This window comes from Cryptobacterium curtum DSM 15641 (genome assembly GCF_000023845.1).
Classification (GTDB): domain Bacteria; phylum Actinomycetota; class Coriobacteriia; order Coriobacteriales; family Eggerthellaceae; genus Cryptobacterium; species Cryptobacterium curtum.
Genome location: NC_013170.1, coordinates 346,029 through 576,714, shown reverse-complemented (window position 1 = coordinate 576,714; position 230,686 = coordinate 346,029). Strand labels below are relative to the sequence as shown.

At 50.8% G+C, this 230,686-nt stretch carries 172 protein-coding genes, 5 tRNA genes and 1 riboswitch (2 of these 178 only partly in view); of the genes, 52 read left to right on the top strand and 125 right to left on the bottom strand.

From position 1 onward, the window contains the following. Both CCUR_RS02405 and CCUR_RS02400 read right to left on the bottom strand, forming a co-directional pair. Positions 1-3,399 carry the 5' portion of a 2-hydroxyacyl-CoA dehydratase gene (locus tag CCUR_RS02405; RefSeq protein ID WP_012802894.1) on the bottom strand. Its footprint begins 1,587 nt before the window's first position, so the window shows 3,399 of its 4,986 coding nt (coding positions 1-3,399); its start codon is at positions 3,397-3,399; its stop codon lies beyond the left edge, outside the window. Positions 3,400-3,469: 70 nt separating this feature from the next. Further along, positions 3,470-4,156 carry a TetR/AcrR family transcriptional regulator gene (locus tag CCUR_RS02400; protein ID WP_012802893.1) on the bottom strand — a complete coding sequence of 229 codons (687 nt, stop codon included), beginning with the start codon at positions 4,154-4,156 and terminating at the stop codon, positions 3,470-3,472. Between the two features lie 506 nt (positions 4,157-4,662). On the opposite strand from CCUR_RS02400, the gene CCUR_RS02395 reads away from it, so the two are divergent. Next, positions 4,663-5,433 (top strand): Rossmann-like domain-containing protein, encoded by a 771-nt coding sequence (locus CCUR_RS02395; RefSeq protein ID WP_012802892.1) that lies wholly within the window; start codon positions 4,663-4,665, stop codon positions 5,431-5,433. A 55-nt stretch (positions 5,434-5,488) separates the two neighbouring features. Here the strand turns inward: CCUR_RS02395 and CCUR_RS02390 are convergent, their stop codons facing one another. The 4 genes from CCUR_RS02390 to CCUR_RS02375 all read right to left on the bottom strand — a co-directional run bounded on the left by CCUR_RS02390 (position 5,489) and on the right by CCUR_RS02375 (position 8,707). After that, positions 5,489-6,064 carry a DUF2812 domain-containing protein gene (locus CCUR_RS02390; RefSeq protein ID WP_217189880.1) on the bottom strand — a complete coding sequence of 192 codons (576 nt, stop codon included), beginning with the start codon at positions 6,062-6,064 and terminating at the stop codon, positions 5,489-5,491. A gap of 31 nt (positions 6,065-6,095) precedes the next feature. Then, positions 6,096-6,467, bottom strand: a complete 372-nt coding sequence (locus CCUR_RS02385) for a PadR family transcriptional regulator (protein WP_012802890.1) — start codon at positions 6,465-6,467, stop codon at positions 6,096-6,098. 143 nt (positions 6,468-6,610) lie between these two features. After that, positions 6,611-7,366, bottom strand: coding sequence for a sulfite exporter TauE/SafE family protein (locus CCUR_RS02380; RefSeq protein WP_012802889.1), 756 nt, complete (start codon positions 7,364-7,366; stop codon positions 6,611-6,613). Between the two features lie 3 nt (positions 7,367-7,369). Then, positions 7,370-8,707 (bottom strand): dicarboxylate/amino acid:cation symporter, encoded by a 1,338-nt coding sequence (locus tag CCUR_RS02375; RefSeq protein WP_012802888.1) that lies wholly within the window; start codon positions 8,705-8,707, stop codon positions 7,370-7,372. A gap of 333 nt (positions 8,708-9,040) precedes the next feature. Between CCUR_RS02375 and CCUR_RS02370 the strand changes: the two genes are divergently transcribed. Then, on the top strand, positions 9,041-10,405 hold the full coding sequence (locus tag CCUR_RS02370; protein WP_012802887.1) for a PFL family protein: 1,365 nt from the start codon (positions 9,041-9,043) through the stop codon (positions 10,403-10,405). Between the two features lie 54 nt (positions 10,406-10,459). After that, a complete protein-coding gene (locus CCUR_RS02365; protein ID WP_012802886.1) occupies positions 10,460-12,181 on the top strand; it encodes a polysaccharide deacetylase family protein in 1,722 nt (573 codons plus the stop codon). A gap of 216 nt (positions 12,182-12,397) precedes the next feature. Here CCUR_RS02365 and CCUR_RS02360 read toward each other — a convergent pair whose 3' ends face one another. From CCUR_RS02360 to CCUR_RS02330, 7 genes are all read right to left on the bottom strand, one after another. Next, positions 12,398-13,129: a TlyA family RNA methyltransferase gene (locus CCUR_RS02360; protein ID WP_012802885.1), complete on the bottom strand. Its 732-nt coding sequence runs from the start codon at positions 13,127-13,129 to the stop codon at positions 12,398-12,400. A 129-nt stretch (positions 13,130-13,258) separates the two neighbouring features. Next, positions 13,259-15,436, bottom strand: a complete 2,178-nt coding sequence (ligA, locus tag CCUR_RS02355) for an NAD-dependent DNA ligase LigA (protein ID WP_012802884.1) — start codon at positions 15,434-15,436, stop codon at positions 13,259-13,261. Further along, positions 15,436-15,969: an HdeD family acid-resistance protein gene (locus CCUR_RS02350; RefSeq protein ID WP_012802883.1), complete on the bottom strand. Its 534-nt coding sequence runs from the start codon at positions 15,967-15,969 to the stop codon at positions 15,436-15,438. Before CCUR_RS02350 ends, ligA begins: the two co-directional genes overlap by 1 nt. Positions 15,970-16,069: 100 nt before the next feature. Further along, on the bottom strand, positions 16,070-16,948 hold the full coding sequence (locus CCUR_RS02345; protein ID WP_012802882.1) for an NAD(P)H-hydrate dehydratase: 879 nt from the start codon (positions 16,946-16,948) through the stop codon (positions 16,070-16,072). Next, on the bottom strand, positions 16,945-17,682 hold the full coding sequence (gene acpS / locus CCUR_RS02340) for a holo-ACP synthase (protein WP_245526104.1): 738 nt from the start codon (positions 17,680-17,682) through the stop codon (positions 16,945-16,947). The genes CCUR_RS02345 and acpS overlap by 4 nt, the downstream gene beginning before the upstream one ends. Next, the gene (gene glmS, locus CCUR_RS02335; protein ID WP_012802880.1) at positions 17,679-19,502 is read right to left on the bottom strand and encodes a glutamine--fructose-6-phosphate transaminase (isomerizing); all 1,824 of its coding nucleotides are present in this window, start codon (positions 19,500-19,502) and stop codon (positions 17,679-17,681) included. The genes acpS and glmS overlap by 4 nt, the downstream gene beginning before the upstream one ends. A gap of 110 nt (positions 19,503-19,612) precedes the next feature. Next, positions 19,613-21,658: an elongation factor G gene (locus CCUR_RS02330; RefSeq protein WP_012802879.1), complete on the bottom strand. Its 2,046-nt coding sequence runs from the start codon at positions 21,656-21,658 to the stop codon at positions 19,613-19,615. Between the two features lie 380 nt (positions 21,659-22,038). Between CCUR_RS02330 and CCUR_RS02325 the strand changes: the two genes are divergently transcribed. Both CCUR_RS02325 and CCUR_RS02320 read left to right on the top strand, forming a co-directional pair. Further along, the gene (locus tag CCUR_RS02325) at positions 22,039-22,854 is read left to right on the top strand and encodes an Mrp/NBP35 family ATP-binding protein (protein WP_049754316.1); all 816 of its coding nucleotides are present in this window, start codon (positions 22,039-22,041) and stop codon (positions 22,852-22,854) included. An 18-nt stretch (positions 22,855-22,872) separates the two neighbouring features. Next, a complete protein-coding gene (locus CCUR_RS02320; RefSeq protein WP_012802877.1) occupies positions 22,873-23,196 on the top strand; it encodes a hypothetical protein in 324 nt (107 codons plus the stop codon). A gap of 88 nt (positions 23,197-23,284) precedes the next feature. On the opposite strand, the gene CCUR_RS02315 is transcribed toward CCUR_RS02320, so the two are convergent. From CCUR_RS02315 to CCUR_RS02290, 6 genes are all read right to left on the bottom strand, one after another. Next, entirely contained in the window at positions 23,285-23,974 is a 690-nt protein-coding gene (locus tag CCUR_RS02315) for an ECF transporter S component (RefSeq protein WP_012802876.1), read from the bottom strand. 10 nt (positions 23,975-23,984) lie between these two features. After that, the gene (locus CCUR_RS02310) at positions 23,985-25,607 is read right to left on the bottom strand and encodes an ABC transporter ATP-binding protein (protein WP_012802875.1); all 1,623 of its coding nucleotides are present in this window, start codon (positions 25,605-25,607) and stop codon (positions 23,985-23,987) included. After that, complete coding sequence (locus tag CCUR_RS02305; protein ID WP_012802874.1) at positions 25,601-26,500, bottom strand: energy-coupling factor transporter transmembrane component T; 900 nt, start codon at positions 26,498-26,500, stop codon at positions 25,601-25,603. Before CCUR_RS02305 ends, CCUR_RS02310 begins: the two co-directional genes overlap by 7 nt. Positions 26,501-26,529: 29 nt before the next feature. Next, complete coding sequence (locus CCUR_RS07215; RefSeq protein WP_012802873.1) at positions 26,530-27,270, bottom strand: DUF4430 domain-containing protein; 741 nt, start codon at positions 27,268-27,270, stop codon at positions 26,530-26,532. Beyond that, positions 27,267-31,748 (bottom strand): DUF4430 domain-containing protein, encoded by a 4,482-nt coding sequence (locus tag CCUR_RS02295; protein WP_083771568.1) that lies wholly within the window; start codon positions 31,746-31,748, stop codon positions 27,267-27,269. Before CCUR_RS02295 ends, CCUR_RS07215 begins: the two co-directional genes overlap by 4 nt. Before the next feature lie 29 nt (positions 31,749-31,777). Next, positions 31,778-31,890: riboswitch (adenosylcobalamin-variant (AdoCbl-variant) riboswitch) on the bottom strand. Between the two features lie 194 nt (positions 31,891-32,084). Then, entirely contained in the window at positions 32,085-32,645 is a 561-nt protein-coding gene (locus CCUR_RS02290; protein WP_012802871.1) for a DUF6652 family protein, read from the bottom strand. 97 nt (positions 32,646-32,742) lie between these two features. Between CCUR_RS02290 and CCUR_RS02285 the strand changes: the two genes are divergently transcribed. Further along, positions 32,743-32,818 (top strand) — tRNA-Ala (locus tag CCUR_RS02285). Between the two features lie 117 nt (positions 32,819-32,935). After that, on the top strand, positions 32,936-33,568 hold the full coding sequence (locus tag CCUR_RS02280; RefSeq protein ID WP_012802870.1) for a class I SAM-dependent methyltransferase: 633 nt from the start codon (positions 32,936-32,938) through the stop codon (positions 33,566-33,568). 107 nt (positions 33,569-33,675) lie between these two features. Here the strand turns inward: CCUR_RS02280 and mazG are convergent, their stop codons facing one another. Next, positions 33,676-34,599: a nucleoside triphosphate pyrophosphohydrolase gene (mazG, locus tag CCUR_RS02275; protein WP_012802869.1), complete on the bottom strand. Its 924-nt coding sequence runs from the start codon at positions 34,597-34,599 to the stop codon at positions 33,676-33,678. A gap of 154 nt (positions 34,600-34,753) precedes the next feature. Next, entirely contained in the window at positions 34,754-37,711 is a 2,958-nt protein-coding gene (locus tag CCUR_RS02270) for an insulinase family protein (protein ID WP_012802868.1), read from the bottom strand. A gap of 171 nt (positions 37,712-37,882) precedes the next feature. Between CCUR_RS02270 and CCUR_RS02265 the strand changes: the two genes are divergently transcribed. Continuing rightward, positions 37,883-38,386: a hypothetical protein gene (locus tag CCUR_RS02265; protein WP_012802867.1), complete on the top strand. Its 504-nt coding sequence runs from the start codon at positions 37,883-37,885 to the stop codon at positions 38,384-38,386. 76 nt (positions 38,387-38,462) lie between these two features. Here the strand turns inward: CCUR_RS02265 and CCUR_RS02260 are convergent, their stop codons facing one another. Further along, entirely contained in the window at positions 38,463-40,049 is a 1,587-nt protein-coding gene (locus CCUR_RS02260) for a YfcC family protein (RefSeq protein WP_012802866.1), read from the bottom strand. Between the two features lie 368 nt (positions 40,050-40,417). On the opposite strand from CCUR_RS02260, the gene CCUR_RS02255 reads away from it, so the two are divergent. Together CCUR_RS02255 and CCUR_RS02250 are read left to right on the top strand one after the other, a co-directional pair. After that, positions 40,418-41,380 carry a helix-turn-helix transcriptional regulator gene (locus CCUR_RS02255; RefSeq protein WP_012802865.1) on the top strand — a complete coding sequence of 321 codons (963 nt, stop codon included), beginning with the start codon at positions 40,418-40,420 and terminating at the stop codon, positions 41,378-41,380. A gap of 155 nt (positions 41,381-41,535) precedes the next feature. Further along, the gene (locus CCUR_RS02250; protein WP_012802864.1) at positions 41,536-41,757 is read left to right on the top strand and encodes an acyl carrier protein; all 222 of its coding nucleotides are present in this window, start codon (positions 41,536-41,538) and stop codon (positions 41,755-41,757) included. Positions 41,758-41,912: 155 nt separating this feature from the next. Here the strand turns inward: CCUR_RS02250 and CCUR_RS02245 are convergent, their stop codons facing one another. The 10 genes from CCUR_RS02245 to hisS form a co-directional block, all read right to left on the bottom strand. After that, a complete protein-coding gene (locus CCUR_RS02245; protein ID WP_169302062.1) occupies positions 41,913-43,712 on the bottom strand; it encodes an ABC transporter ATP-binding protein in 1,800 nt (599 codons plus the stop codon). 18 nt (positions 43,713-43,730) lie between these two features. Beyond that, positions 43,731-45,386, bottom strand: coding sequence for an ABC transporter substrate-binding protein (locus CCUR_RS02240; RefSeq protein ID WP_012802862.1), 1,656 nt, complete (start codon positions 45,384-45,386; stop codon positions 43,731-43,733). Next, on the bottom strand, positions 45,383-46,219 hold the full coding sequence (locus CCUR_RS02235) for an ABC transporter permease (RefSeq protein WP_012802861.1): 837 nt from the start codon (positions 46,217-46,219) through the stop codon (positions 45,383-45,385). The genes CCUR_RS02240 and CCUR_RS02235 overlap by 4 nt, the downstream gene beginning before the upstream one ends. Beyond that, positions 46,216-47,172 carry an ABC transporter permease gene (locus tag CCUR_RS02230; RefSeq protein WP_012802860.1) on the bottom strand — a complete coding sequence of 319 codons (957 nt, stop codon included), beginning with the start codon at positions 47,170-47,172 and terminating at the stop codon, positions 46,216-46,218. The genes CCUR_RS02235 and CCUR_RS02230 overlap by 4 nt, the downstream gene beginning before the upstream one ends. Before the next feature lie 4 nt (positions 47,173-47,176). Continuing rightward, entirely contained in the window at positions 47,177-47,968 is a 792-nt protein-coding gene (locus tag CCUR_RS02225; RefSeq protein WP_012802859.1) for a class I SAM-dependent methyltransferase, read from the bottom strand. A gap of 335 nt (positions 47,969-48,303) precedes the next feature. Beyond that, a complete protein-coding gene (locus CCUR_RS02220; protein WP_217189879.1) occupies positions 48,304-48,834 on the bottom strand; it encodes a GNAT family N-acetyltransferase in 531 nt (176 codons plus the stop codon). A 217-nt stretch (positions 48,835-49,051) separates the two neighbouring features. Then, complete coding sequence (gene msrAB, locus CCUR_RS07210; protein WP_012802857.1) at positions 49,052-51,259, bottom strand: bifunctional peptide-methionine (S)-S-oxide reductase MsrA/peptide-methionine (R)-S-oxide reductase MsrB; 2,208 nt, start codon at positions 51,257-51,259, stop codon at positions 49,052-49,054. A 520-nt stretch (positions 51,260-51,779) separates the two neighbouring features. Further along, positions 51,780-53,540 carry a threonine--tRNA ligase gene (gene thrS / locus CCUR_RS02210; RefSeq protein ID WP_012802856.1) on the bottom strand — a complete coding sequence of 587 codons (1,761 nt, stop codon included), beginning with the start codon at positions 53,538-53,540 and terminating at the stop codon, positions 51,780-51,782. A 189-nt stretch (positions 53,541-53,729) separates the two neighbouring features. Next, a complete protein-coding gene (gene aspS, locus CCUR_RS02205) occupies positions 53,730-55,508 on the bottom strand; it encodes an aspartate--tRNA ligase (RefSeq protein WP_012802855.1) in 1,779 nt (592 codons plus the stop codon). A 198-nt stretch (positions 55,509-55,706) separates the two neighbouring features. After that, positions 55,707-57,029 (bottom strand): histidine--tRNA ligase, encoded by a 1,323-nt coding sequence (gene hisS / locus CCUR_RS02200; protein WP_012802854.1) that lies wholly within the window; start codon positions 57,027-57,029, stop codon positions 55,707-55,709. A gap of 598 nt (positions 57,030-57,627) precedes the next feature. Between hisS and uriH the strand changes: the two genes are divergently transcribed. Genes uriH through CCUR_RS02185 form a run of 3 tightly spaced genes read left to right on the top strand, consistent with a single transcriptional unit; the run spans position 57,628 to position 60,954 of the window. Further along, positions 57,628-58,569 carry a uridine-preferring nucleoside hydrolase UriH gene (uriH, locus tag CCUR_RS02195; protein ID WP_012802853.1) on the top strand — a complete coding sequence of 314 codons (942 nt, stop codon included), beginning with the start codon at positions 57,628-57,630 and terminating at the stop codon, positions 58,567-58,569. Between the two features lie 5 nt (positions 58,570-58,574). Then, on the top strand, positions 58,575-59,993 hold the full coding sequence (gene uriT / locus CCUR_RS02190; RefSeq protein WP_012802852.1) for a uridine transporter UriT: 1,419 nt from the start codon (positions 58,575-58,577) through the stop codon (positions 59,991-59,993). Positions 59,994-60,036: 43 nt separating this feature from the next. Beyond that, complete coding sequence (locus CCUR_RS02185; RefSeq protein WP_012802851.1) at positions 60,037-60,954, top strand: ribokinase; 918 nt, start codon at positions 60,037-60,039, stop codon at positions 60,952-60,954. Between the two features lie 122 nt (positions 60,955-61,076). Here CCUR_RS02185 and leuB read toward each other — a convergent pair whose 3' ends face one another. The 3 genes from leuB to leuC form a co-directional block, all read right to left on the bottom strand. After that, complete coding sequence (gene leuB / locus CCUR_RS02180; RefSeq protein WP_012802850.1) at positions 61,077-62,204, bottom strand: 3-isopropylmalate dehydrogenase; 1,128 nt, start codon at positions 62,202-62,204, stop codon at positions 61,077-61,079. Positions 62,205-62,224: 20 nt separating this feature from the next. Further along, positions 62,225-62,761 carry a 3-isopropylmalate dehydratase small subunit gene (locus tag CCUR_RS02175; RefSeq protein ID WP_012802849.1) on the bottom strand — a complete coding sequence of 179 codons (537 nt, stop codon included), beginning with the start codon at positions 62,759-62,761 and terminating at the stop codon, positions 62,225-62,227. A 70-nt stretch (positions 62,762-62,831) separates the two neighbouring features. Then, on the bottom strand, positions 62,832-64,103 hold the full coding sequence (leuC, locus tag CCUR_RS02170; RefSeq protein WP_012802848.1) for a 3-isopropylmalate dehydratase large subunit: 1,272 nt from the start codon (positions 64,101-64,103) through the stop codon (positions 62,832-62,834). A 237-nt stretch (positions 64,104-64,340) separates the two neighbouring features. Between leuC and CCUR_RS02165 the strand changes: the two genes are divergently transcribed. Both CCUR_RS02165 and CCUR_RS02160 read left to right on the top strand, forming a co-directional pair. Beyond that, positions 64,341-64,925 carry a TetR/AcrR family transcriptional regulator gene (locus CCUR_RS02165; protein WP_012802847.1) on the top strand — a complete coding sequence of 195 codons (585 nt, stop codon included), beginning with the start codon at positions 64,341-64,343 and terminating at the stop codon, positions 64,923-64,925. 26 nt (positions 64,926-64,951) lie between these two features. Continuing rightward, entirely contained in the window at positions 64,952-65,848 is an 897-nt protein-coding gene (locus tag CCUR_RS02160) for an alpha/beta fold hydrolase (protein WP_245526103.1), read from the top strand. Between the two features lie 12 nt (positions 65,849-65,860). On the opposite strand, the gene CCUR_RS02155 is transcribed toward CCUR_RS02160, so the two are convergent. Further along, positions 65,861-66,598, bottom strand: coding sequence for a MerR family transcriptional regulator (locus CCUR_RS02155; RefSeq protein ID WP_012802845.1), 738 nt, complete (start codon positions 66,596-66,598; stop codon positions 65,861-65,863). Positions 66,599-66,765: 167 nt separating this feature from the next. Here CCUR_RS02155 and CCUR_RS02150 point away from each other — a divergent pair, with 167 nt between their 5' ends. The 5 genes from CCUR_RS02150 (at position 66,766) to CCUR_RS02130 (ending at position 70,112) form a co-directional block, all read left to right on the top strand. Then, positions 66,766-67,182 carry a Fur family transcriptional regulator gene (locus CCUR_RS02150; RefSeq protein WP_012802844.1) on the top strand — a complete coding sequence of 139 codons (417 nt, stop codon included), beginning with the start codon at positions 66,766-66,768 and terminating at the stop codon, positions 67,180-67,182. Continuing rightward, positions 67,182-67,475, top strand: coding sequence for a hypothetical protein (locus CCUR_RS02145; RefSeq protein ID WP_012802843.1), 294 nt, complete (start codon positions 67,182-67,184; stop codon positions 67,473-67,475). Before CCUR_RS02150 ends, CCUR_RS02145 begins: the two co-directional genes overlap by 1 nt. A gap of 70 nt (positions 67,476-67,545) precedes the next feature. Next, the gene (locus CCUR_RS02140) at positions 67,546-68,595 is read left to right on the top strand and encodes a metal ABC transporter substrate-binding protein (protein ID WP_012802842.1); all 1,050 of its coding nucleotides are present in this window, start codon (positions 67,546-67,548) and stop codon (positions 68,593-68,595) included. Further along, the gene (locus CCUR_RS02135; protein WP_012802841.1) at positions 68,595-69,299 is read left to right on the top strand and encodes a metal ABC transporter ATP-binding protein; all 705 of its coding nucleotides are present in this window, start codon (positions 68,595-68,597) and stop codon (positions 69,297-69,299) included. Before CCUR_RS02140 ends, CCUR_RS02135 begins: the two co-directional genes overlap by 1 nt. Before the next feature lie 3 nt (positions 69,300-69,302). Then, positions 69,303-70,112, top strand: coding sequence for a metal ABC transporter permease (locus tag CCUR_RS02130; protein WP_012802840.1), 810 nt, complete (start codon positions 69,303-69,305; stop codon positions 70,110-70,112). 50 nt (positions 70,113-70,162) lie between these two features. Here CCUR_RS02130 and CCUR_RS02125 read toward each other — a convergent pair whose 3' ends face one another. From CCUR_RS02125 to CCUR_RS02115, 3 genes are read right to left on the bottom strand one after another with little or no spacing between them, the layout of a single operon-like run. After that, positions 70,163-70,801, bottom strand: coding sequence for a proline-rich domain-containing protein (locus tag CCUR_RS02125; RefSeq protein WP_012802839.1), 639 nt, complete (start codon positions 70,799-70,801; stop codon positions 70,163-70,165). Between the two features lie 3 nt (positions 70,802-70,804). Beyond that, on the bottom strand, positions 70,805-71,971 hold the full coding sequence (locus tag CCUR_RS02120; protein ID WP_012802838.1) for an ATP-grasp domain-containing protein: 1,167 nt from the start codon (positions 71,969-71,971) through the stop codon (positions 70,805-70,807). Positions 71,972-71,984: 13 nt separating this feature from the next. After that, positions 71,985-73,430 (bottom strand): lysylphosphatidylglycerol synthase transmembrane domain-containing protein, encoded by a 1,446-nt coding sequence (locus tag CCUR_RS02115; RefSeq protein ID WP_143711802.1) that lies wholly within the window; start codon positions 73,428-73,430, stop codon positions 71,985-71,987. A 238-nt stretch (positions 73,431-73,668) separates the two neighbouring features. On the opposite strand from CCUR_RS02115, the gene CCUR_RS02110 reads away from it, so the two are divergent. Continuing rightward, positions 73,669-74,508 (top strand): DnaJ domain-containing protein, encoded by an 840-nt coding sequence (locus CCUR_RS02110; protein ID WP_041225467.1) that lies wholly within the window; start codon positions 73,669-73,671, stop codon positions 74,506-74,508. Positions 74,509-74,669: 161 nt separating this feature from the next. On the opposite strand, the gene purH is transcribed toward CCUR_RS02110, so the two are convergent. The 7 genes from purH to CCUR_RS07405 all read right to left on the bottom strand — a co-directional run bounded on the left by purH (position 74,670) and on the right by CCUR_RS07405 (position 83,536). Then, entirely contained in the window at positions 74,670-76,370 is a 1,701-nt protein-coding gene (gene purH, locus CCUR_RS02105) for a bifunctional phosphoribosylaminoimidazolecarboxamide formyltransferase/IMP cyclohydrolase (RefSeq protein ID WP_012802835.1), read from the bottom strand. Between the two features lie 2 nt (positions 76,371-76,372). Then, complete coding sequence (locus tag CCUR_RS02100) at positions 76,373-77,359, bottom strand: XdhC family protein (protein WP_012802834.1); 987 nt, start codon at positions 77,357-77,359, stop codon at positions 76,373-76,375. Then, on the bottom strand, positions 77,352-77,990 hold the full coding sequence (gene purN / locus CCUR_RS02095) for a phosphoribosylglycinamide formyltransferase (protein WP_012802833.1): 639 nt from the start codon (positions 77,988-77,990) through the stop codon (positions 77,352-77,354). Before purN ends, CCUR_RS02100 begins: the two co-directional genes overlap by 8 nt. Positions 77,991-77,993: 3 nt before the next feature. Then, positions 77,994-79,229 carry a phosphoribosylformylglycinamidine cyclo-ligase gene (gene purM, locus CCUR_RS02090; protein WP_012802832.1) on the bottom strand — a complete coding sequence of 412 codons (1,236 nt, stop codon included), beginning with the start codon at positions 79,227-79,229 and terminating at the stop codon, positions 77,994-77,996. A gap of 75 nt (positions 79,230-79,304) precedes the next feature. Then, entirely contained in the window at positions 79,305-80,795 is a 1,491-nt protein-coding gene (purF, locus tag CCUR_RS02085) for an amidophosphoribosyltransferase (protein ID WP_012802831.1), read from the bottom strand. Between the two features lie 61 nt (positions 80,796-80,856). After that, positions 80,857-81,705 carry a class B sortase gene (gene srtB / locus CCUR_RS02080; protein WP_012802830.1) on the bottom strand — a complete coding sequence of 283 codons (849 nt, stop codon included), beginning with the start codon at positions 81,703-81,705 and terminating at the stop codon, positions 80,857-80,859. A 1-nt stretch (position 81,706) separates the two neighbouring features. Then, positions 81,707-83,536, bottom strand: coding sequence for a polyphosphate:AMP phosphotransferase (locus tag CCUR_RS07405; protein WP_012802829.1), 1,830 nt, complete (start codon positions 83,534-83,536; stop codon positions 81,707-81,709). Between the two features lie 410 nt (positions 83,537-83,946). On the opposite strand from CCUR_RS07405, the gene ppk1 reads away from it, so the two are divergent. The 7 genes from ppk1 to CCUR_RS02040 all read left to right on the top strand — a co-directional run bounded on the left by ppk1 (position 83,947) and on the right by CCUR_RS02040 (position 92,847). Continuing rightward, positions 83,947-86,802, top strand: a complete 2,856-nt coding sequence (gene ppk1, locus CCUR_RS02070) for a polyphosphate kinase 1 (RefSeq protein WP_012802828.1) — start codon at positions 83,947-83,949, stop codon at positions 86,800-86,802. 190 nt (positions 86,803-86,992) lie between these two features. Further along, a complete protein-coding gene (locus tag CCUR_RS02065) occupies positions 86,993-88,012 on the top strand; it encodes a spermidine synthase (RefSeq protein ID WP_012802827.1) in 1,020 nt (339 codons plus the stop codon). A 136-nt stretch (positions 88,013-88,148) separates the two neighbouring features. Then, positions 88,149-88,871, top strand: coding sequence for a lantibiotic protection ABC transporter ATP-binding protein (locus tag CCUR_RS02060; protein ID WP_012802826.1), 723 nt, complete (start codon positions 88,149-88,151; stop codon positions 88,869-88,871). Continuing rightward, a complete protein-coding gene (locus CCUR_RS02055; protein ID WP_012802825.1) occupies positions 88,868-89,689 on the top strand; it encodes a lantibiotic immunity ABC transporter MutE/EpiE family permease subunit in 822 nt (273 codons plus the stop codon). Before CCUR_RS02060 ends, CCUR_RS02055 begins: the two co-directional genes overlap by 4 nt. Next, positions 89,686-90,585, top strand: coding sequence for an ABC-2 family transporter permease (locus CCUR_RS02050; RefSeq protein WP_143711801.1), 900 nt, complete (start codon positions 89,686-89,688; stop codon positions 90,583-90,585). Before CCUR_RS02055 ends, CCUR_RS02050 begins: the two co-directional genes overlap by 4 nt. A gap of 61 nt (positions 90,586-90,646) precedes the next feature. After that, positions 90,647-91,309: a response regulator transcription factor gene (locus tag CCUR_RS02045; RefSeq protein WP_012802823.1), complete on the top strand. Its 663-nt coding sequence runs from the start codon at positions 90,647-90,649 to the stop codon at positions 91,307-91,309. Continuing rightward, complete coding sequence (locus CCUR_RS02040; RefSeq protein WP_012802822.1) at positions 91,297-92,847, top strand: sensor histidine kinase; 1,551 nt, start codon at positions 91,297-91,299, stop codon at positions 92,845-92,847. The genes CCUR_RS02045 and CCUR_RS02040 overlap by 13 nt, the downstream gene beginning before the upstream one ends. Here CCUR_RS02040 and CCUR_RS02035 read toward each other — a convergent pair. From CCUR_RS02035 to CCUR_RS02015, 5 genes are all read right to left on the bottom strand, one after another. Beyond that, positions 92,829-93,869 carry an aspartate-semialdehyde dehydrogenase gene (locus CCUR_RS02035; RefSeq protein WP_012802821.1) on the bottom strand — a complete coding sequence of 347 codons (1,041 nt, stop codon included), beginning with the start codon at positions 93,867-93,869 and terminating at the stop codon, positions 92,829-92,831. The two genes, CCUR_RS02040 and CCUR_RS02035, sit on opposite strands and share 19 nt — an antisense overlap. Before the next feature lie 267 nt (positions 93,870-94,136). Further along, entirely contained in the window at positions 94,137-95,240 is a 1,104-nt protein-coding gene (locus CCUR_RS02030; protein ID WP_012802820.1) for an ABC transporter substrate-binding protein, read from the bottom strand. 3 nt (positions 95,241-95,243) lie between these two features. Beyond that, complete coding sequence (locus tag CCUR_RS02025) at positions 95,244-96,194, bottom strand: ABC transporter ATP-binding protein (RefSeq protein ID WP_012802819.1); 951 nt, start codon at positions 96,192-96,194, stop codon at positions 95,244-95,246. Beyond that, positions 96,194-97,849, bottom strand: coding sequence for an ABC transporter permease (locus tag CCUR_RS02020; protein ID WP_012802818.1), 1,656 nt, complete (start codon positions 97,847-97,849; stop codon positions 96,194-96,196). The genes CCUR_RS02025 and CCUR_RS02020 overlap by 1 nt, the downstream gene beginning before the upstream one ends. 108 nt (positions 97,850-97,957) lie before the next feature. Then, entirely contained in the window at positions 97,958-99,241 is a 1,284-nt protein-coding gene (locus CCUR_RS02015; RefSeq protein ID WP_012802817.1) for an aspartate kinase, read from the bottom strand. Between the two features lie 196 nt (positions 99,242-99,437). Between CCUR_RS02015 and CCUR_RS02010 the strand changes: the two genes are divergently transcribed. Then, positions 99,438-100,226, top strand: a complete 789-nt coding sequence (locus CCUR_RS02010) for a trimeric intracellular cation channel family protein (RefSeq protein ID WP_012802816.1) — start codon at positions 99,438-99,440, stop codon at positions 100,224-100,226. Between the two features lie 84 nt (positions 100,227-100,310). On the opposite strand, the gene CCUR_RS02005 is transcribed toward CCUR_RS02010, so the two are convergent. The 26 genes from CCUR_RS02005 to rlmB all read right to left on the bottom strand — a co-directional run bounded on the left by CCUR_RS02005 (position 100,311) and on the right by rlmB (position 138,662). Further along, entirely contained in the window at positions 100,311-100,940 is a 630-nt protein-coding gene (locus CCUR_RS02005; protein ID WP_012802815.1) for a DUF47 domain-containing protein, read from the bottom strand. A 16-nt stretch (positions 100,941-100,956) separates the two neighbouring features. Next, positions 100,957-102,009, bottom strand: a complete 1,053-nt coding sequence (locus tag CCUR_RS02000) for an inorganic phosphate transporter (RefSeq protein WP_012802814.1) — start codon at positions 102,007-102,009, stop codon at positions 100,957-100,959. A 166-nt stretch (positions 102,010-102,175) separates the two neighbouring features. After that, positions 102,176-102,844 (bottom strand): MBL fold metallo-hydrolase, encoded by a 669-nt coding sequence (locus CCUR_RS01995; RefSeq protein ID WP_012802813.1) that lies wholly within the window; start codon positions 102,842-102,844, stop codon positions 102,176-102,178. A gap of 9 nt (positions 102,845-102,853) precedes the next feature. Further along, the gene (locus tag CCUR_RS01990) at positions 102,854-105,295 is read right to left on the bottom strand and encodes a RelA/SpoT family protein (RefSeq protein WP_143711800.1); all 2,442 of its coding nucleotides are present in this window, start codon (positions 105,293-105,295) and stop codon (positions 102,854-102,856) included. Between the two features lie 131 nt (positions 105,296-105,426). Further along, positions 105,427-108,780 carry a single-stranded-DNA-specific exonuclease RecJ gene (gene recJ, locus CCUR_RS01985; protein WP_041225191.1) on the bottom strand — a complete coding sequence of 1,118 codons (3,354 nt, stop codon included), beginning with the start codon at positions 108,778-108,780 and terminating at the stop codon, positions 105,427-105,429. 330 nt (positions 108,781-109,110) lie between these two features. Next, the gene (locus tag CCUR_RS01980) at positions 109,111-110,946 is read right to left on the bottom strand and encodes a beta strand repeat-containing protein (protein WP_012802810.1); all 1,836 of its coding nucleotides are present in this window, start codon (positions 110,944-110,946) and stop codon (positions 109,111-109,113) included. 270 nt (positions 110,947-111,216) lie between these two features. Continuing rightward, positions 111,217-111,774: an aminoacyl-tRNA hydrolase gene (gene pth, locus CCUR_RS01975; protein ID WP_012802809.1), complete on the bottom strand. Its 558-nt coding sequence runs from the start codon at positions 111,772-111,774 to the stop codon at positions 111,217-111,219. A gap of 6 nt (positions 111,775-111,780) precedes the next feature. Beyond that, positions 111,781-112,746, bottom strand: a complete 966-nt coding sequence (locus tag CCUR_RS01970; protein ID WP_012802808.1) for a ribose-phosphate diphosphokinase — start codon at positions 112,744-112,746, stop codon at positions 111,781-111,783. 108 nt (positions 112,747-112,854) lie between these two features. After that, the gene (glmU, locus tag CCUR_RS01965) at positions 112,855-114,213 is read right to left on the bottom strand and encodes a bifunctional UDP-N-acetylglucosamine diphosphorylase/glucosamine-1-phosphate N-acetyltransferase GlmU (RefSeq protein WP_012802807.1); all 1,359 of its coding nucleotides are present in this window, start codon (positions 114,211-114,213) and stop codon (positions 112,855-112,857) included. A gap of 37 nt (positions 114,214-114,250) precedes the next feature. Next, on the bottom strand, positions 114,251-115,162 hold the full coding sequence (locus CCUR_RS01960; protein WP_012802806.1) for a peptidoglycan-binding domain-containing protein: 912 nt from the start codon (positions 115,160-115,162) through the stop codon (positions 114,251-114,253). A gap of 219 nt (positions 115,163-115,381) precedes the next feature. Beyond that, positions 115,382-116,410: a polyprenyl synthetase family protein gene (locus CCUR_RS01955; protein ID WP_041225454.1), complete on the bottom strand. Its 1,029-nt coding sequence runs from the start codon at positions 116,408-116,410 to the stop codon at positions 115,382-115,384. Positions 116,411-116,535: 125 nt separating this feature from the next. Next, a tRNA-Leu gene (locus tag CCUR_RS01950) sits at positions 116,536-116,620 on the bottom strand. 94 nt (positions 116,621-116,714) lie between these two features. Further along, the gene (locus CCUR_RS07535) at positions 116,715-117,794 is read right to left on the bottom strand and encodes a Ppx/GppA phosphatase family protein (protein WP_012802804.1); all 1,080 of its coding nucleotides are present in this window, start codon (positions 117,792-117,794) and stop codon (positions 116,715-116,717) included. Then, positions 117,795-118,748 (bottom strand): FtsB family cell division protein, encoded by a 954-nt coding sequence (locus tag CCUR_RS07205; RefSeq protein WP_012802803.1) that lies wholly within the window; start codon positions 118,746-118,748, stop codon positions 117,795-117,797. A 33-nt stretch (positions 118,749-118,781) separates the two neighbouring features. After that, positions 118,782-119,579 carry a YebC/PmpR family DNA-binding transcriptional regulator gene (locus CCUR_RS01935; RefSeq protein ID WP_012802802.1) on the bottom strand — a complete coding sequence of 266 codons (798 nt, stop codon included), beginning with the start codon at positions 119,577-119,579 and terminating at the stop codon, positions 118,782-118,784. Positions 119,580-119,769: 190 nt separating this feature from the next. Further along, positions 119,770-120,270, bottom strand: a complete 501-nt coding sequence (gene moaC, locus CCUR_RS01930) for a cyclic pyranopterin monophosphate synthase MoaC (RefSeq protein WP_012802801.1) — start codon at positions 120,268-120,270, stop codon at positions 119,770-119,772. An 88-nt stretch (positions 120,271-120,358) separates the two neighbouring features. Then, on the bottom strand, positions 120,359-121,372 hold the full coding sequence (gene moaA, locus CCUR_RS01925) for a GTP 3',8-cyclase MoaA (RefSeq protein WP_012802800.1): 1,014 nt from the start codon (positions 121,370-121,372) through the stop codon (positions 120,359-120,361). A 175-nt stretch (positions 121,373-121,547) separates the two neighbouring features. Next, positions 121,548-122,660, bottom strand: coding sequence for a sulfate/molybdate ABC transporter ATP-binding protein (locus CCUR_RS01920; RefSeq protein WP_012802799.1), 1,113 nt, complete (start codon positions 122,658-122,660; stop codon positions 121,548-121,550). Then, complete coding sequence (gene modB / locus CCUR_RS01915; RefSeq protein ID WP_012802798.1) at positions 122,657-124,249, bottom strand: molybdate ABC transporter permease subunit; 1,593 nt, start codon at positions 124,247-124,249, stop codon at positions 122,657-122,659. The genes CCUR_RS01920 and modB overlap by 4 nt, the downstream gene beginning before the upstream one ends. Positions 124,250-124,338: 89 nt before the next feature. Beyond that, positions 124,339-125,238, bottom strand: a complete 900-nt coding sequence (modA, locus tag CCUR_RS01910; RefSeq protein ID WP_012802797.1) for a molybdate ABC transporter substrate-binding protein — start codon at positions 125,236-125,238, stop codon at positions 124,339-124,341. Between the two features lie 200 nt (positions 125,239-125,438). Next, positions 125,439-127,262, bottom strand: a complete 1,824-nt coding sequence (locus CCUR_RS07200; RefSeq protein WP_012802796.1) for an Ig-like domain-containing protein — start codon at positions 127,260-127,262, stop codon at positions 125,439-125,441. A 254-nt stretch (positions 127,263-127,516) separates the two neighbouring features. Further along, positions 127,517-128,860, bottom strand: coding sequence for a phosphoglucosamine mutase (gene glmM, locus CCUR_RS01900; RefSeq protein WP_012802795.1), 1,344 nt, complete (start codon positions 128,858-128,860; stop codon positions 127,517-127,519). Positions 128,861-128,941: 81 nt separating this feature from the next. Further along, positions 128,942-133,333 carry a DNA-directed RNA polymerase subunit beta' gene (locus CCUR_RS01895; RefSeq protein WP_012802794.1) on the bottom strand — a complete coding sequence of 1,464 codons (4,392 nt, stop codon included), beginning with the start codon at positions 133,331-133,333 and terminating at the stop codon, positions 128,942-128,944. Continuing rightward, positions 133,334-136,870, bottom strand: a complete 3,537-nt coding sequence (gene rpoB, locus CCUR_RS01890; protein ID WP_012802793.1) for a DNA-directed RNA polymerase subunit beta — start codon at positions 136,868-136,870, stop codon at positions 133,334-133,336. 328 nt (positions 136,871-137,198) lie between these two features. Next, complete coding sequence (locus CCUR_RS01885; protein WP_012802792.1) at positions 137,199-137,738, bottom strand: NYN domain-containing protein; 540 nt, start codon at positions 137,736-137,738, stop codon at positions 137,199-137,201. 21 nt (positions 137,739-137,759) lie between these two features. Next, on the bottom strand, positions 137,760-138,662 hold the full coding sequence (gene rlmB, locus CCUR_RS01880) for a 23S rRNA (guanosine(2251)-2'-O)-methyltransferase RlmB (protein ID WP_012802791.1): 903 nt from the start codon (positions 138,660-138,662) through the stop codon (positions 137,760-137,762). Between the two features lie 75 nt (positions 138,663-138,737). Here rlmB and CCUR_RS01875 point away from each other — a divergent pair, with 75 nt between their 5' ends. Next, entirely contained in the window at positions 138,738-139,211 is a 474-nt protein-coding gene (locus CCUR_RS01875; RefSeq protein ID WP_012802790.1) for a metallophosphoesterase family protein, read from the top strand. A 153-nt stretch (positions 139,212-139,364) separates the two neighbouring features. Here the strand turns inward: CCUR_RS01875 and CCUR_RS01870 are convergent, their stop codons facing one another. The 3 genes from CCUR_RS01870 to CCUR_RS01860 all read right to left on the bottom strand — a co-directional run bounded on the left by CCUR_RS01870 (position 139,365) and on the right by CCUR_RS01860 (position 140,443). After that, on the bottom strand, positions 139,365-139,559 hold the full coding sequence (locus CCUR_RS01870) for a hypothetical protein (RefSeq protein WP_012802789.1): 195 nt from the start codon (positions 139,557-139,559) through the stop codon (positions 139,365-139,367). Between the two features lie 68 nt (positions 139,560-139,627). Next, positions 139,628-140,092 (bottom strand): universal stress protein, encoded by a 465-nt coding sequence (locus CCUR_RS01865; protein WP_012802788.1) that lies wholly within the window; start codon positions 140,090-140,092, stop codon positions 139,628-139,630. A gap of 276 nt (positions 140,093-140,368) precedes the next feature. Beyond that, positions 140,369-140,443, bottom strand: a tRNA-Val gene (locus CCUR_RS01860). A gap of 113 nt (positions 140,444-140,556) precedes the next feature. Here CCUR_RS01860 and CCUR_RS01855 point away from each other — a divergent pair. Beyond that, a complete protein-coding gene (locus CCUR_RS01855) occupies positions 140,557-140,820 on the top strand; it encodes a type II toxin-antitoxin system Phd/YefM family antitoxin (protein ID WP_012802787.1) in 264 nt (87 codons plus the stop codon). A gap of 13 nt (positions 140,821-140,833) precedes the next feature. On the opposite strand, the gene CCUR_RS07195 is transcribed toward CCUR_RS01855, so the two are convergent. The 3 genes from CCUR_RS07195 to CCUR_RS01840 all read right to left on the bottom strand — a co-directional run bounded on the left by CCUR_RS07195 (position 140,834) and on the right by CCUR_RS01840 (position 143,817). After that, positions 140,834-141,493 (bottom strand): TlpA family protein disulfide reductase, encoded by a 660-nt coding sequence (locus CCUR_RS07195; RefSeq protein WP_169302061.1) that lies wholly within the window; start codon positions 141,491-141,493, stop codon positions 140,834-140,836. 34 nt (positions 141,494-141,527) lie between these two features. After that, positions 141,528-142,250, bottom strand: coding sequence for a cytochrome c biogenesis CcdA family protein (locus CCUR_RS01845; RefSeq protein ID WP_012802785.1), 723 nt, complete (start codon positions 142,248-142,250; stop codon positions 141,528-141,530). 196 nt (positions 142,251-142,446) lie between these two features. Then, complete coding sequence (locus CCUR_RS01840; protein ID WP_012802784.1) at positions 142,447-143,817, bottom strand: MATE family efflux transporter; 1,371 nt, start codon at positions 143,815-143,817, stop codon at positions 142,447-142,449. A gap of 193 nt (positions 143,818-144,010) precedes the next feature. Here CCUR_RS01840 and CCUR_RS01835 point away from each other — a divergent pair, with 193 nt between their 5' ends. Both CCUR_RS01835 and CCUR_RS01830 read left to right on the top strand, forming a co-directional pair. Next, positions 144,011-144,568, top strand: coding sequence for a manganese efflux pump MntP (locus CCUR_RS01835; RefSeq protein ID WP_012802783.1), 558 nt, complete (start codon positions 144,011-144,013; stop codon positions 144,566-144,568). A 271-nt stretch (positions 144,569-144,839) separates the two neighbouring features. Next, positions 144,840-145,790 carry a 3-hydroxyacyl-CoA dehydrogenase gene (locus CCUR_RS01830; RefSeq protein ID WP_012802782.1) on the top strand — a complete coding sequence of 317 codons (951 nt, stop codon included), beginning with the start codon at positions 144,840-144,842 and terminating at the stop codon, positions 145,788-145,790. 265 nt (positions 145,791-146,055) lie between these two features. Here CCUR_RS01830 and CCUR_RS01825 read toward each other — a convergent pair whose 3' ends face one another. From CCUR_RS01825 to CCUR_RS01800, 6 genes are all read right to left on the bottom strand, one after another. Continuing rightward, positions 146,056-148,137 carry an Sgo0707 family adhesin gene (locus CCUR_RS01825; RefSeq protein ID WP_012802781.1) on the bottom strand — a complete coding sequence of 694 codons (2,082 nt, stop codon included), beginning with the start codon at positions 148,135-148,137 and terminating at the stop codon, positions 146,056-146,058. A 318-nt stretch (positions 148,138-148,455) separates the two neighbouring features. Then, positions 148,456-149,151, bottom strand: a complete 696-nt coding sequence (locus CCUR_RS01820; protein ID WP_143711797.1) for a TetR/AcrR family transcriptional regulator — start codon at positions 149,149-149,151, stop codon at positions 148,456-148,458. 99 nt (positions 149,152-149,250) lie between these two features. Next, positions 149,251-150,984, bottom strand: coding sequence for an ABC transporter ATP-binding protein (locus tag CCUR_RS01815; RefSeq protein WP_012802779.1), 1,734 nt, complete (start codon positions 150,982-150,984; stop codon positions 149,251-149,253). An 11-nt stretch (positions 150,985-150,995) separates the two neighbouring features. Continuing rightward, entirely contained in the window at positions 150,996-152,786 is a 1,791-nt protein-coding gene (locus CCUR_RS01810; protein ID WP_012802778.1) for an ABC transporter ATP-binding protein, read from the bottom strand. 130 nt (positions 152,787-152,916) lie between these two features. After that, positions 152,917-154,482 carry a L,D-transpeptidase family protein gene (locus CCUR_RS01805; protein WP_012802777.1) on the bottom strand — a complete coding sequence of 522 codons (1,566 nt, stop codon included), beginning with the start codon at positions 154,480-154,482 and terminating at the stop codon, positions 152,917-152,919. 98 nt (positions 154,483-154,580) lie between these two features. Continuing rightward, positions 154,581-156,140, bottom strand: a complete 1,560-nt coding sequence (locus tag CCUR_RS01800; RefSeq protein WP_083771561.1) for a Sapep family Mn(2+)-dependent dipeptidase — start codon at positions 156,138-156,140, stop codon at positions 154,581-154,583. A 64-nt stretch (positions 156,141-156,204) separates the two neighbouring features. Here CCUR_RS01800 and CCUR_RS01795 point away from each other — a divergent pair. After that, positions 156,205-156,288 (top strand) — tRNA-Leu (locus CCUR_RS01795). A 106-nt stretch (positions 156,289-156,394) separates the two neighbouring features. Here CCUR_RS01795 and CCUR_RS01790 read toward each other — a convergent pair. The 3 genes from CCUR_RS01790 to CCUR_RS01780 all read right to left on the bottom strand — a co-directional run bounded on the left by CCUR_RS01790 (position 156,395) and on the right by CCUR_RS01780 (position 160,063). Further along, positions 156,395-157,807 (bottom strand): helix-turn-helix transcriptional regulator, encoded by a 1,413-nt coding sequence (locus CCUR_RS01790; protein WP_012802775.1) that lies wholly within the window; start codon positions 157,805-157,807, stop codon positions 156,395-156,397. 284 nt (positions 157,808-158,091) lie between these two features. After that, positions 158,092-159,390 (bottom strand): sensor histidine kinase, encoded by a 1,299-nt coding sequence (locus CCUR_RS01785; RefSeq protein WP_012802774.1) that lies wholly within the window; start codon positions 159,388-159,390, stop codon positions 158,092-158,094. Continuing rightward, positions 159,383-160,063, bottom strand: a complete 681-nt coding sequence (locus CCUR_RS01780; protein WP_012802773.1) for a response regulator transcription factor — start codon at positions 160,061-160,063, stop codon at positions 159,383-159,385. The genes CCUR_RS01785 and CCUR_RS01780 overlap by 8 nt, the downstream gene beginning before the upstream one ends. A gap of 357 nt (positions 160,064-160,420) precedes the next feature. On the opposite strand from CCUR_RS01780, the gene CCUR_RS07190 reads away from it, so the two are divergent. The 3 genes from CCUR_RS07190 to CCUR_RS07185 are packed head-to-tail and all read left to right on the top strand — an operon-like array spanning position 160,421 to position 164,122. Further along, on the top strand, positions 160,421-161,377 hold the full coding sequence (locus CCUR_RS07190; protein ID WP_012802772.1) for a polyphosphate polymerase domain-containing protein: 957 nt from the start codon (positions 160,421-160,423) through the stop codon (positions 161,375-161,377). A 19-nt stretch (positions 161,378-161,396) separates the two neighbouring features. Then, positions 161,397-162,092 (top strand): DUF4956 domain-containing protein, encoded by a 696-nt coding sequence (locus CCUR_RS01770; RefSeq protein ID WP_012802771.1) that lies wholly within the window; start codon positions 161,397-161,399, stop codon positions 162,090-162,092. Then, positions 162,092-164,122, top strand: coding sequence for a carbohydrate-binding domain-containing protein (locus tag CCUR_RS07185; protein ID WP_012802770.1), 2,031 nt, complete (start codon positions 162,092-162,094; stop codon positions 164,120-164,122). Before CCUR_RS01770 ends, CCUR_RS07185 begins: the two co-directional genes overlap by 1 nt. Before the next feature lie 86 nt (positions 164,123-164,208). On the opposite strand, the gene CCUR_RS01760 is transcribed toward CCUR_RS07185, so the two are convergent. The 11 genes from CCUR_RS01760 to serS form a co-directional block, all read right to left on the bottom strand. Next, a complete protein-coding gene (locus CCUR_RS01760) occupies positions 164,209-165,522 on the bottom strand; it encodes an NCS2 family permease (protein WP_012802769.1) in 1,314 nt (437 codons plus the stop codon). A gap of 36 nt (positions 165,523-165,558) precedes the next feature. Further along, positions 165,559-166,500, bottom strand: a complete 942-nt coding sequence (locus CCUR_RS01755; protein ID WP_012802768.1) for a beta/alpha barrel domain-containing protein — start codon at positions 166,498-166,500, stop codon at positions 165,559-165,561. Between the two features lie 99 nt (positions 166,501-166,599). After that, entirely contained in the window at positions 166,600-167,079 is a 480-nt protein-coding gene (locus CCUR_RS07395; RefSeq protein WP_012802767.1) for an NINE protein, read from the bottom strand. 3 nt (positions 167,080-167,082) lie between these two features. Then, on the bottom strand, positions 167,083-167,901 hold the full coding sequence (locus CCUR_RS01745; RefSeq protein WP_012802766.1) for a TVP38/TMEM64 family protein: 819 nt from the start codon (positions 167,899-167,901) through the stop codon (positions 167,083-167,085). A gap of 5 nt (positions 167,902-167,906) precedes the next feature. Next, positions 167,907-168,749, bottom strand: coding sequence for a hypothetical protein (locus CCUR_RS01740; RefSeq protein ID WP_012802765.1), 843 nt, complete (start codon positions 168,747-168,749; stop codon positions 167,907-167,909). 85 nt (positions 168,750-168,834) lie between these two features. Next, a complete protein-coding gene (locus CCUR_RS01735; protein ID WP_012802764.1) occupies positions 168,835-169,425 on the bottom strand; it encodes a YtxH domain-containing protein in 591 nt (196 codons plus the stop codon). Positions 169,426-169,639: 214 nt separating this feature from the next. Further along, entirely contained in the window at positions 169,640-170,623 is a 984-nt protein-coding gene (locus tag CCUR_RS01730; protein WP_012802763.1) for a D-alanine--D-alanine ligase family protein, read from the bottom strand. A gap of 186 nt (positions 170,624-170,809) precedes the next feature. Further along, complete coding sequence (locus CCUR_RS01725) at positions 170,810-172,060, bottom strand: aminotransferase-like domain-containing protein (RefSeq protein WP_012802762.1); 1,251 nt, start codon at positions 172,058-172,060, stop codon at positions 170,810-170,812. Between the two features lie 2 nt (positions 172,061-172,062). Then, positions 172,063-172,467: a cyanophycin synthetase family protein gene (locus CCUR_RS01720; RefSeq protein WP_012802761.1), complete on the bottom strand. Its 405-nt coding sequence runs from the start codon at positions 172,465-172,467 to the stop codon at positions 172,063-172,065. Positions 172,468-172,480: 13 nt separating this feature from the next. Beyond that, positions 172,481-173,311 (bottom strand): hypothetical protein, encoded by an 831-nt coding sequence (locus tag CCUR_RS07180; protein ID WP_012802760.1) that lies wholly within the window; start codon positions 173,309-173,311, stop codon positions 172,481-172,483. Next, positions 173,304-174,587 (bottom strand): serine--tRNA ligase, encoded by a 1,284-nt coding sequence (serS, locus tag CCUR_RS01710; protein WP_012802759.1) that lies wholly within the window; start codon positions 174,585-174,587, stop codon positions 173,304-173,306. Before serS ends, CCUR_RS07180 begins: the two co-directional genes overlap by 8 nt. A gap of 120 nt (positions 174,588-174,707) precedes the next feature. Between serS and CCUR_RS01705 the strand changes: the two genes are divergently transcribed. Together CCUR_RS01705 and CCUR_RS01700 are read left to right on the top strand one after the other, a co-directional pair. Then, complete coding sequence (locus CCUR_RS01705) at positions 174,708-174,929, top strand: DUF6724 family protein (RefSeq protein ID WP_012802758.1); 222 nt, start codon at positions 174,708-174,710, stop codon at positions 174,927-174,929. A gap of 188 nt (positions 174,930-175,117) precedes the next feature. After that, on the top strand, positions 175,118-175,981 hold the full coding sequence (locus CCUR_RS01700) for a PfkB family carbohydrate kinase (protein WP_012802757.1): 864 nt from the start codon (positions 175,118-175,120) through the stop codon (positions 175,979-175,981). 134 nt (positions 175,982-176,115) lie between these two features. Here the strand turns inward: CCUR_RS01700 and CCUR_RS01695 are convergent, their stop codons facing one another. Beyond that, entirely contained in the window at positions 176,116-177,879 is a 1,764-nt protein-coding gene (locus CCUR_RS01695; RefSeq protein ID WP_012802756.1) for a bifunctional serine/threonine protein kinase/MFS transporter, read from the bottom strand. A 241-nt stretch (positions 177,880-178,120) separates the two neighbouring features. Here CCUR_RS01695 and CCUR_RS01690 point away from each other — a divergent pair. Beyond that, positions 178,121-178,207, top strand: a tRNA-Leu gene (locus tag CCUR_RS01690). A gap of 109 nt (positions 178,208-178,316) precedes the next feature. Here the strand turns inward: CCUR_RS01690 and CCUR_RS01685 are convergent. Next, positions 178,317-179,192, bottom strand: coding sequence for a hypothetical protein (locus CCUR_RS01685; protein ID WP_012802755.1), 876 nt, complete (start codon positions 179,190-179,192; stop codon positions 178,317-178,319). 419 nt (positions 179,193-179,611) lie between these two features. Here CCUR_RS01685 and CCUR_RS01680 point away from each other — a divergent pair, with 419 nt between their 5' ends. The 10 genes from CCUR_RS01680 (at position 179,612) to pknB (ending at position 194,018) form a co-directional block, all read left to right on the top strand. Continuing rightward, on the top strand, positions 179,612-180,775 hold the full coding sequence (locus CCUR_RS01680; RefSeq protein WP_012802754.1) for a phosphoglycerate dehydrogenase: 1,164 nt from the start codon (positions 179,612-179,614) through the stop codon (positions 180,773-180,775). A 109-nt stretch (positions 180,776-180,884) separates the two neighbouring features. Next, complete coding sequence (locus CCUR_RS01675; RefSeq protein ID WP_012802753.1) at positions 180,885-181,700, top strand: response regulator transcription factor; 816 nt, start codon at positions 180,885-180,887, stop codon at positions 181,698-181,700. Between the two features lie 17 nt (positions 181,701-181,717). Then, on the top strand, positions 181,718-182,761 hold the full coding sequence (locus CCUR_RS01670) for a sensor histidine kinase (protein ID WP_012802752.1): 1,044 nt from the start codon (positions 181,718-181,720) through the stop codon (positions 182,759-182,761). 220 nt (positions 182,762-182,981) lie between these two features. Then, the gene (locus CCUR_RS01665; protein ID WP_012802751.1) at positions 182,982-183,749 is read left to right on the top strand and encodes an ABC transporter ATP-binding protein; all 768 of its coding nucleotides are present in this window, start codon (positions 182,982-182,984) and stop codon (positions 183,747-183,749) included. After that, the gene (locus CCUR_RS01660) at positions 183,739-185,847 is read left to right on the top strand and encodes an ABC transporter permease (RefSeq protein ID WP_012802750.1); all 2,109 of its coding nucleotides are present in this window, start codon (positions 183,739-183,741) and stop codon (positions 185,845-185,847) included. The genes CCUR_RS01665 and CCUR_RS01660 overlap by 11 nt, the downstream gene beginning before the upstream one ends. Before the next feature lie 333 nt (positions 185,848-186,180). Beyond that, on the top strand, positions 186,181-187,407 hold the full coding sequence (locus tag CCUR_RS01655; protein WP_012802749.1) for an FHA domain-containing protein: 1,227 nt from the start codon (positions 186,181-186,183) through the stop codon (positions 187,405-187,407). A gap of 42 nt (positions 187,408-187,449) precedes the next feature. Beyond that, positions 187,450-187,866, top strand: coding sequence for an FHA domain-containing protein (locus CCUR_RS01650; protein WP_012802748.1), 417 nt, complete (start codon positions 187,450-187,452; stop codon positions 187,864-187,866). After that, the gene (locus CCUR_RS01645) at positions 187,866-189,224 is read left to right on the top strand and encodes a Stp1/IreP family PP2C-type Ser/Thr phosphatase (RefSeq protein WP_012802747.1); all 1,359 of its coding nucleotides are present in this window, start codon (positions 187,866-187,868) and stop codon (positions 189,222-189,224) included. The genes CCUR_RS01650 and CCUR_RS01645 overlap by 1 nt, the downstream gene beginning before the upstream one ends. Further along, positions 189,221-191,986, top strand: a complete 2,766-nt coding sequence (locus CCUR_RS01640; protein WP_012802746.1) for an FtsW/RodA/SpoVE family cell cycle protein — start codon at positions 189,221-189,223, stop codon at positions 191,984-191,986. Before CCUR_RS01645 ends, CCUR_RS01640 begins: the two co-directional genes overlap by 4 nt. Before the next feature lie 76 nt (positions 191,987-192,062). Beyond that, positions 192,063-194,018, top strand: a complete 1,956-nt coding sequence (pknB, locus tag CCUR_RS01635; protein WP_012802745.1) for a Stk1 family PASTA domain-containing Ser/Thr kinase — start codon at positions 192,063-192,065, stop codon at positions 194,016-194,018. Between the two features lie 605 nt (positions 194,019-194,623). Here pknB and CCUR_RS01625 read toward each other — a convergent pair. Further along, on the bottom strand, positions 194,624-195,553 hold the full coding sequence (locus CCUR_RS01625; RefSeq protein WP_012802743.1) for a DMT family transporter: 930 nt from the start codon (positions 195,551-195,553) through the stop codon (positions 194,624-194,626). A 275-nt stretch (positions 195,554-195,828) separates the two neighbouring features. Here CCUR_RS01625 and CCUR_RS01620 point away from each other — a divergent pair, with 275 nt between their 5' ends. Further along, positions 195,829-196,746: a LysR family transcriptional regulator gene (locus CCUR_RS01620; protein WP_012802742.1), complete on the top strand. Its 918-nt coding sequence runs from the start codon at positions 195,829-195,831 to the stop codon at positions 196,744-196,746. A 108-nt stretch (positions 196,747-196,854) separates the two neighbouring features. On the opposite strand, the gene CCUR_RS01615 is transcribed toward CCUR_RS01620, so the two are convergent. The 8 genes from CCUR_RS01615 to CCUR_RS07175 form a co-directional block, all read right to left on the bottom strand. Beyond that, on the bottom strand, positions 196,855-199,740 hold the full coding sequence (locus CCUR_RS01615; protein ID WP_012802741.1) for an ABC transporter permease: 2,886 nt from the start codon (positions 199,738-199,740) through the stop codon (positions 196,855-196,857). Between the two features lie 9 nt (positions 199,741-199,749). Further along, positions 199,750-200,451 (bottom strand): ABC transporter ATP-binding protein, encoded by a 702-nt coding sequence (locus tag CCUR_RS01610; protein ID WP_012802740.1) that lies wholly within the window; start codon positions 200,449-200,451, stop codon positions 199,750-199,752. A gap of 69 nt (positions 200,452-200,520) precedes the next feature. Beyond that, entirely contained in the window at positions 200,521-205,023 is a 4,503-nt protein-coding gene (locus tag CCUR_RS01605) for an acyl-CoA dehydratase activase (RefSeq protein WP_012802739.1), read from the bottom strand. A gap of 47 nt (positions 205,024-205,070) precedes the next feature. After that, a complete protein-coding gene (locus CCUR_RS07620) occupies positions 205,071-206,126 on the bottom strand; it encodes an ATP-binding cassette domain-containing protein (protein WP_012802738.1) in 1,056 nt (351 codons plus the stop codon). Continuing rightward, a complete protein-coding gene (locus CCUR_RS01595) occupies positions 206,123-207,307 on the bottom strand; it encodes an ABC transporter permease (protein WP_012802737.1) in 1,185 nt (394 codons plus the stop codon). Before CCUR_RS01595 ends, CCUR_RS07620 begins: the two co-directional genes overlap by 4 nt. Before the next feature lie 5 nt (positions 207,308-207,312). After that, complete coding sequence (locus CCUR_RS01590) at positions 207,313-208,419, bottom strand: ABC transporter substrate-binding protein (RefSeq protein WP_012802736.1); 1,107 nt, start codon at positions 208,417-208,419, stop codon at positions 207,313-207,315. 298 nt (positions 208,420-208,717) lie between these two features. Beyond that, positions 208,718-209,542, bottom strand: a complete 825-nt coding sequence (locus CCUR_RS01585; RefSeq protein ID WP_012802735.1) for a hypothetical protein — start codon at positions 209,540-209,542, stop codon at positions 208,718-208,720. Positions 209,543-209,657: 115 nt separating this feature from the next. Continuing rightward, positions 209,658-216,860 carry an MBG domain-containing protein gene (locus CCUR_RS07175; protein WP_012802734.1) on the bottom strand — a complete coding sequence of 2,401 codons (7,203 nt, stop codon included), beginning with the start codon at positions 216,858-216,860 and terminating at the stop codon, positions 209,658-209,660. Between the two features lie 421 nt (positions 216,861-217,281). Here CCUR_RS07175 and CCUR_RS01570 point away from each other — a divergent pair, with 421 nt between their 5' ends. After that, the gene (locus CCUR_RS01570; RefSeq protein ID WP_280985058.1) at positions 217,282-217,788 is read left to right on the top strand and encodes a restriction endonuclease subunit S; all 507 of its coding nucleotides are present in this window, start codon (positions 217,282-217,284) and stop codon (positions 217,786-217,788) included. An 11-nt stretch (positions 217,789-217,799) separates the two neighbouring features. On the opposite strand, the gene CCUR_RS01565 is transcribed toward CCUR_RS01570, so the two are convergent. From CCUR_RS01565 to CCUR_RS01515, 11 genes are all read right to left on the bottom strand, one after another. Then, positions 217,800-218,723 (bottom strand): site-specific integrase, encoded by a 924-nt coding sequence (locus tag CCUR_RS01565; protein WP_012802732.1) that lies wholly within the window; start codon positions 218,721-218,723, stop codon positions 217,800-217,802. A 126-nt stretch (positions 218,724-218,849) separates the two neighbouring features. Next, positions 218,850-222,083 (bottom strand): type I restriction endonuclease subunit R, EcoR124 family, encoded by a 3,234-nt coding sequence (locus tag CCUR_RS01560; protein ID WP_012802731.1) that lies wholly within the window; start codon positions 222,081-222,083, stop codon positions 218,850-218,852. Between the two features lie 40 nt (positions 222,084-222,123). Then, positions 222,124-222,672 (bottom strand): restriction endonuclease subunit S, encoded by a 549-nt coding sequence (locus CCUR_RS01555; RefSeq protein WP_012802730.1) that lies wholly within the window; start codon positions 222,670-222,672, stop codon positions 222,124-222,126. 2 nt (positions 222,673-222,674) lie between these two features. Continuing rightward, positions 222,675-223,670: a Fic family protein gene (locus tag CCUR_RS01550; protein ID WP_012802729.1), complete on the bottom strand. Its 996-nt coding sequence runs from the start codon at positions 223,668-223,670 to the stop codon at positions 222,675-222,677. Between the two features lie 9 nt (positions 223,671-223,679). After that, complete coding sequence (locus tag CCUR_RS01545) at positions 223,680-224,294, bottom strand: restriction endonuclease subunit S domain-containing protein (protein WP_049754275.1); 615 nt, start codon at positions 224,292-224,294, stop codon at positions 223,680-223,682. Position 224,295: 1 nt separating this feature from the next. After that, positions 224,296-226,866 carry a type I restriction-modification system subunit M gene (locus CCUR_RS01540; RefSeq protein ID WP_012802727.1) on the bottom strand — a complete coding sequence of 857 codons (2,571 nt, stop codon included), beginning with the start codon at positions 226,864-226,866 and terminating at the stop codon, positions 224,296-224,298. A 3-nt stretch (positions 226,867-226,869) separates the two neighbouring features. Beyond that, the gene (locus tag CCUR_RS01535) at positions 226,870-227,703 is read right to left on the bottom strand and encodes a GIY-YIG nuclease family protein (protein ID WP_012802726.1); all 834 of its coding nucleotides are present in this window, start codon (positions 227,701-227,703) and stop codon (positions 226,870-226,872) included. Positions 227,704-227,708: 5 nt separating this feature from the next. Then, positions 227,709-227,918 carry a YlcI/YnfO family protein gene (locus CCUR_RS01530; protein WP_012802725.1) on the bottom strand — a complete coding sequence of 70 codons (210 nt, stop codon included), beginning with the start codon at positions 227,916-227,918 and terminating at the stop codon, positions 227,709-227,711. Positions 227,919-228,114: 196 nt separating this feature from the next. Further along, entirely contained in the window at positions 228,115-228,798 is a 684-nt protein-coding gene (locus tag CCUR_RS07170) for a Crp/Fnr family transcriptional regulator (RefSeq protein WP_012802724.1), read from the bottom strand. A 440-nt stretch (positions 228,799-229,238) separates the two neighbouring features. Next, positions 229,239-230,384, bottom strand: coding sequence for a site-specific integrase (locus CCUR_RS01520; protein WP_012802723.1), 1,146 nt, complete (start codon positions 230,382-230,384; stop codon positions 229,239-229,241). A 40-nt stretch (positions 230,385-230,424) separates the two neighbouring features. Next, a protein-coding gene (locus CCUR_RS01515; protein WP_012802722.1) for an STAS-like domain-containing protein crosses the window boundary here: on the bottom strand, positions 230,425-230,686 show its 3' portion. It continues 47 nt past the right edge of the window; the window shows 262 of its 309 coding nt (coding positions 48-309); its start codon lies beyond the right edge, outside the window; it ends in the stop codon at positions 230,425-230,427.

Here is a 230,686-nt window from a genome sequence, read left to right as displayed (position 1 = left end):
AGCCTCAAACGAGCCATCAGATGCTGCACGACGCGCTTCAAAGTCAGCCACGAGTTTATCGGCCAACGCCCCCGCCGGACAGCTGGGAGCACTCTGCGCTTCAGCACGCTCATCCTGCTGCTCCTTCAGGGCAGCAAGCAAGCTACGTACCCGAATACGCGCCGCGCCGAGGTTTGACACCTCGTCAATCTTGAGCACGGTATACACCTTGCCCGACGCTTCGAGTATTTCCTGTACCTGATCGGTTGTCAGTGCATCAAGACCGCACCCAAAACTATTCAGCTGAATTAAATCGAGGTCGTTACGTTCAGTTACAAACTTCGCCGCCGCATACAAGCGGGTATGATACATCCACTGATCAACCAGACGAATCGGCCGCTCTAGTTTACCCAGATGAGCAACGGCATCTTCAGTAAGTACTGCCAGTCCAAAGCCACAGAGCAATTCAGGAATCGCGTGGTTAATTTCAGGATCGTTGTGGTACGGACGACCCGCCAGCACAATACCGTGCGACTGGTGCTCTTCCATCCAGTGCAGGACTTCTTCGCCCTTCTTGTGGACATCATCTTTGAACTTGAGATCTTCTTCCCACGCCGCATCAACCGCACGATCAATATCGCGGCGCTTCGGCGCAGGGCCATACTTAGCCATAATTTCGGGGTGATTTTCAACTAGTTCCACATACAGGCGTTTCTTGAGCTTGTCCTTCTGATCGTAGGGTAAAAATGGGTTCAAAAATGCAACGTCAGAGGTATGCAACTCGTCGATATTAAGGCGCAAACTTTCCGAATAGCTCATAACGATAGGGCAATTGAAGTGATTGCCCGCGCCCTCATCTTCTTGGCGCTCCCACTTGGCGCAGGGCATCCAGATAAAGTCAGGATGCTTGGCGAGCAAGTTCATAATATGACCGTGAGAAATTTTTGCCGGGTAGCAGGCATTTTCTGACGGAATACTTTCGATACCCGCCTCGTAGGTCTTTTTGGTCGATGGGTCGGATACTTCCACACGGAAACCGAGTTCGGTAAAGAAGGTAAACCAGAACGGATAGTTCTCGTACATATTGAGTGCACGCGGAATACCCACCCGTCCACGCGGAGCGTCTGAGGCGGCAAGCGGTTCGTAATCGAACAGACGGTGACTCTTCCACTCAAACATATTCGGCACTGCTGAACGCGCGGAAACTTGCCCTAAGCCCTTTTCACAGCGATTTCCCGTAATAAAGCGACGATGCTTACCAGTGGTTTCATCGACACCAAAATCGTTCACGGTCAGCAAGCAGTGATTACCGCAGGCCTTGCAGCGCAGCGTCCGATGAGTGGGAGAAAGAACCGACAGCGCTTCAGAACCCAAAAGCGTTGTCGTAACCGTTGCGGCAGAAGCACCCGATGCCTCAGCACGGCGCACAGCGTCGCGATAACGGTCGCGCGCCAAAAGTGCCGCACCAAACGCCCCCATATTGCCAGCAATATCAGGACGAACGGCATTAACCTGCGAAAGCTGTTCGAACGCGCGCAAAACCGAATCGTTTAAAAATGTGCCACCCTGTACAATAACCTGCGTACCTACATCGTGCGGATCGCGCATCTTAATAACTTTGAACAGCGCATTTTTAATAACTGAGATAGCCAAACCGGCGGCAATATCGCCAACCGTGGCGCCTTCCTTTTGGGCTTGCTTCACGCGACTGTTCATAAAGACTGTGCAGCGACTTCCCAGGTCAACTGGATTCTTGGCACTATTGGCCGTAACCGCAAACTCACGCACCGGAAGGTTCAAACCGGCAGCAAAGCTCTCGATAAAGCTGCCACATCCACTCGAGCAGGCTTCATTGAGCATGATCGAATCGATAACGCCATCCTTCACGCGCAGGCATTTCATGTCCTGCCCACCAATGTCGAGAATAAATTGCACATCGGGAAGCATTTCTTGTGCCCCCCGCAAATGAGCAACGGTTTCGATCTCGCCCGAATCGACGCGCAGGGCTTCAAGCAGCAATCCCTCGCCATAGCCGGTTACCGTGGCATGACCAATTTCGACCGGACAGCTTCCGTCAGCATGGCGCGGTAATTCGTTGTAGAGCTTCTGAACACCCGCTTTTGCTGTCTCGAGAACATCGCCCTTGTTGCTTGTGTAATAGCTCCAGAGCAGGCTGCCGTCTTCAGCCACTAGCGCTGCTTTGAATGTTGTTGAACCGGCATCAATGCCCAAAAATGCCTTTCCTTCAAACGACGCTAAATCACGCCGACGCACTTTTTCTTTGGCATGACGCTGTTCAAATTCGTGAAATTCTTCGTCGTTAGCAAACAGTGGCGGTAAGCGCACCACTTCGGTACCCTGCAGATCGCCCAAACTCTCGAGGCGCGCAACAATATCGTTGAGCCGCTCTGGATCAGTTTCGCCAATGCCCGCAATGGCGCAACCGGCCGCCACAAATAAGTGAGCATTTTCAGGCACAATAATGTGCTCATCATCAAGATTGAGCGTTTCATAAAAACGTTTACGCAGTTCGGGAAGGTATTGAAGGGGACCCCCTAGGAAAGCCACATGACCACGTATCGGGCGTCCGCACGCTAAACCAGAAATCGTCTGAGTGACAACCGCCTGGAAAATCGATGCTGAAATATCTTCTTTCTTCGCACCTTCATTCAAAAGCGGCTGTACATCGGTTTTAGCAAACACACCACACCGACTGGCGATGGGATACAAAATGGTATGGCGCGCTGCCAGCTCATTTAAACCCGATGCATCGGTATCGAGCAGTGCAGCCATCTGGTCGATAAACGCACCCGTACCACCAGCGCAGGTACCGTTCATGCGCTGTTCAATACCGTTGTCAAAGTAGATGATTTTTGCGTCTTCGCCGCCGAGCTCGATAGCCACATCTGTCTGAGGAATAAACGTTTCAACAGCTGTTTTGCTAGCGATAACCTCCTGAATGAAGGGAATGGAAAGCCACTGCCCCAAAAGCAGACCACCCGAACCCGTGATAGCTGTTGTCATCGTTTCTTCGCCATACTCTTCAGCTGCTTTCTTGAGCACCTCTACAATGGTGGCGCGCACGTCAGCATGGTGTCGCTGGTAGATGGAATAGCGCACCTGATTTTCATCATCAAGGATGGCAAGCTTAACGGTTGTTGAACCTACATCAATACCAATGTGCAAGTTACCCGTTATAGCTTTTTGGGTTGACGCAGCCTCTTGGGCAGATGGGATGTGCTGCGCTGTCGCGTCCTCTTGGGCAGGTTGGGTATCCTGTACTGCTGTCCCTTCTTGAATAGACGGGGTATCCTGTACTGCTGTGGGTGATTGGGCAGGAGCACTTTCCTGCACTGATGCGACAGCCTGTTCAGGAACATTTTCCTGTACTGACAAAGTAGTTTTCTCGGTTGCTTCCATGGGATTCCTTCTCTTCTTCTCCCGTATTGCAGGCGCTGATGGCCGGTAAAAAGTGGCTTCTTGATACGTCTTACAACGAGATAGATTCGCCTGGCTTAATAAAGAGGAGTCGCTGTGCAATAAGCGCCATCTCTTCGGAGTTTTCCTTCATGCCCGTTTCGATCCAGCGATTAATAACACCAAGATAGGCACTGGCAAAAAACGCCACGTAATAGCCCACAAATGGCGTGGGATTGGTGCGATACTGTTCGTGTAAGATCGACTCGATTAAGCAGGTGCACACGGAATCACGCAGGCGAGCGCCAAAACTCGCATCGCCGCCCGGCCCGAGCACCGCATGAAGAAAATCGCCTTGTAAGCGCAGATAATCGAACAGCTCCACAAGAAACGGTAGCGGCTTCTTGCGTGCCACGTACCAAGCTAATGCAGTAACATTCATATCCGCTAAGCGCGCCTGTAAATGTTCCAAATCAGCGATGACTTCGAATTCAAGGGCACTCAGGAGCGCTTCTTTGTCTTTAAAGTGGTTGTAGAACGTGCCACGCGTTAAGTCGGCGCGCAGACAGATGTCCCCCACCGTAATGGCATCGAGACCTTCTTGTTCAATAAGCTCGATCAGGGCACGGCGGAGGGCCGCTTGTGAGCGAGCGCTGCGTCTGTCAGTGCAGGTACGCGCTGTTGTAGTGGGATTACTTTCAAGAATAGCAACGGGTTTTTCTGCTACCACAGCAACAGGCTTCTCTACTGTTAGGGGCATGAACTGCCTTTCTTTCCGCTCAACCGCTATCACAATACACAGGCTCTGTACATAAAAGCCGCTGTAAGCTGTATCGTGCTGTGCACGCCCAAGCTTTCCGCTTGCCCATTACTCCGGTATCGCAAACCGGCACACAAACCGTCAAAAGTCGATACTCAAATGGACAGAGCTACTCCCGTTGTCCAGATGCATCCGTCATGTTGTTATACATGATGCACACTATTAGACAATTTGTACAAAAACGATTGTACCGACCAGACCAGCGCACTTCAAGCAGAAGAGGCGTACTCTTCATAGCCGCTGCACGAATAATGCGGTTTTCATAATCATCGCTTGGCTACGTGTTGTCCTTTCACACAGCCGTTGCACCTATCGCTCTTTCCCACTTTCCCGCATAGCTACCCCCACACGCTGTCTCTTCCACATGACCGCTGCCACATACCCCTCTTCCCCCATGCGAATATCCATGCTATGAATAGAGAAAACAGACGACGACAGGAAGGTCGATGGCAGACATGGATCCGTGGTATATATACGACACGCTGATTGAAGGGGTTCCTGAAGGAATCCCCGTAACTGACTACTGCATTGGATCAAACTGGTGTTATGTCGATGCTGGTTGTGGTTGCGGCATATCGCATGCTGTACGCGGCGGCGGACGACGTACCTTCCGCGAAGACCCCTGTTCTATTGATTTACATGCCCTTGCGAAGCTTGCTAAATCATGGAATTTCGAAGAAGCAACCCTTGGAACTGCTGCACTGAATGCCTGGTATTCTCGCCGTGAAGCTATCGAAGAAAAAGGTACTTTTATTGACACTGAACATGTTGGTCGCGCCGAGGAAAGCAATCCCTTTACACTACTAAAAGAATCCTACACCGGGGAAAAGGTAACAGTTGTCGGCCATTTCCCCAATGTGAACAGCATGTTCGCTACCGCCGATGTCACCGTGCTCGAACGCAATTGTGCCTCGCCATTAGACACTCCTGATTCAGCCTGCGAATATATACTGCCCCAGCAGGATTACGTCCTTATGACTGGTACCACCTTTATCAATAAGACAATGCCGCGTCTGCTTGAGCTCTCGCAAAAGGCAACAACCATCGTCGTCGGACCGTCCGCCATTCCTTCGGTAGTACTTGCAGAAGCGGGAGCGCAAGCGATCGCTGGCAGCGTGGTTGTTGATAAAGAACCAGCTAAAGCATCCATTAAAGGTGGCACCAAAGAACAGTGGCGTACTGGTATTAAGAAGTTCTTCTGGACGCCACAGGACTAACAATTTCACAAGCCATAAAAATAAGGGTCAAAAAAAACCGTTAATACATTCAGTATTATTCCTTAATCATGATTGCTTGTTTAAGCTCACGAATACGACGGCGATAAGGCTTGCCATAAATAAAGAATTCAATAGCAGCCACAGTAACAAGAATGATTGCCATACCGATAACGATGCCCTTCGCAACATTTGAAGACTCTGGCACTTGGCTAAAAACGCTTGTAATCAGTATGAGCGCTAAGACAACCTGCGATAGTGGTATACTCGTCCATGGAATATTCCCCTTTTGAGCCTGTTCAAGACGAGATTTCAAATCGCTATGAAGCTCAAAGGGGACACCGTCGTTCTTCTTGCGCAGATATGCGCGACACGCGTAAATAGATACAACTTCTATACCCACATCCTTGAGAAATGAAAGATAGTTATCGCGCGTTGTTCCCTTTCCATCAAGTATCTCGATTGCATACTGCCAAGCACCTGGTTCTGCAGCAACAAACGTATAGCCGCTCATACCACGATAAGCAACAAGAGCTTGGCCTTTAGCACTCATTTCATTCAGCCATGCTTCTTCCGCTGAGAAATCAGTGAACGTCTTTTTAAGAGTAGTGCTCATAGTGATATTTGTACTCATGATGGCTCCCTTCCTGTAGGTCTTGCCTGATTTAAAAATCGGAAGAATTCGTACTGTTTAATTCCATACTGTTTGTGTTTATACCGCCCACAACGTCCTGCGCATCAGCAATAAGACTACTAAGTCGTTTGACCTCTGCTAAGAAAGCTTGTTTTCCCTCGTCGGTAACAATGTATTGCTTACGACGCGAAGAAGATTGGCTAGCATCTGCAGCACGGATCCAGCCCTTTTCAATTAGTGAGTTGAGGGCACCATAGAGTGTGCCCGCCCCGATGTTCACACGCCCCTCTGTCAACTCGTGAACGTGCTGCATAATCGCATATCCATGGCGCGGCTCATGCAAACACAAAAGGATATAAAACGTTGGCTCAGTAAGTGCGCTAGGATCTTTCGTATAAGCCATTTTCTCTCCTTTCTCCCTATAACGAAGCCTGATATATCGTTAACTGTTATATCGTTAAACATAATATATCGATAACCGTAATAGCAGTCAAGAGAAAGAGAGAAATAATTAGCTTCGTGCAGACAACCTATGGCGCGAATAATTTAAAGTGATGTAATAAGATCGACAACCAACTTGATGGCAAACAGAACGATAACCACCAGCATGATAGGTCGAGTGATCGCAGAACCCTTCTTTGTAAAGTGCCCCGCCCCTATCCAGTTACCAGCAATACTAAACGCACCAGCAGCAAGTCCTAAGGGCAGCCATACCACACCATTTACAAGGAATACCACCAACCCAGAAATGTTTGTGGCAATGTTAATAGCTTTTGTTGTCCCCGCAGCACACCTGATGTCCTGATGCCCGACTGCCGTTAAAAGAAGCATGAGAAAGGTACCAGTCCCCGGTCCGTAGAAACCATCGTAAATTCCTACAACCCCAGCGATAATGCCCGTAATAACTAATGAGGGCACCAAGGAATAGGGATGATCTGCCTGAGCACTCAAATCCTTTGTTCGCAGCACATGAAATGCCACAAAAGGTAAGATGACCAACATGATCAGTTTAAAGGCTGTATCATCGGTAAGCAGTGCTAGATTCGAGCCGCTCCACGAACCTAGTAGCCCCATAGCAATACCAACGCCCGCAAGCGGCCACACCATATAGCCACTCAGTGCATAGCGAATGGTTGCTACTGCGGTACCCATACTCGCTGATAATTTATTGGTGCCAATGGCGGCGTGCACTGGAAGGCCCGCAAACAAAAAAGCGGGAAGAGATATCAGTCCGCCGCCACCGGCAATAGCGTCAACAAAACCTGCGAGAAACGCAAGAGGGCAGACAATAAGAAATTCCATACCTTAAGCTGCAGTTGGAGCAGAAGTAGACCCGCTATCTTGGCCGGTATCTCCGTCGGATTTATTGAAGAGATCGCGATTGAACATATTATTGATGCGCGCCACACAGGTAGTAACAACGGCATCACCCGTGATGTTGATTGTCGTACGGCCCATGTCAACCAGACGGTCAACGCCCATAAGCATCGAAACACCCTCAACGGGCAGCCCCACGGACTGGAACACCATCGTCAGCATAATAGTGCCAACACCCGGTACGCCAGCGGTGCCGATGGAAGCGAGTGTCGCGGTAAGAATAACCGTCAGATACCCAGAAAATCCAAGGTCGATACCAAACGCCTGAACAGCGAACACGACCGCAACACCCTGCATGATGGCCGTACCATCCATGTTGATGGTTGCGCCAAGCGGAATAGTGAACGACGATATCTGCGGGTCAACACCAATTTTCTTTTCGAGCGTTTCCATATTTAAAGGAATTGTCGCATTACTTGATGACGTAGCAAAAGCGAAGCCCATAACCGGCAACATCTTGCGGAAGAATCGCAGTGGATTTACACGAGCCACCAGTGCTAACAACAGCAGATAGGTAATGAATAGCTGCACAAAGAGACCAATGTAGGTGCCACCCACATACTTGGCCAAGGGGAAGAGTGCCGCCAAACCAAGATTAGAAAACGTGTTAACAATCAGGCAGAACACACCAATCGGTGCCACTGCCAACACGAGAGACACCATCGACATCATAATGTCGTTGAACTGGTGGAAGAAGCGATTGACCACATCAACGCGTGTTCCCAACTTCCCTAACAAAAAGCCCAGTACCAGCGCAAAGAAGATAATCTGCAGCATAGTGCCATTAGCCATGGCATCAACGACATTAGAAGGAATAATGTTAAGGAGTGTATCTGCTACCGAAGTAGAAGCGCTTGTCTTGAGTTCCACCTGAGCGATAGAGCCAAGGTCAAGCCCGATACCAGGATTAACCAGAAAGCCAACCCCAAGTGCTAGTGTAATGGCGACCAGGGTGGTTAGGATATACATCACAATAGTAAGACCGCCCACACGCCCCAGCATGGCACCCGAGCCCATACTGGCAGCACCACACACGATGCTACAAAACACAAGCGGCACCACCAACATCTGCATTAAGCGAATGAACCCCTTGCCAACGACGTAGCACACACCGTTGACTCCGTAGGTAAACAGAACCGATTCGTTTGGCACAAACACGTTGCAAAGAACGCCCACAATGATGCCGAGAACAAGTCCGATAAAAATCCAGCCAGTTGTGCCGATCTTTTTAAACCACGGTTGCGCTTGAGACTTCGAGTTTTGCATTTCCACCCCTCATGGGTTAGGAGGTTACCATCGGCTTGCCATCGTCGTACGGTCTGTAAAGGGCCTTACCAAGCAGACAAGCCTAGCTAGTATAGCCGACTTAATCGCTTCGATGCTTCTCGCAATACGACGTATCACCCGAGCGGATTGGTAAAAGCAATGAATAGGCTTACAGACGAGTGGGCGTATGACCTTACCGTTAGCGAGACAATACTCAATGCGAAGTAATAAGGGTATATACTGAATTAGTTCGTCTACCAGCAAAATGTCTGATAGCCTAGCGACCAACTACCGAAAAGAAAATTATAAGGTAGCGCGAAAGGACAGGAGCTCATGCAAATTACCCCCGAAGAGGTATCAGAAACACTCGCGATGGTCAGCCAGCAACACCTGGATGTCCGCACGATCACCCTCGGGTTAAACCTTCGCTCCTGCACCGATGAAGACATCAATATAATGGCTCGTAAGGTCTACGACCGTATGACCCACGCAGCTGAAAACCTCGTACCAACTGCCGAGCAGCTCGAACGCGAATACGGCGTTCCTATCGTCAATAAGCGCATCTCGACAACACCAATTGCTGAAATATGTGCTGCCACGAAAGCCACCGATTTCACCCCCATTGCTGAGGCAATGGACAAAGCGGGAAAAGCTGTCGGCGTTAATTTCATCGGAGGTTTTTCTGCTCTTGTACAAAAAGGAGCAACACGAGCCGATGAGGTGCTCATGGATTCGATTCCTGCTGCCCTCTCCGCCACCGATTTCGTCTGTAGTTCGGTAAATGTTGCCTCAACGCGGGCCGGCATCAACATGGATGCCCTCTGGAAAATGGCCAACACCGTTATCGCGTGCGCCAAACAAACTGCCGAACATGATTCTATCGGCGCCGCAAAGCTCGTCGTATTTGCAAACGCCGTACAAGATAATCCGTTCATGGCGGGAGCTTTCCATGGCGCTGGAGAAGCCGACGAGGTTATCAACGTGGGCGTTTCCGGACCCGGTGTAGTGCGTAACGTCTTAGCCGATTTGCCTGAAAGCGCCAGCATGACTGAGATCGCCGAAGCTATTAAAGCAACGGCGTTTAAGATCACGCGCGTTGGTGAACTGATGGCGCGCGAAGCAGCAGACCGCCTTGGATATCAACAGGGCATACTTGATTTGTCGCTCGCCCCCACCCCCGCTATTGGCGATAGTGTTGCCGATATCCTTGAAACAATCGGTGTGGGTCGCTGCGGTGGACCGGGCACGACAGCGGCACTTGCCCTGCTCAATGACTGTGTAAAAAAGGGTGGCGTTATGGCCTCAAGCAGCGTTGGTGGGCTTTCGGGTGCCTTTATCCCTGTTTCCGAAGATGCCGGGATGATCCGCGCGGCACAAGATAGCACCCTTTCTCTTGAAAAACTTGAAGCCATGACCTGCGTCTGCAGTGTCGGGCTTGATATGATAGCCATCCCCGGCAATACAACACCTGAAACTATCTTCGGCATTATTGCTGATGAAGCAGCTATCGGCATGATCAACAACAAGACCACCGCGGTACGAGTGATTCCCGCCATTGGCAAAAAGGCTGGCGATACGCTCGAGTTTGGCGGGCTACTCGGTAGCGCACCCGTTATGCCGGTCAATCAGTATGCAGGAAGTGTATTTGCCCATCGTGGCGGACGTATTCCTGCACCATTAAACTCTCTCAAGAATTAGTAAATAAGCCCTCGTAGGGATATGTAGGCGCAAGATAAGGGAAGACTGTACCCAATGGAAGAACAGAGTAAATACGAAAATCACCATCGCGAACGTCCTGTTGTCCATAAGCGGACAAAGCGTACCGAACGAGAGAAGCACAATGCTGAAGCGGAGGGAAATCTTCCTTCAACACACGACCAAGATACCGCTTCGTTCCCGCCTGTTACAAGCCAGCCAGAGACAATGCCAAAAGACTCGTATCGAGGTCAGAGGCCCCATCTCACCTCGGTTCCCGACCCACAGGTTACAGCTCATGCGTCTATATCGTCGGAAAACAATCTCGCACATGAAACCAGTTCCGCTACACGGGAACCGCGTCAGCATCGTGCGCCTATTTCTCAGGTTTCTTCTGTTGAATCAGCATCTGCTGTTGCTCAGGGCAACAACACTGCAGCACCTAACGCTGCACAGGGCGATAATGTCAAAGCACCTAGTGCTATGTCGGGCAGCAACCCTGCCGCCGCTGTCCATGCGCAATCCTATCAAGAATCAACCGAGCAAGGGTCGTCGTTTGTACCGGTTGGCGCACATATCCGCGACTATAATATGGCCGCTGCACACAGTCGACAGCATCTTGGCATTGGCGTCAAAATATTTTTTGTTCTTATAGCAGCTGGCGTTGTTGCCATTGTATGCTGGTGGATGCTCTTCTCCCCGATTAGCATTACCTTAAATGGCAAAATGACAACTGTCGATCGTGGCTCGAATGTATCCGCTATTGTAAAATCGCAAAATGTAAATGTATCCCCTGGTCGATTGCTTGCTGTTGATGGATCAGTTATCGACCAGACGGGCGGTGAGACCTTTACCGCAACGCTCGATGGACAGGCAGTCAATGGAAATGCTGGCGTAAAAGAAAACAGTACACTCACCATTACCGATGGCGCCGATAAAACAGAGGATTATACCGAGACAACCAAGCCAATCCCTTCTCAGTGGGTTGACGATGGAACGCGCGGTGCCTTCCATGAGGTTGTCGGCGAGGCAGCTGACGGCATTGCCGCTACCCGCACAGGCAAAACATCAGGCATTACCGTCGACAACCAGGTTGTCAAAGAGCCTGTTAACCCCACGCTCACTCGGTACAGCATCGACACGGGTGGTGAGAAAGTTATCGCACTGACATTTGACGATGGCCCCTGGAAAGATCAAACGGCCGAGCTGCTCGACATTCTTGATCAAAATAATGCCAAAGCAACCTTCTTTGTTGTTGGCAATCGTATTGGTGACACTCCTGGTGGTGGCGATCTGGTTAAACGCGAATATGACAGCGGTCATCAGGTATCGAGCCACACATGGGATCATGCAGCAGGAAGTGGCAAGGGCGTCAACCTTGGCTATATGACTGAAGATGAGCAGATCAACGAAATCGTCAAGGGACAGCAGGCTATCACCGATGCCACGGGCGTTGAGGCTAATAAAATTGTGCGCACGCCCGGAGGCAACTATTCACTGGAGACTGCCCAGATCGTGCATCCTTATGTCGATGTCGAAGTTGACTGGAATATCGACACTGAAGACTGGCGCCGTCCTGGCGCTGCAAAAATTGAATCAGCCATTCTGTCGGCAAAGCCAGGAAACGTCATTCTTATGCACGACGGCGGCGGAGATCGCAGTCAAACCGTACAAGCAGTTGCGGATGCTCTACCAAAACTGCGTGAACAAGGGTATCGCTTTGTCACTATTGAAGAGCTTTGGGAGTATCACAAGAAAGCCCAGCAGCAAAGTAATTAGTTGCTCACAATACCACGCATTTAAGCGTGCCTCGTAATAGCACATTACCTTAAGCATCAGCTCAAACGAGTGCTAAACGGTACCAAGCTTGTGAGTACTTTGATATTTGCAATGTTTGCAAGGTGGTTTAACTCGTTTTAAGCCACCTTGCAGTGCTTTTGTACACTGTGACGTACTGGTCTTGGAGAACGCAGAGTGTAGGCTTACCTCAGTGCTTTACTTCAGCACGGCGCGCACCAGGTATTCAACATTGCCAGAACGCTTTCCGGTAATGGGCGATTCAATAACACCCGTTACCGTAAATCCAGCTGTTGCCAGGGCGTCTTCCACTTCGTGCACTGTACGGAGCCGTACCGCTTCATCAGTCACCACGCCACCATCGGCTTCGCCTTGCTTGCTTTCGAACTGAGGTTTCACTAACCCAATAAAAACACTACCCTCTTGTCCAAGACGTGCAAATACCCGCGCAAGGCGAGCAAGCCCAATAAACGAAAGGTCAGCAACGATAAGATCGAATGGCGCACCGAGCACAGCTGGATCGGCTTGCCGTATATTAGTGCGCTCAAACACCGTAACACGCGTGTCGGTACGCACAGACCAAGCAAGCTGGCTGTAATTGACATCAACGCAGGTAACCGCACGGGCTCCCGCCTGAAGCAAGCAGTCTGAAAAACCGCCTGTCGATGAGCCAACATCAATGCAGCGCAGACCTTCTACTTGTTGATCAAATGCCTCAAGAGCCGCCTGTAGTTTTTCGCCACCCCGCGATACAAAGCGACTATGGGATTTCACTTCAAGCGCACTGTCAGGCGCAATATGCATGGCTGCACTTTTGGCAACCTGCATGTCTACTTTTACCTCGCCGGCAATAATAATGCGCAAAGCAGCTGCGCGATCATCTGCAAAGCCACGCTCAACAAGCACATCATCAAGCCGCATGCGTTGCAATGAAGTCGATCGACACTGCCCTTTTGGCGTTGCTGCTGATGCCCTCTTTGTATGAGTATCGCTTCGGGCTGTCATACAAAGCCGATTCTACTGTACATCGGTAGCATTGGTAGCTTGACCAGTGGCAGCTTAATGCGCATCAGAATCATCGGACTCTGAATCGTTGAAATCTTGATGGGCAGCAGCCTGGCTAGCAAGATCAGAACCAGCAGGGGCTTGACCGGTTTCAAGAATATGCAAAAATGCCGCCTCATCAATCACCGGCACCCCGAGAGAAACAGCTTTATCACGCTTGCTGCCAGCTGCTTCGCCAGCAATCACAAAACTTGTCTTTCCCGACACACTCCCCGATACCTTTGCGCCCATCGCTTTTAAGGCGTCACCCGCCTCGGTACGAGTCATACCACTTTGCACAAGGCTTCCCGTGAGCACAAACGTAAGTCCTGAAAGGGTCTGCGGTGCACGAGGCGTTAAAGCAGCTTCTTCCATAACCACGCCAGCTGCTAACAAACGGTCGATAACCTGCACATTCTGCGGTGTGCGAAGGAATACAAAGAGGCTTTCAGCGATAATAGGTCCAATGCCCTCGATAGCAGCAAGATCGTCCATCTTGGCTTCTCGAAGCGCCTCGATTGATGGGTATGCTTGTGCAATAGCTTCTGCTGTCGTCTTACCGACATGACGAATTCCTAGGCCAAACAGCACCCGTGCGAAACCACGATGTTTGCTTTGATCAATCTGACCGACAATCTTAGCGGCGACGGTACTGCCGAGATGGATTGCCTCTCCATCTTTATTGACCCGTCCCATATCCAGTGTGGCAAGATCATATTCCGTTAAATGGTAATAATCAGCTACATCAACAACGCGTCCCGACTCTAAAAGCCGCCCAATCACTTCTTCGCCCATGCCCTCGATGTCAAGCGCACCACGACTTGCCCAATGGATCAGCCGTTCATGCGCCTGTGCCGGGCAATCAAGCGAAACACAACGAAGAATGGCACCGCCTTCTTCACGCACCACCGGACTGCCGCAACTCGGGCAGGACGTCGGAGCATGCCACGGCTGCGCATCGGCTGGACGCAACGAAAGCACCGGGCCAAGCACTTCGGGAATTACATCGCCTGCTTTGCGCACGATAACCGTGTCACCCACCCGTACGTCTTTACGACGCACTTCGTCTTCGTTATGTAAGGTCGCACGCGAAACTACCGACCCACTAACGCTTACCGGTTCAAGTTCTGCCACCGGCGTGAGCGCACCAGTACGTCCTACCTGCACGGTAATGTCGCGCAAAAGGGTTGTTTTTTCTTCTGGTGGAAATTTGAACGCAATAGCCCAACGCGGAGCACGCGCTGTGAACCCTAAACGGTCCTGCAGAGAAAAGTCGTTGACTTTAACGACCACACCATCAATTTCATAGGGAAGAGATTGACGCTTATCAAGAGCCTCTTTACAAAAGGCGCGCACTTCATCGCGACTGTGACAAAGTCGCACGTCGGGATTCACATGGAAACCCGCATTGCGCATCCATTCAAGTAATTCCCATTGCCCTGGCAGGGTAAGTGCAGCGTTTGAAGCTGTTGCATAGGTAAATGTCGACAGATCACGCTGTGCCGTAATCGTAGGATCTTTCTGGCGCAAACTGCCCGCCGCGGCGTTGCGCGGATTGGCAAATTCTTGACGCCCTTCCCTATCGGCTGCCGCGTTAAGCGCGTTAAAGCTCTTCTTCGGCATGTAAACCTCGCCGCGCAATTCGAGTGCTTCTTCAACATCGGTTAATGCATCAAGCGCTTCTGCACGCAGGCGTAGGGGCACATCGCGCACCGTGCGAATATTAGCCGTCACATCTTCACCAACGACGCCATCGCCACGGGTAGCAGCCCGCATGAGTCGTCCGTCTTCATACGTTACCGCAATACCGCTGCCATCTATTTTGAGTTCACAACACAGAGGCACGTCGGTCCCAAGTGCTTCAAACGTACGATCCATCCAGGCGTCAAGTTCGTCTAGATCCATCGCGTTATCAAGCGAATACATCCGCTCGGCATGGGTAACTGCCGCAAATTGCTCGCCAACATAGCCTCCCACTCGCTGAGTTGGCGATGTTGGATCATAAAACTCCGGGTGTTCAGCTTCAAGCTGGCGCAACTCGCGCATAAGTGAATCGAATGCCGCATCCGAAATGGCTGGAGCATCCTGCGCGTAATACAGCCACGAGTTATGTTCTATTTCGCGACGCAGCGCTTCAATACGCGCGCCTACATCGTCTTGATCAAATAACGTAGGAGTAGCGTCGTCCGCCATTAGCGCATCAGCTCACTTGAAGAAAAGGAGTAACCATACACGATAAACGATATACCTTGCATTACCGCAAACAGACCGATGAGTATGGCCAATATCTGTGGTACAAAAAAGAAAATGAGCGCCATCAGGATAGATATGAGAGAACTTGCAAAAGCCCAGCGCCAAGCGTCAACAGCCACTGCGCGCAAACCAAGCGCTGCTACCATTTCATAGACGCCAAGCAAAAGAACAAACAGCCCACAAAGCCACGGAAGTACCGCTTGCACCGCCAGTGGATGAAGCAGGAATACCAAGCCAATAACAACATCAACTATGGCATACCCCAATGTCCATCGTACTGGCAGCAAGTAAGTGCGCAGTCGCAGATATGATACCAAGCTCGCAGCGCCCGCAACCAAAAAGCCAACGCCCACGAGCATGGCTAAAATTGCAAGTGTCATACCAGGATAGAACAGGCATACCAACCCAATAACCAGCAGCGCAACACCGCCAATTACCAAATCCCAATCATTTTTCCACCGTGCGCTCGGCATGATTACCCTTCTTCCATCCTGATGCCATCCACCTACTGCTTTTCAATTAGATCTCTCTAATAGAGATATATTAGTATCCTGAGCTACTTTCAACCGCAGATCACGATACGGTTCTTTCATTTTCAAGAGCACGTATTGCCTGCGGAAGATACTGTATCACGTCCTCTGCACAAACCGAGATCGGACCCAAATCGCGGGCGGCTAATACGCCCGAGCGCGCATGCAAGGTTGTGCCAAGCACGCACGCATCAACCGGATCCATCGCTTGCGCCATAAACGCACCAATGACGCCCGCAAGCACATCACCAGTGCCGGCCTTGGATAGAGCTGCGGTGCCTTCTTCCATCCGATACGTCGAGTCGCCGTCCGATATATAGGTATCGGGGCCCTTTAAGACAGTAATGGCACCATATGCCTGGGAAAGTGTTAAAGAAAGTTCTTCTGGGTCATCGGTGGGCAGCGCAAACACTGATGCCATCACTTTTGCTTCTCCCCCATGGGGCGTGATAACGGTAGCAAACCCTTTTTCATAGCGGCGTTTGCAGAGATCGCGTATCTTGCGCGCAGGCATCAGCTTGAGTGCGCCACCATCCACCAAAACGGGCGCTTGCGCGCGCTTGAGCAGGCGATGCGTAATACCAGCAATAAATGGATCCTGGGAATCGAACCCCGAACCGACCACATAGGCATGGGGGCGCTTAGCGGTTGAAGCAACCTCGTCAGTCATGTCCCACGCACTCCATTCCTTCACAACAAGCGAAGGATGATAGATCTGAAGCTGCGAGACAACAGAGTCCTCAACATAGACTTCAGAATAGCCAGCACCTGCTCGCTGGCTTGCCAGGGCAGCCAAGCCCGCGGCACCAGGATAGGTTCGGCTCCCCACCAGCAGCGTCAGCTTTCCGCGCGTGTACTTATTTGCCTCGCGCTGAGGATACGGCAACAACTGTGCAAGCGACGATGCATCATACGATCTCATTGTGCAAGTGCCTCCGTCTGATTGGAAATAGGAGCTGGAATATCGTCGAGCCACGTGCGCGCTTCTTTAAACTGCCGCATCAATTCCTCCATGGGATCAACCCGTTCAGCCTGCGCACGCTGTGAATCGTCAGTAATAACCATGGCGCACGCCACTGCATCAAGATGGGTATACGACAGCGACAAGGGAATATCACGCACGCCTTTGTGCTTGGCGAGTTCGGCAGCACGGCGGTGCAAGCGCACCTTTGGTGCACCTGTTGATAAGCGAACCACTTCGACATCGGCCGGTGCAATACCCTGGGCAATGCCCGTACCAAGTGCCTTAAGAACCGCTTCTTTCGCGGCAAATCGCGTGGCATAGTGAACATGCGGCTGCGCAGTTGAATCGCAATAGGCACGCTCATCGACGGTAAACACACGCGTTGTAAAAGTGGGAGAACGACCGATGACCTTTTGCATGCGTTCGATATTGACCAGGTCAACCCCCAGCCCTACCGCACCAGCGGTCGCCTGCGGAGTGGCAGCACTGCGCATAATACGCTCGGCCGAAGTGGCTGGGTCTGATTCTGGGACGGCAGTAGCAGCATTGGTGTCGGGGTTGGTACCAGCATCGGCATCGATATTGGTGTTGACACCGGCATTGATATCAGTGTCGGTGTCGATGCTGGCATTACTGTCGGCAGCGGTATCAACGCCGGAGCTGGCATCAGTATCGATGGGGCGCTCGCTCATTCAACAGTCACCGACTTTGCCAGGTTGCGCGGTTTATCAACATCGCAACCACGAGCGATAGCAACAGCTCGGGCAAATAACTGCAACGGCACCGAAGCAATAATGGGTGAAAACGCATCACGCACCTTTGGTACGTACATGACATAATCAGCATATCGACTGATTTCTTCATCGCCTTCAGTTGCCACAGCAATAACCAGCGCACCACGTGCTTTGCTTTCCTGAATATTGGAAACGACCTTGTCATAAACGGGCGATTGAGTTGCTACCGCAATAACGGGGAATCCATCTGTCAAAAGAGCAATCGGACCATGCTTCATTTCGCCCGCCGCATAAGCCTCAGCATGTAAATAGCTAATCTCTTTGAGTTTAAGAGCACCCTCGTAGCAGATGGCTGCGCCCATTCCGCGGCCAATAAACAGCGCATCATGAGCATCTTTACAGGCCAGCGCTGCGCGATCGATATCGGTGGTATCAGAAAGAACCATTTCGATCTGCTCAGCCGTATCGGCAAGCTCCTTGAAGAGGAGGCGAATCTGAGGAATAGAAAGCTTCCCTTTTGCTTGCGCGAACACCATCGCTAGCAGGGTCAGACTTACCACCTGGCCTAAGAATGACTTGGTAGAAGCCACTGCAATTTCTTTATTTGCCTTCGTGTAAATGACGCCATCGGATTCGCGCGCGACCGGACTTCCAATAACGTTTGTGATACCGAAGACCTTGGCTCCTTTGATGCGCGCATCGCGAATGGCAGCAAGCGTGTCAGCCGTCTCGCCCGATTGAGACACGGCAACTACCAGGGTAGACGGTGTAATAATGGGGTTGCGATAGCGAAATTCACTCGCAACCTCTACCTCAACCGGAATGCGGGACCATCCTTCTATAAGCTGACGCGCAATAAGACCCGCATGATAGCTCGTGCCACACGCAATAATATAGACGCGGTCGATCAATCGTAATTCTTCAAGCGTCATGCCAAGCTCTTCAATAGAGAGCACGCCATTGGTCATACGGCCCGCGAGCGTGTCGCGCACCACGCGCGGCTGCTCGTGGATTTCCTTCATCATGAAGTCGGGATAGCCACCTTTTTCCGCCACGTCGATATCCCAGTCGACATGCATGATTTTTGGCTCTATCGGGTTACCTTCTGCATCGGTATAGGAAATACCATCGGGCTCCATAATGGCGAACTGACCATCGCCAAGCACCGTCACATCACGCGAAGCCTCGATAACCGCGATGATATCGCTGGCCACGTAACTGCCCGCATCGCCATGAGCAAGCACGATCGGCGAATCTTTCCGTGTTACCACAATGCGACCTGGTTCCTGGGCACAGACAACTGCCAAGCCATAAGCCCCTACTATCTGAGAACAGGCTGCAGCAAGGGCGGCGCGCAGATCACCTTCGTACGCTTCTTCAATGAGGTGTGCTACTACTTCGGTATCGGTATCGCTCGTGAAAACGTGACCCGCCTTTTCGAGACGCTCCCGCAGTTCAGCAAAGTTTTCAATAATGCCGTTGTGAACAACCGCAATATCCCCATTACAGGACGTATGTGGATGCGCATTGCGCTCACTCGGCGCACCATGTGTCGCCCAACGCGTATGCCCAATACCACAGGTACCCGGGTTATCAAGAAATCGCACTACTTCGGCAAGGCCACTGACTTTGCCTACCCGATGAACCACCGTGAGCTTCCCCGCATCCTGCAGGGCGATACCCGCCGAATCGTAGCCGCGATATTCCAAGCGCTCCAGTCCTTCGATAAGGACGTCTTTTGCCATCTTGCCGCCGGTATAGCCTACAATGCCGCACATATAAGCTGCTCCCATCGTCGTAAAATAATGCGCCTATTCTAGTGCAATACACCAGTTGCAAAGCGATCTATCGGCTATCAGCTGAAAACCTGCGAAATACCCGCACCGTTTTATTTGCGATATTGTTCGACAAGTTTCTGCGTAATATTGGCTGGCGCTTCTTCATAGCCGGACAACTCAATTGAATATGACCCCGTACCCCGCGTGAGCGAACGTAAATCCTTCGTGTACGAAACCACTTCAGCATACGGAACGCGCACCAAAATAATCGTGTCGCCCGTATCGTTTGAGTCGGTGCCGACAATTCGTCCACGCCGTGTTGAAATGTCTCCCATAACCACACCGGCGTAGGCTTCGCCCACTTCAATACTCATATTAGCCATGGGCTCAAGCAGAACGACGTTCGCTTTTTCACACGCCGCTCGAAAACCAATACGAGCAGCTGTTTTAAAGGCCATCTCGTTGGAATCGACCGAATGATAGCTCCCATCAAATACTGCACAGGTAATGTCCACCATGGGGTACCCTGCAAGGAACCCTTCAGCCATTGCTTCTTGCACACCCTTATCAACAGCGGGAATGTAATTGCGTGGAATATGTCCACCCGTTACTTCGTCAATAAACTCATAGCCCTCACCTGGATGGGGTGCAATACGCAACCAGCAGTCGCCAAACTGACCCGAACCACCAGTCTGCTTCTTGTGTCGACCCTGCGCTTCGGCAGATGAACGAATGGTTTCGCGATACGGAATGCGCAAGGGCACGAGATGGGCAGAAACGTCCGATTGAGACTGCAAGCGCGCCAGCAGTGTTTCAACTTGCGTGTCACCCATCGCATGAATAACGGTCTGACCGGTTTCTTCATCGCGCTCGATATGCAAACACGGATCAGTTTCGGCTGCGCGCGCTAAGAACGTCCCTAACTTATCTTCATCTTTTTTGTTATCGGCCTCGATAGCCACCAGATAAAGCGGTTGTGGCAGCGGAAGCGGATCGAGTGCCAGTGCGCCGGATTCCGAAAGGGTATCTCCCGTACGCGCGTCGGTTAACTTAGGAACAACGATGATGTCGCCCGCCTTCGCACTCTTCACATCTTCCGTTGTCTTGCCCATCATGACATACAGGTGCGCAAGTCGATCTCTTTTACCTGTGCGGGAATTGATCAGCTCAATACCGGGAGAAAGTACGCCGCCAATAATCTTGAGAAAACTCAGGCGCCCCACGTATGGATCAGCAATGGTTTTAAACACAAAGGCAGCAGGTTCACCCGCCTCATCGATAAAGATCTCTTTCCCATCGGCGAGCACAAAGGCACCGTGCGAGCGCGGGTGCGGGAAGTACGTGCAGATGTCCTCCATGAGATTCAAAATGCCCTGTTCGATAATTGTGGAACCCACAAATACCGGAATAAATATCTCTTGAGCAATGGCTTTATCCAACAGATTTTCAAGATCATCTTGAGAAAGCTCTTCGCCTTCCAGATACTTCATCATCAGTTCGTCATCGGCTTCGGCAACCAGATCGCACAGCTTTTCACGTGCTATCTGAGCTGCATCGGCATACGCTTCGGGAATATCTTCGACGCGTTCGCCACCCGCCTCGAAATAACGTGCTTTCATCCGCAAAATATCGATGACGCCCGTAAAAGCGGCCTCTTCCCCAATTGGAAGAGTAACGGCACCCAAACGACTGCCAAAACGCGCGTGCAATGTAGCCATGGCAACATCGAAATTGGCGCCTTCGCGGTCGATATGGTTAATGAATACCGAACGACACAGGCGCATATGCTCGGCTTCATGCCACAGACGCGTCGTCATCACCTGCGGACCAGTGGCCGCATCGATAACAAACATCGCCATTTCGGCAGCCTGCATACTTGCAAGCGCATCGCCAATAAAATCAGGCTGCCCTGACGTATCAAGCAGATTGATCTTGTAGTCCTTGTACGGAATGGGAGCAATTGAAGTGCCGAGGGTAAATCGATGTCGGATCTCTTCTTCATCGTAATCGAGATACGACTTACCATCGTGTGTCGTACCCATACGCGGTGTTTTCCCTGAAACATGAAGCATCGCCTCGGCAAGGGAGGTCTTCCCAGCGCCGTCTTGACCCACCAAGACGATATTGCGTACATGTTCGGTAGCGGGAGCTGCCATGATACCACCTGCTTTCACGTAAGCGGCCTGTTGCGGCGCCCATGCCGATGCGCATTTCCTGAACGCCAGGCCCGCCTGACTGCCATGCATCGCACGTCTTGCATTTTAGCGTATCTCCGCTGGTGGATAATGCGATAATTGGCGGTATATCCCTACTGATTAATAGCGTGCTCGTTGGAGGTTTATCCTGCGAGTAACTGATAAACTCATTGTGTCACCGCAAAACTACTCACAGGCAAACAGAACAGTTTGCTTCTTCGGCAGTATCACTTAAGAGTAACTGCAGTGCTTGTGTTACGATTGCCTCAAGATCAGTTAGACGAGAGAAGGTCTTAAGGCTTATGGCAAATACAGAATCATTAAGCGAAGAAGAAAAGCAAATGCTGCAAGGGTGCCACGGCGCTGAAGCGACGGAACCCACAGTACTTTCACCCAACAGCAATTCGCACATCCATCATGTTATTGGTGTTGTATCGGGTAAAGGTGGCGTCGGCAAGAGCCTCATCACCAGTCTGCTTGCCAGCGCACAACAAAAGCGCGGCAAAAAAGTAGCTATCCTCGACGCCGATGTTACCGGTCCTTCTATTCCTAAGGCTTTCGGCGTAAGCAACCCACTTACCGCTGATGCTGATGGCATTATTCCGGCACAGAGTCAGAGTGGCATCAAGATTGTGTCAACCAATCTTATGCTTCCTGCCGATGATATGCCCGTAGCATGGCGTGGACCGGTGGTGTCCGGGGCAATTCGCCAGTTCTTTAACGAAGTGAACTGGGGAGATATCGACTACATGTTCGTCGACATGCCGCCGGGAACATCCGACGTGCTGTTGACGGTATTCCAGAGTTTGCCCATCGATGGCATTGTGACGGTTTCGGCACCACAGGAACTCGTGTCGATGATCGTAGGCAAGGCCGTTAACTTAGCAAGCCAGATGGATGTGAAAACACTCGGTCTGGTCGAAAACATGGCCTATTATACCTGCCCCGATTGCGGCAAACAGCACTTTATCTTTGGTGAACCACAGGGCAAAGAAGTGGCTAAAAAGTACCACATCCCTGCCTATGCAACACTTCCGATCGATCCGAACTTTGCACGCCTGTGCGACGCGGGCAAAGTCGAGGAATATGAAGTAGGCAATGCGCTTGATCCTATTCTCGAACAGATTGAGTCAGTATCTACAGCTGACAATAAATAAGACGTACATAAGGATGCTGTGTGTAAAGATCGCAAACAAGTAGGTTACGTAGCTGCAGCCGCCGATGAGGGTTCTCTGTTAAACGCGCCCTCGTCGGTCGCTGTCGATAATGGCGCTACACCAAGTGGTCATTTGTCGCCAGCTGATGGCGATATTGCTCTGCCAAGCACTCATCCGTCGGCGGCTGCTACACCAGCAAAGAAAGCTATTTCATCTACATCACCAGACAGCAGGCAGCCTTTTCGCGCACCAAATGAAGATGACGATGGCTACGATCCGTACTCTGATATACACGACGCCCGTGTTCCCGAACCCCTCTTTGAAGAGGATCCGTGGTCGTAGCCATCTGACCGTAGCTGTTAAAAGAACCACTAAGTAGGACAGAACATTAGTTCCCTCTAGCCCAGTACCGTCTTAGCCACACGATCTCCTAAGCAGAGCCACTGAGAGCATACTTTTCCCTCATACGCACCAGCTTTTGCTTCCAGGGACAATATATGATTGCGGTAAAACCCACCGTCGCAACGCCATGAATCACGTCAAAGGGAAACCCCGCGGCATACGCCAACAGCACCGATTCCCACGTCAATGGATGAACAAATCCAATAACATACCAACCGTTCATGATGAGCCCAAACACCAGCGCCGAAAGAAAGCTGTAAGTATACAGAATCGGTTTATGATCCAGCCAGCCCTGCGCAGATAGCACGCCGGCAAGATACCCAACAAGCCCCCATGAATACATCTGCCACGGTGTCCAAGCCCCCTGACCAAAAAAGAAGTTTGACACCAGTGCTGCAAGCGCGCCGGTCATAAACCCACAGCGCCGGCCAAATACGGCACCAGCCAAAATGCAAATAGCTGATACTGGTTTGACATCGGGTATTGGTGCAAACAGAATACGCCCTGCAGCAGCAAGAGCAGCAAGTACCACGGTCGGCATAATCTGACGCAACGCAGGCTTACTGGTTTCGAAATCAACGAAAAATAGAACAATCGCTGCAACCGCTACGACAAATGAAAGAAGAGCACTGGCATCCCACTGAAACCACGCGCACGCACCCAGTCCGACAGGGACCAAACAGAGAATAACCATTTCAGCGATCCAGCGTGTACGCATCTGTCCTACCCTACTTACTAGTTTCAGCGATAACTAAATCGGTGAAACGGTTAGCTTGCGCTTGGTAAATAAGGTTCTCGCGGAAAAATTCCTGTGGGGGCAAACTACAAACCATCTGCCCATCAAATAGCAGCGATACCCGATCGGCAACAAGTGCCGCAAACGGTAGATCATGCGTCGCTAAAATAATGGTGCAGCCTTGATCGGCCATTCTGCGCAGCTCGCGCCGAAGCACGCATTTTGTCTGCGCATCAAGACCCTTGCTCGGTTCGTCGAGCAGCAGGAGATGAGGATTAGTCAGCGCAAGTTTTGCAAAGGCCACAAGCTGCCGTTGACCACCTGAAAGATCCAACGGGTTGCGATTGGCAAGGCCCTCGAGACCAAGATCGTGCATCTGTCGGGTAATATCAGCATCAGAATAGGTGCTGTTTGCCTGCCAGTCGGTCAGTTCTTCGGCAACCGTATCGCACGTAAACAGCGCCTGCGGTGCCTGAGGAAGAAATGCCTGGTGGGCAGCCAGACTATTTTTTTGGCGCCCGCGCTCTAACCGTAAGATGCCCGCAAGTGCAAGAAGTAATGTCGACTTCCCACATCCATTACCGCCAACGATAGCTTGCACGCTCCCTGGCTGAGCTTCAAAGTCACATCCGGACAATACCCAGCTTTCGCCTTTTCCATAACGTACATAGGCATCACGCAGCGATACCGTCGATCGAAAAGTAGCCGTTTTGAAGCGAAACTTATTGCTACTGATTGTCGGCATGCCCTGCGTATGGTCAGCATTCACCTGCTGCGCATGGCTACCCTTTACTCGCTGCTCCAAAGAAGCTTGAGAACTATCGCTCACCTGCCCATTTTCTTGAACAAGGCTGTCTTCATGAGGAATCTTGTCAAGGCTTACGTCAAGACAACGCACATCAAGTGGACGGGTAGCAAAGCGTTCTAAATCAAGGGGCCGCGCTCCCCTAGTGGAAAGCTCAACACATCGCGTCGCATAATTTGCAACTTGTTCAGGTTCATGCGTTGCAACGACGACGGTTATTCCCAGTTCACGATTGACCCTCAAAAGCAAGTGGAGAAAGTTTTTTGCTGCCACCGGATCGAGCTGTGCACAGGGTTCGTCAAGCAAGAGAATGCGCGGTTGAAGCGCTAAGGCAGCAGCCAAATTCACTTCCTGCTTCTGACCACCAGAAAGGCTCTCGACCGAACGATGCATAAGATTGCCAATGCCAAAAAAATATGCTGATTCCGCTACTCGACGACGCATGGTATCGGGCTGAGTACCTGCATTTTCAAGTCCAAAGGCCATTTCATGCCACACCGTATCACAGATGAGTTGGTTATCCGGATCTTGTGCTGCATAAGCGATATCACTCTGCCCCTCGCACACCTCGTGCCCAAACAGCTTAATGTGTCCATTCCGTTCACCAGCAGGAGCAATTTCTGCCTTCGCGCTTGTTAAAAGTGTGGTTTTGCCACTGCCCGTATCCCCCACAAACAAAACGAACTCGCCCTCACGCACAGCGATATCAATCGGAGCAAATAATGGCTGACCGCCGGGATAGGCGAAGGTAAAGTGCGACCACTCCAATGCAGGGGGTCGACCCATGGCACATGTATGCATTACTACCATCTCACCCTTTCAAGCACCACGACAAACGATGGCACGAGAAAAAACATGGCATATGCCCCATATCCCCACCACCAAATAAGCGTACTCATCTTGGGATAGAACGTAAATTGACTGCAAGCCACCCAAGCAAGTACCGCGCAGAGTACACCGAGCACTAGTACTACCGCCAACGCGATAGCGTCGGCGCAGCGAAAGCGCCGCGTGCGATAACGGGTGTGTGTGCTGGCATTTCCCCACCCGCGTGCTCGCATGACACGTGATCGCTCGAGTGAGTCTTCCATACCCCACACCATCAAAGAAGAAAGCATCCGCACGTGTTGAGCAATCCTTTGAGAAATTCCTTTTTGCATGCCTGCCTGTGCAGGTCCGGCCGATGTACACGCATGCAAAACTGCGTTGATATACTGACCGCGACGGGCAAGCTGAGGCATAAGGCGCAGAGTCATTGACACCATAAGACTGACTGTCGGCAAAAAAGGTCCCGAAAGTGCCATTGCTTTGTCGGATGTCATAAGCCGAGCGGTAAACGCAAACCATTGCATTGAAGCCACAAACACACATCCAGCCACTGCGCCCCAAGCGAGGCTTTCTGCATAAATATTCAAAAACACCTCGCCAGTACCGAGTGCCCATGGACCCACCTGAATAAGCAGTGTCGATCCTGAAGCCGAAAACAACGGATTAGCAAGAGTTATTAAAATCAATAAAGGCAACTGCCACCGCAGCGAAGCAACGGTATGTTGTACCCCTTGCACCATGCTGTTTGCAACAAAGCCGCCCATAAGAGCAATCGGAGCAAGCACCGGATGAAATGCGGTCATAGTAAGCCCCAGCGCTAACGCACACCACACTGCCTGCACCGCTGGATGCAAAATATCAAAACTTGTCGTCATCTCGGCGCTACTTCGTTGTATTGGCACAGCTAGTTGTCACTCACATAAACCCATTTAACATAGTCGCCTTCGGAAAGACGCCAGCGATCACACGCCCGATCGGCAAACTGCCCATTGACATAGTAGATCCATCCACTCTGGGCGCCATATTCTTTTTCAGCTAAGCCGTTAATTCCCGCTACATACATACCATAGACAGTACTGCGCGCATTCACTGAAGCGCCCGTCGCTTTCAGCGCATCATAGACCGTTGACCCGGCGGGAATCGACAGCAATGCCGATGATATATTCGATCCAGCTGCGGTGCCATCAACCGTTATATTCACCTGAATGTGAGTTAACTGGTCCCCCGAAGAAGACGATGACGAAGATGAACCGCTTGTCGTTGCAGATGAAGCAGAGCTACCACCTGCCACTGAGGAGCCATCCGACGAGCGACTCGAACTGTCGCTCGACTGCGGGTCGCCCGACTGGGTGGCATATGCACTATCTGCAGCGGCTAAAGGAGGTGTCGGGTCATCCGATGATCCCGTATCTTCACCCGCAGCACCATCGCTTTGATCGGCTGTGTCGTCCTCTTGTTTAGGTATAAGGTCACCTGTTGTTGTTACACCTGATGAAGCATCACTTTCAGCTGGTGCAACGGTAGTAAAAAGATCTTCTGATGCGCCAGAGGACCCAAGAAAATATGAGCCGAGTGTCCATGCGCTGACGACAATCAGTACACAACAAGCAGCTGTGGCTATCCAACGCCACCGTGCGTCCTTCATTTATCTTCATCCTTTGAGCGACGCCGACCAAACACAAGAATCAAAAGACCAGCTATCCCAACAACAAGACCCGCTACTGCCCAAATTGGCAACTGATTTACCTGATCGACAGCATCTTCAGAAAGCATTACTGGTACTGCTCCATCTAAAGACTCTGACGGTGTCCGTGTGCCGCTTGCAGCGGCATCAAGCTTTGACGCGGCCGCTTCAGAAGAAGCTCTTGCACTCGATACTTGCTCTTCAGACGCTTCAAGAGCACTTCCTGTCGCGCGACTATCCAACACATTCGAACGTAGCGCAAAGCGCACCGACGAAGCATCATTATAAGCGGGACCGTTTCCAATTGATGTACCAGTCTGATTGTTCAGACCGTCTGGATTATGCGGCGTTACTGGCACCTTTTTTTCTGGTGTATTCGGATTGTCGGGGTTAAAAGGCTTCTGTGTCGCAACCAGTTTAAACAGGTTTCCCGAATCGTTCACGTAATAGAGCGAGCCGTCAGATGCAGCGATAGGTGACGCTAGGCAATAGTTCTGAGCATCGGCTTCAGGTACAAACAATTCACGAGCAGTTGCATCCCCAAGCCGGTACACGTAGACGCCACCCGGGGGCGTATTGGCAGTGAAATACACATAGGTCTGCCCGTCTTGTGTTGACACGAGAGGCGCTGACTTCACATCTGCGCCAATTGCGCCACCTTCCTCTAAGGAAGAAATTGCGTGTTCCACTGTAAGTGTCTGCGCATCGATAACCGCCAGCAGACCATCGGGTGCACTACCCCATTCAGTTGCATGAGTAGTATGTGCTGCACCACCAACGTATATTTTTCCGCCAACCAATACCGGTGTCGACGTGCTCGACGCAGCAAAGTTTACCGATCCATCGGCATGTAAGACACCATCGCTATCAATTGCAACCTTGTGTAGTACGCCATCAGTTGAGACTGCGTACACATGGCGCCCATCAGTATCCGTTATCACACCTGAACGGACGCCAGCCCCCAGAGAAATGGTTGATGTCACCGTTCCGCTCGCTGCATTAATGCTCTGCAAATTCCCCGCATCATCAGCAACAACCAATGACGAAGCAACCGCAGTAGAACCAGACCAGTAGTATCCAGCTGATGCAGATTTCTGTTTCCATCGCACAGCGCCCGTAGCTGCATCTAAACAAACAAGCCAGCCGCCCGTACTGGCCGACCACGTAGCTGCTGTTGCTGCAAAGTACACGCATCCGTTCGCAACGGTCACGTTCGACAGCGACTGCATCGCGTTGCCCCCTACATCGGGAAGCGACTCGGTATACCACTTGGTCGTTAGGCTCGACGACGTGACAGCAATAGCTTGCATGCGTCCTCCATGCAAAGGAACGTATACGATGCCGCTCTTAAATGTCATACGCGCAACTGAATCGATGGGTGCTGCTAAGGGTGTCGAGGCAATAATGTCGCCCGTTTGAGCACTTCGCATCTGCAATTCAGAACCAACAGCTGTCAGAACAGTATCTCCGACAAGAATCGGATCACTCGCATACGTCGACCAGTCATTTGCATCTTTGAGGTGAGCAGTCCAGATGGCATGAGCACTTTGGTCGGGCGTTGGCGTATCCGCGCCCGACATGCTTGGCCCGTGCGCAGCAAAGGTCGGCCAATCAGATGAAAGTGTTGGATCTCCCTGAGCATTGGGATCAACAGCAACAGTACCGATTGATCCATGTGGATCAGGTATTGTTTCATCGGCAGACGAATAAATCCATTCGATCTTATCGCCTGCTGCAAGCGCAATGGAACCTGCCCCGCTTGAGGCTGATGTGCCGTTAATAAACAGCTGCCAAAATTGTCCGGTTTCCTGGTTCCATGAAAGCGCTTCACCGGTAAAAGGTGAAACAATTTTGGCAAGGTAATAGCTTGGACCTGTGCCTTGTGATTCATGGACGAGTCCCGCCTGTGTGAGCATCATCTCGCTCGCGTCAGCAGCTGTCGCGCCCGAAGGAAGTGAAACCGTAGAAAGTGGCACCCAGAAAACTTGCTGTCCTGTTGCATTAGGACCGATCACGCTGCAAGATACCTGCAGATGCGCTTCATCATTCAGTGATTGCCCATACGCAGAGTAGTACCACGTAATGCAGTCACCAGCATGAAGTACTACCGCACCAGCACCTACCTGAGACGGCAAACCATTCACAAATAACTGCCAGTACTTCCCTGTTGCTTGGTCCCAGGAAAGCGAATGACCTGTTAAAGGCGATGTAATACTGGAAAGGTAGTAGTCGCTTCCTGCCCCGGTGTCTCCTGCGCCCTGTGATTCATGAAGAAGACCCGCAGCGCTGAGTAGTTGCTCGGTCACCTGTGCGGCAGTAGTTCCTTGCTCTACCGTAAGTGGTGTCTCTGATACCCATTGCTGATCGGCACCAAAGGAGTCAACCCCGATGATGGAACACGAAACATCAAGGTGAAGGACATGGCCTTTTGTACCAAAAACCGTAAATTTCGCTGATACTGGCTGGGACGCAAGTGCTTTGAAATCAGCATTATCGGGATAGCGCAGGGCATACCGCGCATACTTTTCACTTGAAAGTACCGACGAAACAGTGACTTCAGTATCGTAGTCAGGACGTGTCAGACGCAGTGTTTCGTTAGCAATCGTCGCTGGAGAGCTCGAGGCAAACAGGCGTGCCTGATCTGATGACCCCATACTGTCATAACCCGGCAGTTCAACCGGCACAATACCCTGGACGGCACTACGAGCATCTGCGGCTGTATATGCCCAGGTAAGCGATCCATCCTGAGCGATATAGGCCTTTTGGAAGGGATGGAGGTTACCGGTGAGTGCTGCCGCATCCTTTCCGGCAGCCAATGCGTTACCATAGGCGGCCTTCGCCTGCGCCATTAAGTTAAGTTCTGCCTGCACATCGGCTTGATCGATTGGCTCAATTGTTAACTGCAGCTTCTTGCTGGCAGAAATGGCGGGGTTCTTCTTGCTGGTAACGGTCAGGGTTATATCAACACTGCGAGCAGGCGTACCTGGCTCGGGGCGCAACACATTTGCCCGATACCCATTGATAGTAAGCGCATCATTTGAGGCTTGATAGGCAATGGAATACTGTTTACCATCGACTTTAAGCGTACGTGGACGAGGCAGCTGCATATCGTCAGTTATGCTCTCTGGATTAAGAGCGGCTGTGCTGTCGCTGTACTTCAGTGCTCCCGTCGTAAATGCAGCATCCACTTTCTGTTGAAGTGCCTGTTGCTCCGCTTCAATAGCACTTGAATCACCCGCTACAGAAACCGTAAACGAACGGGTGACGGATGCTCCTTCAGGCATGCCAAAGTTAGCGAGTCCAGAAATAGTAGCCTCAAGAACAACTTGCTCATCTTGGTTAGGTCGCGTTACTACCGCGCTCCCATCGCCCAGTTTATACAAAGGAGGTTTCACGGTAATGGCTGTTGATGAAGACGACCAGGAAATAGTCGACCAGTTGACACCAGGTATTTTTGATGGAAGCGGGAAATCTTTTGTAACCGATAAAGCAGTATCACCAGCGGCAAAAGACAGAGAAAGTACCTGGGCTTTTGATTCCAACAAAGTCTTTGCTGCATCAGTATTCCATGGAACAGCAAACGTGCGCGCGGGGCTATATTCCTTTGTTTTACCGTCATGCGATAGCTTAAAGACAATTTTGTTGACCCGCTGGAGCGAAGGCGTGGCCCATGACCCAACCTTATCGGGATCACCCTTATAGTAGGTAATAGCGCCGTTATCGGTTTCATTCGTCGAGATGCCAACCTGTGCATTCGGGTTGGTGTTTGCAAATGTCACCTCGCTTACCGTAACGGTAAGACCCGTTGTATCTACCCCAAGATCCTTCAGGTGATTAATAAGCACCTGATTGATATTGGTATCACTTTCGTACGTAAGCTTTGGTATCCAACCAGAGAATCCTTCGCCGGTCAGCTTGGCAACGACCGAATCAAGATAGGCATCGCTTTCTGTAGTGCTCGTGTTGTCGGAAGTGCCACTCGAATCTGAGCCAGTTGATGAACTGCTACCGGTATTGTCGTCAGTATCATCGTCATCGTCGTCTCCAGGCCAGTCATCGTCATCGCCAGACCAGTAGTCGTCATCATCGTCGTTTGAAACTGCCGCACGATCAGCAAAAACTGCAGATGTTTCGGACGATTCCGTCGCAGATGATTCCAAATCTGTCGCAGTCGACGATACCGAGCTAGGTGCGTTTTCAGCAGATGAAGCAGATAAAGGTGTCGCTTGGGCAGAAGATTCCTCATCAAGCGCGTAAGCTGTCGTGGGAAGTGGACACAGCGATACCGCAAGCACAATGGCTAATAGGACGCGCAACATGGCAGAAGGTAATGGCGCAATAGATGTTGAAGCATCTGATGCATTCGCTGTGTCAGCTGCAGAGACATACTCGTATGACGAACGCGTTGCATTAAAGCATAGAGAACGATGTCCGAACATGGTCGGAACCTCACTTCCAGGGCTCGAAAGCGGTGGCGGGCATTCCGACTTTTCCTTCAGACGCAGTAATGCCGAAGAAGGTTTACGGTTACTGGCATAGCGCGGGATTTTCACCCGCATTTCCCCAAGCACGCTTTAACGTACCTACGCCTATCGAGGCATCTCCACCAAGCCAATATATTATTCGCGATTGTACCAGACCAGACAGTTAGACTTCTCGGGCACAAGATAACTCGTACGCCAATGCGTTATACGCCCAGAGCTTCAACGTCGGCCAACGTGTTACAAATACCGTTTTACGTGGGTATCAGTTTTTCGAAAAGCTTCTTGAGGGGTTTATGACTCTGACGGACTTCCGGCAGTAAGTACCGGTTTTTCTGCATTGCGTATCATTGCGTACAGCACAATTGCCGCCACAACATCAGCAACAAAGAATACATGCAGTATGCCAAGCACTACTGCTGTTCCTTTAGTAATAAGTCCTTGCTTCTGCGCACGCACAACCGAAGCAAAACCATACGAAGAAGTAAGTAACAGCAGCACATAATCAATGACGGCGAGCATAGCTGCCAAAATAGGCGTCACAAAAATGAAACCAGGTATTATCGCCAGCACAAAGGACAGAAGCAGACCGCCCACAAACACAAAAAGATAGAACGGAATAAGGCATAGTTTGAGCAGCATATCCCAGAATGCAAGCCGTCGCGGACTGCCTTCACCACGATCAAGGCAAGCGTTAACAACATTCGCCATGCCAATAATAATCATCGACGCAAACCATATATTCATGACAGCATCGGCTGCATCACCTGAATCGGGTTGCATTGATGCCGCAAAGGCACAATAGACCGACGCAAGAAGCACGATAGGTAACGCAATTCGCAGAGCTTTAGGCATAACGAGTTCCTCTCCTTGGTGCGCATCTGGTACTTCACTTTACCAGAATTATTGCTTGACCCTCTTGTGATGTCTGCTAAGATATTCAACGCTTTATGGGGCATTAGCTCAGCTGGGAGAGCGCATGGCTGGCAGCCATGAGGTCAGGGGTTCGATCCCCCTATGCTCCACCAAATTTTCAGGGTCTAGATTCGTCTAGGCCCTTTCGTTTAGTCTTTTAACCTCTCTACACGCCAAAGAAAATGTCTTCCTTTTACCCCTTACTGTATCTGAATGGAGAGTCTATTATCATGAAAAAGACCATTTGGGACTGGTATGCCCCTTTCTACCAGCGCGCTATGATCCCTGATAAAAAGGCATACCAGTGGATGTATGACCACATCTCGCACGTCGTAGTAGACAAAACAGTTCTTGAGATTGCGACAGGACCGGGACTTCTGGCAAAACATATTGCTTCTGCGGCAAAAACCGTTACCGCTACAGACTATTCTGCTAGCATGATCAAAGAAGCACAAAAAGGTACACATCCAGAAAACCTTATCTTTGAAGTTGCAGACGCAACCCATCTTCCTTATGCAGCCCGTGCTTTCGATGTCGTTATCATTGCCAACGCACTTCATATCATGAAGAAGCCCGACAAGGCTTTACAAGAAATCAGACGCGTCTTGAAGAATGACGGATTATTGATTGCTCCAAACTTCGTCAACCACGCCAAGATTGGTGCACTCTGGACATCTATTCTTAAGATGGTCGGAATAGGTTTTGAACACCGATGGACAAAAGAAACCTATCTTCACTATCTTGAATCACAAGGGTGGAAGATAGAGTTCACCGAAAGCATTACAGCTAGATTGTCCATATGCTATGTCGAGTGCACTTCAAAACTTCTTGGAAAACAACCAGATGAGGAAAAGTCTCAGTAAACCAAAAGCTCCAGAAGAACATTGATAGACAGGCGAAAAACTATCAACGCGGCACCCCATGGTGTAAATCTGCTCTTCCATAGCAGCCCAGCGACAACATTCGTATATCATGCGCCTGATGATAGTGTGCATTTTGCCTGTTGCCAGAGTTCTTCCAATTCATCAGGCGAAAAACTATCGATGCGTCGCCCCATGGCGTAAGCTTGCGCTTCCATAGCAGCCCAGCGACGACGAAACTTATCACAGGAACGACGCAGACATGTCTCGGCATCAAGATGTTCTTTGCGGGCAACATTGACGAGAGAAAATAAAATATCGCCGAACTCTTCTTCAGCTTCACGCGAACGAGATGGAGCTGCCTTGAATTCGTCTATTTCCTCGCGCACCTGATCCCAAACGCCTTCGACATCTTCCCAATCGAAACCACAACCGACTGCTTTTCGTGAGATGTCTTGTGCTTGCATAAGCGCGGGTTGAGCAGCGGGGACATCTTCAAGTAGACCACGCGGAACATCCGCATTAATCCCTTGCGCACGCAACTTTTCTGCCCGTGCGGCATCCTTCAGCACTCGCTCGTGCGCTTTAACGACATCCCACAACCCAGCAACATCATCGGCGTCCTTAACCGACGCAATATCGATTCCCGCTACACTGAGAGCCGCTTCGGCCCCAAACACATGCGGATGCCGTCGAATAATTTTTTCGTTCACTGCCTGTGCTACATCATCAATCGTAAACTCACCTGCATCAGCGGCTATCTGAGCCTGCAGTACCACTTGTAGAAGTACATCGCCTAATTCTTCAATCAGATGATCTCGATCCGCTTCTTCAATGGCCGCCACCGCTTCAAAGGCTTCTTCGAGCATATTCTTAGCAATAGATTCGTGCGTCTGCTTTACATCCCACGGACAACCATTGGGGGCACGCAGAATGGCTATTGTTTCGACAAAAGCATTAAAGGCAGGGTGATCTGTTGCTGTCTGAGGATTAGGAACCTTGTGGTATTGCGCGGTTTCATCTGACAATTTCATACATCCCCTTTATCTGCTACCAGCACCACCGACCACCATACAGTCTCGTATGGATTTCACTTCCTATATCAACCTGAATGCCATATCCTATTCCGATAGGACAGGTTAACCAGAACAAGTTTCAGCCCGTATAGATCCTTGCTCCTGATACAAACTACTGGTTTTCAAGCAGCGTAACAACCGTATCGAAGGTTCCTGCACGCGCCCCTTCAAGAAGCGCCTTACTGCCAAACGCGCAAACAGCATCCGATGCAGCAATCGCCTCCAGGGATAGTGCGCATGAACGAAGCATTTCGGGCGTCGTTGCCAAAACCTGATCGCGCAACTGTTCGCGCCAGTTTGCCGGGTAATGGGAAAAATAGGCACTGTCCTGTCGCCTGGCAATAACCCAAGGCTTGACTGGCGCGTCATGCGAAGCAACCGTGCTCACAATGTACCCTTCCATTTCTGTTGTGTCTGGGCTGAAGGAAGCAAGCCATTGGCCTGCCACATCATATCGGCTGAGTGTCTCGTCTACATGCGGATCGCGAAACGACGTGTAACGCGCGTAGCCCATCGGTGTACGACGGAATCCAACGCCATACGCGCCGCCCTTGACACGCACTTCGTTCCATAGGTAATCAAGCGAGAGAACATTTGCAAGTACACCCCACTTGCCATCATAGGTTCCAAATGCAGAGACATCGGCGCCTTTCGCCACAAAGCAAACATCGGATGGCACCACAAAGGCTTCGCGTTTCACCTGTGGTGCGGGAATCAAAAGGACATTCGGCTCCCCTGCTTGTGCACATGGCAATCCTAAATCGCCCGCTTCATTCCAAAACGCATCAAGTTCTTCACGGTCGCCGGTAAAGCTCACCGTGCATCCTTCACGCACAAACAAGCGATGGCGCACTCCATCAAGACGCGCTATTAAATCCTCGAAGCGCTCATCAAAGTGATCGATCAAATCTTTCAGAAAGAAATAGAAGTCAACGCCATAGATCTGTTCAAGCAACACGCCTGAAGGGAACAGATACGATGCAACACGATCAGCAGCACGGGTGTGTCCTTCGTTTGCAAACGATTGCTCCATACCAATGCGTCGTTGTATAAGAATATCGCGTATGCGCTGGGCATCATCAAAGCACGTTGACTCCCATACTTCACGGGGAATCGATATCGCAAAGGGTCGCTCTTCGGCCAATGTCGCCACAGAAATCGTAAAACGACATGCTACTTTGCTGGTATCTTCCGCTTCGACATCGGTATCGATCTTGAAACGCAGGGCGCCCAAATGCTGGCGAGACAGCACATCTATGTCAGCAGCTGAACGTTCCGCGGTTGCAAGGCTCCCAAAAAGCGACGTTAACAATGAAGCATACGGAAGGTCTTCCCAGGTAAGGCAGCCCATATTAAAACTGTAGTTCACGTAGTCGATGTTGCGCGTCGGTAAATCATGATAGAGACAACTGATCGGCCTGTTATCCAAAACAGCAAGTGGTGTCTCATATGGAGCAGCGCCAATATCAGCCACCCCAAGGTGCGGCAGAGTCGCTAAATCTTCAGGAGTATCAGGGGCTTCCTGCCGTGCACGCAAATCCGTTACTGTTTGTTCGATAGTATGAATATCCGCTTCGGTTAAATTCTCCGCAAGTTGGTCAAGGCGTTTTTGAATATCGCTGAGACCCGTCCGCGAACGTGCCTGCAAGTCAACAAGAGTCATATGATCGCTCTTTAAAATAAGGCTACGCAGTACCTCTTCGAAATAGTCCGTAGTAAGTCCAGCGCGCATGCGAGCAAGCGGCTCTTCGTAATGCAGATACGTTGTGGCAGCATCTTCACTGTATAACCAACCCGAAAGAGCACTCATGGAAAGGTACACACCATCGGCTATACCGCGATCGCGTTCGCGCAGCGCAAATGAAAGTTGTGACAGAGATGCCTCAAGAATATCGCGCGGAATACCTTCGGATACGAGCTGTTTTACTTCCGATTCCACTACCTGCCGCAGTTTATCGGCCACCCCTTCTTTGGCATTACGCAAGGTAAAGAGTACCGCAGGACGTGCTTGAGCATCCATCATATAAGCAGCAAAGTCGCCACCCAAACCGGCATCAAGCACGGCTCGCTTGATGGGCGATTCGTTACCCCCTGCCAGCGCATCAAGCAGTACATCAACCGCAAGGGTTCGCTCAAAGTCGTTTGCATCCCCCACCACATAGGCCAGTCCAACACAGGCGTTCTCGGGCGCGGTATCCATATATTCGACCTCGTGCACAGCACGACGCGGCGCAAACGACCCAACAGGATTCGGTGCGGTACGTGAGCGCACCTGAGCACGGGATAGATGACGTTCATCAAGAAAAGCAAGCATGCGATCGATGTCAAGGTTGCCATAGAGCACGATGTAGGCATTATCAAGGCGGTAATGCCGCGCATGGGTATCGAGATACGATTCGTACGTCAGATCGGGAATAGCACGCGGATGTCCACCACTTTCAAAGGCATAACAACTGTCAGGAAACAGTGCCCGCAGCATCGCATGGTACAGCACGCTTTCCGGATCAGCAAACGCGCCAGTCATCTCGTTATAGACAACACCGTTGTACCGCAGGCTCAAGCGATTGTTGTTTGCGTCTGCTGCCTTAACAGTACTGGATGTAGCGGCATCAGGGGTATCGATCTCAAGATGCCAACCTTCTTGCTGAAAAATAGTCTTGTCGTGATAGATAGCCGGGTTGAGTACGGCATCAAGATACACATCAACCAAGTTAAGCAGGTCTTGTTCATTTGTACTGGCCACCGGATACATTGTTTTATCCGGAAAGGTCAACGCATTCAAAAACGTCTGCATCGACGTTTTCAAGAGATTCACGAACGGTTCCTTTACCGGAAATCGGTCCGATCCACACAGCACGGAATGTTCCAGAATATGAAAGACACCCGTATCATCGGCCGGTGGCGTCTTAAACGTGATAGAAAATGCCTTGTTGTCATCATCGTTTTTCAGATACAACAAACGCGCACCTGACGCTTCATGAAACATCGTGTACGCGCGACCATCAATCTCGGGAAGTTCCTCTTCAGAATCCACCCGAAAGCCATGGAGACGACTATTAACTTCGATCATACCGATCTCCTTGATTCAAATACCCCACTGGGAAAACGCTCATGGTGCAAGATTTTTACCGAGGCATATTCTATCGCAGAGAAGCTGCTTGCAAATTGGCTGTTACCCGTGTGTTTCTCCAGTTAGTCCTTTGCGGTACCATAAGGCAAACACCACGTGGAAAGAGGTGCCATGGAAACCCTAACGGATTCCCAAAAACAGATAGCTACCGTTCTTATCGATTGGGTGGCAGCTCGTCGTGAAGAAGGGGCAGAAAGCCTGCTTATTGATGAAGGAGAGCTAGCGCATGAGCTTGGCGCGAGCAGCTGGAAGCGCAGTTATCTAGACGACTTAAACATCCTGTGCGCCTATTGCGATCGCATGGGTTATCCGACGATTTCCTTACTTGTTGTCGTACCAGGATTGAATCGTCCCGAGCGTGCGCTTTTCGCACATGCCTTTAAGACCACTTTACCAGCGGCAGAAGCCACAAAACGCTGGAACGACGAACTCAAGAAAATCGCGAAAACTAAGAAGACCACCTGGGCAGAATTTAAAAATAACGTTGCCCCTGCTGAGGAAGAGCCAGCCAAACGGAAACGATCCACTACAGCAAAAGGTAATAAAGCAGGCAAAGCTACCGATAAAAAAGGTACCCCCTTGTCGAAGAACCCACTGAATAGCTCGCGTGCATAAGAACGGCAGGTGCCGTGCATAAGATAAGAAAGGCGCCCATGAAGGACACCTTTCTTATAGTTTTGTCCTTTACCTTTTAAACGTGGAACACTACGGTACAAATCGCAAGCATTGCGCTGCCGAACACCAGAGTAAACACCATCATCGGCCAGACAAACTTGAACCAGTGCGACATCTTCATATTCAGCATCTGCAAAGTTGCCATAACCAGCCCGGTCGGGGCAATGTAGAGCATTGCGTACTGACCAAACTGATACGCACCAACAATGATCCAACGAGGAATACCCACGGTATCAGCTAGCGGTGCAAAAATAGGCATAGACAGTACAGCCAGACCACTGGACGAAGGCACCACAAAGCCAAGCACGAAGAAGATAAGTACAAGGCATATAATGAACAGCGGGCCACTCATGCCCACAACCATATTAGAAGCAGTGTACAGCATCGTGTCGCTAATCAGGCCTTGATTAAGCACATAGTTAACACCACGCGCCAGGCCGATGATAAGGGCAACCGGCACAAGGCTTGAGGCGCCCTGCGAGAACGCATCGACCATCTTTGCTTCGCCGATGCCCTTCTTTCCCCATCCACCAATAAACATAACCAAAATGGATAGCGTCACGAATTCAGCAGCCATCTGTGGGAACCACCAACCAAGACGCATGACACCAATAATCATTAGGATAAAGGCAAACACGAAAATAACGAGAACGATCTTTTTACGGATAGTGAACTCGTGTTTTTCGCCATCAGCTTCCTCCATGTCCCACATGGCCTTAAATTCTTCACGATCCTCGTAGGAATAGCTAAACTCGGGGTTATTCTTAACTTTGTTTGCGTACCAGCGCAGATACAGCAGGTACACAATCGAAGCAACAATAAGGCCAAATAGGCGAATACCCATGCCCTCAGTAAACACAGTACCAGCTGCGTTAGAGGCAATAACGGCGCTAAAGGGGTTAACCGTTGAGAAGGTAGTACCTACGGAACTCGCCATGAAGATGGCGCCAACCGTCACGATGGAGTCGTAGCCCAAAGCTATGAACACCGGGGCAAGTATGGGATAGAAGGCAACCGCTTCTTCTTCTATACCGCACATGGTACCGCCAAAGATCATGAAACAGGACACGCCAAAGACCAGCAGAAACTCGCGTCCAACTGTCTTTTTTGTGAGAGCGGAAAGCCCCGATTCAAACGCGCCCGTCGCTTTAACGACGCCAATCAAGCCACCCAAGCACAGGATGAATACCATAACGTCGATACCCTCGATAACACCAGTAACCATGGCGAAGGGAATCTCGGTAACGCTAACGGGATGCTGCGGCAAGCTTTCGTACGTTCCTGGAATAGAAACGGCTTTGGTAATGGCGCCACCAGTAAATTGACTAATGTCGATTTTTACACCCATGGCATCAAGTGATTCCTGGGTTGCTTCGACCGTAGTAACCTCCCCAGTTGGTGAGGTTATCTGCAGGCTGCCACTGCCTGCATCGTACATGAGCTTCGAATACTGGCCAGCCGGCACGAACCACGTGCACACGACGGCAAGAATCGTCACGATGAACAGAATGGTGAAGGCCGAAGGGAAAGTAAACTTTTTCTTTTCCTTCTTTGGAGAGCCTTCGGCGGCCAGAGGGGCCGCAGTAGCGGTAGCTTCAGCCACGATTCCTCCTTGTTTGTCCGAGGATGGCCGTTTTGCGCCTTACTGTCTGCCGCGCGCCCCTTCGCGCCTGCTTTAAGAAAAGCGTATCCGGGCATCCAAGCGTTGGTGCGCACCCCCGCGCACCTTGATAGAATAAATTTTAGTAAGCGCGGAGTGGGTGTAGGAGATATAAACGGGTGCTAAACGAGTTGCGCTGAAGATGTATTTAGTGCATACCATATTTTCTACAAAATTAGTTCTCCCTTAAACCGCAGGTAGATAGCTTATGATTCATAGGGTCTTCAAATAAGAACGATTTAGCGTACACTTTCGCATAAACCACTCGTCGGATATACATATCATTTGGGAGGAAGAAGGCACTCAAAGCAATGATGTATACGGTTCTGTTTTATTACACCCTCATCATCATGCTGTTCTATACGATTGTTGCGGCAACAAGTTTTTCAGCCTACTTTGTTTCGCGGCGACGGTCGTTTCTGTTTATTGCAATCGGATTTATCTTTTACTTCTTCGATGTATCGCTTGTCTTCAAAGATGATTTTGTAACTCCCGACGCTGTATTTAAGGCAGAAACATTCTGGGAAGTGGGCAATCCCCTTGCAACCATCATTACCGGGTTAGGTACCTTTCTCTTTCTCTGGATGGCCATCTGCTACTACATTGGTGAAAAACGCAAACCAGTGCTGTATGTACCCATTATCGTATGGACAATCTCAAGCTCGCTTTTGTTTGTAGCTATCACCGATCTCCAGTGGCGTGAATTCATGTTCTATCTACAGCGTGAACTGCTGTTATTTTTCTCATACGCATTCCTTGCACACCGCTACATAACCACCAAGGACGAATCGGTACATGCCTTACTCGGTCGCCACCGCCGCGCATTTTTTATCGCCCTCGTGCTAACGATCGGCATCATTCTTGAAAACGTTTACTTCCAGTTGTTATTTGATGCATCGGGAGCCCCAGACAACATGTGGTTCTTCGCAGAGCGTAACCCCATGGAAAACATGCTATTCATCTGTTTTGGCGTAGTGGCACTGCGCAATATCCAGCAGACGCTTCAACTGCGCTACGAAGCACCTCCTCAGCGCGACGATGCAACAATGGCTGAGTCCATCGATCGTATACTGCCGCTCTACTGTAAAAACCATGGCCTTTCAAAACGTGAAAGCGAAGTGTTGCGCCTTATTATCATGGGTAAAGATAACCAGAACATTGCAAGTGTGATGCAACTGGCTTTAAGTACGGTAAAAGTTCATGTACATAATATCCTGAAGAAGACAGGACAGCCTGACAGAAAAACGCTTGCCAAGAACTTCTGGAGTGATTAGGCGTTATTTGAAACAATTAAATGCTGCTTGGAGTTACTGGATACCAAAAAATTATTCTCCATCTGCGAAAATGTGACATACGTGCAGGATGGCCCGTGCGATGCGCGCTCTGTTAGAATAAGCGCACCTAAACCACCGAGAAAGGAACGAACCAGATGGCAACCATCGATACCGTTAAAGATATCCTGAGCGAAAATTTAGACATCGACCCTGAAACAGTCACTGAAGACTCCACGTTCGAATCGCTCAATATCGATTCGCTCGATATGGTCGAGCTTACCTGCGATCTTGAAGAGCGCTGCGATGTAGATATGGGCGAGCCTGAAGGTCTTGAAACCATCGGTGACCTCGTTGAATACATCGATGGTCTAAACTAAATACCTGGAAAAAATTTTGAAAAGCGGCTCTCTTGGAGCCGCTTTTTCATGCAAAGAACCCCGATAGACAGTAATGCTTGTATTGGGCTTAAGTTATTTCGAAGTCGTTTTCATAGTGACACGCCTATCGTACACAGTAGTCGGATAGCCCTTCTTTACTCTTCTACCCCCAAGGAAAAGCGGGCACGCACGAGTTCGCCTGTAAAGCCTTCTACCCCTTCACCTAAATCCCGCGCTGCAAGGCGGGCTTCTACATTTCCATCCCGCATCACAATAATACGATTACACAAACGCTGTGCCACCGCCAAATCGTGATGTACAAACAGGTACGTTATCCCCTGTCGAGCCTGAATGTCTTCAAGCAAGCAGAGTATTTGATCCTGCACGATGGTATCGAGTGAACTTGTCGCTTCATCAAGTATTAAGAGCGCCGGTGACGAGGCGAGAGCCCGCGCGATAGCCACCCGCTGCAACTGACCGCCAGAAAGTTCAAACGGACGTTTATTAAGTACGTCCGGTGAAAGCGAAACCTCTTCAAGCAAAGTGTGAATATGCTGAATCCTTTTATTAGCAGGACAGACCTTGAAGTTTCGCACTGGTTCAGCCAATAAACGCTCAACTGTCAGATGCCTATCGAATGCCAGCACGGGATCTTGCGCAACAAATTGTATCTGCGGTCGAAGTGCACGCAGCGCACTGGCAGATAAGTTGGAAACTGAGCGTCCATGCCAGAACACCTGACCAGCATACGGACGGTCAAGAAGTGCTCCTATGCGCGCGACACTGCTCTTCCCCGCCCCACTTTCTCCAACAAGCGCGACCGACTCTCCTTCATGTAGCGTCAAATTAAAGGAGGAAACCGCCATCACAAAATCACTGCCATGGCGCCAGCGCTGAGATACCTTTTCAAAACGAAGGAGTTCGTCAGTAACAAGAAGTTCATCTGCAACAGAAAATTTTCCCGTAGGAGGCAGTTCATCGGCATCAAGCGACAGATCATTTGTGATAGAGAGATCACTGATAGTAGGTAGGTTACTTGCAACGGATAGATCATCGGTAGCGGATAGTTTGTCAGCAACAGACAATCCATTGACAGCAGACACCGTATTCGCGAAAAAGCGTGATTTTTGATTGCCATCTAAGCGTGGAGTAGCTGCGATCAGCGCGCGAGTAAGTGCGGTACTCGGATAACGCAACAGATGCGTCGTATTGCCATATTCAACAAACGTACCCTGCTGCATCACAGCCATACGATCACAAGTGTGAGCTACCAGCGATATATCATGTGAGACCAGCACTAACGCGGTTCCATGAGCCTTTGCTTGCTGCATTAGAAAGTCAATCGTCGTACGGCGAGACAGCGTGTCAAGGGCGCTTGTTGGTTCGTCAGCCAGCAAAACCTGCGGGGCAAATGCAAGCGCCAGAGCAATCGCCGCGCGTTGCAGTTGACCACCAGAAAGTTCAAACGGGTATGCATCAAATACATGCCCGACATTGGAAAATCCAAATTCTTGTAAGAGGTCACGAGCTGCCTTACGCGCAATTTGACGAGAACAACCTTCTTTCAGGCGAATCGATTCCGCCAACTGAATACCAATACGCATTGTGGGGTCAAATCGCGAAGCAGGATTCTGATAAATAATAGCTAACTGTCGGCCCCGAAGAGAGCGCATATCTTCTTCTGAAAGAGTTAAAAGATCCCGCTCACATAAAAGAATGCGACCATTCACCTTGGCACTGGGAAGCAGACACTGTAATGCCCGCAGAAGCGTCGATTTCCCCGCACCACTTTCACCCACAATGCCAAGCAATTCCCCCGCTGCCAGATCGAAAGACACACCGCCAACCGCTTCTTTTTCACAATCGGGATACGCTACGTGCAAATCGTATACAGAGAGAACGGGAGAACTTTCTCGTAAGGCACCTTCCGTTGTGTGAGTAGTCGAGCCTGCCATAACGTCATGCGCCATTTCTTACCAAAGTTTGTTCGTTACGCCGTAATACTCCACAGGGTACAAAGAATAGCCCGTAACGTCTGAGATACAGACCGCGTTCATAACTGATGAACCAATGAATATGTTTGGGCAGTCCGCCATAATAAGGCGAGTCGCTTGTGCGGCGAGCTCAAATCGCGTTTCTTGGTTGAATTCACCGCGCATCTTCTCTACGAGTGTATCGACTTCATCGTTCGCATAACCACCTGCGTTTTCCGATCCATCGCTCGCAAAATAAAGCGTCAGAAAATAGCTTGGATCCCCATTGCCAACCGTTGTCGTGTTGTACAACATCAAGTCAAAATCAGCGTTGTAGTACACCGTGTCGATGTTTTCGTAGAGCTGTAAGATGATCTCGATACCAATCTGTCGATAGGCATCCTGCAAGGCTGGCGCAAGCTGCAAGAATTCGGGCCGTGACGAATAGTATGCCAACGAAAAAGAAAGTCTCTGTCCATCCTTTTCGCGGATTCCATCGCCATCAGTATCAAGATAGCCAGCACTATCCAGCAGCGTAGCGGCAGAAGAAAGATCAAATGTTTGGGCAACATCAGACACAGCGCGACTGTAAGACAGATACGACGGGAATGGCAGACCATTCGGACGAATATTGCCACCCAGTAAAAGATTACCTAGTGTTTCACGATCGGTAGCCTTACTCAGCGCTTCGCGTATCACACGATCAGCTAAAAGAGAATTACGTAAATTACAGATCACAAAGACACTGCGTACGCTTTCACTTGTCAGTGTCGTAAACGTAGGATCGTTCTCGAAGGTTTTAAGATCGCTTGCCAATAAACTTGAAGATATGTCAGCGTCATGAGAGCGTAAAGCAATCGCACGTGTATTCGCATCAGCTGCGCGACGACACGTTAGAGCCGCTACGGTCGCGGTTCCTCCCCAATACCCTTTGTAGGCACGCAAGGTGAAACTCTCGGTGCTTGAAACATCATCACCCTCGTACGGCCCTGTCCCCGCATGAGTCGGTGCGGTATCGACCACCTCGACATCAACAATGGAAAATACTGGCTCTGCTAACTCCCCCGGCAGGGTTGAAACCGGCTCGGTCGTATGAAGGACAATCGTGTTTTCATCGACATCAATAGAATCGATACGAACTTTCTTGGCAGCACGCGGCGCGCGTTCGATAGAACGCTCAAGTGACTCCTTTACCGCCTGAGGATCCATCTGTCGACCACTCTGAAAGAAAACTCCCTCGCGAATCGTAAACTGCCAGGTTAGTTCATCGATATTTGTCCAGTCGACCGCCAAACAAGGGCGCAATGACATATCGGTATCAAAGGCAACAAGAGTCTCAGTCAGGCCGCGGCAGACCGTATACCAACCATCCCATTTATTTACCGGATCAAAACTGTTGGGTGCATCGTTATAGAGGATGGTCAACGAAGCAGGCGGTTCAGATCCGTCATGTACACTACTCTTCCCGCCATCGCGCACACCTAAGGTGTCTGGTGATCCCCCACAACCAACAGCACTTATTCCTACTGCACAGGCAGCCCCACCGATAATAAGCCCTTTAGCAAAGGCACGGCGAGAAACCGCTTGTCTAGATTTTTTTGTAAGCGTGTGGCAAGAAGTTCCCTGCTCGAACGTTTGCTCATCAGATGCGTTCATAGGCGATTCTCCTTATTGTTGATAATGCGACTGAAACTCGTACCCAATATATTGAAAACAAGTACTGTGACAAATATGGCTACACCCGGAAAAAGCATCAGGTACGGTGCGCTTGAAAAGTAGAAACGACCGTCATTTAACAGAGCGCCCCATTCGGGCGTCGGTGGCTGCACTCCTAGACCAAGGAAGGAAAAAGCAGCAAGCAATAGCATAACAGGCCCTATATCGAGCACTGCCATGGCTATCGTTTGGGGAAGCATGGCGGGAAGTATATGCCGCACAGCTATCTGCCAAGCATTGCAGCCATTAAGGCGCGCTGTTTCGATAAATGGGGCATGCACAATGCCAATAACCAGTGACCGGGTCTGTCGTGCATAACGAATCCACGTGACCGCGATAATGGCAATAAAGGCATTTAACATACTTGGACCCAACACTCCCACAATTGCCACGCCTAAAATAAATTCAGGGAACGACTGAAACAAATCAGCAACACGCATGAGAAGCGTATCAACCCAGCCACCAATATATGCCGCTATAAAACCTATCCCAATACCGACAATCGCAGGTAAGGCCACAGCGGCAAGACCCATGAGCACTGAAATGCGAGCGCCCACGATAATGCGGCTCAAGAGATCACGTCCCATCACATCGCATCCAAACCAGTGACCTGGCATGGGCGGACAGAGTGTATTGGCATAGTCGGTCGCAAGCGGATCACAGGGAGTAATCCAGGGTGCAATACAAGCCAGCAAGATAACTGCTGCAACCCCTGCTGCTGAAACAAAGAACACCGCTGATCTTCCGTTTATCTGAAAGGTTTTTCTGTTCATCTGAAAGCCCGCCTTTCAGATGGCTCAAGACGAATACGTGGGTCAGCGATGCGGTAGATAATGTCAACAAACAGATTCACCATTACGAAAAACAAAGCACTAACAAGCACATATCCCTGCACAAGGGCGTAATCGCGCGCAGTAATGGCTTCAATGGAAGCAAGACCCAAACCCGGAAGATTAAATACCATCTCGGTAGTAATAGAGCCCGAAAGCATAGCTCCTAAAGCTAAGCCCGCTACCGTAAGAGAAGGAAGCAATGCATTGCGCAGTACATGGCGCCAGATGATACGGTGTGTATCCATACCACGACTGATAAGTCCTTCAACATAAGGCTTAGCAACTTCCGCAGTCACATCGGCTCGTATCTGCCCGATCAGGCGACCAACGTAAGAAAACGACAAAGCCACCACCGGAAGAAGGTAGCCTACAGCGCTTGACGCATCAGATACCGCAGGAAACCAGCCAAGTGTAAGGGCAAACAGGTATATCAGCAGTAAACCAAACCAAAAGGTTGGCATCGAAAGACTCGTGAGTTCAAACAGACGAATAAGCAGGGCGGAGAGCTTTGTCGGATGAAGGGCGGCAGTCACGCCCGCTGGAAGCGCTATACCAAGAGTCAACAACAGCGCAGCAAACGACAGCGTAAGCGTCACGGGTAATCGCTGCAGCAGCACATCAGCTACGGGAGCACTATAAACATAGCTATAGCCCCAATAGCCTTGAAAGATCCCCTGCAGCCAATTTATATACTGCGTAAAAAAAGGCTGATCGAGTCCCATGTCATGTCGTGTCTGCTCAAGCAAGTCGGGGGTTGGAGCAACCCCCTGAGCCGACAACATCATAAGAGCAGGATCACTGGGCGAAAGATGCATAAGTAAAAAACTGATAAAGCTTATGCCTACCAATAGCGCCCCAAGAGCCAAGAGACGTCTGACGACAAGCGCGGCCATAGAATTATTTCACGCCAACAATCATGAAAAGCGGTGATGAAGCATAATAGGCGGCTTCATTTGGCGTCCACACGCGCTTATGAATGTTACGATGAACCTGTACCTGCGAAAATCTCAGTTGACGAAGTGTCCGATCGTCCCATGCGGGTCGAGATTCGCGTGTCAGCGGCAACCTAGCTGCAATACGCTCGCAGCGCGTACACTGGTCGTCAGTTGCCCGACAAGCAGCTGGCAAGTCGAGTAGTTGGTCATCGGCCTGATCCATGACTCGCTGCGCTTCGATGCCGACATCCGACAAATAGGAATACCATCCCGCATCAAAGTTAATAAGACGTCCGCCAGGGATAAGCACGCGCTGCCATTCACGATAAGCGCCCAGCGGATCTTCAAGATTCCAAGTAACATTTCTCGTGACGATAACATCGAAGACGCCATCGTCAAACGGCAGAAAACGCGCATCTCCCTGATGAAAACGCACCTGCACATTATCGGCAGTATTGAGCCCAGCATGAAAAAGATTTTGGCGCGCGTGAGCAAGCATCTTTACACTGCAGTCGAGCGCATCAACTGAACAGCCCGCCTGCGCACAGAGAATACTGAAAAACCCTGGTCCGCATCCGATATCGAGCACTCGCAAAGAGCGCTTACCAAAACCAGGGATTGTATCAGCTAATACCGACCACCAATGGTGATAGATTTCTGTTGTTAATTCACGCTGAATGGTTTCACTGTACGAAGAGGATCGCTCATCCCAATATGCATCAATAGTGTCAAGCAGTGTCACGCATTCGCACATACAATTAACCCTCAGAATCAGACTCGCGTCTCTCCCCTAGACTGTATAATCCTCTGAGAAGATCGCTAGTAACACCTTTTGATTAAATCGTAACACTATCTGCCGCCGAAAGCAAGGTGTTTCCCTCACGCGATACAAATACCACCCTACCCGCTCTACCTACCATGTGTGCAAATCTATGCAGGGCGAGTAATAATAAGAGGTCTTCGCAGCTGAAATAGCAGATTTAATTGGCATGGAAGCAATAAGCCAATAGCGCGAAAAATATGGTCGCCAATACGAAGCGATAAACCCGAAACCCATTTTAAGATTCGTGAGTAAGATTCTTGAGATTCTTATTCATGAGCGAGGCTCTCAAGCGCTTCACCAGAGAAGCGATAGACTGTCCAACCATTCATTTCTTCAGCACCCAGTGAATTGTAGAAGCCACCGCTGCGCTCGTTCCAGTCGGGGCTTGCACATTCCACCCGCACCCAATCGCGTTCACGTGCAATGGAAGCGATATGACGGAACAGAGCTGACCCAAGCCCTTTACCGCGAAATTCCGGATACAGATAGATACATTCCACATAGATAGAAGGCTTACCTTGCAGCGCTGAAAAACCATGATTGAATAGGCAAAATCCAACGTCTTTACCGTTAACTTCGACAAAGATTGCCTCAGCCATACCCCGATCAAACATCCAGGTACGTAGGCGGTCTTCATCGGCGCGCACCGTTTCGCCGACTTTCTGGAATGCAGCGAATTCCTTAATGAAAGCAATGAGCTTGCCGGTATCTTCTCGCTGTGCAAATCTAAACGCACACTCCATCGGATCCTCCTTTATCGAACCCGAATCCAGAGTAACGCTGAAAACCGGATCCATTTATTTCATTTCGCAAGCATATCCATTGGCACCGAAAAGGCAACAGAATCGCCACGATCGATTTTGCTTCACACTCAACCCCACTGACCAATAACCAGAATAGTAGAAACAGTAATCACTATCCCAGCTAAATAGCGGAACCCTCGGGCGAGGGGTTCACTAACACAAAATGCCCCCGCCCGAGGTGGTCATACAAAAGTATATCACCTTACGTTATTTAGCTATTATCCCCACCGTAGGCACAGGCATCTTTAAATTTGCCGTACCCTTCAGCATCCATCTGATCGTAAGGAATAAAGCGAATCGCTGAACTATCAATGCAATACCGCAATCCCCCCTTATCAGAGGGACCATCAGGAAACACATGACCGAGATGGCTTGCGCCCACACGGCTAGTCACTTCAGTACGCACCATGCCATGACTCGTATCGGTGCGCTCAACAATCACAGCTGGGTCGATAGGCTGTGTAAAACTGGGCCACCCACAACCAGAAGCGTACTTTGATTCAGACGAAAACAGCGGTTCACCCGTCACGATATCGACGTAAATGCCTGCTTCAAATGTGTTGAAATATTCCCCTGAAAATGCCGGATCGGTACCTTCCTGCTGCGTCACGTGATACTGAGCATCCGTCAACATTGCTTTGATTTCTTCATCGGTCGGCCGCGTGTATTCAGAAGGGTCAACGTATGACTGCGCCGCTTCTAGCTGTACATCGTCCAAGCTGCTGAAATCGATATGGCAGTACCCACCGGGGTTCTTTTTCAGGTAATCCTGATGATAGTCTTCGGCTTCAGAGAAGTTCTCAAGTGGCTTAAGTTCCGTCGCAATAGGATCGCTATACTTTGTTTGTTCTTCGGCAAGTACCGATGAAAGCGTCGACGCATCGGCTTCATCGGTGTAGTACATACCAGTGCGATACTGGGTACCCCGGTCGTTTCCTTGTTGATTGTGGCTTAAGGGATTAATAATTTTGAACAGCTGCGTGGCCAAAGTACGCAGACTTACAATAGATGGGTCGTAACGAATATGTACCGTTTCGGTATGACCCGTTGTACCAGAACACACCTGTTGGTACGTGGGATTTTCGGTTGTGCCATTTGCGTAGCCACTGACAACGTCATATACCCCAGGGATACGCGAAAAGTATTCTTCAACACCCCAGAAACAGCCGCCTGCAAAATAGATATCATGCAGATTATTCGTATCAATATGCACCGTAGTTCCCTTTCCATCATCAACAACAGATGTTGTTGTATCGCCTGTCTTGCCAGCAATAAGTGCATCGATTTCGGCGCGCACTTCATCGGAAGTCATCTCGCCGGTGACTTTCTTTACGACCCGCCCCTCAGCATCGAAAAATACTGAGGTGGGATAGGCCCGAATATCAAAGTGGCTCAGCTGTGCCCCATCGCTATCGAACAGAATAGGAAACGTAAGATCTTGCCCCGTAGCCCAGGTAGAAAACGAACTTTCGTCAACTTCGCCCTTTTGCCCAGGGGCCACCACAGACAATATCTGCGCGCTGCCAGCTTCATTGTAGTCGGTTGCGAGTGAAGCGAAGTCATCGAGCCCCGCAAGGCACGTCGGACACCAGCTTGCCCAAAACTTAGTATAGACTGGCCTGCCACGGTAATCCGACAAGGTTGCCGTAGAGCCATCCAGCGCTGGCAAGGTAAAGTCTTCTGCTGCTTTGACTGACTCAGTGGTGCTCGCAGGTGTAAGCGAACGAGACGCGGAAGCGCCGGTCTGCAGCGTGTAAGCCTGCGAAATAATCATGAATAACCCCAATGCAGCAAGTACCAAGCCACCAACAAGTTTAATGGTTGGCAGATAGCGATTGAGATTACGTACCCGACTCAGTAGAAAGTCGGATCCTAACGAAAGCACCAAAAAGGGAATCGCCAAGCCAAGCGAATATATAGCCAACAGGAACCCACCAGATGCGGCAGTTCCTTGTTCGGCGGCAAGCGCCAGTATCGAAGCTAAAATTGGACCAACACAAGGAGTCCAGCCCAATGAAAAGATAAGCCCCAGCAAGAAGGCACTCGCCACACTTTTCTTTCCTGCAATGCTCTTCGGTAGCGTAAAACGCCGCTCGCGCATAAGAGGGGCAATCTTCAGCAATCCAGCCATATAAAGGCCGAAGATAAATACCACCACACCGCAGACAATCGAAAATATCGGTGACGAGATCACACCACCCAGTGCGCCTGCCCCAAACCCAAGCAGGAAAAACGCTGCTGATAATCCAATGATAAAAGCGAGCGTGCGTGCAAGTTTGCGCGCAAACGACAGCTTTTCAGAGGTGGCATCAACTGAAAGATAGGCAATATATACGGGCAAAATAGGCAGAATGCAAGGTGAAAAGAAAGAGAGTAAACCAGCACAAAACACTGCAAAGACGTAGCCGATGGAGATCATGAGGCCCCCTTCCGAAACCTACTATTAGGTCCAAGCACGACACCATCAAACTTGTACGATCGATTCGTATGATCGCATCAAATAATGTGGCGAATCAGCATGACCATACTGCCTCTGCTTCAGTTTGCCTCTTTGCTATAAGTCTACCAAAAAATTAAGAAATCTTTGGTTTTTCTTGCCCTCGATAAACGATCTATCAGGATTTACACGTCCGTTACTATCGCAGTCCCAATAGGTAGCATCACCCACCAAAGAGAGCAGCTCAACGGACTGTTGATGTTGGTGCTGGTATTGGTACTGACGCTGGTACCAGCACTGACACCGGTGCCAGAGTTTGTGCTAGTACGAGATAAATCTGGCACATACACGCCAGGAATAATTCTTGGAAACTTGTACAAATAAAATACTCAGGTGCAGCCTATGAGCCACACCTGAGTACTGTCAAAACATTACCGCTTGAGGATTATTGCGTCGCTTAAAACTTCGCGTCGCTTAAAACCTCGGCTTGGATGTTAAAACGTCAGCGCCTTTCGGAAATCTCGGCTTGGATGTCAGTGATAAAGTCATCGAGGCTGCGCTGCACGGTTTCGTTTGACCGGTCGCGCACTGAAATGTTACCCGCTTCTTCTTCCACTTCACCCAGAATAAGCATGTAGGGCACCCGATCGACACTACGTGCTTCGCGGATCTTGTAACCAATTTTCTCGTCGCGCTCGTCAACCTTCACGCGTACACCAGCTTGACGCAGCTTATCAGCAATCTGACGAGAGTATTCGCGGTGTTTTTCCGAAACCGGCAACACCTTTACCTGCAAAGGAGAAAGCCATGTGGGGAATTTGCCTGCGTACTGTTCGGTCAGCATACCAATAAAGCGTTCAAACGAACCAAAGCCCGCACGATGAATCAGGATTGGTCGCTTCTTTGAGCCATCCGAATCGGTGTATTCCAACTCAAAGTTTTGCGGCAGCTGAAAATCGAGCTGAATGGTGCCGCACTGCCAAGTACGACCAAGGCAATCCTGCAGATGGAAGTCGATTTTTGGACCGTAGAACGCGCCATCGCCTTCGTTTAAGGTGTAATCGACACCCATGGCCTCAAGCGCCTGGCGCAAACCCTCTTCAGCAAGAGCCCAATCTTCATCGGATCCCATGGAATCATCAGGGCGGGTAGAAAGCTCAACTCGATACGGAAAACCAAACTGTTCGTAATACGCCGTAATCAGATGTGCGGTATCGGTTACCTGTTCGGTAATCTGATCGGGACGAATAAACAGATGGGCATCGTCCTGCGTAAAAGCACGCACGCGGAACAAGCCATGTAAAGCGCCCTTCAGTTCATGACGATGATCTTTGCCCGCCTCAGCCAACTTCAGCGGCAGATCGCGGTAGCTGCGCGGCTTACTTTTATAAATCAGGCAGGCACCTGGACAGTTCATCGGCTTAACAGCGTAGTCTTCATCATCGATGACGGTCGTGTACATATTTTCTTTGTAATGGTCCCAGTGACCTGAGGTTTCCCACAGCTTGCGCGACAAGATAATAGGAGTATCGACCTGTTCATAGCCGTATGCCTCTTGCATTTCCATCCAATACTGGGTAAGTGCATTTTTCAGACGCATACCATTAGGCAGCCAGAACGGAAAGCCCGGGCCTTCATCGGCCATCATAAAGAGTTCCATTTCGCGGCCGATCTTGCGGTGATCACGTTTTTCCGCTTCGGCAAGCAGCTCTTCATGATGCACTAATTCTTCTTTGGTGCGAAATGCCACGCCGCCGATACGCGTCAGCATTTTATTAGCGGCATCGCCCTTCCAATAGGCACCCGAAACATTTGTTAACTTGAATGCTTTGAGCGCCTTAGTATAGGTGATGTGTGGTCCAACGCACATGTCAACGTATTCGCCCTGCTGGTAAAACGTCAAGCGCGTATCTTCAGGCAAATCACCAATATGCTCTGCCTTGTAGCTTTCGCCCCGTTCAGTCATGAACTTTACCGCTTCTTCGCGCGGCAACTCGAAGACGGTAAACTTGAGATTCTCTTTAACGATCTTTTTTATCTCAGCTTCGATAGTGGGCAGATCGTCCTCTGAAATTTTCGCATCGCCAAGATCGATGTCGTAGTAAAACCCATTGTCGTTCGCTGGTCCGTAGCCAAATCGAGCCTCAGGATATAAACGCTTAACGGCCTGCGCCAAAATATGTGCAGCCGAATGACGCAGAACGTGGAGCTCTTCGTCTTCGGGACATTCATCGATGTGTCCGTCGTTATAGAGAACCTTCATGGCTACCTCTCTTATCAATCTTTCGTCATCGGCAATTTAATTACGCTGTTGCTTAATTGCCGCGGTATTCCGCTAACTGGCACTTATGTATGACACTGACAGTCGTCACAACCCCACAGCCACACATCAGCACGCACTGTTTTACCGTTGCGTTTACCGTTATCGTTCCCGTTACCCTTACTGTTGCCGTTACAGGATGCGCAATCCCGCTTCTTTGAGCTGACGTGCTGTTACCTGGCCGGGGGCGCCCGTCATAGGATCGGCCGCACTCGATGTCTTCGGGAAAGCAATAACATCGCGGATAGAACTCTTGTCTGTCAGCAGCATAACCAGTCGGTCGAGGCCAAGCGCAATACCCCCATGTGGCGGAGCGCCAAGCTCAAGCGCATGGATCAGGTGACCAAATTTGACTTCCATATCTTCGTCTGCCACGCCACACCGACGCAATACACGCTTTTGCAGCTCGGCATCGTGAATACGGATAGAGCCACCGCCCATCTCAAAGCCATCCATAACGATGTCATAGCTGTAACTACCACAGGCAAGCGGATCGGTTTCGATTTTTACCCAATCGGATTGAGGAATCATCGTAAACGGATGATGCTCGGCCGCATACTTCTTGGCTTCGTCATCGTACTTAAACATAGGAAAGTCAACGATCCATAGCAGGCGATGTCCTGGCCGTTCAATATGAAGCAGGTCAGCCATATGCAAGCGCAGGGCAGCAAGCACCGCATTAGCAACGGCAAACGTGTCGGCAGCAAACAGCACCAGATCGCCCGGTTCGACATTCATTGCCGTCTTAATCTGGTTGTGCACTTCTTCGCCAAGGAACTTAATAATGGGGCTTTTTTCCTTGCCGTCACTTGTATACGCAATCCAAGCCATACCCTGTGCCCCATTGGCAGCAGCTACCTCGGCAAGTTTTTCGATATCGCCGCGGCTCCAGTCGCCGGCGCCCTTTGCATTAATAGCCTTCACGATGTTGCCAGAAGCAGCAGCCCCCGCAAACACCTTAAATCCGCAGTTGGCCACAATGTCGGTAAGATCCACCAATTCCATGCCGAAACGCACGTCAGGACGGTCGCAGCCAAAGCGATCCATAGCCTCTTTCCACGGCATACGCTCAAGCGGGAACGAATGCTCGACACCGGCGGCTTCAAGCACTTCCTGGAATACGCCTTCCATGAGATCCATAACGTCGGATTCACTCACGAAGCTCATTTCGATATCAACCTGAGTAAACTCTGGTTGACGGTCGGCGCGCAGGTCTTCATCGCGGAAACAGCGAGCAATCTGATAGTAACGTTCGATGCCACCCACCATAAGCATCTGCTTGAACTGCTGCGGACTCTGCGGCAGAGCGTAGAAGCGTCCGGGATTCGGCCGAGACGGCACCAGATAGTCGCGCGCACCCTCGGGTGTGGAGTTTGCCAAAATGGGTGTTTCCACCTCGATAAACCCGCGCTTATTCAGGGCAGCACGCATGGCCTGAGCCACCGTATGACGCAGCTTAAGTGCATTGAACATCTCAGGGCGACGCAGGTCCATATAGCGCCACTTCATACGGGTGGTCTCGTCGGTCTCGATGCCGTCTTCAATAGCAAAGGGCGGCGTAACCGACGTATTGAGCACCTGAAGCGAACGGGCAAGAACTTCGATTTCGCCAGTAGCCATCTGAGGATTTACTGAGCCTTCGCCACGGGCACGTACCGTACCAGTAACCTCAATCACATATTCACGGCCGAGATGTTCGGCAGCATGAAACTCTTCTTCAGTAACGCAATCAGGGTCGAACACACATTGGGTATAGCCCGTACGGTCACGCAGATCGACAAAAATCAGCCCACCGTGATCGCGATTGTGCCACACCCAGCCAGTTAAGGTAACCTCGGTTCCCTCGTCGGCCAAACGCAGCTCGCCGCACGTGCGGGTATGCATGCAATGCTCGTTCAAGTAGTCGGTCATGATGCGCGTTCCTGTCCTTACCTTTGTATCGTCGCCGCAATATCAGCAACCGGCAGGTTTCCCCACTGGCACGACCTCGCGGAATTTGCCGTGTAACGTTTGTATTCCAAACTGGGTTATTGTAGCGCAGGAGACGCCCTCTCGCCATCCGAAGTGAACGGCTCATGTGGCCTTCATGCCGCCTTCTGAAATAAATACTTACTTGGTCTCCACACCACCATGCGAAACGAAGTGAGCCACCTCAGCAAAGGAAACGGGCTGCTCTTCATGGGAAGCCATATCTCGTACCTTTGCAACACCAGCAGCCACTTCGTCGGGACCAAGCACCGCCACATAGACTGCACCAAGCTTATCAGCAAGCTTGAACTGACTTTTCAGGCTGCGACTTTGATGATCGATTTCAACTGCTACACCTGCATCGCGGCAGGTCTGCGCAAGTATGAAACCCTGTGAACGTGCCGCATCATCAACACAAGCAATAAAGAGGGTGCACGTTGGATTATTAGCCACCGACACACCAGCTGCCGTAAGCGCCAGCACACACCGCTCAAAACCGAGAGCAAACCCAAAACCGGGGCACGATTTGCCACCAATTTCTTCCATAAGGCCATCGTAGCGACCGCCACCGCCAATTGCACTTTGCGATCCCATGCCATCAACTACTTGAATCTCAAACACGGTGCGCGTGTAATAGTCGAGCCCGCGCACCAGCGAAGGGTCCTCAACGTACTCGATACCCGCCGCATCAAGATATGCTTTAACCTGGTTGTAATGGCTCTTGCAATCGTCGCACAGCCAATCGCTGATGATCGGTGCGTTGGCCATAACGCGCTGACAATCGGGGTTTTTACAATCAAACGAACGAAGCGGATTGATGTCCGCACGACGCACGCACTCATCACACATCTCGCTCGCGTGATCCATAATGTAGGTACGAACTGCTTCGCGATACGCGGGACGACAGGTGTGATCCCCCATGGAATTCAGAAGCAGGCGCATGTTTTCACGCGGGATACCAATGCGTTCATAAAAACGCATGAGCATAATAATGCCCTCGGCATCGACAGAAGGCGCGCTTGCCCCCAGACATTCAATACCTACCTGGTGAAATTCACGAAGACGACCCTTCTGCGGGCGTTCAGCGCGAAACATTGGCCCTGCGTACATAAGCTTGACGGGAGCAGAGCCCTGCGCAACAAGGTTATTCTGCGCAACCGCACGAACGACACCAGCTGTCCCTTCAGGTCGCAGTGAAAAACGACTCTCTGGTTTAACCGTTTCACCCGCCAACAAACTCTTGAGATTCTCGCCTGATATCGCCGTAAACATCTCTTTTGACACAACATCAGTTGCCGTGCCCAATCCGCGCACGAACAGGTCGGTCTGCTCGAAGGTAGGAACCTCAATGGGTACATATCCGTACCGACCAAATACCTCAAAGGCCGTATCAACAAAATGCCGATAGAAGATCGCTTTGCCTGCCAACAGATCTTCGGTTCCTTTGGGTCGTTGAATCGCCATGGATTGCTTCCTCTTCCATCCGTCTGCTCATCTATCGTGTGAGGACAACGCAGTGAACGTTCCATACGTTTGCAGCCAGTGTTTTATACATTTGCAGGCGCCTTCTACTGCGCTATACCAACACGTGCTCTGCTCCTCTGCAGGAAGCGTTACATTCGCTTATGCAAATAAGCGCTTCGCTTGGCTGCGGTCGATTCCACACTCTTGCAGTTAACTCTACATCCGCTCGATTCTAACAAATGCACCGTACCGTACCTGGATGCGCACGCCTTCCACAAACAAGTACAACCGACTCACCCTGTCCAATAAGTAGGATCACCTCTGTTCGACGAGCAATTAAAACCAGACATCTTCGTTCAACGGACACTGCAATACCAGAGCGTCTCTATTCAATGGACATATTAGATATCGGAGCGTCTTTGCTTAGTAAACATCAAATACCAGAGCCATCTTTGGAAACCACCTTTGTAAAGTCCCTGTAGCGTCTCGGTAAAACGCGGTGTTTGTTCTCGTCTGCTCTCAGCGCGTAGCACCCAGAATGCCCGTCTTACTGCTAGAATGAACACGGTTTATCTCGTCTCATAGCGGAGGGATCAGCATGGCACGAAAGATTATTCTCGATTGCGATCCAGGGCATGATGACGCTGTTGCCATTCTGCTTGCAGTTGGCAACCCTGCGATCGACCTTCTGGGGGTTACCACCGTCGGCGGTAACCAAAGCCTCGACAAAGTAACGTACAATGCACGCGCCGTGCTCGAAAAAGCACATGCCCTTAATGTTCCTGTTTACGCCGGCTGTGCGCGCCCTCTTATCCGCCCTCAAGAAGTGGCTGCCTCTATTCATGGCGAAACAGGCTTAGACGGTGTTGAGTTACCCTCCCCTTCACGTCCGCTCGAACAAAAACATGCGGTCAATTATCTTATTGAGACCATCATGGCACACGAACCCGGCACCATCACCCTGGTGCCCACCGGCCCACTGACCAACATTGCCCTTGCTGCCCGTCTTGAACCTCGCATTGTCGAACGCGTGAAAGAAGTCGTGTTGATGGGTGGCGGCTATCACGTGGGCAACTGGAGTGCCGTGGCCGAATTCAACATTAAGGTTGACCCGGAAGCGGCACATATCGTATTCAACGAACCGTGGAAGGTGACGATGGTCGGCCTTGATCTAACCCATCAAGCCCTCTGTACCCCTGCCGTGCAGAAGCGTATAGAAGCCACCGGCACTGATCTTGCGCAGTTCGTCAGCGGTTTAATGGATTTCTTCCGTCTAACCTATCAGAACAATCAGGACTTTGTTGACCCGCCCGTCCATGACCCCTGTACGATAGCGTATTTAATTGATCCGCAGGTTATCACCTGTCGGCGCTGCCCCCTTGATGTTGAGATACACAGTACCTTGACGCTTGGTATGACCGTCGCCGATTTACGCGGGCCAGAACCTGCTGCTGATGTCTGCCATACCCAAGTGGCAGTTAATCTTGATTTTGACCGTTTTTGGGATCTTATTGTCGATGCCATCGAGAGGATAGGCTAATCGCCATGTCACAGGTAAACACCCCCATTCAATCAGGAAATGCACCACGCATCGTAGTTCTTATGACCTCGCTGCTTGTTGCTATCTTTGCTTTCCAACTTAATGCATCGATGCTTTCGCCAGCGCTCGTCACTATGCAAAACGAACTTGCAACCACCGAAGCAGCCATCGGTCTGACACAGACCGTATTCTTTACGGCAGCTGCCCTGTTTTCGCTGTTTCTTCCCCGCTTAGCTGACCTTATTGGACGGCGCAAGGTACTGGGCAGCATGCTTGCACTCACCGGCGTTGGCTGCCTTATTTCGGCCATAGCTCCCGACGTCAATATTCTGATGATTGGACGTGTACTGCAGGGTGTATCAGGGCCTGTTGTACCAATGTGCTTAATTATGCTGCACGAAGAAGTAACTGATACCGCGCGCTATACTCGCCTTATGGCAATTCTGACTTCCGTTAATGGTGGCATCGCTGGCGTTGACGCAATTCTCGGCGGTTGGCTCGCGGGAAACTTTGGCTTCCGTTCGGTCTTTTTAGCCATGGCGCTCGTCGCGATTGTAGCTGTTGTACTGGTGCTTGCCTTTACCCGCGAAAGTACCGCAGATGATACTCCCAAGATGGACTGGGCTGGCGTCTTTTCTCTTGGTATTGCCTTTTTGGCAACCTACCTTGCCATCAATGAAATTCAAAAGCTTGCAGCCATGAGTGTTCCGCTGGTTGTGGGCTTTATCGTAGTGGCTGTGATCGCGTTTATTGCGTTCTGGAATCTTGAGAAACGCAACCCAGCTCCCATGGTATCGACCATCTACATGAAGCAACGTCGTACCTGGGGTTTACTCTTGACGACCTTACTTACCATGACCGGTGTGTTCGCTGTGATGAACGGTGTTGTCCCGGCAATCGCACAAGACACCACCTTATGGAGCGGCATGGGCGCTGATGTCGTGTCGTTTGCCACCTTGACCCCCTATGCGCTGCTTGGCCTGGTGTTTGGACCGATTACTGGCATGCTCGCGAGCAAGTTCGGCTACCATGCAGTGCTGCGCTGCGGCTTGGTGGTAAGCATCGCGGGCATTCTGTTTGGTGTCTTTATTGCTCAGAGCCCAAGCATTCCCCTATTGGTAGCCATTTCAGTTGTTCTTGGTATCAGCTATGCCGGTACCGCAAATATCATGCTCAACGGCTTGGGAATTATGCTTTCACCGAAGGACAATCCCGGTTATTTACCTGGTATGAACGCTGGCGCATTTAACTTAGGTGCAGGACTGAGCTTTGTTGTTCTGTATGCCGTAATGGGTGCCGTTAATATCGGGGGCGATGTGGCAGCCGGCTATGCTTCGTCCCTTATCACCGGTGCCGTTATTTTAGTGTTTGCCCTGCTTGCTTCGTTTTTGATCCCGCGTCCAGAAGACGCCGATCGCAGCTAGCAATACGCTTGTAAAAGTTGACAAGCAGCTAAAAGGAGCGAGGATGCGCAAGGTTATTGTTTTTGGCAGCTTGAATATGGATCTATCCATTGAAAGCGACCGATTACCACTTGAAGGTGAGACCATGTTTGGTCGCAACTTCATCGTTAATGCGGGCGGCAAAGGAGCAAACCAAGCCGTTGCCGCCGCAAAAATGGGAGCCGAAGTTCATATGGTTGGCGCTGTTGGAGGCGACCTCTTTGGCGACCATCTGATTGCATCTCTCGCGGAAACTGGTGTCGGCTGCGAATATGTCACTCGCTGTGAAAACGTAGCCACAGGAGTGGCGGTTATCATCCGCTGCAAAGGTGATAACCGCATCATCTTAGGTGCTGGTGCCAATCTCTGCCCCACCGCACACGATGCTGCGTGTGCCATCGAAGAACTCGCGCAGCCGGAAGATATATTCCTGACTCAGTTGGAATGCGACTTTGACGAAACACTTGGTGCGCTGCGCTATGCTCATGAAAAGGACTTATACACCGTTATTAATCCCGCCCCTGCCTGCGAGCTCCCCGCTGAGATTTATCACTCGATTGATATGCTTGTTGTCAACGAAACAGAATGCGAGCTGTTAACAGGTATCTACCCAGCCGACGAAAATGCCTGCCGACGTGCCCTACAGCTTTTCTGCGATCGTGGAGTTGAAACGGCAATCATCACCTTAGGAGAGCGCGGTTCAATACTGCAATCATCTGGCCAAACGCTGGTATCAATTCCGCCTACGGTAAACGCAGTTGACACCACCTGCGCTGGTGACACCTATATTGGCGCCATGGTTGCCGCCCACACACGGGCATGTTCGCTTGACGAGGCGATGGAACTCGCGACGAACGCCTCGGCGCTGACTACCACTACCGTAGGGGCACAGCAATCTATTCCCTACTTAGAAGACGTGCCGCGTCCGCAATGCTTTGTCTAGTGGCTTTTATCTCGTTGGGTTTAGCTACCCTTTATCCAGTTGCTCTTTGTTGAGTTTTATCTAGCTGGCACGGGTCAAAACTTTATTAGTGCGCGAGCAGCTACCCAACGTGGCCCAATCAGCTATTCGACTAACGCCTGATGCGTCACATGAGCAATAAGACTACCCATTTGCGCGCAACCAACAATTCGGTCATCAGGGGTATCGGCTTCTGCGAGATCACGCGTGCGCCAGCCAGCAGCCAGCACGCTATCAACCGCCGAAGCGACAGCAGCCGCTTCGCGCTGCAATCCAAAGGCATAGCGCAACATCATTTCCACCGAAAGTACCTGAGCGATGGGATTGGCAATGTCTTGCCCCGCAATATCAGGCGCACTACCGTGGCTGGGCTCAAACAGAGCGGCACGCTCACCCAAACTGGCACTGGCAAGCAGGCCAAGCGACCCAGAAAGCATGCTTGCTTCATCGGAAAGAATATCGCCAAACGTATTTTCCGTCACGATAACGTCAAACTGACGTGGATCGCGAATCAGCTGCATAGCTGCATTATCAACGAGCATGTCGCTGCATTCTACCTGCGGATACTCGCGAGCAATGCGGTGGACAACTTCACGCCAAAGGCGACTTGTCTCAAGTACATTCGCTTTATCAACTGACACAAGACGCCGATGTCGGCGAAGCGCTACCTCAAATGCGCGACGCACAATACGCTCAATTTCATATTCCCGATAGTCAAGCGTGTCGATTGCATGCTGGCCTGGCTCACCGTTAGCACCGGCCCCATCTTCGTCGTACGTGCGCTCACGCGCTCCAAAGTACAAGCCCCCCGTCAGTTCACGCACGATGATCAGATCAACTCCTTGGATGACCTCAGGACGTAAGGGGGAAGATCCGACAAGATCAGGTTGCACTCGTACAGGACGCATATTTGCGAACAGACCAAGGTCTTTGCGAATAGCAAGCAAACCTGCTTCAGGCCGCGGTGCACAGGGATCAGTGGAATCCCATTTGGGGCCACCGACTGCACCCAGCAAAACGGCATCGGCTTCATGCGCAGCACGGTGCGTGGCAGGTGGATACGGGTCGCCCACCTCATCAATAGCGCAGCCTCCCAACAGCTGACGATCGAACACAAAGCGTATGCCAGATGCCTTTGAAATCGCATCAAGGACACCGGCAGCTGCATCCATAATCTCGACGCCAATGCCATCACCTGGAAGCAGACAGATCGTATAACTTGTCCGTGCCATAAGCCTTCTCCAGCTTTCTCTTATTCTCCACCGCAATTGCGCTGGCCGCCGGCAACATTGTTCGTGTGCGTGAGTTCGCGCTTCGTGTGTTCTACCAATCCGCCATCTTCAATAATATCCCTAATAAATGTCGGAAATGGCTGAGCCATAAAGTGCTTTTTGGTAGTCTCGTCAACAATCAAACCGGTATCAGCATCAATGGAAACAACATCGCCCTCTTTAATAACTTCTGCAGCCTCTGGGCATTCCATAATAGCTAAACCCGTGTTAATACTATTGCGATAAAAGATACGTGCAAAGCTCTTGGCCACTACACAATCGATGCCGGCAGCCTTCAGGGCAACCGGTGCATGCTCACGAGATGAACCGCACCCAAAGTTTTCTTGCGCAACCAGAATATCGCCCGATTGCACGGTATCTACGAACGTTGGGTCGGCATCCTCCATCGCGTGCTTTGCAAGCTCTTGTGGATTGGGATTGTTGAGGTAGCGCGCTGGAATGATGACATCGGTATCGATATCGCGTCCAAATGTATGCGCCGTACCTTTAAACCTCATGTTCTCTCCTTCGCTTACTGGCTGCCTTTACGTACTGACTTGCCTTGACCTACTCTAGTTTGCTAGCTCGTTAATCTAAGTCGTCAGGAAGCGCAATATGACCAGCAACCGCACTCGCTGCCGCAACAGCCGGCGAAGCAAGATAGACTTCACTTGTTGTGTCGCCCATACGTCCAATAAAGTTGCGATTCGTTGTAGCAATCGCGCGCTCTCCCGGGGCAAGCACGCCCATATGGCCGCCCAAACAGGGGCCACACGTTGGTGTAGATACAACACAATGAGCATTAACGAAAATATCGGTGAGTCCTTCGTCAATACACTGCTTGAATACCGCTTGCGTGGCGGGTATCACAATGCAACGCACCCGTGGGTGCACTGTGCGTCCATTCAAAACGTGCGCAGCGGCACGCATATCTTCGATACGTCCATTGGTGCATGATCCGATAACTGCTTGATCGATGGCTACATCACGCGCTTCAGCAACAGGACGCGTATTACTGGGAAGGTGCGGAAAAGCCACGGTGGGCACAATATCAGCGGCATCAATAGTGATAGTGCGGGCATATACCGCCCCCTCGTCGGGGTTGTATACCGTATACGGACGTTCGGTGCGTGCATCCAAATACGCCCGCGTCGTGGTATCCACGGGAAAGAGACCAGCCTTTCCGCCGGCCTCAATGGCCATATTCGCCATGGTCATGCGACCCTCTATGGATAGCCCCTCAATAGCGCCTCCGTGAAATTCCATCGCCTGATATAGGGCACCATCTACCCCAATACGCCCAATAATGTGCAAGATTGCATCTTTGGCCGTGACAGTAGACGCAAGAGACCCCTCTAGGTTGATGCGAATGGTTTGCGGCACCTTAAACCACGCCCGACCCGTCGCAAATGCCACGCCGACATCGGTCGATCCCATGCCAGTCGAAAAAGCACCCAGCGCTCCATATGTGCAGGTATGGCTATCGGCGCCAATAACTAAATCGCCAGCGCCTACCACCCCTTGTTCGGGTAAAAGTGCATGCTCGATTCCCATACATCCCACTTCGTAATAATGGGTAATTTCCTGTTCGTAAGCAAAATCGCGCATCATTTTAGTGAGCTTCGCGCTGGCAATGTCTTTATTCGGCGTGGAATGGTCGGGTACGAGCGCAATCTTTTGGGGATCAAATACGTTTTTGACGCCGAGTTCGTGAAAAGCACGAATAGCAAGGGGTGCCGTTATGTCATTAGCAAGAACAAGATCAACTGCGCAATCAATTAGCTGACCTGGTTGCACACTATCGACACCAGCATGAGCAGACAGAAGTTTCTCTGCCATCGTCATAGGTTGTGCCGTCATGTGCCCTCGCCTTCCTGCGTTTGGGTTCTTCCTTCGCTTAGTTTCTTCCTGCATTTGGCTGCTTTCATGCACTATCGCACAGTAAAGCAGCGGCGATTCCTGCCTCCGCCGAAACACACAGCATGTGCACGTCTCGCACCCTTTGCCTTAGTTCAGTCTCCGCACCCCCTTCCACTATTCGGTCAATGGGGATACGATGCCCTCAATTAACCCATACGGTCAACGAAGGAAACTTGCATGAACGAACGATTCTTCGCACTACCTTCCACTCGACGCAACGCGATAATTAATGCTGGATTTGAAACGTTCTCAAGTTATCCCTATAGCAAGGCTCCTATGTCGGAAGTTGCCAGCGCAGGCGGTGTATCGAAACCCCTGCTTTTCCATTACTTCAAAAATAAACTTGGACTCTATCTCTTTCTCTGGGAAATCGCTTTAGACGCATTGAAGTGCTCGATCAAAGACGCAGATGTATTCGCGAGTGACAATCTGTTTGAAATCCTTCGGCGAGCCACTTCGGCAAAATGCACCGTCATGCGTTCCCATCCACGCCTTTTCGCATTCGCAACACGCGCTTATTACGAAGAAGAACCAAGTGTTAAAGCTGCTATAGAAAAGCAGGTCGACGAAGCACTTTCGATAGCAGCAAACAGCCTGTCACATTTGAAAGATACAGGGCTGCGCGAAGGGCTTTGTGCAATGGATATCTACAACGATTTTCTCTTACTTTCAGAAGGATACGTGATGCAGCGATACCGAACAGACAATATTGATGTCGATGCAATAGAACGCGATTTCAACGCCATTATCAATCGCTGGTAAGCGGCATTCGCAAAGGAGGGCGCACGATGAATACCACGCTTGATAGCTTGCAAGATATCTGTTGTGCGCCTTACCCCAATGGTATTGAACCTGCCATCGCAGCAGGCATGACTGAATGTCAGTTTGCTACAGAAGGCGGTGTCATACACTACTGGGTTAGCGCTTCTCCTAGCCCAAAGCAGGGATGGATGGTCTTTTTACCAGGTCTTTCCGCTGATCATACTCTGTTTAATCTTCAGTTTGGTCACTTTGCTCAGAAGTGGAACCTTATCGTCTGGGATGCTCCAGCCCACGGGCTTTCGCGTCCATGGAATCACCCTCTGTCAATCGATAGTATGGCAGAGGCACTCGGTGCCATTCTTGAAAAGAACCGCGCAGCCAACCCTATCATTGCTGGTCAATCGCTTGGTGGGTACGTCGCTCAGGCCTTTATCGATTTGTATCCCGGCTGCACACGCGCGTTTATCGCCATCGATACATCCCCCATGCAGCTTCGCTACTACAAAAAATGGCAGCTTGGCATACTACGCCATATGGAAGGCCTCTGCCGACTCTGGGGAACAGACCACTTTCTACGCAATCAGATGGCGCATGTCTGCTCGACCACGCCATATGGCAGACGCAATATGCTCCAACAGCTCGAACGCTATTCCAAACACGAACTTTGTGCGCTTCTTGGCGATGGATACCGGGCACTAGCAGACGCCGTCGCACAGGATCGCGCGTATACCATTGCGTGCCCCCTGATGATTATATGCGGCACTCAGGATAAAGCCGGCTTTGTTACCGCTTACGACAAAGCGTGGTCAATAAACACCGGAGTACCTATCATCTGGGTTGAAGGCGCAGGACACAACTCCAACGTCGATGACGCCACCTTCGTCAATGCTGCTATCGATCAGTTTATCGATAGCAGCATCTAAGACGTATCAGGCTTATGCACTCACCTTCACATAGGCTGCGATGGCGTCGCTCGCATACTGCGCGGTACCTTCCCCGAACTTATCAATATTCGCCTTGAATCGGGGGTCAGCCACATAACCCTTGCCAATATGCCCGAATACCTCAAGCGTGCAATCGAACGAATATGTTCTGAGCGCATCTAGAAGACGCTGCGCGATGGCGATGTTCTCCGCAGCATCGGGCGCTATCCCCTCCTCACAATTGTGTGCAAATGCGAAAAACACCTCATTGAATGCCTCGGTCATCACGTCCTCATTGCCTTTCTGTCGAGCAATGGCGGCGTCGATGATGTTATTCCCGTAGAGCTCACGTGCCTCGTTTTCGTATTCTTTGCTATCACTCCAGGTTAAGCCTTTAAATTTTTCTTTTGCGGTCATAATAAGTTCGCCTTTCTCTTCTTCGATACTTCTCTTTAGCGTTTGCACTAGTTCTTCCATACGCTGTTGCTCCTGCTCAAGCAGATGCAGCTGACGTTCGAGCGCCGCAACTCTACCTCTGTCATCTTGTATGAGCCTGGCGATTTCCTTTAAGGAAAACCCTAGATATTTATAGAAAAGGATGCTCTGCAGAATCTTAAGATCCGTATCGTCATACGAGCGGTACCCATTGGCAAGCTTACGCGGCGAAAGCAGACCTATGTGATCATAGTGATGAAGTGTCCGGACGGACACCTTCGCAATGTCTGCAACTTCCTTGATCGAGTAGCCCATATGCAACGTCTCTTTCCTTTCCGAAAATAGGTATACGCTATAACGCTACGTTAAGGTCAATAGAGAATTTAATATTCGATGCGGCTTTCTCTGCAAAATTTTACTTGACGTGATCTCAACATTCGATAATATGAAATCGGAATCCAAATTCATATTATAGGAACCTTATGAGCGAGCGAGGATCATACAACACACGCCAAAAAGCACTTGTTATCGACTGCCTAACGGGCAACCAGGATCGGTACCTTGGCGTTGATGACGTGCTTGTTATGTTGCATGAAGCAGGCAAAGAAATAGGCCGCACAACGATATATCGTAATCTTGAAGCACTTGTTACAAGTGGTCAGGTCTTGAAAGCTACCTCTCTCAAGGGCGAAGCACGATACCGCTTAGCACCCGGTAAAAGGTCTGGACAGCTCGTCTGTCTCTCGTGCGGTTGCACTCTTCCGCTTGATTGCACGATGCTCTCAGACTTCGCTGTGCACGTGCAAACGCATCATGGCTTCGAGATTGATTCATCACGCACAGTACTCTATGGACTCTGCGCTTCCTGTGCGCAAAAAGATCGAAAGCGTGAGCGCTGATGGCCCATCGTCTTTTAAAACTGATAGCTGCTACTCTTCTTGCAGCAAACGTGCTGATGGCAGCGCTTTCCCTTGAAGCTACCTCTCATCATGAGTGCCCTGGAGACAATTGCCCCGTCTGTGCGCTTATTGCCACTATCGCTCATGCGGCAGCAACACAGGTAGCAGATATTCCACCACTGCCGCCTGGCATGGCTAGTATGTGGCCAACCATCATGGGTGCCCTGCTGTTGTGCTCCGTCATGACACTTGCCATAACGCCTGTGTCCTTAAAAGTACGACTTGACCTCTGAAATGCGACAAACAACCAATCAAAACGACCATTCGCAGGCAATACCCTGCTTTGTATACACAGGAGAATTTATGAACAACCTTTTCTCTCTTTCGCCGATTGAAGGCGCACACACCTCGCTCGTACGTCGATTCACTATCGCAGGACTATGTGCCCTTGCCGCTGCCCTTACCTGTTTTGCTCTTTCAGGATGCAGTGGCTCTTCAGCCGACAGCGCAAACACCACCGATTCAAAAGACACCAAAAAGGTGCAGGTAAGCGCAAGCTTCTACCCTATGTATGACTTCGCTCAAAAAATCGGTGGCGATCGTGTCGAGGTAAGCTGCCTTGTTCCAGCAGGTACCGAGCCGCACGATTGGGAACCGTCGACTACCGATATTGCCAAGCTTTCGAATGCTGATGTGCTTGTATACAACGGTGCCGGTATGGAACACTGGATCGACGACACCCTTGCAAGCCTTTCGTCCAGCCACCTTGTTGCTGTTGAAGCAAGTAAGGGCGTAACCTTACGTGAGCTTTCTGAAGAAGCTGACGAACATGAACATGCCCACGAAGAACATGCCGAGGGTAACCATGACGATCACGATCATGACCATTCCGGCACCGACCCGCATGTCTGGTTGAACCCGCAGAACGCCAAAATCGAAATGGGTAACATCCGTGATGCTCTTATCCAGGCCGACCCTGACGGAGCTGATGTATATCGTGCCAACTACGATAAGTGGGCTGCTGAATGCGATACGCTCGATAATGAATTCAAAACAGGTCTCGCCAATGTCGCGCAGCGCTCTATCGTGGTATCGCACGAAGCCTTCGGGTACCTCTGCGATGCTTACAACCTTACGCAAATGCCCATTGAAGGTATCGAAGCCGATAGCGAGCCCGATGCCAAGGAAATGGCTGAAATCGCCGAGTTTGTTAAAGAGCACAACGTAAAGACTATCTTCAGCGAAGAGCTCGTAAGCCCGAAGGTTGCACAAGCCATCGCTCAGGAAACGGGCGCACAAACCGCAGAGCTTAACCCTGTTGAAGGTCTGACCGATGAACAGTTAGCTGCTGGTGAAGATTACTTCTCGACCATGCGCGACAACCTTACTGCCTTGAAGGAGGCCCTCTCTTAATGTCCGATTCCCGCGATGAAAAAACACCTATACGCCTCCACGCTGTTTCCTACGCTTTGGGCGGACAGGTGATTATCGATCGCGTGAATTTCTCGCTCGGTCAGGGCAATATCATTGCTCTGACCGGCGAAAACGGCAGTGGCAAGTCGACACTGTGTCGTATTGTTATGGGAAGCCTCGTTCCCGATGCGGGCGAGGCATTCCTGTTTGGCACCAATGCGCGCCATTTTAAAGACTGGAAGCGTATCGGATATGTCCAGCAACTGCCGCCTGCCGCGGTACTGCGCCATCCCGCTACCGCCCTTGAAATTGTTCAAGCAAGCTGCCCGCGCACCACTTCCCTTCCCTCCCATACCACCGCTAAAGAACATGCCCTGTACTGGCTTGCTGAAGTTGGTATGCAAGCACAGGCTCATCAGGTTATTGGTAGCCTTTCAGGCGGACAGCTACAACGAGTACGGCTCGCCGCAGCTCTTACCTGTGATCCTGACCTTCTTGTTCTCGATGAACCGACAACCGGTTTAGATGCGCAGAGTACCGAAGCATTCTGCACACTTATTCAAACACTGCGTGCTTCACGACAGCTTTCTATTTTGCTGGTGACACACGACCGCACAACGGCACAGGCCTTAGATGCACAAATCGTGCGTCTTGAAAATGGGTGTTTACATGCAGAAGCAGACGCAGAAGACAAGAAGGGATAACCAGTGCTTGAGTACGCATTCATGCAAAAAAGCCTGATCGTTGGGTTGTTGTTAGGTATTGTGGTGCCCTTGGTGGGCGTTAACGTCGTCTTGCGCCGTCTGTCTATGGTGGGCGATGCGCTTTCTCATACTTCCCTAGCTGGTGTCGCAGGCGGACTTATCGCGGGAATAAACCCCGTGCTCGGCGCCTCAATCGCCTGTATTGCTGGCGCCTTCTGTATAGAAGGCGTGCGCATGCGCTTTAAAGATCAGTCGGAACTTGCTGTCGCTATTGTTCTGGCCGCTGGCATCGGACTTGCTGGTGTCCTATCGGGTTTCGTGCCCAATGCAGCAAGTTTTAACAGTTTCTTATTTGGTAGCATCCTTACGGTGACCGACGAAGAGCTCATTTTCGTCTGCATTATTTCCGCTCTTGGCATTGCATTTTGTACGTTCTTCCAACGTGCACTGCTGCTATCTGCCTATGACGAGACACAAGCACGTGTGACAGGAGTGAACCTCACAGTACTCAACAGTGCCTTTGTCGCACTTGTGGCGCTCGTGGTAGCTATTGCAGCACGTACCGTCGGCTCGTTGATGGTGTCGTCAATGATGGTGGTGCCCGTTGCCTGTGCCTTGCAGCTAACCGGTGGCTGGAAGCGAGTTTGTGTTGCTTCGTCGCTCATCGGTGTTATTTCGTCGCTTGTTGGATTGACACTTTCATTTTACTTAGGACTTAAACCAGGCGGCACAATCGTACTGGTATCTATTGCGTTCCTTTTGATTGTTCTTGTTGCGAAAGCAGTACGCAATCTGGCAAAACGTCACAGCTAACAACAATAGGCGAGCAGATTAAAGTAAGAACGGTAACGTCGAAAACCCTTCTAGAACGCACTCGGTGTCTGCGTTGATATACTGGGAAGAGTAAAGTTCGACAGTTGGCCAATACTGCCACCCATAAGTTGCAACACGAGCATATCGATCAGTGCCCCCACAATAACGCCGATGGCACAAAAACGCAGCATGGCTGGGCGCGCGCCCTGGTTACGACCTATCGTAAAGAACAGAATAAATAAAAGCCCGAATATCCCGAACAGCAACCCACAGGCAAACGAAAGCGCCATAACGGTTCGACCTGTTTGATCTGCCGTACGCTGAGAAAAATCGTCAAAGGGAACAAATGCAGGGTCATCCGGTGCCGGCGGCTTGCTTTCCCAACCAGCAGGAGGCTTAGGACCCTGTGGTGCTTCCTTGTCAAGTTGATCGGAAGCGTACTCATCTTTAAGCGCCCGAGGTTGGTGAGAACTCGCATTATGTGATACTTCATTGGACACTGAATAAGCGGTATCAATCTCAGATGATGCTGAATCTGAGACAGAACTATCAGGAGTCACAGCAGCTGAAACCCTATCGCCAGAAGAGGTGTCAAGGGACGCGTCTGAAGAAGAGTCATTTGTCAGTTGCGACTGTGATGCCGGCGATTGAGGCTCTTGGGACTGCTGTGATTGTTGAGAATCGGCCATACGTTACTCATCTTCCGTAATAAATTCCGCAAGATCGCTTTGTACAAGAAAGGTGCGCTCACGATCGTCTGAGGCACTTGTCTTCCAAAAAAGAAAACCGAAAATACCTGCCTTCGCATAATCAAATCGATCGAGCGCAAAAACGTGGTTGAACCGTTTCTGCAACGCATCGTAATCCATATGTGCCTGCGAAGAAGTGCCGACCGGTGGATTGAGCACCGACATACAAAACAGATCGTCGGTATTGAGTTGTTCTAACACATCATCCCACACCGGATAAGTATCATTCAAATAATGATCGAACGTATAGAAACCGTAAGCAAACGAACTAATCTCGGTGCCGCCAAGCCCCGCAAAGCGCAATGCGTTAAATTCAATAGGAATAATCTGACCGGCATCAGTTACGCGCACTTCCACATGCACCGGAAAATCATGCACATACGTCAAGCTGTTTACACGCGTAAGAAACTCCGTCATTTCATCATGTGTTTCACGAATGATAGAAGGACCCGTTACATAAAGACGGTCGCTTGTATCGGCCGCGTCAGCAAAATCATGCCGCAAAACGTTAAGAATATGAGGCGTTCCTTGATGATCAAAATAGGCATCAAGCGCGTATTCGGCGCCCTCGATAAGCGACTCAACAATAAAGCGCCCCGAACCGATAACCGCTTCGTCGTACCAAGAAACCCACTGGCTGCGCTGCTGCTCGATCGTATCAAGCGCCGCCTGCCAATCTGCCCTATCGCGCACGGTATAGACACCCACACTGAGAAAACCAACAGATGGCTTTATCACCAACGGAATGGCCTGGGCGGGAAAGGGCATGGTTGCAAGCTCTTCAATCGAGCATGCACGATAAAAGTAATCGGGATACAGTGGCGCCAATACATTGCGCATGTGTTCTTTGTTTTTGAACACCTCAATCGCTTTATGGAGATCAGGATTTTTTACATGCTCAAGCACCCAGGAAAGCCGCCCTTCCGACATCGTGTAGAGCCGCTCCCCTTCTTCGATACGCTTTGCAGCCGCATCTTCTTCTACAAGCACCACACCAGGATGCGCACTTGCTATTGCGCGAGAAGCATCCGTGGCAAGCACCGGTTGTTTTGACTGCGCCAAATAGGTGCTCATGCGGTCGGATACGTGCCCATCGTCGACAATAATCATGCGTCATCCCTCATTACTTGCTATTCTTTCGGGAACTCCACGCCTGAATTTTTTCTCTGCCAAGCGTCTGCAAATCTTCTAAGGGCGGCATTGGCTTGTCGAACGAGGCACGCTTGATAAATATCCAAACCGCAAGACCAACACACACCACAGCAACCGTAATGGTTTCAAAAAACAAGAACTGGATGCTTGCCAGTAAAAGTAGCACCGTTACCGTCAGAGCCATACAGGTACGATAGCGCCTGACCAAACCCGCTGCCAAAACAATCAGCAGCACCCCAAAGAATACGATGGCAGGTCCGGCAAACACATTGGAAAAGTCGATCCATTCCACCAGCGCGTTGTAGGGCGCCAAAAGCGCAGGGACAAAGTACGACGCGATGCTAACGGCACCAACGATACCCACCGCCGTACCGCTAATCCACGCAACATCTTTGTCGCGCTGTTTTTGCGTCGGATTCTTTTTTGTTTTGAAGAAACCCGATTGCGACAAGAGTACCGCTCCAATACAAAAAGGCACCCAAAACATAATGCCGCGATAGAGAAGCGCGATAGCCGTTGCGGTAGGAAGCGAGCAGCCGTAAGCGGTAAGAACTGCTGCAATAGCCGCTTCAACAACGCCGATACCTTGCGGTGTCGGACTCAAAATAACCGAGATCGCCGCCAGTGCAAATGCTGCAATAAGCGCTGCCACATTTTCAAATCCAAACGCAAAGCCAATAGCAACAAGCGATAGCATATTCAACACAGCTGAAAGCGATGCCCACGCCACACTGGTAAACGTTCCCAGTGGGTTTGAAGCCATAATCTGTGCCGAGGTGATAAACGAGTCCGCCGTATCACCTGCCCATTGTGCACGCAGCGGACGACGCACTTTGCGCGCGATGGCACCCACCGGCACGGCAAGGCGGCGGAAGAAGCCATAGAGCCACTGCGGTTGAAAGAACCCAATGATGTATAAGCTCGACAGTACCAGAAGAGTCGCTGCCAACAGGAGAGCACCAATCACAAAGACCGTGTTGATTGAATCCGAAACGATCATCGTGATAAAACCAATAATCGATATCACCAGCAGAGCCGAAAAATAACCGATCTGCGAAAGGATCGCTCCACTGGTCGCTTTACCTAGGTTGGCGCCCTTACGGTGGGCGTCGTCCACAATGAATGCCACACCCGTCGCGCCTGAAAACAGGCAGAACGTATTAATAAACACCAGGCTAAAAATAAGAACGATATATTCCCACAGTCCACGACCTGAAAAACCAACTGCCTCAAAGGCCGCTTTGTAGGAAACTGCTTGAGTCACATGACGAGCCACCATAATAATGCAGGCGAGAATCAGCGGAATCGTTGCGCCTGACTGAGCGGCATCGTAAATGCTGGCAATCGTCTCGGCATTACTGATAAGGAAACAGCCTGCGACGACGGCCAGCACGAGAAAGATGGCCTTCTTCAACACCTGCTCCTTTCAGCTATCCCGTCGTATCCAACCGGGCAAGTATATCCCATCTGCCCTGATGCCACTTGGCAGCGGACAGGCGACAAACATAAACAACAGCAGCGCTGAACGCGGATTACTGTTGCAAGTATCGTCTTGTCGTTATCATCCCAGATAGTTGCAGTCAGTTGGGTTACACCCCGTTGACAGCTCACTATTGCTATCCGCAAGAGCAGAGCATCATTGGATAATGCATGCCATGAAGAAATCAGAAGCCCTTAACATACTTGGTCTTGCAGACGGCGCTAGTGAAGATGACATCAAAGCCGCTCATCGTCGTAAAATTCGCGAGAATCATCCTGATCGGTTTTCAGACCCAACCGAAAAGCAAGCGGCTGAAGAGCGAACGAAGCTGATTAACGAAGCGCGCGATGTGCTCAATTCGGGTAAATGGGACCCTGAATATGGGCCACGCGCAACCACGTACAGTTCACCCTATGCGCATCCTTCCAGCGGTGTTCCCCATAATGGCGACCCTTTTGAGGGTTTCCCCTTTACCGTTGATTATGTGTGGACCAGCTGGGACGATATTGGATCAGGCCAAAGAGGCGCTGCAAACGCAGATAATCGGCAACGTGCGCGACGTGGTGGCGTCTGGGGACAGGGGTATGCCAACCCCTTTGAAGGTGACCCCTTCTTTACGGAATTCACGCGTGCACCGCGTAAGACACCTCAGGAAGAAGAACGTGAAGCAAAAGCCGACTTGCGTCAAACGCTCTTAGGATGCGCAGTCAAACTGGCTGTTCTTGCGCTCTGTTCTTCGCTTGGTGCCGTCGCCATCGGCATGTTTGCCTATGTGGTCGCTACCCTTTTGCTTGCTGTGGCGCGCGAAGTTAAGGGATGTACGAGCTTCCTCGTGCTGCCGTTTATTATTTTTTTTGGTCCCCTTATCGCCTGGTTTATGCCCCGACTTGGCGCTGGTATCGGCGCAGGGCTATTTGTGTTTTTTGGAATCGCTGTTCTGGTCGATATCAGCACCATCAGGCGCAGCGTCTCAACCCTGCGTACCGCACGAGAAAAGGTAAAGGTCTCAAGCTGATAGCTTGTAGTACTGCAAGCTCATCATTCACAACTGCTCAAGTAAAAGGCCAGCCACGCGCACCGCAAAAGCTGTAACGCAAACGAGCACTGCATACCGTGAAAACAGCAAGCAATGCTCGTTGAAGCATTTGTGATCAAGAAGCCTTGAGGCGAAATACCCTAGTGACGGAAGTGACGGTGTCCGGTAAACACCATGGTAATACCTGCTTCGTCAGCCGCCTGTATCGCTTCGTCATCGTGTATTGAGCCACCGGGCTGAATGATAGCGGTGATTCCCTGTTCGGCCAGCGTATCTACCCCATCGCGGAACGGGAAGAAGGCGTCAGAAGCAGCTACTGCCCCTTTGCACGCAACGCCAGCACGTTGGCAGGCGATACGAGCCGAATCGACACGATTTGGCTGACCAGGACCCATACCAATACCTGCTTTATTCTTCGCCACTAAAATAGCGTTTGATTTCACACCCTTGCAGACCTTCCAGGCAAACAGAAGATCGTCCAGCTCTGCGGCCGTCGGCTTGCGCTTGGTAGGAATCGTAAAGGTTGCAGGATCTTCTGAGACGGTATCGATAGTCTGTACAAGCAGACCACCGTCGATGCTGCGCAGCTCCTGCCGGGTGGCATCAAACACATCCGTTCCACCGGTACGCAAAATACGCAGATTCTTTTTCTGCTGAAGCAGCTCTAAAGCAGCTGGTTCATAGTCGGGTGCAATCAGCACTTCCATAAAGAGTTTATGGGCGTTAATACGGGCAACCATGTCGGCTGTCACCATGCGGTTTGCAGCAATAATACCGCCATATGCACTCTTCTCATCGCAGGCAAAAGCGCGTTCGAACGCTTCACCCACCGTATCCGCACAAGCCGATCCACAGGGGTTCTGATGCTTCAGAATAACCACTGCGGTCTCATTGAGGCCGCACACAATTGTCCAGCAGGCATCGGCGTCAAGCAGATTGTTGTACGACAAAGGCTTACCACCCAACTGTTCGGCATGGGCGAGCGAATGAGATGGAGCATCAGGGAGTCGATAGAAGGCTGCTGCCTGATGAGGATTTTCGCCATAGCGCAATATCTGCACCCGACTGTACGAAAGGTTAAGCTGCTGGGGCCATTCCTCTTCGTAAACGACATCGCCCCCCGTCGCGACTTCACGAGCGCTCATCTCACCAGCCGTCACTTCGTTGCCGGTCTGTGATGCTTCAATACCTTCGGTTTCTACCCAAGCTGCCGACAGAAACTTTGAGCTATCGACATTTTCAGGCATCTGGTTAGTCAACCAATCGGTGATAGCAGTATCGTAAGCACCGGTCAGGCGAAACGCCTCACGCGCCAGAACAAAACGCGTAGCGCGAGTGGTGGTACCTCCTGTTTCTCTCATCTCGGCAAGAATATGTTTGTAGGAAAATGGATTGGTAACAACAGTTACTGACTCAAAGTTCTTCGCTGCACTGCGCAACATCGACGGACCACCGATATCAATATGCTCAATGCACTCGGCAAAATCAGCTCCCTGGGTAACCGTTTTCTCAAAGGCATAGAGGTTAACAACAACCATGTCGATCATCTCGATGCCCTGGTGAGCTGCATCGTTGAGATGCTGCGGGTTATCGCGGCGCGCAAGCAGACCGCCATGAACGCTTGGATGCAGGGTCTTCACGCGACCATCCATCATTTCGGGAAAACCCGTCACATCTTCAATGGAAGTAACGGGCACGCCTGCTTCAGAAAGCGTCCGTGCTGTGCCGCCTGTTGAAATAATTTGTGCGCCGAACTCTCCCGAAAGAGCACGGGCAAAGTCAATGACACCCGTCTTGTCGGTAACAGAAATAAGTACACGCCTGATCTGGGGGCTTTCCATAATTAATTCCTTCCGAGATCCGATTCATGCTGACGGATTTCCTGTTCGCTATACCGTTCACGATAGCGCACATCTACCAGTTCGGCCACAATAGCAATGGCAAGCTCAGCGGGAGTTTTTGCACCAAATTTCAGACCAATGGGACGTTTGATGCGCTCCCACTGCGCTTCGGTCATGCCAGCTTGACGGCACAGATCGGCTACGCGCGAATTCTTACCGGCACAACCCATCATACCGGTATAGTGCACGTTGGCACGCTGTGCCCATAAGCAGCCTTCTGGATCGTGCATATGCCCGCGCGTTAACACACAAACGTAATCTTTAGGCGCAGCAGAAAGATTGGCGAGGTCATCGAAGTTCTCAAGCAACAGTCGACGAGCCTGCGGAAAACGATCCGCATTGAGATAGGTGGCATCATCATCGATAACCGTCACCGAAAAGCCAACATGACCCGCTAAGGTAGCCACTTCGGCTGCGACATCACTCGCGCCTATCAGCCACACCTGAACAGGAGCAAAAAGCGCAACAGAACACCAGGTAAGACCAGGAAATTGCTCGGTATGCATAGAGGGACCACGGGTAACGTCTTTCATCTGGAAGACATCGCGCGGCGATGGGGTACGCGAGAAAACAATCTCACGCGCCTCGTTGCAAAAAAATACTCCCGACTGTCCGTCGGCGGAACCCTGCGCGCCATATTCACGCGTTACCGCATTATCTTTGTTGCGCGTGGCCTCAGTGGCATCAAAAACAATCTTGAACCCAATCCACGCCTGTTCAGCAGCGTCGATCGCTAAAAGTGCGCGCTCAAACACAGGAATATCTGCCACAGTAAGACTCTGCGCAATAACAGAAGCACTCGCAGGAGTGATATGTGGGTTTCCTTCAGTTGCTTCAGCAGAAAAGCACGGGAAATCATCAAGCGGAAACTGCGGCGGTCTGCCCGCATTAAGATCGGAAATAATACGACGCACGGTTTCCTTATGCATGAGCGATGTGCACCTTCCCTTCGGGATCTATCGAGATATCGCCAGCCGCAAGTCGCGCAATTACCCAGGGATATAGCTCGTGCTCGACTTCGTGAATGCGTGCCTCTAAGGCCTCACGCGTATCATCTTCATGTATCGGCACCGCACGCTGGGCGATAATCGGCCCTTGATCGTAAAGTGCATTGGCAAAATGAACAGTCACACCTGTTACCTTGACCCCTGCCTGCCAGGCATCGTCAATTGCATGAGCGCCCGGAAAAGCTGGCAGCAAAGCAGGGTGCACATTGAGCACTCGATTAGGATATTCATTGAGCACAATGGGGCCAATTATGCGCATATAACCAGCCATTATCAGGTATTCGGCACCCGCCTGCTTAAAAGTTGTGACGATTGCGGCATCAGCCACCGCTCGGTCGGCATACACATCGCGATTAAGCGACACCGTGGGAATACCAGCATCGGCAGCACGCTTGAGCCCGTATGCATCAGGACGACTCGACAGCACCATAACCACTTCAGCGGCAAGATTTTCCTGTTCAATAGCATCAATAATAGCCTGAAGATTCGTGCCACTTCCACTGATAAGTACCCCAATTTTAAGTGGAGCTGAAGACGCAGGTGAGCGATTCATGAACTAGTCACTCTCCTCTTCTTCGTAGAACACATCACGTTCTTGTGTACGCTGTTCAATGGGGGTAACTGGTTGATTTTCTTCTTCCTCTTCAACAAGTACATCATGCAAAAGAGCACCTTCATTGGTATAGCGTACAGCGCCGCTGCCTGCTACGACATGCCCAACACGGAAAACTTCTTCACCAGCTTCTTGAAGGGTGTGCTCAACGCTATCCACCGCTGCAGCATCCACAATAAGTACCAGACCAAGACCCATATTGAATGTTTTAAGTGCTTCAGATTCAGACAGTTTAGCCGCTCGACAGACAAAGGGAATAATGGGCTTCATAGTCCAGCTACCAATGTCGACCTGAGCATCAAGATGGCTCGGTAGCGCACGATTGAGGTTTTCAGTAATACCCCCGCCAGTAATATGCGCTAGAGCATGGACCGCATGCGGATGATTTGTCAGTGCAGTATGCACCGATTTCACGTATATACGTGTCGGTTCAAGCAGCGCATCCTGCACGCTTTCTCCGCCTAAAAGGGACTGCGGCAGGCGTACTTCGTAATGAGTACGTCCTTCCAAGCACACCTTACGAGCCAGAGAATACCCATTGGAATGCAGCCCGCTTGAGGCTAGACCTAGCAGCACATCGCCTTCCGTAACGTTTTCAGGATCAAGCATGCGTGCGCGATCGACAACACCCACCGAAAAGCCTGACAGATCGTATTCTTCTGGATCCATCACGCCAGGATGTTCGGCCATTTCCCCTCCAATAAGAGCACAGCCAGCCTGACGACAGCCTTCGGCAATACCGCCCACAATTTCAGCAACGGCTTCGCTTTTGAGCTTACCCACCGCAATGTAGTCTAAGAAAAACAGTGGTTCGGCGCCGGTAGCGAGAATATCGTTGACACACATTGCCACCAGATCGATACCCACGGTGTCATGTTTGCCAGCCATCTTGGCGACCTGTAGCTTCGTACCGACACCGTCGGTGCCCGATACAAGAATGGGGTCATCCATATCTTTTGCTGCTGCTATTGAAAATAGCCCCCCGAAGCCGCCGATATCTCCGATAACTTCAGGGCGACGAGTACTTTGTACCGACTGTTTGATGGCATCCACGGCGCGTGCGCCCTCGGCGGTATCAACACCGGCCTGTGCATACGTCACTGAATCCTGTCCAACCCAGCTGGGCATCGCTGGTGCATCGTCGGCTGATGCAGCACTCACGGTGATCCTGTCTGTCATCGTTATTGCTCCTTTGCGGTCTCCGCCAGCTCGCAGGCACTCGTAGGTGTGCTTGGCTCATGCGGTCTTCTGTGGTTAGCCTTCTGTAGTCGTGTTGCTTCTGGGTGCACCACCTGCGTAAGACGTTACGCGATTGCGCTCGAAAAAGCCTGTTTCCTGCAGAGAATCAGGAATATCGATAACGTAATTGCCCGAAAAACAAGCATCGCAAAAGCCCGGATGATCAGCGGTTACCGCCCGATGAAGACCCTCAAGCGAAATAAAAGCAAGTGAATCACAACCGATGGATTCACACATCTGTTGGTTATTCATATTGGCAGCAATCAGCTGATCTTGTGTGTCAGTATCGATGCCGAAGAAGCATGGCCATTCCACTTCAGGCGACACGATACGCAAATGCACTTCGACAGCACCCGCAGCTTTCAGCATTTCAACTAACTTGCGGCTCGTGTTGCCACGCACAATACTGTCGTCGATAACCACTAAGCGTTTTCCGGCAATTACCTGCGGTAATGGGTTAAGCTTAATACGAATGGCATTCTGTCTCATAGCTTGAGTTGGTTGAATGAACGAGCGTCCCACATAGCGGTTTTTCACAATACCGTCAGCATACGGAATGCCCGATGCTTCAGCGAAACCTAAAGCGGGCGGCAAGCCCGAATCGGGAACGCCCAACACTAAATCGGCATCGATAGGTGCCTCAGCAGCAAGAATACGCCCCATCTCGCGGCGAGCCGTATAGACATTTTGGCCATCCAACACCGAATCGGGACGAGCAAAATACACATATTCAAAAATGCACGATGCGCGTGGACCGGCGGGCACACCCTGTTCACTTGCCATGCCTTCCGCTGAAAACCGCACGATTTCGCCCGGTTCAACATCGCGCAAGTACGTGGCGCCCACAATATCAAGCCCACAGGATTCGCTTGAAACAACCCAGCCACCATTGTCAAGACGCCCAATGCAAAGAGGACGAATGCCATTCGGGTCGCGAAATGCATAGAGCGCATCAGGACTTGCGAGTACCATCGCATAGGCGCCCTCAAGCAAGCACATCATCGCACGAATACCTTCGCGAAGGTGATGAGTACGACTGGTTTCGGCACCAATAACCTTGGCTGCCACTTCACTATCGGTATTGCTGTAAAGCTGTACTCCTTGACCAACCAGCTGCGCGCGAATTCGCGTAGTATTCACCAGAGTACCGTTGTGCGCGAGCGCAATAAGTACATCATCGATAGCCGACAGGTGCGGCTGAGCGGATTCCCATCCCCCGCCGCCAGCTGTGGAATAGCGGCAATGCCCCACCGCTACATCACCCTGCAGGGCAGACAGAGTACTTTCGTTAAAGACCTGTGTGACCAGACCTAAATCTTTATAGGCAACAACCGTGCCATTACCACCAACAGCAATACCAGCACTTTCCTGCCCGCGATGCTGCAGTGCTTGCAGGCCAAAGCAGGTCAGACGAGCCACATCTTCGCCCGGAGCATACACGCCAAAAACGGCGCATGCTTCCTCAAGGCGGTCGGGCCTTTCTGATGGCATCACACTGTCGCCCATGGCTTCCCTTCCGAACGCGGTGCGGTAAGACACGTAAGCCGTCTCCTACCTTTTCGTTTTATTATGCGTTGCTTGGCGTGACTGTGTCGACTACGGACGAGAACAGCACAGCACGTCCATTCGTCTCCTGATAGTCGCAGGTTGAAAGCGTGAAAAGCTGAGTGATGCTTGCAGGGTCGGGCATGCCACCTGCCGGTGCAACCACACTGCGCTGCTCTTTGTCTTTTATATAGGCGCTGCGCTGATCATCGGTACCAAAGCGCGTCTGTACGATTTCATCCCATCCGTTGGTCAACACCAAAGAAAATGCTTGAAGCTTATAGTTCTTTTCGGGCGTAAGTACATAGAACGTGCGGTGAGCATCGAAGAAATCCCCGTTGACAAAGTCTTTCGACAGGCAGGCAAACATCGATCCATCGCGCATGTGATGCCCATATAAGACGTTGTTTTCATCAGAGAAATCAGGGGAATTAGATGCCTCAAGGAAGATAGCACCGCCACGGGCACCAAAATCCTCTTTCTGGCTGAAATCCTTATGCAGATATTCTTCGTTGTCATGGCCCTGTACAACCGGATAGTTCACCCGCGTATCGGGAATAACCACCCATGCCACAATATCAGGATTCAAGCTGCGCAGATAATCCCAGTCAACTGTCATATCCGCAAGCTCCGTCGCATCAGCATCAGCCGGCATATCCTGCGCCGATACCGAGGTAAGCGCTTGTGCGGCGATATCCTGATATCCCCGATCAGCTGACCAGTATGAATAGAGATAAAACCCGAGAACACCAGCTGATCCGATAAACACTATAAGTGCCAGCCAAAATATGATGCGCCACAGTAATCGACGCCGAGGCTTTTTGGCTTTTGGGGCGGCTGGAGCTATTGCGGCATGTGCTGCGTGCTTCATGCTATCTCCTCTGCAAGCGCTCTTCGAGCGCATTATTGATAATGCGGAGCGCCTTGATACGCGCATACCGCTTGTCGTTACTCTCTAAGATAATCCACGGTGCAAAATCAGTCGAAGTCAACCGGAACATGTCCTCAACTGCTTCGCGATATTGCGGATATTTAGCCCGATTACGCCAGTCTTCATCGGTGATCTTCCACTGCCGCGCCGGATCTTCAGCACGCGACTCAAACCGTCGGAGCTGTTCATCGCGATCTATCTCCACCCAGAACTTTAATAAGATAGCACCCCAGTCGACCAGATCGCGTTCGAATTCGTTGATCTCGTCGTAAGCACGCGCCCATTCGTCGGGACGCGCAAACCCCTCGACCCGTTCAACAAGCACGCGACCATACCAGCTGCGATCGTAGATGCCAACATGTCCCGCCTTGGGAAGACGTGTCCAATAACGCCACAAAAACGGATGAGCAAGCTCGGGCTTCGTCGGTGCCGGACTAGGAAATATCGTATACGAACGCGCATCAAGCGCCTGAGCGATACGCTTGATGTTGCCGCCCTTACCCGCTGCGTCCTGGCCCTCGTACATCAAGATAAGTGGAACCCGCTGCTTGTACATTTCTAATTCAAGGCGATAAAGGCGCTTCTGTTCAGCCTTGAGTTCGGTTTTGTAGCGCGCGGGATCAAAACGCAAGTGATAATCAACACCCTTAAGTGTTGGATGACTATTCGAAATGGGAAAACGTGAAGTGCTCGGTGCAAAAGACGCCTGTTTGGCAGCCTGAGCCTCAGCTTCTTGGCGTACGTCAACGTCCTGTGTATCCCACGCCAACTCTTCTTCGGTTTCGGTGCTGTCCACTAATGCATGAGCGTCCTCAAGCACATCCGCCGAATTTGATGAAGTGGTACTACCTACCGGCGCACCCGCCGAAACAGAACCATTTTCTGATGCCCCCGCCGGATCAGAGGTGTCAACTGGCATACCGGTTGATACAGTACTACCTGCTGATACATCTGACACAGAAAAACTACCTACTGGCGCATCGGCTGCTGCAATGGCTTGATCGAGCGCATCGACAAGCGTACGCACAACACCTAAGTTTGCACGCCGCTTATCTTCACCATTGAGCACGACCCACGGTGCAAAATCGTAATTTGTACGCGAAAGCAATTTGTCATACAGCTTGCAATAACGATCGTAATCTCCTATCGCTGCCAGCGCTTGTTTGTCGACACGCCAAGCAGTTGCCGGATCAGCAGCCAAGCCTTCAAGGCGCTTGCGCTGTGTTTTCTTCCTGATGTGCAGGAAGAACTTCACCACTAGGTAACCATCGTTGACAAGTTGCCTCTCGAAGCTTTCGATAGAAGCAAGGGAACGCTCCATCGGACTAGGCCCGGTCAGCGCACCCGGTATCCGCTTACGCTTGGAGGACGGTGTGATCTCTTCAGCAAGGTGAGCTGCTGCTGCGTTGTACCATCCACGATCGTATAGCGTCATGTTGCCACGCGGCCCAAGCGAATTCCAATACGGCTGCATCATGGGGAAGTAGCCGTCAGTAGAAAGCCCACGCGCATGCAACTTACGAGCATCTTTTTCGTGCTGACTATCGTCAACATGTACAGTTGTCGAGCGCGCATCAAGGTTATACATCAAATCGGAAATGCGCCCACCTTTGCCAGCGCCATCCCATCCTTCAAACAGGACGACTAGGCCAATCCCCCTAATATGCGCTTCTTGCTGCAGCAGCACGAGCCGCTTGACCAATTCATCGCGCGCGGGTTTGTATTCATCCCGATCGATAGGAATGCAATCAAAGTCTATTCTCTCGAGCATGGCGCCTTCCGTCGTCCCGAGCAAGCGCCGCACGATACCAATGCTTTGAGTTACGCTGCTCCTACTTTTACTCTTTGTTTACAAACTTTATCACTTGACCTGCGACCTCACGATGACAGGGAAACTTACTCACGAAAGATACGCTGCTAGGGTTATCACATAAGTAAGAAGTACTACTTCGAGAATTTTCTTTCTAATTTGCCACGCAAAACAAACCGTCTGCAAAAGTTTGCCCACATCAGGGGAAAAGAAGGCTACACTAAAGAGGAAAGCTCAAGATATTGATCTGTGGGTACCTGATAGATCCCCCGATCGATGCGCGCTCTTGATACCGCTTTTGTCTTCGATAGACGTTGCCAATTTTGGCTGCCGGTTCGATGAGAAAGCGCGCAACGTAGATAGGAGAGTTTATGAACCGAAAGGCTGCAACCAACCAGACGGACGAGATGGTTTCCTCTCCCAAAGAGAGTGCATCACTTCAGCAAAATGCCACCAGCGAAAAGACACCCCACGGACATAAATCAAATGGCAAAGGTCGCCATGAACGGATGCCGTTTATGCAAAACCGAGAACTATCTTGGCTGACTTTCGACGAACGCGTACTCGAACAGGGATCCGATGACACAGTACCCCTGCTCGAACGGCTGCAGTTTATCTCTATCTTCAGCAGCAACCTGCAAGAGTTCTTTATGGTGCGCGTGGGCAGCCTTACCGATCTTTCTCTGTTAAAGACACAGGTCATTGACACGAAGTCAAACATGACCCCCGACGAACAGCTCGATGCGATCTATGCACGGTGTCACGAACTGTACCCCGTTCAGGAACGAATTTATTCAGAGGTAAAGCACCAGCTTGCCGATGAGGGAATCCGACGTCTCACCTTTGATGAACTGAACGAAGAGCAACGTGAATTCGCTCTCGACTATTTACGAAGCAATGTGCTGCCTTTTCTTATGCCGCAGATTATCAATGCCCGTCATCCCTTCCCTCATTTGGGCAACGGCGAACTCTACATTATCGTGCGCTTGAGTGAAGAAACTCCCAAAAAAGCAGACCTCACCAGCGAAGAGCGCAAGCGTGTCAAAGAGCTGCGCCGTCAGGTAAAAAGCTTAGGCGCCGAAGGAGTTACCCTGGGCGTTGTCGGCTTGCCGCGCAATGCCGAGCGCATTATTAAACTACCTGGTGAAGGTTTTAATTTCATTCTGCTTGAAGACCTCCTAGAGGCTAACGTCGCAAGCATCTATTCGATGTATACGGTGAAGCACGCCAATATCATTTGCGTCACACGCAATGCCGACCTTGATGCCGCCGATACAGCCGACGAAGGCGAAGAAGATTACCGTGAACACATGAAGAAGATCTTGAAGAAGCGTGCCCGCCTTGCTCCGGTACGTCTTGAAAGCAAGCGCAAGCTTTCTGCTACCGTAGGTAGCTTCTTACTTTCGCGTCTTCACTTAGCTCCTCACCAGGTGTTTACCACTGAAGTACCCTTGAATCTTGGATATGCTTTCGCCCTACCAAGCATGGTTGACCCGGTCGTTCGTGCACGCCTCACAAGCGAACCGTTCTCACCTGCTTGGCCGGCATGTCTTTCGCATTCTGAACGCATTATCGATCAGATACAGCAGCGCTCCGTTATCCTGTCGTATCCATACGAAAGCATGGATCCATTCGTTCAACTTCTACGTGAAGCAGCTGAAGACCCCGACGTTGTTTCTATTAAGATCACCCTGTATCGACTAGCGAGTCGGTCGCATTTGGCCGAAGCACTTATCACCGCGGCAGAAGCGGGAAAAGAGGTAACAGCGCTGTTTGAGTTGCGCGCGCGCTTCGACGAAAGCAACAATATCCAGTGGTCTCAGCGCTTTGAAGAAGCTGGTGCACGGGTGCTCTATGGCTTTCACGACTACAAGGTGCACAGTAAAATTTGCTGCATCACCCGCCAAACCCCACAAGGCCTTCAGCACATTACACAGCTGGGAACCGGCAACTACAACGAAAAGACGGCTCGACTCTACACCGATTTCAGCTACATCACTGTTGACGACGCAATCGGACGTGATGCAATTGAATTCTTCCGCAACATGGGCCTTGAAAGTGCTTCACGCGCATACCACACGATCTGGGTAGCCCCGTTGCAAATTAAGCAAAATATTTTGAAGGGTATCGATGGCCAAATTGCCCATGCTCGCCAGGGAGAGCCCTGTGGATTGCTCTTCAAGACGAATTCGATTACCGATCGCGAAGTTCTCGAAAAGATATCCGAAGCATCGCAGGCAGGAGTACCCATCACACTGATCGTGCGCGGGATTAGTTGCCTGCTTCCTGGTATTCCAAATGCAACCGAAAACGTGCGAGTGGTTTCTATTGTTGGACGGTTGCTCGAACACAGTCGCATCTACGCGTTTGGTCCACTTGATGAAGCGACTATTTACCTTTCGAGTGCCGATTTGATGACGCGCAACATGGATAACCGTATCGAAATCGCCTGGCCAATACGCGACAAACACATTCATGATGCTGTTGTCGACTACGTACATGTGTGCCTGCGTGACACCGCAAAGCTGCGTGAATTACGTGCAGATGGCACCTACACGCCCCTGCGCGCACTCGTACAAGCAGGTACCGAGCCCTTTAATTCGCATGAATACCTGATTGAAAAAGCACGTATCGCTTCCGATGCAGCGCGTGAAGCGGAACTCGCTGCTAAACCAGACCACGAACGTATTGCCATGCATGCCCATTACTCGCGTCAATCGGCAGCTCGTGAGCGGCGTGCAATGCGCGATCTCGAAGAGATCTATCGCGAAGCGCTGCAGCACGAAATTGGCGGTACCGAAGGCGAAGCGTTGACTTCGTTCATGCGTGCCGCAGCAAAAGTCTTTGCCGAAATCGAAGCTGAATCGGCTGAGCGCACTGAAATACTGGAGGAACAAGCAGAAAATGGTAACGATTCTGCCGCTTTTGTTAGTGACTCTGATCCTGCCACCAAATCTGAACCCGTTACCGAAGCTGAATCTACCGACACGTCTAAGTCTGCTGAATCTGGCACCACTGCTGGACGTGCCCAAGACGCTTCCACCCTTGATGCCACCCTTGCCGCCCTATCATCAGCACCACGCTCGGCAAACGCTCAAGACCAAGCGGTCACCGATGCGCAAACGACATCACGCACAGCCACCGATACCGCAGCCACAGCTACTTTCGCTGCCCAAACACGGCAGCATGGATTCTTCTGGCGCCTCTTCCACCGAAAGAAGCGTTAACCAAACAATGAGCGTGCCATGCATGGGCGCATGAACATAAAAGACCTCGTACCTCGACGTGATGTAATTGCGTCGAGGTACGAGGCGAAAAGACAAAGCTCCGACGGATAAAGTCCCTCTCAGCCACATGAAAATCATGCCAAGCTACCCTTCAACAGGTATGATATAAGTAACTGCAAAGGGGGAAGGCATGCATCCAATTGGAGAGGCTGCTATTGTTATAACGGTGACGGCTCTGCTTGCACTGGGACTGTATTATTCAATAACACGCCGTGGCCACTTACGAGAAGATGCGCAGACGGCTCGTACGCGTCTTGCAAAACTCCGTCGACCAAAAGCACTTGCAACGAAGCAGCCTGTTGGCGAAGAAGATGCACTCTTCATTCGATTCAACACACAATTCGGGCTGATGTTGGTGTACACAATCGAGTATCGACCCGGTGATTTCGCCCGCGTTATGGATGTCCAGGGTGCGTTTCAGTCAGCTACCTATTTGGAAGACGGCCGCATCTACGAGCTGGTGTTTGACTATCTGAAGCTCTACAACCATCTGTTTGAAGCGCCCTTTCCTATCAAAAGTCTTTTGACCATAGGTGGTGGCGGCTATGCCTGGCCGAAGTATGTCATCGCCCACCATCCTGAAACGTCAGTCGATGTCATAGAAGCAGATGAAGCTGTCACGCGCATTGCTGAACGCTATTTCTTTCTCGATCGCCTTATCGAGGAATTCGATGTAATCGACACCGGTCGTATGGGCATTATTACCGAAGACGGCCGCACCTATCTTGATGAATACGCCGATGCCGTAATACACAAGCGCCCATCACAGTATGCCGCCATTGGTGACTATGCACCTGCCTGTACCTATGATGCTGTGGTAAACGACACCTTTGCAGGGCGCGATGCCGTCATGAACCTAGCAAGCGTAGAAGCAGCACAACACATTAAGCAATTGCTAACACCTGGTGGCATGTATCTTAGCAATGTCATCAGTTCGCTCGAAGGCGAACAGTCCACGCTGCTGCGCCAAATGGTTGCTACCTTGCAGCAGGTATTCGCCTTTGTGTACGTTATCCCCTGTGGCAAGTATGCGGCACAAGACCGTGACAACAACCTTCTTATTGCAAGCGATAGAGCCTACCACTTTGAGCATGCCTACGATCTGCAGGCTGATCCAGCAACCCCTATCCTGCATGATGCAAATTTATAATCTTCATTCTGATCCCCTCCCCCTTCCAATTCTCGTATCTTCTGCCATCGGCTACGCTTCAAAACACCCTTTAACGTTTCTTTAAAAATACCGCCCAAACTAAAAGGTGCCGTAAAGGAACGAACAAAGGACTACCATGGCGAAATACATCCTGGAAACACAGAAGCTTGTTAAACGCTTTGGTTGTGGCAAGCGTGCACAGCAAGCGGTTGACGAACTGTCCCTCCATGTTGAAGAGGGAAAAGTCTATGGTCTACTTGGACCTAATGGAGCCGGCAAATCAACCACCTTAAAAATGATTACGGGAATGCTTCATCCAACCGAAGGGCGAATTCTCTTCGAAGGGCACCCGTGGCAGCGCGACGATCTTTACCGTATCGGTTCGCTAGTAGAATCGGCGCCTCTCTATCCCAACCTTACCGCAAAGGAAAATCTCCGCGTGCGCACCACGCTGTTGGGACTGCCGCACTCCCGTATTGACGAAGTGCTTGCCACTGTGGATCTCACCGATACGGGATCAAAACGTGCCGGGCGTTTCTCAATGGGCATGAAACAGAGGCTGGGAATCGCATTAGCTCTGTTGGCGCATCCACGCCTTTTGATTCTCGACGAACCAACCAACGGACTCGATCCTATCGGCATTGAAGATTTGCGCAATCTTATTCGACGCTTTCCAGAACAAGGTATCACCGTGTTGTTGTCGAGCCACATTCTGACCGAAGTACAGCACACTGCTGATACTGTTGGGATTATTGTGAACGGTCGACTCGCCTACGAAGACGATCTCCATAAAGATGAAGATCTAGAAGCCCTGTTTATGAATGTCTACAAAAAGGGTACAAGGGGTGACGTGCAATGAAATGGCAACATAAAACAAACCAAAATAACCAGGTAAACCAGGCAACGTATCGTCGTGGCAGCTTTTTGGTCGCATTGCGCGCCGAAATGATGAAGTCACGCCATGGAACGCCGGTCAAACTGGCATGCGCCTTGACACTCCCCTTTTTGCTTATGGCAACGCTCATGACAGTACGGGCACCCGAACTGGGGCTGCAATATTCTCCCTGGAATTACTGGTATGCCTTGCTGATGCCCGTTTCGATAACGCTTGTTGCGACAACGATAGCAAAAGCTGATGCCCGCTTAGGAAATCGTGCCATACTTTCAAGCGGTATGCCACTCGAGCGTATATGGGTTGCGAAATGTACTTGGTGCCTGATACTTTCTTTGGTATCAAATCTTATCGTCTTCGTTATATACACGGTTCTCTCACTCGTACTACCACAGGGTGCTGCCAGCCTGCCCTCAATGTTTGCTACCGCGCTCGCGCTGACACTTGTCAGTTCATGGATAATTCCAGCAACGCTTTTTCTGACGATGCGTGTCGGTACCCTTAGTGGCATCTTTATTCCGCTTGCTGCACAACTTCTATTAAGTTTTAGCTGGTCACTCGTTCCATTGTGGCCTGTGTGTCCGCCGACAGCTACCATCGTGTTGCCAACCGCCTTTCTTCCCGTTTTGCCAACGGGCGAACCTGCTAGTGATGGATTGGCTCTCGTTGAATCAATAGCGCAGACTGGCAATGTTGTCTTGGCGCTTATTGTGGCGGGTGTGGTCACCGCACTAATTGCTGTTGCTGGCGCAGCATGGCTTGCCCGTTCGGAGGAACTGCGATGACAGATAGCACCGCGACACTACAACAAAGCAAGAAGAAGCCCTCATACTCCCACACACCCAACAATACGATTCATACCAGCAAACCAACCATGACCTTTGTCCGTGCGCTCAAAGCTCAAATGCTGTGTCTGCGCCACTCTGCACTCGTGCCACTCCATCTTGTCTGTGCTCTTGTGGCGGGTTTAGCATGCGGCCTATACTTCGCTGTAAGCCCGTGGAACATCACTCTGGGGTTTGATGCTTTCGTACAGTTGCTTGGTGCACTTATGCCCCTTATGGCCGGCATCGTCTGCGGGTTAGATGTCAATGCCGAAGAGGAGGCAACGAAGCTCTCAGGATTGCTTTCCGCTGTATCAAGACAGCAGGCACTTTTTGCACGAATCGCACTACTGTGGCTCATGGGAGTAGGCACGTTGGCTGTTACCATCGTCATATTCGCCCTTGTGTTGCTAGTAGCCGCACGCGACGTGCCAGAAGTGTCTGTCTGGCTGGCTGGTATAGGTGGACTCGCACTTGGCAGTATTCCGCTCTATCTTATGTTGTATACCACCGCGCTGCAGTGGGGGCGCAATGCGGCAATATCGATTGGTGCGCTCGGACTTATACTCGCCTTCTTTTCGGTCGGGGGTCTTGCATACGGTTTGATGACTGGCGAATTAACGGCAACCGCCTTAAACATGTTTGCTTATCTCCCAACAAGCTGGGCTATCATTCTTGGGTCAGCGCCGATAGAGTGGGCTGTCGCGGCAGGCGCAGCCAGTTTCACAGACACGCTGGATGCGGTTATTTCAACCGTGCAGTTAATGATGGGGTTGTGCATGATAGGAAGTGCCCTGTTTGCTGGCAGTATGGCAATATGGATTTCTCGCTTTGAGCCCACACAGCGTGGCGAATAACCAGCGATACAATACTCTGACAGAACCGTCTACATACGGAAAGAAAGGCTAAACAAAACATATGGCACGGCTTTTGGTTGTCGACGACGAATCCGCAATCACCGATTTGCTTCAGCGCATCCTGGTGCGCGATGGGTACAGTGTCGATGCGTTCAACGACCCGACCGCTGTACTCAGTTGCGATTTATCGCGCTACGACCTGATTATCTGCGATGTCATGATGCCTGAAATAGATGGGTTTGAACTGGTTGAACGTATCCGTGACCACGTTGATGCCCCAATTCTCTTTTTAACAGCAAAGGTGGGTGAAAGCGATGCAGTGCAGGGTTTGGCCATCGGTGCTGATGACTATATCCGCAAGCCCTTCGGAACGGCTGAATTGCGCGCGAAAGTAGCTGCGCATCTGCGCCGCGAAAACCGCGTCTATACGCACGCCTTTACCTTGGGAGCGGTACGCTTCGACATGGGTGCACGAGAACTGTTTGTAAATGATGCACTCGTGGCGCTTACGCCGACGGAATATGCCATCTGTGAATACCTTGCTCAACATCCGGGACAGGTATTTTCACGTCAGCAAATTCGCAAACAAGTACTTGGTTGGGCATCAGATGCGGGTGACGACGCAATATCTATGCATGTAAGCAATGCGCGCACGAAACTAAAGCGTGCCGGAGCCACTTCGATAGAAACGGTATGGGGAACGGGATATAAATGGCACGCCTAGAAAGCCAGCAGCCTCCTCACCCTGAGCAAGCTGATCAACCACACCACCTGCGTATTCCGCTTGCCCTCGTAATCGGGCGCTACTTTTTCTATCTTCTTGTTGGATCCCTGATTGTTATTGGAGCTCCCCTTGCTGCTTTAACGGGACAGATGAGATCTGGCTCCATCGTGCCAGCAAATTATGGTGAAGTACATTTAGATGACGTTGCTAAAACCCTCTCGACTCAACCCACCTTCAATGCCGATGCCATCCCTTCGGCATATCGCTATGCACTTTTTACGAGCACTGACAGCATTGCCTTATCGGATATGAATGCGAGCCAGATTGAATTTGCTCGCACCGTTACAGCATCACCCAATGAAAAAGACGCGCAGGTGGTAGTAGAACAGCAACGATTCTTCTATACAGCCATAAACCTGCCTGATGGCAGGCGCTGTGTGCTCTGCTACAACCTTACCCCTCAATGGGCTGATAAAAACCTGCGCGACACGCTTCCAAATCCGCAAGATATGATGTTTTGGAGCTTTGGCGCGCTAGCAGTGCTGATAGTACTTATCGCTATGCGAGCGAGCAATGTTATCAAACGAAAAATGAACCCGTTGGTAGAAGCGGCGCAAGCAGTTGGCCGACAAGACTTGAATACAGCCACCGGAAGAAGCAATGTGGCGCAGATCGATGACGTATTGCGTGCCATGGATGAAATGCGCATCTCGCTCAAGCAATCGCTCGAAGCACAGTGGGAATCAGAACAACGCACGCGCGAGCAAGTAGCAGCCCTCGCTCATGACCTTAAAACACCCCTTACGGTAGTACGAGGCAATGCAGATATGCTCATCGAAGATGCGACTGCTGGCGCACTTGATATCGATCAAGCTCAGAGTGCACAGGCTATTCAGACAGCAGCGCTCTCAATGGATAGCTTTGTAAGCCAAATTGTCGAAGCTTCTCACAGCGGAGCAGGCACCTTGCAATTCAAGCCTACCAACCCGTCAAAGCTCGCCGATCAACTGGAGCAAGAAGCAAAAGCCCTCGTTGAAGCACGGGGATTCACGCTTGACACGGCACGCTCCTCTTCATTTACCGATGCGTGCTGTCAGACAGCAACAAGCACCGATACACGTGCACAGTGGGATGCACGTGCTTTAGAGAGAGCCGTGCTCAATCTGGTTGATAATGCCTGCGCCTACGCATCGCACAGCGTAGTTCGACTCGTGTTTTCCTTTGACGCCACCGTGCATACCTTCTTCATTACGGTGGAAAATGACGGATCGGGCTTTTCGCCTGAAGCACTTGTCCATGGAACTGAACGGTTCTATCGCGACGACGCATCCCGCACAGGTAGTCATACAACCGGCAACGTTGAAAGCACTCATTTTGGTTTAGGGCTTGCTATCGCTTCCGATATTGCACATGCTCACGGTGGCACGCTCAACCTCTCAAACCAACTGGCAGGTAATGGCACAATCCAGGGTGCTCGCGCCACCATTGTTCTTCCTGAAATAATAAAGCGCGATGAGCACTACGGCAAAAGCAACTGAGCAATTTGAACAGCGTTTAAGGCTGCCCCTTTGCGAATCTGATCCATAACCAGCCAGAAGGCAAGTCCGTTTTCGACGGTCGCATCGCGACGGACACGACCCACGTATACCGGATCGGTACCAGCCAGCACGCCGGGCATCGGATAGATATCCTCATCCGGCTGATCAAGCACCTCAATGCCTGGTGCTGCTTCCCACGCTGCATACGCTTCATCAAGCGAGATTGGCGCAGCAAACTCAACATTGAGCGATTCGCCATGACAACGCATAACTGGCACACGTACACACGTAGCAGTTATGCCAATTTCAGGCGCATGCATGATCTTGCGCGTTTCAGCGATCATCTTCCATTCTTCCTTGGAATAACCGTCTTCACGCATCACGTCGATGCGCGGAATGCAGTTGAACGCCAGCGGATGAGCAAATTCTTGTGCCTGTGGTTCTTCTCCCGCAAGCATCTGACGGGTCTGTTCACGCAGTTCATGCATAGCCGGCAGGCCAGCACCACTCGCTGCTTGATAGGTTGATACCACCACTCGTTTGATGGACACCACACGCGATAGGGGCGCAAGCGCCACCGCCATCTCGATAGTGGAACAGTTGGGGTTAGCAATAACGCCTTCATGCTGATACGCATCTTGAGGATTCACCTCGGGAATAACTAACGGTACTCCCGCATCCATACGAAAGGCACTCGAATTGTCAATCATGACCGCCCCAGCTGCAGTGACAGCGTCGCGCAACTGCTTTGAGACGTTTGATCCAGCCGAGAACAGGGCAATATCAACCCCGGTAAAACTCTCCGGCGTCATTTCTTCGACCGTTAAATCACCTGCCGGCTGATTGCCGCATCCACCAAATGCGATTTTTTTGCCAGCCGAGCGCGCCGACGCAAGCGCTTTTACCTGAGCGGCAGGAAAATCAAGATCGTGAAGCACGGTAAGGAATTCTTGTCCTACTGCCCCCGTCGCACCACATACGGCAACCACCGGGCGAGCAGGCATTTGTTTAGTCCATGCCATCATGAACTCCTTTTCCTATAGGCCATATCAGCTGTTCATACCCCTAAGCTTAGCCCCTAAGAGGCACTTCCGCATGTAATAGCCACACCAAGTTTTCACGACTCATTATACAGGCGCATGCTGCGTACGTATTCACGGCGCAGCACACATAACCTTGATAACAGACGCACCTTACTTAGTGAGCGTACATAATATCAGCAAGCGCACCCTGCTGGCTCATCCCAACAGAGTGCGCCTGTGTACGCTTACTCTTAAGAGGACAACAGCTTATGAGCTGCTGACAACATCCTTACTAGACGTCATATCTTTCCATTTGGCCAGAACATCTTCACGCTGTGGGCCAAACAGAGAAACATCTTCCTTCATCAGCTGAGACGCGTCAAAGGTGGCCTCGATGCCATCCACATCGGGAATGCACAGCAAGATGGTGCTCTTCTTGTCGATCTCGGCAAGAAAACGCATGTTTTCGTCATTCGAGAACAGCCATTCAATAAATAGCTTGGCATCTTCAACGTCGTCAGCGTTCTTGAACGCTGCCACACCATCAGGCATGTACGGCAAACCCTCCGACGGATAGACAAGCTCAAGATTGCCACCCGAAATAAGCTCATCAAGTGTACCGTCAATATAGGTGATACCAATGGCAGCCTCCCCTGCTCCAACGCGCGTCGAAGGATCGCTGCCGCGCTTCGTGTAGAACGGGATATTCTCGTTGAGCTGAGAGAAGTATTCCCAGCCAGCATCGTCGCCAAGGTTTTGCAAGAGAGCATCAACAGCCGCATAATTCGTGCCCGACACGGCCGGTGTCGACATAAGAATCTCGTTGCGGTAGGCCGCATTGGTTAAATCAGCCCAGCTTGCTGGTGCTTGGGCACCAATTTCGCCCAGGATGTCGTTATTGACGATAAAGCCAACTACCGTAGCACCCTTTGAAAACCAGTAATTATCAGGATCTTTGAAGTCAGCAGAAAAGCGCGAAGTCGCCGCGAAATTAACCTGCTCAAGCAGACCTGAATCTTTTGCCGACATGAATGAATCGACGCCACCGCCAAACCACAGGTCAGCAGCTGGTGTACCACCTTCTGCCTTCAACTTGGACAGCGCTTCACCCGATGACATCGAAACAAACTCCACCGGAGCGCCCACTTCACTGGTGAACTTATCGAACAACTTCTTGTACGATTCGCTTGTGCAAATAACCTTCATTGTCTTTCCCGACGATGAGGTTAACTTTGTCGCGCCCTCTTGCGACGATTCACTTGACGACCCATTTCCTGAGCCGCTTGAGCAACCGCCCAAGAAAGCAGCAGATACGGCGGCGGCCGATAAGGTCACAAAGCCGCGGCGCGTCAGTGTCTTCGCATCCTGCATACTTTACTCTTCCTTCCAATTCAACAGAGACGTGATATTAAACGATACCGCATCTCCTTCGTTCAGGAGCATCGAACGGTCGCCACGCGCGCGAACCTTTTGACCATCGACGTCGATAAAGTATTCCCACGACGATCCCAAAAATATTGCGCGCTCCACCGAACCCGTATACGCCCCCTCCGCACCCAAGCGTACCGCTTCAACTCGAAAATAGCGAGGTGAATCACAAGAATTAAGTACATTCACCCATCCCAAGAAACGTGCACAGTACTCATTGGATGGATGATCATACACGTGTGCCGGGTTTCCCTCTTGCGCAATATGGCCATCATGCACCAAAGCAATGCGATCGCCTAACGCCATCGCTTCTTCACGATCGTGCGTAACCAGTAGCATGGCCACACCGAATTCTCGTTGCACTGCTTTAATTTCTTCGCGCATTTCAAAACGCAAGCCTTCATCAAGATTCGAAAGCGGTTCGTCAAGCAAAAGTACTTGCGGTTTCAAGACAAGCGATCGAGCAAGTGCCACGCGTTGCTGCTGCCCACCCGATAATTCAGCTGGATAGGCATCGGCACGATCGTCCATATGCATTGCTTGAAGCATCTCAAGCGCCCTATCGTGGCGCTCATGAGCAGCAAAGCCTTGGAAGCGAAGGCCATATTCAACATTGCGCGCTACGGTCATATGAGGAAAGAGGGCATACGACTGAAACACGGTCGATACGGGGCGTCGTTCGGGTGGACGCGACGTCACATCCACGCCATCAATAAACACCTGTCCCTGCTTTGGCTGCAGATAACCGCCTGCTAAACGGAGTGCCGTTGTCTTACCGCAGCCCGACGGGCCAATGAGGCAGATCAGTTCGCCTTTATCAATAGCAAGCGAAAAATTATCGAGCACCGTATGACCGCCATAGCCAGCAGTAATGTTTTTAAATTCCATGACTGACATCAGGACCGCTCCTTTTTTCGCCCAAATAGCAGGAAGACCACCGCATTTACCACCAGTACTACAAGGGTAATCGCCAGCGATATGGCTGCCGCTTGGCCATATTTCCCACTTGAGAGCGCATCAAACAGCTCAAAGATGGCGGTCTTATTGCCCGGTACCACCAAAAACAGCACAACACTATACGAGACCATCGCAGTGGAAAAGGCATTGGCAAAAGCAACCATAAACGCCCGACGGGAAACGGGCAGAACCGTATCTCTGATAGCCTCCAGGCGACTCGCCCCCAGATCGCGGGCAGCTCGTTCGAGATTTGCATCAAACTGGGAAAACGCACCCGAGAACGATTGTATAGAAACAGCAAGTTGTTTGATTGCAAGTGCAAAAACGATAATTGCTCCTGTACCCGTTAACTTTAAGGGCGTCGCGTTAAAGGCCAGAATTAATCCCAAACCTAGGCAGGTACCAGGAAGCATGTACGGCATCGTTGCTGCAAATTCAAGCACCGATGTCAAACGACCAACGGGTGATGCAGGATGTGCAAAAAGCGTGCGCATATAAGCGATGAGAGCGCCTAAGATAATAGAGAGTACGGCTGCTGCCAGCGCATATTCAATACTCAAAATAAGCGAGCCTGCATCAAACGAAATAAGATGTTGGATATTTGCCAGCGTAAAGGGTGCATTCCATCCAACACCGCGCGTTAGAGCGGCATGAGCGATCGTGCCATACTGCACAATCATAAAGAGAACGAACAGGATTCCCACCACACGCACAGAAATGCCAAGTACACCACGTAAGCGCAATGACGAAAACGTCGTATCTCCCAGCAGGTCAACCGCGGCACCCGACAAGCCGCTTGCACCCCGCGAACGCACAATCAAGCGTCCATATATCGCATAGACCACCATCGAAATCAAACAGAGAAGCACTCCAAGCACCGCAGCCGATTCAAGATCTGAATACCCCACAACCTGCTCGTAAATAGCCGTCGCTATGGTTTCAAGACCGCCACCAATAACAATCGGCGTACCGTAATCGGCCAACGATCGAATAAATGTCAGCAATAAACAAGCAGCTATAGAGTGCTTGATGAGCGGAATGACAATACATACTAATGTGCGCAACGGAGAAGCCCCCGCATCACGCGACGCGTTTATCACCGCAGGATCGATACCTTTAAGAGCAGAAAGCAGCAGCATCACGTTAATGGCAGAAAAGAATACCGACTGCATAATCACGACACCGATAAAGCCATACGGGCTGATTGAAAGCCCCAGCAAGCCATGCGTGATCAGGCCACGACGACCAAATAATTCAATATAGGCAAGGGATGCAAGAAATGGCGGTGACACAATGCTTGCCAGCGCAGCACCTAAAACAGCACGGCGCATACCACGCGATGAAAACGAGGCACAAATCGCGACAATAAGAGCAAGAACTGTGGAAGCGACGGCGACCGCAATGCCCACTTGCGCACTCTGTATAACAAGCGGACCGCTGTCGCCAAGTGTTTGCGTAAACCGCGTCACAAAATCGCCAGCAAGGCTTCGAGAGAAGAGAGCTGCAAGCGGGTAGACTGAAAACACCAGTACACAAAGCGCGGCGCACACCACAAGAAGAATACCCACTGTCTGAGAAATACGCAGACGCATCATTACAAACCGACCCGCCCTGCTTGAATACAAGCAAGCTGATATACCAGATGAGACGCCATGAACGACATTACATGCATTGCAGAAACGAGCGGCTCTTACAAACCGGCCTTATGAGCGACCCTTGTTTTTCTTGGCAGCCAGTTCTTCGGCCGAGAGCATTTTTTCTTCGAAAACAGTATCCGAATCGAGTCCAAATGCTGCGTGTAAACAGCGAACAGCCTGTTCAACCTGCAAGGCATCAATAACCACTGACAAGCGAATGGGACTCGTCGAGATCAGTAGAATGTTTACGTTACTGTCGCCCAGCGCCTGGAAGGCACGTGCTGCCACACCGGGGCTTGATTTCATGCCGGTACCTACAATGGAAACCTTCGCAATACTTTCGTCAACGGCATATTCGCGCGCACCTAAAGGAGCCAACAGGCTTTCCATAACCGTGCGTGCACGAGGAAGATCGGCACCCGGACACGTAAAGGTGATATCGGTCACGCCTTCTTCCGAAATATTTTGAATGATCATGTCAACATTGACACTGTTACTTGCAAGTGCTTGGAAAACCTGCGCGGCCACGCCCGAGTGGTCTTGTACGTCGCGAATAGTTACCTTGACCTCGGACGTATCATGAGCAATGCCTGAGACGACAGCCTGTTCCATCGTGGAATCAGCCTCCTTGATAAGAGTTCCCTGCGCATCAGAAAACGCTGAGCGCGAATGGATGACCACACCATATCGACGGGCAAATTCAACGGCACGGCTCTGGAGAACCCCTGCCCCTGAACTTGAAAGCTCAAGCATATCTTCGTAGCTGATGGCGTCGAGTTTGCGTGCACGAGGAGCTACGCGCGGATCAGCCGTGTAGATGCCATCGACATCGGAATAAATCTCGCACACATCAGCCCCAATACCATACGCGACGGCAACCGCCGTTGTGTCAGAACCGCCGCGGCCGAGCGTTGTAACATCGCCCCGCTTATCAATGCCTTGAAAACCCGCTACAACAGGGATAATGCCTTGCGCGATAGCACTTTTGATGCGATCTGCGTGAATAAGGGTGATTTTTGCCTTGGCATGTTCGTTGTCGGTTTCGATACCCGCCTGGCTTCCCGAAAAGCTCATGGCGCGATACCCACTCGCGTCGATTGCCATGGATAAGAGAGTCATAGATACCTGCTCGCCGGTAGAAAGCAAGCGGTCCATTTCACGCGCAGGAGGATTACTTGAAAGCGCCGCAGCTAAACCAACTAATTCATCGGTGGTCTTACCCATAGCAGAGACAACCGCCACAACATCGTTGCCGGCCTGCTTCATCGCAATAAGCCGCTTGGCGACCATCTTGATCCGCTCGGGTGAGGCAACTGACGTGCCACCAAATTTCGCTACGATCAGGGACATTAGATTCCTTCTATTCTGTGCATTGCGCCACATCATAGCAGTACGAAGGCCGCTGGATTCTGCTATAGACAAGAATTGTAGAAAATTACGTCATGACACGATTTGCCTGCTGCCCTTATCCTGCTGGGGATGCTAGCATGCACCTAACATAATGACGCATGCACTAATGACGAAAGAAGAGGTATCGAAAGCCACTATGCTCGAATCCGTATTAGTTGTTCCCTTCTGGTTTGAAATGATCGCCACGATCACCGGCGCCATTTCAGGCTCGATGAGCGCGCAGCGGGCCCAATTCGACCTGTTCGGCACTGTGGTGATTGCGATCATCATGGGACTTCTTGGTGGCATTATGCGCGACATTCTATTGCAGAACTACGGCATTTATGCGTTTCAAAAGCCTGAGCTTATCGTGGCCTGCGTGCTCACCGGCTGCGTCGTATTCTATTTTGGGCGAATAACCACCTATCTCAACCCTGTTATCGATATTATTGACGGCTTATCGGTGGGTATGTGGGCTGTCCTTTCGGCTGGCAAGGCGCTTGCAGCGGGACTTTCTATCGTGCCGGCCGTCATTTTAGGAACGGTTGTATCGATCGGCGGTGGTGTTATGCGCGACATCATTATGAACCGACCGGTAACTGCCTTCCAACCGGGGTCGCTCTATGGCACTGCTGCTGTATTGGGCACCATCGTCTACACACTGATGCGGACCTACCATATTTTTGATGGTGCTTCGGCTATTATCTGCCTCGTTATTATTATGTGCATCCGTTTTGGATCGATGGCATTCGGATGGCATACCCGACCAGCGCGCGACTTAAGCGAGCCGGTAGCCGATGTCATGGCACGCCCAGTGCGTGCCATACGCTATCTTAATCGTACACCCGAAAATATAGCCGATGAAAAGGCGCGACGACATCACGCGAAAAAGATTGATCAGCAATCTACCTGGTCAAAAATATGGAATCGCCTACGTCGACACTAAATGTTTAAAGCCAGGCAACACCACACCACCGCTGCTAAGGGCAGCGCGCCACAAAAGCAAGCAAGCTGTGTAAACCAAACCCGCTTACGAGTTCTTTAAGAGCACCGTACCCATAATGTCAGCGACATGTTCACACGCATCGCTGCACTTCTCAATTTTCGCGAAGATACGGCTCCACACAATCACGCGCAGCGGATTATCAGCATCTTTGGTATACAGATTGTGGGTCATTTCGTCGTAGAGGCGATCGGCTTCTTCTTCGTAATCGTTCACTTCAACGAGCACGCGCTTGAACGTAGCGGATTTCTTGAAATTCGTAAATTCACGCATACCTACCTTGAGCGCTTCACAGCTCTTTTTGATAAGAATGCCTACCTGTTCAAGATCACGATGCATGAAATGCACGTCCATGACGTAGAACATGCGGATAACGTCTTCAATGTAGTCGATCACGTTATCGAGCGCCTGAGCAATCTGCAGAATGTCATCGCGATCAATAGGTGTAATAAAATCGGTTGCTAATGCCGTATAGATGTTATGGTTAATGGTATCGCCACGATGCTCAAGGTCATGAGCTTCGGGCAAGATATCCTTAACCGCTTCAGCAGTGGTGAAATCCCTAATAACGGTAATAAGAAGATCAGCCTCAGCTAAGGCAATGTCAACCTGACTTTCAAACGCTTTGAAATAATCGTATTTCATCTTGCGAGGCATCAACGGCTCCTTTGTGCTAGAAGATGGCCAAGAATAGCAGTGCGGTCACATATCCCAAAATGCCGCATCCTGGGAAAGTCAGTATCCAAGTTTTTACCATGTCAACAGCAACACCCCAGTGAACAGCGCTCTTACATTTGGCACGCCCAACACCCATAATGGCAGTTGTATTCGTATGTGTTGATGAAACAGGCAATCCGCCGAAGGTGGAAATAATCAGACAGAACGTTGAGGCAAGCGATACGCAAAACCCTTGATAGCGTTCAAGTTTAACCATATCCATGCCCACGTTTTTAATAATCTTCTTGCCGCCCAGGCCAGTACCCGTACCCAGCGACAACGCACAGACGACCATAAGCCATATTGGTATCGTAATAGTGCTGGGAAGGTCTGCACCTGCAGCAAGAAGCGACGCGAGCATAAAGATACTCATGAACTTCTGTCCATCTTGGGCACCATGCATGAAAGCGCCAGCCGCACCGGCAATAACCTGTGCCCAGCGGAAAAAGGCATCGGCGCGTTGACGGTCGAAGCCGCTACAGAACCGACGAATCGCCTTGGCATTCAACCAGCCCAGCCCAAAACCCAAGAAGGTCGAGAGCACGATACCGTAAATAACCTTCATCCATTCATCCCAATTGACCCCGTCAAAACCTCCTTGCAAGGCAATGGCAGCCCCGGTAAGACCAGCAATAAGAGAATGGCTTTGGCTGGTCGGTAGACCAAAATACCAGGCGGAAACACCCCACACAATAATAGCAACCATGGCGGCCATAAGAGCAACGAGCGCTTGGTGACTGTCGCCACTGAAATCAACCATGTGAAAGATAGTCTCGGCGACGGCAGAGGAAAGCAGCGTTACGATAAGTAAGCCAAGAAAATTACAGCATGCCGCCATCACAATAGCGGGTGTCGGCTTCAGGCAGCGCGTTGACACTACCGTAGCAATAGCATTAGGAGCATCGGTTGCCCCATTAACAATGAGAACACCAATGTTTAAGACGGCCACCACGAGCATCGCGGGGTTCGACACAAGAGTCGACAAAAAGACGCCCAATTCGATAGACACGAACTACCTTTCATCATGAAATGGTGTGTCGATTGGAAATTGTACTCCAAAGTCGCCAGAAAGCTGCTTAGATTTCCCACTTCATGTGTTCCCCACCAGGTTTGCCCCGAACCCTTATGTAAGAAGAATTTATATAAACGCTTGTATAAGGCTTACGTCAGAAAACCTACATGAGCGCTTCAATGACCCGGTGACGTTCGGCTCCGATTGTCGTCGTTCCCATATGACCTGGTAAAACGATGGTGTCATCAGGTAATTTTGAAAGCTTGCGCAGGGAAGCACGCATATCTGTCATGCTACCGCCTTCAAAATCAACCCGACCAATGCTTGCTTGAAATAACGTGTCACCAGAAATAAGCACGGGAGATCCAGGGCGCGTACCCGTTTCAGCAAGTAGGCACATGCTGCCCTTTGTATGACCCGGTGTAAGGATACAGCGCCAGGTCAGCATTCCAACAGTAACGCTCTCACCATCGGAAAGTTTATGGTCTACCCGACAAGGGGGGATGCGTTCAGGACTATGGCGATCAGCCTGCCCCGATTCAATAGTCGGCGCATCGATACGGGAAGCATATACGGCAGCACCCGTTCGATCGACAAGTGCACGCAATGCTCCGACATGATCCCAATGCTGGTGAGTGACGAAAAGTGCCGAGATCGGTCGCCCCGCTAAGGCGTCCATAATGAGGTCAGGTTCACAGCTGGGGTCAACCACGATGACGCCACCGGCTCCATCATCAATGAGGTACACGTTATTTTCGATGGGTCCCAGAACCAGAAATGAAATGGGTACGCAGCCACCCTTTACTTCATGCAGATCGTCAAAACGCGCCATGACAACCTCCTATTTCTTCTTTTTTTCGTCGCCAGGCATCATGCGGTGCACGTCAAATACCCCTTCGATACCAGAAAGCTTCTGAACAATGTGGTCGATAGACGAGACCGAACTTACCTGGAAAAGGAACCGCATTTCTCCCATACCATCCCGATGGGATGTGGTTGAAGATGACAGCACATTGGCACCACATTCTGAAAGTGAATCAACCACATCGCGCAGCAGATTCATGCGATCAATCGCCTCAAGATAGATTTCCACCTTGTATGACGTATCAGCAGATGGTTCGCTATCCCAGGTTACGTCAATAATGCGCTCGGGGTGGTCCATAAGGCTTGCCGCATTCGGGCAATTCCGCCGATGAACACTCACTCCCCGTCCACGCGTCACAAACCCAACGATGTCATCCCCAGGCACCGGATTGCAGCAGCGCGAAAGACGCACGAGCATACCGGGGTCGCCCTTGACGCGCACGCCCTTCGACACCGGATGCTGCTTGGCTGTCTTCGGATGACGCACTGAAGTAAGCATCGGAGGAAGCTTACCGGTCGAAGAATCACCCGGTACTAAATCGGCTGACGGTGTGGGCGCTGCATCTTTTTCACCCAATGCCTTCAACAAACGATTCGTTATCGCTTGAACGCTTTCCTTGCCGGTGCCCACGCTTGCAAGCATTTCGTCGGGATCTTTAAAGCCCATACGCTCAGACACGGTCTTCAGCGCCCGCTGCCCCGCTGCACTTGAAATACCCGAGCCATGTTTGCGCATTTCACGGGTTAGGCGCTCGTGTCCTTCGCGCACATCGTCGCTATGGGACGCACGGGAAAAGTACGCGCGAATCTTACTGCGCGCACGCGGCGTCTTCACTAACGATAGCCAGCCTTGGCTGGGAGCGGCACTTTTCTGGGTGAGAATCTCAACCCGATCGCCCATTTGCAACTCGTAGGAAAGCGGCACAATGGAGCCGTTAACCTTCGCGCCAACGCAGTGGTTACCCACTTCCGTGTGGATAGCATACGCGAAATCGACCGGTGTTGCACCCGCACGCAAGCTCATGGCGTCACCCTGGGGAGTAAAGACAAATACTTCCGACGGAGCCAGATCGACTTTGAGCGATTTAAGAAACTCGCGCGAGTCTTGCGTTTCATCCTGCCAATCCATCATCTGACGCAACCACGCCAGCTGACGGTCGAACCCTGATTCGCCCTTTGCGCCCTCTTTATAACGCCAGTGAGCCGCCACACCATATTCGCTCATCCGATGCATTTCTTCGGTGCGAATCTGCACTTCCAGCGGCCGGCCCGCCGGACCGATAACCGTGGTATGCAAGCTCTGGTACATGTTGTACTTCGGCATGGCAATGTAGTCTTTAAACCGACCCGGCATTGGGTGCCATAGGCTGTGTACGGCGCCAAGTGCCGAATAGCACTGAGCGACCGTATCCACGATAATACGCACGGCAATAAGGTCGTATATCTCGGAAAAGCCTTTTCCATGCGTTGTCATTTTGCGATAGATGGAATACAGGTGCTTGGGTCGTCCCATAATCTGACAACCGATATCGGCCTTTTCCATTTCTCCATGCAAAATGTCGATAACGTTACCCAGATACTCTTCACGTTCCATGCGGCTTTCTGCCACCATGCGCGAAATCTGCTTGAACTTACCTGGTTCCAAATAGAAGAACGCCAAGTCTTCGAGCTCCCATTTAATTTGCCCAATGCCCAAACGATGAGCAATCGGGGCATATATCTCAAGCGTTTCGTGCGATTTGAAGATGCGTCGGTCTTCACGCAAGGCTGAAAGCGTCCGCATATTATGCAAGCGGTCAGCCAGTTTGATAACAATGACCCGAATATCCTTGTTCATAGCAACGAACATCTTGCGAATGGTTGCCGCCTGTTCGTCAGAAAGGTTCTCTACTTCGATACGCGTGATCTTTGTAACGCCATCGACCAGATCGGCCACGGCCTCGCCGAATTCGTGTGCCAGCTCTTCTTTGGTGGTGTCGGTATCCTCAACCACATCATGTAAGAGCGCTGCTGCCAGCGTTTCAGCGTCCATGCGCAGGTCAGACAGAATCAGCGCCACTTCAACGGGATGAGACACAAACGGTTCACCGCTTTTGCGACACTGCCCCTTATGCGCGCTCCGAGCGAACTCAAAGGCTCGTCTCAGTAAATCGCGCTCGTCTTCATTCAGATAGACAGCACAGGCTTCATCTAAATCGGCAAAGCGTTCTTCAGGCGTCTTATGATGCGGCATCGGCGCAGGATCAGCAGCGGCAGCGTCACCCTTAAAGGTAAGCGCCGCACTACCTGCACGCCCGATCAGCGCATCGGAGCCGTCACTAAAGCGCGCCCCTCCTCCAACCACATCACGCGAAGAGCCTAAAAAGTCCACCTGTTTTGTATCGTTGTGAGATGCGCTCTTTGAAGACTTTTGAGACATGCTTTCTTGAGACACATTCTTTTGAGATGCATCGTTTCGAGGTGCATTCTCTTGAGATTTTTGAGGCATGCTTTTTTGAGATGTATCCTTTTGCGATACGTTCTTTTGAGACCTACTTTTTTGAGGCATACCTAGACCTCCTCTTGACTTTCATCAGGCAAGATAGGCCGAATGATACGTGATTGCAAAACGGGTGCTGTAGCACTGCCAACCCAGTGGCAGAAGGTACGAAATATTTCAATCTCGTCGAGTCCTTCACGATACCGCACACTATCGGTAAGCTCTGCCTTGTTGCCATGCGCTTCAATTAGGCGAATCAGTCGATGTTCACCTTGCGTGGCAGAAACCTCAGTTTCCACCAGGCCCAATTCACGAAATACCGCGATAGCGCAGGCAACAGAATCCTGTGACATGCGCAAAGCGGGCTGACGATCGCTGCATATCTGCGCTAAATCAGCATCGGAAACACGTAAGGGGCTGCCATCCGCCTCAGCAGAAAGGCGCTTCAGTTCGCGATATACCTGCGCAAGCGTATCGTGGTTGGGTGTTGCATCAGCAAGAATTCCCTCGTTGATACGCGCATCAGTTACACTAAACAGCAGGTGCACGACTGCTTCTTTTCCATCACGACCGGCTCGCCCACTCATCTGGTTAAATTCGATTTCATTGAAAGGCATATGGTAGAGCACCACATGGCGAATGTCAGGGATATTTACCCCTTCACCAAAGGCAGACGTCGACACGAGTACTGTCAGTTGCCCGGTGCGAAATAGTTCTTCCACACGACAGCGATCGGGACGCGCAAGCCCTGCGTTATAGAACCCAATAAAGGGTGCCATCTGGGGAACTCGCTTGCGCAAACTGCGCGCCAATGCCACGGAATGACGCCGCGAATTGACATAGATAACCATCTTGGCACCCTGTGACACAAGGTTGGCCAGATACGGATCGCTCTGTTTGAGATTGCGCTGGTCGTCAAGAACAAGATTCTTGCGCTCAGTACGATCAAGCACCCGATGGTGGCAACCAAGTGTTTCCTCTATTGCCTGCGCACACTGAGCATCTGCTGTCGCGGTTAAGGCAAGAACACACGGATTACCCAGCCGCGCAATCGCTCGATCAATATACGCATACGCCATACGGTTGCCTGCACGTGCCTGACCAATATGATGCGCCTCGTCGACAACGAGAAAACCGATACGACCGGATTGCGCAAGACGATTGGCGTGAATAGTAAGAAACTCCGGGGTTGTCAGCACGATATCAACGGTACCTTGAACAAGCCCTTCAAAGATGCGCTGACGTTCTTCGGGGGCAGATTCACCGGTAAGCACTTCGGCATTCAGCCCAAAGGGAAGAAGCGCGTGATTAAGATGATAGGCCTGATCAGCAATGAGTGCCCGCAGCGGATAGACAAACAAACTCGCCTGCCCTGATGCCAACGCGCGGGTAGCAGCATGTACCTGGAAGGTCAGTGACTTGCCACGCCCGGTAGCCATTACCGCAAGCGTATCAATGTTGTTATCGAGCGCTGATAATATCTGCTTTTGAGAGTTGAACAGGGCTCCATCGCCAATCAGTGCCTGTACCACTGCCTCGCGCAGGCTCTGCGGATCTTGTGCGGCAACCTGCTCCCAATGCTGGCGATTTTGTTCCCGTTCAGCATCAAGACGGGTTACTTCTTCAGGAGCATCCTCACAGTCGGCGACCAGTTCGGCATCACTTGCCGCATACAGTTCTGAAACAAAGCTCTTCTGTTCAGGATCAAGCATGCTTTCTAGGGCCACACACGGCTGCGCGGGATATATCGATGACAGCATAGCCTTCACCGAACGGCGACCGCGCCATTCGTCAACCTGCACCTCGAAACCGGCATTTACCACGCTATCGCAGTGCATTAAGCGATCGATATAGGCGCAATGAAACATGATGCCCGATACGGTATGCGCACCATCGGTGAGCACGGTCGAAAAGTGATTCTTATCCGCGCCCACAGCACGACTGCGCGTGAGCATAACGTTTTGCGCCAGATACGTCGGCTGCCGATTGCCCTGACCAAAGGGGGCAAGCTGTTCGAGTGCTTCGACGTTTTCAACCGTCAGTTCATCAAGGTTGACGCACGCATCAATATCAATACGCGGATGGAAACAATTTTTATCGAGACCGTCCATAAAGGCGCACAAGCGCTTGGTGAACGCAGGCAAGTCGGCTGCTGACAGCGTAACGCCCACTGCCGCTTCATGCCCCCCAAAACGAATGAGCATGTCGGAACAGGACTCAACTGCTTTAAAAAGATTGACGCTACCCACGCTGCGGCCGCTGCCGCGCGCAATACCTTCTTCGTCGATGGCAAACAGGATGGTTGGCACGCCATATGAACGAGCAAGGCGGCTCGCGACAATGCCCTTCACCCCTTCGTGCCATCCTTCACCAGCTACAATAAGCGCTCGTTGCCCCTGATAGATCTCTTGTGCTTGCAGGGTTGCAATCTCTGCCAATTCAGCTTCAATCGCGCGACGCTGACTATTGACCGCTTCAAGATCGGCGGCAATGTCCTGTGCGCGATGAGCGTCGTCTTCAAGCAGCAAATTGAGAGCCAACATGGCATCACCCATGCGCCCCGCGGCATTCAAGCGAGGAATAACCGAAAAAGAAAGAGAAGTTGAGCTCACCGGCTTATCAGCTACCCCGGCACTATGTAAGAGAGCAGCGATGCATGGACGGGGCGATTCGTTCATGTGAGCTACCCCATCGGCAACAAGCGCGCGATTATCCTGCTGCATCGGCATAAGATCGGCAATCGTCCCCAGCGTCGCTAAGTCGGTGTATTCACGCCACAGATGCGGCTGACCAAAGCGAGCGCCAAGCGCTTGAATGAGCTTTAGCGCAACGCCCACCCCTGCCAAAATCGATTCAGAACAGTCAGGATCAATTTTTGGGTCACAAACCGGCACCTCTTCAGGAACAAGATCGGCTGGTTCATGGTGGTCGGTAATAAATACATCGACACCACGGTTTTTCAGCAAGCGAACCTCATTGCGGCAGGCAATACCGCAGTCCACCGTCACTAGCAGGTCGGGTTCATCCTTCATCAAGCGTTCGATAGCAGCCTCAGTAATGCCGTAGCCTTCATCCTGTCGGCGCGGAATAAAGGGAACGACCTCGCCACCTAGTTCACGCAACCCACGCGTAAGCACGGCCGTAGAGGAAATACCATCGAGGTCGAAATCGCCAAACACCATAATGCGTTTACCGCTGCGCACCGCTGCTTCGAGGCCGCCAACCACTTCGTCCATACCGGGGATACAATACGGATTTCCCCAATCGCGAGCGAGCGAGGGGCGCAAAAACTCCCCCGCTTCCTGCGGCGACGAGATGCCTCGTGCGACCAAAGTCGCGGCAATAAAGCGCGGCAGACCAAGAGTTTTACACAATACCTCTGTGGCGGCCGGATCGGCCTCGTGAATATAGAACTGTGCTGGCACGGTACAACCTTTGCGGTTTGTCTCTTGTTTTTCTGCCCTATTGTCGCACAACCCCGCTTCCCTCGTCAGCGGAAAGAGCAGAGCGTCACGGAGCCGAGAACTAAGATATCCGCAAACGGAAGGTCATCCGCCCGATAAGGCAGATGGCCTTCGATGTCATGCCTAACCTTTCGGCCGCTCAGTTATGTGTGATGCACGAGTACGCCAGCATAGACAAACTGTTGCAGTGCTGAGCAGCGTTGAGGGGTGCATGGGTACACACTTAACTAAGGCGCCTTCCTTACCAAAGAACTCAAGCTAAGAGGCCCAATCATGAGTCACAGCATCAGCTTAGAAAACCGATGCCAACCAATTCCAGAATACTATCAGCGGATTGTTTCCCGCGTCATCGGACGTGAAAGCCGATTGCGCTGACGCTGCGTTTGTATCAGCACTGACCGTAGTTGTCGGAACACCGGTATTGGTGCCAGTCGTTTGCGAAAACCCTGTTTTGAAATAGGCGTCAAATGCCCCCCGATCGATATTAGCTGAACGCACCGATGAAGCATCAGATGTTTCAACCGTTGTGCCATACGAACCGGTTACTACTACCGTGATATCCGAATCGCCCGAAACTAATGTAGTACCCGATGCATCAACGATAGAAACCGTCTTGCCAGCGGTATCAACTACTTTGCCACCTGAGACAACATTAAGATTAGAAACGGTTGAATCCGCCGTTACCGTCCAGGTTGAAGTTGCATCCACGTTGATTGTCAGGTTGTCATCTTTTGTCGAAGTAGCATTCGCGTTGTCAACAATAGAAGCAGCACCCGTCCAGTTTGTTGAATCGAGCAGATAAACATTTGCCTGGCTGATTGTATCGGCTTGTATTGCGCCTGACATGGTTTCACCGATTCCCGTAAAGCTGAGCGTTGCACCGTTTGATCCGGCACTTCCCCAGTTGTTGGAATCGTTACCAGCCGCCAGCAGCAGATTAGCCGCACTTGAATCGAAATCGAGTGTCGTATTTGACAACACCACATCGGCTGACGTATTCGTTACATAGAACATCGCGCCTGACTCAATAGCACTACTCAGCGTGGAATCCGTTGCTTGGAAAAGAGCGCGCTCACCGGTGGTCGACTCAGCATCACCTGACGTTGACTGGTAAATAATTACTCCATCAGCCACCGGATCGGACGCAGTTGCCTTCGTAATCGTACTCGAAAGGGTTGAGTTCGAAATCATGATGGAGTTGAGTCCTTCCATGCCAGCAATCTGGCTGCCAGAAGCACTGCCCTTTACGTTATCAACTTCGATGTCGCCAGTGGAATACAGCACGGGTGAGCCACTACCGGCCGTAGAAATCGTCATATCATTTGCTGAAATATTGCCGCCTCCACGGTCGGTGGCAATGCCGGCGCTGTGATCACCCTGCGTGGTGATATATATACCATCTGCAACGATCGTCCCGTCATAGGTTGCATCAAGACCGCGGCTATTACCGGCAGTTGTAGAGATACTACCACCCGAGGCATACACAGTTCCCGAATCAGTTGCGAAGATGCCGTTAGAGCCTTCTGATGTCGCCGACAGATTGGCGTTAGACGCATAGGCAGTCGAATCTTCGCCCACTGACAACAGAACCGAGTTGAGGCCATAGAAATTGCAATTATCGCCATTTGTATCATCACCCGACTTGGATAGTGTCGAGCCTTCCAAGGTTAAAGTGCCTCCGTTTTCAGCAAGGACAGCATTGACGTCGGCGTCAGTTGCAGCAATTGATTCCCCTGATGAAGTCACCGCTGTACCATCAGCCGTCAAGGTGCCCGTATACGAACCGGTGTAGTCGAAACTCATCGTATCAGCTCCGCCACCGGGACCACCACCAGAAGGAGGAGCTCCGGCACCCTGTGCGCCGTCCGAGGGCATGCTTGGCGCTACATCGCCCGTGCCCGGTGCGCTCGACGTCGTGCTCGTGGAACTTGCAGTAGTTGTTGCATCCGCCTGCGTGGTTGCGGCATACACGAGTGCGGGAGTTGACCCAAGTGCCAGTGTTGCGGTAAGTGCTACCGCAACAACCTTGGCGGGAAGCGTCGTGCGTTTACGGGCGCGTTCGATGGATAGTGCATTTTGCGCTTGGGCGTTTGCGCGAGCGCAGGAGTTTATGGTGAAGTCTTTCATAGGTATCCCTCGTTTTCGTTTTATCTCAACCGATAGGTGCACTATACGGTTGGACTCTGAAAGATCCCTGAAACCCCGCATTGTCTTATATGGTACGCAGCGATGGCACACTGCATACCCACTAAAATGCCAGCTAAATGGATGAATAGGTGGATGATGGGTAGATAATGGCCAGATAGCTTAATCAGCTAACTGGCCCGTTGCTTAGCTAGTTGGTAGGCTGGTTGGTTAATAATTAGTAGGCTAGTTAGTTAGTTGCAAGCCAACTAACTAGTTAAATTCCTGCTGCGTTTTCTCAAGTCCATTACGTATGAGAAATGAAACAGCCTCGGCTGCAGTAGCACATCCAACCTGAAAGTCGTCTTGCGCTTCATGGCGCGGACGCGACAACACATAATCGGAAACGCTCATACGTCCGGGTGGGCGGCCAATGCCACAGCGTACGCGAAACCAATCACGCGTACCCAATTTGTCGCAAATGGAACGCAGGCCATTATGCCCCGCATGACCGCCACCAAATTTCACCCGAATGCGTCCTGGAGCAATATCAAGATCGTCGTGGATAACAATAAGATTATCAGGTGCAATGCCGTACGTATTGCAGAGCTGTTTGACTGGCCCACCTGATGTGTTCATATAACTTTGTGGCTTAGCAAGCACGACTTCTTCATTGGCAAGTACCCCACGAGCGCTCAGTGCACCGCATTCATTTTTCCAATACCGTGCACCGGCTTCATCAGCAAGAATGTCAATGGTGTCGAATCCCGCGTTATGGCGCGTATGCTCGTATTCTTCGCCCGGATTACCCAAGCCGACGATCAGATACATCAAACTCTACTCAAACAGAGCCGATACGCTGCCGCACTCATACACGTTTTTGATAGTCTTTGCAAACAATGGCGCCACAGAAACGACCCTGATTTTACCCGTTTGGCGATCAAGGGGCACCGGTACGGCATTGGTGACAACGACCTCTTCAATAGAAGAATTCTCAATGCGGTCATATGCTGGTCCACTGAATAGCCCGTGTGTCGCGCAGGCGTAAACCTCGCGCGCACCCTTCGCTTTAAGCGTTTCAGCAGCAGCAACTAACGAGCCGCCCGTATCGATCATGTCATCGTTGATAATGCAGATTTTGTCTTCAACATCACCAATGAGCGCGGTGATCTCAGACTGGTTATGCCGCGGACGATCTTTGTGCATAATCGCGATATCCGAATCAATCATCGTCTGGAACTTCTTCGCCGCTTTTGCGCGCCCTACGTCGGGAGAAACAACACAGAGTTCGTCAGGGTTGAACCCTTTATGCTTAAAGTAGTCGGCAAAAATGCTCATGGCCGTCATATGGTTAACAGGTATGTTGAAAAAGCCCTGAATAGCATCTTGGTGTAAGTCGAGAGCAATCATATTGGTAGCACCCGCAACCGAAATTAAATCAGCAACGAGTTTCGCGGTAATAGGCTCGCGCGACGCCGCTTTGCGCTCTTGGCGCGCGTAACCATAGTGCGTTACTACAGCCGAAATAGAACGAGCACTCGCCCGCTTGGCTGCATCAATCATAATAAGTAGCTCCATGAGCGCGTCGTTAATGTGCTCGCCGGCAATGGACTGAATAATGAAGACATCAGCACCGCGCACACTTTCCTGATAGCGCGCATAGATTTCGCCATTCGCAAATTTTTCAATGCGAACGTTACCCAGTGTCGTCCCAAGTTCTCCCGCAATCTCGCTTGCCAGATCAGGGTTGACCGTACCTGAAAATATGGCCATGCGCTTCTTCATTTCGGTGTTGAGTGCCATTCGATCCCATCCTTACTCGTCGGCAGACAAAAACCTTGTGCCTTTGGAGGCATACAGTACAACATTCGCAGATAGCAGAGCGGCATCTGCGAAAACTTCAAACGTTGTTCAGTGGGAAGCCTTCCAGTGGGGCTTTACCACCTGACGAGCACGAGCAAGAGCCAGGGCATCCTCAGGCACGTCTTCGGTAATTACTGATCCGGCTCCCACCAGAGAATGAGCACCAATCTTTACCGGAGCAACCATCATAGTATCGCTGCCGATAAAGGCACCATCACCGATTTCGGTAGGCCATTTCTTTTCGCCATCATAATTGCAGGTAATCGAGCCAGCCCCGATATTGACACCCTTACCCATTGTAGTATCGCCCATGTAGGACAGATGGGGCACCTTGCTATGCGCACCGATGGTTGACTTCTTGATTTCCACATGAGTGCCCACCTTAGCGCCTTCGCACAAATGAGTGCCCGGACGCAGATATGCCCGCGGGCCGCACACACAGCCGTCGTCGATACACGTCTCGTACGCTATGGTTTCATCAATCGTGCAGTTTCTTCCCACCTGCGTGTCAATCAGACGGGTCTGAGGACCAACGAGCGTACCAGTGCCCACAGACGTTGAACCCATAAGCATCACATTGGGGAGAATCTCGACATCGGTGTCGATCTGCACCTCCGGGCCGATCCATACCGAAGACGGATCAAGCATCGTCACACCAGCACGCATATGACGCTCATTGATGCGATCACGCATAATGGCTGATGCCTGAGCAAGCTGTACGCGGGTGTTAACCCCCAAGCACTCGCTGGCATCCGCAGCGCACAAACCAATAACAGGACGCCCTGCGTCACGCGCTATTGCGATGACATCAGGAAGATAAAATTCGCCTTGAGCATTATTACTATCAACCTTTCCAAGCGCATCAAAGAGCAGTGCGCCATCAAAGCAATAGAAACCCGCGTTGCATTCAGTAATACACGCTTCAGCATCGGTGCAGTCTTTTTGTTCAACAATGCGTTCGATTTGACCCTGCGCATCGCGCACGATGCGGCCATATCCCGTTGGATCGGGAGCCTGCATCGTCAACACCACGACACCAGCATCGGCTTCGGCACGCTTGCGGGCAAGCTCTTTAATCGTTTCAGCTGTAATCAGTGGGCAATCACCCGACAAAACCAACACCGATTGCTGGTGATTAGTGAGTACATCAGAGGCAGCAGCTACCGCATCGGCGGTGCCCAAACGCTGCTCTTGCACCGCCACCTGCGTGTCGCCTGCAACATACGGTTCAACCTGATCGCGACCGTGCCCGAGCACGCACACCACGTCTTCGATACCGGCTTCATGCGCGGCATCAACAACCCACCGCACGAGTGGTTTACCAAGCACCTCGTGAAGAACTTTAGGGCGTTGCGATTTCATACGCGTGCCGGCGCCCGCCGCCAGAATGATTGCCGATGCGTCCATCGTCTCCTCTTTCCAATAGCTAATACGCCCCGATGCGCTACTGGGCATCGGAAGCAAGTGCTGAACAGATAGCGTCCAGCAAGGTAATCGCATAATGTTGTGCCGAACGCCCCACCCCAGCATCTGCCCATTGAGTACCCGGCAGACAAATAGCAAGACGAGGTGGCACCTGGGATGCTGCCGCAAATGCAGCCGCAAGACGCAATGGAAGGGTTTCTTCGCTTTCGTACAAAACGAATGGAGCCTTATCCGATTTCTGCGCTTCATCAGCCACAATATGAACAAGGAACATCTCGTTGTCAGGAGCAACTAAAAGGTTTTCTGCACTGACAATCTTTGATGCGGGGTTCGTAGCTAACGCCAGATTAGACATACGTGCTGCAACACTCCGCGTAAATTCATCGGTACCAAACAGGCAGAGGGCATTGTGTTCAAGCACGCTTGCCGCACGCGCAAAACCAACATGTTTAGCAGCCTGTGGGCCTGGCTTGCCTTCCCATGAATGATGCAGATTAGCAATGGCTCTAAAGGTGAACGACCCGGCGATACCGTCGGAAGGTAAGCCCATGTTCATCTGAAAGAGGCGTAGCGCTAATTCGGTATGAGCACCAAACATGCCATCGGTTGAGGTGGCGAATCCTAGTGCGTCGAGTGCCTGCTGCAGTTCAGCAACATCATTGCCATGAAAGTACGGCATACGTAAATACAGAGTGCGATCCCCCAGACGGAAGGTGGCGTCGAGTAGAAGTGCCCAGACTTTATCGTCAACCTCGTCGCGCGGTGGGAAGCCAGAATCTTTGCAGAACGCCTTGAGAGCCGCAATAGTCGCATCATCGAATGTACCGGTCACCTGTTTGGTGCCCAGGTAGCCCAGCGACGCAAGTTTTTCCTGCACGTCTTGTACAGCAGCGCTGGCATCATGTTTGCGTATCGTTTCCATGGCAGCCATTGTAACGCACCTGACCATTTCAACATCCAAAGTCATGCATGCGCCCATAGCTTTCATAAAATCACAGGTAGCTTTTGACGTACCTATGCTCAACGCAGTTTAGCCACATGCACAAAGTACTCAACGGCTAAAGTTTGCAAGCAGGCGTCCGCCCATTTTTGCATACGAAGCAACTGAAAACACGAGAAACAGTGAAAGAATTTGTGTATCCCCAGACCTCTAGCGCAGACGATTCACAAACCAATCAGCCATCGACACCAAAAGATCGCGAGCTGGCGTTGGGTTAATCATCTCGACCAGGCGGTTCTTAGCAATACTCGTAAGATTTTCGGCATAGTTGCGCGCATACTCGATGCTGCCAGCTTCTTCCATAAGAGAAACGGCTTCAGCAAGAACACGAGGATCCTTTTCTCGTGAAGAAAGAATCTCAACAAGACGATCGCGTTGCGTGGATGCCTGCAGGGCATGCACAACCACAAGTGTACGTTTACCTTCGGTGATGTCGTTGCGGAAGTCTTTCTTTGTCGCTTCTTCAGCACCAATAAGATTAAGCAGGTCATCCTGAATCTGGAAGGCAAGTCCGGTATCAAGCCCATAGTTACGCAGACCTTCGATTTCGCCTTCGGTGCCACCACCGACAATCGCGCCGATAGCCAATGGAACAGCCCCGGAATAATGTGCAGTCTTATGGGTAGCCATCACCAGATAGTCTTCTGGCGTGATGTCATAGCGCCCATCGCGTGCCCAGCCGATGTCAAGCGCTTGACCCTCAATCGTGCGACGCGTCATGGTAATCAGTTCCGACACCACGCGCACCTTAGTTGCATCATCAAGCGCATCATCTTCCATGACGGTGCCATTAACCAATGAAAGCCCTAGATCACCTGCATTGATAGCCAAGCCCAGACCCTCGGTAAGATGCAGACACGGCTCGCCGCGACGCAATTCAGCTTCGTCGGCAATATCATCATGAATCAGTGCCGCCGTGTGAAAATGTTCGATCGCCGCCGCTGCGGACAGAGCACGATCGAGGTCACCCCCCACGGCACGACAGGCAGCAAAACAGATAAGCGGACGATGTCGTTTGCCTCCATTGCGGCTGTAGCGAAGCAACGGATCGTAGAGATACTTATTCATGTCGGGGTGGGAGCCCCGCGGAATAAAGCGGTTAACCAGATCTCCTACCTGATCAGCGTACGACGCAAGGTAATCCTCGAATGTTTCGGGTGTCTCTTCAACGGAATCCATGATTTCACGGATACTACGGGTGGTCTGGTCGGACACGATCGGGATAGTCCCTTCTGAATGGGCTTAAAGATGATGCACGCTATTTCCTCCATGAAACGACGATACGCACCGTTGTCGTATCGTCGTGGTAGGAGCGGTGGGACTCGAACCCACATATCCGAAGATGGCGGATTTTAAGTCCGCTGCGTCTGCCAATTCCGCCACGCTCCCCCATAACCATGTACGGGATTAAACGTACGCGCCCCATCATAACAAAAACCGCGGGCAGAACGACCCTACAGATAAAACAGCCATGGAAGAATAATTAAGAAGAACGGCAAGCGGTATCCATAATGATGCCTGCAAGAATATCTGATTCACTTGCAATGAAGCTGCCAGTACCTGCCGCGTGTACGGCATCAGAAAGTATAAGCAGACCTGCCACAATAATAGGTGCGCGTTGTGGCTGTAAGCCAACAACCTCTTCGCGTTCAGCGAGATTCAATGCCGCAAGGCGATCAATGAGGTTATCAAGCTCTGCTGCTTTCATTTCGCGCCCGTGCACACGCGACGAATCATAAGCTTCCATCGCATCTGCAACTGACACCGCTGTTGTCGCGGTACCCGCAACAGCAATAAGTCGCTGTGGCGGGACGATGACATTGTCAGGAGCGCCAACACTATTAGACATACTGGCATTGCTAGGCGCACTTACCCCGTCGGACGTACCAGCCTTATTGGACATACCAGTACCGTCGGACGAACTACAGGACGCATTACCAGTCGAATGACACGTACCTGAAGCACCTGAAGCAGCGAAGAAGCTCTCGAAGACCGGACGACACCAGTCGTGTATCGCCTTCATATCATCAGCACTGGGCGGATCAGTTTGTATGAAGCGTTCTGTCGCCCGTCGTGCACCTATGTTAAACGAATGGGACCTTCGGGGTGCGGCGCCGCCCTGTCCAACGATAATCTCGGTCGATCCACCACCAACATCGACAACAGCCACTTCTTCACCCGGAAAGGCCGCACTTGCACCCTGAAACGACAACTCAGCTTCTTTTTCACCGGATATCACCGTCAAGGTTAAGCCAAGCTGCGCTAATCGTGCCGTCAATTCACTGGCATTGCGGGCATCGCGACTCGCTGATGTCGCCATACAGCGTACCGTTATGGGAGCGTCCTGCCGGTAAGCATCAATGGTGTGCATAAACGAAGCAAGACAGTCCACCGTTCGATCGATCGCTGCTGGTGAAAGCACTCCTGTAGCATCGACTCCTTCTCCAAGATTCACAATGGTGCATTCACGAGCTACTTCGTTGATACGTGCGTCAGCAACATCGGCAATAAGCAGTCGACACGTAACCGTTCCGATATCGATTGCTGCAATGCGCTGTTCCATTTACGAGTCCTTATAACCAAAAAAGGCATCGAGTATTCCTGAATACCAGGTAGTAGGCGCTTTCACTTCTGATGCGGCATCCGCCTTTGAAGAGGCGTTTGTGGACTGGTCTCTGTCGGAAGAAAGACCTGATACTGAAACTGAATTCTCCCCTTCTTTAACCCAGCCATAGTCTTCACGTGCACGATCTTCAATACCTTCATCGGTCGATAAGCTTTCGACATCAGACTGCAACTGGCTATTTTCTTGCGAAACTCGATTGTATTCAGCCTGGGTTTTAGCAGCGTCGCGCGAAGCGATGTAGTAATCCTTTGCGGGTGCATACAAAAAGGCACCACAGAGCACAAGAAACGCTACCACGCATACCGGTACAACCCACCGTTGTCGAGAAGATGTTGCAATAGAAGCAGAGCCGGCGCGCGACGTGGTACGCGCGGCGGTATTCTGCATGCGGCTTGACTTGCGATGCACGCGTCCCATATGGGTGGAATAGAGTGCTGCCTTGGGACGTGCGCTGTTAGACGATTCGTGGGTAGTGTCATCACCGGTGCGCACCGATCGATCAAAGCGTTTGTCGAGGCGTTTTTTTTGTAAGCCCTTGAAGAAAGAAGTAATGCGCCCCGATTGCTGTTGACGTGCAGATACATGCGGACGGGTCGAGTGGCGTGACGACGCTGTACTCGCAGAGCGGCAAAACGATTCTTCGCGTGCGGAAGATTGAATGCGGCGACCAGAACGACGGACTGATCCCGCCTGTGAAGAGGATGCCGCCCCTGTAGAACGACGGGCTGGTTGCGAAGAAGACTCTCCACGTGCAGAAGAACGCGACGACGCGGTGCGAGTAGCACGACGAGTAGACGGACGAGCAGCACGCGTCGACTGCTCGCGGGCAGGACGACGCGCTTCCTCGAAATCGAGAATACGTGCTTCATGTTCCGACGTTCGGCGTGCCATTGGCACCTCTCAATAATTCAAACAGCTTGACGATTATTCTTCGTCGAGCGCCTCGGCGATCTCGTCGGTAATGTCCATCGTATGGAAAACGCTCTGCAGGTCTTCGAGTTCTTCAAGTCGATCAACTAAACGCATAACTTTCTTTGCGTCAGACACCGATACGGTCGTTGGTGTTGTAGGCTCCATGACGAATTCAGCACCGCTTGTCTCAATGCCCTGTTCTTCAAGACCCTTCTTCACCGCCATCAGGTCACCCGGAGCGGTGTAGACAATCCACTGATCTTCGGCATCGTCGTAATCGTTACCGCCTGCTTCGGCTACTGCGAGCATGAACTCATCCTCATCAGCAGCGTTTTCTTTATCGGGAACCTTCTTTTCGTCGCTCTTGATAACCTTATCAACGCGAATCTGACCCTTGCGCTCAAATTGGAACGCCACCGAACCAGAGGTGCCAAGTGAACCACCCGCATGCGTAAAGGCACTACGTACGTCAGCCGCAGTACGGTTGCGGTTATCGGTAAGCGCTTCGCAATAGATTGCAACACCAGCTGGACCATATCCTTCATAGACAACGGTCTCGTAGCTTGCAGCGTCCTTGCCCGAGCCAAACGCCTTGTCAATGGCTGTCTTGATTTTGTCCTTGGGCAGCGAATAGCCCTTAGCCTTTTCAATAGCAGCAGCAAGGGAAGCGTTGTTGTCGGGATTGGGGTCGCCCCCTTCTTTAGCCGCAACAGTAATGTTACGAGAAAGCTTGCCGAACAGCGCAGAACGCTTTGCGTCCTGAGCTGCCTTGCGGTGCTTGGTAGTCGCCCACTTAGAATGCCCTGACATAGCACTTCCTTCTTGAGAGGTATCAATCCGATAGCAGTGCGCCACCGAACAGGCAGGACTGCTTTCAGACCGTCACCGGAGGTGCATGCAAGCTGTTAGTTTACCATAGGAGCTGCAAGCTTCCATTTCGTTCAAGGGAATGACATGCTCCTATGAACGTCCCCCTGAACACCGGTCTCGTACTGTATGCTTAGGCGCTTTCACGCTGCCAAAGCCCCGTTTTGCCGCCGTCTTTTACGAGTAGGCGCACCTCTTGAATTTCCATGCCTCGATCAACCGCTTTGCACATATCATAAATGGTCAAGCATGCCACACTCGCAGCAGTCAGAGCTTCCATTTCTATACCAGTCTGACCGGTAACTTTGCAGGTGCTCTGCACATGAACACCCACCAGCCCATCGGTACGCTCACCCGCATATACGGGCTTGCATTCAATTTCCGATTTGGTAATCGCCAGCGGATGACATAAGGGAATAAGTGAACTGGTCTGCTTACTTGCCATAATGCCCGCGATGCGCGCACATGCAAAGACATCACCCTTCGGGGCCGTGCCATCTACAATCATGGACAGAGTTGCAGGATTCATCGAGATGAATCCTTCGGCAATTGCAATACGCTGTGTGCTCGCCTTTTCGCCTACATCAACCATACGTGCGGCACCGTGTTCATCTATATGAGTCAAGCCACTCATGTTAGTAACCTCTTCTATCACTACGCCTACTCTGTCTGACGGTACAGTGTACCGTTACTGTCGTACCGAGCACAGGCAATCAATACGCCTAGCCACCGATTGCATTCATGTTTGTTTGCGTTGCACGCGCATGATCGCCTTCATGATGTTCACTCGGCTTCATGCCGCAAGCCGCATCAATGACCGCGTTCAACGCTGCATCATTACCAGCACGCAGCGGCGTGCGCACATCGTATTCCTTATCGGAAAACAGGCACGGACGCAGTCCACCCGTACTCGTAAGGCGCAAACGATTACAGTCGCCACAAAAATGGCGCGATAAGGGCGAAATAAACCCAACGGTACCCAATGCCTGTGGGAAATGATAGTAGCGAGCAGGACCGCCACCAACAGGCCGATTATTGCCTTCGGCAGCAACAAGCGTCCCGATACCAGCTGCTTGCGCCCCTTCGTCGATTTGGCGCCGAATGTCGTCGCAACTCACCACATCTTCAGGACCCCAACCAGCCCCACACGTTCCCGATGAATTGCCAACAGGCATATACTCGATGAACCGTATATGCAGTGGACGGTCGAGTGAAAGCTTGGCAAAAGCCAGATAGTCCTGGTGCAAACTGCGCACCGCAACCGCATTTATCTTTACTGGATCGAACCCCACTTCAAGAGCCGCATCGATTCCCTCGAGCACACTTTCAATGTGGCCCAGACGCGTTATCTGAGTAAATTGAGCAGGGTCAAGTGTATCAAGAGAAATATTCACGCGCCGAAGACCAGCGCGATGCAGTTCAGGAGCCATTTTCTTTAAGAGCACACCGTTTGTTGTCAACGAGATGTCATCAATGCCTTCGATAGCAGAAAGACGCTCAATCAAGCCGGCAACACCTTTGCGCACTAATGGCTCGCCACCTGTCAGACGTACCCGCTGCACACCGCGCTGTGCAGCCACCTGCACAAATCGGACAATTTCGTCGTAACGTAGGATTGTATCGTGCGGCACCTGGAGAATGCCGTCAGCGGGCATACAGTATACGCAGCGTAGGTTGCACCGATCGGTCAACGAAATACGCAAGTAATCAATGGTCCGCCCGTGTGAATCTTTCACGGCTATCCTCCTTCCCGCTTTCTACCTGCTTCGGTAGATTTCTCCATGCTTCGATAGCTTTTTGTACGCTTTGTAAGCTTACCGCGCGCAGGAAGCCGCAGCAAGAAAGCCACACAGTCGTTACCATGCTGCCTTCCAGCGGTTCAAGATTTGCCAATTATTGATACTTTGCCAATTATTGATACACCACGTGCAGTCGTTCGGGCGGAATACGCACGAGCAGTTCGTCACCAACATGCGGACAGAGTGCCTCGTCGGTATCAAGCAAGCTCACCCGCCAGGAAAGGCGCTGGTGCAAGTAACGCATCTCTTCCTCTTCGGCTTCTACCATGCGCGCAGCGTCTTCATCGCGATCGAGAAAGCGCAGCAGTGATAACCGATCGAAACGAGAATCGATCGCGCGGTCAACCCGCATGCGAAAGACGTTTTCACCCGGCGCTGCTGCACGCTCAATATGGAAAGCACGCACACCAACAGCTTGTACGTCTTCACTCACCGTATTGGGGCAGGTAAGCTCGATACCCCACTGAGGGCAGTACACCGTATGCGCATCTCTCCACTGTACACGCGCAACGTTTTTAACCCCCGACAATTTCAAAGCGGCGATGCTTTGAGGATGGTCAACCAGACTTCGAGCAGCATCAATCTCGCGCACGCGACCGTCTTCCATCACCGCAATCGTGTCGCAGAAACGCACCGCCTCATCGATATCGTGGCTCACATACAGGATGGTGCCCTCAAATGCTTCGAACAGACTTGATAAGTTCTGCTCAAGTAAGTCCTTCAAATGGGCATCGAGTGCCGAAAATGGCTCGTCGAGCATCAGAATACCCGGACGAGCTGCCAACATACGGGCCAGAGCAACCCGCTGCTGCTGTCCACCCGAAAGCTGTGCTGGATAACGCCTGGAAAAATGACTCACATCGAAACGTGCAAGTTCGCGTTCCACCAATCGCCGTCGCTCTTCGGCTGGCAGCCGACGTGGAATACCTGCCGCGACATTATCAGCCACCGTTAAGTTGGGAAACAACATGTAGTTCTGAAACAGAAGCGCTGTCTTGCGCTGCTGAGCAGACAGATTGATGCCCGCTTCAGAATCGAAAAATACCTCGTCGTTCACAACAATGCGGCCCTCGTCGGGGCTTTCGATGCCCGCAATGCAACGCATGGTCATCGTCTTGCCGCAACCCGAAGCGCCCAACAGGCCAAATACTCCTCGGCTGGCCGTAAATGACACATCAAGATCGAAAGAAGGAAGATGCTTTTTGATGGTGATCTCTAAGCTCATCGGGTAGCCCCCTTCCGATAGCGCACCGTTCGGCGACCCCACAAGTTAATAAACATGATCACTAAGAAACTGAAGGCCATAATTACGACCGTCCAGAATATGGCCGTGTCGGTGTTACCGTTCATCCATTCGAAGTAGATTGCAATGGGGATAGTGCGTGTGACACCAAGGTAGTTGCCCGCCAAGAACAACGTGGCACCAAATTCACCAAGAGCGCGCGCAAAGGCAAGTACCGTACCAGCTGCAATACTGCTCCACGACAGCGGCAGCATCAGCTTGAAGAAGATACGTGCGTTACTCCAACCGAGCGTGCGGGCCGCGTCAAGCATTACAGGATCAAGCGATTCAAAGGCACCGCGCGCCGAGCGGTACATCAGCGGAAACGCCACTACAACAGCGGCAATAACCGTTGCCGGCCAGCTAAATATCAGGGGAAATCCAACCGATATAAACCAGCGACCCACCCCCGTATTATTGCCGAGTGCCAGCAGCAAAATGAAGCCGCATACCGTTGGCGGAAGCACCATAGGAATGGTAAAGATAGCGTCGAACACATCGCGCCACCGCGCCGAAAGCCCTAAGCAGAAATACGCCGCTGCCAGCCCCAGTACGAAGATGAACACGATAGCGCATCCTGTGGTCTTCAACGTCACCCACAAAGGAGAATAGTCGATCGACGAAAGAAAGCCCCCGAGCGATTCTATCCACGTTGGAGCCGGTGCAATAGCAGCATCATCAAAGGCAACTAGTTCAGCAAAACAAGCATGCGTCAACTTAATGGGTACTGCACCATCAGGTAAGTCACGCTCGGAATCGGTGATATCACCACCAGCGGTATCAGTGATACATTCGTAGATGCACCCGTCACCAAAGTCTTGATTAAAGTGAAAAACAGCGCCATCAACTTCAAACGTTTCGTCGCTTGTGAAGTACCAGCGCGCGCTACTTCCTAAAACCGCTCCACCATTCGCATTTGCTGCATCAAGAGCACCCACCATTGAACGCAACGCAGCACGATCGGCCTCAGCAGAAAGGGTAAGCCCCTCACGGGCAGCGGCTTCAGGTGAAACATACACAACGGCGTAATCGGGCGTGGCAATCAGCACCATCGAAGGAGCATGCGACCCCGCGTAATAGGCATAGCCGCGATACGCATCGGCAATAGCGCGGTTACTTCCCACTTGCGCCCGCGAAAATTCACTGAGGGCAAAGGATACTGCCGTGCTTCGTGCTGCCGTATTATCGGAAGACACTTCAAGGGAACCTGCGCTATCACCAGCGCTTCCAGCGGCATTCTCAGCAGTAGTTCCCGTGCTCGCAGCAGCACTACTACTGGCACCCCCAGCACCAGTACCATGAGCAGCTTCGGAAGATGAAGCGCTTTCTGACGCAGTTGCCTGCTGAGAGATACTTGCTGCGGCGCTTGATCGAGTGGTTGGATCGTCCACATCACCCGTTGCATCATCATCCGCCCAGGCAATGGAGGGAAAAACCAAAAAAGCCAGCATCAATGCAACTAAACATGCTACAAAGCACGTGCGCAGGTGCCGCCACGCTATGCATATAGCGCTATCCAAATTGTTCCCCATGGTTACCTATCCATCCACTGAGTGGAAAGGGGCCTCAGAGGACCCCTTTACCATTAGATCTGAAAGAAAGAACTAAAGAGTAGCGTGCCTTAGGCAGCCATCTCAAAGCCCCACTTCTGCCATACAGCAAGTGCCTCGGGATCGGTGGTGCACCAATCGAGGAATGCTTGTGCTTCAGCAGCATGATCGGTCTGAGCCGTAATGGCAGCCGGATAGATAATATTCTTATGCGTGTTAGCTGGCACAGTGCCAACCACCTTGACGCCACCAAAGCGGTACACATCAGAGGTGTACACGAAAGCGATATCCACATCGCCTGACTGTGCTTGCTTGCAAACGTTTCCAACACTTGTCTGCAGTGAAACCATGCCATCGGCAGCAAGCGCACCAGAGAATTGGCCACCCTTGCCAGTAGCATCTTTACCGGTTGTACCATCAGGCTCGGTGTAGCAGCCAACGGTCGACAGTGACTGGCAGGCATAATTGCCAGCAGGAACCGATTCGTCACCAACGGCAACCTTATATTTGCCGGCAGCAATATCGTCGAGCGATACTTCAGTGATAGCGTCGTTCTTTTCGCTTGTCACCATAACAAGATCGTTCTTGAACATGTTAAAACGCGTGGGGGCATCGACATAGCCGGCGCTCTCAGCATCATCCATCTTCGCCTTTGAAGCAGAAATCAGTACGTCAGCTGAAGCGCCACCTGCGAGCAGTTCGTTCAGCTCGCCCGATGACTTGTACTGCGTATCGGCGAACGTGATGCCGCTATGATCGCGCGTATAGAGCTGCTGTACTTCGTCCATTGCCTTGGATAAAGAATTTGCTGCAAAAATTTGTAGCTGTGTTGTCTCTTTAGCGGAGCTGTCCACGTTAGAGGCGTTGTCAGTGCTGGCTGTAGTGCCCGACGAGCAACCAGCGAGCGCCAATGCACAGACAAATGCGAGGCATGAGGCAACTGAAATCAGCCACTTCCCCTTGTTCTTCATATCTGTTCCTTTCTCGACGAGCACAGATGCTCATCTAATTCCTCTGGCGCACTTATATATGCGCCTGGCAACAAACACGCGCCACTTATAAAGCGACGCGTGTTTTATAGCCAACTGGAACTATTCTAACAGATATATAAGGTTATCGAGCGGAAACTCCCTGGTCTCGTGGATAGTCCCTCGTAAGCGGTCGAACGGTATTATCGGCTGCAACGCCAAGCCCGCACGGCAAGACCCGCTCCAGCCAGAGCAGCAAACCCAAGCATGCCGGCCAGTGGCATAAATCCATCGGCTGTCAGCGGAAGTACACTTGACTCGGGTGTCGGAGGCTCCGGGCTAGGAGAAGGTTCGGGGTTCGGTGACGGTTCTGGGTTAGGACCAGGATTGGGATTGTCTGGAACCTCAGGCTTCTGTTCGTCCTTCACGGTCTGAATCGTGGCCGCATTCGAAGTTACGGTTACTGTATACGTTTCATCGTTTACGAGATATCCCTCAGGCGCAGTAACCTCTTTGATCGTGTACTGACCTGCTACCAGTCTGTCCGTAATTGCTTCGCCGTTTTCATCGGTTGTCAAGCTGTAGGTCCTTGTCGGATCTGACACGCTCGTAATCGTGAATACAGCACCGGCAAGTTTTACCGTCTCGTCAGATGCAGAAACCTTAATGATTTTGATCTTACTGAACAGGCTGCCTTCACCGTTACCGTTTGAGCCGGTGTAATGATAGCTTGAACTGGCTTCCTTGGTCTTTTCAGTTGAAACAAGCTTAATGTGATTCAACAGCTTCATACCGGGCTTGTACGTGGTCTTGTAGCGCAGCACGTACTGGTCACCATTGATGTTGCCCATCGGGTATGTAAAAGAAGTACCATCGGCAGAAATCTGAACGGAGCTGTTGATATCATTTCGTGAAATGACCGATGTCGTATGCCCAAACTCGTCCATGGTGACATGTTGCAATTCAAATGAACCCGCTATGTAGTGAATACCATCGAGCCCTTGATCTGAGGTGAGATGATCGCTTATCACGACATTAGTCAGGTTATCTTTCATGTGGTTGATACGAACATACCAGACCGTGGTATTTGGATCGCTGCCATCCTGTTCGCCCCACTTACCAACGGTTTCGTCAACAAGCTTCCATGGGTCAATCACTTTAACCGTACTTGTCTTCGTTTTGCCGCCGGTCTCAATAGTGAAGTTATTATTCTCGTTAGGGGTAATCCTTGAAGTATTGAAGCGCGTTTTAACCTGGATGTTACCCTTGATATCATAACGGTTGTTCACGTAGTTGGTGAAAGTAACATGGACCTTGCCACCATTGTTGTCTGGTCCAGGTTGAATTTCGCCATGCGCAATAACATTGCCGTCGCTATCGGTGATGTCAAAGTTGGAATTGCCCTCAGGGAATTTCATCTGATCGGGCAATTTGATATCGAAATAGTCGCCCTCATGAATCGATTTACCACTAGCATCCCAATCCATACTTAAAAAGAAGTTGTAATTGGCACGGATTTCAGTGGTGTCGTTATGATCCATATTTTTGAACTTGAAACCTGTCAGGTTGACAGAGACTTCTTGTCCAGCACCAGGACGCTGCAGTGGACCCGCACGGGTTAAGCCGGCGGTCAACAGAGCATCAGATACATCTGTCGCAAGACTCGATACAGCCAGTGGCGTTGCAACATCAAGGCTATTCGTGGTCGCATCTTCACTCACAGTAGCCTGCATATCGGCTGTTGCTGAAGATGCTGACGACGTGTCAGCAGTAGGGGTTTCTTCAGTTACAGAATCTGTGCTGTTGATAGTAGCAGTGGCATCAGTTGCCTCGGTGGAATCTGCAGCAGCAGGCGCTGCTGTCGTATCCACTACACCAGTTGATGTAGGAGCTACCGCGTCGACTGATACAGCCGGTGTGCTCGACTCAGTAGTCGTATCGTCCGCGAACGCCTGGAGCGACCCCGCGGGAATCATAAGCCCTGCAACAAGCAGTACGCTCATGAGGTAGGAGAGTTTTCGTTTCATTGACCTTCCTTCCCCCTCCTGGTATCTCATTTTTGGGTGAAATACGCAGTGGGCAGCCTCTCAGCTGCCCTTTTGTTTACCCACATTTAGCTTACCAGCAAATATAGTCGTGTACAAAAAACGACGCCCCCCCCCCCACAAAATCGGTAAAAAGGCAGGTCGTTACAAATAGAAAACCAGTTTATTGGAGGTTTAAAGTACTTAATTCCCGCTGAAATGTATAAGGAGCAACAATATCTGAAACTCTTGACAGCTTATTCGCAACCGATTTCGCTTTGCACAACCGTGGCAATCGCTTCACAATGCAAGCGCGCCTGGGCTTCATCTGCTGCTTCCACCATGACACGAATCAGCGGCTCAGTACCACTTGCACGCACGAGTACACGCCCAGCATCGCCCATCTCTTGTTCGGCCGAAGTAATGGCAGCGCGAATGGCTTCATTGGAAGAAATAGCATCTTTGTTTGACACGCGAACATTAATAAGTTCTTGGGGGTAGCGCGTCATAACTGCAGCGGCTTGTGCAGGCGTCTTGCCAGCCCGTTCGCAACAGACCAGAAACTGACACGCAGTCATAAGACCATCGCCTGTAGAGTTGTATTCTAAAAAAATCGTATGCCCGCTCTGTTCTCCCCCAATACGATAATCAGCATCACGCATGCATTCGAGTACATGACGGTCACCCACAGCAGTCTGCTTAACTGCAATGCCATGCGCTTCCATTGCGCGAACAAAACCAAGGTTGCACATAACGGTCGACACCACCGTGTTGCCAGCGAGACGCCCCTGCTCTTTCATATCGAGTGCGCAGGCAGCTTCGACCATGTCGCCATCAATTTCATTGCCTGCCGCATCAACAAAGAGCACGCGATCGGCGTCACCATCATGGGCAATACCAATATCGGCACCAGTTGCGGCTACCAATTCTTTGAGTGGCTCCAGGTGAGTTGAACCACAATCAACATTGATGTCATAGCCATTGTAATTGTCATTAATCACCACAACTTCAGCGCCCAGACGCCGCAATGCCTCAGGCGAGGTAACTGAACTCGCTCCGTGAGCACAATCGAGTGCGATTTTCCAGTGAGACAGATCTATTCCCTGGCTGCGCACGGCTTCAATCGCATGATTGATATATACCTCACGGGCATTGTTAACCAAAACAATATTCCCCACTGCTGCACCCGTGGGACGTTCAGAAACGGAAAGGCCACCTGCGAAAACGTATTCTTCGATAGCTTCTTCGGTCGTCACCGGTAGCTTATAGCCATTCCCATCGAAAAACTTAATGCCGTTATACTCCGGTGGATTATGGGATGCACTGATAACAATACCACCATCAGCCTGCATAGTGCGCGCTAAAAGGGCTACCGCCGGAGTGGGAATAACCCCCAGTGCCTGCACGGTGCCGCCCGCCGACATAATGCCAGCTGCAAGAGACGACTCCAGCATATCGCCTGAGCGACGCGTGTCTTTGCCTACAGTAATAACGCTACCGAGAAAGTGAACCGCTGCTTGTCCGAGGCGAAACGCTGCCTCACACGTCAGTTCGCTGTTTGCTACACCGCGTGCGCCATCGGTTCCAAATAACTTTCCCATCGTCGTCCCTTCTCGCTTACCTGGCATGGTATGCAGATGGGGCGCTCGCAGGCGCCCCATCCGTTGCTTCTGGTAGAGGTTCTATTCCTCGTTTTCCGAATCGTCAGTCGAAGACTCATCGATATGCAGGTTCAAATCGCCCACATTGCCGAGAATCGCATCAAGCTCTTCGAGATTGCGCTGATACGAGCGCGGTGGCAGTGCTTCGCCGAGCATGTCTTCGCCTTCCGTGTTGAAGGTTGCCGGCACATCACCACCAATGAGAATCGTATCATCGGGCGAGAACACCATATCCAAAAGCTGACTCATGTCGTCGCCCGTGGCGTTTAGGTCGTCCTCAATAATATGGAGCAAATCGTGCTTTTCTAAGCCCTCTTTGAGTTCCTCGATCGCCTTTGCTCCGATGCCTTCGATACGCAATAGGTCTTCTTCGGAGTACCCAATAAGGTCGCCCACGGTTTCAATACCTGCTTCGGAGAACTTATTCGCCCAGCGTTGAGAGACACCCAGGTCATCATAGATATACAGGCGTGCGTCCTCATCGGAAAGCTGCGAATTACGACCAGCTGAAAGGCTATTGAAGTAGCTCGAATAGCTACCGCCCATGTTCAGATAGCTATCACCATCGAGTGACCAATCCTGCGGCTGCGGCAGGAGTTCTTCAACCTTGCGCAGCGCCTCAGGCGCATAATCAGGCAGCGTGTCGCTTGTAATTTCATGCACGGCGTGACCCTTATAAGTAAGACCCACGTTGCGATAGCGCTTGAGACCCGTACCAGCAGGAATCGGCTTGCCGATAATAACGTTTTCTTTCAAGCCGACCAGCTGATCGGTCTTGCTTTCGATGGCTGCATCGGTAAGAACCTTGGTGGTTTCCTGGAACGAAGCGGCCGACATCCACGAATCGGTTGCCAGCGATGCCTTCGTAATGCCCAGCAACAACGGCTGACCAACGGGCGGCTGTTTGCCTTCGAGCACCAGCTGATTGGCAACATCTTCGAATTCGTAGCGATTGACCTGACGACCCGGCAGATAATCGGAATCACCAGAATCAAGCACTGCCACCTTACGCAGCATCTGACGCGCAATAACTTCGATGTGCTTGTCGTTGATGTCGACGCCTTGGCTGACGTACACATCTTGGACTTGCCCCACAATATAGCGCAGCGTGGTGTTCGGGTCGGTCAGACGCAGTAAGTCGTGCGGGTTCACTGAACCCCGTGTAATCTGCTGACCAACCGTAACTTCTGAACCATCTACCACACCCGGCATCATCTGCACGCGTGCCGAAGTGACATACTCGCGGTAGTTGCCTTCTTGATCGTGAATAGTGATTGTCTTGGTTTGCTTGTCGCCTGAAATCTGCAAAGTACCAGCAATCTCGGCCAAGACAGCCTGACCCTTCGGCTTGCGTGCCTCGAACAGCTCGACAACACGAGGAAGACCCTGCGTAATGTCGTCGCCGGCGACACCGCCTGAGTGGAACGTACGCATCGTCAGCTGTGTACCCGGCTCGCCAATAGACTGAGCAGCAATAATACCCACGGCTGTACCGATATTTACCGGACGAGCCGTTGCAAGATCCCAGCCATAGCACTTTTGGCACACGCCGTGCTCGGCATGGCAGGTCATGATGGTGCGGATGGTAACTTCCTCAACGCCTGCCTGCTGCCATGCAGTGAGTTCATCCATACTGTTGATGTAGTCACCCGCGGAAGCTAAGCGTGTACCAGACGCATCAGAAACATCTTCAGACAGGCACCGACCAACCAGATTTTCATCGAGTTCGCCCTTGCTGTCGACCAGCGCATACGTCACGCCTTCGGTGGTACCGCAGTCGAGTTCACGCACGATAACATCCTGCGAAACATCCACCAAACGACGGGTCAGATAACCCGAGTCAGCAGTACGCAGTGCCGTGTCAGCCAAACCCTTACGAGCACCATGCGAAGATAGGAAGTATTCGAGTACCGACATACCTTCACGGAAGTTTGCCTTAATCGGCGTGTCGATGATCTCACCCTTCGTGTCAGCCATCAGACCACGCATACCGGCCAGCTGACGAATCTGCTTGATATTACCGCGGGCGCCCGAGGTAGCCATCATGTAGATGGGGTTCTGACCGCTGAAGTGAGAAGCCATAGCCTCGCCCACTTCTTCAGTTGCATCCGTCCAAATGTCGACAACCTGCTTATGGCGCTCTTCGTCACTCATCAAGCCCATTTCGTAGTCGCCATCAATCGCAGCTACTTTTTCATCGGCCGCAGCGAGGATTTCATCCTTATCATCAGGAATTGTGGCGTCGTAAATAGACACCGTGAGACCTGCCTTTGTAGCGTAGTGGAAACCGTTGCTCTTGAGACCGTCCAAGATAGGCTCCATGGCAGCTGTCGAATAACGGTTCGAGCAATCACTGATCAGGCGTCCGACCTCGGTCTTGTCGAGTTCGTAGTTAAGGAACGGATAGTCATCGGGCAACACATCGTTGATAATAACGCGCCCAGCACTCGTCTCGATACGCTCGCCCGCTTTGCATTCCTTGGCCTGACCATAAGAAGAAACAACCGTCATGTCGCGCGGCAGACGCACAGAAATACGTGCCTGCAAGTCGAGATCAGCATGTGCATCATAGGCATGCTGCACATCGTCGAAGCTCGCAAAGACACGTCCTTCGCCGGCAAACCCGTCACGAATCGTCGTCAGGTAGTACAGACCGATGATCATGTCCTGAGTCGGAATAGTTAGCGGACGGCCATGTGCTGGCGACTTAATGTTGTTAGAGGACAACATCAGCACGCGCGCTTCAGCCTGAGCGGCACTGGACAGCGGTACATGCACTGCCATCTGGTCGCCGTCAAAGTCGGCGTTAAATGCCGTACAAACAAGCGGGTGCAGCTTGATGGCCTTACCGTTTGTCAGCACAGGCTCAAATGCCTGAATGCCAAGACGGTGCAGGGTTGGAGCACGGTTAAGCAGGACGGGATGTTCGGTAATAACCTCTTCAAGCACGTCCCACACGTAGCTTGCCCCACGGTCAACAGCTCGTTTAGCAGCCTTGATATTAGCGGCATATTCGAGTTCAACCAGGCGCTTCATAACGAATGGCTTGAACAGCTCAAGCGCCATCGCACTCGGCAGACCGCACTGATGCAGTTTCAGTTCTGGACCAACCACGATAACTGAACGACCTGAATAGTCGACACGCTTACCCAGCAAGTTCTGGCGGAAGCGCCCCTGCTTTCCTTTGAGCATATCGGCAAGCGACTTCAGCGCACGGTTTCCCGGACCCGTTACTGGACGGCCACGGCGGCCATTGTCAAAGAGACTGTCGACAGCTTCTTGCAGCATGCGCTTTTCATTGTTGACAATAATCTCCGGCGCACCCAGATCGAGCAGACGCTGCAAGCGGTTATTGCGGTTAATAACGCGACGATACAAATCGTTTAAGTCACTTGTTGCAAAACGACCACCATCGAGCTGTACCATTGGACGCAGGTCGGGTGGAATAACCGGAATCACGTCAAGAATCATGTCGTGTGGTTTATTTTCGCTCTTCAGGAACGCGTCAACCACTTTAAGACGCTTAACAGCTTTGGCGCGCTTTTGACCCTTGCCCGTTGCAATAATTTCGGAAAGTTCCTCGGCTACCTCGTCAAGATCGATGTCATCCAGCAGATCGCGTACTGCTTCAGCACCCATGCCACCCTTGAAATACTCGCTGTAGTTCAGGCGCATTTCGCGATAGAGGGTTTCATCGGCAACCAGCTGCTTGGGTTCAATTTTCATGAAGGCTTCGAACGCTTCACTACGCAGCGCCTTGCGCTCGTTGAATTCCTCATAGATATCAGCTAGTTCGTCTTCAACTTCTTCAGGGGTCAGACGCTCTTCGTCTTCGATATCGTCGACAAACTCGTCGTCTTCAGGCGTGTAATCGGTCGACAGACGCCTGGTTGAAGCAATCAGGCGATCGCGTTCAGCATCGAGTTCATCAAGGTCAGCAGCTAATTCATCCCGCAGATCAGCTTCGTCTTCTTCACGCGCTTCTTTGTCCACCGACGTGACAATAGCGCTTGCAAAGTAGAGAACCTTTTCAAGGTCTTTTGGCGCAATATCAAGCAGGTACCCCAAACGGCTTGGGCTGCCCTTGAAATACCAGATGTGACTCACCGGAGCAGCCAGTTCAATGTGACCCATGCGCTCGCGGCGAACCTTCGCCCTGGTGACTTCAACACCGCAGCGCTCGCACACGATGCCCTTGAAGCGAATGCGCTTGTACTTACCGCAGGCGCATTCCCAGTCCTTTGTAGGACCGAAGATGCGTTCGCAGAACAAGCCATCCTTTTCGGGCTTGAGCGTACGGTAATTAATGGTCTCCGGCTTCTTGACTTCGCCATGGGACCAACTGCGAATATCTTCCGCACTCGCCAGAGAGATGCGCAGCGCGTCGAAGTTATTTACATCGTACTCGGTCATTTAGCGCTCCTCTCCGCCGATGAGATCGTTTCCGTCATTGCCGTCCTTCAAATCATCGCTGATGAGATTCGACAGCTCGGCAGCAATGTCGCCGATCATGTCGTCATCTTCGCGTTCAGTCTTCTGTGCATCCTCAACCAGACCAGCAAGAACATTGTCGTCGTTCGTCCGTTCAGGATGGCTTTCAATCACATCGAGCACTTCCCTATTGTGACCTTCGAGCTCCACATTCAAGCACAGGGAACGCATTTCCTTAATGAGCACCTTGAACGATTCGGGAACTTCCGCATCGGGCATGTTCTCGCCCTTCACGATGGCCTCGTATGTCTTCACGCGACCAACCGTGTCGTCAGACTTCACCGTCAGGATTTCCTGCAACACGTTCGATGCGCCGTAGGCATAGAGCGCCCACACTTCCATTTCGCCGAAGCGCTGGCCACCAAACTGAGCCTTGCCGCCCAGCGGTTGCTGTGTGATTAAGCTGTAAGGACCAGTTGAGCGAGCATGAATCTTGTCGTCAACCATGTGGCCGAGCTTAAGCATATAGGGATAGCCTACCGTAATCGGCTCGCGGAACGGTTCGCCCGTGCGACCGTCATACAACGTGGTCTTGCCAAATTCGTTAAGCTGCGGGACAAATTCTTCACGCATTGCATCGCCGTACTTTTCACGGTTCAGGTTAACGAGATTGCGGTTCGACTTTTCGATAACGTCGCGAATTTCTTCTTCAGTGGCGCTATCGAACACCGGAGTCGACACATAGATGGGACCTTCAACAGCCTCGTCGGAATTTTCGTCATCCGACCAGCCCCATTTAGCTGCCCACCCAAGATGGCATTCAAGAAGCTGACCAACGTTCATACGAGAAGGTACGCCCAATGGGTTCAGCATAATGTCAACCGGTGTGCCATCGGCCAAATATGGCATGTCTTCAACCGGCAGTACCCGCGAGACAACACCTTTGTTACCATGACGACCAGACATCTTGTCGCCCTGCTGGATTTTGCGCTTCTGCGCCACATATACGCGCACCTGCTCGTTGACGCCAGGCGCCAATTCATCGCCCGAAGCGCGGCTGAAGCGGTGAATGCCAATTACACGACCGCCGGCACCATGAGGCACCTTAAGGCTTGTGTCACGCACTTCACGTGCCTTTTCGCCAAAGATAGCACGCAGTAGGCGTTCTTCGGCTGTTAGTTCAGTTTCACCCTTCGGGGTTACCTTACCCACCAGCACATCGCCCGGATTGACTTCAGCACCAATACGAATAATGCCATCGCCATCTAAGTCGGCAATCATATCTTCGCTGATGTTAGGAATCTCACGAGTAATCTCTTCAGGCCCCAGCTTTGTGTCGCGCGCATCAGCTTCGTATTCGCTAATGTGAATGCTTGTCAGCAAGTCTTCAGCAACAACACGCTCGGAAATAACGATAGCGTCCTCGTAGTTGTAACCTTCCCATGGCATGTAAGCCACCAGCAGGTTCTGCCCCAGCGACAGCTCAGCGTGGTCACACGACTGACCATCGGCAAGTACATCGCCCACTTCCACTCGGTCGCCCTTGCGCACGAGCGGTTTATGATTTACGCAATAGCCCTGGTTGGAGCGCTGGAACTTCGGAATCAAGTATTCGTCGTATTCACCATCGTCGGTGAGGATATTGATAACCTCACCATCAACATAGTCGACCAGACCAGAGTTCTGTGCAATAAGAATCTCACCCGAGTCAACTGCAATACGGTGCTCGATGCCCGTACCAACAAACGGTGCGTGCGGGCGCAGAAGCGGCACAGCCTGACGCTGCATGTTCGAACCCATGAGGGCGCGATGAGCGTCGTCGTGTTCGAGGAACGGAATAAGCGAAGTGGCCACCGACACCATCTGGCGCGGCGAGATGTCCATGTAGTCCACCTGAGAAACTGACACCTCAGCCGGGTCGCCAAACTCACCATGCGAGTTGCGCGTACGAGCCAGCAAACGTTCAGTTGGGTGGAAGGTCCCAGATTCGTCGGTCGTTCCCAGGATACCCGTCTTGGTATCGTATGGCTCGTTAGCCTGAGCAATAGTATGATGCTCTTCTTCATCGGCGGTAAGGTAATCAACGTCGTTCGTTACCTTACCCTCAACCACGCGACGATACGGCGCTTCGATAAAGCCGTAATTGTTCACGCGGGCATACGTGGCAAGCGAACCAATTAAGCCGATGTTAGGACCTTCGGGTGTTTCGATAGGACACATGCGGCTGTAGTGCGAATTGTGAACGTCACGCACTTCAAAGCCTGCACGCTCACGCGACAGACCACCCGGACCCAATGCTGACAGACGACGCTTATGCGTAACGCCCGCCACAGGGTTGGCCTGGTCCATGAACTGCGACAGCTGAGACGATCCGAAGAATTCCTTGATGGAAGCCACAATAGGCCTAATGTTAATCAAGCTCTGCGGCGTAATTTCGTCGGGCTCCTGCATGCTCATGCGCTCGCGTACCACACGCTCCATACGCGACAAGCCAATGCGGAACTGGTTCTGGATTAATTCACCCACCGTACGAATACGGCGGTTGCCAAAATGGTCGATATCATCGGTGACATAGCCTTCTTCACCGTTATGCAAAGCCACAATGTAGCGCATTGTGGCAATGATATCGTCATTGGTTAGCGTGGAGGAATCGCCTTCGGCGTCGAAACCGAGCTTTTTGTTGATCTTATACCGACCAACCTTTGCAAGGTTGTAGCGCTGTGGATTGAAGAACAATCCATCAAGCAATGTACGTGCCGAATCGATGGTAGGCGGCTCACCCGGACGGAAGCGCTTGTAGAGCTCGATCAACGATTCGTCGCGTGTTGTCGCAGGATCGCGATCGATCGTGCGCAGCACCATTTCGCTATCGCCGAGCGCTTCAATAATCTCTTCGCGTGTTTCAGCAAGCCCTAGAGCGCGCAGCAAAAGAGTTGCCGGCTGCTTGCGCTTGCGGTCGATACGCACCGAAAGGATATCGCGCTTGTCGGTTTCAAATTCAAGCCAAGCACCCCGCGAAGGAATAACCTTGGCGTTATAGATGGTCTTGTTGCTTGTCTTGTCGCGCTCGGCCCCAAAATAGACACCAGGGCTGCGCACCAACTGCGAGACAACCACTCGTTCGGTACCGTTAACAATAAAGGTACCGCGCGGCGTCATCAGCGGGAAATCGCCCATAAAGACGTCCTGCTCTTTGATTTCGCCGGTCTCCAAATTGGTGAAGCGCACTTCGGCAAACAGGGGTGCCTGATAGGTCAGATCTTTGACCTTGCATTCGTCAACCGGATACTTCGGATCACCGAACTCGTGCTTACCGATCTCGACGCGCATATTCTTCGTATTGCTCTCGATGGGGCAAATATCTTGGAATGCTTGGTCGAGGCCCTCACCCTTGAACCAGTCAAAGCTTTCAGTCTGAATGGCAATCAGGTTGGGGATATCGATAACGGGTGGGATCTTTGCGAAGCTTCTGCGGCTCCTATAAAGGCTGTTGGGAGCGTTGTTTTGTGCTTGCGCCACGGGGCTTTTCCTCCTTTAAGAAAATCCGTTTTTTTGCGAAAAGTCGCAAGTTTTAAAGCTACGTTTTTCTTTAAGTGAAGTCAAGAAAAATTTTCTTGAAGCATGTGTTTTCTTTGCTTATTAGATAGCATTCGGCAAATTCAGACGACATCAGCAAAATAGAACAGCAGCTTCTTTTAACTATGCAGAGACCACAGACCAATCAATCTTTCTCAGAGACTGACATGCAGTAGTTCGATACTATAAATTACTTTTGTTGTACGAGATTACAAAATAGGCAGCTGTGTACTTCGGCAGAGCAAACGACTTTGCACTTCGATGACGCAGCCTATTTCCCGTCACGCAAGGCTTCCAACTGAGCAAGCGTGCTCGCATCAATGCGTTCGCCTACCGTATTCTTTACGGTGGCCTTCGGATTTTCGTCCAGCCGTGCTTCCTGATCGAGCAATTCTGCTTCGCGACTGAATCCGTCGGCACTCATACGATCGACACCAAGACCAAAAACTGTGTCCTGAATAGTCGCGTCACTCGTAACTACCATCACTTCAACCCCACGTGAACGAGCATCAAACGCCAGCTTTTCAATAACCGTATCAGCTGATAACCCCGCTGGAGAAAACACCACCTGCACGCCGCCAATGCGTTCGGGCACCCCTGTTGAAAATTCGTTGTCCCTGCCATCGAATACCAAGTATGCCTCGCAGTAATCGCGCCCCATGTGTGCGATTACGTCGTTGATAAGAGCCTCGCGACATTTGTTGTACACCTCGTCGGTGTAATCGGCCATAGCGCGCATATGTCGATAGCGACTACCACTACGCAAAACGTTGTAGCCGTCAACAATCAAAAGCTTGTTGCGAGATTTCATGGTGGACACCCTATGCGCTAGCTACTGCGCTTTTGCTTGGCTTGAAGCGCGCGAACAACACGAGGGAGCGCTAGAACGATTCGAGGCATTAGCATTAGCATTAGCAAGGGTATGAGAGGTATTGGAAGTGCCAGAAGCACATTCCTGCAGAGATAGACGATTCTGCCGCAACCATTCGTACATACACACAGTAGCTGATTGCGCCACATTTAACGACGATACTACCCCCCGCTGAGGAAGCGATACGAAAAAGTCGCATGCCTCTTGGGTAAGGCGCGCAAGACCGGTGTTCTCATTGCCCATCACCAAGCACACGTTACCTGTAAGGTTTGCATCCCAAATACCGCCTTCAGCTTTTTCCGAAGCGCCGGCCACCCAGTAGCCTTCATTTTTGAGACGCGCTAGTGCCTGCTGTAAATTAGCAACCTGTGCAACGGGAATATGAGAGATCGCACCAGCAGAACTCTTATACGTGCTAGCAGTGACATATGCACTGCGCTTGTTGGGGATAATAATACCCGCAGCTCCTACCGACTCTGCTGAACGAGCGATAGCCCCAAGATTGCCAGCGTCGGTAATATGATCGAGCACAATAATAAGTGCGCAAGGGGCAGCTGACGACGAGTGCGACACCGCCAACGAAACAGCTTGATCATTTCCGCGCGCGATAATGTCATCAAGACTCGCATAGGCAAAGGGTTGCGCCTGCGCCATAATTCCCTGATGACTACCGCGCTTTGAACGTTTATCAAGCTGCGCACGAGGAACCGTTTCCATCACAATATGCTGACGCGCCGCCATATGCAGAATATCCTGCAAGAGCCGATCGTGCTTATTGCCATCGGCAAGAAAAATACGTGTGATGGGCACGTGCGTGCTCAGTGCTTCCCAAACAGGATGTTTTCCTTCAATAAATTCAGCCATGACAGGTATTATGAGGGAATACGCAAGGCGCGTATACCTGGAGAGCATAATTCCACGGGCAGAAAGGGGAACTCCATGAAAGTCGGACTTGTTTCGGATCTCCATCGTCAACTGCCCACTGCAGTTATGGAAGCACTGCAGGGCGTCGATCGTATTCTTTGCGCAGGCGATATAGAGGTTGAGCCAATACTCTGGGAATTGCAGACAATTGCACCGGTTACTGCCGTCAAAGGGAATAACGACTACGGTATTGACCTTCCCTTAAGTACAACATTCATCCTCGAAGGCGTGCGATTCTTTATGGTGCATCGTCCTCAAGATATCGGAACTCCCGCTGATGATGTAGCGGTTGTGGTGCACGGACACACCCATATACCCCGCAACGAAGTTATTGGCGGCGTTCACTACATCAATCCAGGGAGCCCTTCGTATCCACGAGGCGGAAGCGACCCTAGTGTCGCCATACTGATTCTGCGCGATAGCGCTGTTGAGCGTGTCGAATTTATTTCAGTTGGTGAATATGAAAAGATGCCTCCGCGCCAGGGGTAACGTCAAGTAAGCACGTATAACGATCTAAAATACAAAAGATCTCGACGTTATTCAACCCGCTACTTAGCGCGAAATATGCGTGCTTTCTTATCCGTCAGCGCTACAACTGTTAGTACTACAAGTAACTACTTGATTGTCTTGTTTCAGGGCACGTTACTTGGTACGAGACGCACGTGTTTTCTTATAGGCGAAATAGCCACATACGACCGATGCGATAGCAACCACAACGGTTGTGCCAATATGCTTAGCATCCCATGCCTGATAGCCTGTCAGCATAATACCAATAGCAAATAGCACCAGCGCACCACAGATTGCACTGGCCGCTTTTAGATAGCGTACGTGTTCCATATACCCCCCTGTCAGTCACTGCCCTTGGCTTTGAATGGCTTTAGGAGGCAGTGCGCCGCGTATCAACCCTATTTAACAATCAACACCGGAATATCAACTGAGCGCAGCACCGCGTAGCTCACTGAACCCAAAGCACCGCGCAGCGCGCCCAAGCCACGGTTTCCCATCACGACAAGATCGAATTGGCCAGTTTCGGCAAATTCAACGATTGCGTCATGCGGCTTGCCGGATGTCACTCGATACACCACCTGGGTAAAATCGCCAACAATCGATTTTGCATCAGCAATAAGATCCTTTTTTTTGCGCTCATAAAACTCGCGCTGAGCTGCCAGTGAATCTTCCTGGCTAACACGTGCTACACCAGCCATCTGAGCAGCAGCCTCAAAGGTCGGGTCATCAAAGTCAGGCAACTCAGCAACGTAGAGCAGCGTTACTTTTCCTTCGAATGAAGTGCTTGCCAGTTCAAGAGCGGCAGATAGGGCATGTTTGGCATGCTCAGACCTGTCGTACGGGACAAGGATGCTTTGATACATCGAGACCTCCTTGAATCGTAAGTGAAATCATCTTCACTTTAACATACCAAGAAGGCAAGATACCGACGCAAAGCGACAAGCGGAATAAGGTTTGGACTACAGGCAGATGCCAAGCTATAAGGAAGTAACAGACAAATAAATACTACGGAAATGAAATCGTGTGACGCCAGATCTCGTGTGATCAATTACATTCTGCTGGATCTCATGCGTTCAATCGCATTCCAGTCACCTGTACGAAAACAGGCCAGAGACTTTAACCCTGGCCTGCGTTTTTGATGGTGGGCGATGCAGGGTTCGAACCTGCGGCCTACTGCTTGTAAGGCAGTTGCGCTCCCGCTGCGCCAATCGCCCGAATGCCGAAATATTCTGCCACAGCCTGCCGCTACATGCAAGCCACCTCTTTAATCAGTTTTGTTTTACACATGCTGTAAAATAAGGGGTAAATTATTCAGCAAGGAGTAAATATGCCTACAATCATGCCAGTCTCATCGTTACGTAGCTACACCGAAGTACTTGATGGCGTGGCTCCCGGTGCACCTGTATTCCTTACGAAGAATGGGCAGGGTAAGTATGCCATCCTCGATATGGATGACTACAACAAGCTCGCTGCTGAAAATCGCCTGTTCTCAGAGCTCGAGGCAGGCCGCACGTCTGGAGATAAAGACGGCTGGATTACAAGCGAAAATGTCCGCAAACGCTTTGCAGAGCGAGCTCAACATGTCCAGTAATATTGTCTATGCACTATGAAGCAAGCAGGCCGTCGAGCGCTGTTGCCATCGCATCAAACGAGGTAGAACCAATTTTCATTGACGTCACGTTCCCCTGCGCATCAACCAGGTAAATCGTCGGCAGATACTGAACACGTAGCGCCAGCGATGCTTGATTGGTTGTATCGAAGTACACCGGATAGGTATACCCTTTGCTTTCGATCCACTGCTTTGCGATATCAACGGTTTCACGCTGGCCATCAACACAGTCGATCATCATGAAGTTGACGCGATCCCCATACGTGTCATACAGCTTTTGAATGTCAGGAGCTTCCGAGACACAGTTAGGACACCAGGTCGCCCAAAAACCGATAAACGTAGGCTTGCCAATAACAGAATCGCTTGAAACCTTAGCGCCTGATGAATCAAGTACCGAAAACGAAGGAAGCGCCTGTGAGTTCCCTGAAGACCCACCCGACATGGCAGATCCAGACCCATTTGCAGAAGACGAGTTGCCTGGGCTCTGTGAAAGGGCTTGAGATTGATCGATTGAAGACGAAGAAGTGGAAGCAGATCCTGCTGAAGTAGAAGATGACATCTGACCAGCAGAGAGCGCGCGATACGCCACAACAGCTACAGCAACGACAGCCACAAGCACGACCACTGAAATCAACAACTGTTTCTTATTGCTCACGATGTTCCCCCGATACTCATGTATAAGCCACCCACTAGGCTGCAAACATTCCCATCCACGAGCTAAACAAGCCCGATACCAAAAGGGCGCCCACCAAAACAAGCAGCGCACCACAAACTTTATTGATAATGCCATAATGCGCCTTAACCCACGTAAAAGCACCTTCAAGACGGTCGATCAGCAAGGCTGACAGGATAAATGGCACACCCAAACCAAGTGAATAGCATGCGAGCAGCGATGCACCAGTTAGCATATCCCCCGTTGTTACGGCCAGAGAGAGCGCCGATCCCAGGAAAGCACCCACACATGGAGTCCAACTAACCGCAAACGCCATACCAAACAAAAAGGATGGACCAAACCCCTGGGAGAGTGTTTTAGGGCGCGCACCACGACCGGTAAAAATGCTCGTTTTAATGACACCCCAATAAGTGAAACCAAACAGAATGATAACCAGCCCGCACACCACTTCAAGGGCGCGACGGTTCTGCATGAAAAAGCCACCCAGCGAAGCCGCCATGGCTCCCAAAGCACAAAACAACACAGTAAAGCCAGCAACAAATCCAAGCGCCCCTTTGAACTTGCTACCAGCAATGCGCGAAGCGCTTGTGGAAGCTGACTGCGACGCAGCGGCATTTCCAGAAGCCTCTGGCAGACCACCAGCAAAATAGGCTACATATACGGGCAATAATGGAAGCAAACAGGGCGATACGAAGGTGACAATACCCTCGAGAAATGTCAGCAGGTAATTCACGAACATCCTTCCCTTACACACTACAATAGGCAGGTAAAACGTATATCTGGCAATCGGCTTGCACTATGCCCATTGACCCTTACCCAATGAGGTAAAGCAAGTAAAACCCTTTTAGTAAGACCTCTTCATACTCTCATACTTGGTCAGGAAATAATACAACAGCGCAAGCCGTTTCTCTTCTTTACGCGTTGCTCTCGGCTCTTTATGCGTTACTTTCAGCTGCCTGCCCAGCCAATTCCGCATGCTTTTCGACATGACGCGCTGCCGCCTGGGCAATGTTGCCTCGCGAATGCCGCAGCAGTGCCACCGCCAACACGGCAAGGCATGCCTGTGTGGCCACCACCGCAAGCCACACACCGTCAAGCCCTAAGAAGAGGGGTAGAACAGCCGCAAAGAAAACAACGAACACAACCTCGCCAAGGATAACAATGGTTGCATTGCGACTGCTTTCAACAGCATAGAAAAACGAAGTGGTTGCATGGGTAATACCATAGAAACCGAGCGCCAACGAAAACAGCGCCACACCATGATAGAACACTTCGCTTGTCTGTGGTGATATGCCAAACACAACGGCAAGCGGCACGCGCAATACGTAGAGTGCCACCATACCAGCCAAACCAATACCCACCGCGAAGACATAATTCGTATGGCGCAAGGCACGCATAGTCGACAGTTTTCCTTCGCCGAAACGCAAACTCACCAGTGGCTGCGATCCATCATTAACGCCCTGAATAATCCACTGTATTGCCACCGCCACGTACGAGATCACCGCAAAAGCCGACTGAGCAGTGGCACCACCATGAGCTTCGGTAGCCATGTTCATGACAATCGTGGTTACTTCAGGTAACAGTGTTAGGGCAAACGGCGCAAACCCACCCTTTAAGGTGCGACTAAGGAACTCACCGTCAAGAGCAAAATCGCGAGAGCGCGGTCGGTTTTCTCGCTTTAGAAAGAAAGCAAGCCCACAGATAAAAACGAATGCCTGGGCAATCACCGTTGCCAATCCAGCGCCAGCTACTCCCCAGCCCGCCAGCATCACGAGCGCAAAGTCGAGAGCCACATTCAACAGGCCACTGATAACCAGAATGACCATAGCAGCCACAACGCGGCCCTTGTTGCGCATAAGAGGAATGCAGCCTGATGCCATAATTTGAAAGAGCGACCCCCAAGTCATAACGGAAAGATACGACTGCGACTGAGATAAGATTTCATCGCGACCACCAAACAGGTAGATCAATTGCTGACCAAAACAAAACAGCACCACCATAACCAGCGGCGTTGCCAGCGCAAGCATTGAAAGAGTATGAGCAATAGCGCGATTAGACGAGCGCAGATCGCCAATGCCAGCATAGATGGAGCTAATAACGGCACCCCCCATACCGACACCGGTACCGATTGCCATCATAAAAGCTACGAGCGGCCAAGCGACGTTGATGCCGGCTAAACCGGCATCCCCCACCGCATGACCAACGAAGAGGCCATCGACAATACTGTAAATGCCCGTCAGTAAAAACGATGCTATAGAAGGAATAATGTAATGGATATAGACTTTAAAATCAGCACGATCGAGCATAGTTACCTCTCGATTGGTGTCGTCATTTGGGTACTGCCAATTTGGCATTGTTGGTTTGGACACTATTCATTTGGATAGAATCCATTTAATGGTTCAACCTTATTAGCTGCGTGTTCAGCGTTCAGGCTGTTCTCCCATGGTAGAATTGCTAGGAAAACTTGCAAGCCCTTCAAGAAATGAACTACTTCCCCTTATGAATCTCTTCGAGATTGTCGTACTCGGTATTGCCCTTTCGGCTGATGCTATGAGTGTCACCTTATGCAATATAATAGCTAACCCGCGCATATCGCGGCGGCGTGCTGCCCTAATACCCCTCACATTTGGTGCATTACAGGGAATTATGCCGCTTATCGGCTATCTTGCTGGCTTTCTTGCTGTTGAAGCAATTTCAGCGTATGCAGGCATTATCACCTTCGGTATCCTTGGCATTATCGGCGCCAAGATGGCGTGGGATGGCATCCATGAAGACAGTAGCGAAGATGAAGAAGCAGTGCGTGGGAAATTATCGGTACCTGTTATCCTTGTGCAGGCGATTGCCACAAGCATCGATGCCCTTGCTGTGGGCATATCTCTTGCTGCTGGCCAGACAAATATTGTTTCTGCCGCAGGGATTATTGCCCTTTCAACGTTTCTGTTGTGCGGTGCTATGATTATTATTGGCCGATGCTTGGGCGCTTCGTTCGGACGACGCGCACAGATCGTCGGTGGTATCGTGCTTATTCTGTTGGGTGCTAAAGCGTTCTTCTTCTAGCCAGACTGCGGCGCTGTAAAAAGGGGGTGCTGTTTGTTTCGCTCGCCCAAGAACTGATACTCTACAGCGATCAACATACCAACAGCGAAGCGCTTCACTCCACTCGCTCAGGTATAACGCATCCTCGAAATACCCCATCTGGGAATGGATCATACCTGTTCACAAACTGCTAACAGAGTTAATCAAACATCATCTTCTAAGTATTATCCTAAGTAGAGTAAAAATGGTATGTACCCATATGTCGTTTTGCGGCAGGAAAGAGAGGTATTCCATGGGAATCGAAGATATCAAGCGTGTAACCGTTGCGGGCGGCGGTGTTCTAGGAAGTCAAATCGCCTTCCAAGCTGCCTATCGTGGTTATGACACTACGATCTGGCTTAGGTCTGAAGCGTCCATTGAGCGCTGCCAAACCAAAATCGATCGTCTGACAACGATTTATCTTGACACGCTCGAGGCTCTTAAGAGCGATCCCTCAGCTTGGGCGTATGGCCTTATTGCTCGTGAAGATGTTTCCCCTGAAGCATGCGAAGCACTCAAAGACAAGGTGAAGGCGGCGCATACAAACCTGAAACTCACCGCAGATTGGGATGAAGCTTTTAACAACACTGACCTTGTCATCGAAGCAATCGCTGAAGACCCCCAGCAAAAAACCGCTTTCTATCAAGAGCTTGCCCACCATCTGCCAGAAAAAGCTATTATCGCCACCAATAGCTCGACATTGTTGCCAAGCATGTTTGCCGAAGCTACCGGACGGCCGCAGAAATATCTGGCGCTTCACTTTGCGAACGAAATCTGGAAGAACCCCATTGGCGAAGTCATGGGTCACGCGCAAACAGCGCAGGAAAACTTTGATACGGTTGTAGCTTTCGCCGAAGCTATCCGCATGGTGCCGGTAAAAGTGCTGAAAGAACAGCCTGGCTATTTGCTCAACAGCATGCTGGTACCCTTCCTCTCAGCTGCTCAAGGGCTCTGGGCTGCTGGCATTGGGTCGCCTGAAGATATCGATCGGGCTTGGACACTTGGCACCGGTGCACCAGCTGGTCCGTTCCGCATCCTCGACATTGTTGGCCTCACCACTGCCTACAATGTCTCTATCATGAACCCGGCCGCCAAGGAAGAAGGCACAATTCAAAACCGTGTTGCTACGCTACTCAAGGAAAAGATTGACAAGGGCGAAACAGGTGTAGCAGCTGGTAAAGGGTTTTACGAGTATCGAAAGTAACTGAGTGTTCTGAGTGCTTTAATGCAAAGGCACAAACGCTCGAGCTCAAAACCCACACCAGAGTGCTTTCAGCTTACTCTCAATCCGGCAGCCTTGGTGCTGAAAATACCACAGCAAAGAAGAACAGGTACAAAACGAGGGGTCTGCAAAAGCAGTCCCCTCGTTTTACTCGTAATCTAGTTTTTGCTTGACTGCGAGCTTCTTGTTGTTTCAGTCCTCTATGGGGATTTTACAACCCGCATGTAACAAGCTTAATGCATTATGTTTAGCAGCCAAGCTGACGATTCCGTCGGTAGAGCACTACTGAGACTAACCCAGATACACTAGCAAGAATACCCGCAACGATGCCACCGTCAAACGTATCGTTTGTTACCGGCAATACTGAAGGTACTGGAGGCTTCTTTGCAACGTTCTTCGTTGTATTTGTATCCTGATCGATAAGCCCATCATTTACATGAGCAGTATTAGCGATCTCATCAGAGTCCACATCTTCGTCAACCTTTACCTTAAAGGTCACCTTGAGCGTGTCACCATCAGCAACTTCTTTTACCCAAGTAATCTTGCCAGTTGCGCTGTCATAGGTGCCATCGTTATCGGCTGAGCCCTCAACATAGGTTGTATGAGCAGGAATCGGATCAGTAATCGTCACTGTGCGAGAAGCACCTGTTGTGTTCGGATATGAAACGGTATAGGTGAGTATCTGACCCGCCGTAACCGACTGACCATCAATACTTGTACCATTTTCGTCGAGAACATCCTTCACCGGCTTGGAAACAAGCACCCACTTACCGATAAAGTGAGCATCGGCACCATTAATCGTTTCAGAGTCCTTGTCGTATCCAACAAAAACCCACGTACCCTCTGGAACCTTTACCTGAGTCTGCGTCGGCTGATCAGGCGTAACCGTTGTGCCGTTCTCGTAACCCTTTACCTTACCAGGCGTTAGGTCAATGACTTCCTGAGGCAGATCTTTACCTGGAACACCGCTGATAAACTTATGATCCTTTGCATACAGCAAGCGCGTAGTAACCTTGTTGGAATCGGCTTTGATGTTGTCAACGTTCTGCGTCACGATATTATCGATATTGGCTGTACCTTCTTGGGCAGCCTTTTCGTTCGTGACTGTCTTGTAGACGATGGTGTAATACTTGCCGCCATTGCCTTCCGTTAGGTGCTTCTTGGCAATGTCAACGGTGACTTTCTGACCTTCAACCGTAACCGTGTAGTCATCACCCTCGGTAAGCGTCGTACCATCCTGAGTAACCACAAGGCTCTTGAAATCGAGACGGTCGTCAAAGGTGTCGATCATGGTCATGCTTGTAATAGGCCCAATCGTATCAACACCTGGCTTGGGCATGCGATACTTCGTGGTATAAGTGAGCTCTTGCCCAGCCTCGGCCTGTACAGCTTCTTTGTCCACTTCCTTTGTAGGTGGCGGAGCAATTACCTCAGTGTAAAGACCAAACAGCCCACCACATGACATAGTGGTGCCATACTCAAAATTAATCTTGTTATCAACCGATCTAATAGCTAGGCCAGAAACATTGTGTTCGGCATCATCGCCAGACGTACCAGCAGGAATTGTTGGAGTCCAACTGGTCTTATTGCCTGAAGTAGATTCATTCAGGCTATTACGATTGTTCATGACAATTTTGTCAAATGCAGTGTCTTTATTGAAAAGAGAAAACGTTTCCTTGCGATTATGCGTGCTCATAACATCAATATCAGAGGGAAACATGACTGCCCGCAAATCGCAGGGCGTACCATCCTGGTTTTTCAGCTCAACCGTGACATTGGCGTGAACTCCAAACGTATGGAACATATCTTTTGTATAGGTGGGATGAGTACCTTCGATATAATTTTGAATGGTAAATGACTTATGGCCCCAGTTTTCATCGACCATCATGAAAGGAACAACGGTCTTAGATGGGTTCTCGAAGTCACCAGTTCCTTCTTGTAGGAACTCCAGATCAACACTGTTAACCGTTACGTACACGTCAACAACCTTGCCATTGACGGTACCCGCGTTGCTAAATTTCAGCTTAAGCGGTTGACTAAATGACTGATCAGCACGCTTAGTCTTATCAACTTTAAGAGCAAATACAGTACTTTGCTCGCGCCCAGTCTCTGGCGGAACAACATCCATGTCGACATCGCCGCTCTGGGAAATAACCGACATGTTTGCCTGTGTCATCGTGAACTGATAAGCCTGAACATGCGCCAAGTCGGTGTTGTCCTTGATCACTGTAACCGCAAAAGCTTTTTGCATTGGCAATGCAAAAACAGCAACAAGAACCGCCAACGCCGCCAGCAGCAAACTCATCCGCGCTGTGGTGGACTTTATCATCGCTCTTCTCCCCTATCCATCAATCAACTATTGTTCAATATCTCGCTTGGCGAATGGACATAGGTATCCACCACACCAACACTTACAATTTGTATAGTTTACCGTAAAACAAGACACCCCCCCCCCGGCAGATTTATAAATTCTCATGGAAGAGCGGGGTTACGAATGCATTTATTCGCTATGTGTGAAGGTTCTGTGGTCTGGCCGGTAAAGTAATCTTTACCTGTCAGTCCTGCAAGCATGAAGCATGACGAAATAGTAACTTTTAGTGGTTCGGACTCATATCGTCAGATATGCAAAAATAGTTTATAGCAGCTCTTAATAGTTCCCACTGACTTCTAGCTGGTTACTCTGGATACTTGTACCACTCACCGCTTTATCGTATTTGCCCAGCAACAGCGCTTCATATCCACGATGATAAAAATTGATGAGTTGGCGCATATTCTCTAAGGCGCTTTCACGGCACGAATCAAGACAAAACAGGGTAAAAAGATCACGGAAATACGATTCGGCAAGCACACGCATAAGTGGTTCAGATACCTTGTTAAACGAAGCATCGGACTGAAGCGCCTGAGACTCCATATATTGCACGGTACCCTTTATTTCCACTTCAACAAATCGTTGCGCGTAATTGTTCCAAGGTGTGCCAGCTGCATTCTTAAAGATAACAAGAAATACTTGCCGATTGTCATAGAGTATTGCAACAAGACGTTCAAGAACGTCGTGCGCAAACGTAAGCATATGGGGAAAATCCTGCTCTTCAGCAGACAGAGCACAAAATTCCTCTTGAGCGTGCTCAAAAAGGAAAGCCAAGGTATCGCCAGCTGGTTTTACGACCGCATCAAATAGGTCGAGCTTACTCGGAAAGTAACCATATATCGCACCGGTGGTTACACCCGCCCTATCGGCGATGGTACGCAGCGATGCCGCTTCAAACCCATGAGCGCGAAATTCATGAAGCGCTGAAGCGAGTATGCGCCTGCGTGCTGTTGTCTCTCGTGCTTTTTCCATCATGCCCTTCTGTATAGCTTTCACCTGTTTATTGACGCACAGTATTTAACACCATACGGAGTGCAACTAAGGCGACAACAAAACTAAAGCGGCAACAAAAGATCAGGCGATCTTCCAACCAACCGCACGTTCACGCATATTCACGAAGGTGGCATAGAGACCGCCTTGTTCCATCAGGGAATCGTGTGTGCCTTGCTGTACGATGCGACCCTTATCGAGCACAATAATCTGATCGGCATCGCGCACTGTCTTTAAGCGATGAGCAATCATAATAACGGTCTTGCTTTTCGTGAGTTCAGCAATGGCATGCTGCAGCTCAAGTTCGTTTTCAGGGTCTACATTTGCCGTTGCTTCATCAAGAATCACAATGGGCGCATCTTTCAGAATAGCCCGCGCAATCGAAAGACGTTGACGCTCGCCGCCGGACAGCATCGAGCCATTTTCGCCCAAGCGCGTGTTGTAGCCATTGGGTAAAGCTGCGATAAATTCCTCACAGCGTGCACGCTGAGCTGCCCGAACAACCTGTTCATGTGTTGCACCGGGATTGCCAAACTTGATATTGTTCTCTACCGTGTCATCGAACAAAAATACCCCTTGGAACACGGTCGAGAAGTTTTCCATAAGGGAATCGACCTGATAGTCACGCACATCGCGCCCACCAAGCTGAACTACCCCCGTATCCACATCCCAAAAGCGCTCGATCAATCGGACAAGCGTTGTCTTACCTGATCCGCTTGGCCCCACGATGGCACACGATGTGCCTGCTGGAATAGACAGTGAAACATCCTCAAGAATGCGTGCTGTACCATAGCCAAACGAAACATTCTTGATATCGATGTCGTAGCCGGATGCCGTGGTAAGGCCCGCACCTTCATCCATAGTATTGGTGGCAAGCAGCGCGTTGACTTTTTCCATGGCAACCTCGATATGGCGCAGAATTGACGAAAAAGCCCCTGACATCTCGAGACGGCTGAATACCATAAACGAAGCGACAATCATGGTTAAACAGATACCCGCATCCATAATGCCGGCAAGCCACAGCCAGCAGGACAACAAGCACATGGTGACACTAGCTGCCTTTGCCACCACCGATTGAGCAACAGCAAAGCGCAGACAGGCAAATTCGAACGCAACATTTTCATGTTCGCAGCGGCCAACTGCCTCAGCAAAACGGCTATTAGCGCTATCGAGCAGCGAAAATGCACGAATCACACCAATGCCACGTACATACTCCAGTGCAGCAGAGATGATTGAATCTTGTGCTGCCGTACGTCTATCGGATGCCGTGCGTACAAATCGTTGCAAGAGTTCCATCGTGGCACAGAACAGTGCAATGGTGATCAGCGTCAGAAGACCAAGGCGCCAATCAAGCACAAACATCATGACGCAGATCATAACCGAAAAGGCCAATCCGCCGAGTACTGCCTGATAAACCATGCCGCCCATCGTCTGCATTGCATCAAGGGTATTGGTCATAATGCCTGTTATGTCGCCGAGACTTTTTTCGTTGAAGTAACCCATCGGCAAATGACGCATTCGATCGCCCACTTCAGCACGCTTAGCGCCTGCCATACCAAAGTTTGCCTGGCAAAAATTCACACTCGTAAAATGCGCTGTTACAAATGATCCCACAATACAGACCAGCATAGTCCCCAATGACATAAGCAGCGTGGTATTCGAAATAGTGCCATGTACTAGGTCAGTAAAAACGATCCAGAGAGCCGTAATCTGCAGCGCCTCAAAGAAGGCATGGATAAAAGTAAGTAGTAAGCCGCGTGTAAGATTTTTTTGATAGATACTGCCAAAGGCGAAGTATTTCTTAAGAACTGAAATCATTTCTTTCCTCCTTAGGCAACGTCACGCGCACCGATATGAGCGTTGTACATGCTGGCATATAACGGGCACTGCTGCATAAGTTCACTATGAGTTCCTTGCGCTTCGATGCAGCCCTTATTCATGACAACAATCTGGTCGGCATCGCGAACTGTCGAAAGACGATGAGCAATAACAACGAGTGTCTTGCCGCGCACCAGACGCGCAACGGCGGACTCTACTTCGGCTTCGCTTTCTGGATCGGCGTACGCCGTTGCTTCATCAAGCAGAATAATAGGTGCATCCTTGAGCATGGCACGAGCAATAGCCACCCGTTGGCGCTCGCCTCCTGAAAGATGCCCACCCGAGCCACCAACAACGGTTTGATACCCTTGTGGCAAAGCGGATATAAACTCGTGACACCCTGATGCTTGTGCGCAAGCGATAACGTCTTCGTCGGACGCATCAGGTGAGCCCATGCGAATACTGTTCATGATGGTGTCGTCAAAGAGATAACTATCTTGATCAACGTAGACAATCTGTGCTGCCAGTTGGTCGGCAGTGAATTCTTCAAGGGTGCAGCCCCCAATAGAAACCGTACCGGTATTGGGGTCCCAAAACCCAGCAATCAGGCGAGCAAGGGTTGATTTGCCCGATCCTGAAGGTCCAACCAGAGCTGTTATGTGACCTGATGCGATGTGTAAGTCAACACCATGGATAACCTCATCGGCATCGTAAGAAAAGTGTACGTCTGACAGCGTAATGTCATGACCATCAGGACTTGCTTTAGTGGCGCTCCGATTCTGTTCAGGCAGATCAAGCACTGCTGCGATCTCCTCTACAGTCGTACCCACCTGAGCCAACGTATCCGTAAAGCCAAGTGCTGCATATAGCGGAGGGAAGATACCAACTGACAATACGGCACACATTGCAAACACGGCTGGATCAAGGGTGCCCTGCACAACAAACAGGCAACCGAGCGGCAGCACCGTTACTAATGTCGCCGGGGCGATCGATAAAGCACCATCCGACCATATCTGGCAATGTGCCATCCAATCGATAAACGAATGAGCTGAGATGCGCACCGCTTGACTAAATTTTTCATACGAGCTTGCCGATTGTCCAAAGGCTTTAATAACCTCGATACCTGCGACATATTCAACCGAAGTATTGTTCATAACTTTGCTTGCTTCAACAGTGCGGCCATACCATTGCGCATAGTCCTTCGCCATACCCATCGTGCACAGCATACCCACCGCAATGGGCACCAGTGCAGAAAGCGCCAAACGCCAGTCGAGCATAAACAGATACACCACTACCACAATGGGTACCAGTACGTTAGAGGTCAGTTCAGGTACTGCATGAGCAAGCGTTGTTTCGATGCTGTCGACCTTTTCAACTATGAGCGATTTTAGGGTGCCAGACGGCGTATCAAGTACATAGCCCATAGGAACACGCGTGAGTTTGTGAGCAAGAAGCAGCCGAATGCGCGAGATGGTGGCAAATGTCGCAACATGAGACACTGCTGTCGACGTGTAGTGACATACCAGATACAACACATAGCCACCAGCTGCAAAAAGGCCCCATCCAACGAAAAAGCCCCAGTCACGCACACCAGAGAGAATACCCACAATCATATTGGCTGCGGCAAAATACGGAACGATGGTGCCCGCCACACCAATAATGGCAAGAACTGCCGAAAGAAAATAGAGTCCTTTTCGTTGCGACCATTGCAACAGGCGCACCACCGGCATCGACTGGGTAGCTGACGTAGATGTAGATGTAGATGTGGATGCTGGTGCTGGTTTTTTGTGCGTTTCGCTCATCGTTACTCCTTTATTAGTAAGATGAAGTTTACTTTATAACACTGTTATATCATTGGCAAGAAAAAAGGTGCTGTTAGCACCAGCACCTTTCTGCTCAGGCTTGTACTTATGCACTAAATTGGCTTATGCGCTAGTTATAGACGATAACCGCATTGCCAATCGCAATGTGACTATACAGTTCTTTTGCCTTATCAAGCGGCAGGTTTACGCAACCATGCGATCCATAGCCACTGGTATAACGGCTGCCACCAAATGATGACTGCCACGTTGCGTCATGAAAGCCCTGGCCGTCATAGGTAAACTGCATCCAGTATGACACCTTTGTAACGTATTCGGGTTTGCCCGTAGAAGGCAGGATGCTTCCGGTTAATGTACCCGGGCTCTGCTGCTTAAATATCTTCCACACACCCGGCGACGTGTCGTGACCTGGCTTGCCCGTTACAACGTCAGACTCCCAGACCATATTGCCTGATTCATCGAAGAACCAGGCGTGCTGCTGCGAGATACTTACTTCAGCATGGGCACCCCAATCGGCCTTACCCTGCCCTGCCCAGGTGTACCCCTCGCTTTTCGTGGGGACCGTTACCTGGCCATTTTCTCCTTCTTGCACCGCTTCCTGCACCGTTGATACCAGCTTGTCGGCATCAACCTTCCAGCCGTACGTACCACCTGACACGGTAATCGTATCGCCATTCGCCGTCTTGTATGAACGCTCAGATCCCACCGTATTAATGGAAGATGCAAGATCACGTGTCCAGCTATTCATTGCATCCTGATCAAAGGAAACGTTTCCCTCGTCATCAACAGTCACCCACTGAGATATTTCTGCCGGACCAACATCGGCTGCATGAATGGCCGTCGACCCCAAGACAAGTTCAATGCGCGCCTTCAAGTATCCATTGGCTTCATCAGCTGCGGCAATAAGCGAAGGATCATTTGAAAGTACCGTCGGCTGCACAAGCACCGTATCGTCGAGTGTTACCGCAGAATCCATGTTGAGAATAGCTTTATCAATTTCCGAAAGCACTGCCTGCGTATCAACCTGCGTACCAGTCTGTTCGGACTTTACCTCGAAAGCATCCTTCGCTGATGAAAACGCAACCGATGCATTTACCGGCGGCTCAGCGGTTTCATTGAATGTGTCTACCTTCTGGCCGACGACATCAGCAAGTCCACTTTCGTTGTATTCACTAAAGAGGAACGATGACATATCGTGCGTCTTGAAGACTTCGTACGGCCACGCCCACGCACGCTGAGATGAAAGAGCCTTGTTGGCGACCGTTGAACCATCAACCGTGACACCTGCATCAGCTGAGGTAACGGTGAAGTCGAGACCGTGGCCCGACACCCTTACTTTATAGTCTGTTCCAATTTGTGTGGCGATGGACGACACGTCAGCTGCCGATTTGAACGAGATATTGTTGCCTGCAAAGGCAGTGCGCGGTAAAAAGAGATTGCTAAACACAATAATGCCCGCAACATACACCGCAGCAAGAACGCCCAAAACTATAAGCAGTACTTTTACAACCGTGCGTGTATTGATTTTATTTTTTTTCGCCTTGGTTGCCTCAGCAGCACCTGACACTACCCCCGATATACGAACCGGAGACATAGCGGCCGTTGCCTGCGAGGTAGCAGTGCTGGCATGCGCGGGAGCGCAGTGCTTGCCTATCGGCTCCGATGTATATCCTGACATGCTTCTTCCTGATCTATATATGAGAGCACTTTTTTAAAGTACACCTTTCTACTTTCATTTCTGAATTGTAGCAAGAACTAGCTCAAACGGTATGCTGCCTACAGTTCTCCACAAAGATCAAGCGCCATCAAACGGTCAATCGCTACGGCATATACCTTGAACGCATTCTTTAAGTCGGCTATTGCGACTCCTTCATCGGCCGCGTGCATGCCTCCTACCCAGGAGGGATACGCTTTGCCGCACACACTCGCGCCAAATCCCGCGGCACAGGGGAAATGCCGTGCATAGGTACCGCCACCAATGGTGAAGGCCGGCTGGTTGTCGCCGGTAACAGCGCGATAGCTTGAAATGAGCGCTTGCATAAAGGGACTCTCTGGGTTCATCAGAAAGACTGGCGCCAAACGCGTTGTTTCCCACACGCCGCCAGCTGATTGAGTCAGAGAAACGAGTGTCTTTTCAAGGACATCAGGATCACTTGCGGTGGTAAATCGGATGTCGATCGTCTGCCGGATACGGCCATTCTGCATACTGATCATGCCACCAACCGCAGTCAGCGGACCAAAGGCTTCGTCACACGAAGCAATGCCAAGGCCCATACCAGAAAAATCGCCCAGCCAGGTTTCCAAACAAGAAAGCCACTGCTGTTCAGCTGGTGAACAGATACCTGAGGCCGCCAAGTATGCAACTAAGTGTAAGATCGCACTCGTGCCGGATTCGGGCATAGCCGCATGAGCCTGCACACCGCGCGCAGTAACAAATGTTCCCCCGTCGCGTGTCTCAATTTCAATTCCATCCGCTGGCTTCAAGCGGACCGCTGGAACAGCGACAAGGGCACTGGCGCTTCCCGGTACCGCATTCGGAGCAATACCACCCTGAATATCTTGAATGACACCAGCAAGCTGCGGGGATGTGATTGCGCCTTGGATCTGCCCCTTTTCGCCATAGCAGGCTGGAAATTCGTCATCAGGGGTAAATACGACAGCTGGGTCGCCGTGTATCTTACGATACTGCTCGACATCGCGCATGCCAGTTTCTTCGTTGGCGCCCACGATATAGCGCAGGGTGTAAGGCAGCGCGCGACCTTTATCCATCCAAAACTTTGCCGCATACAAGGACATCAACAGCGGACCTTTATCGTCGGAGGTTCCCCGTCCGAGCAAAAAGCTGTCCCTCACCGTTACGCGCAGAGGATCAACTGTCCACCCTTCGCCAATGGGGACAACATCAACATGGCCAATAATACCTACTTGAACTGGTGAATCTCCTACCATATCGGCTATTCCAGCGTAGCCATCGACATTTTTTGTTGTAAAGCCCATTCGGTCAGCTATGGTAAGAAATGTTTCGAGGGCTTGTGCTGGTCCGGGGCCAAATGGAGCCCCCGGAGCCGCGTGCGCAAGATCTTCTACACTTTCGATAGCGACCAGACGGTCGAGATCGGCAAGCATTTCATCCCAATGGGTTTCCCAGAATCTATCAAGCTGATCGAGCAAATTAGGGAGTGCATTTGGATTGGATGCTACTCTATCTAAAGCAACACACAATTTCTCAGATGGAGTTTTATTTGCTCCTGAAAGTCTTTCCGCTGCGGTTTTAGCCCCTGTGGAAGATGCTTCAGCTTGGCTTTGATCTGTGGGTATTGATGACTGATCGAGCATAGATGTCTTCTTCCAAACGTTATTCTTGGCTTGGCATTGTACATCGGGTATACTTCTTTTCCGCGCCCGAGTGGCGGAATGGCAGACGCGGCGGTCTCAAAAACCGCTGTCTCACGACGTGCGAGTTCGACTCTCGCCTCGGGCACCATATATCAGCAAGACGGATCCCGTGTATCGCGCGCAATCCCGTCGTAAACAGCAAGGCGGCACGCGCGCCAGGCAATACGACAGAATGTGACGCGCGGGATTCGTTACTAATCGAGCAACAAGTCCATGGCCTCCTGGCGACTATGCACGTCGAGCTTGCGATAGATATGGCGCGCATGGCTGCGCACCGTGTTTTCAGATATGAACAACGTATCGGCGATATAGTTTTTTGAACGACCTCGACACAGCAGCTCAAGCACTTCCACTTCGCGCTCTGTTAAGCCCCGTTCGCGACCAATTCGCTCGCACTTGGCGTCGATACCCTCAAGCGCTTCTTCATTAGGAATTGCCAGGTCAAGATCGCGAAATACCCGATGCTCAATAAAGTTACGATCGTTCAGCGTTAAAATAGCCGTTACTGTTAACGCATACGACAGTACCGCCACCAGAAACGGACTGTTCGTTTGAGCTGCTAGAATGTTGCCCACATACAAGCCTGCCGCCAAGGGCAGTGCATAGGAAACCCACGCGAAACTGAATACTAAATAGGGCGAAGCCGAGCTATGGTGAGCAGCGTCGGCCAACATCGTCCATACAACCGTAACAAGCATTGCCTGCGCGACCGCCACCAACATAAGGGCCCAGCTGGTAAGCGGCCCACCAATATGCGGCAGAAATAGAAGAGCGGTCGCCACAATAATTACGATAACGCGCCACATATTGGTAAAGTGCAGCTTGCCATTGAACAGGAACACCCACCAGAGCACCGCAAGCGCCGAAATCGCTTCAATAGCACACTGGACAACAACAAGCACCGGTTCAAGGTCGTAGCGCGGCGAGAGCGATACACCTGGCACCACGCCGATAATAAAGGCACACATTGCCACACCGAGCAATATGACATACGGAAACGAACTACGAGCCGAACTAAAATATAGCTGTGGGCGTGCCCCTTGCGGCGGCGCATTGCGCTCAGCGGCCGCAAGAGTCATCGGCGAGAGAGCTGCGGCAAGCACAAGTAACGTGAGTGCCACGGGTGCTGGAGAAAAACTCACTATCAGCTTGAAAACTGCTGCCACTACCATCGACCCAAAAGCACAGGCAACGGCATCGCGTATATCAAGACTGCTATAAAATGGAGACCACGATAGATATAGCCCGGCAATACCTAAGCCACCGCCAACACAGGCGACAATAATAAGGCCAGGTGGAAACGCTACCGGAGCAGCAACAACAGCGGCAGCAAGAACACACAAAACCGCAGAGGACCAGCTGAGAAGTTTTTCAACAGCAGATACATTAAGAGCAAACCGAAGTCCCGCAAACGCGAGCATGCCAGCTGCCAGCGATAAAAAGAATATGGCAGTGAGATACGTACCATCACCAGCAACCGATTCACGATGGATGAAGCCAAATACCCAAGACGGTAGCAGCGCAAATCCAAAGTAGGCTGGATTGAAATGAGTAAGCTCATAGGGCAGGCGTGAAGCACCCGCCTGAACGTTGCCATCTGTGGACATTACTCTCCCTTGCAGTCATGCTCCACTGCCCCGCTGGCGGAAACAGCATGTGTTAGTACAGCTTACGCGTTTGGTGCTTATCTTGCTAGAACGCTAATGAAAAACACGTGTTGAACTAACCAATACAGCACGTCAACGGCAAAAAATTCAGTTGAAAAACTAGCTAGTAGCGAAAAGTTGATGGAGAGGTAATCGGAAAATTTTTGCTACAGAACCAGCTCGTGAATACAAAGCAGCACTACCCCACTGCGTTGAATTGCATCGTAGCGGGAAACAGAATAATCCTAGCGAGTACAGGGCAACACTACCGTAAATACCGTGCCTGCCTCAGCTGAGCTTTCGGCTGCAATACGCCCACCATGTCCGGTAACAGTACGCTGTGCGATAGCCAAACCTAAACCAAAGCCACCGGCACCACCGGTGCGCGCTTTATCCGACCGATAGAAGCGATCGAAAAGGTGCGGTAGATCGGCAGCATCAATGGGCCGCCCCGTATTTGTGACCACAAGAGAGCATCCGCGCGCTTGCCGATGAAGCGATACCTGTACCCGACCAGCAGGACCAGCATATTTACAGGCATTATCAAGCAGAATAGCAACCAATCGCTGGAGACGCGCTCGATCGCCCTCAGCGAAAATGTCCGGATCGATTTCAGAGAAAAGTTCTGTCTTCGCCTCAAAGGCAACCGATTCAAATTGCAGAACAGTACTCTGCACCGTTTCGGAAAAATCAACACGCTCTTTTATGGGAGCTTGCTCGTCGTCTTCCATCTTCGCCAGATACAGCATATCGTTGATAAGCACCTGCATACGCGCTGCTTCTTCATCGGTGCTGTGCAGCCATTTACGCTGCGACGCAACGGTATCGTGCGGGTTTCCTTCTATCAGCGAATTATTTGCCATGATTACCGTCAGCGGCGTTTTTAGTTCATGGCTTGCATCAGCAATAAACTGCTGCTGGCGCATCCACGCACGTTCGATAGGCACGGTAGCACGCCGCGCCAATAGCACGCTGATGCCAAAAAACGCCAGCAGGGCACCAGCCGATACGGCTCCTAGAGTCGCAAGCAGAGACATTGTGTTCTGCATCACGAAATTCCCTGATGCAAAGGCTACTCTCATGCCGCCACTGTCAAGATGGATGGCACTGTAGTACAAATTTAAGTCGCCTAGAAATCCACTTGTCGATCCATCTGACGAGTTAAGCGATTCATTCACGCGCGATAAGGCACTATCAACCACGTCAGATGAAAGACCCAGAACGTCATCGGCGGCTGTCTGTTCCCCATTGGTATCGACTTCAAAGACCGATGTGGCAACGAATTGGTCGGATGAGGCATCGCGGGGAGCGCCCTCACCCTTCCAGTCGGGACCCTTCTTTCCTTCCGGATTCTCTAAAGGGTCGTGCACCCGATGATCGAGCGCCTTAGTAATCGACGTCATGTCGCGGTGATAGCTATCCATCCCCACGACAACTACAACAACTACCAATACAAGGGCAGCAAGCACCATGCTTGTGGCAACAAACCGATGGCGAAACGATGCGATAAATGAATGCGCAGCCGCGCGAATGCGCTTACCCATCAGCTTGTGTCCCTAACCGATACCCCTGCCCACGCAGTGTCACGATGCAGGTAGTTGCCCCAATAAACGCAAGTTTCTTCCGTAGGAATGATACGTAAGCTTCTACGTTGTTATCAGCTGCCGTTGAATCGTAGCCCCACACCTTCGAAATGAGGCTGTCTTTCGATGCCACGCGCGAGGGCTGTGCCATTAGAACGTGCATGATGTCGAATTCTTTCTGTGAAAGACGGATGCGCTTGCCCTTGCATTCAAGCTCACAGGCATCTAAATCGAGGGTAATATCGTTAAATGATAGCGTTTCAAATTCGACTGAACCAGTACGACGCGTCAGCGATCGAATGCGTGCAAGCAATTCAACTGGAGCAAATGGTTTGGTCATATAATCGTCTGCGCCGGCGTCGAGTCCCTCGACCTTGTCACGGATTTCGCCGCGCGCCGTTAGCATCAAAATAGGAAGGGCATTTCCTTCACGTCGCAGTTGAGCAGCCACGCTAAATCCGTCGCGGCGCGGCAACATGACATCAAGCACGGCGCAATCATACAGACCGCTTTGCGCGTACGCCAAACCGGCATCGCCATCGCCCACTACATCCACTTGATAATCATTGGCCTTGAGGATAGCAGCAAGCGCTTCGGCTAAGCGCGGATCGTCTTCGACTACCAGAATCTGCATGGCTTCCCTTTCTCTTTGCAGTGTCATTCTACCAATCCGCCTGAAACAAACCTGAAGGCGTCTTCCTTTCTTGTTCTTGCGATCTTCCAAAATGAAATAGATAGGTTTTCGAAACGCTTCCTTCTAAATGAGGTCAACTTTTAAAGAACATCACAGGTATCTGAGCCAGAAAAACCAGCGCCTGAACTAAACCTGTATGCGCTCTCTTTCAGGAAGTATTCAGGAAGAGTCTCTATCTTGATGGTCAAGGCCCCGCCCGGCATTCCCTCGTGAATGCGCACCCCCCTTCCATCTATCTACCTGCACTTGGACGGGGCCTTGTCACACGTCTCTACAGCAACTACATGGAGGGTAGACATGAATACTCAAAAGACAGGCGAAGCTACTAGCGCAACACGCGCTGCAGAAAGTTTCGCACGTATCGAGAAAAAATACCTTGTCAAACGCGCTATTTGGCCAGCTCTGTCGCAGGCGCTCCACGAACACCTGCAAGAAGGACCTTTTGGACGAGGAAGCGTGAGCAGCCTGTACTATGACACGCCCCGAAACGACATGATAACGGCTTCGATGGGTAAGCCCTTCTACAAGGAAAAGCTGCGTATCCGCGCTTATGGAGAACCAGCTGCTGACGAAGCGGTATTTGTTGAGTTAAAAACAAAGGTAAAGGGATCTTCCTATAAGCGTCGCGTTGCCACCAGCTGCGGGGCTGCTCAGGCTTGGCTTGCAGGAATGCCCTACGCCGAAGCATGCGCGCGCTTTCCACTTCGCAGCACGATACACCGCACTGCATCATCTAGCAGCATGCCTAGTCACCATCCATCCGAATCCGTATCGTTGCAGATCGTTCGTGAGATCGATGCAGCTCGTAAGCGTCACGCACCGCTGTCCCCTTTGATTATGACCATCGTCGAGAGGGTAGCGCTCACGTCGGCCAGTCGATCCGATGTGCGCGTGACATTTGATTTCGATGCACGCTGGCGCATGAAGGATCTTTCATTTGATACGGGCTTAAGCGGGACCCCGCTATTTGCCGATGGCTGCATCATCATGGAGGTGAAATGTCAGGGAGCCTACCCGCTTTGGTTGGCTCAGCTGCTTTCCCGCTCCTGCTTGCGACCACAACCCTGCTCAAAGGTATGCCGCGCGCTCGAAGCTGCGCGACAGATTCACCCAATAGGAACACTTTCACCTGATAGCCAGCAACAGTCACTGCAGGAATCCACGACGCAGTGGCTTGCCAGTAATAACCAGTTTGCTCGTTATACCAATTATCTATCCAACGATCGTCTATCTGTAAGCGAACAGAGCGCCTAAGAGAACAGAAAGGACCGTCATGTTCGATTCGCTCATTCAAAGTGTGTTTCCGCAAAGCGAGAGCACTGCCTCAATCCTTACCGGCAGTGCGTTTCTTGCCTGTGCACTTGCTGCGCTCGTGCTGGGTGTGGCTATCGCCGGTATCTATATGTTCCGGCATCGCTACACCAAGAATTTTGTGGTAACCCTGGCCTTGCTTCCTCTTATTGTTCAGATGGTGATTCTGCTGGTTAACGGCAACATTGGTGCTGGTATCGCGGTTATGGGCGTATTCAACCTCGTACGATTCCGGTCAATTCCCGGTAGCGCAAAAGACATTGGTGCAGTGTTTTTAGCTATGGCAGTAGGACTCGCCTGTGGCATGGGATACCTCGCCCTTGCAGCTGCCTTCACCGTTATCGTTGGTATTGCAAACATTATCTTTGTGCTATCTCCTTTAGGGTCGGGGCACGAAGGCGAAAAATCGCTGCGCATTTCAATTCCTGAAGATCTCGACTACACCAGTGCCTTTGACACGATACTGGGTACGTACACGACCCATTGGGAACTCGTTAACGCGAAAACCACTAACATGGGAAGCCTGTATCAGTTGGATTACCACGTGGTGTTGAAAGATCCTCTGAAAGAAAAAGAACTACTTGATACGCTGCGCACCGAAAATGGCAACTTAAGCGTTCAATTTGGGCGTATCACAACCGAAAAGGAGACGCTCTAATGAAAACTAATCGACGAAAAGAAAAAAGTTGTGCTGTTGCGTTAAGTGCGCTCCTGGTAGCTACGGTTATCTGTTCAGGCTGCTCTTTAGCGACGAATGGCCCTTCATCAAGCGCATCATCAGCAGGTGGCATAGCCGCATCTGCCACGACCACTACTGCTGCCTATAGCGATTCCCTCAGCGCCATTTCCAATATCGCCGCAAATACCGCCTCGATGGACTTTAGCTACACGAACCGCGATACCGATGCAAGCTGGGATGCTTCAACTGCCAGCACTATATCCTTTTCATCGGGGACAGCAGACGTTTCGGGTTCAGGTGTTGAGGTACAAGGATCGCGCGTTACGATTACGGCAGTTGGCACCTATGTGGTATCAGGCACATCAGATGCCGCAAGCATTGTGGTCGCTGCCGGCGAAAACGACAAGGTTCAAATCGTCCTTGACGGCGTGCAGCTAACTGGATCAGATGGCCCCTGCATTACCGTATCTTCTGCCGACAAAGTGTTCCTTACCCTAGCCGACGGCACTGACAATGTGCTCTCTGATGCGAGCACCTGGACACTTTCGGGCGAAGATGGCGAAGCGAACGCAACCGTGTATAGCGCAAGCGACTTAACCATTAACGGAAGTGGATCGCTTACCGTCAATGCAACCACACACAATGGCATTACCAGCAAGGATGACCTGAAGATCACCGGTGGCACTATTACAGTAGACGCGGCAAATACTGGCCTGCGCGGTAAGGATAGCGTCAGAATAGCTGGCGGAATCGTTACGGTAACAGCTCAAAATGATGGTATCAAATCGGATAACGACGAGGATGCCGATAAGGGCTTTATCTCAATTGATGACGGAACTGTCACCGTGGTGTCGCAGGATAAGGCACTGAACGCTTCTCAGCTCGTGCGCGTTGCAGGTGGAACCGTCACGCTCGATGCAGCCGATGACGCCATCCACAGTGATAAGGATGCACTCATCGCCGGTGGAACAACAACCATAAGTGCAGGCGACGACGGAATACACGCTGAATACAACACCGGTGTGTCAGATGGAGCGGTAACGATTACGCGCAGCGAAGAAGGGCTTGAAGCTCAATGCGTTGAAATTGCTGGTGGCGGGGTGTCCATTGCTTCTGACGATGACGGCATTAACGCCTCCGTTGCCGAGGACACAAGCACTACTACCACCACTACTGCTGAAGATACTGCTTCTATATCTGCTGCTCAAACATCAACTGCTGCATTGCAGGATGGTCTCAATACCACGGCAACGAGCACTGCAAACACAGCCAGCAGTTCAATGAGTACCGTCAGTGGCCCTCCGAGTTCCGGTAACACTCCCAACGATTCGGGTGCTTCGGGTGCTCCAGGCGGACAAGCGGGTCCCTTCGGCGGCGGTGCACAGTCGCAACCTGAAAGTTCAGAAGCCTGCGCGGTTGTGATATCAGGCGGCACTACCGTTATTGAAAATACCCTTGATGGTGATGGCATCGACAGTAACGGATCTATCTGGCAGACCGGCGGTACCGTCTACATATCGGGAAGCACGCAAGGTAACAACAGTGCGATCGATTCCGAACTCGGTGCACAAATTACCGGCGGATCTATTGTTGCTGTCTGTGCAACGGGAATGCAGGAGTCGTTCAACAGTTCTTCTACTCAAGCAAGCATTACTGCTACTTACACCGGGCAAGCAGGAAGCCGCATTGACATACAAGACGCGCAAGGCACCACCATTCTTTCCTATACAGCACGCAACGCTTTTGGATGGATTCTCGCTAGTAGCCCCGCTATTCAGGACGGTGCTGAGTACTCTATCCTTGTTGATGGGGTTACCGTAGCCAGCGTAAACGCCTCAACGCAACAGGCCGCCAACGGCCAGCCGGGTATGGCAGGATCAGGCGGTGGACCCGGTGGTGGACCTGATGGAGACTCGGCGGGACCTAATAGAGCAGGCGAGCCACCCGACGCTAACAATGCGGCGGGCAATCAAGAAAGACCAGGTGGCTCGGCTGCACCCGTTGGTTGATGAACCAGGGGTAAAGAATCGAAAGCAATGAAGCCTGAGACCTCAGACGAGATCTCAGGCTTCAGATTTGATATCAGCCTAGATATCTAGACAAGAATAAAAGCCGCAAGGAATGCCGCTGAAGCAATCCACATGAGCGGCTTCACATCACGTCCGCGACCCGTCACAAGCATCACGAAGCAGTAGAAGATAAAGCCAAAGCCGATACCGTCGGTAATCGAATATGTCATCGGAATGCCCACGATCACCAAGAACGACGGTATAGCAAGCGCTGGATCATGCCAGTCGATCTCGCCGATTTCGGTCATCATCAGATAGCCAACAACCACGAGAGCACCACACGTAGCAGAGCTCGAAATCATACCGATGATTGGCGAAAGGAACGCACACAACACAAAGGCACCCGCAATAACCAAGTTAGAAAAACCCGTACGTGCACCAGCCGTGGCGCCCGAAACAGATTCCGCATAGCAGGTAATCGAACTGGCACCGATAAAGCCACCCGCCATAGCCGCCGCTGAATCGACAATAAGAATCTGACGCATGTCTTCGACATCGCCGTTTTCCTTGGAAAATCCGGCCTTCTGACCCACGGCGAACACCGTGCCCATCGTGTCGAAGAAGTCGCTCATGAGCATGCTAAATACAAACAGCAGCAGCGCTGGCTGAACAATCACCTGCACCAGGGCAACCATGCCATCAGGCGTGGTCTGAAGCGGTGCCGCAAACGCGCTAAAGTCGAGACCGAAGTTCCATGCGGAGGGTAAAGGCGTTACTCCAAAGGGAATACCGACCAGGGTCGCAATAAGGATAGACCACAGAAGACCGCCTTTGATCTTGACAACCGTGAACCCAACAGCAAGCACGATCGACAGAATAGCGATAATGGCTTCGGGCTGTGTAATAGCGCCCATTGTAATAAGCGACGACTCGTTGCCGACAATAAGCATGCCGCCCTTCAAGCCAATAAACGCAATAAAGAGGCCAATACCAATACCAATCGCTCGCTGCAAACTAGCGGGAATCGCCCGCATAATCGCTTCACGCAGACCACAGAGCACAAGAATCATAATGGCAAGGCCTTCAAGTAGCACGCATGCCATGGCAACACGCCAGTCGACACCCTGCCCCAAACAAATACTAAATACGACCACCGCATTGAGGCCCATACCAGAGGCTAGTGCCACCGGGCGATTGGTGACCAAACCCATGACGGCCGTCATAAGCGCCGCACCAAAACAGGTCGCTGTCAGTGCCGCCGTAAACGGCACGCCCGCTTTTCCCAGCATGGCCGGGTTCACCGCCACAACGTATGCCATCGTCAAAAACGTTGTCAGACCCGCCATTACTTCGGTACGAACCGAAGACCCACGCGCGCTAATCTTGAAAAACTCGTCCATCCCGTGCTCCCCTTCTTTACGGTATAGCGATATGTTTTATAACGTGAAACGCGCGTCGCCGTTGAAGATGGCCTCGGCGTCTTCCACCGATGCATCATCAAGCGTAATAGCTGAGATTGCCTGCGTGAGGCGAACTGCTTCATCGAGGCTCCGCATGTGAATATTGCGCCCGGTTGCGTTACCGCAGGCGCCCCCCACATGAATCTGGTCATACAAGCTAGAAAGAAACTCGCGCGGATCTGCCTTTGACCCACCGGCGCATACCAGACCACACCGGCCAGCAGCCACTGACGCAATATGAAGGTTCTCAGCGGAAGATGCACCCTCGGTTGCTACCGGAGGATTGACCTTAACAAAATCAGCACCGAGGCATACTGCCACACCAGCTGCACCGGCAATAGTTTCAGGAGCCTTTTCGCGATCTCCCACCGCTTTGCCGCGCGGATAAATCCACAACACCACGATCAGGCCATTCGCATGAGCCTCAGCAATGAGTTCGCCCGCTTCTGCAAGCATAGTCGACTCGTATTCGCTGCCGAGATAAATGGTGTAACCCAAACCAACAATATTGACGCCTGCATCGCGCATAGCAAGCACTGCTTCAAGTTCGTGCAGTTGAGGGCTATATGGATCGTCTTGGGAGACCTTCACCAAATTGGTCTTCGAGTTGACCTTCACCAAATAATTTACTTCGGGATAGTCCATTGCATAGTGAGCAATAAGACCACGCTGTCCAGCCATGACACCGATAGTGCCTTGGCTGGCAATCTGAAACAGATGCTCAGGATCGGCATCAGATTCATCGATACCCTCGCCATAAAAGTCGGCATTCAAGTGTTCGATCTTCTGATCGCAGGCAAAGAGCATCAATCGACCAGTCTCACGCGTCGCCTTGAGATAGTTCTCGATATACGCTTCGCGGAACTCGGGCATAACATCGACAGGGACTTTCACCTGATCGCGCGTAATGCGGGGCATTGTATTCCTCCTTTAGGTGGGATAGATACCGTTGTATCCGCGGTTCATTGTAGCCCACTGCCCCAATGCAAGAGAATGCAGGGAAGGGAAAATGTCTTTTTAAAACCATTCACAGCGATTTTGCACATAGGTGCGATCAAAGCGCTGCTGCCCCTGCGTCAGGTACATAATGCCTTCGATGATGCCAATCACGCCCATCACTCCACCGGCGACACCCAGGGTAAATGCTGACCCCACCACCGTAACGGCCAGCATAATAAAACCAGTTGAGTTGTACCCCAGGTAAAACTTATGAATGCCAAGCGACCCTAAGAAGATGGCAAGCAGGCCTGCCGCTACATAGTCTTTAGATGGCACGTACGAGCCTTGATGACAATCGGGCGGCACGGGCGAACCGGGGGCTTTATGTTGTGCGTTGTTGCTCCCTGGGTCGCTCGGCTCTGCGTTCAGGTGCTCTGTATCCTTGTGTTCTGTGCTCGCGTTTCCTTCTGCACCTCGGTGCCCTGTGTTCGTGGTGCCCTGTTGTTCTGTACCCGTGCCGGTATGCTGTGCGTTCTTGCGTTCGGCGCTATCGTCCATTGGTTAATCCTTTTTGCCGAATCGGTCGCCCAAGCCCATAAGCTTTTCGCGAAACACGATAGCCAACACGGCAAGTACAGCCACAACGGCAAAAATAGCAACACTCGCAGCAATATTGCCCTCTGCTAAACCTGAAGCCGCAAGCGTTGAGACAACCACACCCGGTGTACGCGCAACTGTCGTAATAACGAGATAGCGCTTGAGGGGCATCTTGGTTAATGGCACCAGATAGGTAAACGTGTCCTTTGGCATGGCCGGTATCAGGAACAGGATAAAAACCATTACGTCAAGGCGTCCGCTTTCTTCGAACGCCTGGAATTTTTCGAGGTACTTGGTTGGAACCATGTCTTCGACAAACGGTTGACCAAGCCGATGAACGATCTGATAAATAATCCAGCTCGAAATAAGGCAGCCCAACAAAATAATGGCTGATCCACCCCAAGGACCATACAGAATACCAGCGGATACCTGCACCACTTCACCCGGGATAAAAGCCACAATAATCTGCAGCAACTGAAACGCCAGTAAGATAAGAACACCCCACGGACCAGCAGAGCGCACTTTATCGATCATTTTTTCGGTGCCGCCCTCTTGGAACAGCTCGCTCAAAAGCGGCCAGAGCGCCCAGACCACACCAACAGTAATAACAATAAAAGCAAGCAGGCCCAAGAGCTTGAATAAGTCAGTTTTGGAAACTGAGCGCCCAAAGATGTGCAGAATAGGACTGCTTTTGGCATCGTTGTGCGTTATTGTGCGCGCAGATGCGCTAGATGCTGATGCCGCAGGTGTCTTCTCGCTGTTTTTCGATTCAGGTGACTGCAAACGAATTACTCCTTCGAGTTTGATTCATCAAAGCGCGCTTTGCGGTACTCGTCCTTAAACGCCCCAAACATGCCCTTAGCGCGCGATATCTGACGACCTGTAGCATACGCGCCCTTCACCGCTGCATCCTCTGTTGCCCGAGCAGCCTTTTCCACATGGGGCTTTGCTGCTTTGGTTGCTTTCTGAATACGGTCCTGCGCAACGGCTGCACCTTTACCAGCCTTTTCAGCAAGACCCCCTTCAACGGCAAGATCAACGACGGCGTCATCCACCAGTATGGCTCCAAACGCCCTCGCATCGTCTTGCTCGTCGCTAACCTCTTGTTGATTGTCGAGAGCACCACCTGCTAGGGGCACACCCGCCCCCACTTTGAAACCACGTATCAGTGAAGCGGGAATTTCAAGATGACCGAGCAAGGCAGTATCAAGCGATCCCTTACGGGCGCCAACTGAAACAATCTTGCCGGAAACACGCAAGAATGCAACATCATCAACGGCGCCGAAAGTCTCGCCCGAAGCAGTCATAAGCGGCATACCCTCCCAGAGCGTGCACTCGTCCCACGTAAGACCGAGGCGCTTACAGGCGGCTAAACCGGTTGCTGCTTTGCTTTCCTTGTATGGCAGGCGAATACGCCCATCCTCAAAATCGAAAGAATCAAGGGATACGAATAGATCTTTGCGGTGAAACATCCAGAGCAGATCAGGGCGTTTTACCAAAAAGCCAACGACCCGTTTTTCGGTGGGATGAAAGACAAACGAACCAACTTTTCCAATACGCGATGTTCCGCGTTTACCTCCGACAACTCGTGTGCCTGAAAGCTGTTTCGTACTTTGTGTCTTAGTGTCCATACTGCCACCCTTGCTCACTATATAGATAACACCCCTTTCATGATGGAATCCCTCATGAAAGGGGTGTTAACCTTTGAGCATCTTTCTATTTCTTGGAAGACTTCTTTTTGCCGGTTTCTGCTTCAGAAGTTTCGACAGCAGACTGGCTTACCGTATCAGTAGCTTCGGCGGCATCAACAGGTTCGCTGGTTGCGGCTGCCGTATCGACTGTTTCAGGTGCATCAGCGATATCAATCGCATCGTCAATAGCCGACTGGCTTTCAGCGGCGTTGCGAGCAACCTGAGAAGCGATGCGCTGACGTGCTGATTCTATCTTCTCACGCAGCTCGTCATTCTTCTCAACAATAACGGGACGCATATTGTCGCGCGCAGTCTGTACTCGGCTCTGCGCTGCTGTGAAGGCTCCTTGAGCTGCCGTTGCCGTGCGATCGTAGACTCCACGTGCCTGTGTGGTAGCCGTACGATATACTTCCTGGCCACGAGCAGCCACGTTGTCATAAATCTGCTGACCGCGTGCTTGAGCCTCAGTGCCATAGTGCTGGGCATGACCCCATGCTTCATTTGCTTTGTCAGCCGCAAGCGCGCGCGTCTCAGCGCCAGAACGAGGCGCATACAAAAGCGCTGCTGCTGCACCAATCGCTCCGCCCAACAGGAACATTCCTAATTTGCTGCTCATAGTTGCCTCCTCTTGGCTTGGCCGCTATGCGACCTATTCTTGACCGCCGCGCGGCCTACTACATAACCGACATAACCGAGTACCTGACCAGACGGTGTCTGGATGGATGCTCCTTGGATGACGTGCACCATTATAGCCATAGCAAACCGCAAGACGGAAACGGTACGTGCTCGGTTGCTCAACCGTCACACAACCGTCGAGAAAGTGAATGCTGTTAAGCGTGCTCGCACACTAGCCTATCAAGTACCGCGGTCATAGAAAGTCCCGCCGCATCACAAGCTACTGGGAAGAGTGAGCGCTCGGTCATGCCTGGTGAAACATTTACTTCAAGCACCCGCGCTTGCGCGCCATCCCAGATAAGATCAACGCGCCCCATATCGCAAACACCATACGCACGATATACCTCAAGGGAAGCCCGCTCAATTTCAGCACGAATAGCCTGGGCATCGGCTTCGTTGTTGGAAAGCGACGAAGGGCGCACCGGCGTATAGTAGTCGACCGCTTCATCAGACAGGCGTGCATCCGTGTCGTAGAGACCATCGCGCACGATAATTTCAACGGGCGGCAGCGCATGAGCATCCCAGCCGTTTCCTAAGATGGATACGGCAACTTCCACCCCATCGATCCATTCCTGCACAAGCACTTCGTCGTCATACGTTAAGGCATCAAGGAGCGCAGCTCCCATGTCTTCGACGCACTCGACGCGGTGTACCCCTAAAGCCGATCCGCCACAGGCAGGCTTGACACATAACGGATACCCGCCGGGTATACGCTGCTCGAACAGGTCGATTGCGGTGGCAGCTCCCATGTCCTTCATGGCGTCGCGTGCCAAACAGACGCCCTGTGGATACGACGCACTGCTCATGCCACCTTGTCCCGCCGCCCACGAACGTAGCGCTAAAGGTATCGTCGCCTTATTCCATGTATCGTGGCACACTGCAGCCGGCGATCCGACAAACGGTATCTCAAGAAATTCAAGCAAGCTTTGTATGGTGCCGTCTTCACCATGCTTGCCATGCAAAGCTGAATACGCCACATCAGGACGCTCGCTGCGTAAGGTAGGAACAAGATCCTTTGTGGTATCCAGGGGCACTACCTTATGGCCTGCTTCTTCAAGCGCTTCGCACACACGCTTACCAGAATCAAGGCTGATCGCACGCTCAAATGATGCGCCACCCATCAGAACCGCTACCTTCATGTTGTTATCTCCTTACTTGTCGCGCATGACTCGACGCTTACCTATTTCATCAGTACTATGACGGGCTCAACCCTACCCCTGCTACCTGCTACCTGTTACCTACTATTTGTTACTCGCTCTCTGTGTGCTGCCACCCAACTTGGGGTATCTATCAACGCACAAACAGATTTCGGGCACTCACTTGTCCTATAGTGCACCAGCCTCAAGAAACGCTCGATATAGTTGCAGTCGTTCTTCGATAACCACCGCAAGACGACGAATGGCTTCTCGAATCGCTTCGGGGTTTTCATAGCAGAAAGCAATACGCATACTGTTGCGACCACGCACCCCATCGGGAAAAAAGCCATTGCCCGGCGTATAGATAACACCCGCCTCAAGGGCAGTGGCAAGCATCGATGTTACATCGACGTATTCGGGCAGAGTAACCCAAACGAAAAATCCGCCATCCGGATGGGTCCAGCTAGCTTCGGGCGGAAAGAATTCATCAAGAGCTGCAAGCATGGCATCGCGACGCTCGGCATAGGTACGCACAAAGGTCTGCAGCGTGCGTTCCCACGGTGTATCGGTAAAGTAGTGCTCAACCACCACTTGATCGAAGCTGCTGCCACAGAGATCGGTCCCTTGCTTCACCAGATTAATGCGGGCTAAGACATCCTTAGGAGCAGCAATCCAACCAGTACGCAAGCCGGGGGCAAATACCTTACTAATGGTTCCCAGATATATAACATCGGACGAAAGCACCTTCAGCGGAATCATATGACCACCGTTATACCGCAAGCGCCCATATGGATCGTCTTCAACCACCATAACGTCGTAGCGATCCGCTAGCTCAATTAAGCGGGTGCGGCGGGCAGACGACATGGTAACTCCGCCTGGGTTCTGAAAGTTTGGAATGGTGTATAAAAACTTAACGGCACCGACGCCCAAACGTTCGAGCTCTTCTTCAAGCAAGTCCATGCGCATGCCTTCTTCGTCAAAAGGAATGCAATGGATATCGGGTTCGTATGCTGAGAATGCCTGAAGAGCCCCTAAATACGTGGGACCCTCGGTAATAATGATGTCGCCCGGATCGATAAAAGTTTTTGCGATCAGATCAAGGGCTTCCTGCGCGCCTGTTGTAATAAGCACTTCGTCGGGACGACAACGCACGCCAATGTCGCGCATGAGACCACAGAACACTCGACGCGTTGCTTCACGGCCATTCGTGCCGCCATACTGCAATGCTTCGGAGCGTGCGGCGCCACACGCCGCTTCAGCAGCCTTACAAACCGCTTCTTCCGGTAGCAAACGCACATCGGGCATACCGCCTGCCAGAGAAATAATATCGTCGCGTGTTGCTGCGGCAAACAGATCGCGCACCGCGCTTGAACGCATCTTGCGCACGCGAGTGGCAATTTTGTCACTGGTTGAATCGAAGGTAAGATGAGCAGATGACATGGTTAGCGAACCACCTCTTCGTTAATGAACCGTAGAGCCTCGCGCACGGCAGACAAAACAATCAGATCGTCGGTCAGTACAAGCTGAACACGTGCACGGCCGGCTTGTCCCGCAATCCATTCAGTGACGCCGGTGTATATCTGATAGTCCCGAGGATCTATTTCGGTCAGAATATCGATGGCTACATGCTCAAGCAAGTGTGGCAACGGCGTACGGGCAATAACCGCCCCGAACGTCTCGCCTTGTTCGTTGACACAGGCATGCTCGGCTAAATGAGGGCGCGCAGCCAACGCCCGAGCTGCCATAGCGGGATTGGTATAGCAGCGCTGCATATCGAGGCAGCGTACCCCGCACACGATACGATCACGTTTAACCGTAATGCAATCGATAGCAAGCCCAGCACTCATCGGTTGCTAACACTTACCGATTCTTGGCGGTCGATGAGCCTGCTTTGCCAGAATAATCTATGGACGTGCCATGAATTGAAGTGCCGGTTGACGAATCGGGTGTCCCCGTAGATTCAGTAGCTGCAGCGGCTTCAGTAGACTCAGTGGTATCAACGGACGCGAGGTTCTCAGTTGCCTCGGTGATCGAAGGAGTCGTTTGCCGCATCAGAACCGTCACACCAGACGTCGAACCGCCCGACAACGCAGGATCTACCTTCAGGCCAAGAAGAACTAGCCAATCGGTGCCGCCGCGCTCGTCAAGCACTAAGGTAGCGCGATCAGCGCTAAAGCGATACGACGCATGACCCGACGCAGAAGCAAACGTGTAATCAATTGTCTTTGCCGTGGTATTCAGTGAATAAGCATATGCCACATCATCAGATAGATGCAGGTCATGCCCATCGATGGAAACGGATGCGCCATCGCTTGATGTCCATGAACCCTGAATATCAGCTGCATCGTCAAAACGAAACCACAGATTCCAAACGACCGCACAGACAAGCACGAATACGACAGCGACAACAACAAGAATAATGCGCTTAATAACCGATAGGCCTGAACGGCGATTGCGCGTTGATTGCACTGGGCTCGACTGGCGTACTGTCTTCGTACCTGCGTTTGCCCTCGTGCTTGATTTCGACGCTACGCCTGCGCCCGTCTTCGCACCTATCTTTGACGTTGCGCGAGCGTTTGCTTTCGTTTTCGCACTCGCCGTTATCTTTGCCTTTGTCTTTCTACTCGCGCTGGCACTGGTACGCATGCCCGACGTATGCGAAGACGTGCGCGCGCTGTGCGCATCAGGCATGATCTATTACTTTCACGCCGCCCATATATGGCACCAACGCATCAGGTACGGTAACACTGCCATCTTCATTTTGGTAATTCTCCAAAATGGCGGCCATCGTACGACCAACTGCAAGACCCGACCCATTGAGGGTGTACACATAGCGCGTTCCCTTGAACGATTCGGCATCGCGATACTTAATATCGGCACGCCGTGCTTGGAAATCGCCGCAGCAGCTGCACGAACTGATTTCTTTATAGGCGTCGTAGCTTGGCAGCCACACTTCCAAATCGTAGGTCTTCGCCGCAGAAAATCCCAGATCACCTGTGCAAAGAGAGATCACGCGATAGGGCAATTCGAGTTTCTGAAGAATATATTCAGCTTCCGCCGTCATGCTTTCTAGTTCGTCATACGCTTCTTCGGGCTTGGCAAACTTCACCATTTCAACTTTGTCGAACTGATGCAAGCGAATAAGCCCACGCGTATCGCGACCAGCACTGCCCGCTTCTTCTCGGAAACACGGAGTGAACGCGGTGTAACGCAGCGGCAGTTCGGCGGCATCCAAAACTTCCCCTGCATGAATGTTTGTGAGTGTTACTTCTGCGGTCGGAATAAGGTACAGACTTTCATCTTTGGTCTTAAAGAGATCCTCTTCAAACTTCGGCAATTGCCCGGTGCCCGTCATTGTTTCCCGATTGACGAGAGCAGGGCACCACCATTCTTTGAATCCACGGCTTGTATGCGTATCAGCCATAAAGTTGATAAGCGCTCGCTCGAGACGCGCACCCAACCCGCCCAGCAGCATAAACCGACTACCGGAAAGCTTCACAGCTCGATCAGGATCAATAATGTCCAGTTCAGAACCTAAGTCCCAGTGAGGCTTAAAGTCGAAATTGAATTGACGCGGCACGCCCCAACGACGCACCTCAGGATTTTCTGTTTCATCCTTGCCTACTGGTGTTGTTTCATGAGGAATATTTGGCACGCCCATTAATAATGTGTGCAATGCTTCATCGATCTTTTCACGCTGGACTGTCGCAGTCTCAAGCTTTTCATTAACAGCACGTACAGCAGCCTTTGCTTCTTCGGCATGTTCTTTGTCGCCAGCGGCCATAAGCGAGCCGATTTCCTTAGACGCCCTATTACGCTCGGCCTGAAGTGCTTCCTCTTCGACGATAGCGGCACGGCGGGCTTCATCAAGTTCTGAGAAACGCGCCGGGTCCCACGGGAAGTTACGGTTTGCCATCGCTTCAGCGACGGCCTCTTGGTTTTCTCTCACGAAGCGCGCGTCCAGCATCTGTTCCTCCTGATATGCCGTGATGATTCCCGCCGATCAAGCCAGCGTGGCGCGACGGGATTAGGATGCATAGTATACTCTACCGGTTGGAACCAAAAGCACATCGAGTGAGAGGCGCATATGGATTTCGGAGAGCTGTATCATTTTCTATTTGAAACGTACGCCGGCATTGGTGTGCTGTTTGCTACCGTTATCGTTATTTGCCTGATTGCCTGCGTCATCATGGAGCGTCGTACGCGCCGGGTGTATCAAAATCACGAGAAGTCCGAAGATGACTGGAGCTTCTTCGACGACGATGACGAAGAAGACACAGAAGAAAACGCAAGAACTAACAAGAAATAAGTGAGCAGCAGCCAGAACCAATAAAACGAGCAAGAACCCGTAAGAAGTAAAAAGTAAGAAGCTTAAGGGAACTAATACAACTAGGACACACCAGTAAAAGCACGAAGCTAAAGGAAACTAGTAAGAACTAAAGCACGAAGCTAAAGGAAACTAGTAAGAACTCAGAAGAACTAAAGGGAGATATTTCCATGACCACTGCTCTTTACCACCGCGAAGGTGCCTACATCCCTCGTATCGCCGCCATCCATGATCTGTGCGGTTACGGAAAATGCTCGCTCGGCGTCGCCATTCCCGTGCTTTCTGCGGCAGGCTGCGACGTGTGCCCTGTGCCAACTGGCCTCTTTTCAAGTCATACCGCGTTCCCAGGCTGGTACATGCATGACACCACTGCGATTCTTGCCGACTATCTCGATGCCTGGAAGGGCATTGGCGTTGATATTGATGCGGTGTACTCGGGCTTTCTTGGCGCACCAGAGCAGGTCGATATTATTCGAAGCGTCTACGAAACGTATCCGAATGCACTGCGTGTTGTTGACCCGGTTATGGCTGATCATGGCAAGGTATACCCTACCTATACACCTGAGTTATGCGAAGCGATGGCGGGCCTTGCTGCTGATGCCGATATCCTTACACCCAATCTCACTGAGGCCTCAATTATCCTCGGCATCGAATGGCCCGGTGCCGATGTTGATGAAGCCACGGCACGTCGTATGATCGACGGACTGCGCGAAAAGGGCGCTCGCAACGTGGTGCTGAAGGGCATCGATCGTAACGATGGCATCATTCGCAATTATGTCGAAGGCGATTCGGTTGAGTTCTTTGTAACTGAAAATGAACTGCTGCCCTATATGCTGCACGGCACGGGCGATCTTTTTGCCTCAAGCTTGCTTGCTGCTGTTATGACCGGTCGCGACCTCAGTCACGCAACACGCTTCGCCAGTGATTTCGTGGTATCTGCTATGAAGATAACAGCTCATCAGCCCGATTTTCAAAACCGCGGCGTGAGTTTCGAGCCGCTGCTCGGTGATATTGCTTCACTGCTTAAGAAATAGCAGGAAGAACTGCACCTGCCACGATTGCAGCAATGCAATAAAGAACGCGTCAAGTGTTCTTGTTATATTCAGCGTAAAGCAGCTAGCTCAGAACGACGAAACTTAAGCTAGCTTTATAGACTGTAGCGAAGGGTTTACGCTTCTTCTACTTCAGGATCCCATACTTCGTCAGGGTCCACATATTCCGCGCGCGGCGGAACCTTCCAGGCTGCAAGCGCCATACCGCCAGCAATCGGTATCACAATTCGTGCGATTTCGATTGCATCCGGAGTCCATACGGCGCCCGCCTGCTCGAGAGCAACGCTTATTGCACAAGCAGCACACAGCACCAGTGCCGAAGCCGCCATGCCGAGTACTGCTCTTACTCGTTTACGCCGGCGACACAAAACGGCTATCAGCGCTGATGCAGCCACCCAAGCCACCAGCACAATCCAGGTGGTCGGCCGCGCAAGCCCCATGACAAGAACGGCGATAGGATCGGACGCTACAGCAAAAACAGGTCGCAGTACCCAATACACAGCACTCGGAAAGCTATAACTACCCAGCAAAAACAGAACAAGCCAGGCGCAGATTGTGGAAAGAACTGCATCACGTACGTTCAACAGATACCCGCTGATGATCGGTACAGCAGCGGGAATACCCGCCAGTGCAGCAAGGACACTGCAGGGTATTGCCGCAGCTTCAGTGAGACCAAATCGTCCAACGCGCCAGAACCAAAATCCGCCCAGCCCAACAAGAGCTACCGTGGCAACATAAACCCCCTGCGAGGCAAAAGCAGTCGCCAGAAGCGCCAATACTACGGGCATACCAGCCGGTGGTAAAAGTGCCGCAAGAATACCAACAGCGAAAGCGGCAAGCGCTTCCCAGGGAGTACTTCCTGCTGGTATCCAAGCAATCTGCGGTACGGCAATCCAGACCATAATCCCACAGGAGACTGCCCCAATAATACGCAAGAGAAACTGATCCATTTCAAGATCGATTGAACGTGCCCGTTGGACAAGCTTCTGCGACACGACAGAAGCCTCGCCTGTATCGTCCATCACCTGCAAAACAGCAGCTGCCAACTCTTCTCGCCCAACACGAACATCGCCCAGGCCATGCTGTAGGTTTTCCGCGAATACGCGCACGTCTTCGAAACGCTCATCTTTGTCAGGGTCGAGCGCCTGAAAAAGCGCGTTATCCGCTTCTTCGCCGACCCCCTCCAAACAGAGCGACGGTAAAACCATTTCAGCCTTATCAATTGCCTTACGTGCACCTGCTAGATCGTGGGCAAGAAAGGGGTTTTCTCCCGCAATCATCTCGTAGATCACCGAAGCAAGCGCCCATTCATCGCAGCGCTCGTCGAGCGACTCGCGCGCCATCTGTTCGAGCGGCATATAGCCAATTGTTCCTCCCGACGCATCAGAAAACCCAACAGCACTCGAAAGCTCCGCCAAACCAAAATCAGTTACTTTAATTCGTCCTCGGTGATCGATCAGTATATTGTCAGGCTTCACATCAAGGTGAAGCACTGCATTGTCGTGAGCCACCTCAAGAGCATGCGATACATCGGCAAGCACCGTTGCAACCATGTCAGCAGTCACCAGGTTGTCGCATTCAGATAAAAGGCGCGCCAAGGTGATGCCCTCGACATACTCCATGATCAAATAGGCAGTATCGTCCTGAACTTCAAAATCGAGTACGCCCACAATACACGCGTCGGAAAGCATAGCAGCGGTGCGTGCCTCTTCGAGACCCGGAATTTCTGCCATCTCCCCTGAAGAGGTATCGACCGGCATAGTCTTAACCGCCACACGACGTTTGATGCGCGTATCCCACGCCACCACGACCGTGCCAAAACCGCCACGTCCCGCTTCGCCTATAGGGCGGTAACGACCGAGGATTAACTCGTCGGCCACATTCCCTCCTTCACCTGTTCATATGCGACAAAAGCTACCTGTTTATACCGTGCTATACCGTGCGGCTAGAGTCATAGATCCAAACTACTTTTCTTTTCCGCGCGCTTTCACATCATCACCGTACTAAGCGCTGTTGCCAGGGTACATAAATCCAAGCTACTCTTCTTTTTCATTCTTGCCAACTCGAAAAGGCTCGGTTATCATTCTTCCTTGCCTGTTCGGAAGTGCGAAGCAGCACCATGCGGGTGTGGCGGAATTGGCAGACGCGTACGGTTCAGGTCCGTATGGGGGCAACCCCATGAAGGTTCAAGTCCTTTCACCCGCACCACGTACATCATGCAGACCCGTCATCTTAGGCGGGTCTGTCTATATTGTGCGACGAGCATCCTAATATTTCGCTTATAACCCTTATTGCGTTTCGTTTGTTTTTGAATGAACTATTTTGCTGTTTTTGCTGCCTTCAAGCGCGCTTCTTTATCTTCGCGATGCTTGTTCAAGCGCAACCCCAAATAGAGCACGCCCACCACAAAGAAGACGGTAGCCGAAGCAACATCGCCCGCGAACGAAGAAAGAAAACTGATCGGATCGGATGCCATAGTCTGCGTGAACTTTTCGCTCGTGTAGGGGTAACTCCGCAACGCATAACCTGCATTGAGACCCATACCCATAAGCACCATAAAGAACATAAACGGGTAAGCCAGCAACTGGGTTTTCTTCCACATAGCTGCTGACATACGTTTGCGCAGTGCCGGGAAGGAAGTAATCCAAGGAATAAGGAAGAACACGAGCAAGGCAAGACCGACAAACGTGAGCGTGCCGCCCATCACAATAAGTGCTGGCCCCTGCATCCGTTCGGCCCATTCTGGATTGAACAGGAAGAATGCGTGATCGATAACACGCAGGACATGACCAGCGGCAATGATGCCTGCAAGGATAGATAGCTCGGAGCGCACTGAATACAAGCGACGCACTGAAGCAGTTTTGCGCAAGGCGCCAATGAACATCACGATAAGGTACATCGAAATGCCTGTATCAATAGAGGTGAGTAGCTGCACAAAGGGGTACAGCACGGGAAATGATCGATCAAGATGATGAAGGGTACGAGCGAGCTGTGTAATCACTTCAGGGCAGGCATCCCCCATCATGCCCGAGATGAACGCGGGAATACTTACAATAAGCACGACAATGGCAATAGGAATGTAAAACGCAACAGGATGTTTGTGCAGCGATTTAGCAGCAAGCAGTGCAAATGCTAAAACAAACGGAAAGATCTGAACGATCGTGGGAATAAATGCGGGCAAAAAAGTAAACAAGGTTCCTCCCTTGGATAGCTGAATTGCAAGCGGTCACTCGCAAAAAGTTATCCTAGGTTTTCTTTTTTATATAACCGTGTTAGTTAGAGATACCTAACTAATTCTTCATGTTCACGTATAGATTTTCGTTTCACGCAGATAATTTCACCTATTGAATTCAAATTTGTGAACCCAGTTAATATTGAAGTTCATGAATCTCAAAAGATTACAAACCGCCAAAATAGCTTCGATAACAGCCCTTATGAACAAAAGCTCAGTTCTCTTGGCAGCATAATAAGAACATCACATCGTGCGCAAATAATGCTCACTCAGGTGAGTTAAGCGTCCGATATCGCACAGTCACACTGATCCTGCGCAGGCCGCATTGTTGGCAATGGTAGAATCCTAACGAAGAGCCTCTAAGCAGGAAGGACAATCCTATGCACCGCATGTACTGTCTCAATACGATCGCCGAAAAAGGATTTTCTTTACTGCCTGACACCTACGAACTTGTACAGAGCATCAATGACGCCGAAGCACTACTCATTCAGGATGCTCTGCTTGATACGACACCGCTTCCCAACGGACTGCTTGCTATCGGCTGCGCAGGAGCGAAGATTGCACCCGCATTACTCGATGAATGCACCAAGCGCGGCATCGCCGTGTTTGACACACCGCGAGCAAACGCCAATGCAGTCAAGGAACTTGCTCTGTGTGCAATGTTGTTGAGCAGCCGCAACATCCTTGAAGGTGCTGCCTGGTGCCGCGAGCACGCTCAATCCCCAACGCTTACGCAAGATGCCAACGCCGTCAAAGATTGTTTTATGGGACATGAAATAGCCGGTCGTAACGTAGGAGTTATTGGGCTCGGCGCAGTGGGCGGACAATTGGTGCGCTCAGCGGTTGCGCTGGGAATGAATGTCTATGGCTACGATCCGTATGTCGCGCGGACCAGCGCCGATGCACAGGCAGGCATTCACCGTGTGACCGATCTTGAAGAGCTATGCGCAGTATGTGATTACCTCGTTGTACGGGTGCCTGCATCTACCGCCACCCAATCGCTTATTGGCGAAGCGGAAATCGCTGCAATGAAGCCGGGGGCAACTCTTATCAATTTAAGCGCCTGTGAAGTAATTGACACCGCAGCGCTCGCGGATGCCCTTGAAGCACAACACATCAAGTGCTACTTCACTGACTTCCCTACCCAAGAAGCACTCGCGCTACCGCACACCATTGTGCTTCCGCATTTGGGTGATTCCACCGTGGAAGCACAGGAGAGTTGCGCGTGCGCAGCCGTTCGGGAAGTTGTTTCCTACATCGACGAAGGCTCCATTGAAAATTCCCTTAACTTTCCCGCAGTTCAGGCACCTGTACTACCCGAAGGGGCCGGTCGTATTGCACTGCTTCATACAAATAGACCCAACATGGTGGGTCAGATAACCGCCGCACTTGCCGAAGCAGGAGCAAACATTTCTCACCTTATGAACGCATCTCGCAACGAAGCAGCTTACACACTCATTGATACCGACGAGTCCGTGGGTAAAGTGCCCCTTGATCAACTGCGTGCCATAGAGGGTGTCTGGCGGCTACGCACTATTCGTTAATCTGTGTGCAATTCGCCCCTCTATGCACGATTCGCTTACTTACGTACTATTCACTCACTTGCACGTTATTTACTCACCGACATATCTTCGACTATAAGGAAAATTGGGTATGGAACAAAAAGAAAACAATATTTATATTGTCGAAGATGACCGCACAATGCGCGAGAACCTGCGCACGCTGCTTGAACACAATGGCTATATCGTCCAGGTACTTGAAGACTTCAGTGCACCCGTTGAATCTATTCTTGCAGCGTCTGCTAATCTCATTCTGCTCGATCTGAATTTACCGCATGCTGACGGTCGCTTTATTTGCCGTGAAATTCGCCGTGAAAGCAACATTCCAATTATCGTAGTAACCGGTGACGACAGCGATCTCGATGAACTGATCTGTCTCAACTTTGGCGCCGATGATTTCATCGCAAAGCCCTATAACCCTCAGGTGCTCTTAGCACATGTAGCTTCGGTGCTTAAGCGAACCGCTTCATCGGTTGCAACGCCCGCACACCATACTGTCGGTGGCGTTTCGCTTGATGCTGAATGCTGCCGCGTCTCTTTCGCCGGCAAACAAGCCGATCTCACAAAAAATGAACTCCGTATTCTTTCATTGCTTATGCGCAACGCAGGCAAAATTGTGCCACGCGAGCGCATTCAAGAAGAACTTTGGAATTCGGACGAGTTCATTGATGACAACACCTTAACAGTCAACGTAAGCCACCTCCGTCATACCCTGTCTACCATCGGTGCCGATGATTTCATCCGCACAAAGCGCGGCATCGGGTACAGTTTTGAGGTTGCACCATCCGAGTCATCCAAATCATCCTATTCAACTGAGTTATCTCAGTTATCCCATGCGGATGAAACTGGATGCCAAGCAATGGATTATAAAAGCCCGCAATCAGGATGCTCTCATCTGGATGCATCGTAAAATGCACAGGAGTAACCATGACCTTTTTCGCGTATTTGAGAGACCATTTTGCCTGTATTGTCATTCTGGGAGTAGCGCTCGTCTTTGATGCGCTGATGCTTTCTGCGCTCGGTATTGCAAGCACCGTTATTATTGTTTCTGTGGTCGTTGTCCTGTTTGCGCTATTCATTGCATTAGGAATCAACTGGATACGCAAGCGCACGTTCTATCGCGATCTTACTGCTGTAGTCAATAACTTCGACAAGTCCTACCTGATTGCCGAGGTTGTCGAAGAACCTACGTTTGCCGAAGGACGCATTATGCATGAAGCACTACGCGTAGCAGGCAAAGCAATGAATGATCGTATTGCTTCCTATCGACAGCAGTCTGAAGACTATCGCGACTTTATTGAACTGTGGATACACGAAGTAAAAACTCCTCTATCCGCAGCACATGTTATTGCTGCCAATACACCAAGCGAATCAACTGAAGCGATGGACGCCGAAATCAACCGCATAGAAAACTACGTCGAACAGGCACTCTTCTACGCACGAAGTACCGCACTTGAGCAGGATTACGTTATCCGGCCACTCTGCTTGAACGATGTCGTGCATCAAGCAGTCAAACGAAATTCGCGGGCTCTTATTGCGGCGGGCATTGCATTGCAGCTAGAAGGTCTCGATACCACGGTATATAGCGATACGAAATGGCTTGTCTTTATTATCGGACAAATACTAGCAAACTGCGCGAAGTACGCAAAACCATCGGGGGGAATAGTACGAATATCTGCTGGTCGCGACAGTGAAAGACTTGATGCTTTTTATACGGTGCTTAGTATTCAAGACACTGGTATCGGTATACCAGCTGCCGATGTACCCCGCGTTTTCGACAAGGGTTTCACTGGCGCTAACGGACGACATCATGCCAAATCAACGGGTATTGGTCTCTACCTGTGTCGTGAACTCTGCCAGCAAATGGGCCTAGCATTATCTCTTACCTCCAAAGAAGGGCAAGGTACCTGTATAAACATATCCTTTCCTGAAGAAACTATGCATTTTCGCAGCAAAAGCGAGCACGACTAACAACACTTTAGGCAGGGCTGAACAATCTTCTTCGTTAAGCCCACGTTCTTCTTTCTAATCACATCTGATTCCCCTTCTGATACCCAATAAGCCTTACAAAAATGAAAGCTTTTTGTAAGCCGCTTCGATGGCAGTTATGCGCTGAATACTCCATAGTGCAAATAGACCGAATGTCGAATTCGCTCACAGAGACGACATCCCTTACAGGAAGGAAGCACCTATGAATCATGTATTAGAGTGCCGCGGCATCGAAAAGTATTACGGAAATCGCGAAGCGGTAACCCGCGCCCTTGATGGTATTAGCTTCACCGTCGAGGCAGGTGAATTTATTGGCATCATGGGGCCAAGCGGATCGGGTAAAACAACCCTCCTCAATTGCATCGCAACAATCGATCGCGTAACCGCTGGCAACATCCTAGTCAATGGCCAGGACAGCACTGTTTTGAATGCCCGTCAGGTTGCACGCTTCCGCCGTGAAAAACTCGGTTTTATCTTTCAGGATGCAAGCTTGCTCGACACCCTTACCGCGCGCGAAAACATTGCGCTTGCACTCACAATTGCTCGCGTTCCAGCCGCCCAGATTGGCCCACGTGTCGAAGCAGTAGCGATGCGGCTTTCTATCGCCGATATCCTCGATAAATTTCCCTATCAAATTTCCGGTGGGCAAAAGCAGCGCGTAGCTGCCGCACGCGCCATCGTTTCTAATCCAGCTTTGGTGCTCGCCGACGAACCGACCGGCGCACTTGATTCCAAAAATGCGCGCATGATGCTCGAAAGCCTTGAAATGCTCAATACCGATCTTTCCACCACCATCCTGATGGTGACGCACGATTCTCTAGCCGCCAGCTACACACACCGCGTGCTGTTTATCAAGGATGGAAAGCTATTTAACCAGATCGTTCGTGGCAATGATACCCGCAAACAATTCTTCGATAAGATCATGGATGTTGTAACGTTTTTAGGTGGTGACGGTGCTGATGTACGCTAAGCTCGCCTTTGGAAACGTCCGCAAAAGTCTGCGTGATTTCGGCATTTACTTTATTACGCTCGTTTTTGGCGTCTGTATCTTCTATGCATTTAACTCACTTGAAGGGCAAAGCGGTCTTCTTGAGATTACTGAATCGCAAGAAGAAATTATGAAACTACTTGGCATAGTTATCACAGGCGTTTCAGTATTTATTGCCGTCGTGCTCGGCTTTCTTATGGTGTATGCCAATCAGTTTCTTATCCGCCGACGTAAGCGTGAATTCGGAATCTACCAGGTCCTAGGCATGGACCGCAGCAAAGTTACCCGCATTATTGTTTTCGAGACATTCATTGTGGGATTGGCAGCACTTGTTGTAGGACTCGCTGTTGGCGTCCTTCTTTCCCAGGTTCTCTTGTATGTAACGGCATCCCTGTTCTCAGCTCCCGTGAAGGGATTTCAGCTTTCTTTCTCAGGTGCAGCTTGCCTACTCACCATTATCTGTTTTGGTATTATCTTTTTAATTACTCTTATCTTTAATATAGTGTCGGTATCACGCTACAAACTTATTACTCTTTTAAATGCCAACCGCACGAACCAGGCAGTAAAAGTACGTAGTCTACCTCTGTGTGTAGTCTTATTTATCGTGGCATTAACACTGATAGGGGCCGCTTACTGGATTCTTGTACGAAGCGGATTTAGTCAAATTACTATGCCGGAGTTTGCTGCATCAACTGCACTGGTAATTGTTGGTACATTCCTGTTCTTCTTTTCCTTATCAGGATTTCTGCTACAGGCAGTTAAGCGCAACCAGCGGATTTACTTCTCCGGTCTTAATATGTTCACACTTCGTCAGCTCAATAGTAAAGTGAACAGCGCTTTCTTTTCCATTTCCATCGTATGCCTCACGCTGTTTTTAGCTATTACATCCACTTGTACAGGCTTTGCCATGACAAGCGCCATTAATGGTAACTTGGCAAAAGCCAATCCATATGACGCATCCCTTTCAACCTTTTTTTCGAGTTTCTTGGGACGCGATGGCACAGATCCCCAGCCTGACTACTATGCTGCCGAAGCCGATGATGTCAATATGGAAACCGCCCTCAAAAGTCGTATACCGAATTGGGATAACCTTGTCGCAGATTCTGCTCAACTCAATCAGTATCGCACAGAAGTAACATTAGGTACTCTTGCACAGAATGCAGGGGTTACTCTGCCAGATTATCTATCCAATCTTTCCGATTATCCCCTTCCTGTTATCGGGCAGTCGCAGTTCAACCAAACCATGGCCTTGCAAGGACATGAAGGTGTCGATCTTCAGGGAAGCGAATATTTACTCTGGAGCAATGTAGAAAAAATGCAGAGCTTCTTCACGCCTGTTATAGATGCCGCGCCCTCTATAGAAGTAAATGGCACAAACCTTTCTTTAACAACGCAGCAAGATAGTCTCTGTACCGCTGCTGAAACCAATTCGCCCCTGCCGTCACTGTATGCAGCACTTGTGGTACCAGACGATGTACTGCCCGGCCAGGAAAGTCTGTACCTTATAACGCTTAACGTACGCTATACTGCCCAAACCGACCAGGTAGAGGCCGATTTTAAAGCTGCTATACAGCAAGCGCACAGCGCAGTCGCCGCTGAAGAAGGCTTAGAAGACTCTCAGGTTTATTGGCCATTTTTGATACTGATTACCGCCCAAGATAATGCTGATCAAATTTTGGGGCTTAACGCAGTTATTTCGTACTTAGCTATTTACATTGGTTTCGTACTTCTTATCGCCTGCGCAGCCATTCTTGCCCTCCAGCAACTTTCTGAAGCTGCTGACAATCAAGAACGCTACGCCGTACTGCAGCGACTCGGCTGCGAAAAGACTATGGCACAGCGTGCGCTGCTTGCGCAGATGGGTGTGTATTTCCTTTTCCCGCTCGTGCTAGGTATCTGTCACTCTGTTGTGGCCGTCTCAGCTCTTGTTGATGTCATTGGAACATTAGGACATCTAGATATCATCAAACCGCTCATCGGTACGGCTACATTCGCGCTAGTCATCTATGGAGGGTACTTCTTGGTCACCTATCTTATGGCACGCAACATTGTACTGTCACGCAAAGCAAATCGCTCGTAAGCAGAAAGGTCTTAGCGAACCTTCGCAGCAGCATAGCGCCCCGTCAAACATCCGCCATTGTAGGCACACATGAGACTAAATATCTCATAGTCACAATACGGGGCGCTCATCAACGTATATTGCTACGATGTGATCTGAAGAAACGAACGCTCACGGCAAACAGATAGATAACGGGCGGCAGAACTGTATTATTTGCTGGTTTTCGGCGAAGACGTGCTCTTTCGTGTCATTTTGGATGAAAAACGCCCCAAAAGAGCACAGGAATGTCCGTTTATGGCAAGATGAGAGTTTGAACAATCCGCTACGTGCAGTGCATGCAGGCAAGGAGCTTTAATGGGCATTTTCTCGCGATTGGAAAGAGGTATGGAAAACGGCCTCGAAGGCGCGGCTGACCGTATGTTCGATGCCCCCATATCACCGGTGCAGATCTCCAAAAAGGCGGAGCGCGCCATGAAGCGTGAAAAAATGGTGGGTGCGGGCAGACAATACGCCCCCACGCTCTATACCATTCTTGTTAACCCCGATGATGATCAGCGCTTATTTGGTTATTATCCCACGTTGGCCGGCGAAACAGAAACATATTTAGCGGCCAAGGCTGCTGAATCAGGGTTGTCGATGGATGGCACACCACTCGTGCGGTTTATCGTCGATGAAGAACTGAAGCATGGCAAATTTGATGTTATTGCCGAAATGGTTTCAGCACCCATTGTTGCGCAACTGCGCCAGGAAGAAATGGCTCGCTATGGCCTTGCTCCCCAACCAGTGCCACAGCAGCGTGCGCAAAATAATCGCGGCAGTGTCGCATCCGCCTATGCACCAGCCGCTGCTTATCCATCAACGGCTGGTGCCGTTCGTCCACAAAGTTATCCGCAGACATATCCGCAAACTCACGCGCAAAATGCCCATGCCATGGCGTCCAACAGCACGGCAGCACCAGCAACCCCAGCTGCTTCAGCCACCCCTGTCACTATTCCAAATGCGGCTGGTATGGCCTCAGCAGGGATGGCCGAACAAAATGCCACTCCTGAAGCAACACCGGTCTCTACACAGGCTTCGCAAGCCCCGCAGGCGAAACCTCCTCTTCCCTATGTACCAGAAGAAGAAATCGATCGTTCAATCGATTATGGCGAATATACTTTTAACAGCCAGGACTTTGAAAGCTACGAGCAGTCGGCTCAGGCCATTCCACCCGTAGAGCAACCCACCGCACAACCATCGACCCCACCAGCTGGCGGTTCGTTCGCGGCCGGTGTGTCAGCCCCTGCCGCTGCTATTACCGTTGCACGCCTGATCGACAATGCAACCCTGCGTGCGTGGACGCTGCATTCATCGCGCATGATTGTTGGTCGGAGCAGTGCAAGCGACATTGTTATTGATGACATCAACGCAAGCCGCAGTCATGCCGAACTGCGCTGCGATACACAGGGCCAGTGGCTGATTACCGACCTTGGATCAACTAATGGCACCTTTGTAAACGGACAACGCATCACAACTCGTCCCCTTATGGAGGGGGACCGCATCGCGATCGGCACCACCGATCTGATGTTCAGTCTGCACTAAGCAGCTGTTCATGAAAGCAAGGCGAAACCAAAGGATGTACGCGTGGCAATAGATGTAACTCTGCTGATTGCACGACTTCTCTTCGTAGCTTTGCTGTATCTATTCCTGTTTGCCATTATGAAAACAGGCATCGGACTTGTTCGTGGTCAGCGGCGCCGCGAAAAGTCATGGACTATTGCGGTTGAGAAAGGTCCCAAAGAACTGCGGGGTGTGCAAATAGCTGTGCATGGCCCGGTTATTGTTGGACGCAATCCTGGTGCAGACATCGTTATTGGTGCCAGCTACGTATCGGGACGTCATGCACGTTTTACCCTGATGGGGCAAAACCTTTTTATCGAAGACCTCGGATCAACCAACGGCACATATGTAAATGGACAGCGCATTCGCGAAGCAATCGCTCTGCGCAATAAGGACGTTGTCACCATTGGTGATGTCGCCATCCGCGTGAGGTTTGTGTAATGTCCGGACGTCCAAGCGCACGAAGCCGGCGAGCATTCACCGCGCTGTTTGGTAGCCGCACTGATATCGGTTGTGTGCGCGAACACAATGAAGATAGTCTTGTGGTAGCTCCTCCCCTGTTTGCCGTTGCAGACGGCATGGGCGGACATGCTGCCGGTGAAGTAGCCAGCGAAATAGCTGTTCGATCGCTTGCTCATGACGCTCCACACGAAGCTGATACTGAAGCGCTCGGGACTGCTGTTGTCACCGCTAATCATGCTGTTATTGAAGCTGCGCGCCAAAAAGGGCGCTCCGGCATGGGGACAACCCTCACTGCTGCGGTGCTTGATGGTGAGCGCCTCGCATTAGCCCAGGTAGGTGATAGTCGCGCTTACCTGCTTCATAATGGGCGTCTCCAACAACTGACCCGTGATCACAGCCTGATGGCCGACATGATCGAAGCAGGCGAATTAACCGCTGAAGAAGCGCGTGTACATCCGCAACGATCGGTAATTACCCGCGCCCTTGGTAGTGATCCCGGCATGCAACCTGACCTTTACGAGATCAACGTGGCTGCTCACGATCGCCTGCTACTTTGCTCAGATGGCCTGACTACCATGCTCGAAGATAAACAGATCGAGCGTATTCTTAATCGCACACACGACCCACAACGCTGTGCAAGCATCCTGGTTAATGAAGCAATTGGCGCCGGTGGCTACGATAATGTCACGGTAGTCGTAGTTGATATCGAGGGAAATGCGAGCGCTCGCGTGCGCAAAGCGCGCCAACGGGGACGACTTTGGGGTGTGTTTATCGTAGCCGCCCTGATCGCCACAATCCTTGGTGTCTGCTTCGGTGTGTATTCATATGCGCAGGGCACCGCCTACCTTACCGCGCAAGATGGCAAGGTGGCTGTATATGCCGGTGCTCCTGGCACGGTGCTCGGACACGAGCTTTCTCACTTGGATCACGTCACCGACATATCCGTCGATGACCTCCAACCAGGTGTGGCAGCTCGCCTGAAAGATGGCGTTATCCGCACCGATAGCCTTGATGCCGCCAACAAGCTTGTTGATGAATATCAAAGCGATATTGCCTCTTCAAGCAAATTTTCGACTTCGTCATCGAACACGCAGAGTGAAACCGAAGCAGAAAAGGAAGCGCTGAGTGAACGCGAAGTGCTCTCAAGTGCCGCTCAGAATGCAACAAACGGCAGCACTGCAGCCGATTCTGATGCGTCGCCGTCTTCAGCTGAAGCGTCCACTGAAGTATCAACGAGCGCTTCGGCAACCAGTGTTTCTTTTACCGGCAGCTCTCCTAACAACTCTCAAGCATCACATGCTCATAGCACTCAACAGCAAGGGGGTGCAGCCCTATGACCCGCCGCAATACTGAATTGCTGCTGCTCTTGGTGGCGGCTCCCCTAGTTATCCTGCTGTACGCCATGATCGTGATGCACAATGGTGGACAGGTAGGCGTTGATACCCTTGGGGTTCCACTTGCTATTTTTGCTACCTTTGCACTCGCCCACTTCGCCGTGCGCATCTGGGCGCCCGGTGCCGACCCCGCCCTCTTGCCGCTTTCGTTTGCCTTATCGGGCATTGGCATTGCATTCATTACCCGTCTTGCTCCTGAAATGGCCGTTCGACAAGTTATCTGGCTTATCGGCAGCATCGTGTGCATGATTTTGGTTGTCGCCCTTGTTAAGCGTATTGATCGAGCAGCTGAATATAAGTACACCTTAATGGTCTTTGGCATTATTCTTTTACTTTCGCCACTTTTGCCTGGTATTGGTAAAGAGATATCGGGTAGTCGTATCTGGTTGGGATTGGGACCTTTTAGTTTCCAGCCGGGCGAAATAGCAAAACTTATGATTGTCTTGTTCTTGGCAGGCTATCTTGCTGCTAATCGCGAAATGCTTTCAGTGTTTACCTGGCGAGTAGGCCCACTACACATTCCCGACCTGCGCACACTGCTGCCGATGCTTCTTATGTGGGGGCTTTCGCTGCTCGTTGTGGTATTTGAAAAAGACCTCGGTAGTGCACTTGTCGTCTTCTTTGTATTTCTCGCTATGCTCTACGTAGCCACCGGCAAAAAATCTTATGTGGTCGGGGGCATTTTGCTGGCATTTGTTGGTGCACTTGCCGCTTGGAAACTATTCACCCATGTGCAAATCCGCGTAGAAACCTGGCTTGATCCCTTCGCTGATGCCGGCGGAAAAGGTTACCAGTTAACGCAGGCCATCTACTCAATGGCTGATGGCGGCATATTCGGTGTTGGTATTGGCAACGGACTGTGCGATAAGATCCCGGTTGTTGAAAGCGACTATATTTTTGCCGCCATTGCCGAAGAAAGCGGACTGCTTGGTGCAGCCGGGTTGTTGCTTTTGTATGTATGCTTCGCCATACGTGGCATGGTGACAGCCGCGCGCGCAAAAAGCGATGTCAGTTCATTTCTTGCAACAGGTCTTACCTGCGCTATTGTGCTTCAAGCCTTCATTATTGTTGGTGGTGTCACGCGGCTGATTCCCTTAACGGGTCTGACTCTTCCCTTTGTCAGCCAAGGTGGATCGTCGCTGCTCGCAAGCTTTATCGCCGTTGGCATGTTGCTGAAATGCGGTGATGAAGGCACCGGTATCGAAGCAGAAATGCGCGGCGCGACCACCCAGATACATGCCAACAGTGTGCTGGGGCGTGTAGCCTTAGGCAAACGCCTTACCCATCTGGCGCTATTTATTGCGGTGCTGTTTGCCGTACTGGTAGCTAACCTCACACTGCTGATGGTGGTTAACGCAAGCTATTATCAGAACTTGCCCGGCAACAACCACACCATCCAAAAGCAGGCCACCCGCGAACGTGGCACAATATCCACCTCTGATGGCACGGTGCTTGCCCAAAGCGTACCCAATGGCGATGGCACATACACGCGTACGTATCCTGCCGGCACACTTGCTGCGCAGGTGGTGGGCTATTCGTCAACTCAATATGGAACCAGCGGCATTGAAGCGACAGCAAACGACCAGTTAACCGGCGAAAGTTCATTCGCCACCTGGACCGATGTCATCAACGCCTACGCTGGTATTTCACGATCGGGCAACGATGTGAAACTCACAATCAATTCCAAGATCCAAAAAGCTGCTCAAGATGCCCTTGAAGGCTATTCAGGGGCGTGTGTCGTTATGGATCCAGAAACCGGCAAGGTGCTGGCCATGGCTTCATCGCCCACCTATGATGCTGCTAACTTTGAATCGCTGCTCGCTGGATCAACAGGGCCGGGATCATCTTCCGACGCGCTGTATAACCGCGCCACGCAAGCGCTCTATGCACCGGGCTCCACCTTCAAGATGGTCACACTGGCCACAGCGCTGCAAAACAACATTGCCACTGAAAAGACTTCCTACAAGAGTCCCGGCACCATGGATATTGGCAACGCTCCTATCACCAACTTTGATGGGTATAGCTACGGCACTATTTCATTGGCACGGGCGACCGAACTTTCCTCAAATACTGTTTTTGGACAGCTTGGTGTACAGATAGGTCCCGATCTGTTGGTAAAGTCGTCCGAAGCTTATGGCTTTAACCAAAACGTACCCTTTGATCTGCCGCTGACGCAATCGCTTATGCCCAACCCCAGCGAAATGACCACGTGGGAAACGGCATGGGCCGCCTGTGGACAACCAGTAGGTGAGCATAAAAGCCCTGCTGGCCCGCAGGCTAACGTGCTGCAAATGGCGCTCGTTGGCTGCGGTATTGCTAATGATGGCAGCATTATGAAGCCCTATCTTATCGACAGTGTGTACAACGCCGATGGTGAAAAGGCTTCAAGCACTACGCCCTCAGTATTCGCCAATGTCATGTCAGCACAAACTGCTCAGCGTGAACGTGCTGTTTTGAAGGGCGTTGTCGACGAGGGCACGGGTACTGCTGCCGGCATCAACGGCGTTAGTATTGCGGGCAAAACGGGTACTGCTCAAACCGGTAAGGCTCACGACGACAGCTGGTTTGTCGGCATGGGTCCAACCGACGATAGTAAGGTGGTTGTCGCCATCGTGCTCGAACAGGCCTCCGACAGCAGCACAAATGCTGCAGCTCGCGCAAAGAATGTGTTAAGAACCGCCCTGCAGGAACAGGGAGCTCTGTAAATACGGTAAGCTGTAAGGTGTGTATGCAATGCGCCTTCAGCATGTGCCCAAAAGGAGTTAAAACGTGAACGGAAACATGATAGGCCGTGTATTCAATAATCGCTATCAGCTCACCGAACGCATCGGCATCGGTGGCATGGCCGAGGTGTACCGTGCGCAGGATCGAGTGCTCGGACGACTTGTGGCCGTAAAAGTCATGCTGCCCCAGTATGCTTCTGATCCTGAATTCACCCAACGCTTCCGCCAAGAAGCTGCTGCCGCTGCTAATCTGCAGAGTCCCTATATCGTCAATGTATACGACTGGGGCCAAGATGAAGGCATCCATTATATGGTGATGGAATATGTACGCGGCAGCGATCTCAAAACTGCTATTACGCAACGCGGCGCCATCAACCAACGTAAGGTTGCTGAAATCGGTGCGCAGGTATGTAAGGCGCTTTCTGTAGCCCACAACCAAGACATTATTCACCGTGATATCAAGCCGCAAAATATCATGGTTCAGCCTGACGGCAACGTGAAGGTGATGGACTTTGGCATCGCCCGTGCGAAGAATTCCATGAAGCAGCAGACCTCTGCGGTGCTGGGAACAGCACATTATATATCGCCTGAACAGGCTCAGGGCAAAGAACTCACCCCAGCGTCGGATATTTATTCACTCGGCGTTGTGCTCTACGAAGCTGCCACGGGCAAGCTTCCCTTTGACGGACCCGATTCGGTATCCGTAGCCATGAAACAGGTGAGCGATGCTCCTGTGCCGCCACGTGAAGTTAACCCCGATCTCGACCCTAATCTTGAAGCTATTATTTTGCGAGCGCTTGAAAAAGATCCTGCTGCGCGCTTTGCAACCGTTAACGACATGAAGCATGCGCTCAACGACTACCTAGCTGGACGGCCCGTCAGTCTTGATGACGATGCAACCCATGTCATGTCAAATGGTACTTTCGTCCCACCTATCAGCAATGCTGCTGGCGCTACTTCAGTTATGCAACCACTTGCCTCCGAGGGCTCACCTGTAAGCGGTGCGCCCTCGGTTATGCGCGCTGTCGACGAAGAAGAACAAGCGAAGCATAAGAAGCGGCGCAACGCTGTTATTGTTGCTATTATCGCTGCTGTCGCGCTGCTTGTTGCCGCTATCGCCTTTGCACTCAGCGGCATGAACGGCAGCAGCATGGTACCCGATGTAACAGGGCAAACGGCCCAGCAGGCCGAGGCTACCCTGAAATCGGCTGGCTACACCATAGGTACAACAACCGAAGTATACGACGACTCAACTGACGAAGGGCGCGTCGTGAGTACCGACCCGCCAGCTGGTACGACCGTCGAAAAGGGTTCAGCTATCAACTTGAATATTTCTAAAGGTAAAGGACAAGTAGAGGTCCCCGATCTCAATGGAATGAATGCCGACCAGGCAAAACAAGCACTTACCAAGGCGGGGCTAACTGCTTCACAGGGTACAGCTGTCGCTTCTGATGAAGTAGCAAAAGACAAGGTCGCCACACAAGATCCAGCCGCCGGCACAAAGGTTGAAAAGGGTTCAACGGTAACCTTTTCGCTCTCAAGCGGCCCTGAAAGTGTATCGGTGCCAGATATCACTGGTATGAGCGAAAAGGAAGCTCAAGCTGCTCTTTCGAATGTGGGGCTTACTGGGTCTCTCAGCGACCGAAAGGCTTCTGACAAGGTAGCTGAAGGGGACATTATCAGCCAGAGCCCCTCGGCTGGCAAAAAGGTTAGCAAGGGTAGCAAGGTGTCGTATGTCATTTCCACTGGCCCTTCTGTTGTGACCGTCGCGGTACCCAACCTCACGGGCATGACGAAGGACGGCGCCAAGAGTGCGTTAACTGAAAAGGGTCTTGTACTGGGCGATGTGACTGAAAAGTCATCTGACAAGCCAAAGGGTACCGTTATCGAGCAGAGCACCGACAGTGGCACAAAGGTTGAAAAGGGTTCGAAGGTGAATATTGTCATCAGCTCTGGGCAGGGTGTGCTGAACTCCCTTGTCAACCCCAGCTCGAGCACAACCACCACGAGCTAAACGTTTTGGTACTGCTCGCGAGCCTCGTCACCGACCACAAGAACTACATTGAGCAACTTCACGGGTTGGACTGAAAGCGTGCGGACGCTGCGGAAGCGCCTTCCGACTACAGAAAGCACTCTCCGCCCCAATGACAGCTCCTAGACGCGTCTGAATCCCGCCAATCGCAAAGCGGAACAGGAACAATTCACCCTCGCCGTATTCACCCGATGAAGAGGCGGTCGAACGATTGTGTGTCCCGCTATGACCGCGGAGGAACTAGAACGCAACTTCTTTCTCGTGGAGGACGCAACGGGCTCATGCACTGCAAGATTCGCGAGCGATCTGCCCGATTCACTAGCTGATGCCACAGAGATGCCTGCAGCGGTCGTGGCCTGTGACCTAGCGATGTCAGTCGATGTGCGCGAGCGCAGGAGCGGACTCGACTACCTGGAAGGGCTCCTTGATGAAATGCGCTGAACTGAAGATCTCGAGGCTCATGAAGCCATGAAATATCGTCATAGAGCTTGAAGACAGTCTGCCGATGAACTCATGGACACTCATCGGCGGGCTTATGACGCAGGCTCATACGATGATCGCAGGATAGCTTTTAATGGGTCCGAACCCTAACGGCGGACAGATGAAAGACGCTGCACATGCTCGTGCACTATACGATGCGGCAGCGTTATCTGCGTATCTTCTAAAGATGCCGCCATTGTGCACGCCACAATAAGCGCAGCACCAACAATACCTACCGACGTCAGCACTTCACCCAAAGCAACGGCTGAAATGGCGGCGGTAAATACCGGCTCGGCGCACAGCAACACCGAAACAGTGGCTGACGGAATACGCGACAGAGCAAAGTTTTGTAAGAAGAACGCCACACACGTACCAATAACAGCCAGAAATGCAATGGCAACCCAGCTTTCCAGTGGCACAGCGTCAAGAACAGGAGGCACTTCAAAAACGATGGCTGCTCCGGTGGCCGTCACAAACGTAACGCCGATTTGCGCAACAGACATGGCAATCGCATCCACTTCACCCAAGCCATGCTCGGCCATAACGATAGAAGCCGCAAAGCACGCTGAACTCGCCAAGCCACAAAACTCACCTGGGCCAAACGAAAGCGCTCCCCCATTGCAGCACAGCAAATACAGCCCCGCGATAACCACTCCCTGCAGTAAAACTGTTTGCAGCGTGTAGGCACGACGAAGTACCACCAACGAAAGCACGGGAGTAAAGAGCATCGGTAACGCCATGAAAAAGCCTGCGTTAGTCGCACTGGTTAGATTGACCGCAAGACCACACAAAAGAAATGAAGCTGCCATCAGCAGACAAGACGGCAACCACGTGCGCAGACGCTTACCTTTGAAAGTAGAGATCACCCGCCGTCCGAAAAAGAGCATGAATAGCACGAATGCCAGACCAAAGCGCAGTACCGCACACCACATCGGTGAAATGCCGAGATAGGCAATCTTCATAAGGACATTACCCAAGCCATAAATAGCTGCCTGGATAAGAACCAACATAATGACTATGCCCTGCTTACTCTGCACGTTCGGAAGCATTCCTTTCCAACACACTGTTCTAACCATTCCAAGAGATTCAGGCCAAGCGCAAAAGCATTCAAAGAGCGCACAAGCCCAAGGGGTGCACCCACTTCAAACTCTACTTATCGGAAAGCCGCTGATGACAACGTAGGTTGTATCGTCTCTCTGCAAGCATGATATGCCGCGCTTGTATAAAAGTAAAATTTGACTATCTTATATATCATCATGATTTACTTATATCTCAAATGACGTGGGAATTTATCATAAGGAGGCAAGCTGCCATGAACCCGAAGTATGAAGCCTTCGTGAAAGCGGTCGAAACAGGAAGTTTTAAGCAATCGGCAGCTGATCTCGGATACACCCAAGCCGGCATCAGTTATCTGATTAACGCACTCGAAAAAGATATGGGAACGGCGCTACTTATACGCAGCCATGCCGGCGTGCGTCCAACACCCGATGGCGAGGCGCTTCTTCCTTGGATACAGGAGGTTTGCAATTCAGAACGTGCCCTGCAAACCCGCCTAGACGAAGTCCGCCACATCGAAGGCGGCACCATTCGTATTGCATCATTTACCAGTGTGGCAGTGCACTGGCTACCGGGTATCATTAGTCGCTTTTTGGATGACCACCCTCAGGTAGAATTTGAAAGTGTCTGCTACGAAGAACAAGAAGCGCAAGAGCTCGCCTGCTGGCGGGGCGACTTTGACTGCGCGTTTGTAGTTACCCCAACCAAACTGGATTTTCACACCATTTCCCTTGCGCAGGATCCGCTTGCTATTGTGGTTGCGACCGACCATCCCCTGGCACAAGGCGGCGTATTCCCTGCTTGGGCACTTGGCAGCGAACCCTACATTAAGGTACGCAATGACACGCATACCGAAATGGACACCCTATTCGAAAACCACGGTGTTGAACCAAATGTACGCTTTGAGGTGGATAACGATTACGCAGTCATGGGTATGGTTGCTCAAGGGTTGGGCTTCGGCGTGTTCTCACAGCTTATTCTGCGCGATACACCTTTTGACCTCGTTGCACTCAAGCCGGAAATCCCGCTTGAACGGCAGCTTGGCATAGCTGTTCGGTCACTCGATAAGGCATCCATCGCCACAAAGGCCTTTATTGAATGTACGCGTTCTTGGGTAGCTGAAAACGAAAAGAATTCCGACGGGACGGTTCCTAGCGGAAGCGACATCTTATAACGAAATACCACCGGAAGCATTTCTCCGTATGCGGGCCCTCTTTAAAGGAAGTTCACACACGCTATCTCGCGCTACTTGTTAGTGCCACCATACGAAAATGCCCTACCGTTACTCGCGGCGTTGCAACACTTCATGCAACGATGTCTTACTTACTTTCGACATAAGCAGTATCCGCGTGACAAAATAGCACCCAATAACAATTGCATACACCGCCACGTACATCTGCCAACTCCAGACAAGATCAATCTGGCAGCTCACATTCGATACAAAGTATGGATACATCAGGTCAATGACCCATTTGGCCAGCGGCAAAACAAACGCCGTACCAACAGCTACCACGATAAAATTCGCGTCCAGGAACAGCTTGCGTATTTCCCGATTGCGGTAGCCAAATACCTTCATAAGAGAAATGCTCTGTGCCGACCGGTCGATCATCACGGCCATCATTTGATACATCACGACAATAAGAATAAGCAGAGCAGATCCAGCAAGCGAAACAATAAGGCTACCCATAAGGTCTACGAAAATGCTCGAACGTTCTACCACGTCGGCACGCGTGACGGTTTCATACAGCCTGCCCGCATCGATATCAAGCGCGTGATCAGCAAATACAATATTGTAGTAATCGTCTTCTTGATTAAACAATTTACGCATGTCATCAATCGGCATGAAGCATGCAAGCGATGGGCTATAAGGAACCACCTCAGCTATCGTAAAACCATACGCTTTTCCACCAATACGATCGTACAGTATTACCTCGTCACCTTCATGCAACCCCGCCTTGCTTGCAAGCGCCGACGATATACTGACTTCACTTTGCCCACGTGCCTTAATGGACGGGAAAAACGGATTATTATCGGTCAGGCCATATACCTCGATACGCAGGTCGTAGCCAAGTATTGAACGATTGAGCGATTCGCCATACGCTTCTACGCCCCCTGCTGGAACCTCTTCGGTTGGGTACTTGTATTCATAGAGATATTCATACTTGGTATCCGCTGCTATGTTTGTCTGCAAGCTGGTGCACAAAACATAACAGGTAACCCCCATACAGAGGATAGCCAGACACACAAATAGACCGATGATGACTGCTGACGCACTACGCCATTCACGCAACAGCTGTCGCACGCAAAACGTCCGCATAAAATTGCGATCTTTTAACGTAATGCGTGCAGCCCGACCCGTGTGTGTTTCATGGCGCAGCAGTGAAAGCGCTGGACGATTAAGTGCGCGGGAAATCACGATCATGTTCACGATAAAGGCCAAAACAGTTGGCATCACAACGCCATAAGCAATAACCCACGCATCAACGGTGTAGACAATCGGCGGCGGCGAATAATACGCCAGCGTATCGCTGAGCATCATGTCCATCCACGGAGCCGAAAGACCACCTATTGTGCCCAATATGCCACCGACAAAACAAGACAATACTGCCGGCGCGGTATAACACAGTGCCAAAGACCCACGACGCACGCCAAGAGCATAGAGCGACCCAATAATCGCGCTATCACGGTCGACCGTATGCAGCACAAACACTGATATCACATAGGCGATCATCAGCAGCGCCACGACGCCAATAAACAATCCTGAATTAATGTTGATCTTCAAATCATCGCTCGATGCGGCAATACGACTATTGTCAGCAGCTGAAGTAAATTCGGTCAGGTTGTCGATATCAAGTGGAAACTGCTTATCAAGCAGGGTATTTACCCGCTCTTTCAGTTCCTGAACGCCCACATCAAAATCCCCCGCTGCCTCTTCTAGGTCAGCTGCAGCGTGTGCAAGATCGCTAGCTGAATCCTGTATCTGTGATGCCCCCTGCGCCAATTGATGTGACCCAGTAGCGGCTGCATCAACACCAGATCCATATGCCGCAAGACCGCTATCCATTTCTTGATACCGCTGACGTAGCGTTTCTATCCCACTCTGCAGACGGGCAGCCCCTTCTAATGACGCAACAGCCTCACTCGAAAGACCTGGCATCTGGCTGAGTGCCGACGCTCCCTGCGCCAGTTGCGTTGCGCCAGCATCGAGCTGCTGCAATGCGCGAGATACTTCAGCTGAACCTGCTTCAAGCGAATCTGAGCTGGCAGACAGTTGATCGAGCCCCTGCGCAAGACGTGCCGAAGACGAACTGAGCGGAGAGAGTGCTTCATCAAAATTATCGAGCGCTTCGCGCAGTGAAGAGGTTCCCGCAGAAAGGCTTGCACTACCCTGAGCCAGTTCATCGATACCTTGTTCGATGTCGGTACGATCCTGCAACGTGCGATCGACCAATTCGTGGAAGTACACGTCATCAACCGCAGCGGGGTCAACATCAAATTCTTCGAGCTGTTTTTTCACATCCGCTGCAGTAAGATCACTCGGCAGCAAAAACGCATACCGATATGCTTCGGAACGTATTGCCTGCCCGTCGGCGCGCAGATCGTTATAGGTATCAGCAGTGGTAAACGCCGTACCGAACTCTCGGGCATCAGCAACAGTTGACGACAGATTAGGCACACAGAAGTCGTAATCAGGCGATGACACAATGCCTGAAACCGTACATGTTTTGCCGCTAACTTGCACAGAATCGCCCACTGCGAGCCCTTTTGCCTTCGCATACAGAGTCTCAATTGCAATTTCGTTTTCGGACGCCGCAAGCGCTCCTTCGTGAACAACTACCTGATTAATCTGCTCGCGATTTGCCATCACACGCAGCGTCGAACCGTCTTCCTGAGAAAAATCCAAATAGGGCTGTGCCTCTATCGTAAGACCACGATCTTCAAGTTTTGCCACTTCAGAGTCTGTTAGCGGAACGAATGTGCCGAATTCACCGTCTTCCTGATGATGTGCCGCATTACTTGACTCCACTGAATTGATAACATCAAGCGCCGAAGCAAGGGTACCGATGACCAACAACATTGAAAGTGCAACGGTTAGCATGAGGGCACCATAACGCAACGCGTTTGACTTAACACTTCTTAATGAACTGATAAAGAGCAACCGTTGCATAGCGGTCCCCTAAAGCTGAATGTCGCCAGCGGGAATCTTGTGAGCATTGGCTTCGGCACGTTCGATAAGACCATCTTTAATCGTCACTATCTGATCGACCATGGCACAGATTCCCTCGCTGTGCGTGACAATCAGCATCGTTGTGCCGAATCGCTTGTTAACAAGTTCCAATAACATCAGGATTTCGCGAGCGGTGTGCGTATCGAGTGCACCGGTCGGTTCATCACATAACAGAACAGACGGGTTCTTCACCAGAGCACGGGCGAGAGCGCAACGCTGTTGCTGGCCACCGGAAAGCTCGCTGGGAAACTTATTGGCATGATCGGCAAGACCTAATGTCGAAAGCAACTCAGCGGTATCAAGCGGATCGGACGAAAGATATTGGCACACGCGGATATTTTCACTTATCGTGAGGTTGGGAATCAGATTGTAGAACTGAAAGACAAACCCGACTGTGGCACGTCGATACGCAGAAAGTTCCTTTGGTCCCAACGTAGTAATATCGTGCTTCTCAACGCGAATAGACCCTTTATCGACCGATTCAAGACCCCCAATAGCATTGAGCAGTGTTGATTTACCCGAACCTGAAGGTCCTAAGATGGCATTCATACTGCCGCGCTCAACCTGCAAGTTAACCCCGCGCAGCACTTCAACGCGCGCTTCACCTTCCCCGTAGCTTTTATGCAGGTCTTCAACTTCGATGTGTATCATCTCTCAGTCCTTTCACCTGCGATACTACTGAATGCGATTTGCTGACGTTGATTGCGGTTTTAGATCATGTTACCCACATGAAACCTCTGATACAAGCGATTCGTTTGCTGGTTGTTCACTCGTAGCAGGAACAGTGGGTTGCAAGTAATAGAGAAACGACCGAATACGTTCCTCAATACCCTGGTCAAGCGCCGCATCAAAATTCACATGCAGTATCGGCACAGGCAATTCCCAGCTGTCTGAGAATAACTTTAGAATGATGTCCGTATTCTCGTAGAGAGACGAAGTAGCTAGTACCCCCTGCACACTAGCCGGTGGCATACATGCCTTAGCAGCACGATAGCGTCCATTGGCACCGCGGAATCGCCCCATAAGCTTGTCAGCTTCAGCACAAAGGCTCTCAACGTCGTCGCAGAATGGCGATGCACTTCCGAGCGCGCACGATATCTGACGCATCAGATTGGCTAGGCGGTCAAGCGCAGCCCAGCGGGCATCGTCGCGAGCAACGCCCTCAAGCACATCACGCCACATAAACCAAAAGAACTCTGCGATAGGCATACGGCGGAGCGTATAGCCTTCCCCTTCGAGTTTGCGCCACATGCCGCCGGACAGGTGATCGCTTAGTACGCAGGGCCATTCACCCACCACCAGCACAGATGGTTTATCTGCTTGGCCTGCTCGCGCATAAGAAACACGTTGCGCCTGTGACAGGACCGCTTCAAATGAACAATCCTCGAGTAAAGCAGCCTGTATATCAGCGCGCTTATCCGGTGGTGTCGCCAGAATAACATCGTTTGCTACTAGCACAGCAAAAAAGCTCTCGAGGCGAGCGCCTAAACGAGCAGGTAGTTGCTCGAGCTTTGGTGAAATTATTTCGGTGTCGGCAAGGCCATACGCCGCCAATTTCGAGATCAGCACTCGCTCGTAGAGGTTGTCGGCCTCGGCCCCTTCGGTGGAAGGAATCAGCAGATGGAAACCAGTACTTGATGTTGGCAACGCCGCTTGTTTAATCGCATGCTTGTCTGCTACTTCTTGTTCAGCCCTATTACTGCCCGCCGCTTCTTGTTTGTCTACCTGCAGCTTGACGCTGTGCTTATCGAGCACCTGTTCGCCATCGGAGTGCACGCCATCTGCATGCTGCTCAGCGGCATATTGTTCAGCTGCACGCAAACCCACACCCACCAGCGCCGTAAACGAAAGATATTCCTTTGTTGTCATTTCCTGCCGACCGCGTGCAATAGCCGCCGGAGACGGCTCCAGCAACGATACCTGATACCCCTGATTTTCAAACCAGCGACCCAGCAGTGGACCTGCAGGACCAAATGAAGGCAGCCCTATTACCTTTCGGGGATCAAGTGGCTCTACCTGAGCAGTTACCTGTTTTGGCGAAAACGGCAGCGTGCGATCAGCTTCTTGCGCCTGATAATGATCGAGACTGTTTAGAAATGCTTCTATGCGCGTAATAACGCCCACCTTTGAAAAGTGCTCGTCAACCTCAATTTGTAGATAGGGCTTGCCCTTCATTTCTTCAGCCATCAGATGGGTGAGCATCGTATCGGGGCCACACCCGTGATTTGTTAAATACACCGCAAACAGGCGCGGGTCGCGGCGAATAATTTTCATCGCCGTCAGTAGATGCTGACCAAACGGCCAACAAACACACGGATAGTCACGCGAAATATCGCAATCATGGCCTCCCTCGAGGTGAGACACAGTAATAACCTTCTGCCCGCGATCTAACAAGAGGTCAGGGATACCCATGTTCAGCACGGCATCTTCAATGCCGTAGTTACGCGTCACTATCACAAGCACTCGTTCGTTGGGCTCAAGCGAATCAATCAACTGGCTACCAAGCTCTTCAACCTTGCGGGAGAACTCGTTGACGGCAAACCCGCCTGCCAAAAGAGCCTTTGCGGTTTCGTGCGGGTCGTGCCCCAATTGGACGCCGACCCCCATCATGGCACTTGCCATTGCCTGCTGACCTAAATCGAGATCGAGCTCAGGTGCAATCAGCTGTATTCCACGCTCTTCTAACCCCAGATCGCGCGCCACCAATAGGGGTGCCACCTGCATATAAGGACACCCGTAATTGTGCTCCACTTTTACCGCACCATGCTTGACCGTATGCACGCGCGGCATGAATAAATAATCAATGCCCGCATCAGCCAGCTGAGCCATATGCCCATGAATAAGCTTTACCGGGTAACAGGTTTCCCCACGCGCGGTTTGCTGGGAAAGCCGGACTGTTTCTTCGTCGCTGACATCCGACAGAATAACGTTATAGCCAAGCGTGCGGAAAAAGGCATTCGCCAAGGGAAAGAATTTGTACAAAAGAAGGGCGCGCGGCACGCCGACTGTCTTTTTATTGGGGTCGATAGTTGGGTTGTAACCTTCCAGGTAGAACTCTTGCGACTTGCCAAAGAAGGCGCGATTCCGCTCGACCTCTGCCAGATCAACGTGCCTCGATTGCTTTGTTGTGCCTGTCAGATCAAACCCACGGAAATTAGTTTCAGGTCGCTTTGCTACCTTTTGCGCTTGATTCTGCGCTTGGCCTACCGCTTGGCCCATCACGTGACCTACCGCTTGACCTTGTGCTTCATAAGCGAGCAGGGCCGCACCCACTGCGCCCGAAACAGCATACCAAGGCGTCACGAACAGATTTTCACCATAGCGCTGCTTAAACGCAGCCACAATGCCCTTGTTATAAGCGACACCACCCGCCAGCGCGATACGTTTGCCCACCCGTTTCGTGGACACCACCCGGTTCAGATAGTTGCTTACAATGGACTGACAAAGTCCTGCCGCTATATCGGCCTTAGCAGCCCCTTGAGAAAGCGCAGTAGCAATGGCTGTCTCCACGAATACCGTACAGCGATCGCCCAGTTCAACTGGACTCTTCGACGAGAGCGCCAAATCGCCGTATTCTGCCAACGGAATATCCAACCGAGCAGCCTGTTCTTCCACGAAAGACCCAGTGCCCGCTGCGCAGATCTTATTCATCTGGAAGTCGACTACCTGGCCGTTGTCAATAACAATAAGCTTTGAATCCTGCCCACCAATTTCAAACACGGTATCGACCGATGGATCAGCAGCTACCGCCGCACGCGCCTGAGCAGTAATCTCATCACGCACCGCATCGGCACCAACGAATTCTCCAATCATCGTACGGCCCGAACCAGTCACGCCTACCGCATCAACGCGCACCGTATTACCAAGGCGGGAAGCAAGCGAGTTCAATCCGTCGCGCACCGCCTGTTTAGGGTTGCCTGCCGTGCGCAAATACTGCGCGTCGAGGATACCGCCCTCAGCATCCAACAGCACCAGATCGGTACTTGTTGAACCCACGTCAATACCCAGCGCACAAGGCGTGCGACCGTCTCTGTCGACTGGCCACGGACGGGAACGCAGCTGATAGCCAGCAGTTGGCTTAAACCCCGTATCGGGAAGTGGGTCGCGTCGTGCAAGCGTGTCGTATGCCGAACAGTCGCTCAATAAAGTAAACAATACATCAATATCGGGAAGCGACGAGGTGGCTGCACCCAGCTGAAAAGAAGATGTGTTCGTATCAGTTGACGCTCCCAGTGGATTGCTCTCGACAGAAAAACCCACAAGGCGTGCAGCATGTAGAGCTGCACCCACCGCTTGAAGGTAGAGGTTTTCCTGTCCGCAAAGCAACTCACGCGCATCGAGATCAAATACTTCGCGCACCGCGCGTACAACACCAGCATTGAGCAGCACCCCACCAGCTAAAACCACCGGCTTTTCCACCGGCATACCGCGCACAATGGAAGCCTTAAAGCTCTTGACTGCTGCAAAGCAGAGCCCCAGCAGGATATCGTCAACCGCTACCCCCTCCTGCTGACGATGAATAATATCGGTCTTGGCAAACACGGCACAGCGTCCCGAAAGCCGCGGCACCGATGTTGCGCGCTGCGCATGAGACGAATAGTCTTCAATGCTCAGATTGAGGCGACTCATCTGGTCTTCAAAAAACGACCCCGTACCCGCAGCACAGCTTTCATTCGTTCCAAAGCGCGGAGGTTTATCTCCAATAAGATCAGTGACATACGCTGCCCGCTGCCCGCCCATAGCGATAACAGAAGCCGCTTTGGGGTGCAACATGCGCACCCCTAACGTAAGAGCAGGCACCTCTTCCAAAAAGGGAATAGCAACGCCGTGCCCCACAAAAGCATCAGCACCCGAACCAGTCAGCACCCAGCCAACACATTCATCAATCGGCAGATCGTCGGCAAACGCGCTAAGCAAATCGAGTAAGCAAGCAGACGCACTCCCCTTATGGACGCGCCGTTGCGCCCACAGAAGCGGAAAGGGAAATGACTCGCCATTTTTGCTCAGTTCACCGCCTACTTCTTCGGCGGTTTTACCCAACTCGCCAGCTACGCTCTCTGCGGTTTTGTTGAACCCACTGGCTACATCCTCTTCAGTTTTGCCAAATCCCTCGGTCGCTTCTTCCGCAGTCTTTTGCTGAGCCGCTAAGCGAGATGAACCTCCGACCTGCAGCGCAACAACTTTCACCGAGGAAGCGCCAATATCTATACCGACGGTAAACATACAAGCTTCTTACACAACGCACGTGCTCAAGGCGTATTGCCGCAACCTTAAGCGTTTTCTCTCTCAGCTTTAAACTGAGCGTACTCTGCTAAAAATGCATCCTTATCGAGGTCGCGCAGCTGTACAACTTCGTCAAACGTCACGAATTCGGTTACCGGATTTTCTACCGAGAAGGGGAATCCCTTCGAAACCAAAAAGTCGGCGAACAGTGGCTCGGCAGCAACAAGCTCGCGCATGGGAATCGTCGTGTCTATCATTGTTTGCTCCTTACGTTCGTTCTTACGTATACCACTTTCATCCTTACGAGAGTCTTGGTCGTTTGTGCCTGTGTTTTGGTTGTCCTTGCTAGTACCTTGACCGTTCTTACTTGCGTCTCGTTCATCCTTACTTACATCGTGATCGTTCGTACTGGTGCCTCGCTCGTCTTTACTGGTATCGCGATCGCATGGTTCTTGCTGGTAGGTATCTCGATGATATTCATCTGCCGTATAGTCACCTCGGTCAGAAGCAGATATAGCAGAAAGCAGGATTTTCTTCCCCCCAAGCAAGCGTACGTCATCTTCGCCATGAGTCGATACCAACAACGTGCGATTGGCGCGATGCGCAAGAAGAAACTGCACGACCGTTTTCTTAGTTTCAACATCGAGGCCTGTAAAGGGTTCGTCAAGTACAATCAGCTTGCTCGGATACGCCACAGCTCGCGCAAGCGACACACGCCTACGCATGCCGCCTGAAAGCTGCAGAGCAGGACGATTCATACAGTCGGCAGGCAGAATTTCTTCAAGCATCTCTCGAAGAGCGCGACGGCTCGTTCGAGGAGGCATGACAAGCGCTACGTTATCAACCGGAGAAAGTGTTTCGCACAGGCGATCTTCCTGAAACATCACCGATGCTTCACCTGGTGAAAGCCCCTCAATAGAACCTGCATCGGCACGTTCAAGGCCTAACAGCACCCGCAACAGGGTTGTTTTTCCCGTGCCGGAAGGTCCCATTAAACAATAGATACCACCTTGTTCAAGGTGGACATGTACCTGCCGCAAAACGGAAAGGTCACCGTATGACTTATTCAATCCGGTAATACGAATATCACTTGATGCACTCATCGATCGTCGCCCTTCCCCAAGAAGTGCCCCATGGGGCGCGCCGCCCGATCAAGAAGTGCCATGAATACCTTCTCAAACAACCAGCTTAAGATCATGACGACAACCGTCCACGCAAAAAGGCTCGGTGTATCCAAATAGGTACGCGCCTGGCTCATTTCTTTACCGATTGACGGCTTCGGCGTTGCCAACACCTCGGCCATAATGCCGCTTTTCCAACTCATGCCCAAAGATATCTTGCAGCTACTCGAAAGAAACGGCATGAACGCCGGCCGATACACATACATAAACGTACGCCACCGCGATAAGCGGTACACCCGCGCCATCTCGAGCATCTGTGCGTCAACGCTTTCAAACCCCGTGAGCATATTTGTGTAAATAAGCGGCAGCACGATGAGGAATGACAAGTAGATGGTCAGAGCCTGATTACCCACCCAAATAAGAAGCATGATAATAAAGGTAACCACCGGAATAGTACGCAGCAGCGACACAATGGGTTCCACAAAGGCGCGCACAAGCTTCACACGATACGACAGCAGCGCCAACAAAATACCTACGGTGAAAGAAAGTAAGAATCCCAGGGCAATACGGCCAAACGAGGCCCCGCAAATGATCCAGAAGTCGGGCTTCACCGCTTGGTCGCCCAGTGCCTGTATGGTGCGAATGGGACCGGTTAAGATAAGGCGATTGTCAACAAGCGTGTCAACAAGCTGCCATACGATCAGCCAAAATATGATAACAGCACATTTTACGAGCTTGCTGCGCCGCGCCGCACGGGCATCGTCAGCGGCATGAATACGCGCCGCTGCGCGCTCTTCGTCGAGAATGCGCTGTGCTTCTTCGTCATCCATTATTCCCTGCGACTGCATAATGCGCACTACACGCACTCGCTCGACACCCATAGAGGTAAGCATCGCCATAATCTGATCGCAGGAAAGTCCTTTGGCTGAAGCCATACGCATCATAGAGCCCATTTGGACTTCGTCGATTCCGTTAGCGCGCACCAGAGCAGTCATCTGCGCAACACGATCTTCCGGCAAGCCTAAAACAGCTGCAATCTGTGGTATCTGCATGCGTGCAGTACCAGCATCCGATGCACCCTGCCTTGGCGCCGTGGTTTCATTCGTCCGTGAGACCACGTTACGCAGCGACTCAAACAATCCTTTTTGCTTCGCAGCAGCCATAGTTACTAAGCACCCTGGCTCGTCACGGTACCTGCCGGTGGCAGATAGTAAAAATCTTCACCTGGAATGGCTCCACCCACCGAATCGGGGTTAGCCGTATACAGTTCATCAATGAACCCTGAAAGTGCTGTGCGCATCTCTACGCCCGTCAAATTCACCATACTAATCTGCGGCATAGCATCAAGTGCCACTGAGTTATTCAAGAATGTGCCGAGCTCTTCCTGAAGGGCAGAGGCCTCTTCCATGTGAGATAGGCTCCATTCAACTGATTTACCTGCCATTTTGAGATACTCAATAACCGCCTGTTCGTGGTCCTCCAAAAAAGCACGATTCACGATTGTTGTAGTGGTTACCGCTTGGCTGCCAGTATCAGCGAACGCTTTGTCCCATTCTTTGGTAATGTCCACCGGCGTATACAGCGGCTCCACCATCAGTTTTGAAAGCGACACAAACGGTTGCGGCAGAATGGCCACGCAATTCTTTTCGTTTTGCATGAGATTCAGCACTTCGAAAGGAGATGATTTGAACTCCAGCTGGAAGCTATCAGCCATGCCGGTCTTCTTCATCAACGCTTCAATAGTGTATTCGGGTGTGCCGCCCTCGCCGTAGCTATATACATGCCGCCCTGCCAGGTCGGAAAGCGTTTTGAGCGACTCGTCTGTGGTCATCACATAGAGCACGCCTAAGTTATTGACGCTGATTACCTCGTATTGATTGCGGAGATCTTTATTGTTGTACAGAATGGGGCCGATATTCGACGGCAGCGTAGCAATATCGTAATCGCCATTGTTAAGTGCGGCCGAAAGGCTGATGTAATCTACCCCGTTGAAGGTAAATTGGAAGTCGTTCGTGGTACGGCCGCTCTGCGCTGCCAACAAGAACTGGGTTAAGCCCATTGAAGGCGGCCCCATGATAAGCCCGACCCGCACCGTTGTCGGATCGGCACTTCCCATAGGCTCGCGTGTTTCAGATTGAGTAGAAAAGTCGGTTGCTGATGGCGTATCGGTTGATTGGTTGCTCTGCGATGAGCAGCCCGCTAAAGCAAGCCCCGCCGAAGCTGCAGCCACACCGCTTAGCATGACAAATGAACGTCTACTGAATACCCTTTGCATACATATCTCCTCTCGTTTAGCTACCACCTTGGAGCTGTTGAGCGTGTGTTTGGAATACCTAATTGTTACCTACAGATTACTATTACCATGTCTATTCAAAACAAGTCGTTGCCATGGCAACACCACGGACAAGTTTTTTAGATTTCTGCACGCCTTGTGTTGCGTACCACCGATAACACGTATGAACTTTTGCCTACCTCGCCTACAGTACTAGCAGCAACAGATGCGCATTAACACACGAATTGCGCCACGCTACTGCGTAGCACCAGCAAGTAATGGGCACAGATCTCTACACTCATTATGCCGCCCGCGACCGACGGTGAACACGAACAACCAACACAATCACTGCGACAAGTGCAACCAAAGTGGCGCCCGCTATCCCGATAACTATCGGCATGCGACTCGGCGATACAGCATGTGATGTTGCACCTGCATCTTCAGCCGCATCAAGCGCCGCAAGCGCTGCAGCTGATGACGATGTAGGCGATGCACCTAAAGCCATATCCTTCACCACCTGCGGCACTTCGCCCCCACCGCTTGCTGCCGTTCCGGTAAAGTCCATTTCCAATGTAGCCGGCCATGTATGATCGGGCGTATTGTCTAAAGCGTTTCCCGCTAACGACAACGCCATAGAGCCTGCTGTCACCTGTACAGTACAGGACCGCATCACAGCATCATCAGAGGTAAGTATGCCCAAATCGATTGTTAATGAAGAGATACCATTGTCAGCCGCATCTTCATCAGCAGCACCGCTCGCATCGTCAGCACCTGTCGTACCGGCAGCTTCTTCTCCTACCAGATCAAGACCCTCTACTGAACGCAGCGTCATAATATTGGGCTGAATGGTAATAGGCAGACGTACCCACGTGTGGTTTTCTTCGTCGACGTATGCTATCGCGTTCGATTGCGATGGGTCCATCGGTGGAAACGCATTGCTTGTTAGATGAACATTCAAAGGCAGTCCACTGTCAGATCGGTCTACCCAGATATTCGCAGAAACCGTATAGGTGCCTGCCGCAAGTGGCGCAGCATAGGCACCAGCTGGACAAAGGCAGAAAACCCCTAAGCAGATTAAAATCACGACAGCAGCGCACCAAGAATGTATCGAAAGTCCCTGTTTCAACGTTTCTTCCTTTCATACAAGGACCCCTCAGCGCAACACCCGGCTGCACCGAGGGGTCCTTAATCCTCATGGTTTAACACCTGTTATCGCAGGTCAAACCATTAAGTGGGCTGACTTACTTCCCGACACCGCCCAGTTTGCCGCGACGGTACAGCGTATATGACACCACTCCGATTACCACAACAATAAGAGCGACCAGACTTATTACGAGCTCAGGGTTGTTCCGAATGGCTTGATTGACATCATCCAATGCCTGTTCAGTCGCATTCTTCCCTTGCCCTTTGGCCGACTGACTACCCGCAAGGGTAATAGCAGATTCGTCAGCTAGATCCTCTTCGGCATCGAGCGCTGCCAGTGCGGCATCAGCTGCGTTCTGAGCGTCTTCATCGGCATTCGCATTGCGCCCGTCGGACCCTTGTGCATCCAAAATAGCTTGAACAGCTTTCGGGACGGTACCGCCACCGCTGGAGGTCGGCGAACCGTTAAATACTACCTGGAATGTGCACGCCCACGTCCGATTCTCAGCGCCGCCAATAATGGTCTTAGCCAGCGTACCCAATCGGATATTTGCCGTCACGTTCTTTGTAATCGTGTCGGTACCTGAAAGAATACCCAGATCAACAGTAATACTTGAAAGGCCCTCACCCGAATAGGACTGACTGACGATATTCAGCCCTGAAAGGCTGAGCACCTGCATAACACGCGACTGAATCACAATGGGCACCGTCACATAGGTATGGCCATCTTCCTCTACGCGCAGCGTAGCGTTCTTCGACACCGGATTCATCGGCGGGAAGGCAGCACTCGTGAAATGAGGCTGCAGCGGCAGACCGGAGGTTGCCTTATTTACCCAAATATTTGCTGATACCGTATACGTTCCCGCAGCCAAATGTCCGTTATGCGTTTCGATAAGATCACCTGGATCCGATTGAGGATCTGGAACCGGTGTAGGGCCAGGATTCGGCGTGGGACCAGGAGTGGGGCCAGGATTTGGCGTAGGACTTGGATCAGGAGTTGGCGTTGGATCTGGATTTGGCTTTGGCGTATCACTCTTCGCAAATGACGGCAATTCGGTGTTGTCAGAATCCTTGCTCAAACTGTTGTAATCCACCGTCAGCTGAAGCGCAATGCTCCCTGAAGGCGCCAATTCAAGGTCAAGCGGCACGGCATACAACTTACTGCCCGAGAAATTGAATGTTGCTGTACCTGTTGACTGTTCTGCAGGCAGCTCGGCCGACATCATATGAATACGATCGGTCTTATTTCCATAGCTACCACTATACGTACCACCACCAGCTGTGGGGGTTATCCGTTCGGTATGCACGTTAGAAAGGTCGCCGCATACGCCCAGATCCTGCGTTGTGAAAATAGGATTCTTCACCGGCAGAATAAGTGTCTTCGTGCCATCAACACCCACGACAAGTTTTGCATTGGCGCTTTGCGGATTTGACGGCACTGTATTGTGAACCTCGGCCGGATTGTTTTCATCAATCGTAGGGCCAAAGGGATTGTCAGGACTATTGGCATATACCGTGAGACCTTTGATCACTGGGTTGTACTGTCCAGGCATTGCAAGATTGGCTGTCACCGTATACGTACCTGGTGCAAGCTTACCTGGCTGCGGTTGGTCTGCTGCCTTTACCGTAAGCGTACCGGCTGCATAGGTAAACGTGTAATTATCGGCCGCACCACCTGAAACAGAAAGCTCATAGCTCTTACCAGACTCAAGCGTATCGGCAGATACCCCTTCGGGAAGCGATGCAACAGGAGCAGTATAGCCAGCTGCCGTATCGGCTGTTTCACCATTGACAAAGCCCGTCACGTTTACCTGATAGGCAGGGGTTTGTCCCTGCGTAATGGTTTCATCTGCAGCAGTGGCATTAAGCTCTGCTTTGGCAATTGACCAGTTGATAGTCAAAGCATCCTTTGTACCGTCAGACCAGAGATAGCCGTCTTTCAGCGTTACGACACTTTGATAGGTACCGGCATTACTTGCTTGAGAGGTTGTAACATCATACCCTTCAGCTTCAGGTACACCGGTTTGTTCTTGGCCATTATAGATAAGCCCTTCTGCGGCAGTTGGCTTTGCAATTTTGTGAGTTGAAGGTTCAACTGCAACCAGATAGGCAATCTGTGTTTCTGCCGTTTGTGGTGCTCCAGTATAGTCCCCCACATTAGCAGCAGCATGGAAGAGCATCGAACTCAACCCTGGTATCTGTGCATCAGAATCATTGAGCGACACCTTGGCATATCCATCGGCTATTTGAGCATCAAGTTTCTTAGCACCTGTTGCTCCTTCACCAACCGTCCCATAGACAGCATAGACCGAAGCATCATTGTTACCTACTGGCACAACCGCTGAAAGTGGGTTGACGCCTGCCGTGAAGGTATAGCCAAGAGCAAGCGAGTCAAATAAGTTATTGGGCACTCCTGTGCCATCCATGGAATAAGAGATGCCCATGGCATAAGTACCCGCAACGGTTAAACTATTGCTGCCAGACTCCTTCGCAGCAGCAAGCGCTTTCTCACTAAATGAGTCGGGTGCCTGCGAGGATGAAACCCCGCTCTCATCCATATAGCTCCCATACCATTCAAGAGCTTCAAGACCATGTCCTGGGCCATAGGCAGACTCAAAAAGTGTATCTTCCACACTCGCATCGGTGGAATAGGTCATCGAAGCGCCCGTTGATGCATTCCGCACTGTGTGCGACCAGGTAAACTTAGCGGCTCCTTGGGAATCAACTACCACAAAACTACCGAGCTGTGACGACTTACATGTGGTCACACCTGAAGACGTTTGAGATGAAATAGCGCTCAATGATGCCTTCTTAAAGGAATAAACATCAGCACTTGTCTGTGTAGTCGGAATTGAAACCTCTGCAGCAGTTTTGTCATCAAAGCTGACGGCTTCCCCATCTGCAATAAGTGAAATCTTGTAGAAAGAAAAACTCGGTGTAGAGGCATATAATTGCATCAATGCCTGTACGGCGCCATCGTGTTCTGATCCCGCTTCAACCTTTTCAACTTGAAGTGAAGCTTTTTCCAGTTGAGAAATAGTATCGGCACCTTTTTCAGCTGAAACGGTAACACTCACACCCGTTGCATGGTCGGTGAAGGTCTTTGAATAATCACCTTCCACTTGCTTTTGCGCGTGATCGAAATCAACAGACAAATCAAGAGAATTTATCTGCGGATACCGACTATTCGGGAAGAATGTATTAAGAGTAGTCGCATACACCTTCCAGTTATCGAAATGATAGCTGCCGCTTACATCATTCAGCTTAAGAGTCATATGAGCTATGCGCGAAGTAACTCCATCGGCAGCTACAGACTTGTTATATTCTTCGTCGTCATCTTTCTGTTCAATAGGAACTCTATCGACAGCTTCAACGGTCACCCCATCACTACTTTCTGCATTCTGCACGGTGAAAACAGGGTTAACCAAATTGAGAGAAAGTGTATACGTTCCATCAGCACCAACTATCAATGTGGCGTTATTAGAAACAGGGGCATCTGGAATACCGCCCTTACCGCCAATACCCTCAGGGTTGAAAGGATTTGTCGTATATCCAGGGAATCCAAGAGGTGTCATCATTGAGATGTTAGCCGTTACCGTATACGTACCTGGTGCAAGCTTACCTGGCTGCGGTTGGTCTGCTGCCTTTACCGTAAGCGTACCAGCTGCATAGGTAAACGTGTAATTATCGGCCGCACCACCTGAAACAGAAAGCTCATAGCTCTTGCCAGCTTCAAGCGTATCGGCAGATACACCTTCGGGAAGTGAAGCGATCGGAGCGGCATATCCAGCTGCTGTATCGGCTGTCTCGCCGCCAACAAAGCCGGTTACATCCACCTTCAGAGCAGGTGTTTCGCCTTCGGTAATTTCTTCGCCCGCATAGGTAGCAGTCAGCGATGCCTTATTAATGGACCAGTGATACGTCTTTGGTGCAGTAGAACCATCAGCCCAGCGATAACCAGCATTGAGCGTAACGGTTGTTTCGTGGTCGCCTGCAGCAGTGGCAGTAGCACCTGAAAGTGTCCAGGCCTCATTTTCCTGAATGGCACGCTGTTCGCTACCCGTGTAGGTAAGACCTTGGGCAACCGTGGGTTCGGCTACTGTACCGCGTGGAAGCACAGTAAGTGTACCCGATTCGTAATCGGCAAACGTGTAATTGTCAGCGCTGCCGCCCGAAACGGAAAGCTCGTAGCTCTTACCTGCTTCAAGGGTATTGGCAGATACACCGGCAGGAAGCGACACCGTAGGAGCCTTGTAGCCAGCAGCATTCTCGGACGCTTCACCATTCTTAAAGCCACTTACTTCAGCGGTAAACGACGGAATAGCATCGCCTGCGGTGATGGTAACGTCTTGAGCCTTGGCTGCTAGCGGTGCCTTGACAATGGACCACTGGGCAGAAATAATGCGCGTCTCCCCAGTTGGCTTCTCATTTTCGCCATACCAATTACTTTCCCACCAGCCAGTACGCTCATCATCAAGTGCTACCGTTGCTTTATAGGTTCCCACATCTACACCCGAGGCACCGGTAATAACGGTGCTGCCTACACGAGAATAAACACCTGTTTGCTGTTTGCCAGTGTATGTTAACGGTGTTTCGATATAAGGGAAGGCGGCACGATAATTGTCCTCTGCATCGTGAATAAGATCTAAGGTTCCCCACTTATAGGAAGAGAATTCGTAGTTCTTAGCGCTTCCTCCTGCTGGAATAAAAGCGTAATCAGCACTGTCTTCATCGGCTTTCCAGTCGGACGCCTTAAGATCGGCTGCTCCTACCTCGCCCTTGTACAAATAAAGCTCAGGTGCAACGTAGTTAGCAACAGTTCCTTCTTCAGGACTTTCACCATGTACAAAACCCGTCACCTTTATACGGAACGCCGGAGCATCCTTGCCTGATTCATAGTCTTTACGAGACACCGATTCATTTATATATGTCGCCTTTAGCTCTGCCTTAGCAATAGACCATTCAAACGTACGACTCTTTTCGGTGCTCCCATCGGCCCATTTTGAAACACCATCGGCTAGTGTTGCGGTGGCGGTATAGGTGCCCGCATCGGTAGCCGTGCCTCCTTCAACGGTATATCCTGCACCTGTTGAAACGCCAACTTGCTGTTTACCGATATACGTTAGATTAGATTCCACAAATGGAACAGCAGCTGTGTTGGCGGGCAGCACATGCAGTGTTGCCGAACGGTATTCAAATACGTAATTTTTCGCGTTACCACCCGAAACAGTAATCGGATAATCGCCAACTGAAAGCGTACTCGTGTTACCGTTTTCGACAGTAGCTACCGGGGCTTCATATCCTGCTATAGTGCCAGCACTTTCTTGGGCAACAAAGCCTGATACGTCCACCTTCAAATTGGCAACTTCGCCCTCATGAATATAAATGTCACGCGCTTTTGCCGTTAAGGTTGCAGGCTTAATTTCCCATGAAAGGGTCTTGGGCTCATGCGTTCCATCAGACCAATAGCCGTCTGCATATGCCCAGTTCTCACTCGGAGAAAGTGTAACGGAATAGGTGCCAACGTCAATAAACGAACGCGCGGCTAGATTCAGAAACCAGGTCTGAGTAAAGTCGTTCCAGGGAGTCCATCGAGTTTTTCCATCACCCACATTGGTAAATGGAGTGCCATCTGCTTGCTCAACACCAAGCTGGCTTGCTCCGTTATACACCACATCATGGGCAATAGGCATCTGACCTGGTGCCAAAGTAATATGTGCGATCGCTTTAGTGCTTACCTCATAGTTGTCCGTTCCCACATTTTCACCAGAGAACTCACCCTCTAATGCAGTGGGAACGAGATTATGGAACATTTCGGGCATCGTTTGGGCGTACTCTAATTCTCCCATCCACCATGAATCAAACGTCTGACCAGAAATGCCAAGCGACTCGGGAGTATCTCCTTCGGCAAGCCCCTCATACGTAAAATTCGCATTGACTGTATCAGCCGAAGGCAATGCGGCAATAGTTTCAGAAACATCTTCCGAGCACGGTACAACTACCTCGTATTTCTTAACAACCTGAGCCTTAGCAATTGTCCAATCGAAGGTACACTCATCAGTTGTGCCGTCAAACCACACAAAGCCGGCTTTCGGCTTGAGCGTGACTGAATAGTCGCCTGCATTGGTAGCAACTGCCGTACCAGATGTGACCTCACACTTGTCAATTTCAAATGTCACGCCCTGTTGTTCGTGACCGGTATAAGCAAGATCCTGCGAGACCACGGGGTTGGCAACATATTTTTGAGAAGCAGGCACATTCGAAAGATCAACCGTTAAATCAAGATCGACATGCCAGTTCTGATCGAGAATTGTGGGGTATTCACTGCATCCCTGGATGGTGTACCCATCGCTTCCGTCAGTAGTCTTGCCACTATTGGATAGCTTAAAGGTAACTGAATCAACGCGACTCGTATGGCCAACCGATAGTATTTCACCTGAAGCACCACGAGGTCCATATTGGCCTGCGCGCGTATGCGCGCTCAGCAATTCAACACCCTGCCCACTGCCAATGCCCTGCAGCGTAAACACAGGGTTGCGAATAGGAATCGTCAATGTGAGGGAGTCATCTTCGCCCACGATAAGCGTGGCATTCTTGTTAACGTGGAAAATGGGAACCCCACCCGTAACTGCACTGGGATCACCATTGTCTGGCTCAACAATACCCAGCGGGTTTTCCGGATTAGTCATATACGCCTGAATAGACTTGTTGAAGGGGTTTTTGGAAGCAGGAATAAATAGGTTAGCCGTTACGGTATACGTACCTGGTGCATACTTGCCCACTTCGACCTTTGTGTAAGGGTTATCGGCATCATACGGAGCCGACGAGAAGGCGGCAGAAAGTAGTTCTTTCCCTTCAGCGACAGATCGCTCAAGCACTTCAGCTGAAGATTCTTCCGTGGATGATTCGGTTACTGATTCTGCGGCACTATTTTGGACAGTCGCGTCGCTGCTTGAGGTGCTGTCTGATTCTCCCGAATTGCTTGTTGAGGCACTTTCCTTTGTACTCGATTGCTGGTCAGAAGTGCTCTCTTGACTATCTGCATTGCTTGATTCCGTAGCGTTGGAATGTGCCGAATCAGATTCTTCAGCGTCGTTTGACCCCGATGAAGAGGCGTCATCGGATGAATCTTCCTGAGAAGATGCTGAATTTAGTTGCTGCTGCGCTTCAGCTGTGCGATTTGCGCTATCGGCACTACCTGCAGCTAATGCTGGAGTAGGAACCATCGAGACCGCCAAAACCGCGGCGAAGAAGGCAGCGAGTACCCTCCGCAATAGCCCATCCTTCGTCAAAATATCCATCTTTACGCTCCCATCACGGCAGATAAACCAACACAACCAGCAAGACTGTTCATGTAAATCCCCTTGAGAATTACCCTTGCAATCTGAGCATTTGTCGGTACATATGTTTGTGGGCACTTATAAGGTATAAGGTGCCTGTACTTATAGAATGCTCAGCAGTTACACCCACCCCTTTGGCACGAGTTAAACGGTTGCCGTAAGAGTTAGGTGTAACTAATAATTAACTGTGGATTACTTCTAGCACGAAGAAAAGGAAACTGTTGTTGCTATGGCAACACTTCGGCAACTTTTTTGAAACCCCACAAATTATTCAGATTTTCTTATCGTGCTGGAATGCTTTCCCGCCCTATTGGTATTGAGAAGTCCAAAATGCACTGCGGTATTAAGCAAATTGTCTTGTTGGTGCTGAGACCTATTTCGTTTGCTGCCCGCTTGGGAACAGCGTAAGTTGGGCGAGTTGTTCGAGGAAAGTGATCTGCGTTCAGCAACAGAAGAGATTCTATCAGTAAGTGTGGCTAACGGTATTTATCCTGCTTCAGAGTCAGACCGAGACACCAACCCTGGAGCAAGCATCAATAATTACAAGGTTGTGCGCATAGGAGACATCGTATACAACAGTATGCGCATGTGGCAGGGCGCAGTTGGTTCTAGCCGATATAATGGCATCGTAAGCCCAGCTTATGTGGTTGTTAGACCACGTATGAAGCTTGACTCCACATGTTTTGGTTATCTGTTAAAGCGACCAGGAATGTTGTACAAATATCTCTGTGATTCTCAAGGTAATTCAAAGGACACGCAGACGCTAAAGTATGAACGTTTTGCTGAAATTGATGCGGACATTCCTTCAACAATTGAGGAGCAACGATCAATTTCTAACTACTTCATGCGGCTCGACGACCTCATCACCCTTCATCAGCGTAAGCGTTAGTTGATAATCGTTTAAGAAAGCGCCGCCAGCGAACGCATAACAATATCAATGTCTTGATTCTCAAGCTCGCGAATAATATGTAAATAAGTTTCCTGAGTTGTCGTCATGCTTGCATGACCAAGTCTTCTAGAAACACTCGCGATCGAAACACCTGCGAATAGCAACAGTGAAGCATGTGTATGACGAAGTCCATGAATTGTAATTACAGGAACTCCAGCTCGTTTACAATGCCTAGCAAGAACCCCATTGGCAGTCGAGTTGTAAACTTTCCCATCAACAAAAATAGGCTTTTCAGCAGGTAATTCCTTGAGAAGACCAGCAAGTTGCATCACTAATTGCCAATCGAGTTGAACTTTGCGAACAGAAGAAACGTTCTTTGTTGGAACGAACCCGCCATTACGCTTGTAATCCCAAGTCTTATTCACAGATACCGTTTGGTGTGTGAAGTCAAAATCTGCCGGCATCAATCCAAGTGCTTCGGAGAACCGCAAGCCAGTTTTAGCAATAAGCAAAATAAGCCAGTCAAGTGTAGCTTCTTTCCCTAAATCAAGATCGGCAAGCATTGCGTGAAGCTCGAATTGGTTTAGGTACTTTATCTTCTTTGGCTTTGGTTGCCTTCCCTTAATTATCACCTTCCGCGTAGGGTCACGCGGAATAAGACCTTCGTCAACAGCATCTAAAATTGACCCTTTCAATTGATGATGAAAGTCCATTGTCGTTTGTCGCTCATGATGCTCGGCATAATCGTTAATAAGCTGCTGATAACTTATGCGAGTGAGGTCGCAGAGTCTAAGGTTCGGTACAAGCTTATCAAGCCACGATTGTGTTAAGCGGTACTTATCCATGGTGACATCACGAATGGCACCCTCTTTGTATACCTTTACCCAACGTGTGTAATACTCGCAAAACAGCTGTTGATCCTGATTTGCTTCCATGATTAACCCCTTCGAAGTGAATAGCCGCTTACGCTGATGAAGGGTGATGAGAGAATCTTCCCAGGTTGAAACAAAAGGGCCGCGACAAAAATGCCACGGCCCAACAACTAACTAAACAATCATTCGCTAATCATTTAAATCGAATCCACCTTCAATAATAAAGCGTTTTAACAGTTCATCAGCTTTTACATGCACCTTAAACGGGGCAATTGACACGCCCTCGACTCTTTCGAAATACGTCTTAGCTGTGGTCTTATCGATGCTGTTCTTCAAACGATCGAACCGTCCATACTCGTTGATGTTCTCCTCCGTTAGGTCCAGACCAGCCATCTCAACCAGTAAATCACGATCAACACCTAAAGCCTCAACCACCTTATCGAATTGGCTATCCTTCTCATGGCGGCCATACGCTGTGATGTAATCACGTAACGTCTTTCCATCCTCAAGCTTCACGTCCCCTCGTTCAACATCATGCAAAAACAATTCCGCAAGACGTTGCTCGTCCTGCGGCAGCGATGCAAACGAACGATGTAACTCTTCAGAAGCTGCTTCTAAATTGTCGTCGCCACTGTTTAGAGCTTTTAGCCACTTCACAAAGTTTGAATTCATATAGTCAGTATCGATTTTTCCCGTATCAATTTCCGTTAAATGTCCGTCAATATCGTACGGAACATCATCGGGTGTAGGACCCAGTTTAGACTTAAACAGCTCCTTATATCGCTGCGCTAAAATCAAGTATGTCCGCTCATCGATATTAGGTTTCACAATCATATAATTACCCGAAGACTCGTATCCGCCATCTATCATTCTTAATTCATCACGCATGGACTCATCGAGCGTGCCGGGTTCAAATTCATACTCTACTTTGTCCCAACTAAAGCCCTGCACCTGAGCAGATTCAAGAAAGTGACTCAGCTCTACAAAGTCTTTTGCGAACTTAGCGCGTGCTTCTCGAGAGTCTGGCAATCGGCTTAAATCGCTCACGCCGTTAGCTTGAAATAGTGCCTTTATCTCTAATAGACGCGCATCCATCATCTTGATATTCTGGTGAAGCTTCTGCACAAACAGATCGAGCGGTTTGTCGCCCGAATACAGCTTTACTGCTGCTTTGATATAGCCAGACATAGTGTGAGGTTTGCGGTAATAGCGGATCACGCCAAAGGGTTTTTCGGGACCGAACAAACGATTCGTTCGACTGAATGCCTGAATAATACTTTCGTAGTCGATAACCTTATCCAGATACAGTGTATTCACCCACTTCGAGTCGAAACCTGTAAGCATCTGGTCGACCACTATTAAGATATCGATGCGCTTGTCTCGGTTGCTATCGATATTTAGGTATGGTTCTTTATGCGCTAATCGGGACGATATATCTTTCTTCATACTTCCCCAGGTAGGAATAGCAAATTCCTTGCCATAGGTATCGTTATAGTCCCCGATAATTTCAACAAGCGCATCTTCCTTCACTGTAGCGCCATCATTGTTATCAATACTCGGATCAAACAATGCAGTGCATTTAAGCTGCGGGGCACACTCCTTAAGACGACGGTAGTAGCTGATAGCTTCTGAAATTGAGCTCGTGGCCAGAATGGCGTGAAACTTATTACCGTGACTTAATATCGGAAATTGCTCAACGATGTCATTGATTACCTGATATTCATGGGGAGTGTCCTCATCGTATTGGACAGACTTCATAAAATCCTCGACGCCTTTGATATATTCGCCAGCGTCGCTGACCCTTGGACCCATGGGTGCCTCATTCATCCAGTAATAAAAGATTTCCTCCTTCTTCGGATTTTCCATCACAGCCTCGACAGAGTCGGCCTTTGCCTGCTCAAGTGCAACTGCTTTACGCACGTCTTTATCTTTATACGTAGTAACCATACACGGGTCGAAGCCGAGTACATTGCCGTCGCGAATGCCATCAGCAATGCTGTAGCGATGCAAACAATTGCCGAATATCATCGACGTTGTTGCGCCCTTTTTCTTGTTCTCTTCCTGGATGGGAGTGCCTGTAAATCCAAAGAACAACGCATTGGGAAAACTAGTGCGAATATCCTGTAGCATGGTGCCAAAAGTCGAACGATGGCATTCGTCGAGGATAAAAACGATACGCTTCTTGGCCATACGATCGAGTTCAGCCTGAGTAATCCCACCTTCACCAACTTTCACATTGCTCATTTTCTGGATAGAAGTAACAATAAGAGTGTCTTTGGGGTCGGTGCTTTCAACAAGCTTATGGCGCAGAACATCAGTGTTTTCAGTAGCTTGAACGTCATCAGCATCGTCGGCAAAAGCTCGGTACTCCTTAAGCGATTGGGTTCCAAGCTCAATGCGATCCATGAGAAAAACGACCTTGTCAGCGTCTCTGGAATCCGCAACCAACTGCGCAGCCTTAAACGATGTCATGGTCTTGCCAGAACCTGTGGTATGCCATATATAACCACCAGGTCTTCCAGGCGTGCCCGCAGGCGTTGATGCTCCCCAATCGCATGCGCGTACATGGTCAGAAATAGAACTAGCGGCATAGTACTGATAACTGCGCAGGACTTTTAAGCAACCATCCCCTGAATCGGCCACGGTATAGAAGCCGATCATCTGATGCGCCATGGGAATAGAAAGTAAACTCGAAGTAAAACGTTTCCAATCATCGGCGCCCGGATTCTGGTTGGCACAATAGGGTTCGTTGTTAAAGTCAGCCCAGTGGAAATAGAAATTCGAATTAAAATTTCCTGCACCAGGGTTGGCGAAATAAACAGCATCATCAGGATTCATGGCAACAAAAAGCTGCACCAACCGGAAAATTCCGGTGAATACTCCTTCATGAGAATACTTCTCTATCTGATTGCATGCTTGACTTATCGAAACGCCACTGCGTTTCAGCTCGATATGAATAAGCGGCATGCCATTGATAAGCAGACATAAATCTCCACGCCGATCGTTCAATAGCTTATTCTTCGCGGGATATCTAGGCTGCTGGGCAATCTGGTATCGGCTTTTACCACCAGCAATTTCGCGGCGGTCATAAATATTCAGACTCACTTCACGACCATAATGTGCCGCATCATCAGGATTATCGCGTTTAATGGCAACAGTTTTTCCGTTGATGAAACCATTGAGCGCAAGCGGACTCCGTAAAGCCTCAACCTGCTCAATGACTTGCGCCATCTCACCATCTGTAAGGGGAAAGCCATTCAGGCGGTCACGATCAGAGTTATTCTGATACAGAATTTCCGCCCAATTTCGAATCAAGTCTGCCTCGGTCGGATATTTTATAACGCCATCAGCGTCATCCCAGCCGTGCTGCTTTAAGACGTTGATAACCGCTTCTTCGAAATCAGCTTCGTTTTCGTAAATCATGTAAAGCTCCTAGACAAACGTTTTATCGAGCATTGCTTTCTTAGTATTTTAGTAACTTCAACTTACGCTGATGAAGGGTGATGAGAGAATCTATTGATTCCAAGTAGCTTGCGATTGCTCTTTGCTCCTCAAACAGTGGACAGGCGATTGGCATCTCGAAGAACGTTTCATCTCCAATGGAGAAACGGTCAGAACGAGCGCCACTATTGCCTTCCAAAAACATGAATTTATGCCAAATTCGCGTCCTAAAGAAATGTTCGAGATAGCACTTATCTACTGACTCATCGGTTTCGAAGACTGTATATAGTGGCGACATAACTCCAGTTCTACCTAGTCGATTTCGATTAATGGGGCCTACTGGAGCTGTGACAGAGATACGTGGGTTGTAGACAAAGTCGTCCGGTTCCACCACATAGTAACCGCCAATGCTTTCGGCATTCGTGACGTCGTGATCGAAGTAGTCCAACTGACTCACAACGCCACGTTCAGCAGAGTTGGTGAAAGTTTCGCTAAAGGCCAAAGAATTGTTCTTGGAGGTCTTCTTTGAGGCAAAATCCCCCAACTTACGCTGTTCCCAAGGAGAAGACATTCCTATCGTACCTCCCAGCGACCATTGCGATTAGCGCCAATACGGACAAGCTTACCTTCCTGCTTTAAGCTTGAAACGATTCGTTCGGTCTGACGAGTGCTTATACCCAGTTCAGCTGCCATTTGTTTAACAGTTATACTCGGATTACCACTCACGAGCAAAAGCAACTGCTCACGCATAGCCTCTGCCGCATTCGTTATACCGACATTTATACCGTCATTTATACCGACATCATTGCCAGAAGCAAGAACATCATCAAGTGTCTGTGAAATCATGCCGAGCATAAACTCAATGAATCGTGTGCTGTCACCCTGCTCGTCAGAACCAGAGAGTGCATCGTAGTAGTCTTTCTGACGTTCCTTGACTAGCGTTTCGACAGGAAGCCATGCAAAAATGTCGTTCCATCTACTCAAAATGATTGTCTGCCAAAGTCTGCCCATGCGACCGTTACCATCTTGGAAAGGATGGATGAACTCAAACTCGTAATGAAACACGCACGAGGTTACAAGCGGATGAAACTCGCCAGCAGCAAGCCATGAGAATAAATCAGTCAGAACGTTTGAAACGTACTTTGCCGGCGTGCCAGCATGTATAAGCCTTTCACCTGCGAAGATCCCTACATTACCGCTACGCAGTCTACCCGCCTCGGGAACAAGCCCGCCCATAAGCTCCTTGTGGGCACAAAGGAGATCGTCCACCGAAAGAGGATTAAATGAATCAATATTCTCGTAGACCTTAATAGCATTCTGCACTTCAAGAAGGTCTTTAGGTGGTGCGATAACGTGCTTACCCTCAATCACCGCCGTAACCTGTTCAAGCGAAAGCGTGTTGTTCTCGATAGCAAGAGAAGAATGGATAGTCCGTATACGGTTCTCCTTACGCAGCTGTAGACTGCGATTGATCTGGCCATATGCATCCACTCGGCCCACCTTTTGAGCAATGTCGGCAACAAGGTCGAGTATCTGGCTGTTGAGAGTAAAGGGCGGCTGATACGACATAGGCTTTCCTTATACGAACATCTTCTCGAGCAGGGACTGCTTAAGCTGTTTGAGCTTGTCGCACTTACGCTGATGAAGGGTGATGAGGTGATCGAGGTTGGTGAAATAACTTCCTATATACTGTTGCTCATCTAAATAAGGCAATGTCACGTTTAAGTCACACAATTCTTCAGGACTAACGGACATTCTTTCGTAAACTGTGCCTTGTTGATATCGCAATGCGCCCTGAATGAACCTAGATCTTGTAACCACTTTTTCTATAAAGCTAGGGGCAGCAGTTTCATCAACATTGAAAGTAACGTAGATAGGGCTAAATACAGCGTTTCTGAGAGTATTTCTAGCTATTGCTCCAAATTTCAGATTTGCTGGATTGTAAACGATATCATCCAACCTCGTTTCCTTGTATTTCTTAGCAGCTCTATCTCCTCGCACTAGTTGCTCTCTATCGTAGCGCTCTGTTTTTGGCGTCACACCGTTCTCAACCGTAAACGAAACCAATGGAAAATCCTCGCTCTGCGCGCGTTGGATATTTCTTTCCGTTAGCACATCCCCCAACTTACGCTGTTCCCAAGGGTCAGTAAAACCCTTGAATCGGATCTCAGGTGTTTTCGATTTAGCGGCCATGCTATTCACCACTTAAAAGTTTTTTGAGTTCCGCTATTCCAGCCATATCGAATTCATTGCCCGTTAAATCATCGAGCATACTTGAAAGTTCGAGCTCGGCGGTTTCTATCTGACTGCAAACATCAGCGTAAGTGGTTTCATACTTCGCATAGAGCGCTTGGATTTTCGATACGAAATCATCAACTGTCGCACCAGGTAAAACAGATAGTTTTTCAAATAAGGGTTTAATCCATTTCAGCTTCAACAGCTCTCTGCACTGACTATCATCTAAACCCTCTAGTACCTTTTTAGTTGCTTCGTGCAGATCAATACGTTGCGCCTTTACTTGTTTCTTTAGGATCTTCTCTTCTTCGAGTAGATTCTGAGCGCAAACCAACGATGCCTCAAAATCAGACTCCGGATTCTTGCCAATTGCTTTAACGGCCTTCTTCAAATCGGCAGAAACAAAAGCATCGCCTGCCTCGTTTATGGCGTCCGTCGAATTCTTGTCTTCCTCGTCAAGATTTTCGATAATTTCGGAAATCTCCTGACCGATATCTGAAAGTCGCGCTTCAGCACTGGATACTTCGGCTAGGCTGTCCGCTAAAAACTGTCTCTGCACCAACTCGAAAGGAAGAATACGTCCTGCCCAACCATCCTGAACTTCAATATCTTCACCTCTTTTTTTCTTGACAACCATATTAGGATCAACTTTGCGCACTGCATTAAATCCCTCGGACTGAATGATTTCCAAGTCAACCGAAATGTCGCGCCAAGCATCATCGAGTGCCTGGTAAGCGTCGTAGCCATCAACTAATGGCACTTCTGCAAGCATATGTCCAATTTGGCTGGCTAGTACATCTTCTTCTGCAAGAGTATCAACGCTTTCAGGAGCAACCACCAAACTGTTTTCCATGGCTTTCGGAAAACCTTCTATAGCTTGATTGAATCTAGTGATAAAGCTTTTTACATCGGTATTTGCGGCTATCACTTCAGCAACATTGCTCGCCGTGGGCGTAAGGCACGAGCTACCGTTGTCGGTGAATAACTGTGCCTTCAAACTGGGCCAGGCCGTCCAATATTCGTCAAGGGCATCCACTTCTGTAACGGGCACACCGCCGAACATCGTAGCGAAAACATCCCAACCTTCGGGCGCTTCAGATGAATCGACATACCGCGGAATGTTTAAGTTGTAATCATTCTTTCGAATCTCATCGATTGTTACCGAGCGGCTAAAGCTATCGACATCTGTATTAGTGGTAACGGCATCAACGATACGTTTGATATCGCTGGCACGCAACTTGTTGTTCTTACCCTCTTTCATGAAATACTTACTTGCATCCACTACCAAAACATTGTCGTCACCTGCGGCACGCTGCTTACGCAGCACCATGATGATGGTAGGAATACCCGTACCGAAGAAAATATTGGCGGGAAGGCCGATAATGGCCTGAATGTGACGGTGCTCAACGAGGTTCCTGCGTATCAAACCTTCCTCGCCGCCGCGAAATAGCACGCCATGAGGCAAGACAATGCACATAATGCCGTCATTGCGTAGATGATATAAATCATGCAGCAAAAAGGCGTAGTCAGCTTTTGATTTAGGCGCTACACCATACTCGAAGCGTGGATCGATTTCTTTATCGACAGGATCCCAATCTTGAGAATAAGGCGGATTAGAAACAACGGCATCAACGAATAGAGGTTTGTAGGTCTCGTCCTTGTTTTCTACCGTGTCAAACCAGGGCCAGTCATCTGCCAGTGTATCGCCGTTACGTACCGCAATGTTATCCGGCAAAATGCCGCGCATAACCAGGTTCATACGCGTCAGGTTGTAAGTATTCTCCTTCAATTCCTGCGCATAGTACTTAATACTGTCGGGGTTACCGTTGCGACGAGCGACTGCTTTACCGATGTTAATAAGCAATGAACCAGAGCCCGAAGTAGGGTCATAAATTTCAATTTGCCTACGACTCTGCAGATGCCAGGCGACTATTTCACTTATGAGCTGGCTCACTTCATGTGGTGTGTAAAACTCTCCGGCTTTCTTTCCCGCGTTGGTTGCGAACTTTTCAAGAAGATACTCATAGATGTAGCCCAGCACGTCGTAATCCTGGCGCCCGTCCATAGGAATATCCTTGATGAGCTGGATAAGATCGCGAGCAGCTTTCGACTGACTACGAGCATCAGTTCCTAACTTCGAAAGCCCTGTCTGCAAGGTTTCGAAGATTTTTTCAAAAACTTTCTTATGAGCTGGACTCACATTACGATCAAAAGCGGAAAGCGCATCGCGCACGTCAGCAATTTCAAAGTCCTTACCCTTTGCAATCCAAGTTTGGAATAGATCGTCATAGGCAATAAAGTAACCGCACTCTCCCCGCACAAATGCCACTGTTTCGGGATCGTCCTCAGTAAGGGTTGGTAGATCGGACTCGGCAAAATCCTTAGCTTTTAAGCGTGCTACCTCGGTCTCTGACAAGAACTTGTAGAAAATAAAACCTAAGATGTAATCCTTGTACTGGCTTGCCTCAATGGTCGAGCGCATCTTGTTGGCTGATTCCCAGATCTTCGAGGCCAGCTGTTGTTTGTTCATGTGTTAGTTCTCCTCTGTGCGGTAAATATCGCTTAAGGTATTGCCGTTGTCATCGACCCACTCGGTCCAGCCGTTTTGGCTTCCACCCAGTACAAATACTGCCGCAGCACTGGGCGACGGGAAGACAACATCGTTGATTAAAGTTGTGCGTTCGGTAGTTTCACCAAACTGCTCTGCACGAACTGTAATAGCAATTCGATTTTTGATAATAGATTTGTCCAATGCAATTTGTGATCCTGCAAATACAATGAACTTGCCCGTCTCTTTGTCGTAACGGCCAATAGCTTTCACGCCAAGCTTCTTGGTGTGAAATGTTGCGCTACCGACTGAGGGCCCGCTGTAAGTTCGATTTAAGTCATATCCCAATGCTTCCATACGAAATAGAATACTGTCATGAAGCTCTTGGACACGTCGTTCCTTGTACGGATTAATCCTAGATGTCGGCGTAACAGTATTGTCTGTCTCGTAATCGCCATGATTTCTGACGTATTCGATAGCCATAGCTTCAAGTGAATCTAGAACATCACGATCGATGTTGTAGTCATCATCAAGAAACATGACAGCCTTGTTCCAGAATTCCTTCTTTGCTTTATGCGCCTCCAAACGCAAGAGACCTTGCGTGGTTTGGCCAGTGTATACTCGGTTCAGTACGCCATGATCTTCATCGAGCAAGTAGTAAATGCCACGATGTGGAAGATCTGGCAGATGTTTTGCCTCTGAAAGTTTTACACGTGGAACAACTACAGTGACAAGCGATTCACCCTCAACCCGACAAATACGGATCCCGTCGGACTCTCGGTCGATAAGTTGGACGGTCATGGTCAGGAGGTTTAGCACAGCTATTATGCCCCTTTCTTTGCAAGCTCTTCGATCATGCAGGTGCGCACAAAAGCGGAGAAACTCATGCCGCGAAGTGCCGCTTCCTCCTTTGCTGCATCGCGCAGCGTGTCGGGAATACGCAATGCTACCGATACACGCTGGCCATCCACTAAGTGGCGCCGTATCTCGGTTTCACTTGCGCTTGAATCAACCAGTTCCATGTAGCTCTTCATCGCCTGCTCCTAGCGTACAAAGTGCAATACATTTGCTTTATTTTCATTATATGCTTTAGCGGATGGCTATCATGCTACGTTTAGGCAGATGGACCCGTACACAGAAATGGACAACTATAGCTTTACAGGGTAGCTAAGCGAAGTTCTTTAGATTGAATGAGTTGAGTGATTTACCAGATGCGCTCGACCTTATGGCTTAACGATCCAAAAAATCGCTTTTCAAAAGAATGATATCCCGATCGTCAAGAGCAATGATGCCTTCCGAACTCATGCGGGCTAATTCGCGCGATAAAGCCGAACGGTCCGAACTAAAGTAACGCGCCAGATCGCTGCGATTGAATGAAAAAGTAACGCGACCTTCTTCCCGCGCACTCCGCTGCATAAGCAAATACAGTTTAATGCGATCGCGTAGACGCTTCTGGGCAATCATCTGCATTTTCTTATTCAATAGCATATTCTTGCGCGATAACATGCGCACCGCATTCACCAAAATGGTGGCTGCCACAGGGCTTTGAGAAACCGCATCGGCTGATAGCAATCTGCCTACATCAACCCACAACACATCAGTATCGTACACAGCAGACACTTGCACTACGCTAGGAATACCACCCGCTGCAATTGCTTCAGCAAAGCTTGTACCTTCGCCTACATCAGCAATGATGGACGACGATCCAGCCTCGTCATAAAACTCAATACGTGCAAGGCCCCGCAAAACAATGCCCGCTTTGCTAATCCTATCGCCAATGCAGATTAGCAGGTCGCCCGCCTTGTACGATTTCGTATACGCATCTAATTCACCAAGCGCTGTTTCCCATTGGCTTTTGCTGAGGCCTTTAAATATTTCGCTTTGTGACAGAGCCTGATCAATCGTGAATGACATATCGTTTCCTACGTTTCGCTCGAAACGTTCCGTATTTCACTTTGATAATAGCACGCAATGTAAGATACGCCTTACTTATCGGCTATTGGCGGGGTAATCCCCTATTATTTCGGTTATGCACGAGACCGTTTTCGGTTGTATGTGAGTGACAAAGGATCACAACGCTCATATAAGAGCGCGATGATTCCATATAAAGGATCGTATAAGGAAGCACTAATCCCGCATACGGGAATGATAGTGGTGACGCATAATAGCGCACTTGGCACACATTGGCACATTTTGGCACACGCCCACCCTCAAGCAACAAAAACAGGCCAGACAGAATAACCATCTGACCTGCTATTTTCATGGTTCCCCCGGGCGGATTCGAACCGTCGACACCTGCTTTAGGAGTTGTGAAAAATACCACCAATTGAAGCCTGTTAAATAGCTTTGCAGTTCTAGGCTATTTCGTGATTACTATAGTCACTTTCTATATAGTCATATTCTGTGCACTTGTGAAATTTTGTGAAGTGCTCAGAAAGCATAGAGTCAACCGCCTGTGCTATCTCTGCATCACGTGAAATCTTTGGCCTTACGTAGTATCGTTCAGTGACTGCCTCCGACGAATGACCCGCGCGATCGCGCACATCGGTAATCCTCGCCCCTGAATCATACGCAAGCGTAAGAGAGGTATGGCGAAGATTCTTCAGAGGAATTCTAGGCAAGCCTTCTGGAAGTGATTGGATCTTGCGCTCATATGCTTCCGTGATTGAATGCGGTCTATATCTTCTGCCATCCCATTGGAGTAGAGCACCTGACTTGGGGGCGATTTTGTGCAGCCTTGCTAAGAGTGATTCTGGCATATGAACAGTACGAGCTCTGCCGTTCTTTGTTGTGCTGCGAATCGTCCCTTTGGAGGTTGTTACATACGAATCGTCAACAATGACTGCGCCAGTCTCCCAATTTATATCGCTTACGTTAAGGGCAGCAATCTCGCCGCGTCTCAATCCGCAACCGAGAGCTAGTAGAACTGCGATTTCAATACTTGAACCCTCGAAATGATCCAAGTAAGCTATCGCCTGTTCTGCAGTGAGAACTACAGGTTCGTAGCGTTTGACCTTCGGTACCCTTATCCTGTCGCATGGGTTGGATTGCATCATGTCACGATACATGGCATGCTTGCACACCTGATCGAGTATCTTGTAGGCTTCACGTTTGACCGATTGAGACTTATCTAGACGATCGAGCCATCGTCTAATTGTGGCAGTGCGTAAATCTTCTAGTGCTATATCGCCTAAGTAGGGCAGCACATGGTTCTCAAGCCTACAACGGTATCCATCTATTGTGCTCTGTTTACATTCTGCCTCTTTGGAAGGCAAGTACTCTTCCAGGGCATACTCGCGCAGGGTCGCATCGCATGTCACATCGGCTTTCCCGGCTTCCGCAAGCATATCAGCCTTGACTCTTTCAGCTTTACGCCGCGTTCCTCTTATGGTCTTCGATATCTGCCTACGTTTGCCGGTTATCCGATCACGCGGAAACTCTACGCGAACCTGCCACCTACCGTTGTCGAGTTTCGTTATGCCACCATGAAACGATCTCATAGCAGCTCCTCGACGCGATTCGCAAGATAGAATGTCCTCGCTATACAGTTGTCTTCAAAAATTCGCTCTGATCTGCACGTGCATCTATTGTTGTACGAACAATTCTTGCCATGAAGGGATTGATCCCTTTGAATGACGTTTTCTTTCTCATGGCTTCCATGCCCATTTCGAACGCCATCCGCCCAAAAACCTCGTCGGCAAACGAATTCGTAATGGAACCAACCCCAGAAAAGTCGAATACGGTCTTTTCCGTGCCCCATGTAGGCAGAGACACTATACGATTGTAGGCGACACGCCCAGCT

Coding starts and splice junctions, on each gene's coding strand:
- CCUR_RS02400 (WP_012802893.1), bottom strand. CDS start 4,156: ATGCCCCTAACAGTAGAGAAGCCTGTTGCTGTGGTAGCAGAAAAACCC.
- CCUR_RS02395 (WP_012802892.1), top strand. CDS start 4,663: ATGGCAGACATGGATCCGTGGTATATATACGACACGCTGATTGAAGGG.
- CCUR_RS02390 (WP_217189880.1), bottom strand. CDS start 6,064: ATGAGTACAAATATCACTATGAGCACTACTCTTAAAAAGACGTTCACT.
- CCUR_RS02385 (WP_012802890.1), bottom strand. CDS start 6,467: ATGGCTTATACGAAAGATCCTAGCGCACTTACTGAGCCAACGTTTTAT.
- CCUR_RS02380 (WP_012802889.1), bottom strand. CDS start 7,366: ATGGAATTTCTTATTGTCTGCCCTCTTGCGTTTCTCGCAGGTTTTGTT.
- CCUR_RS02375 (WP_012802888.1), bottom strand. CDS start 8,707: ATGCAAAACTCGAAGTCTCAAGCGCAACCGTGGTTTAAAAAGATCGGC.
- CCUR_RS02370 (WP_012802887.1), top strand. CDS start 9,041: ATGCAAATTACCCCCGAAGAGGTATCAGAAACACTCGCGATGGTCAGC.
- CCUR_RS02365 (WP_012802886.1), top strand. CDS start 10,460: ATGGAAGAACAGAGTAAATACGAAAATCACCATCGCGAACGTCCTGTT.
- ligA (WP_012802884.1), bottom strand. CDS start 15,436: ATGGCGGACGACGCTACTCCTACGTTATTTGATCAAGACGATGTAGGC.
- CCUR_RS02350 (WP_012802883.1), bottom strand. CDS start 15,969: ATGCCGAGCGCACGGTGGAAAAATGATTGGGATTTGGTAATTGGCGGT.
- CCUR_RS02345 (WP_012802882.1), bottom strand. CDS start 16,948: ATGAGATCGTATGATGCATCGTCGCTTGCACAGTTGTTGCCGTATCCT.
- acpS (WP_245526104.1), bottom strand. CDS start 17,682: ATGAGCGAGCGCCCCATCGATACTGATGCCAGCTCCGGCGTTGATACC.
- glmS (WP_012802880.1), bottom strand. CDS start 19,502: ATGTGCGGCATTGTAGGCTATACCGGCGGCAAGATGGCAAAAGACGTC.
- CCUR_RS02330 (WP_012802879.1), bottom strand. CDS start 21,658: ATGGCAGCTCCCGCTACCGAACATGTACGCAATATCGTCTTGGTGGGT.
- CCUR_RS02325 (WP_049754316.1), top strand. CDS start 22,039: ATGCTGCAAGGGTGCCACGGCGCTGAAGCGACGGAACCCACAGTACTT.
- CCUR_RS02315 (WP_012802876.1), bottom strand. CDS start 23,974: ATGCGTACACGCTGGATCGCTGAAATGGTTATTCTCTGTTTGGTCCCT.
- CCUR_RS02310 (WP_012802875.1), bottom strand. CDS start 25,607: ATGGTAGTAATGCATACATGTGCCATGGGTCGACCCCCTGCATTGGAG.
- CCUR_RS02305 (WP_012802874.1), bottom strand. CDS start 26,500: ATGACGACAAGTTTTGATATTTTGCATCCAGCGGTGCAGGCAGTGTGG.
- CCUR_RS07215 (WP_012802873.1), bottom strand. CDS start 27,270: ATGAAGGACGCACGGTGGCGTTGGATAGCCACAGCTGCTTGTTGTGTA.
- CCUR_RS02295 (WP_083771568.1), bottom strand. CDS start 31,748: ATGTTCGGACATCGTTCTCTATGCTTTAATGCAACGCGTTCGTCATAC.
- CCUR_RS02290 (WP_012802871.1), bottom strand. CDS start 32,645: ATGCCTAAAGCTCTGCGAATTGCGTTACCTATCGTGCTTCTTGCGTCG.
- CCUR_RS02280 (WP_012802870.1), top strand. CDS start 32,936: ATGAAAAAGACCATTTGGGACTGGTATGCCCCTTTCTACCAGCGCGCT.
- mazG (WP_012802869.1), bottom strand. CDS start 34,599: ATGAAATTGTCAGATGAAACCGCGCAATACCACAAGGTTCCTAATCCT.
- CCUR_RS02270 (WP_012802868.1), bottom strand. CDS start 37,711: ATGATCGAAGTTAATAGTCGTCTCCATGGCTTTCGGGTGGATTCTGAA.
- CCUR_RS02265 (WP_012802867.1), top strand. CDS start 37,883: ATGGAAACCCTAACGGATTCCCAAAAACAGATAGCTACCGTTCTTATC.
- CCUR_RS02255 (WP_012802865.1), top strand. CDS start 40,418: ATGATGTATACGGTTCTGTTTTATTACACCCTCATCATCATGCTGTTC.
- CCUR_RS02250 (WP_012802864.1), top strand. CDS start 41,536: ATGGCAACCATCGATACCGTTAAAGATATCCTGAGCGAAAATTTAGAC.
- CCUR_RS02245 (WP_169302062.1), bottom strand. CDS start 43,712: ATGGCAGGCTCGACTACTCACACAACGGAAGGTGCCTTACGAGAAAGT.
- CCUR_RS02240 (WP_012802862.1), bottom strand. CDS start 45,386: ATGAACGCATCTGATGAGCAAACGTTCGAGCAGGGAACTTCTTGCCAC.
- CCUR_RS02235 (WP_012802861.1), bottom strand. CDS start 46,219: ATGAACAGAAAAACCTTTCAGATAAACGGAAGATCAGCGGTGTTCTTT.
- CCUR_RS02230 (WP_012802860.1), bottom strand. CDS start 47,172: ATGGCCGCGCTTGTCGTCAGACGTCTCTTGGCTCTTGGGGCGCTATTG.
- CCUR_RS02225 (WP_012802859.1), bottom strand. CDS start 47,968: ATGTGCGAATGCGTGACACTGCTTGACACTATTGATGCATATTGGGAT.
- CCUR_RS02220 (WP_217189879.1), bottom strand. CDS start 48,834: ATGGATCCGGTTTTCAGCGTTACTCTGGATTCGGGTTCGATAAAGGAG.
- msrAB (WP_012802857.1), bottom strand. CDS start 51,259: ATGATCTCCATCGGCTACGTCTTTGCAGTGTTTTGTGCTGGTTTACTC.
- thrS (WP_012802856.1), bottom strand. CDS start 53,540: ATGAAGGTTCTCTATAACGACGGACACATCGATGAATGTCCCGAAGAC.
- aspS (WP_012802855.1), bottom strand. CDS start 55,508: ATGACCGACTACTTGAACGAGCATTGCATGCATACCCGCACGTGCGGC.
- hisS (WP_012802854.1), bottom strand. CDS start 57,029: ATGGCGATTCAACGACCCAAAGGAACCGAAGATCTGTTGGCAGGCAAA.
- uriH (WP_012802853.1), top strand. CDS start 57,628: ATGGCACGAAAGATTATTCTCGATTGCGATCCAGGGCATGATGACGCT.
- uriT (WP_012802852.1), top strand. CDS start 58,575: ATGTCACAGGTAAACACCCCCATTCAATCAGGAAATGCACCACGCATC.
- CCUR_RS02185 (WP_012802851.1), top strand. CDS start 60,037: ATGCGCAAGGTTATTGTTTTTGGCAGCTTGAATATGGATCTATCCATT.
- leuB (WP_012802850.1), bottom strand. CDS start 62,204: ATGGCACGGACAAGTTATACGATCTGTCTGCTTCCAGGTGATGGCATT.
- CCUR_RS02175 (WP_012802849.1), bottom strand. CDS start 62,761: ATGAGGTTTAAAGGTACGGCGCATACATTTGGACGCGATATCGATACC.
- leuC (WP_012802848.1), bottom strand. CDS start 64,103: ATGACGGCACAACCTATGACGATGGCAGAGAAACTTCTGTCTGCTCAT.
- CCUR_RS02165 (WP_012802847.1), top strand. CDS start 64,341: ATGAACGAACGATTCTTCGCACTACCTTCCACTCGACGCAACGCGATA.
- CCUR_RS02160 (WP_245526103.1), top strand. CDS start 64,952: ATGAATACCACGCTTGATAGCTTGCAAGATATCTGTTGTGCGCCTTAC.
- CCUR_RS02155 (WP_012802845.1), bottom strand. CDS start 66,598: ATGGGCTACTCGATCAAGGAAGTTGCAGACATTGCGAAGGTGTCCGTC.
- CCUR_RS02150 (WP_012802844.1), top strand. CDS start 66,766: ATGAGCGAGCGAGGATCATACAACACACGCCAAAAAGCACTTGTTATC.
- CCUR_RS02145 (WP_012802843.1), top strand. CDS start 67,182: ATGGCCCATCGTCTTTTAAAACTGATAGCTGCTACTCTTCTTGCAGCA.
- CCUR_RS02140 (WP_012802842.1), top strand. CDS start 67,546: ATGAACAACCTTTTCTCTCTTTCGCCGATTGAAGGCGCACACACCTCG.
- CCUR_RS02135 (WP_012802841.1), top strand. CDS start 68,595: ATGTCCGATTCCCGCGATGAAAAAACACCTATACGCCTCCACGCTGTT.
- CCUR_RS02125 (WP_012802839.1), bottom strand. CDS start 70,801: ATGGCCGATTCTCAACAATCACAGCAGTCCCAAGAGCCTCAATCGCCG.
- CCUR_RS02120 (WP_012802838.1), bottom strand. CDS start 71,971: ATGATTATTGTCGACGATGGGCACGTATCCGACCGCATGAGCACCTAT.
- CCUR_RS02110 (WP_041225467.1), top strand. CDS start 73,669: ATGAAGAAATCAGAAGCCCTTAACATACTTGGTCTTGCAGACGGCGCT.
- purH (WP_012802835.1), bottom strand. CDS start 76,370: ATGGAAAGCCCCCAGATCAGGCGTGTACTTATTTCTGTTACCGACAAG.
- CCUR_RS02100 (WP_012802834.1), bottom strand. CDS start 77,359: ATGCATAAGGAAACCGTGCGTCGTATTATTTCCGATCTTAATGCGGGC.
- purN (WP_012802833.1), bottom strand. CDS start 77,990: ATGAATCGCTCACCTGCGTCTTCAGCTCCACTTAAAATTGGGGTACTT.
- purM (WP_012802832.1), bottom strand. CDS start 79,229: ATGACAGACAGGATCACCGTGAGTGCTGCATCAGCCGACGATGCACCA.
- purF (WP_012802831.1), bottom strand. CDS start 80,795: ATGGGCGACAGTGTGATGCCATCAGAAAGGCCCGACCGCCTTGAGGAA.
- srtB (WP_012802830.1), bottom strand. CDS start 81,705: ATGAAGCACGCAGCACATGCCGCAATAGCTCCAGCCGCCCCAAAAGCC.
- CCUR_RS07405 (WP_012802829.1), bottom strand. CDS start 83,536: ATGCTCGAGAGAATAGACTTTGATTGCATTCCTATCGATCGGGATGAA.
- ppk1 (WP_012802828.1), top strand. CDS start 83,947: ATGAACCGAAAGGCTGCAACCAACCAGACGGACGAGATGGTTTCCTCT.
- CCUR_RS02065 (WP_012802827.1), top strand. CDS start 86,993: ATGCATCCAATTGGAGAGGCTGCTATTGTTATAACGGTGACGGCTCTG.
- CCUR_RS02060 (WP_012802826.1), top strand. CDS start 88,149: ATGGCGAAATACATCCTGGAAACACAGAAGCTTGTTAAACGCTTTGGT.
- CCUR_RS02055 (WP_012802825.1), top strand. CDS start 88,868: ATGAAATGGCAACATAAAACAAACCAAAATAACCAGGTAAACCAGGCA.
- CCUR_RS02050 (WP_143711801.1), top strand. CDS start 89,686: ATGACAGATAGCACCGCGACACTACAACAAAGCAAGAAGAAGCCCTCA.
- CCUR_RS02045 (WP_012802823.1), top strand. CDS start 90,647: ATGGCACGGCTTTTGGTTGTCGACGACGAATCCGCAATCACCGATTTG.
- CCUR_RS02040 (WP_012802822.1), top strand. CDS start 91,297: ATGGCACGCCTAGAAAGCCAGCAGCCTCCTCACCCTGAGCAAGCTGAT.
- CCUR_RS02035 (WP_012802821.1), bottom strand. CDS start 93,869: ATGGCATGGACTAAACAAATGCCTGCTCGCCCGGTGGTTGCCGTATGT.
- CCUR_RS02030 (WP_012802820.1), bottom strand. CDS start 95,240: ATGCAGGATGCGAAGACACTGACGCGCCGCGGCTTTGTGACCTTATCG.
- CCUR_RS02025 (WP_012802819.1), bottom strand. CDS start 96,194: ATGTCAGTCATGGAATTTAAAAACATTACTGCTGGCTATGGCGGTCAT.
- CCUR_RS02020 (WP_012802818.1), bottom strand. CDS start 97,849: ATGATGCGTCTGCGTATTTCTCAGACAGTGGGTATTCTTCTTGTGGTG.
- CCUR_RS02015 (WP_012802817.1), bottom strand. CDS start 99,241: ATGTCCCTGATCGTAGCGAAATTTGGTGGCACGTCAGTTGCCTCACCC.
- CCUR_RS02010 (WP_012802816.1), top strand. CDS start 99,438: ATGCTCGAATCCGTATTAGTTGTTCCCTTCTGGTTTGAAATGATCGCC.
- CCUR_RS02005 (WP_012802815.1), bottom strand. CDS start 100,940: ATGCCTCGCAAGATGAAATACGATTATTTCAAAGCGTTTGAAAGTCAG.
- CCUR_RS01995 (WP_012802813.1), bottom strand. CDS start 102,844: ATGGCGCGTTTTGACGATCTGCATGAAGTAAAGGGTGGCTGCGTACCC.
- CCUR_RS01990 (WP_143711800.1), bottom strand. CDS start 105,295: ATGTCTCAAAAGTCTTCAAAGAGCGCATCTCACAACGATACAAAACAG.
- CCUR_RS01980 (WP_012802810.1), bottom strand. CDS start 110,946: ATGAAAGACTTCACCATAAACTCCTGCGCTCGCGCAAACGCCCAAGCG.
- pth (WP_012802809.1), bottom strand. CDS start 111,774: ATGTATCTGATCGTCGGCTTGGGTAATCCGGGCGAAGAATACGAGCAT.
- CCUR_RS01970 (WP_012802808.1), bottom strand. CDS start 112,746: ATGGCACTCAACACCGAAATGAAGAAGCGCATGGCCATATTTTCAGGT.
- glmU (WP_012802807.1), bottom strand. CDS start 114,213: ATGGACGCATCGGCAATCATTCTGGCGGCGGGCGCCGGCACGCGTATG.
- CCUR_RS01960 (WP_012802806.1), bottom strand. CDS start 115,162: ATGGCTGCCATGGAAACGATACGCAAACATGATGCCAGCGCTGCTGTA.
- CCUR_RS01955 (WP_041225454.1), bottom strand. CDS start 116,410: ATGGATTCCGTTGAAGAGACACCCGAAACATTCGAGGATTACCTTGCG.
- CCUR_RS07535 (WP_012802804.1), bottom strand. CDS start 117,794: ATGGAACAGCGCATTGCAGCAATCGATATCGGAACGGTTACGTGTCGA.
- CCUR_RS07205 (WP_012802803.1), bottom strand. CDS start 118,748: ATGGCACGCCGAACGTCGGAACATGAAGCACGTATTCTCGATTTCGAG.
- CCUR_RS01935 (WP_012802802.1), bottom strand. CDS start 119,579: ATGTCAGGGCATTCTAAGTGGGCGACTACCAAGCACCGCAAGGCAGCT.
- moaC (WP_012802801.1), bottom strand. CDS start 120,270: ATGAGTGGCTTGACTCATATAGATGAACACGGTGCCGCACGTATGGTT.
- CCUR_RS01920 (WP_012802799.1), bottom strand. CDS start 122,660: ATGAGCTTAGAGATCACCATCAAAAAGCATCTTCCTTCTTTCGATCTT.
- modB (WP_012802798.1), bottom strand. CDS start 124,249: ATGGGGAACAATTTGGATAGCGCTATATGCATAGCGTGGCGGCACCTG.
- modA (WP_012802797.1), bottom strand. CDS start 125,238: ATGAAGAACAAGGGGAAGTGGCTGATTTCAGTTGCCTCATGCCTCGCA.
- CCUR_RS07200 (WP_012802796.1), bottom strand. CDS start 127,262: ATGAAACGAAAACTCTCCTACCTCATGAGCGTACTGCTTGTTGCAGGG.
- glmM (WP_012802795.1), bottom strand. CDS start 128,860: ATGGGAAAGTTATTTGGAACCGATGGCGCACGCGGTGTAGCAAACAGC.
- CCUR_RS01895 (WP_012802794.1), bottom strand. CDS start 133,333: ATGACCGAGTACGATGTAAATAACTTCGACGCGCTGCGCATCTCTCTG.
- CCUR_RS01885 (WP_012802792.1), bottom strand. CDS start 137,738: ATGAAATCTCGCAACAAGCTTTTGATTGTTGACGGCTACAACGTTTTG.
- rlmB (WP_012802791.1), bottom strand. CDS start 138,662: ATGGCTGAATTTATTGAAGGAAAACATCCTGTTTGGGAAGCACTGAGC.
- CCUR_RS01875 (WP_012802790.1), top strand. CDS start 138,738: ATGAAAGTCGGACTTGTTTCGGATCTCCATCGTCAACTGCCCACTGCA.
- CCUR_RS01870 (WP_012802789.1), bottom strand. CDS start 139,559: ATGGAACACGTACGCTATCTAAAAGCGGCCAGTGCAATCTGTGGTGCG.
- CCUR_RS01865 (WP_012802788.1), bottom strand. CDS start 140,092: ATGTATCAAAGCATCCTTGTCCCGTACGACAGGTCTGAGCATGCCAAA.
- CCUR_RS01855 (WP_012802787.1), top strand. CDS start 140,557: ATGCCTACAATCATGCCAGTCTCATCGTTACGTAGCTACACCGAAGTA.
- CCUR_RS01845 (WP_012802785.1), bottom strand. CDS start 142,250: ATGTTCGTGAATTACCTGCTGACATTTCTCGAGGGTATTGTCACCTTC.
- CCUR_RS01840 (WP_012802784.1), bottom strand. CDS start 143,817: ATGCTCGATCGTGCTGATTTTAAAGTCTATATCCATTACATTATTCCT.
- CCUR_RS01835 (WP_012802783.1), top strand. CDS start 144,011: ATGAATCTCTTCGAGATTGTCGTACTCGGTATTGCCCTTTCGGCTGAT.
- CCUR_RS01830 (WP_012802782.1), top strand. CDS start 144,840: ATGGGAATCGAAGATATCAAGCGTGTAACCGTTGCGGGCGGCGGTGTT.
- CCUR_RS01825 (WP_012802781.1), bottom strand. CDS start 148,137: ATGATAAAGTCCACCACAGCGCGGATGAGTTTGCTGCTGGCGGCGTTG.
- CCUR_RS01820 (WP_143711797.1), bottom strand. CDS start 149,151: ATGATGGAAAAAGCACGAGAGACAACAGCACGCAGGCGCATACTCGCT.
- CCUR_RS01815 (WP_012802779.1), bottom strand. CDS start 150,984: ATGATTTCAGTTCTTAAGAAATACTTCGCCTTTGGCAGTATCTATCAA.
- CCUR_RS01810 (WP_012802778.1), bottom strand. CDS start 152,786: ATGAGCGAAACGCACAAAAAACCAGCACCAGCATCCACATCTACATCT.
- CCUR_RS01805 (WP_012802777.1), bottom strand. CDS start 154,482: ATGTCAGGATATACATCGGAGCCGATAGGCAAGCACTGCGCTCCCGCG.
- CCUR_RS01800 (WP_083771561.1), bottom strand. CDS start 156,140: ATGCTCGATCAGTCATCAATACCCACAGATCAAAGCCAAGCTGAAGCA.
- CCUR_RS01790 (WP_012802775.1), bottom strand. CDS start 157,807: ATGTCCACAGATGGCAACGTTCAGGCGGGTGCTTCACGCCTGCCCTAT.
- CCUR_RS01785 (WP_012802774.1), bottom strand. CDS start 159,390: ATGGGTAAGCGCATTCGCGCGGCTGCGCATTCATTTATCGCATCGTTT.
- CCUR_RS01780 (WP_012802773.1), bottom strand. CDS start 160,063: ATGCAGATTCTGGTAGTCGAAGACGATCCGCGCTTAGCCGAAGCGCTT.
- CCUR_RS07190 (WP_012802772.1), top strand. CDS start 160,421: ATGAATACTCAAAAGACAGGCGAAGCTACTAGCGCAACACGCGCTGCA.
- CCUR_RS01770 (WP_012802771.1), top strand. CDS start 161,397: ATGTTCGATTCGCTCATTCAAAGTGTGTTTCCGCAAAGCGAGAGCACT.
- CCUR_RS07185 (WP_012802770.1), top strand. CDS start 162,092: ATGAAAACTAATCGACGAAAAGAAAAAAGTTGTGCTGTTGCGTTAAGT.
- CCUR_RS01760 (WP_012802769.1), bottom strand. CDS start 165,522: ATGGACGAGTTTTTCAAGATTAGCGCGCGTGGGTCTTCGGTTCGTACC.
- CCUR_RS01755 (WP_012802768.1), bottom strand. CDS start 166,500: ATGCCCCGCATTACGCGCGATCAGGTGAAAGTCCCTGTCGATGTTATG.
- CCUR_RS07395 (WP_012802767.1), bottom strand. CDS start 167,079: ATGGACGATAGCGCCGAACGCAAGAACGCACAGCATACCGGCACGGGT.
- CCUR_RS01740 (WP_012802765.1), bottom strand. CDS start 168,749: ATGGACACTAAGACACAAAGTACGAAACAGCTTTCAGGCACACGAGTT.
- CCUR_RS01735 (WP_012802764.1), bottom strand. CDS start 169,425: ATGAGCAGCAAATTAGGAATGTTCCTGTTGGGCGGAGCGATTGGTGCA.
- CCUR_RS01730 (WP_012802763.1), bottom strand. CDS start 170,623: ATGAAGGTAGCGGTTCTGATGGGTGGCGCATCATTTGAGCGTGCGATC.
- CCUR_RS01725 (WP_012802762.1), bottom strand. CDS start 172,060: ATGTCATCTGCTCATCTTACCTTCGATTCAACCAGTGACAAAATTGCC.
- CCUR_RS01720 (WP_012802761.1), bottom strand. CDS start 172,467: ATGAGTGCTGGGCTTGCTATCGATTGCATTACGGTTAAACGTGATCGT.
- CCUR_RS07180 (WP_012802760.1), bottom strand. CDS start 173,311: ATGCCTGATGCGCACAGCGCGCGCACGTCTTCGCATACGTCGGGCATG.
- serS (WP_012802759.1), bottom strand. CDS start 174,587: ATGCTGGACGCGCGCTTCGTGAGAGAAAACCAAGAGGCCGTCGCTGAA.
- CCUR_RS01705 (WP_012802758.1), top strand. CDS start 174,708: ATGGATTTCGGAGAGCTGTATCATTTTCTATTTGAAACGTACGCCGGC.
- CCUR_RS01700 (WP_012802757.1), top strand. CDS start 175,118: ATGACCACTGCTCTTTACCACCGCGAAGGTGCCTACATCCCTCGTATC.
- CCUR_RS01680 (WP_012802754.1), top strand. CDS start 179,612: ATGCACCGCATGTACTGTCTCAATACGATCGCCGAAAAAGGATTTTCT.
- CCUR_RS01675 (WP_012802753.1), top strand. CDS start 180,885: ATGGAACAAAAAGAAAACAATATTTATATTGTCGAAGATGACCGCACA.
- CCUR_RS01670 (WP_012802752.1), top strand. CDS start 181,718: ATGACCTTTTTCGCGTATTTGAGAGACCATTTTGCCTGTATTGTCATT.
- CCUR_RS01665 (WP_012802751.1), top strand. CDS start 182,982: ATGAATCATGTATTAGAGTGCCGCGGCATCGAAAAGTATTACGGAAAT.
- CCUR_RS01660 (WP_012802750.1), top strand. CDS start 183,739: ATGTACGCTAAGCTCGCCTTTGGAAACGTCCGCAAAAGTCTGCGTGAT.
- CCUR_RS01655 (WP_012802749.1), top strand. CDS start 186,181: ATGGGCATTTTCTCGCGATTGGAAAGAGGTATGGAAAACGGCCTCGAA.
- CCUR_RS01645 (WP_012802747.1), top strand. CDS start 187,866: ATGTCCGGACGTCCAAGCGCACGAAGCCGGCGAGCATTCACCGCGCTG.
- CCUR_RS01640 (WP_012802746.1), top strand. CDS start 189,221: ATGACCCGCCGCAATACTGAATTGCTGCTGCTCTTGGTGGCGGCTCCC.
- pknB (WP_012802745.1), top strand. CDS start 192,063: ATGATAGGCCGTGTATTCAATAATCGCTATCAGCTCACCGAACGCATC.
- CCUR_RS01620 (WP_012802742.1), top strand. CDS start 195,829: ATGAACCCGAAGTATGAAGCCTTCGTGAAAGCGGTCGAAACAGGAAGT.
- CCUR_RS01615 (WP_012802741.1), bottom strand. CDS start 199,740: ATGCAACGGTTGCTCTTTATCAGTTCATTAAGAAGTGTTAAGTCAAAC.
- CCUR_RS01610 (WP_012802740.1), bottom strand. CDS start 200,451: ATGATACACATCGAAGTTGAAGACCTGCATAAAAGCTACGGGGAAGGT.
- CCUR_RS01605 (WP_012802739.1), bottom strand. CDS start 205,023: ATGTTTACCGTCGGTATAGATATTGGCGCTTCCTCGGTGAAAGTTGTT.
- CCUR_RS07620 (WP_012802738.1), bottom strand. CDS start 206,126: ATGAGTGCATCAAGTGATATTCGTATTACCGGATTGAATAAGTCATAC.
- CCUR_RS01595 (WP_012802737.1), bottom strand. CDS start 207,307: ATGGCTGCTGCGAAGCAAAAAGGATTGTTTGAGTCGCTGCGTAACGTG.
- CCUR_RS01590 (WP_012802736.1), bottom strand. CDS start 208,419: ATGCAAAGGGTATTCAGTAGACGTTCATTTGTCATGCTAAGCGGTGTG.
- CCUR_RS07175 (WP_012802734.1), bottom strand. CDS start 216,860: ATGGATATTTTGACGAAGGATGGGCTATTGCGGAGGGTACTCGCTGCC.
- CCUR_RS01565 (WP_012802732.1), bottom strand. CDS start 218,723: ATGGAAGCAAATCAGGATCAACAGCTGTTTTGCGAGTATTACACACGT.
- CCUR_RS01560 (WP_012802731.1), bottom strand. CDS start 222,083: ATGATTTACGAAAACGAAGCTGATTTCGAAGAAGCGGTTATCAACGTC.
- CCUR_RS01555 (WP_012802730.1), bottom strand. CDS start 222,672: ATGTCTTCTCCTTGGGAACAGCGTAAGTTGGGGGATTTTGCCTCAAAG.
- CCUR_RS01550 (WP_012802729.1), bottom strand. CDS start 223,670: ATGTCGTATCAGCCGCCCTTTACTCTCAACAGCCAGATACTCGACCTT.
- CCUR_RS01545 (WP_049754275.1), bottom strand. CDS start 224,294: ATGGCCGCTAAATCGAAAACACCTGAGATCCGATTCAAGGGTTTTACT.
- CCUR_RS01540 (WP_012802727.1), bottom strand. CDS start 226,866: ATGAACAAACAACAGCTGGCCTCGAAGATCTGGGAATCAGCCAACAAG.
- CCUR_RS01530 (WP_012802725.1), bottom strand. CDS start 227,918: ATGAAGAGCTACATGGAACTGGTTGATTCAAGCGCAAGTGAAACCGAG.
- CCUR_RS07170 (WP_012802724.1), bottom strand. CDS start 228,798: ATGTCATTCACGATTGATCAGGCTCTGTCACAAAGCGAAATATTTAAA.
- CCUR_RS01520 (WP_012802723.1), bottom strand. CDS start 230,384: ATGAGATCGTTTCATGGTGGCATAACGAAACTCGACAACGGTAGGTGG.